At 63.8% G+C, this 230,686-nt stretch carries 180 protein-coding genes, 3 tRNA genes and 4 pseudogenes (2 of these 187 only partly in view); 92 read left to right on the top strand and 95 right to left on the bottom strand.

From position 1 onward, the window contains the following. A protein-coding gene (locus tag PFZ56_RS26020) for an aldehyde dehydrogenase (RefSeq protein WP_110653477.1) crosses the window boundary here: on the bottom strand, window positions 1-1,056 show its 5' portion. 435 nt of this gene lie to the left of the window's left edge; 1,056 of the gene's 1,491 nt are visible here — the first part of the coding sequence; the start codon lies at window positions 1,054-1,056; its stop codon lies beyond the left edge, outside the window. A gap of 320 nt (window positions 1,057-1,376) precedes the next feature. On the opposite strand from PFZ56_RS26020, the gene PFZ56_RS26015 reads away from it, so the two are divergent. Genes PFZ56_RS26015 through PFZ56_RS26005 form a run of 3 tightly spaced genes read left to right on the top strand, consistent with a single transcriptional unit; the run spans window position 1,377 to window position 5,543 of the window. Further along, entirely contained in the window at window positions 1,377-2,855 is a 1,479-nt protein-coding gene (locus PFZ56_RS26015; RefSeq protein WP_394304513.1) for an efflux transporter outer membrane subunit, read from the top strand. After that, window positions 2,852-3,961, top strand: a complete 1,110-nt coding sequence (locus tag PFZ56_RS26010; RefSeq protein ID WP_170003201.1) for an HlyD family secretion protein — start codon at window positions 2,852-2,854, stop codon at window positions 3,959-3,961. The genes PFZ56_RS26015 and PFZ56_RS26010 overlap by 4 nt, the downstream gene beginning before the upstream one ends. Continuing rightward, window positions 3,954-5,543 carry a DHA2 family efflux MFS transporter permease subunit gene (locus tag PFZ56_RS26005; protein ID WP_170003203.1) on the top strand — a complete coding sequence of 530 codons (1,590 nt, stop codon included), beginning with the start codon at window positions 3,954-3,956 and terminating at the stop codon, window positions 5,541-5,543. Before PFZ56_RS26010 ends, PFZ56_RS26005 begins: the two co-directional genes overlap by 8 nt. Before the next feature lie 4 nt (window positions 5,544-5,547). On the opposite strand, the gene PFZ56_RS26000 is transcribed toward PFZ56_RS26005, so the two are convergent. Then, entirely contained in the window at window positions 5,548-6,315 is a 768-nt protein-coding gene (locus PFZ56_RS26000) for a helix-turn-helix transcriptional regulator (RefSeq protein ID WP_102861806.1), read from the bottom strand. 352 nt (window positions 6,316-6,667) lie between these two features. Between PFZ56_RS26000 and PFZ56_RS25995 the strand changes: the two genes are divergently transcribed. Beyond that, window positions 6,668-8,383, top strand: coding sequence for a 2-isopropylmalate synthase (locus PFZ56_RS25995; RefSeq protein ID WP_170003205.1), 1,716 nt, complete (start codon window positions 6,668-6,670; stop codon window positions 8,381-8,383). Window positions 8,384-8,886: 503 nt separating this feature from the next. Here the strand turns inward: PFZ56_RS25995 and PFZ56_RS25990 are convergent. Both PFZ56_RS25990 and PFZ56_RS25985 read right to left on the bottom strand, forming a co-directional pair. After that, window positions 8,887-9,552, bottom strand: a complete 666-nt coding sequence (locus tag PFZ56_RS25990; protein ID WP_170003207.1) for an HAD family phosphatase — start codon at window positions 9,550-9,552, stop codon at window positions 8,887-8,889. 93 nt (window positions 9,553-9,645) lie between these two features. Beyond that, complete coding sequence (locus PFZ56_RS25985; protein ID WP_170003209.1) at window positions 9,646-11,301, bottom strand: WG repeat-containing protein; 1,656 nt, start codon at window positions 11,299-11,301, stop codon at window positions 9,646-9,648. 380 nt (window positions 11,302-11,681) lie between these two features. Here PFZ56_RS25985 and peaA point away from each other — a divergent pair, with 380 nt between their 5' ends. From peaA to peaD, 4 genes are all read left to right on the top strand, one after another. Next, complete coding sequence (gene peaA, locus PFZ56_RS25980; RefSeq protein ID WP_170003211.1) at window positions 11,682-13,262, top strand: quinohemoprotein amine dehydrogenase subunit alpha; 1,581 nt, start codon at window positions 11,682-11,684, stop codon at window positions 13,260-13,262. 79 nt (window positions 13,263-13,341) lie between these two features. Continuing rightward, on the top strand, window positions 13,342-14,775 hold the full coding sequence (gene peaB, locus PFZ56_RS25975) for a quinohemoprotein amine dehydrogenase maturation protein (protein ID WP_170003214.1): 1,434 nt from the start codon (window positions 13,342-13,344) through the stop codon (window positions 14,773-14,775). Window position 14,776: 1 nt separating this feature from the next. Continuing rightward, window positions 14,777-15,100 carry a quinohemoprotein amine dehydrogenase subunit gamma gene (gene qhpC / locus PFZ56_RS25970; RefSeq protein WP_102861784.1) on the top strand — a complete coding sequence of 108 codons (324 nt, stop codon included), beginning with the start codon at window positions 14,777-14,779 and terminating at the stop codon, window positions 15,098-15,100. Window positions 15,101-15,123: 23 nt separating this feature from the next. Continuing rightward, window positions 15,124-16,242 (top strand): quinohemoprotein amine dehydrogenase subunit beta, encoded by a 1,119-nt coding sequence (peaD, locus tag PFZ56_RS25965; RefSeq protein WP_123393845.1) that lies wholly within the window; start codon window positions 15,124-15,126, stop codon window positions 16,240-16,242. A 104-nt stretch (window positions 16,243-16,346) separates the two neighbouring features. Here the strand turns inward: peaD and PFZ56_RS25960 are convergent, their stop codons facing one another. The 3 genes and pseudogenes from PFZ56_RS25960 to PFZ56_RS25950 form a co-directional block, all read right to left on the bottom strand. After that, entirely contained in the window at window positions 16,347-16,745 is a 399-nt protein-coding gene (locus PFZ56_RS25960) for a lysozyme inhibitor LprI family protein (protein ID WP_102880118.1), read from the bottom strand. A gap of 36 nt (window positions 16,746-16,781) precedes the next feature. Beyond that, window positions 16,782-17,141 carry a GFA family protein gene (locus PFZ56_RS25955; RefSeq protein ID WP_253085647.1) on the bottom strand — a complete coding sequence of 120 codons (360 nt, stop codon included), beginning with the start codon at window positions 17,139-17,141 and terminating at the stop codon, window positions 16,782-16,784. Between the two features lie 60 nt (window positions 17,142-17,201). After that, window positions 17,202-18,104: pseudogene (locus tag PFZ56_RS25950) on the bottom strand (ADP-ribosylglycohydrolase family protein); the annotation flags it as partial. Between the two features lie 194 nt (window positions 18,105-18,298). Here PFZ56_RS25950 and PFZ56_RS25945 point away from each other — a divergent pair. Next, window positions 18,299-18,757 (top strand): SRPBCC family protein, encoded by a 459-nt coding sequence (locus tag PFZ56_RS25945; protein WP_170003216.1) that lies wholly within the window; start codon window positions 18,299-18,301, stop codon window positions 18,755-18,757. Window positions 18,758-18,836: 79 nt separating this feature from the next. Next, window positions 18,837-19,640, top strand: coding sequence for an aminoglycoside phosphotransferase family protein (locus tag PFZ56_RS25940; protein WP_170003218.1), 804 nt, complete (start codon window positions 18,837-18,839; stop codon window positions 19,638-19,640). A 369-nt stretch (window positions 19,641-20,009) separates the two neighbouring features. Here PFZ56_RS25940 and PFZ56_RS25935 read toward each other — a convergent pair whose 3' ends face one another. Next, on the bottom strand, window positions 20,010-21,335 hold the full coding sequence (locus PFZ56_RS25935; RefSeq protein ID WP_170003220.1) for a PLP-dependent aminotransferase family protein: 1,326 nt from the start codon (window positions 21,333-21,335) through the stop codon (window positions 20,010-20,012). Between the two features lie 87 nt (window positions 21,336-21,422). Between PFZ56_RS25935 and PFZ56_RS25930 the strand changes: the two genes are divergently transcribed. Together PFZ56_RS25930 and PFZ56_RS25925 are read left to right on the top strand one after the other, a co-directional pair. After that, entirely contained in the window at window positions 21,423-22,055 is a 633-nt protein-coding gene (locus PFZ56_RS25930; protein ID WP_170003222.1) for a LysE family translocator, read from the top strand. Between the two features lie 25 nt (window positions 22,056-22,080). Next, entirely contained in the window at window positions 22,081-22,425 is a 345-nt protein-coding gene (locus PFZ56_RS25925; protein ID WP_102861775.1) for an antibiotic biosynthesis monooxygenase, read from the top strand. Window positions 22,426-22,446: 21 nt separating this feature from the next. Here PFZ56_RS25925 and inhA read toward each other — a convergent pair whose 3' ends face one another. Beyond that, window positions 22,447-23,133: an isonitrile hydratase gene (inhA, locus tag PFZ56_RS25920; RefSeq protein WP_170003224.1), complete on the bottom strand. Its 687-nt coding sequence runs from the start codon at window positions 23,131-23,133 to the stop codon at window positions 22,447-22,449. 92 nt (window positions 23,134-23,225) lie between these two features. Here inhA and PFZ56_RS25915 point away from each other — a divergent pair, with 92 nt between their 5' ends. Beyond that, complete coding sequence (locus PFZ56_RS25915) at window positions 23,226-24,209, top strand: GlxA family transcriptional regulator (RefSeq protein ID WP_102880126.1); 984 nt, start codon at window positions 23,226-23,228, stop codon at window positions 24,207-24,209. Window positions 24,210-24,225: 16 nt separating this feature from the next. Here PFZ56_RS25915 and PFZ56_RS25910 read toward each other — a convergent pair whose 3' ends face one another. The 9 genes from PFZ56_RS25910 to PFZ56_RS25870 all read right to left on the bottom strand — a co-directional run bounded on the left by PFZ56_RS25910 (window position 24,226) and on the right by PFZ56_RS25870 (window position 32,172). Next, window positions 24,226-26,664, bottom strand: a complete 2,439-nt coding sequence (locus tag PFZ56_RS25910) for an alpha/beta fold hydrolase (protein WP_394304512.1) — start codon at window positions 26,662-26,664, stop codon at window positions 24,226-24,228. Between the two features lie 14 nt (window positions 26,665-26,678). Next, window positions 26,679-28,121 (bottom strand): TIGR01777 family oxidoreductase, encoded by a 1,443-nt coding sequence (locus tag PFZ56_RS25905; protein WP_170003228.1) that lies wholly within the window; start codon window positions 28,119-28,121, stop codon window positions 26,679-26,681. 15 nt (window positions 28,122-28,136) lie between these two features. After that, entirely contained in the window at window positions 28,137-28,610 is a 474-nt protein-coding gene (locus PFZ56_RS25900) for a hypothetical protein (protein WP_170003230.1), read from the bottom strand. Window positions 28,611-28,687: 77 nt separating this feature from the next. After that, the gene (locus PFZ56_RS25895; RefSeq protein ID WP_170003232.1) at window positions 28,688-29,593 is read right to left on the bottom strand and encodes an alpha/beta fold hydrolase; all 906 of its coding nucleotides are present in this window, start codon (window positions 29,591-29,593) and stop codon (window positions 28,688-28,690) included. Window positions 29,594-29,650: 57 nt separating this feature from the next. After that, window positions 29,651-30,103, bottom strand: coding sequence for a hypothetical protein (locus tag PFZ56_RS25890; protein WP_159892243.1), 453 nt, complete (start codon window positions 30,101-30,103; stop codon window positions 29,651-29,653). Between the two features lie 33 nt (window positions 30,104-30,136). Next, window positions 30,137-30,523, bottom strand: coding sequence for a hypothetical protein (locus PFZ56_RS25885; RefSeq protein WP_170003234.1), 387 nt, complete (start codon window positions 30,521-30,523; stop codon window positions 30,137-30,139). An 83-nt stretch (window positions 30,524-30,606) separates the two neighbouring features. Beyond that, window positions 30,607-31,068, bottom strand: coding sequence for a cysteine hydrolase family protein (locus PFZ56_RS25880; protein WP_110597163.1), 462 nt, complete (start codon window positions 31,066-31,068; stop codon window positions 30,607-30,609). A 57-nt stretch (window positions 31,069-31,125) separates the two neighbouring features. Beyond that, a complete protein-coding gene (locus PFZ56_RS25875; protein WP_170003236.1) occupies window positions 31,126-31,494 on the bottom strand; it encodes a VOC family protein in 369 nt (122 codons plus the stop codon). A gap of 81 nt (window positions 31,495-31,575) precedes the next feature. Further along, window positions 31,576-32,172 carry a TetR/AcrR family transcriptional regulator gene (locus PFZ56_RS25870; protein WP_123393822.1) on the bottom strand — a complete coding sequence of 199 codons (597 nt, stop codon included), beginning with the start codon at window positions 32,170-32,172 and terminating at the stop codon, window positions 31,576-31,578. A gap of 135 nt (window positions 32,173-32,307) precedes the next feature. Here PFZ56_RS25870 and PFZ56_RS25865 point away from each other — a divergent pair, with 135 nt between their 5' ends. From PFZ56_RS25865 to PFZ56_RS25850, 4 genes and pseudogenes are all read left to right on the top strand, one after another. After that, a complete protein-coding gene (locus PFZ56_RS25865) occupies window positions 32,308-33,507 on the top strand; it encodes an MFS transporter (RefSeq protein ID WP_110597166.1) in 1,200 nt (399 codons plus the stop codon). Window positions 33,508-33,707: 200 nt separating this feature from the next. Next, window positions 33,708-34,421, top strand: a pseudogene (locus tag PFZ56_RS25860) (MCP four helix bundle domain-containing protein); the annotation flags it as partial. 39 nt (window positions 34,422-34,460) lie between these two features. After that, window positions 34,461-35,324, top strand: a complete 864-nt coding sequence (locus PFZ56_RS25855; protein ID WP_372342513.1) for a methyl-accepting chemotaxis protein — start codon at window positions 34,461-34,463, stop codon at window positions 35,322-35,324. Between the two features lie 155 nt (window positions 35,325-35,479). Further along, on the top strand, window positions 35,480-36,220 hold the full coding sequence (locus tag PFZ56_RS25850) for a thioesterase II family protein (RefSeq protein ID WP_102880135.1): 741 nt from the start codon (window positions 35,480-35,482) through the stop codon (window positions 36,218-36,220). A gap of 176 nt (window positions 36,221-36,396) precedes the next feature. Here PFZ56_RS25850 and PFZ56_RS25845 read toward each other — a convergent pair whose 3' ends face one another. Beyond that, window positions 36,397-37,365: a siderophore-interacting protein gene (locus tag PFZ56_RS25845; RefSeq protein ID WP_170003238.1), complete on the bottom strand. Its 969-nt coding sequence runs from the start codon at window positions 37,363-37,365 to the stop codon at window positions 36,397-36,399. Between the two features lie 174 nt (window positions 37,366-37,539). Between PFZ56_RS25845 and PFZ56_RS25840 the strand changes: the two genes are divergently transcribed. The 4 genes from PFZ56_RS25840 to PFZ56_RS25825 all read left to right on the top strand — a co-directional run bounded on the left by PFZ56_RS25840 (window position 37,540) and on the right by PFZ56_RS25825 (window position 61,619). Further along, complete coding sequence (locus PFZ56_RS25840; RefSeq protein ID WP_394304511.1) at window positions 37,540-46,848, top strand: amino acid adenylation domain-containing protein; 9,309 nt, start codon at window positions 37,540-37,542, stop codon at window positions 46,846-46,848. A gap of 68 nt (window positions 46,849-46,916) precedes the next feature. Next, on the top strand, window positions 46,917-47,975 hold the full coding sequence (locus PFZ56_RS25835) for a TauD/TfdA family dioxygenase (protein ID WP_102880138.1): 1,059 nt from the start codon (window positions 46,917-46,919) through the stop codon (window positions 47,973-47,975). Window positions 47,976-47,985: 10 nt separating this feature from the next. Further along, window positions 47,986-51,057: a non-ribosomal peptide synthetase gene (locus tag PFZ56_RS25830; RefSeq protein WP_170003242.1), complete on the top strand. Its 3,072-nt coding sequence runs from the start codon at window positions 47,986-47,988 to the stop codon at window positions 51,055-51,057. Continuing rightward, on the top strand, window positions 51,057-61,619 hold the full coding sequence (locus PFZ56_RS25825) for a non-ribosomal peptide synthetase (protein WP_170003244.1): 10,563 nt from the start codon (window positions 51,057-51,059) through the stop codon (window positions 61,617-61,619). Before PFZ56_RS25830 ends, PFZ56_RS25825 begins: the two co-directional genes overlap by 1 nt. Window positions 61,620-62,294: 675 nt before the next feature. On the opposite strand, the gene PFZ56_RS25820 is transcribed toward PFZ56_RS25825, so the two are convergent. The 6 genes from PFZ56_RS25820 to pvdM all read right to left on the bottom strand — a co-directional run bounded on the left by PFZ56_RS25820 (window position 62,295) and on the right by pvdM (window position 71,529). Beyond that, window positions 62,295-64,772 (bottom strand): TonB-dependent siderophore receptor, encoded by a 2,478-nt coding sequence (locus PFZ56_RS25820; RefSeq protein ID WP_394304510.1) that lies wholly within the window; start codon window positions 64,770-64,772, stop codon window positions 62,295-62,297. Between the two features lie 113 nt (window positions 64,773-64,885). Continuing rightward, a complete protein-coding gene (locus PFZ56_RS25815) occupies window positions 64,886-66,541 on the bottom strand; it encodes a cyclic peptide export ABC transporter (RefSeq protein ID WP_170004326.1) in 1,656 nt (551 codons plus the stop codon). Between the two features lie 329 nt (window positions 66,542-66,870). Beyond that, complete coding sequence (locus tag PFZ56_RS25810; protein WP_102880143.1) at window positions 66,871-67,890, bottom strand: GNAT family N-acetyltransferase; 1,020 nt, start codon at window positions 67,888-67,890, stop codon at window positions 66,871-66,873. A 32-nt stretch (window positions 67,891-67,922) separates the two neighbouring features. Continuing rightward, on the bottom strand, window positions 67,923-68,813 hold the full coding sequence (locus PFZ56_RS25805) for a formylglycine-generating enzyme family protein (protein WP_170004348.1): 891 nt from the start codon (window positions 68,811-68,813) through the stop codon (window positions 67,923-67,925). Window positions 68,814-68,860: 47 nt separating this feature from the next. Then, window positions 68,861-70,147: an aminotransferase class V-fold PLP-dependent enzyme gene (locus PFZ56_RS25800; protein WP_170004328.1), complete on the bottom strand. Its 1,287-nt coding sequence runs from the start codon at window positions 70,145-70,147 to the stop codon at window positions 68,861-68,863. A 32-nt stretch (window positions 70,148-70,179) separates the two neighbouring features. Further along, on the bottom strand, window positions 70,180-71,529 hold the full coding sequence (gene pvdM / locus PFZ56_RS25795) for a pyoverdine-tailoring dipeptidase-like protein PvdM (protein ID WP_110653648.1): 1,350 nt from the start codon (window positions 71,527-71,529) through the stop codon (window positions 70,180-70,182). A gap of 173 nt (window positions 71,530-71,702) precedes the next feature. On the opposite strand from pvdM, the gene PFZ56_RS25790 reads away from it, so the two are divergent. Beyond that, the gene (locus PFZ56_RS25790; protein ID WP_170004330.1) at window positions 71,703-73,331 is read left to right on the top strand and encodes a PvdJ/PvdD/PvdP-like protein; all 1,629 of its coding nucleotides are present in this window, start codon (window positions 71,703-71,705) and stop codon (window positions 73,329-73,331) included. A gap of 52 nt (window positions 73,332-73,383) precedes the next feature. Here the strand turns inward: PFZ56_RS25790 and PFZ56_RS25785 are convergent, their stop codons facing one another. The 6 genes from PFZ56_RS25785 to PFZ56_RS25760 all read right to left on the bottom strand — a co-directional run bounded on the left by PFZ56_RS25785 (window position 73,384) and on the right by PFZ56_RS25760 (window position 78,812). Continuing rightward, complete coding sequence (locus PFZ56_RS25785; RefSeq protein ID WP_296408211.1) at window positions 73,384-73,545, bottom strand: hypothetical protein; 162 nt, start codon at window positions 73,543-73,545, stop codon at window positions 73,384-73,386. A gap of 6 nt (window positions 73,546-73,551) precedes the next feature. Next, window positions 73,552-73,821 carry an SMI1/KNR4 family protein gene (locus PFZ56_RS25780; RefSeq protein WP_262379871.1) on the bottom strand — a complete coding sequence of 90 codons (270 nt, stop codon included), beginning with the start codon at window positions 73,819-73,821 and terminating at the stop codon, window positions 73,552-73,554. A 28-nt stretch (window positions 73,822-73,849) separates the two neighbouring features. Beyond that, entirely contained in the window at window positions 73,850-74,149 is a 300-nt protein-coding gene (locus PFZ56_RS25775) for a DUF3349 domain-containing protein (protein WP_170004332.1), read from the bottom strand. A gap of 117 nt (window positions 74,150-74,266) precedes the next feature. Beyond that, the gene (locus PFZ56_RS25770; RefSeq protein ID WP_110653645.1) at window positions 74,267-75,658 is read right to left on the bottom strand and encodes an efflux transporter outer membrane subunit; all 1,392 of its coding nucleotides are present in this window, start codon (window positions 75,656-75,658) and stop codon (window positions 74,267-74,269) included. Window positions 75,659-75,665: 7 nt separating this feature from the next. Next, window positions 75,666-77,639, bottom strand: a complete 1,974-nt coding sequence (locus PFZ56_RS25765) for a MacB family efflux pump subunit (protein ID WP_170004334.1) — start codon at window positions 77,637-77,639, stop codon at window positions 75,666-75,668. Then, window positions 77,640-78,812 (bottom strand): efflux RND transporter periplasmic adaptor subunit, encoded by a 1,173-nt coding sequence (locus PFZ56_RS25760; RefSeq protein ID WP_102880152.1) that lies wholly within the window; start codon window positions 78,810-78,812, stop codon window positions 77,640-77,642. A 322-nt stretch (window positions 78,813-79,134) separates the two neighbouring features. On the opposite strand from PFZ56_RS25760, the gene PFZ56_RS25755 reads away from it, so the two are divergent. The 4 genes from PFZ56_RS25755 to PFZ56_RS25740 all read left to right on the top strand — a co-directional run bounded on the left by PFZ56_RS25755 (window position 79,135) and on the right by PFZ56_RS25740 (window position 82,937). Next, window positions 79,135-79,617 (top strand): sigma-70 family RNA polymerase sigma factor, encoded by a 483-nt coding sequence (locus PFZ56_RS25755; RefSeq protein ID WP_102880153.1) that lies wholly within the window; start codon window positions 79,135-79,137, stop codon window positions 79,615-79,617. A 197-nt stretch (window positions 79,618-79,814) separates the two neighbouring features. Continuing rightward, entirely contained in the window at window positions 79,815-81,152 is a 1,338-nt protein-coding gene (locus PFZ56_RS25750; RefSeq protein ID WP_170004336.1) for a lysine N(6)-hydroxylase/L-ornithine N(5)-oxygenase family protein, read from the top strand. Window positions 81,153-81,430: 278 nt separating this feature from the next. After that, window positions 81,431-82,147, top strand: coding sequence for an MgtC/SapB family protein (locus PFZ56_RS25745; RefSeq protein WP_102880155.1), 717 nt, complete (start codon window positions 81,431-81,433; stop codon window positions 82,145-82,147). A gap of 337 nt (window positions 82,148-82,484) precedes the next feature. Continuing rightward, entirely contained in the window at window positions 82,485-82,937 is a 453-nt protein-coding gene (locus PFZ56_RS25740; protein ID WP_102880156.1) for a response regulator, read from the top strand. A 92-nt stretch (window positions 82,938-83,029) separates the two neighbouring features. Here PFZ56_RS25740 and PFZ56_RS25735 read toward each other — a convergent pair whose 3' ends face one another. After that, the gene (locus PFZ56_RS25735; protein WP_102861746.1) at window positions 83,030-83,938 is read right to left on the bottom strand and encodes a LysR family transcriptional regulator; all 909 of its coding nucleotides are present in this window, start codon (window positions 83,936-83,938) and stop codon (window positions 83,030-83,032) included. Window positions 83,939-84,035: 97 nt separating this feature from the next. On the opposite strand from PFZ56_RS25735, the gene PFZ56_RS25730 reads away from it, so the two are divergent. The 3 genes from PFZ56_RS25730 to PFZ56_RS25720 all read left to right on the top strand — a co-directional run bounded on the left by PFZ56_RS25730 (window position 84,036) and on the right by PFZ56_RS25720 (window position 87,345). Next, window positions 84,036-84,911: a pirin family protein gene (locus PFZ56_RS25730; RefSeq protein WP_170004338.1), complete on the top strand. Its 876-nt coding sequence runs from the start codon at window positions 84,036-84,038 to the stop codon at window positions 84,909-84,911. A gap of 145 nt (window positions 84,912-85,056) precedes the next feature. After that, window positions 85,057-85,683, top strand: coding sequence for an isochorismate family cysteine hydrolase YcaC (gene ycaC / locus PFZ56_RS25725; RefSeq protein ID WP_060840265.1), 627 nt, complete (start codon window positions 85,057-85,059; stop codon window positions 85,681-85,683). 219 nt (window positions 85,684-85,902) lie between these two features. Beyond that, on the top strand, window positions 85,903-87,345 hold the full coding sequence (locus PFZ56_RS25720) for a mechanosensitive ion channel family protein (protein ID WP_102880159.1): 1,443 nt from the start codon (window positions 85,903-85,905) through the stop codon (window positions 87,343-87,345). Between the two features lie 19 nt (window positions 87,346-87,364). Here the strand turns inward: PFZ56_RS25720 and PFZ56_RS25715 are convergent, their stop codons facing one another. Next, on the bottom strand, window positions 87,365-88,129 hold the full coding sequence (locus PFZ56_RS25715; protein WP_170004340.1) for a helix-turn-helix transcriptional regulator: 765 nt from the start codon (window positions 88,127-88,129) through the stop codon (window positions 87,365-87,367). Window positions 88,130-88,229: 100 nt separating this feature from the next. On the opposite strand from PFZ56_RS25715, the gene PFZ56_RS25710 reads away from it, so the two are divergent. From PFZ56_RS25710 to PFZ56_RS25700, 3 genes are all read left to right on the top strand, one after another. Continuing rightward, on the top strand, window positions 88,230-89,360 hold the full coding sequence (locus tag PFZ56_RS25710) for an MFS transporter (protein WP_170004342.1): 1,131 nt from the start codon (window positions 88,230-88,232) through the stop codon (window positions 89,358-89,360). Window positions 89,361-89,508: 148 nt separating this feature from the next. Further along, complete coding sequence (locus PFZ56_RS25705; RefSeq protein WP_053152835.1) at window positions 89,509-90,582, top strand: NAD(P)-dependent alcohol dehydrogenase; 1,074 nt, start codon at window positions 89,509-89,511, stop codon at window positions 90,580-90,582. 90 nt (window positions 90,583-90,672) lie between these two features. Then, the gene (locus PFZ56_RS25700) at window positions 90,673-91,584 is read left to right on the top strand and encodes a universal stress protein (protein ID WP_102880161.1); all 912 of its coding nucleotides are present in this window, start codon (window positions 90,673-90,675) and stop codon (window positions 91,582-91,584) included. 32 nt (window positions 91,585-91,616) lie between these two features. Here the strand turns inward: PFZ56_RS25700 and PFZ56_RS25695 are convergent, their stop codons facing one another. Both PFZ56_RS25695 and PFZ56_RS25690 read right to left on the bottom strand, forming a co-directional pair. Beyond that, window positions 91,617-92,354 carry a Crp/Fnr family transcriptional regulator gene (locus PFZ56_RS25695; RefSeq protein ID WP_170004344.1) on the bottom strand — a complete coding sequence of 246 codons (738 nt, stop codon included), beginning with the start codon at window positions 92,352-92,354 and terminating at the stop codon, window positions 91,617-91,619. 68 nt (window positions 92,355-92,422) lie between these two features. Next, window positions 92,423-101,113, bottom strand: coding sequence for a glycoside hydrolase family 94 protein (locus PFZ56_RS25690; RefSeq protein WP_170004346.1), 8,691 nt, complete (start codon window positions 101,111-101,113; stop codon window positions 92,423-92,425). Between the two features lie 1,193 nt (window positions 101,114-102,306). On the opposite strand from PFZ56_RS25690, the gene PFZ56_RS25685 reads away from it, so the two are divergent. Further along, on the top strand, window positions 102,307-102,693 hold the full coding sequence (locus tag PFZ56_RS25685) for a DUF6124 family protein (RefSeq protein ID WP_102880165.1): 387 nt from the start codon (window positions 102,307-102,309) through the stop codon (window positions 102,691-102,693). 195 nt (window positions 102,694-102,888) lie between these two features. Here PFZ56_RS25685 and PFZ56_RS25680 read toward each other — a convergent pair whose 3' ends face one another. The 5 genes from PFZ56_RS25680 to PFZ56_RS25660 form a co-directional block, all read right to left on the bottom strand. Beyond that, window positions 102,889-103,803 carry a T6SS immunity protein Tli4 family protein gene (locus PFZ56_RS25680; RefSeq protein ID WP_170004043.1) on the bottom strand — a complete coding sequence of 305 codons (915 nt, stop codon included), beginning with the start codon at window positions 103,801-103,803 and terminating at the stop codon, window positions 102,889-102,891. A 208-nt stretch (window positions 103,804-104,011) separates the two neighbouring features. After that, on the bottom strand, window positions 104,012-105,160 hold the full coding sequence (locus tag PFZ56_RS25675; protein WP_170004041.1) for a T6SS immunity protein Tli4 family protein: 1,149 nt from the start codon (window positions 105,158-105,160) through the stop codon (window positions 104,012-104,014). Continuing rightward, entirely contained in the window at window positions 105,157-106,872 is a 1,716-nt protein-coding gene (locus PFZ56_RS25670) for a triacylglycerol lipase (protein ID WP_170004039.1), read from the bottom strand. Before PFZ56_RS25670 ends, PFZ56_RS25675 begins: the two co-directional genes overlap by 4 nt. Continuing rightward, window positions 106,869-109,400: a type VI secretion system Vgr family protein gene (locus tag PFZ56_RS25665; protein ID WP_394304508.1), complete on the bottom strand. Its 2,532-nt coding sequence runs from the start codon at window positions 109,398-109,400 to the stop codon at window positions 106,869-106,871. Before PFZ56_RS25665 ends, PFZ56_RS25670 begins: the two co-directional genes overlap by 4 nt. Before the next feature lie 195 nt (window positions 109,401-109,595). Next, window positions 109,596-110,114, bottom strand: coding sequence for an Hcp family type VI secretion system effector (locus tag PFZ56_RS25660; protein WP_025129830.1), 519 nt, complete (start codon window positions 110,112-110,114; stop codon window positions 109,596-109,598). A gap of 499 nt (window positions 110,115-110,613) precedes the next feature. Here PFZ56_RS25660 and PFZ56_RS25655 point away from each other — a divergent pair, with 499 nt between their 5' ends. The 4 genes from PFZ56_RS25655 (at window position 110,614) to PFZ56_RS25640 (ending at window position 115,501) form a co-directional block, all read left to right on the top strand. After that, on the top strand, window positions 110,614-111,000 hold the full coding sequence (locus tag PFZ56_RS25655; RefSeq protein WP_110596184.1) for a DUF2946 domain-containing protein: 387 nt from the start codon (window positions 110,614-110,616) through the stop codon (window positions 110,998-111,000). Between the two features lie 116 nt (window positions 111,001-111,116). Then, window positions 111,117-113,285, top strand: coding sequence for a TonB-dependent siderophore receptor (locus PFZ56_RS25650; RefSeq protein WP_170005084.1), 2,169 nt, complete (start codon window positions 111,117-111,119; stop codon window positions 113,283-113,285). 53 nt (window positions 113,286-113,338) lie between these two features. Beyond that, window positions 113,339-114,823 carry a PepSY-associated TM helix domain-containing protein gene (locus tag PFZ56_RS25645; protein WP_102881876.1) on the top strand — a complete coding sequence of 495 codons (1,485 nt, stop codon included), beginning with the start codon at window positions 113,339-113,341 and terminating at the stop codon, window positions 114,821-114,823. A 147-nt stretch (window positions 114,824-114,970) separates the two neighbouring features. After that, window positions 114,971-115,501 carry a DUF3087 domain-containing protein gene (locus tag PFZ56_RS25640; RefSeq protein ID WP_102881875.1) on the top strand — a complete coding sequence of 177 codons (531 nt, stop codon included), beginning with the start codon at window positions 114,971-114,973 and terminating at the stop codon, window positions 115,499-115,501. A gap of 27 nt (window positions 115,502-115,528) precedes the next feature. On the opposite strand, the gene PFZ56_RS25635 is transcribed toward PFZ56_RS25640, so the two are convergent. After that, window positions 115,529-118,159 (bottom strand): hypothetical protein, encoded by a 2,631-nt coding sequence (locus PFZ56_RS25635; protein WP_110651332.1) that lies wholly within the window; start codon window positions 118,157-118,159, stop codon window positions 115,529-115,531. Between the two features lie 297 nt (window positions 118,160-118,456). Here PFZ56_RS25635 and PFZ56_RS25630 point away from each other — a divergent pair, with 297 nt between their 5' ends. Further along, window positions 118,457-119,239, top strand: coding sequence for a sulfite exporter TauE/SafE family protein (locus PFZ56_RS25630; protein WP_102864605.1), 783 nt, complete (start codon window positions 118,457-118,459; stop codon window positions 119,237-119,239). A gap of 121 nt (window positions 119,240-119,360) precedes the next feature. Then, entirely contained in the window at window positions 119,361-121,808 is a 2,448-nt protein-coding gene (locus PFZ56_RS25625; RefSeq protein WP_170004529.1) for a PAS domain-containing sensor histidine kinase, read from the top strand. 16 nt (window positions 121,809-121,824) lie between these two features. Here the strand turns inward: PFZ56_RS25625 and pcsA are convergent, their stop codons facing one another. Together pcsA and ampC are read right to left on the bottom strand one after the other, a co-directional pair. Then, window positions 121,825-122,547, bottom strand: coding sequence for a phosphatidylcholine synthase (pcsA, locus tag PFZ56_RS25620; protein WP_102864606.1), 723 nt, complete (start codon window positions 122,545-122,547; stop codon window positions 121,825-121,827). A 310-nt stretch (window positions 122,548-122,857) separates the two neighbouring features. Beyond that, complete coding sequence (ampC, locus tag PFZ56_RS25615) at window positions 122,858-124,030, bottom strand: class C beta-lactamase (protein ID WP_102881873.1); 1,173 nt, start codon at window positions 124,028-124,030, stop codon at window positions 122,858-122,860. Window positions 124,031-124,254: 224 nt separating this feature from the next. On the opposite strand from ampC, the gene PFZ56_RS25610 reads away from it, so the two are divergent. The 3 genes from PFZ56_RS25610 to PFZ56_RS25600 all read left to right on the top strand — a co-directional run bounded on the left by PFZ56_RS25610 (window position 124,255) and on the right by PFZ56_RS25600 (window position 126,735). Continuing rightward, window positions 124,255-125,142, top strand: coding sequence for a LysR substrate-binding domain-containing protein (locus PFZ56_RS25610; protein ID WP_102881872.1), 888 nt, complete (start codon window positions 124,255-124,257; stop codon window positions 125,140-125,142). Between the two features lie 148 nt (window positions 125,143-125,290). Beyond that, a complete protein-coding gene (locus PFZ56_RS25605) occupies window positions 125,291-126,097 on the top strand; it encodes a helix-turn-helix domain-containing protein (RefSeq protein WP_102881871.1) in 807 nt (268 codons plus the stop codon). A 221-nt stretch (window positions 126,098-126,318) separates the two neighbouring features. Further along, on the top strand, window positions 126,319-126,735 hold the full coding sequence (locus tag PFZ56_RS25600; RefSeq protein WP_123394649.1) for a hypothetical protein: 417 nt from the start codon (window positions 126,319-126,321) through the stop codon (window positions 126,733-126,735). Between the two features lie 78 nt (window positions 126,736-126,813). Here the strand turns inward: PFZ56_RS25600 and PFZ56_RS25595 are convergent, their stop codons facing one another. After that, entirely contained in the window at window positions 126,814-127,257 is a 444-nt protein-coding gene (locus tag PFZ56_RS25595) for a hypothetical protein (protein WP_170004527.1), read from the bottom strand. Between the two features lie 512 nt (window positions 127,258-127,769). Between PFZ56_RS25595 and PFZ56_RS25590 the strand changes: the two genes are divergently transcribed. Then, entirely contained in the window at window positions 127,770-128,159 is a 390-nt protein-coding gene (locus tag PFZ56_RS25590; protein WP_170004525.1) for a hypothetical protein, read from the top strand. Window positions 128,160-128,316: 157 nt separating this feature from the next. On the opposite strand, the gene PFZ56_RS25585 is transcribed toward PFZ56_RS25590, so the two are convergent. Next, entirely contained in the window at window positions 128,317-129,468 is a 1,152-nt protein-coding gene (locus tag PFZ56_RS25585; RefSeq protein WP_102881866.1) for an MFS transporter, read from the bottom strand. 348 nt (window positions 129,469-129,816) lie between these two features. Here PFZ56_RS25585 and PFZ56_RS25580 point away from each other — a divergent pair, with 348 nt between their 5' ends. Then, window positions 129,817-130,287 carry an Lrp/AsnC family transcriptional regulator gene (locus PFZ56_RS25580; RefSeq protein ID WP_102864614.1) on the top strand — a complete coding sequence of 157 codons (471 nt, stop codon included), beginning with the start codon at window positions 129,817-129,819 and terminating at the stop codon, window positions 130,285-130,287. Between the two features lie 3 nt (window positions 130,288-130,290). Here the strand turns inward: PFZ56_RS25580 and PFZ56_RS25575 are convergent, their stop codons facing one another. Further along, entirely contained in the window at window positions 130,291-131,181 is an 891-nt protein-coding gene (locus tag PFZ56_RS25575) for a LysR family transcriptional regulator (protein ID WP_170004523.1), read from the bottom strand. A 98-nt stretch (window positions 131,182-131,279) separates the two neighbouring features. On the opposite strand from PFZ56_RS25575, the gene PFZ56_RS25570 reads away from it, so the two are divergent. The 3 genes from PFZ56_RS25570 to PFZ56_RS25560 all read left to right on the top strand — a co-directional run bounded on the left by PFZ56_RS25570 (window position 131,280) and on the right by PFZ56_RS25560 (window position 134,167). Further along, window positions 131,280-132,278 (top strand): cyclase family protein, encoded by a 999-nt coding sequence (locus PFZ56_RS25570; protein ID WP_102881864.1) that lies wholly within the window; start codon window positions 131,280-131,282, stop codon window positions 132,276-132,278. 121 nt (window positions 132,279-132,399) lie between these two features. After that, window positions 132,400-133,395: a diaminopimelate epimerase gene (locus PFZ56_RS25565; RefSeq protein ID WP_170004521.1), complete on the top strand. Its 996-nt coding sequence runs from the start codon at window positions 132,400-132,402 to the stop codon at window positions 133,393-133,395. A 112-nt stretch (window positions 133,396-133,507) separates the two neighbouring features. Beyond that, window positions 133,508-134,167, top strand: a complete 660-nt coding sequence (locus tag PFZ56_RS25560) for a hypothetical protein (RefSeq protein ID WP_110596175.1) — start codon at window positions 133,508-133,510, stop codon at window positions 134,165-134,167. Window positions 134,168-134,180: 13 nt separating this feature from the next. Here the strand turns inward: PFZ56_RS25560 and codA are convergent, their stop codons facing one another. The 13 genes from codA to PFZ56_RS25495 all read right to left on the bottom strand — a co-directional run bounded on the left by codA (window position 134,181) and on the right by PFZ56_RS25495 (window position 147,208). Next, entirely contained in the window at window positions 134,181-135,437 is a 1,257-nt protein-coding gene (gene codA / locus PFZ56_RS25555; protein WP_110596174.1) for a cytosine deaminase, read from the bottom strand. A 171-nt stretch (window positions 135,438-135,608) separates the two neighbouring features. After that, window positions 135,609-136,880, bottom strand: a complete 1,272-nt coding sequence (gene codB, locus PFZ56_RS25550) for a cytosine permease (protein ID WP_170004519.1) — start codon at window positions 136,878-136,880, stop codon at window positions 135,609-135,611. 180 nt (window positions 136,881-137,060) lie between these two features. Next, a complete protein-coding gene (locus tag PFZ56_RS25545; protein ID WP_102881859.1) occupies window positions 137,061-137,684 on the bottom strand; it encodes an NUDIX hydrolase in 624 nt (207 codons plus the stop codon). A 101-nt stretch (window positions 137,685-137,785) separates the two neighbouring features. Next, window positions 137,786-138,757 (bottom strand): oligopeptide/dipeptide ABC transporter ATP-binding protein, encoded by a 972-nt coding sequence (locus PFZ56_RS25540; protein ID WP_170004517.1) that lies wholly within the window; start codon window positions 138,755-138,757, stop codon window positions 137,786-137,788. Then, a complete protein-coding gene (locus PFZ56_RS25535; protein WP_170004515.1) occupies window positions 138,754-139,749 on the bottom strand; it encodes an ABC transporter ATP-binding protein in 996 nt (331 codons plus the stop codon). Before PFZ56_RS25535 ends, PFZ56_RS25540 begins: the two co-directional genes overlap by 4 nt. Beyond that, window positions 139,746-140,645 carry a D,D-dipeptide ABC transporter permease gene (gene ddpC, locus PFZ56_RS25530; RefSeq protein ID WP_102881856.1) on the bottom strand — a complete coding sequence of 300 codons (900 nt, stop codon included), beginning with the start codon at window positions 140,643-140,645 and terminating at the stop codon, window positions 139,746-139,748. Before ddpC ends, PFZ56_RS25535 begins: the two co-directional genes overlap by 4 nt. Window position 140,646: 1 nt before the next feature. Next, the gene (locus PFZ56_RS25525; protein WP_102881855.1) at window positions 140,647-141,663 is read right to left on the bottom strand and encodes an ABC transporter permease; all 1,017 of its coding nucleotides are present in this window, start codon (window positions 141,661-141,663) and stop codon (window positions 140,647-140,649) included. Between the two features lie 118 nt (window positions 141,664-141,781). Continuing rightward, entirely contained in the window at window positions 141,782-143,359 is a 1,578-nt protein-coding gene (locus PFZ56_RS25520) for an ABC transporter substrate-binding protein (protein WP_110596170.1), read from the bottom strand. Between the two features lie 149 nt (window positions 143,360-143,508). Beyond that, window positions 143,509-144,066 carry a D-alanyl-D-alanine dipeptidase gene (ddpX, locus tag PFZ56_RS25515; RefSeq protein ID WP_102881853.1) on the bottom strand — a complete coding sequence of 186 codons (558 nt, stop codon included), beginning with the start codon at window positions 144,064-144,066 and terminating at the stop codon, window positions 143,509-143,511. A gap of 32 nt (window positions 144,067-144,098) precedes the next feature. Beyond that, complete coding sequence (locus PFZ56_RS25510; protein WP_170004511.1) at window positions 144,099-144,959, bottom strand: MurR/RpiR family transcriptional regulator; 861 nt, start codon at window positions 144,957-144,959, stop codon at window positions 144,099-144,101. A gap of 141 nt (window positions 144,960-145,100) precedes the next feature. After that, on the bottom strand, window positions 145,101-145,607 hold the full coding sequence (locus tag PFZ56_RS25505) for a nucleoside 2-deoxyribosyltransferase (protein ID WP_170004509.1): 507 nt from the start codon (window positions 145,605-145,607) through the stop codon (window positions 145,101-145,103). A gap of 35 nt (window positions 145,608-145,642) precedes the next feature. Continuing rightward, window positions 145,643-145,999 (bottom strand): 6-carboxytetrahydropterin synthase QueD, encoded by a 357-nt coding sequence (gene queD, locus PFZ56_RS25500; RefSeq protein WP_011062303.1) that lies wholly within the window; start codon window positions 145,997-145,999, stop codon window positions 145,643-145,645. A gap of 129 nt (window positions 146,000-146,128) precedes the next feature. Then, the gene (locus PFZ56_RS25495) at window positions 146,129-147,208 is read right to left on the bottom strand and encodes a patatin-like phospholipase family protein (RefSeq protein ID WP_394304504.1); all 1,080 of its coding nucleotides are present in this window, start codon (window positions 147,206-147,208) and stop codon (window positions 146,129-146,131) included. 161 nt (window positions 147,209-147,369) lie between these two features. On the opposite strand from PFZ56_RS25495, the gene PFZ56_RS25490 reads away from it, so the two are divergent. The 4 genes from PFZ56_RS25490 to PFZ56_RS25475 are packed head-to-tail and all read left to right on the top strand — an operon-like array spanning window position 147,370 to window position 149,982. Further along, window positions 147,370-147,690 carry a PepSY domain-containing protein gene (locus PFZ56_RS25490; protein ID WP_102864628.1) on the top strand — a complete coding sequence of 107 codons (321 nt, stop codon included), beginning with the start codon at window positions 147,370-147,372 and terminating at the stop codon, window positions 147,688-147,690. Then, complete coding sequence (locus PFZ56_RS25485) at window positions 147,690-148,004, top strand: PepSY domain-containing protein (protein WP_170003359.1); 315 nt, start codon at window positions 147,690-147,692, stop codon at window positions 148,002-148,004. Before PFZ56_RS25490 ends, PFZ56_RS25485 begins: the two co-directional genes overlap by 1 nt. Further along, window positions 148,004-148,672, top strand: coding sequence for a response regulator transcription factor (locus PFZ56_RS25480; RefSeq protein ID WP_102864630.1), 669 nt, complete (start codon window positions 148,004-148,006; stop codon window positions 148,670-148,672). Before PFZ56_RS25485 ends, PFZ56_RS25480 begins: the two co-directional genes overlap by 1 nt. Further along, window positions 148,669-149,982, top strand: coding sequence for a sensor histidine kinase (locus tag PFZ56_RS25475; protein WP_110596166.1), 1,314 nt, complete (start codon window positions 148,669-148,671; stop codon window positions 149,980-149,982). The genes PFZ56_RS25480 and PFZ56_RS25475 overlap by 4 nt, the downstream gene beginning before the upstream one ends. 318 nt (window positions 149,983-150,300) lie before the next feature. On the opposite strand, the gene PFZ56_RS25470 is transcribed toward PFZ56_RS25475, so the two are convergent. Both PFZ56_RS25470 and PFZ56_RS25465 read right to left on the bottom strand, forming a co-directional pair. Beyond that, window positions 150,301-151,005, bottom strand: a complete 705-nt coding sequence (locus PFZ56_RS25470; RefSeq protein ID WP_394304662.1) for a methyl-accepting chemotaxis protein — start codon at window positions 151,003-151,005, stop codon at window positions 150,301-150,303. 201 nt (window positions 151,006-151,206) lie between these two features. Next, window positions 151,207-151,263: pseudogene (locus PFZ56_RS25465) on the bottom strand (hypothetical protein); the annotation flags it as partial. Between the two features lie 1,529 nt (window positions 151,264-152,792). Here PFZ56_RS25465 and PFZ56_RS25460 point away from each other — a divergent pair. The 3 genes and pseudogenes from PFZ56_RS25460 (at window position 152,793) to PFZ56_RS25450 (ending at window position 155,981) form a co-directional block, all read left to right on the top strand. Then, window positions 152,793-154,109, top strand: a complete 1,317-nt coding sequence (locus PFZ56_RS25460) for a Na+/H+ antiporter family protein (RefSeq protein ID WP_170003402.1) — start codon at window positions 152,793-152,795, stop codon at window positions 154,107-154,109. 192 nt (window positions 154,110-154,301) lie between these two features. Then, window positions 154,302-155,075, top strand: a pseudogene (locus PFZ56_RS25455) (cache domain-containing protein); the annotation flags it as partial. Between the two features lie 84 nt (window positions 155,076-155,159). Next, entirely contained in the window at window positions 155,160-155,981 is an 822-nt protein-coding gene (locus PFZ56_RS25450) for a methyl-accepting chemotaxis protein (protein WP_372342511.1), read from the top strand. A 48-nt stretch (window positions 155,982-156,029) separates the two neighbouring features. On the opposite strand, the gene yegQ is transcribed toward PFZ56_RS25450, so the two are convergent. Then, entirely contained in the window at window positions 156,030-157,355 is a 1,326-nt protein-coding gene (gene yegQ, locus PFZ56_RS25445) for a tRNA 5-hydroxyuridine modification protein YegQ (RefSeq protein WP_102881845.1), read from the bottom strand. 158 nt (window positions 157,356-157,513) lie between these two features. Between yegQ and PFZ56_RS25440 the strand changes: the two genes are divergently transcribed. After that, the gene (locus tag PFZ56_RS25440; RefSeq protein ID WP_102881844.1) at window positions 157,514-158,575 is read left to right on the top strand and encodes an AI-2E family transporter; all 1,062 of its coding nucleotides are present in this window, start codon (window positions 157,514-157,516) and stop codon (window positions 158,573-158,575) included. Here PFZ56_RS25440 and PFZ56_RS25435 read toward each other — a convergent pair. The 3 genes from PFZ56_RS25435 to PFZ56_RS25425 all read right to left on the bottom strand — a co-directional run bounded on the left by PFZ56_RS25435 (window position 158,572) and on the right by PFZ56_RS25425 (window position 159,664). After that, window positions 158,572-158,754: a hypothetical protein gene (locus PFZ56_RS25435; RefSeq protein ID WP_110652864.1), complete on the bottom strand. Its 183-nt coding sequence runs from the start codon at window positions 158,752-158,754 to the stop codon at window positions 158,572-158,574. The two genes, PFZ56_RS25440 and PFZ56_RS25435, sit on opposite strands and share 4 nt — an antisense overlap. Window positions 158,755-158,862: 108 nt before the next feature. Next, window positions 158,863-159,057 (bottom strand): hypothetical protein, encoded by a 195-nt coding sequence (locus tag PFZ56_RS25430; protein WP_102864963.1) that lies wholly within the window; start codon window positions 159,055-159,057, stop codon window positions 158,863-158,865. A gap of 247 nt (window positions 159,058-159,304) precedes the next feature. Beyond that, window positions 159,305-159,664, bottom strand: coding sequence for a hypothetical protein (locus PFZ56_RS25425; protein WP_102864638.1), 360 nt, complete (start codon window positions 159,662-159,664; stop codon window positions 159,305-159,307). Window positions 159,665-159,919: 255 nt separating this feature from the next. Between PFZ56_RS25425 and PFZ56_RS25420 the strand changes: the two genes are divergently transcribed. Next, window positions 159,920-160,738, top strand: coding sequence for a shikimate 5-dehydrogenase (locus PFZ56_RS25420; protein ID WP_170003361.1), 819 nt, complete (start codon window positions 159,920-159,922; stop codon window positions 160,736-160,738). A gap of 39 nt (window positions 160,739-160,777) precedes the next feature. Here PFZ56_RS25420 and PFZ56_RS25415 read toward each other — a convergent pair whose 3' ends face one another. Beyond that, a complete protein-coding gene (locus PFZ56_RS25415; RefSeq protein WP_110596161.1) occupies window positions 160,778-161,428 on the bottom strand; it encodes a YceH family protein in 651 nt (216 codons plus the stop codon). A gap of 222 nt (window positions 161,429-161,650) precedes the next feature. Next, window positions 161,651-164,170 carry an alpha/beta hydrolase fold domain-containing protein gene (locus PFZ56_RS25410; protein ID WP_170003365.1) on the bottom strand — a complete coding sequence of 840 codons (2,520 nt, stop codon included), beginning with the start codon at window positions 164,168-164,170 and terminating at the stop codon, window positions 161,651-161,653. Window positions 164,171-164,347: 177 nt separating this feature from the next. Here PFZ56_RS25410 and PFZ56_RS25405 point away from each other — a divergent pair, with 177 nt between their 5' ends. Further along, a complete protein-coding gene (locus tag PFZ56_RS25405; protein ID WP_170003367.1) occupies window positions 164,348-165,376 on the top strand; it encodes an AraC family transcriptional regulator in 1,029 nt (342 codons plus the stop codon). A 71-nt stretch (window positions 165,377-165,447) separates the two neighbouring features. Beyond that, window positions 165,448-165,957: a DUF1993 family protein gene (locus PFZ56_RS25400; RefSeq protein WP_102864642.1), complete on the top strand. Its 510-nt coding sequence runs from the start codon at window positions 165,448-165,450 to the stop codon at window positions 165,955-165,957. A gap of 91 nt (window positions 165,958-166,048) precedes the next feature. Here PFZ56_RS25400 and sstT read toward each other — a convergent pair whose 3' ends face one another. Continuing rightward, window positions 166,049-167,281 (bottom strand): serine/threonine transporter SstT, encoded by a 1,233-nt coding sequence (gene sstT / locus PFZ56_RS25395; RefSeq protein ID WP_102881839.1) that lies wholly within the window; start codon window positions 167,279-167,281, stop codon window positions 166,049-166,051. 350 nt (window positions 167,282-167,631) lie between these two features. Here sstT and PFZ56_RS25390 point away from each other — a divergent pair, with 350 nt between their 5' ends. Then, window positions 167,632-168,789 (top strand): MFS transporter, encoded by a 1,158-nt coding sequence (locus PFZ56_RS25390; RefSeq protein ID WP_170003369.1) that lies wholly within the window; start codon window positions 167,632-167,634, stop codon window positions 168,787-168,789. Here the strand turns inward: PFZ56_RS25390 and nhaR are convergent, their stop codons facing one another. Further along, complete coding sequence (nhaR, locus tag PFZ56_RS25385; protein ID WP_102881837.1) at window positions 168,790-169,695, bottom strand: transcriptional activator NhaR; 906 nt, start codon at window positions 169,693-169,695, stop codon at window positions 168,790-168,792. Window positions 169,696-169,829: 134 nt separating this feature from the next. Between nhaR and PFZ56_RS25380 the strand changes: the two genes are divergently transcribed. Further along, window positions 169,830-170,078 (top strand): hypothetical protein, encoded by a 249-nt coding sequence (locus tag PFZ56_RS25380; protein ID WP_102864646.1) that lies wholly within the window; start codon window positions 169,830-169,832, stop codon window positions 170,076-170,078. A gap of 30 nt (window positions 170,079-170,108) precedes the next feature. Further along, entirely contained in the window at window positions 170,109-170,864 is a 756-nt protein-coding gene (locus tag PFZ56_RS25375; protein WP_102864647.1) for a TerC family protein, read from the top strand. Between the two features lie 79 nt (window positions 170,865-170,943). Here PFZ56_RS25375 and PFZ56_RS25370 read toward each other — a convergent pair whose 3' ends face one another. Beyond that, on the bottom strand, window positions 170,944-171,114 hold the full coding sequence (locus PFZ56_RS25370) for a hypothetical protein (protein WP_162884075.1): 171 nt from the start codon (window positions 171,112-171,114) through the stop codon (window positions 170,944-170,946). A gap of 224 nt (window positions 171,115-171,338) precedes the next feature. Here PFZ56_RS25370 and PFZ56_RS25365 point away from each other — a divergent pair, with 224 nt between their 5' ends. Then, window positions 171,339-172,013 carry a PA2778 family cysteine peptidase gene (locus PFZ56_RS25365; protein ID WP_170003405.1) on the top strand — a complete coding sequence of 225 codons (675 nt, stop codon included), beginning with the start codon at window positions 171,339-171,341 and terminating at the stop codon, window positions 172,011-172,013. 50 nt (window positions 172,014-172,063) lie between these two features. Here the strand turns inward: PFZ56_RS25365 and pbpG are convergent, their stop codons facing one another. Next, window positions 172,064-173,002, bottom strand: a complete 939-nt coding sequence (gene pbpG / locus PFZ56_RS25360) for a D-alanyl-D-alanine endopeptidase (protein WP_102881833.1) — start codon at window positions 173,000-173,002, stop codon at window positions 172,064-172,066. A gap of 292 nt (window positions 173,003-173,294) precedes the next feature. After that, on the bottom strand, window positions 173,295-174,149 hold the full coding sequence (gene folD / locus PFZ56_RS25355; protein WP_102864649.1) for a bifunctional methylenetetrahydrofolate dehydrogenase/methenyltetrahydrofolate cyclohydrolase FolD: 855 nt from the start codon (window positions 174,147-174,149) through the stop codon (window positions 173,295-173,297). A 280-nt stretch (window positions 174,150-174,429) separates the two neighbouring features. Between folD and PFZ56_RS25350 the strand changes: the two genes are divergently transcribed. The 9 genes from PFZ56_RS25350 to PFZ56_RS25310 all read left to right on the top strand — a co-directional run bounded on the left by PFZ56_RS25350 (window position 174,430) and on the right by PFZ56_RS25310 (window position 183,681). Continuing rightward, window positions 174,430-174,506 (top strand) — tRNA-Arg (locus PFZ56_RS25350). Between the two features lie 32 nt (window positions 174,507-174,538). After that, window positions 174,539-174,614 (top strand) — tRNA-His (locus tag PFZ56_RS25345). Between the two features lie 57 nt (window positions 174,615-174,671). Beyond that, window positions 174,672-174,756, top strand: a tRNA-Leu gene (locus PFZ56_RS25340). 412 nt (window positions 174,757-175,168) lie between these two features. Further along, window positions 175,169-176,479: a trigger factor gene (tig, locus tag PFZ56_RS25335; protein ID WP_102864650.1), complete on the top strand. Its 1,311-nt coding sequence runs from the start codon at window positions 175,169-175,171 to the stop codon at window positions 176,477-176,479. Window positions 176,480-176,571: 92 nt separating this feature from the next. Then, entirely contained in the window at window positions 176,572-177,207 is a 636-nt protein-coding gene (gene clpP, locus PFZ56_RS25330) for an ATP-dependent Clp endopeptidase proteolytic subunit ClpP (protein WP_011062274.1), read from the top strand. 112 nt (window positions 177,208-177,319) lie between these two features. Continuing rightward, window positions 177,320-178,603 (top strand): ATP-dependent Clp protease ATP-binding subunit ClpX, encoded by a 1,284-nt coding sequence (gene clpX, locus PFZ56_RS25325; protein ID WP_102864651.1) that lies wholly within the window; start codon window positions 177,320-177,322, stop codon window positions 178,601-178,603. Between the two features lie 162 nt (window positions 178,604-178,765). Continuing rightward, complete coding sequence (lon, locus tag PFZ56_RS25320) at window positions 178,766-181,162, top strand: endopeptidase La (RefSeq protein ID WP_102864652.1); 2,397 nt, start codon at window positions 178,766-178,768, stop codon at window positions 181,160-181,162. Window positions 181,163-181,310: 148 nt separating this feature from the next. After that, complete coding sequence (locus PFZ56_RS25315) at window positions 181,311-181,583, top strand: HU family DNA-binding protein (protein WP_011062271.1); 273 nt, start codon at window positions 181,311-181,313, stop codon at window positions 181,581-181,583. Window positions 181,584-181,809: 226 nt separating this feature from the next. Continuing rightward, entirely contained in the window at window positions 181,810-183,681 is a 1,872-nt protein-coding gene (locus PFZ56_RS25310) for a SurA N-terminal domain-containing protein (protein WP_102864653.1), read from the top strand. 69 nt (window positions 183,682-183,750) lie between these two features. Here PFZ56_RS25310 and PFZ56_RS25305 read toward each other — a convergent pair whose 3' ends face one another. Next, a complete protein-coding gene (locus PFZ56_RS25305; protein WP_170003371.1) occupies window positions 183,751-184,716 on the bottom strand; it encodes an AraC family transcriptional regulator ligand-binding domain-containing protein in 966 nt (321 codons plus the stop codon). Window positions 184,717-184,782: 66 nt separating this feature from the next. Between PFZ56_RS25305 and PFZ56_RS25300 the strand changes: the two genes are divergently transcribed. Continuing rightward, window positions 184,783-185,661, top strand: coding sequence for a sterol desaturase family protein (locus PFZ56_RS25300; protein ID WP_170003373.1), 879 nt, complete (start codon window positions 184,783-184,785; stop codon window positions 185,659-185,661). A gap of 58 nt (window positions 185,662-185,719) precedes the next feature. Here PFZ56_RS25300 and PFZ56_RS25295 read toward each other — a convergent pair whose 3' ends face one another. Beyond that, window positions 185,720-186,925, bottom strand: a complete 1,206-nt coding sequence (locus PFZ56_RS25295) for an MFS transporter (protein WP_170003375.1) — start codon at window positions 186,923-186,925, stop codon at window positions 185,720-185,722. A 123-nt stretch (window positions 186,926-187,048) separates the two neighbouring features. Here PFZ56_RS25295 and PFZ56_RS25290 point away from each other — a divergent pair, with 123 nt between their 5' ends. Together PFZ56_RS25290 and PFZ56_RS25285 are read left to right on the top strand one after the other, a co-directional pair. Beyond that, the gene (locus PFZ56_RS25290; RefSeq protein WP_102864657.1) at window positions 187,049-187,948 is read left to right on the top strand and encodes a LysR family transcriptional regulator; all 900 of its coding nucleotides are present in this window, start codon (window positions 187,049-187,051) and stop codon (window positions 187,946-187,948) included. Between the two features lie 92 nt (window positions 187,949-188,040). Next, on the top strand, window positions 188,041-188,892 hold the full coding sequence (locus PFZ56_RS25285; protein WP_110596152.1) for a DUF2242 domain-containing protein: 852 nt from the start codon (window positions 188,041-188,043) through the stop codon (window positions 188,890-188,892). A 349-nt stretch (window positions 188,893-189,241) separates the two neighbouring features. Here PFZ56_RS25285 and PFZ56_RS25280 read toward each other — a convergent pair whose 3' ends face one another. Both PFZ56_RS25280 and PFZ56_RS25275 read right to left on the bottom strand, forming a co-directional pair. Beyond that, window positions 189,242-190,282, bottom strand: a complete 1,041-nt coding sequence (locus PFZ56_RS25280; RefSeq protein WP_102864660.1) for an AraC family transcriptional regulator — start codon at window positions 190,280-190,282, stop codon at window positions 189,242-189,244. Between the two features lie 3 nt (window positions 190,283-190,285). Beyond that, entirely contained in the window at window positions 190,286-191,416 is a 1,131-nt protein-coding gene (locus tag PFZ56_RS25275; protein ID WP_170003378.1) for a carbon-nitrogen hydrolase family protein, read from the bottom strand. A gap of 209 nt (window positions 191,417-191,625) precedes the next feature. Here PFZ56_RS25275 and PFZ56_RS25270 point away from each other — a divergent pair, with 209 nt between their 5' ends. Beyond that, the gene (locus PFZ56_RS25270; RefSeq protein WP_102881826.1) at window positions 191,626-193,665 is read left to right on the top strand and encodes an NADPH-dependent 2,4-dienoyl-CoA reductase; all 2,040 of its coding nucleotides are present in this window, start codon (window positions 191,626-191,628) and stop codon (window positions 193,663-193,665) included. A 75-nt stretch (window positions 193,666-193,740) separates the two neighbouring features. Continuing rightward, window positions 193,741-194,670: a 1-aminocyclopropane-1-carboxylate deaminase/D-cysteine desulfhydrase gene (locus PFZ56_RS25265; RefSeq protein ID WP_170003380.1), complete on the top strand. Its 930-nt coding sequence runs from the start codon at window positions 193,741-193,743 to the stop codon at window positions 194,668-194,670. On the opposite strand, the gene PFZ56_RS25260 is transcribed toward PFZ56_RS25265, so the two are convergent. The 3 genes from PFZ56_RS25260 to PFZ56_RS25250 all read right to left on the bottom strand — a co-directional run bounded on the left by PFZ56_RS25260 (window position 194,661) and on the right by PFZ56_RS25250 (window position 197,454). After that, window positions 194,661-195,215, bottom strand: coding sequence for a cytochrome b (locus PFZ56_RS25260; RefSeq protein WP_170003382.1), 555 nt, complete (start codon window positions 195,213-195,215; stop codon window positions 194,661-194,663). The genes PFZ56_RS25265 and PFZ56_RS25260 overlap by 10 nt on opposite strands. Window positions 195,216-195,414: 199 nt before the next feature. Beyond that, a complete protein-coding gene (gene phnX, locus PFZ56_RS25255; RefSeq protein ID WP_170003384.1) occupies window positions 195,415-196,242 on the bottom strand; it encodes a phosphonoacetaldehyde hydrolase in 828 nt (275 codons plus the stop codon). Between the two features lie 102 nt (window positions 196,243-196,344). After that, window positions 196,345-197,454: a 2-aminoethylphosphonate--pyruvate transaminase gene (locus PFZ56_RS25250; protein ID WP_170003386.1), complete on the bottom strand. Its 1,110-nt coding sequence runs from the start codon at window positions 197,452-197,454 to the stop codon at window positions 196,345-196,347. A 110-nt stretch (window positions 197,455-197,564) separates the two neighbouring features. Between PFZ56_RS25250 and PFZ56_RS25245 the strand changes: the two genes are divergently transcribed. Further along, window positions 197,565-198,422 (top strand): LysR substrate-binding domain-containing protein, encoded by an 858-nt coding sequence (locus tag PFZ56_RS25245; RefSeq protein WP_110652853.1) that lies wholly within the window; start codon window positions 197,565-197,567, stop codon window positions 198,420-198,422. A 113-nt stretch (window positions 198,423-198,535) separates the two neighbouring features. Here PFZ56_RS25245 and PFZ56_RS25240 read toward each other — a convergent pair whose 3' ends face one another. After that, on the bottom strand, window positions 198,536-199,423 hold the full coding sequence (locus PFZ56_RS25240) for a LysR substrate-binding domain-containing protein (protein ID WP_102864667.1): 888 nt from the start codon (window positions 199,421-199,423) through the stop codon (window positions 198,536-198,538). Window positions 199,424-199,710: 287 nt separating this feature from the next. Between PFZ56_RS25240 and PFZ56_RS25235 the strand changes: the two genes are divergently transcribed. The 3 genes from PFZ56_RS25235 (at window position 199,711) to PFZ56_RS25225 (ending at window position 203,352) form a co-directional block, all read left to right on the top strand. Further along, window positions 199,711-201,036 (top strand): MFS transporter, encoded by a 1,326-nt coding sequence (locus tag PFZ56_RS25235; RefSeq protein WP_394304502.1) that lies wholly within the window; start codon window positions 199,711-199,713, stop codon window positions 201,034-201,036. A 100-nt stretch (window positions 201,037-201,136) separates the two neighbouring features. After that, complete coding sequence (locus PFZ56_RS25230; protein WP_394304501.1) at window positions 201,137-202,528, top strand: FAD-dependent oxidoreductase; 1,392 nt, start codon at window positions 201,137-201,139, stop codon at window positions 202,526-202,528. 119 nt (window positions 202,529-202,647) lie between these two features. Continuing rightward, entirely contained in the window at window positions 202,648-203,352 is a 705-nt protein-coding gene (locus PFZ56_RS25225) for a YebC/PmpR family DNA-binding transcriptional regulator (RefSeq protein WP_060840179.1), read from the top strand. 68 nt (window positions 203,353-203,420) lie between these two features. Here the strand turns inward: PFZ56_RS25225 and PFZ56_RS25220 are convergent, their stop codons facing one another. The 4 genes from PFZ56_RS25220 to zapE form a co-directional block, all read right to left on the bottom strand. Continuing rightward, on the bottom strand, window positions 203,421-204,734 hold the full coding sequence (locus PFZ56_RS25220) for a leucine-rich repeat-containing protein kinase family protein (protein ID WP_170003390.1): 1,314 nt from the start codon (window positions 204,732-204,734) through the stop codon (window positions 203,421-203,423). 99 nt (window positions 204,735-204,833) lie between these two features. Further along, complete coding sequence (locus tag PFZ56_RS25215) at window positions 204,834-205,211, bottom strand: hypothetical protein (RefSeq protein WP_258010411.1); 378 nt, start codon at window positions 205,209-205,211, stop codon at window positions 204,834-204,836. After that, complete coding sequence (locus PFZ56_RS25210; protein WP_170003392.1) at window positions 205,195-205,827, bottom strand: hypothetical protein; 633 nt, start codon at window positions 205,825-205,827, stop codon at window positions 205,195-205,197. Before PFZ56_RS25210 ends, PFZ56_RS25215 begins: the two co-directional genes overlap by 17 nt. Continuing rightward, on the bottom strand, window positions 205,820-206,938 hold the full coding sequence (gene zapE, locus PFZ56_RS25205) for a cell division protein ZapE (protein WP_102881820.1): 1,119 nt from the start codon (window positions 206,936-206,938) through the stop codon (window positions 205,820-205,822). The genes PFZ56_RS25210 and zapE overlap by 8 nt, the downstream gene beginning before the upstream one ends. A 237-nt stretch (window positions 206,939-207,175) precedes the next feature. Here zapE and PFZ56_RS25200 point away from each other — a divergent pair, with 237 nt between their 5' ends. The 7 genes from PFZ56_RS25200 (at window position 207,176) to PFZ56_RS25170 (ending at window position 213,718) form a co-directional block, all read left to right on the top strand. After that, window positions 207,176-207,676: a spore coat U domain-containing protein gene (locus tag PFZ56_RS25200; RefSeq protein ID WP_170003394.1), complete on the top strand. Its 501-nt coding sequence runs from the start codon at window positions 207,176-207,178 to the stop codon at window positions 207,674-207,676. Window positions 207,677-207,780: 104 nt separating this feature from the next. Then, on the top strand, window positions 207,781-208,320 hold the full coding sequence (locus tag PFZ56_RS25195) for a spore coat U domain-containing protein (RefSeq protein WP_102864969.1): 540 nt from the start codon (window positions 207,781-207,783) through the stop codon (window positions 208,318-208,320). Window positions 208,321-208,340: 20 nt separating this feature from the next. After that, entirely contained in the window at window positions 208,341-208,877 is a 537-nt protein-coding gene (locus tag PFZ56_RS25190) for a spore coat protein U domain-containing protein (protein WP_102864676.1), read from the top strand. 4 nt (window positions 208,878-208,881) lie between these two features. Further along, entirely contained in the window at window positions 208,882-209,382 is a 501-nt protein-coding gene (locus PFZ56_RS25185) for a spore coat U domain-containing protein (RefSeq protein ID WP_102864677.1), read from the top strand. A gap of 46 nt (window positions 209,383-209,428) precedes the next feature. Next, window positions 209,429-210,220: a molecular chaperone gene (locus tag PFZ56_RS25180; protein WP_123394621.1), complete on the top strand. Its 792-nt coding sequence runs from the start codon at window positions 209,429-209,431 to the stop codon at window positions 210,218-210,220. Window positions 210,221-210,338: 118 nt separating this feature from the next. Next, window positions 210,339-212,696, top strand: a complete 2,358-nt coding sequence (locus PFZ56_RS25175; protein ID WP_170003396.1) for a fimbria/pilus outer membrane usher protein — start codon at window positions 210,339-210,341, stop codon at window positions 212,694-212,696. Window positions 212,697-212,728: 32 nt separating this feature from the next. Beyond that, the gene (locus PFZ56_RS25170) at window positions 212,729-213,718 is read left to right on the top strand and encodes a spore coat U domain-containing protein (protein ID WP_123394620.1); all 990 of its coding nucleotides are present in this window, start codon (window positions 212,729-212,731) and stop codon (window positions 213,716-213,718) included. 4 nt (window positions 213,719-213,722) lie between these two features. Here the strand turns inward: PFZ56_RS25170 and PFZ56_RS25165 are convergent, their stop codons facing one another. After that, complete coding sequence (locus tag PFZ56_RS25165) at window positions 213,723-214,448, bottom strand: anti-sigma factor (protein ID WP_110652847.1); 726 nt, start codon at window positions 214,446-214,448, stop codon at window positions 213,723-213,725. Continuing rightward, complete coding sequence (locus PFZ56_RS25160) at window positions 214,445-214,951, bottom strand: RNA polymerase sigma factor (protein WP_102864682.1); 507 nt, start codon at window positions 214,949-214,951, stop codon at window positions 214,445-214,447. The genes PFZ56_RS25165 and PFZ56_RS25160 overlap by 4 nt, the downstream gene beginning before the upstream one ends. Window positions 214,952-215,118: 167 nt before the next feature. Here PFZ56_RS25160 and PFZ56_RS25155 point away from each other — a divergent pair, with 167 nt between their 5' ends. Further along, complete coding sequence (locus PFZ56_RS25155) at window positions 215,119-216,204, top strand: catalase family peroxidase (protein WP_170003398.1); 1,086 nt, start codon at window positions 215,119-215,121, stop codon at window positions 216,202-216,204. Beyond that, window positions 216,201-216,740 carry a cytochrome b gene (locus PFZ56_RS25150; RefSeq protein ID WP_102881811.1) on the top strand — a complete coding sequence of 180 codons (540 nt, stop codon included), beginning with the start codon at window positions 216,201-216,203 and terminating at the stop codon, window positions 216,738-216,740. Before PFZ56_RS25155 ends, PFZ56_RS25150 begins: the two co-directional genes overlap by 4 nt. A gap of 29 nt (window positions 216,741-216,769) precedes the next feature. On the opposite strand, the gene PFZ56_RS25145 is transcribed toward PFZ56_RS25150, so the two are convergent. Then, the gene (locus PFZ56_RS25145; RefSeq protein WP_110596138.1) at window positions 216,770-217,990 is read right to left on the bottom strand and encodes an MFS transporter; all 1,221 of its coding nucleotides are present in this window, start codon (window positions 217,988-217,990) and stop codon (window positions 216,770-216,772) included. 103 nt (window positions 217,991-218,093) lie between these two features. Here PFZ56_RS25145 and PFZ56_RS25140 point away from each other — a divergent pair, with 103 nt between their 5' ends. Further along, entirely contained in the window at window positions 218,094-218,549 is a 456-nt protein-coding gene (locus PFZ56_RS25140; protein WP_102864686.1) for a helix-turn-helix domain-containing protein, read from the top strand. Between the two features lie 36 nt (window positions 218,550-218,585). On the opposite strand, the gene PFZ56_RS25135 is transcribed toward PFZ56_RS25140, so the two are convergent. Both PFZ56_RS25135 and PFZ56_RS25130 read right to left on the bottom strand, forming a co-directional pair. Then, a complete protein-coding gene (locus PFZ56_RS25135; RefSeq protein WP_110596137.1) occupies window positions 218,586-219,740 on the bottom strand; it encodes a M14-type cytosolic carboxypeptidase in 1,155 nt (384 codons plus the stop codon). Between the two features lie 473 nt (window positions 219,741-220,213). Further along, complete coding sequence (locus PFZ56_RS25130) at window positions 220,214-220,561, bottom strand: DUF6124 family protein (protein ID WP_102864688.1); 348 nt, start codon at window positions 220,559-220,561, stop codon at window positions 220,214-220,216. Window positions 220,562-220,694: 133 nt separating this feature from the next. Here PFZ56_RS25130 and PFZ56_RS25125 point away from each other — a divergent pair, with 133 nt between their 5' ends. Then, entirely contained in the window at window positions 220,695-221,360 is a 666-nt protein-coding gene (locus tag PFZ56_RS25125) for a LexA family transcriptional regulator (RefSeq protein ID WP_102881807.1), read from the top strand. 54 nt (window positions 221,361-221,414) lie between these two features. Here PFZ56_RS25125 and PFZ56_RS25120 read toward each other — a convergent pair whose 3' ends face one another. The 4 genes from PFZ56_RS25120 to PFZ56_RS25105 form a co-directional block, all read right to left on the bottom strand. Beyond that, window positions 221,415-223,361, bottom strand: a complete 1,947-nt coding sequence (locus PFZ56_RS25120) for an acetyl/propionyl/methylcrotonyl-CoA carboxylase subunit alpha (protein ID WP_102881806.1) — start codon at window positions 223,359-223,361, stop codon at window positions 221,415-221,417. Beyond that, complete coding sequence (locus PFZ56_RS25115) at window positions 223,361-224,176, bottom strand: gamma-carboxygeranoyl-CoA hydratase (protein WP_110652842.1); 816 nt, start codon at window positions 224,174-224,176, stop codon at window positions 223,361-223,363. Before PFZ56_RS25115 ends, PFZ56_RS25120 begins: the two co-directional genes overlap by 1 nt. A 17-nt stretch (window positions 224,177-224,193) precedes the next feature. Then, complete coding sequence (locus tag PFZ56_RS25110; RefSeq protein WP_110596134.1) at window positions 224,194-225,798, bottom strand: carboxyl transferase domain-containing protein; 1,605 nt, start codon at window positions 225,796-225,798, stop codon at window positions 224,194-224,196. Window positions 225,799-225,904: 106 nt separating this feature from the next. After that, window positions 225,905-227,068 carry an isovaleryl-CoA dehydrogenase gene (locus tag PFZ56_RS25105; protein ID WP_102864693.1) on the bottom strand — a complete coding sequence of 388 codons (1,164 nt, stop codon included), beginning with the start codon at window positions 227,066-227,068 and terminating at the stop codon, window positions 225,905-225,907. A 228-nt stretch (window positions 227,069-227,296) separates the two neighbouring features. On the opposite strand from PFZ56_RS25105, the gene PFZ56_RS25100 reads away from it, so the two are divergent. Then, window positions 227,297-229,000 carry an AMP-binding protein gene (locus tag PFZ56_RS25100; protein ID WP_170003891.1) on the top strand — a complete coding sequence of 568 codons (1,704 nt, stop codon included), beginning with the start codon at window positions 227,297-227,299 and terminating at the stop codon, window positions 228,998-229,000. 621 nt (window positions 229,001-229,621) lie between these two features. On the opposite strand, the gene PFZ56_RS25095 is transcribed toward PFZ56_RS25100, so the two are convergent. After that, a complete protein-coding gene (locus PFZ56_RS25095) occupies window positions 229,622-230,521 on the bottom strand; it encodes a hydroxymethylglutaryl-CoA lyase (protein WP_170003889.1) in 900 nt (299 codons plus the stop codon). Window positions 230,522-230,583: 62 nt separating this feature from the next. Then, a protein-coding gene (locus tag PFZ56_RS25090; protein ID WP_102864696.1) for a MerR family DNA-binding transcriptional regulator crosses the window boundary here: on the bottom strand, window positions 230,584-230,686 show its end. It continues 302 nt past the right edge of the window; 103 of the gene's 405 nt are visible here — the last part of the coding sequence; its start codon lies off the right edge, out of view — the gene reads right to left on this strand; the stop codon is at window positions 230,584-230,586.

The following is a 230,686-nucleotide window of genomic DNA, read 5'->3' as shown; positions in this document are numbered from 1 at the left end:
CTGCTGGCGCGCGGAAATCAGCGGGCCCATCTCGACGCTGGCGTCCAGGCCGTTGCCCAGCTTCATGGCATTGGCGATGCCGGCAATGTCGGCCACCACGTTGTCGAAGTGCTTGCGCTGCACATACAGCCGCGAACCGGCGCAGCACACCTGGCCCTGGTTGAAGAAGATCGCGCTGGCGGCCCCGGCGGCGGCACTGCCCAGGTCGGCGTCGGCCATGACGATGGTCGGCGATTTGCCCCCCAGCTCCAGGGTGACCCGGGTCATGGAGTCCATGGCGATCTTGCCGATCTCCTTGCCCACGGCGGTGGAGCCGGTGAAGGTCAGTTTGTCCACCAGAGGGTTGCGGGTCAGGGCGCTGCCGGCGGTGATGCCGGTGCCGGTGACCACGTTGAACACGCCGTCGGGGTAGCCGGCTTCCTGTACCAGTTCTGCCAGTTTCAACGCACTGAGCGGGGTTTCATCCGCCGGCTTGAGCACCAGGGTGCAACCGGTGGCCAGGGCCGGGCCGAGTTTCCAGCAGGCCAGCAGCAAGGGGAAGTTCCAGGCGACGATGGCGCCGACCACGCCCAGCGCTTCGCGACGGATGAAACTGTGGAACTGATCGTCGGGCATCAGCGGCAGCGAGACCTCGACGCTGGTGCCTTCGATCTTGGTCGCCCAGCCGGCCATGTAGCGCAAGAAGTCGATGGACAATTGCACGTCCATGGCCTGGGCCACAGCCGCGCTCTTGCCATTGTTCAGGCATTCCAGCTGGGCCAGCAGTTCGGCGTCGCGCTGCATCAGGTCGGCGAGTTTCCACAGCAGGTTCTGCCGCTCCCGGGGGCGGGTGCGGGTCCAGGGCGAGTCGTCGAAAGCCTGGCGCGCTGCCAGCACTGCGCGATCGACATCATCCACCGTGGCCCGGGGCACCAGGCACAGCTGTTCGCCGGTGGCGGGGTTGCGCAGGGGCATGGTCTGGCCATCGGCGGCCTCGACCCAGTGGGCGCCGATCAACATGCGCGGGGCGCGCTGGATAAACGCCGTGGTAGCGGCGAGCAGTGGGGCAATAGCCATGGCGAAGCCTCTTGTTGTAGGTGAGGCAGGGTCTTTCGCAATGGCTATGCCAGTTCCGTCGTGGCGGCGTGGCCTCGGGATTGCGGGGGCTTGGGCGCGCTGCCGAGGCTGGCGCGGCGGTGGCTTTTCGCAAACTGCGACAGCCCGGTGAGATTCAAGAGACGCACCGGTTCGTCGGTCTGGGCCCATGACCGCAAGCCTGGAGCGAAGCGGCTCAGAGTGAAAGTTGACCATTTCGCGATAATTGAAAGGAGGTTCTCGTTAGACGGTCGCCAGTGAGGGTTTCTACAGTAGCCGCTTTGAATCCGTGAGTACTTCCCATGCCCATTTACCCAAGGCCTGCATGGGCCCTGTGCGCCCTGTTGGCCGGCTGCACCCTGGGGCCGGACCAGCCGCCCGGCAGCACCGTGCCCCTGCCTGTGAGCCGTCTGGAGATGCACGCCGAGCAGGGGCTCGACCAGTGGTGGCAGCTCTACCGTGACCCGGATCTGAACGCCGCAGTGCAGGAGGCCCTGAGCCAGAACCGCGATCTGCGGATGGCCGCGGCCAACCTGCTGCAGGCCCGGGCGCTGCTGCGCGAGACCGATACCCTGCGTCAGCCCGCCACCCAGGTGACGGCCCGGGCCGGCTACGGCAGTACCGCGGATGACCAGCTGGAAGCCGCCTTGCAGGACAGCGAGCGGATTCGCACCGGCAGCCGCTATGGGGTTGGCCTGGATGTGCAGTGGGAGGCTGACTTGTTCGGCCGTTTGCACGGTCTGGCGGATGCTGCCCGGGCCGATGCCGAGGCGGCGCGTGCCGCCGAAGATGGCCTGCGGGTGGTGGTGGCCGCGGAAACCACCCGCGCCTGGTTGCAGGCTTGCAGCTACGGCCAGCGCCTGCAGGTGGCCGGCGAGTCCCTGGCGCTGGTGGAGCAGGGCCGGGCCCTGAGCGCCCAGCTGCATCAGGCCGGCGCCGCGGTGACCCTGGATGTGGTGCGCGCCGAGGGCCTGGTGGGTCAAGTGCAGGCCAGCCTGCCGCCGTTGCAGGCCGGGCGGCAGCGGGCCCTGGCGGAACTGGCGGTACTGCTGGGGCGTCCCCCGGGCGATGCACCGGCGGCGGCCAAGGCTTGTCACCAGGCCCCGCGCCTGGGTTCGCCCATGCCTCAAAGCGATGCCTTGGCCATGCTGCGCCGGCGTCCCGATGTGAGTCAGGCCGAGCGTCGGCTGGCGGCGGCCACGGCGCGCATCGGCGTGGCTCGGGCCGATCTCTATCCGCGGGTCAGCCTGGGGGCTGGGGTCTACACGTCGGCGCACCAGCCCTCGGGTTTCGACGAGCGCGACGCTTCGGTCTGGCAATTGGGGCCGCTGCTGTCCTGGAGCTTGCCCAACCTCAATGCCGCCCGCGCGCGCATCGCCCAGGCCGACGCCCGGGAAAGCGCGGCACTGGCGGATTTTGACCGCAGCATCCTGGCGGCCTTGAAGGAACAGCAGCAAGCCTTGAGCGACTACCAGGCCGCGTTGCAGCGCCAGGATGCCCTGCACCTGGCGGCCGAGCGCGACCACCAGGCCTTGCACCTGGCCGGGCTGGCCCGCGCGGCCGGTGCTTCCAGCGCCCTGGATTACCTCGACGCCCAGCGCAGCGCCGTGCGCACCCGGGCCGCGGCGGCGCAGGCCGATGCGGCGGTGATCGATACCCAGGTGCTGGTGTTCAAGGCCCTGGGCGGTGGCTGGCGCAGCGCGCCGCCGATTGTCCTGCCGCCGCCGAACCGGGCGGCGGCCAACCTTTTCCTGCGAACTTCCGACGAGCCTGTGCCATGACCCACAATCCTGTTCCCGTTTCCCCGGCGCAAGCCGTCACCCGCCGTCGCTTGCTCGGTTATGCCGGGTTGGCGCTGGTGTTGTTGCTGATCCTCGCCTGGTGCCTGAACTGGTGGTTCAGCGGGCGTTTCCTGGTGGAGACCGACGACGCTTACCTGCGGGCGGACATCGTCACCATTGCGCCCCGGGTGGCCGGTTACCTGGCGACGGTCGAGGTCCAGGACAACCAGCCGCTCAAGGCCGGCGACCTGCTGGCGCGGATCGATGACAGCGACTATCGGGCCCGGGTCGAACAGGCCGAGGCGGCGCTGCGCGAGGCCCTGGCCGAACAGCGTGCCGGGCAGGCGCGGCTGGCCAATCTGGCAGCCCGTCAGCAACAGCAACAGAGCCTGATCGCCGAGGCCCAGGCCCGGGTCGGCGCTGCCGAGGCCGAGGCGCAACGGGCCGGCCAGGAAGGGCGGCGCCAGCAGCACCTGGCCAGCCAGCAGGTCAGCAGCGTGCAGCAACTGGAAAACGCCGCGGCCTTGGCGCGTCAGGCCGATGCCGCGCTGGGTGCGGCCCGGGCTACGCTGGCGGCGCGGCGCCAGCAGGTGCAGGTGCTCGATACCGAGCAGCAAAGCGCCCGGGCGCAACTGGACAAGCTCGAAGCGGGCGTGGCCCGGGTCAGTGCCCTGCGGCAGCTGGCCCGTATCGATCTGGCGCGCACCTTGATCCGCAGCCCGGTGGACGGTATCGCCGGCCAGCGCCGCCTGCGTCTGGGGCAGTACGTCGAAGTCGGCGCGCCGCTCTTGGCGGTGGTGCCTGAGGACGCCTATGTGGTGGCCAACTACAAGGAAACCCAGGTTGACGGCATGCGCCCTGGGCAGCCGGCGCGGGTCGAGGTCGATGCCTTGGGCGGCCACGTGCTGCTGGGCCGGGTGGAGAGTTTTGCCCCGGCCTCCGGCGCCGAATTCGCCCTGCTGCCGGCGGACAACGCCACCGGCAACTTCACCAAGATCGTGCAGCGCATGCCGGTGCGCATTCGTCTTGATCCGGGGCAGGCGCGACAGGCGGAACTGCGCCCCGGAATGTCGGTGGTGGTGAGCGTGGATACCCGTCATGACTAGTGCCCAGGCGGTACAGGACACCGCGGGCGAGGCTGGCGCGCAGGCGATTTCCCTGCGCACCTGGGTGGCGGTGCTGGGCAGCGTGGTGGGCTGCTTCATGGCCGGGATGAACGTGCACGTGACCAACGCTTCATTGCCGGACGTACGCGGTTCCCTGGGCGCCACCTTCGAGGAGGGCTCGTGGATCACCACCGCCTACCTGGTGGCGGAGATCATCATCATTCCCATGACCGGCTGGCTGGTCTCGGTGTTTTCCATGCGCCGGGTGCTGATGGTGGGCACCGCCGGTTTCGTGCTGTTCTCGATTGCCTGCTCCCTGGCACCGACTATCCACAGCCTGATCTTCGCCCGGGTGCTGCAAGGGGCCTTTGGCGGGGTGCTGATTCCCTTGTCGTTCCAGCTGATCGTCACCGAGCTGCCGGCGGCCCGGCACCCCATGGGCATGGCCCTGTTCGCCGTGGCCAACAACGTGGCCCAGGCGGCGGGGCCGTCCCTGGGCGGCTGGCTCACCGATGCCTATTCGTGGCGCTGGATCTTCTACCTGCAAGTGCCGCCGGGGCTGTTGCTGCTGGCGGCCATCGGCTGGTCGGTGCGGCCCCAGCCCATGGTCCTGGCAACGTTGCGCCAGGGCGACTGGGGCGGGATCGCCAGCATGGCCGTGGGCCTCTCGGCGTTGCAGATCATGCTGGAGGAGGGCGGCCGCCATGACTGGTTCGCCTCGGGCTTCATCCTCAATTGCGCGGTCCTGGCCACGGTCGGCCTGCTGGCTTTCGTGGCCATCGAACTGCGCCGCGAGCAGCCGCTGATCAACCTGCGCCTCTTGGGCCGCTACAACTTCGGCATCGCCAGCCTGATGCAATTCACCTTCGGTGCGGTGGTGTTCGGCGTGGTGTTCCTGGTGCCCAACTACTTTGCCCAGATCCACGGCTACAACGCCCGGCAGATCGGTTTGATGATGATTCCCTATGGCCTGATCCAGTTCGTCATGTCGTTCGCCACTCCGCGCCTGATGCGCTGGACCAGCGCCCGTACCATCATCATTGCCGGCTTCGCCATCACCGGCATCGGCTGCCTGATGAACATCCACCTCAACCCCGATGCCTCGGTCAACGTCATCGTGCCGTCGCTGGTGGTGCGCGGTATCGGCCAGTCGCTGGTGGTGGTGGCGCTGGGGGTGATGGCGATCCAGGGGCTGGAAAAGGACCAGGTGGGCTCGGCCTCCGGGCTGTTCTCCATGGTGCGCAACGTGGGTGGGGCGATTGGTATCGCGCTGTCCAGCCAGATCGTGGTGGAGCGCGAGAAGCTCCATGCCCAGCGCATTGGCGAATCCATCAACCTGTTTGCCCAGGCCACCCAGGAGCGTTTGCTGGAGCTGGTGCGGCTGCTGGCCCAGGCGCCGGTGGAGTCCGCCAGGGCCCTGCACTCGGCGGCGCTGGCGCCGTTGCGTCAGCAAGCCCTGGGCCTGATGGACAAGGTGCTGCACCGCGACGCCTTGCTGCTGGCCTACAGCGATGCCTTCCTGCTGGCGGGGCTGGCCATGCTGTTGTGCGTGGTGGCCGGCCTGCTGCTGCGCCGGGCCTGAGCCTTCAGCGGTAGAACTCCGACGGTGGTGTGCCGAACTGGCGCTTGAAGGCGGCGGCGAAGGCGCTCTGGCTGTCGTAGCCGTGTTGCAGCGCCACTTGCACCACCGGCATGCCCTCGGCCAGGCATTCCAGGGACATCAGCAGGCGCGCCTGCTGGCGCCAGCGGCCAAAGGTGATGCCGGTGTGGCGCTGGAACTGGCGATGGAAGGTCTTGGCGCTCATGGCCAGGCAGTCGCTCCATTGCTCGGCGGTGCGATTGTCCGCCGGGTCGTCCGCCAGCGCCTGGCACACCCGCAGCATCCGCGGCTCATGGGGCCAGGGCAGGCTGAACGGCAGCACCGGCAGCGAGCGCATCTCATCGAGGATCAGGCGCATCAGGCGGCCGTCGCGGCTGTCCGGCGCATATTGGGTGCCGACCTGGGCGGCGGCCAGGATCAGCTCGCGCAACAAAGGCGAGACCTCGATCACGCAGTCATGCTCGGGCAGGCCATCTATGGCATCAGCGTTGATGAACAGGCTGCGCATGCGCACTGCGCCGCGCATCCGCACCCGGTGTTCGACGCCTGCCTGCAGCCACACCCCGCGACTGGGCGGTACCACCCAGCGTCCGGATTCGGTGTCGATCACCAGCACGCCTTCGATGGCATAGGCCAGTTGTGAGCGAGGGTGACTGTGGGCCGGTATTGCATGGCCGTTGGGGTAATCCACGGCGATGCTGGTGACCGGCAGCGCCAGGCTATCGATGGACGAGACAACCAGCAGATCGGACATGCAGCGCAGCGCCTCCGGAGCGGAAGGGATCATGGGGCGACCATCATAAATTCAAATGTCCATTTCGCGACAATAAAAGGCTGTTTAGCGCAGTACATTCAGATAGCAGCCCCCTAGACTGCCAGTCACTCCTTTCTTCCAGACGGTTGCCACCGCCCATGAATCCCCGCTTCCTGACCCTGCTACTAGCCCTACCCCTGCCTTACGGCCGGGGTCTGCCGGTGCTGCCAGGAAGCTGGCACCCAGGCTGATCTCCCCCAGACTCCGGCCTCGAAGCGCTTTCCATGCTGAAAGCGGGGGAGATCCATCGCCTTCTCCATGCTTCTTTCTCCATGCTTCTTTCGAGGTCAGTATGCTCACCCATCCCCATACCAAATATCGTGCCCTTGCCCCTGTGGACCTGGACTCGCGCCAGTGGCCGTCACGCACCATCACCCAGGCTCCGATCTGGCTGTCCACCGACCTGCGCGATGGCAACCAGGCGCTGTTCGAGCCGATGAACCGCGAGCGCAAGTTGCGCCTGTTCGAGGAGCTGGTGCGCCTGGGCTTCAAGGAAATCGAAGTGGGATTCCCCGCCGCTTCGCGTACCGATTTCGAGGTGGTTCGTGAGCTTGTGGAACAGCAACGGATTCCCGCCGACGTCACGCCCATGGTGATGACCCAACTGCGCGAGGACCTGATCCGCGAAACCGTACGCAGTGTGCAGGGCGCGCGCCGGGTCATCGTCCACCTGTACAACGCCATCGCCCCCGTTTTGCGGCGGGTGGTGTTCGGGCTTTCGGTGGACGAGGTCGAGGCCCTGGTGGAGCGCCATGTAAGGCTGTTGCGCGAGTTGACCGACCAGCAGCCGGAAACCGAATGGGTGTTGCAGTACTCCCCCGAAACCTTCTGCATGGCGGAGCTTGAGGTGTCGCTGCGCATGTGCAACACCGCGATCCGCACCTGGGACGCCGGCCCCGGGCGCCCGATCATCATCAACTTGCCGACCACCGTCGAGGTGGCGACCGCCAACGTCTTTGCCGACCAGATCGAATGGATGCACAAGCGCCTGGAGCGCCGTGATCAGGTGACGTTGTCGGTGCACCCGCACAACGATCGGGGCACCGGCGTGGCCTGCGCCGAGCAGGCGCTGCTGGCCGGGGCCCAGCGGGTCGAGGGTTGCCTGTTCGGCAATGGCGAGCGCAGTGGCAACCTGGATCTGGTGACCCTGGCCCTGAATCTCTATACCCAGGGCATCAGCCCCGGGCTGGATTTTTCCGATATCGCTGCGGTGGCCCGGGTTGCCGAGGCGTGCACGGCGCTGCCGATCCACCCGCGCCATCCCTATGTCGGCGATCTGGTGTTCACCGCCTTTTCCGGCTCGCACCAGGACGCCATCGCCAAGGGCTTTGCCGCCCAGGCGGCCGACGGTTTCTGGGAGGTGCCCTACCTGCCCATCGATCCGCAGGACCTGGGGCGGACCTACGACAGCATCGTGCGCGTCAACAGCCAGTCCGGCAAAGGTGGAATCGCCTTCCTGCTGCAGCGCGACCACGGCATCGTCATGCCTCGGCGCATGCAGATCGAGTTCAGCGCCATCGTGCAGAAGCTGGCCGATGCCAGTGATGCCGAGTTGAGCAGTGACGCTTTATGGGAGGTGTTCCAGCGCACCTATCTGGCTTGCACAGAGGCAACGGCCGGCCTGCAGTATCTCGGTCACCGATTGTTCGAGGCCCCCGAGGGGCAGGGCATTGAGTTGCGGATCGCCATCCCCGGAAACCCGGCGCTGTGCTTGCGTGGAGTGGGCAACGGACCTGTCGCCGCGACCTCGGCCGCCCTGGGCTTGCCGCTGCGCATCGACAGTTTTGAAGAGCGCAACCTGGCAGCAGGGGCCGATGCCCAGGCGCTGGCCATTGTTGAAGCGGCGTGGCCAGGGGTTGCCGGTTCCCGCTTTGGCGCCGGGTGCCATGCCAACACCGTCACCGCTTCGGTGCAGGCGGTGATCAATGCCGCGGCGCGGTTTTATCCGGAACGAGTGCTGAGGTTCACCCCAGCCTCGGAATCCGTCCTGGAGCCCGCGACTCGCTGAGCGGCTCGGGTCCGTGGCCGGCACCCTGTTGTGCCGGCCGCTGGATGCCCGGACAAAAAAAAGCCCGCTTATAGAGGCGGGCCAAATGGGATTCGTTCAGGAGTAGCCATCAATCTAAGGGAGGCGAGGTGAAAGTCCTGTGAAAAAAGGTCGTGCTGAGGAAAAAGCCTAAAGTCATTTGTCCAGATCGCACGGCGTTTTAGGATCTGTCCGATAGGACCGTCCCCAGCACCTGCGTATATTCCTCCCTGCTCGCCCAGCCAAAGGGGGTACTTCGGCTTAGGTGCCACTGCCGAAGTGATGGGCGAGCACTTTTTTCTTCCTGCTTTTTCCTGCTTCTCGTTTCCCACCTGTTTGCTTCCCAGCTATCGCTCCTCACCTGTTGTTTCCGCTCTGATTGGCCTGCGCCAACCGTCCCGCTGCACGCTCCAGCGACATTCCTTTCAAGACCTGATCCATGCTCAGTGCCTTTATGGGCGCCCGGCTTCGTGGCGGCCCGTCCTTCAGGCCAGGTTGAGGCGGCGATGAATCTCGGCCCACAGTTGCGGGTCGTCGAAGTCCTGGATCACCCGATGGGCGCCGGCATCCAGCAGGGTCTGTGGTTGCTGGCTGGTGGCCAGGCCGAAGGTGCAGATGCCAGCCTTGACCGCGGCGGTCAGCCCGGGGACCGAGTCCTCGAAGGCCAGGGAATGCTCGGCCCTGGCTTGCAGGCATTCCAGGCCGCTGAGGTAGGGCAGGGGATCGGGCTTGGCCCGGGGCAGTTCCTCGGCCACCAGGACCGTCTGGAAACGCTCCTCAAGGCCCAGCACCTTGAGCATGTGCTCGGCGTTGGCCCGCGGGGCGTTGGTCACCACACACACGCCAATGCCGTGCTCGGCGGCAAAGTCCAGCAGGCGCAGCAGGCCGGGCATGGGTTTGAGTTGGGGGGACAATTGACGAAAACGCACTTCCTTGCGTTCGGCGAAGGCTTCATGTTCCGCCACGCTGCGCTCGGGGAACAGGTAGCGGCACATGTTGGCGTTGGCCTGGCCACTGACGTGGGCGGCGAACTCTTGCTCGGTGAACACCCGGCGGTCTTCTTCCCACAACAACTGTTGCAGGGCCAGCAGGTGCAGGGCGTCAGTGTCGGTCAGGGTGCCATCGAGGTCGAAAAGCAGAGCGTTGAGCATGGGACAGTTCCTGTCGGGCCCCATCCGGGCCGGTTGGCTGAATCGATCAAGCCCGCATCCTAGCAGGCTTGATCCCAACCGTGACCGGTGGCCTCAGCCCTGAGCGTTGTCGCCTTCGCCCTGGTCTTCTTCTTCGTCCGGTTGCGGGCAGTGCTCCTGTGGGTTGGCCGGCCACAGCACCTTGTCCTGGCCGTCACGCACCTGCTCGGCGCCGCATTCTACCTGGCTGACCTGGAAGCTCGGGGTGCCGTCCAGGCGATACAGGGCCTTGAGGCTGCGGGTCTGGTCGTCGCCCAGGCCTTCCACGGCATAGCCGAAGATCGCGCCGCGGGCTTGGTCCACCACCAGTTCCTGCCACTTGCTGGCGATCAGGCGCTTGCCCTTGAGGTCATACAGGGCCGAGGTGGCCAGGGGCGAGGTGTCGTCGGTGGCCAGCAGGTAGTGGCCGCTGGCATCCAGGTGGATGTCGACGTACTGGCCCGGCTCCACCAGCACCTTGCCGCTGGCGTCCATCAGGCCCACGGTGCGCACTTGGGTGGCCTGGCCGAACAGGGTGGCCTGCTTGGTCGGGCTGTTGGCGGTGCTGAAGACGAACAGGTCGGCGTTGATCGCACCGATCTGGGCGTAGGTGGGCTTGAACAGCTCGACGCCCTTGTCCACATCGAAGATGCCGAAGGTGGCGCTGAACACGTTCTGCAGCACCGCGACCTGATTCAGCCCCGACACCTGCTTGAACATCCCCAGGGGGCTGAAGCCGGCCGGGTCTGCCGAGTCATAGACCGGTTGTACCTTCCACTGGCCCTGGCGATCGATCATCCCGGCCTTGCCGGAGCTGCCGTCGGCGTTCTTGGCGGTGACCAGCGCGCCCTGTTTGCCGAACACCTGGCAGGTGCCGAACTGGGCCTGGATCACGGTCTTGCCCTGGAAGTCCATGTAGCCGCAGGGGCTGTCGTATTGTTCGCGGAAGGCCACCAGGCCGTCACCCGGCTCGCCCATCCAGTTGTAGGTGGCGGCGCTGATCAACTGGGCCTTGGAATCGGCCAGGGCCTTGCCCTGTTCGGTGCTGACCACCAGATGCTGGTTGGCAAAGTAGTCGATGCTGTCGAAGTCGATCTTTTTCTGCTCGCCGGTCTTGAGGTTCAGCGCCCACTTGTCGCTGCCACGCTCGGCGATCATCCACCAGCCGCGCTTGGCGAAATCGTCGCGGACCATGCTGCTGTCGAACACGGCTTCGGTGATCACCTGGCCGGTGGCGCTGAGAATGCCGCGCTTGCCACCGATCTCGTAGACGATGAAATCGTCGTTGCCGCCCACGTACAGATCGTCGAAGCGCGGCGGCTGAATCTGCTGGCCGGCCTGGTCGATGATCCCCAGCTTGCCGTCCTGGCCGAAGCCGAAGAGGCCGGGGGTCAGCAGACGCAGGTCATCGGTAAAGTCGGCCTTGATGATTTGCTTGCCATCGGCGCTGGCCAGGTTCCAGGTGCCGTCCTTGGCGAACAGGAAGCTCTTTTCCAGGGGCATGGCGACCACGGCGTCGTAGTCATTGTCGGCGCTGACCAGTACCGCACCGTTCTGGTCCAGTACGGCGCATTCGCCATTGGCGCAGATCGGCATGACCATGGCCGCCGGAGCCGGGGCCGGCGCGATGGTGGTGGTTTTGGGACTGGAGTCTTCCTTGCATCCGACCAGGGTCAGAGCAGACAACGAGAGGATCAGCGAGCCGAGACGGGCACAGGCGCTTCTATCCATGAACTTCAGGTTCCTTGTAAATGAGGGGTAGTGCAGAGCGCCCCGAAACACGGGGCGGGCAAAGCGCGGGAGATTCTGCGGTGGCGCCGGATAAATGCAAGATCCAATTGCAAAGAAAACCACAGGTACAGCGCTAAACCCTGTCTCAGACTGAGACGTTTGTCGCGAAATTGTACGTCGAGTAACACCCAGCAGCCCGATGGCGCCCCGGGCATCTGTCTAAGTCATTGATCGGGCGCTGGTTTGTAAGCTGGCACGCTCCGTGTATTGCATAGCTTCAGACGTTTCTCTTGCCTCCATGGCCGGTATCGCCGGACATGGCAGAAACCAAAAAAACGACTCGCTAAAAATAAGAAAGCACCGTGGGAGGTTCGACCCTGATGAAGAGAAAACTCCGCCTGAGGCTGAGCGCCAGCCTGCTGGCCATTGCCACCTGTAGCGCCTTGCATGCCCCTTCGAGTTTCGCCGCCCGGGATGCGCAGAGCATCCTCAAGGAAACCTGCAAGGGCTGCCACACCCCTGAGGCCGGGGGCGCCCTGAGCCGTATCAGCCATCAGCGCAAGACCCCGGAAGGCTGGCTGATGAGCATTGCCCGCATGCAGGTCATGCACGGGCTGCAAATCAGCGATGACGACCGCCGCACCCTGGTCAAGTACCTCGCCGATACCCAGGGCCTGGCCCCCAGCGAGACCGACGGCGTGCGCTACGCCCTGGAGCGGCGCCTGAACACCGTCGAGCACTTCGACGAGCAGACCACCCAGATGTGCGCCCGTTGTCACTCTGGCGCGCGCATCGCCCTGCAACGGCGTCCGGCCCAGGAATGGGAGCGCCTGGTGAACTTCCACCTCGGCCAGTGGCCGTCCCTGGAGTACCAGGCCCTGTCCCGGGACCGCGAGTGGTTGCCCACCGCCCTCAAGGAAATGGTGCCCTTGCTGGCCCAGCGTTACCCCCTCGACAACCCGGCCTGGAAGGCCTGGCAACAGGCCCGCCCGCAAGCGGCGGCACTGGCCGGCGACTGGAGCTTCAGCGGCCACCTGCCGGGCAAGGGCGAACTGGCTGGGGTGATGAGCGTCAGCGCCGGGGCAGGCGATCAGTTCAAGGTCAGCGTCAAGGGCCAGTACGCCGATGGCAGCCCGTTCAATGGCCAGGGCAGCGCGATCCTCTACAGCGGTTATGAGTGGCGCGGCAACGTCACGGTCGACGGCGTGGTCATGCGCCAGGTGCTGGCGGCCCAGGGCAACACCCTGCAAGGGCGGATGTTCGAGGCCGAGCACGACGAGCGCGGCCTGGACTTCATCGCCGCCAAGCAGGGCAGCAGCCGGCTGCTGGCGGTGCAGCCGGGTTACCTCAAGGCTGGCGAGGAGGCCGAAGTGACCCTGGTGGGCGCCGGTCTTGCGGGCACTCCGAGCTTCGGCAAGGGCGTCGAGGTGGTGCAGGTGCTGGAGCAGAGTCCGGAGCGCATTCGCCTCAAGCTCAAGGCGGCAGCCAGCGCCCAGCCGGGGCTGCGCGAAGTCAGTGTCGGCAGCCTCAAGGGCGCCACGCTGGCGGTGTACAACCGCATCGCCGAGGTCAAGGTGGTGCCGGCGTTCGCCGTGGCGCGAGTGGGTGACGGCGGCGGTTCGACGCCCAAGGTCCAGGGGCGTTTCGATGCCGAGGCCTGGGGCCAGGGCGCCGACGGCAAGGCCTATCGCATCGGCGTGATGCCGGCGCAATGGAAGGTCGAGGCCTTCGACGAGCAGGCGGCCAAGGACGAAGACGTCAAGTACGCCGGCAGCATGCAGGCCGACAGCGGGGTGTTCACCCCCGGCGATGCGGGACCCAACCCGCAGCGCAAGATGTCCACCAACAACGCCGGCAACCTTAAGGTGATCGCCGCCGTGGATGACGCCGGCAAGGCCCTGACCGGCGAGGGCCAACTGATCGTCACCGTGCAACGCTGGAACAATCCACCCATTCCCTGAGGGCCGTCGAACGCTACCGACAGACACTTTCAGGCAATGACCGCAGGCCCCGAAAGCGGGGCTTGCACAGGAGGTTGTAATGGGCGCAATTCTGAATCTGGTGGAGCGCAACCTGCATGAAGTGCAGGTGGACGCCGACCGCATGCTGTTCCATATCCCCAGCAGTTCGCTGTTCGCCAGCGATGCCTTGACCTGCAGCATCATCGATGCCCTGCGCGGGCCCGGCTGTACCCCGGAAGACTTGATCCAACAGCTGGCTGGCGCTTACGACGGCTTGGATATCAGCGACACCCTGCGTGAGCTGATCGCCCTGGAGCTGGTCAGCGACGGCTCGCCCCTGACCCCGGAAATCGGCGTCAAGCGGGTCGAGCGCACGGCGATCAATACCGTGGTGCTCAACGTCAACACTGGCTGCAACCTGAGCTGCACCTACTGCTACAAAGAAGACCTGGACAAGCCCTCGGCGGGCAAGAAGATGGGCCTGGATACGGCCATCGCCTCGGTGGAGATGCTGCTTCAGGAATCCCCCGACGAGGAACGCTACACCGTGGTGTTCTTCGGCGGCGAGCCCCTGAGCAACCGGCCGCTGATCGAGGCCATGGTGGACTACTGCGAACAGCGTTTTAGCGCGGCCGGCAAGTTCGTCGAGTTCGTCATGACCACTAACGCCACCTTGCTCACCGAAGAGGTGGTGGACTACCTCAACGCCCACCGTTTCGGGCTGTCGGTGAGCATCGACGGGCCCAAGACCGTGCACGATCGCAACCGCATCACCGTGGGCGGGCAGGGCACCTATGACGTGGTGCGGCGCAAGGCGCAGATGCTCCTGGAACGCTACAACAGCCGCCCGGTGGGGGCGCGGGTGACCCTGACCACCGGGGTCACCGACCTTGAGACCATCTGGGACCACTTGTTCAACGAGCTGGGGTTTGCCGAGGTGGGATTCGCCCCGGTGACCTCGGGCGACATCAGCAGCTTCAACCTCAGCAGCGAGGAGTTGATCGAAGTCTTCGCCAGCATGAAGCGCCTGGGGCGGCGTTACCTGGAGGCGGCGCTGGAGCACCGCAATATCGGTTTCTCCAACCTGCACCAGCTGATCACCGATATCCACGAAGGCCACAAGAAGGCGCTGCCCTGCGGCGCCGGGCTGAAGATGCTGGCGGTGGACCACAAGGGCGAATTGAACCTGTGCCACCGCTTCACCGGCTCATCCTTGCCGACCTTCGGCAACGTGCATGACGGCGGGGTCAAGCAGGTGGAACTCAACGACTTTCTGTCCCAGCGCCTGGACCGGACCCACACCGGTTGCGACAGCTGCCGCATCCGCAACCTGTGTTCCGGTGGCTGCTACCACGAGAGCTACGCCCGCTACGGCGACCCGGCGCACCCGACGTATCACTATTGCGAACTGATGCGTGACTGGGTGGATTTCGGCATCGAAGTCTACAGCCGGATCATGGCGCACAACCCTGCGTTCATCAGCAGTTACATCACTCCGCGCAAGGCCCACTGACATGAAACATCTCAAGCCAATCAATAACAAAGCTCAGAAACTGACCGAGGCTGCGGCCCAGGACCGGATCGAAGACGTGCTGGCGATGAACTCCGTGGCCGGTTGCGCTTCCACCACCGACCCGGGCTGGGAAATCGACGCCTTTGGTGGCGTCTCGTCGTTGTGCCAGCCGATGGAGGCCGACCTCTATGGTTGCTCCGACCCGTGCTGGTGGCCGGCCCAGGTGCCCGACATGATGAGCACCTACCCCGACTGGAACAAGGACGCCCAGGCCTCCAACGACAACTGGCGCAACCTCGGCACTGTCTTCCCCAAAGACAAGTGATGAACAAGAAGAAGGATTCCAGCATGCACAGCATCAAAGCCTGCGGCCTGGTCGCACTCGCGGTTCTCGGCGCCTGTTCTTTCAGCGCCCTGGCCGATGAGAGCCTGGCGCTCAACAGTGGCCACGAATACATGGTGACCACCAATTACCCGAACAACCTGCACGTCATCGATCTGGCCAGCGACAGCCTGTACAAGACCTGCAAGATGCCCGACGCCTTCGGCCCCGGCACCGTGCAACTGTCGCCGGACCGCAAGATCGCCTACGTGTTGAACAACCACTACGCGGATGTCTACGGCGTCGAGCTCGACAGCTGCAAGCAGGTGTTCCACGCCAGCATCACCCAGCACCCGGGGGAGAAGGCGCGCTCGATGTTCGCCTTCACCGTCAGCCACGACGGCAAGGAGCTGTACACCGTGGCCAACCCGACCTTGCTGCTCAATGACCGCTACGAGGTCAAGGAGCCGCGGCTGGATGTCTACGCCACCGACGCCGGGCTCAATGCCAAGCCGGTGCGCAGCTTCCCCGCGCCGCGCCAGCTGACCATCATGCAGAGCGGCGATGACGGCACCCTGTATGTGGCCGGGCCGGACCTGTACAAGGTTGACGTCAAGACCGGCAAGTTCGAGGTGCTGATCCCCAGCCGCCATTGGCAACGTCCCAACTACAGCGCTCCGGACGTGCTCTACGTGTGGAACCAGCAAACCTACCGGCATGACTTCTCGCTGCTCTACACCGCCGCGAAGTTCAAGGACAAGCAGCAGGACCCGGCCACCGCCGAGCCGCTGTACGGACTGTTCAGCGTCGACCTTGCGACCGGCAAGACCGAGACCACCGACTTCGGCCCCCTGACCGAAATCTACTTCAGCGGCATGCGTTCGCCCAAGGACCCGAACCTGATGTTCGGCGTGCTCAACCGCCTGGCCAAGTACGACATCAAGCAGAAGAAGCTGCTCCAGGCCGCAACCCTGGAACACTCCTACTACTGCATCTCGTTCAACCGGGCGGGGACCAAGATCTACCTGTCGGGGACCTTCAACGACGTAGCGATCTTCGATGTGCAGAGCATGCAGCAGATCGGCAAGATCACCTTGCCCGGGGGCGACATGGCCATCACCACCGCGCAGATCTTCATCCGCTGACTGCGCCTCCCGCCGCCGGCTCCTGTGGTAGGAGCCGGCTGGCCGGCGAACAGGCCCGCACGCTGTGGGGCGTCCTCACCGATGCTTTGCGGGTAAGCCCGCACCTACTGCCTGGGTACCGGGCAGCTCAAATCCCCTTCCTCGCACTTCAGGTATTGCTTGAAGCTTTCCACCCGAGTCTTGGTCAAGGCCGTGATGCAGTTGCTGTAGGCCACCGGATACAGGCTGCCACCTTCCACCCCCGAGGTGGAAAAACGGCACTCGGCATCGCGGAACGCCAGCCAGGCGCGTTGGGCGCTGACCAGCAGCTTTTTGCTGTGTGGCTGGTCTTTCAGGCGCTGGTTGATCTGTTGGTAAAGGGTATTCAGCTCCTTGTCCGCGGCCTTGTTCAGGGCGTTGGCGCACAGGGTCATATCGGTCTGGGTGCTGCTGTTGCAGTCATAGGCCTGGGCCAATGGAGCCAGCAGCAGCGGCGCAAGGGCCAGAAGCAGGATCGGACGCATGGAAAGTCTCGCAATCGGTCAATGAGAAAAAACAGTCTAGCCGCGGCTGGGTTGCCACTCGGGCCAGCGCTCCAGCGCTTCGTCGGCCAGCCAGGGCACATCGTGGGAGGTCCAGATATGCACCTGTGGCGTCTGCCCCGGATCATCGTCCAGGGTCGCCACCCGCAGGATCACGTGGGGCTGGCCCGGCCGCTCCGCCAGCAAGTGAGAGCCGCAGACCGAGCAGAAGTGCCGCAGCTTGCCCGGCGAGGACTCGAATGCCCTCAGCAGCTCCTGGCCCCGGGTCCAGCGAAAGTGTTCGCGCATGACTCCGGCGGTGGAGGCAAAGGCCGCGGCATGGGCTTTGCGGCAGGTCTGGCAATGGCAGTGGCCGATGGGCATGTCCAGGCGCTGCACCTGATATTGCACGCCCTGGCACAGGCAGCTGCCGTTGAGTGGTCGGGCAGATGCGTGGCGTTGCGAGGCTTGTAGCAGGTCGTCGGCCATGGCCTGGATTTCATCGCCCATGTGCAGCCGGGCCAGCCAGTGCGGCGGTATCCCCTGTACCCCATAAAAGGCTCCGGCCAGCTGACCGACGATGGCGGCAGTGGTGTCGGCGTCGTCCCCCAGGTTAGTGGCGGCGAGCACCGCTGCGGCGTAGCTGTCCGTGTGCTGGAAGCACCACAGCGCGGCCTCCAGGGAGTCGACGCAGTAGCCGCTGCCGCGAATCTGCTCGCGGCTTTTCTCCAGGTAGCCGCCCTGGGCCAGGGCTGTGACCTTGGGTTGGCTGAAAGCCTGATCATCGAGCTGTTGCAGTTCCACCTTGCTGGCGCCACCCAGGGCCTTGGCGATCAGCCCGGCGAACAACTGGCAGCATTCGACGGCTTCGGCGGCGCCGTGGGTGGTGCGGGAACTGGCGCCGGCAAATTCACGGACCCGGGCCAGGTCGGGGTAGTGAAACAGCACCACGGGCGCCAGGCGCATCAACGAACCATTGCCGGCGGTTTGCGGGTCGGTTGCGCCGGCGAAGGGCTGGCCGTGTTCCTGGAAGTCGCTCAGGGCCTGGCGCACGGTCATGCCGATATCGAAGCACTCGCCGGTGGCGCTCAAATAGCCCCATTGCCACCAATTGAGGTAGCGGCCCATCTGGTCGGCCGGGTCGAAGCCGTCCTTGCGCAACAGGCTTTCCCCCAGGCACAGGGCCATGGAGGTGTCGTCGGTCCACTGTCCGGCCTTGAGGTTGAAGGGGCCGCCGCCCAGCAGATCGGTGACTGGCGTGAAGCTGCCACGGGGCTTGAATTCGACGCTGGTGCCGACGGCGTCGCCACAGGCCAGGCCCAGCAGGCTGCCGCGGTAGCGGTCGATCAGGGAGAGGGGCATGGCAGATCCTTTGCAAAGTAGAGGTGCAGTGGCGCCGGCGACAGTAGCATTTTTCGTTGGGGACGATCAGTCGCGCCTTCGGCCAGATAAAGGTTGCGCTGGACTCACAGAGGTCTAAGGTCTGTACGAAAACCCGCCGAACGAAGATCAGGTAGTTTCCGTACAGAGCTAGTGCTCATCACTGGAGGTGATCCATGAACTCTTCAGATCGCATCGAACGCAAGATCCTGCTGCATGCCAGCCCGGCGCAGGTATGGGCGGCACTGAGTGAAGCCGAGACCTTCGGTCGTTGGTTCGGCGTGGCCCTGCAGGGCCAGCATTTCGCTCCCGGCCAACGCACCCGGGGGGCGGTCACTTACCCAGGTTATGAACACCTGACCTGGGATGTGCAGGTGGAGCAGATGCTGCCCGAAGAGCTGTTTTCCTTTCGCTGGCATCCCTACCCCGTTGACCCGGTCCATGACTACTCGGCGGAGCCCACCACCCTGGTGCAGTTCGAACTGGAACCCCATGGCGGCGGCACCTTGCTGCGGGTGGTCGAATCGGGCTTCGATGGTATTCCCAGCGAGCGTCGGCTCAAGGCCTTTCGCATGAACAGCCGTGGTTGGGACGAGCAGATGAGCAACATAGAAAATTACTTGCAGCTGCGCTGAAGTCGTTTGCGGCAAGCGGCACATTGCGGATCGAGTCGTGGTGTTTGAAACTTGCCGCTTACCGCTTGGAGCTGTTCTTTTGTTCGCAACCTATCTCGAACGTTGGCGTCTGCTGCCCGATGGCGAGGCCATCATCACCTTGGGCAGCCGTTTGCTGCCCGTACGCCTGGAAGACGGCGCGCCAGCCATGCTGAAACTCGCCCTGGATGAGGACGAGCAGGGCGGTAACCGCCTGATGGCCTGGTGGGCCGGGGAGGGCGCGGCGCAGGTTTATGCCCAGGAGGATGAGGCGCTGTTGATGGAGCGCGCGCTGGGCTCGCGTTCATTGATGCGCATGGCCCTGGCGGGCGAGCACGACGCCGTCAGCCACATTGTCTGCGCCACGCTGGCGCGCCTGCATGCGCCACGTGCGCAACCCTGGCCGGCGTTGCTGCCCCTGGATCATTGGTTCAAGGATCTGCGCGAGGCAGCGCAACAGCAGGGTGGCTTGTTGCTCAACAGCCTGGCCATGGCCGAGCAACTGTTGGCCGCGCCTCGGGACATCGTGGTACTGCACGGCGATGTGCACCACGACAATGTGCTGGACTTCGGCGAGCGCGGCTGGCGGGTGATTGACCCAAAGCGCGTATACGGCGAGCGTACCTTCGACTTTGCCAACCTGATCTGCAATCCGGACTTGCCCAGCGCCACCGATCCACTGCGCTTTGCCCGGCAGGTGCAGGTGATCGCCGCGGCGGCGCAGCTCGATCCTCGACGCCTGGTGCAATGGGTGCTGGCATTCAGTGGCCTGTCCGCCGCCTGGTTCCTCCAGGATGACCACCAGGCCGGAGCCCGCCACCAGCTCAAAGTCGCGGCTTTGGCCGTTCAGGCACTGGCGTATTGAGCTAGGGGTTTGCGTAAGTGAGCTATAGCGAATTTCCTACACGCGCTGTAATTCAATGCGCCTTCTGCGCACCGGGCTTTGTGTTTAATCTTCTTTCCCACAACTGCAGCGCAGGAAGCGCTCAGGATCAAGGAAGATCGACCATTAGCACGGATGCTGCAGACAGGAAGTCATGATGGTCTTGGAAAAAACCCGCTTCGGCGGGTTTTTTTTCGTCTGCATTTTCCAGTACCGCAGTCCTCGATAAACCCTGTAGCCGGCTTGCCGGCGAAGGGGCTGTTCAGGTCGCTTTCGCCGGCAAGCCGGCTCCTACGAACAGTGGTTGAGTTCGGCGGGTGATGTACTGGCCGCAACCCGGAGCGCTCACGCTCAGCGGGTGACTTCGTTGCGGACTTTTACCAGGGCCTGTTCCAGCAGCGGCAGGCCAATGGAGCCCAGGGCTACCCGCAAAGCCTGGGGCACGTGAGCGGTGGTGGCGAAGGGTTCTGCCGAAGTCACCGTCACCCCCTGATGCTCCAGGGCCGACACCACGGCCTCGGCTCGCAAGCCTTCAGGCAATGTCAGCCAGAGAAAATACGACGATGGCCAGGCCTGAACATCGCAGTCCTTGAGTACCCGCCTGGCCAGTTGCTGGCGGCTGCGGGCATCGTTGCGCTTCTGCTCTTCCAGGCTGTCCACCAGCCCCGACTCGATCCAGCGACAGCCCAGGGTGACGGTCAGCGACGGGGTGCTCCAGGTAGACACGCGAATGGCCCGCTCCAGGGCCGGGATCATCTCCGGCGGCGCGACGATAAACCCCAGGCGCAATCCCGAAGCGACACTTTTCGACAGCCCGGAAATGTACAGCGTGCGCTCCGGGGCCAGGGTCTGCAGCGGCGGCGGAGCCGGTTCGGCGAGGAAGGCGTAGGCGCCGTCCTCGATCAGCAGCAGGTCATGCTCGCGGGCCAGTTGCGCCAGGCGTCGACGTTCGGCCAGGGGCATCACCGTGCCCAGCGGGTTGTGCAGGGTCGGCATGCAGTACAGCGCCCGCACCGGGCGCCGGCGGCACAGGGCCTGCAGGGCGTCGAGGTCCATCTGGCCGTTGTGTTGCGGCAGTGGTTCCAGGTCCAGGCGCTGGACCTGGGCCAGCGCCTTGAGGCCCGGGTAGGTCAGGGCGTCCACCGCCAGGATGTCCCCGGGCTGGAGCAGCGCCAGCAGGCTCACCGCCAGCCCCTGCTGGGCGCCGTTGACGATCAGCACCTGCTCGGCGGCGACGCGGATCTCGCGGTTGCGCAGGTGGCGCGCCGCGGTCTGGCGTTCATGGGGGCGGCCGCCCTGGGGCGCGGAATGCAGCAGGGCATCCAGGTCGCCGGAGGCGGCAATCGCCCGCAGGCCCTCGCGCAGGCTTTCCGCCTGGCCGGGCAGGGACGGGTAGTTGAACGACAAGTCCACCGAGGCGGCGCCGGCGGGGTGCTGTTCCAGGCCCATGCCCCGGGGCAGGCTGGTGTCGCGGACAAAGGTGCCGCGCCCGGGCTCGCCGACCACCAGGCCGATGGCTTCCAGCTCGTGATAGACCCGCAGCGCCGTGGCCAGGGCCACCTGTTCGCTGGCCATCAGCGCCCGCACCGTGGGCAGTTGGGTGCCCGGGCAGAGCTGGCCGCCGCGGATGCGCTGGGCGAAGTGATCGACGATGGTTTTGTAGCGGGTACGGCGCATGCTTGGCCACCTTGTGTATCTAGAACACTTTTTTGTTTGTATCAGATTGGGCGCCTAATCTAGCGGCTTTTGCGCAGGAGCGCGCACATGCCGGACCTTTCCACTCTGTCGATCTTCCTGGGCGCCGTGTTGCTGTTGCTACTGTCGCCGGGACCCAACATGGCCTTTGTCATCAGCCACGGCGCAGCCTATGGCTGGCGCGGTGGGGTGGCATCGGGGTTGGGGATCGGTGCAGCGGATATCGGCCTGACCCTGCTCACGGCCACAGGCGTCACCGCCGTGGTGGCCAGCTGGCCGCCGGCGTTCGACCTGCTCCGCTATGCCGGGGTCGCCTACCTGCTGTGGCTGGCCTGGAAAGCCCTGGCGGGTAACGGCGCCTTGAACCTCGTCGATGCCGTCCGGGTGCCGCTGTCCACGGTGTTTGTCCGCGCCCTGTACAACAGTCTGCTGAACCCCAAGGCGTTGTTGTTCTTCATGGTGTTCCTGCCGCAATTCGTCAGGCCGGATCACGGCAGCATCGCCTTGCAGCTGGTTGTCCTGGGACTGTTGCTGACCCTGGTCAGCGGAATCTTTCACACCAGCCTGGGGATCTTCGGCGCGCTCCTGGCACGGAGCTTTTCCGGCACGACGGCACGTTTTGCCCGGCTGCAATCCTGGCTGCTGGCGGCGGTGTTGCTGGCGCTGGCCTTGCGCCTGGCACTGTTGGCCCGGCCGGTCTGACTTATCACCTCAACGGAGTTCAAGCATGTACATCGCCGCCTTTATCTATAAGCCGGGCCAGCGGGACGAGGAGTTCCACCGCCTCAGCGCGCTGATCGACGAAATTGCCATCAGCTTGCCGGGCTTTGTCGGCGCCCAATCCTGGACCAGCGCGGATCAGGCGCTGATCAATGCCAGTTACTACTGGGAGGACGAGGCTTCGATCCAGGCCTTCGCCCGTCACCCCAGGCACCTGGAAGCCAAGCGCCAGTACCGGCGCTGGTACGCCGGTTATCAGGTGGTGATTTCCAAAGTCGAACGCACTTATGGTGACGGCGCCATTGCTCAGTTGCTGAGCAATGATCGCCATGGGCAGGTACGCCGCGCCTGAAGGGAGGAGGCGTTGCGCGGCTCAGCCGGTTTGCAGTCGGGCAGCCGCCCGCAGGGTGATCTCCCGGCGCTTGTGCAGGGAGTCCGCTGCCCGGCTGCGGGCCTCTTGCACCACGCTGGCCGGGGCGGTGTCCGGGCTGCCGGCCTCGAACGGCGGCGCCGGGGCGTACTCCAGTTGCAGTTGTACCCGCTGCGCAGTGGCGGCGTCGAACAGTTCGGCGGCCAGGGTCAGGGCGAAATCGATGCCGGCAGTAATGCCGCCGCCGGTCAGCAGGTTGCCGTCACGCACCACCCGCTCGCGCACCGGGATCGCCCCCAGGGGCGCCAGCAGTTCGTGGTAGGCCCAGTGGGTGGTGGCGCGCTTGCCCTGAAGCAGGCCGGCGGCGCCAAGCACCAGGGAGCCGGTGCACACCGACGTCACATACCGCGCCCGGGCCGCTTGCCGACGGATGAACGCCAGGGTCTGGGGATCTTCCATCAAGGGCCCGACACCGGCGCCCCCGGGAATGCAGAGCACATCCAGGGGCGGGCAGTCGGCAAAGTTCGTGGTGGCCTGCAGTGCCAGGCCGGAGCTGGCGATCACCGGCCCGGTTTCCTTCCAGATCAGGTGCACCTGTACATCCGGCAGCGATGCCAGCACGTCGTGGGGACCGGTCAGGTCCAGTTGTTGAACCTCTGGAAACAACAGAAAACCTATCTGCACTGTCATGGCCTGTTCCTTGTGTGGGTGGGGTGGACGGCTTGACTCTAGCGTTCTAGGATTTGGCGCATACGCCAACCTGCCCTCGATTTACGCCAATCATGTCCAGCTCCGCGAAAAACGTGTTTGTCCTGGCCTTTGCCAATGCTCAGTTGCTGGATGTCACCGGCCCGTTGCAGGTGTTTGCCTCGGCCAATGACCGGGCCCGTGGCCTGGGCTTGCCCTTGCCCTACAACCCTCGGGTCATTGCCAACCCGGGCGGGGCGACCCTGAGCTCATCGGGGCTGGCGCTGCTGGCCGAGGCCCTGCCGGCGCCGGAGGTGGCCTGCGACACCTTGATCATTGCCGGCGGTTGGGGTGTCTACGAGGCGGCTCGGGACCCGCAGTTGGTGGCCTGGGTCGCCCGGCGCGCAACGGTCTCGCGGCGGGTGGCCTCGGTCTGCACTGGCGCTTTTTTGCTGGCCGCCAGTGGCTGGCTGGACGGGCGCCGGGTGGTGACCCACTGGACCCGCTGCGATCAACTGGCCGAGCAATACCCGCAGCTGCGGGTGGAGCCCAATCCGATCTTCATCAACGATGGCCCGGTATGGACCTCGGCCGGAGTCACCGCCGGTATCGACCTGGCCCTGGCCCTGGTGGAGGCCGACCTGGGGCGCGAGGCGGCGCTGGATGTGGCCCGGCAACTGGTGGTGTTTCTCAAGCGCCCGGGCGGCCAGTCGCAGTTCAGCGTGACCCTGTCGCTGCAAAACAAGGGCGGGCGTTTCGATGGGCTGCACGCCTGGATTGCCGAGAATCTCAGTCGCGAACTGACCTTGCCGATCCTGGCCCAGCAGGCGGGCATGAGCGAGCGCAGCTTCGTCCGTCACTACCGCGCCGACACCGGCCAGACCCCGGCCCGAGCCATCGAACTGATCCGCGTGGAAACCGCCCGGCGCCTGCTGGCCGATACCGGCCTGCCGATCAAGCGCATCGCCGCCCAATGCGGTTTTGGCAGTGAAGAGACCCTGCGCCGCAGCCTGCTGCGAGCCCTGGGGGTGACGCCCCAGGCCTACCGCGAACGTTTTGCCAGCACCGAGCAGGCCTGAGCCCGGGGCGCGCGGTTCAGCCTTCGACCAGGCTCAGCTGGCCGTCGCTATACAGCACTTCGCGGCCGACCCAGGCCGGGTCCACTTGCGGCAGCACCGCCGACGGCTTGCGCAGTTCCCGCAGTAGCGTGGAGCCGTGGGACAGGCGCCCACCCATGCGCGCGATCACGGCCCGGGCCGCTTGGTAGTGAGCGTGGCGCCCGGGATCGAGGGTGTCCTCCAGGAGGATATCGACCCCCAAGACGCCCTGTACCTGCCCCGGATAGATCATGAAGCCCGCGGCCTGCTCGCTGCCTTCGCGGCCGTCCTGCCAGAAGCTGCCGCCGCGGCTGCGCGGATGCTCGTGGGGGGCGAACCAGTAGTCGCGATCGGCCTCGGGCACGGCGTGGTGCAGGCGGAAAAAGATCCGCATCAGGTTGTCCCGGTACCACTCGCGCACTTGCAGGTAGAAGCCGCGCATGCCCGGCAAACCCAGGCGATGGGCCAGGGTGATGGCCGGGCTCCAGTGCGGGAAAGCCTGCAGTGGCAATTCGGTGCAGGGCGGGCGTGGGGTGCCGGGGTCGGTTTCCCAGGGCAGGCGATGGGGGCTGTTGTCCAGGTTGTCGTAGGCGGTGGGCGGGCGCCCCAACAGCGCGCCGCCGCTGCTGGCCAGGGCGGTGGCGATGCACAGGTTGCCCTGCACCACGAACACATAGAAACGGCTGAACCAGTCCGCCAGTTGTTGGCCATCGGCAGCGCTCTGGTGCAACTGCGCCAACTCGTCATCGAAGCGCCGCAGGCCGCGTTCCAGGGTCAGCAGATGGCCTCGTGCGACGTGCTGCATGCGCAGGAAACGCGGCAGCGAGCGCAGCAGCCGCAGCGGGCGCAGGGGCAGCTCCGGGGTGGCGCCACCGACTTCCCCGGCGTAGCTGGAGGAGGGCAGGCCCCAATCGGCCAGGCGCGCCAGGAACAGGTCGTTGTTGATATAGGAGGCGCCGCCGAACACCGCGGTGAAGGGTTCGTTGTCCTGCAGCACTCGGCTGTCCCAGCGGGCCATGATCGCCGGGATGCTCGCCGCTGCCCGGCGCTGGCCGTACTCGACGAGGCGGCTGGGTTGCGGCGGCAGGATTTCGGCGATATTGGCCGCGGTCAGGTGCCGGCGCCAGCCGTAGTCGCTGATGGGTCGGTATTGCAGCAGCCAGAGTTGCTGGCCGTCCCAGGCCCACTCCACATCGCCGGGCACATAGTGGAAGACCTTCAGCACCCCTTGCAGGAAGTCCCACAAGGCACTGGCGTCGAGTCCCTGGGTGCTGGCGAAGTGGCCACTTTCCCAGGCACTGCCCAGACGCGACAGCACCGCCCGCTGGGGGCTGACCTGACCGTCGGCGAGGCTTTCCAGATGGCCTTCGACCCACTCCAGCTCCACCGCGAGATGACGCACGAAGGCGATCCCCGACAGGGTCGGCTGGATGAAGCGCTGCACCACCACTTCCTCGACGCCGGCGTCCCGCAACTCACCGATGCGCGCTGCCACCTGATCCCGGGGGACCCGCAGGTAAGTGGTGCTCAGCCCGGCATTGGCCGAGTCGGCCTGATCCTCGCCGTAGCTGGAAGAGCGCACCGCCCACAGGGCCTCCGGCTGGCTGGCGAGCAGGGCCGGCAGGCGCGGGTCGCCGGCGCTGTCCAGGGACAGTGCGCTGGGCACTGGCTGCCCGGCCAGTTCCGCCAGACGCAGGCGGCCGCCCTTGGTGTGGGCGACAAAACCCGGGTCGCCGGACTCCAGCCAGTCGACGAACGCCGCCGGCGCATCGATCCAGGGGTAATGGCCCCAGCCCGGCTTGAGGCTGATCCGCAGGTCGGCCCGAGCCAGGATCGCCGACCAGGCCGCAGCCTGGGCCATCCCCAGCAGTCGGTCCTGGTCGCCCCAGACCAGTTGCACCGGGTCCTTGATCCACTCCAGCAGCGGCAGCGCGGTGTCGGCCCGCAGCTGTTCCCACAGGGGCACGAAAGCCCGGCAACGGGCGTAGCCCGAGCCCATGCGCAGGTACTGCTGCGGCGTCCACGGCTGGCGCGAGAATTTACCGGCGAACAAGGTCGGTTTATGGCTGAGCAAGCCATGAATCAGCAGGCGCGCCGGCAGCGGCGACATCAGCGCCGGCAGGCGCCGTTGCCAGAGAAAGGCCCCTACCGGCGACAGCAGCACACTGCGCGAGAAATGCCCGGGGCGGCGTTGCAAGGCGTGCAGCACGATCAACGCGCTGACCCCCACCGCGACAATCCCCTGGCCCGGCTCGGTCATGCCCAGCAGGGCCTCGGCGTACTCAGCGAGGTCATTGCAAGGAGGCAGCGGATTGTCGCCAAAGCCCGGCAGCTCCAGAGGCTGCACCTGATAGCGCTGAAAGTGCGGCAGGGCATCGTCCCACCAATCGGCGGCGCTGCCATTGCCCGCCAGCAGGTACAACAGGGGCTTGCTCATGGGCATTCCTCAGCTCAGGCCAGGTCCCGCAGGGCGGCGTCCAGGGTCGGGTAACGGAAGCGGTAGCCGGCCTGCAGCAGGCGCGCGGGTACCACCTTCTGGCCGTCGAAGAACAGCTCGGCCATTTCCCCGGCCAGGGCCCGCACCGGCGCGGCCGGCACATGCAGCCACACCGGACGCTTGAGCACCTTGCCGACGGTGGTGGCGAAGGTGCCCTGGCTCACCGCTTCCGGCGCCACCATGTTGTAGGTGCCGGACAGGGACGCGTCGTTCATCGCCCGGGCCATCACCTGCAACACGTCGTCGCGGTGCACCCAGCTCATGATCTGCTGGCCATCGCCCATGCGTCCGCCAAAGCCGAAATGAAAGGGCATCAGCAGAGGTTTCAGGGCGCCGCCGGGACCGAACACGATGCCTAAGCGCAGCACCACCTGGCGCACGCCGAAGCGCGTCGCCGGTTCCGCCGAGGATTCCCAGCGCGCGCACAGATCGGCCATGAAGCCTTCACCGCGCTCGGCGTTTTCATCCAGGCTCTGGCTGGCGTCGCGCACCCCGTAGAAACCGATGGCCGACGCCTGGATCCACAGCTCCGGCTTGTGCTGGGCGTGCTGCAGCCAGTTGAGCAGGGCTTCGGTGGTGCCAACCCGGCTGGCCAACAGTTGCGCTTGACGCTTGGCCGACCAGCGCGGCCCGGCCACCGGGGCGCCGGCCAGATTGATGATCACGTCGAAGGCCTCGCCGTGGCCCAGCTTGCTCAACGAGCGCAAGCAGCGGGCACGACCGTCGAACAGGTAGGCGGCGCGCAGCGGATCACGGGCCAGCACGCTGACGGTGTGCCCGGCATCCAGCAGTTGGTTGACCAGGGTTTCACCGATAAAGCCGGTGCCACCGGTGACCAGCACCCGTTTGCCGCGGCCACCGGCAAAGGGATTGGCGCCCTGGCCCTGGCGTTGCAAGCGCAACGCCGCCAGGCCGTCACGAATGCCCGACGCTGTCACGCCGACGGCAAACAGGCTCAGGGCCCAGCCTTGCCAACCCAGATCGATGGGGTTCAAGGCGCTGGGCAGGCGCGACCATTCCAACAGTTGCAGGCCGTACAAGGCGAAGAAGGCCCCGGCATTGATCGCCAGCACGGTGTGCATGATGCGTTCGATGGCCGGCAGCTTGCGGCTGCGGTCCTCGACCACGAAGTCCCACAGGGTCAGGCCGATTTCCAGGGCGAACAGCACGGCGATCACCAGGGCCCAGATGCCCTGGAACGCCAGGTGGGCGATGCCCATGAACAGCACGCCGTAGAAGCACGAGCGCAGGGCATGGATCGCCAGCTCCTTGCGCGCGCCGTGGCGTTGCGGCAGGGCCACGGTGAGTTCGTGATGGTAGATCGTGTCCAGGGCGCCGAGCACGCCCTGGGCGAGCAACAGGGCGATGGCCCACTGCAGGATTGGCAAATCAGCCACGATGGTGAAGTCCTTTTACGAGGGAAGACGAGAGGTACGGCGGTCGTGGCGCTGCAGCCACAGTAACGGTGGCAGCAGCACCAGCAGGGCGAAGCTGTCGATCCACAGGTGCGCGGTCATGTTCATCTGCCACGAGAGCCACATGTCCTGGGGCGCCCACAGCACAATCCCGGCCATCAGCCAGGCCCAGGCCGCCGGGGCCCGCAGGCGGTTGCCCAGGTGCACTAGGCCCAGCAGGTACAACGAATAGCTTTGCAGGGTGGCGCCGAACAGACCCAGCCACCAGACCTGCTGGGCCCGGGCCGGTGCCGGTGCGGCGGCGCCCCAGAAGGCCTGTTCGATGCTGGCCAGGTAGTCGTTGAACAGGCCGCTGTGGCCGGCCCAGGTCAGCAGCAGTCCGACCAGCAGATGGCCGGCGCCGACAGCGTAGAGCCAAAGCACCAGGGCCCGGCGCAGGCCGGGCCGGGGGGAAGTCGTTGCGGGTAACATTCCATGTCCTGTGGGGGGATCAAAGGCGCGAAGTGTACCGATTTTTCCCCGGCATGGCGTGCAGCCTGCTGCTCTTCTCAGGCGTTCTGGAGCAACTCCAGCAGCGCGTCGAGGGTGGCTTGCGGGGCTTCCTGGGGCAGGTTATGGCCGACGCCGGGCAGGATCCTGCGCTGATAGGGCCCGCTGAACAGGCCGATATCGGGGTCCGGCTCGGTGGCCGGGCCGACCCCGTCATCGGCGCCACAGAGGGCGATGGTCTGCACCTGGATCGGCGGTTGTGCCTGCAACGCCTGCTCGATGCTTTCCAGGCTGGGGTCGCCGGGTACGTAGCCGAAGCGATGGCGGTAGGAATGGATCACCACTTCGACAAAGTCCGGGTTGTCGAAGGACGGCGCGCTCAGGCCATAGCACTGCGGTCCCTGGTTCCAGGTCGGCGACCACTGGCGCCACAACAGCTCGCAGAACGCCCGGCGATTGGCGGTCAGCCCATCCACCCCGCGCTGGGTATTGAAGTAGTACTGGTACCACAACCGGTGCTCGATCTCTGGCGCCCTGGGTTCGCAGGCCCCGGGGATGTCCTGGATGTTGTAGCCGTCGGCGCTCATCAGGCCCTTGACCCGCTGCGGCCACAGGGCGGCGACGATGCAGGCGGCGCGACCGCCCCAGTCGTAGCCGGCGAGGGTGGCTTGGGGCAGGTGCAGTGCATCCATCAGCTCCAGCAGGTCCCGGGCCAGGGCGGCCTGCTGCCCGGAGCGCATGATCTGCTCGCTGACAAAGCGCGTCGGGCCGTAGCCCCGCAGGTAGGGAACGATGACCCGATAGCCGCGCTCGGCCAGCGGCGGGGCGATCTCGTCGTAGGCCCGCACGTCGTAGGGAAAACCGTGGAGCAGGATCACCGGTTCGGCGTTGGCCGGGCCGTGTTCTTCATAGGCAAGGTGCAGGCTGGGGGTCGTGACCCGATGCAGGGAGGCTGAGCTGGGCATGGTGGCTCCGGGGTTCGGTGGCTTGAAACACCCTAGCTCAAAACGGTTACGGCTGATCTAGAGCGACTCATACTGGCCGTCCTGGTCGACGTAGAACACCTCGCTGAGGTACCAGCGCTGGCCGCTGAAGATCAGGTGGTAGTGGTAATCGGCGGCAAAGCCCTCGCCGGGGCTGATCGCCCGGGTTTTCACTAGCGCACGATCCGCGGTTCGGCTGCTGGAGAGGATCTGCTCATACGCCGTGCCGTGGCTGGCCGGGGAACTGAAGGCAATGGGCTGGCCCTGAAAGCCCGGCAGGCAGAACTTGGCCAGCAACCGGGCGTACTCCTGCTGCGCCAGATCCATCGATTGCATGGGCGCGTTGTCCGCTTGGCGTGCACTGGCCCTGTCGCTCCACTGTTGATAGTCGGCAATGAATTGCCGGACCAGCGCTTCGGGCGAATCGCTGAACGAGGCGCACAAGGCGGGGTTGCAGAACAACAGGGCAAGCAGGGCGAAGAGTTTTTTCATCGGGCTGCAATCACTCCATTGTGTTTTCGCGGCTCAGGCTTCACACAGTCCGTCAGCATCGCGCCAGTAAAGGGTGGATTCGTATTGGAACGAGAGGATGAATCGCGCCTCGCAGTGCTGGGCGATGGCTTCCAGTAAGCGGCGGGTGTCATCCAGAGAACTGTGGCCTTCGGGTTCGGGGCTCTTGATCCGCAGGTAGCAGCGCAGGCCGACTGCGAAGTCGCAGCCCTTGCGCTCTTCGGCGCGGATCTCGGGTTCCAGGCTGGAGTCTTCGCTGTGCAGGCTCAGGCCTGAGGGGAACCAGGCCTGGACCGCGCCGGGCAGGCAGTGCACCTCGGTGCCCGGGAAGCCTTGCAGTAAACGGCCGAGCAGCGCCGAAGTCAGGCGTTGGTCGGCTTCAAGGTGCAGGTCCAGGCTCATGGGGTTTCCTTGTCGGTACGATGGGGCGAGGTGCGGATTCTAGCGTGGTGTCACCCGCAAGATCGCTTCCGGCACGCCGGCTTCTACAGTTCGTCGCTGCGGATCAGGTGCTTGAAGTGATGCCGCCACAGGTCAATACCCAGGCCGCCGCTGCGGTCCAGGGATGAGCCCACGGTCAGGTCGGTGAGCAGGGTCGGCTGCAATCCGGCATCGAACAGGGCAAAGCCGGCGGCCAGCACGCAGGTGTCGGTCTGGATGCCGCACACCAGCACGCGTTCGGGACAGAGGCTTTTCAGGTAGTCGAGTAGCTCTGCCGTTGGCCCATAGCCGTGCTTGATGAAAACCTTATCGGCGGCCACCAGGCTCTGGTCGTCCGCCGCCGGTTGCCAGCCCAGTTGCCGGGCGAAGGGCGTGCGGCTTTCATCATGGCGTTCCACCGTGGCCACCGAGGGCATCTGTCCCAGCAGTGCGTTGATGCCTTCCACCAGCCATGGCGGTGGGTTGAAACAGGGTTGCACATCAATGATCAGCAGCACCTGATGCATGCCGTTTCTCCTTGGGGCTCGGGTGAAAAGCTCGTCAGTGTGCCGCCAGTTAACGCGTCAGGCGAGCGTCGCTGGCTGGCGCAGGCCAATGCAGTTGCCCCAGGGGTCCTGCACCTGGCAGATCCATTCACCGCCTTCGATGGCCAGGGGGCCGCGATACAGGTGCCCGCCCAGGGCCACCAGGCGATGCACCTCGGCGGACAGGTCGCTGACCTGCCAATACACCACTGTGCCCGCCGGGCCCTGGACCACCTTGGCGTCGCTGGGGACGATTTCCAGGGACAGGCCATCGAGCTGCAAATGGCCGAAATCATCCGGCTCGTGCAGCACCCGGCGGGCCTGGGGAAAGGCCTGGGCGTACCACAGGGTCGCGGCGCGCCAGTCGGCGGCGTGGATCATCACGGCGATGATCGGAGAGTCGGGCATGGGGCCAATTCCGTTTCTGGCGGGCACAAAGGGCTGAGCGCTTCGGTCAGCACCGGAGCCGGGCTCAGGGTGTCAGAGCGTTCAGTTCGGTTGCTGCCGCCGCAGCCCGCGCAGCAGCAGCTCAAGCCCCTGCAGCGACTCATCGAGGCGGGCCTCAGGCTGCTCGGCGGCGGCAATCCACAGCGCTGCCTCCACCAGGCTGCCGTTGATCAATCGCGCCAGGGCCTGGGGCGACGCCGGTTCGATCACCTGCTCCTGGATCAGCCGGCTCAGCAGGGCGCCAAGGGTGTCGATGCACTGATCCTCGCCGGCCTGGGTGACGTCCCCCAGCACCGCCCGTGCGTCTTGCAGGACGATGCGTTGGATTTCCGGCTCCAGCGCCATCTCCAGATAGGCCTGGCAACGTTGGCAGAAAGCCTCCCAGGGATCGGCAACCTCGCGGGAGATGGCCTCCAGGCGTTGATCCATTTCCCCGTCGATCTGCTCCACCACCGCCGCCAACAGGCCCTGCTTGTCACCGAAGTGGTGATACAGCGCGCCGCGGGTCAGGCCGACTTCGGCGGTCAGGTCGTCCATGGACGTCTTGGCATAGCCCAGGCGGGCAAAGGCCTGGCGCGCGCTGGCAATCAGCCTGGCGCGGGTGGCTTCGATCATCTCGGCGCGAGGGCGGCTGCTCATGATCACAGTTCTCCAACAAAGGGTGGGTTGACATACGCAGCGTATGTTTACATGATTTTTGACATACGCGGCGTATGTATTTCTACTGCGCGAGCACTTTGTGGCAAGTTGCAGCCCCCCAAGGAGTCGTTGTAAATGGCAAACCCCTATCGCGAACTGTTCAAGGCCCCCGGCAGCCGGGCGTTCGTCCTGGCCGGAATGATCGCGCGCATGCCGATCTCCATGACCGGCATCGGCCTGATCACCATGCTCGCGCAGCTCCATGGCGGTTATGCCCTGGCCGGTTCCGTGGCGGCCACCTTCGCCTTGGCCACGGCCTTTTGCGCGCCCCAGGTGTCACGCTGGGTGGATCGCTTCGGCCAGGGCAGGGTGCTGCCCCTGGCCGCGGGCCTTGGAGGCGGTGCCTTGCTGGCCCTGCTGCTGTGCACGCGTTTGCAGGCCCCGCACTGGACCCTGTTCATCTGCGCCGCCCTGGCCGGCTGCATGCCCAGCATGTCGGCCATGGTCCGCGCCCGCTGGACCGAGCTGTACCGTGGCCAGCCGCAGTTGCAGACCGCCTACGCCCTGGAATCGGTGCTCGATGAGGTCTGCTTCATCATCGGTCCCCCGGTGTCGGTGGGCCTGTGCGTGGGGCTGTTCCCCGAGGCCGGGCCCCTGGCCGCGCTGTTGATGCTGGCCCTGGGGGTCAGTGTGTTCGTCATGCAGAAAAGCACCGAGCCGCCGGTGCACCCCCACGAGGAGGGGCATACAGGCTCGATCATTCGCTCCGCTGAAATCCGCCTGTTGATCCTGTTGATGGTGGCCATGGGCACCATAGTCGGCGTGGTGGATGTGGTCAGCGTGGCCTTCGCCCAGCACCAGGGGCAGCCGGCGGCGGCGAGTGTCGTGCTCTCGGTGTACGCCATCGGCTCGTGCCTGGCGGGCATTGCCTTCGGCGCGCTGAAACTGGCCACGCCCTTGCCCCGGCTGTTCATGTACGGCGGTATCGCCACGGCCCTGGCCACCTTGCCGCTGCTCTGGGCGAGCAACATCTTTGGCCTGTCCCTGGCGGTGTTCGTCGCCGGGCTGTTTTTCTCCCCGACCCTGATCGTCGCCATGGCCCTGGTGGAACGCATCGTGCCCCCGGCCAAGCTCACCGAGGGCCTGACCTGGCTGGTCACCGGCCTGAGCATTGGCGTGGCCCTGGGGGCGGCGGGGTCCGGGCTCCTGGTGGACCATTTCGGCGCCCGCAGCGGCTTCTGGCTGGCCCTGGGCGGCGGCGCGGTGGTGCTGGGGGCGGCGTTGCAGAGCTATCGACGCCTGATGCGCGATGCCCCTGAGCCGGATGCCACCTGAGTCCGACGTCAGCTGAATCCGACGTCGCCTCAAAACCACCAGCAAGCGTGTGGCCTGAGTGGGCGCCTCCTGCTGGCGTGCGCCTGAGCGTGGTCGGTGCGTTCATCCGGCCAGGCGAAGTGGGTATTTCCCGACCATACTTGCCCCACGTTGCCTGACCTGTGCGTCGCGGCCGCGTTTTTTCTGGCCGGGAATTGCACATGAATTATTTCAGCATACGAGCACGGCTCATTGTTCTTATCGTTCTGATGCTGGTGGGCAGCCTGGCGATAGGGGTTTCGGGTCTGCTGGGGGTAGAGGGGGTTCTGGGGCGGCTCAACAGCGTCTATCTGGATCGTGTGGTGCCCTTGCGGGACTTGAAGCAGGTGGCTGATCTGTACGCGGTGAATATCGTGGACAGCAGCCACAAGGCCCGCAATGGCAGCTTGTCATTCAAGGAAGCTCTGCAGCGGGTGGAGGAGGCCGAGCAGCAGATCGCGGACATCTGGAAGGCCTACAAGGCCACGTTGCTGATCGATGAAGAGGTGCGCCTGATCGAGCGCATCGAGCCCTTGATGGCCCAGGCCAAGCAGCCATTGCACAAGCTCAAGACCTTGCTCGGCAGCGAAGACAAGGCCGGCTTGGCGCTGTTCACCGCCCAGGAACTGTATCCGGTGATTGATCCGCTGTCAGAGGACTTCAATCAACTGATTGCCGTGCAACTGCAAGAGTCGTCTCGCAGTTACGAACAGGGCAAGCGGGTCTACGAGAACAATGTGTTGTTCACCTGGGGACTGCTGCTGATTCTCCTGTGTGGCGGTGGCGGCTTTGCGTGGTTGCTCAGCCGCAGCATTACCCAGCGCTTGGACGGCCTGCAAAAGACGGTGGCCCGCACCGCCTCGGGGGATTTGCGTGAGCCGGTGAAGGTCGCCGGTCGCGACGAGATCAGTCAGGTCCAGCTGTCGCTGCAGAGCATGCAGAACACCTTGCGCGATACCTTGCAGGCGATTCAGGCCACCGCTACGCAATTGCACAAGCAAGCCCAGGGGCTGCGTGTGACCGCGACCAGCAACAAACAGGGCATCAGCCAGCAGAACCAGGAAATCGAGCTGGCCGCTAAAGCGGTCAACCAGATGTCCCTGGCGGTGGATCAGGTCGCTCGCAACGCCAACCTGACCTTCGACTCCACCCGTGATGCGCAGCGCGAGGCCCGTTCAGGGCGTGAACAGGTGGGGCAGACCTGCCTCACCATCGAACAGCTGGGACAGCGGCTGCAGACGACGTCGGGCACCATCACGCGGCTGGCCGATGAAGTGTTGTCCATCAGCCGAGTGCTGGAAGTGATTCGCGCCATTGCCGAGCAGATCAACCTGCTGGCCCTCAATGCGGCCATCGAGGCCGCCCGGGCAGGCGAGCAGGGGCGAGGGTTTGCCGTCGTCGCCGACGAAGTCCGAGCGCTGGCGCAACGCACCCAGAGCTCCACTGCGGAAATCGAAGGCATGATCACTTCCGTTCAGGCCACCAGCCGTGAGGCGGTGCAGGCGATGGTCGCGAACAATGAGTACGTCGAACGCAGCAACGCGAAGGCGTTGGAGGCTGACGGGGTGCTGGCGCAGATTGCCGAGCGCATCGTTCAGATCAACGAAATGAACCAGGCGATTGCCAGCACCGCAGAGCAACAGGCGCTGGTTTCCCGGGAAGTCGATCAGAATCTGCTGGCGATTCGCGACGTGGCGGCACACAACGTCGACAGCGCGGCACAGACTTCCAGCGTCAGCGACCACTTGGCGAGCCTGGCAGGAGACCTGCATGGCCAGGTCCAGCGCTTCCAGCTATGAGCACCTTGGGCCGGCTCGCCACGCTTACGCTGCGGCGCAGACAACCGGTTAGCGCCGGCCCATGGGTTGCCGTCCGCTTGCCGGGGGCGAGCGCGCCCTAATTTGTCCGCCTTGCACTGCGTTTCCTTAACAGATCATCTGTCGAGGGATAAACCGTGACCCAATTGAACCTGCTGTGCCTGCCGTATTCCGGCGCCAGCGCCATGGTCTACAGCCGCTGGCGGCGCAAGCTGCCCCAGTGGCTGCACCTGACACCCGTGGAACTGCCCGGGCGCGGCGCCCGTTACACCGAGCCCCTGCACACCGACATGCGGGTGCTGGCGATGCAGCTTGCCCGGGAAATCCAGAGCACGTTGCGCGCGCCCTATGCCCTGTTCGGCCACAGCCTGGGGGCCTTGCTGGCCTGTGAGCTGGCCCACGCCCTGCGCGCCCTGGGGTGTCCGGAACCGGTGGCGCTGTTCGCTTCCGGGACAGCGGCACCGACCTTGCGCAGCGAATACGACCGAGGGTTTGCCGAGGCCAAGACTGACCAACAGCTGATCGAGCAGCTGCGCACCCTCAATGGCACCAGCGAAGAGGTGCTGGCCAACCAGGAACTGATGAGCCTGACCTTGCCGATCCTGCGGGCCGACTTCCTGCTGTGCGGGCGTTTTCGTCCGCTGCAGCGCCCGTTGCTCAATTGCCCGGTGCATGTGCTGGGTGGCACGACCGACCGCGCCACCACCGAACAACTGATTGGCTGGAGCCAGGAAACCTGCGGCAGCTTCTCCGTGGACATGCTCGCGGGCGGGCACTTCTTCATCCACGAACAGGAAACCAAGGTGCTGAGCCTGATCAAGGGCCATCTGGAAGTGCACCGCCGGCGCCACCTGCAACCGGTAGCCGCGCTTTCCTAGCGGCTACAGACAGGCTTCCTGTAGCCGCTGCCGCAGGCTGCGCACGGCCCGCAGGGACGCAAAAACCTGAGGGCTCCAAAGGTTCGACTGGCGATCGCCAAGCAAGGCCCTTTGGGCCTTTGCGCAGCTTCGCGGGCTCGGCAGCGGCTATAGGGAATAGGGGGCGGTTGGTGGGCTCAACCCAGGGACATACCCAGGCGCCAGTAACCCATCAGGGTCAGGTTGCGCCGCTCTTGGCCGCGCTCGTTGATCAGGTGGCGGCGGATGCTCATCACCGTCGCCGACTCGCCGGCTACCCAGGCATAGAAATGGTTGTCTGCCGGCGCTGCGGTGTCCCAAAGCCGTTGCGCGTCGTGGCGCTCGGAAACCTTGAGCGGCCGTCGGCCGCTATTGGCCGGCGGCAGCTCGGCCAGCTCCCGGGCGGCATGGATCAGGGTTTCACCGTGTTGGGCATTGAGCACGTCCCGAGGCAGCCAGTTGACCCGGGTCTGCGGATTGCAGCGCAGGTCGATGCAGTCGCTTTCGTAGGGCACCTCGATGAACACCTGCACGTCCGGGTAATCCGGGTAATCCTGCAACTCCTCCAGAATCCCGGCGATGGCGGGCAGGGCGGTTTCATCGCCCATCAGCAGCACCTTGCCAATCCCCGCCGGCGGCAGCCACTCATAACCGCCGGGGTCGCCGCTGTAGGCCTTGTTCGGCACCACCATCTGCAGGCGGTCGCCGGGCCGGGCGTGGGTGGCCCAGGCGGAGGCCGGCCCGTTGACCCCGTGCAGCACGAAATCCACATCCATCTCTGCCGGCTGCATGCGCAAGGCACGAATGGTGTAAGTGCGCATCGGTGGCTGCTGCTCGGCCGGCAACTGGCGCCGGGCCGCTTGCCAGTCGCCGTCCACTGGCAATTGCGCAGACGTGCCGTCGGCCCCGGGAAACAGCAGCTTGATGCGCTGGTCCGGGGCCAGGGTGCGGGCCTGGGCGATGTCCTCGCCGCCGAACACCAGGCGGGTCATGGAGGGGCTGAGGTCGATGCGTTGCTTGAGTTCGACGTTGATCAGCCGGTAGCTCCGGGGTTGTTGGGCGCCGGCACCTACCAGCTTGCGCAAGCCATTTGCCAGTGAGCTGGCCAGGGAAGTGGCTGAGGACATGATCGCGACCTTATTAAGGGGAAGGTCCTGATTTGACGAGCCGCAAGCGCTGGAATTTACCGTGCAAGCCCTGATCTGCCTGTCGCGCAGAGGGTTAATTTTTCACCAGGCCCATCCGTTTCGTAGGGATAGCCGAGCCAACGCTCGATACCCAACATGTACGGATGAATCCAGATGAACGCTGAAAAGTCCCTGAAACTTGCACGCCGATTTATCGAGCTGCCGCTGGAGAAGCGCCGGTTGTTCCTCGATAGTCTGCGGGCGGAAAATATCGACTTTTCGTTGTTTCCAATCCCGGCCGATGTGGCCGTGGAGGACCGTCAGGAACTGTCCTACGCGCAGCGGCGCATGTGGTTCCTGTGGCAGCTGGACCCCGAGAGTGGCGCCTACAACCTACCGGGGGCGGTGCGCCTGACGGGGGCGCTGAATCACCAGGCGCTGGAGCAGGCCTTCGCCGCCCTGGTGGCACGCCACGAGACCCTGCGCACGGTGTTCAAGCGCCACGCCGACGATCGTCTGGAGCAGGCTGCGGCAGAGGTCGAGCTGGCCGTGCAATACCTGGATCTGAGTGCAACCGACGCATCGGAACAGGAGCAGGCGGTGGCGGCACAGGCGCAGCAGCAGTCGCTGCAGCCGTTCGACCTGGCAACCGGTCCGTTGCTGCGGGTCAAGCTGATCAGGCTGGCCGCCGAGGAGCATGTGTTGCTCCTGACCTTGCACCATATCGTCTCTGACGGCTGGTCGATGAACGTGCTGATCGACGAGTTCATCCGTTGCTACGACGCCTTCGAACGGGGTGATCAGCCGCAACTGCCGGCGTTGCCAATCCAGTACAGCGACTATGCCCTGTGGCAGCGGCGCTGGCTGGAGGCGGGGGAGCAGGCACGGCAGCTGGAGTACTGGCAGGCGCAGTTGGGGAGCGAGCATCCGGTGCTGGAACTGCCCACTGACCATGGACGCCCGGCGATGCCCAGCTACCGTGGCACCCGCTATGACTTTGCCGTGGCGCCGGAGCTGGCCGAGCAGCTGCGGGCCCTGGCCAAACAGCACAACGTCACCCTGTTCATGCTGTTGCTCGGGGCCTTCAATGTGCTGCTGCACCGTTACAGCGGCCAGGGCGATATTCGCGTCGGCGTGCCCATCGCCAACCGCAACCGCGCCGAGGTCGAAGGCCTGATCGGCTTTTTCGTCAACACCCAGGTGCTGCGTACCCAGCTCACCGGCCAGACCCGGGTCAGCGAACTGCTGCAGGCCGTCAAAGAAGCGGCGCTGGGTGCCCAGGCTCATCAGGACCTGCCGTTCGAGCAACTGGTTGAAGCCTTGAAGCTGGAGCGCAACCTGAGCCACACACCGCTGTTCCAGGTGATGTACAACCACCAGCCCCAGGTGGCGGATATCAGCACGGTACAGACGGCGTCCGGGCTGGAGCTGGGCCTGGTGCAATGGCAGAGCCGCACCACCCAGTTCGACCTGACCCTAGACACCTACGAGAAGTCCGGCAAGCTGCACGCCGCCCTGACCTACGCCGATGATCTGTTTGACGCCGGCACCATCGCGCGCATGGCGCGGCATTGGACCGCGCTGCTGCAAGGCATGCTGGAGGATGCCGAGCAGCGCATCGGCGAGTTGCCGATGCTCGATGCCCGGGAGCGCCAGACCCTGGTGCACGACTGGAACGCTACGGCGCAGGCTTACCCCACCGGGTTGAGCATGCCGCAACTGATCGAAGCTCAGGTCCGGCGTACCCCCGACGCCTGCGCCTTGGTGTTCGGCGAGCAGCAACTGAGCTACGCCGAACTGGATGCCCGAGCCAATCGGCTGGCTCGCTTGCTGCGTGAGCAGGGTGTGGCGGCGGATGTGCTGGTGGGCATCTGCATCGAACGCTCCATCGAAATGGTCGTGGGCCTGCTGGCGATCCACAAGGCCGGTGGCGCCTACGTGCCCCTGGACCCGGAATACCCCCGGGACCGCTTGGCCTACATGATCGAGGACAGCGGCATCCGCCTTTTGCTGAGCCAGCGTTCGCTGCTGCCGCTGCTGGATTTCCAAGCCGATGAAGAGGCGCTCAAGGTCATCCTTCTGGACCAGGATCAGGACGCGCTGCTGGCTTATGACAGCGGCCCGCTGGAGACGCTGGTCGACCCGCTGAACCTGGCCTATGTGATCTACACCTCGGGTTCCACCGGCAAGCCCAAGGGGGCGGGCAACAGCCACGCGGCGCTGGTCAACCGTCTGTACTGGATGCAGCAGGCCTATGGCCTGGACGCCAGTGACGCGGTGCTGCAGAAAACCCCGTTCAGTTTCGACGTCTCGGTCTGGGAATTTTTCTGGCCGCTGATGACCGGTGCCCGGCTGGTGGTGGCGGCCCCGGGGGCTCACCGTGAGCCGGCGCGCCTGATCGACACCATCATCGACCACGGCATCAGCACCCTGCACTTTGTGCCCTCGATGCTCCAGGCCTTCATCCATGAGCAGGGCGTGTCGGCCTGCGCCAGCCTCAAACGCATCGTCTGCAGTGGCGAGGCCTTGCCCCTGGATGCCCAGCAGCAGGTCTTCGCCCGATTGCCGGGCGCTGGCCTGTACAACCTCTACGGCCCGACCGAGGCGGCAATCGACGTCACCCACTGGACCTGTGTCGACGAAGGCGCAAGCAGCGTGCCGATCGGCCAGCCGATCGCCAACCTGCGCACCCATGTTCTGGATGCCCAGTTGCAACCGGTACCGGCGGGTGTTGCCGGTGAGCTCTATCTGGGCGGCCTCGGGCTGGCTCGCTGTTATCACCGGCGCCCGGCCCTGACCGCCGAGCGCTTTGTACCTTGCCCCTTCCACCAGGGGGCGCGGCTGTATCGCACCGGCGACCGGGTGCGCCAGCGGGCCGATGGGGTGATCGAATACCTGGGCCGCCTGGACCATCAGGTCAAGCTGCGGGGCCTGCGCATCGAGCTGGGTGAAATCGAAGCCCGGCTGATGCAGCACCCGAGCGTGCGCGAGGCCGTGGTGCTGGTGCAGAACGCCAAGCACCTGGTGGCGTATCTGGTGTTGCAAGAGGGCGCCCAGGCCCAGGCTCAGGCCCAGGGGTGGACCGACGAACTCAAGGCCTGGCTGGCCAGCAGCCTGCCGGAGTACATGGTGCCCCATCACCTGCTGGCCCTGGATCGCTTGCCGGTGACCGCCAACGGCAAGCTCGATCGCAGGGCCTTGCCGCTGCCCGAGGCGGCGCCGCAACTGGCCTACGTGGCCCCGGAAAGCGCCATGCAGAAGGCCCTGGCGGGCATCTGGTGCGATGTGCTGGGGCTGGCCCAAGTGGGTCTTGACGATAATTTCTTTGAACTTGGCGGTGATTCGATCATCTCGATCCAGGTGGTCAGTCGCGCCCGTCAGGCCGGGGTCCGTCTGGCGCCCCGGGACCTGTTCCAGTACCAGAGCGTGCGCAGCCTGGCCCAGGTCGCGGTCCTCGACGATCAGCCGCAGATCGACCAGGGACCAGTGACCGGTGAGGTGCCGTTGACCCCGGTACAGCACTGGTTCCTGGCTCAGGAGGTGCCTCGACCGGGGCACTGGAACCAGTCGTTGCTGCTGGACCCGCGCCAGCCCTTGCAGCCAGCGCTGTTGCAGGCGGCGCTGTTGCAGGTGGTCAATCATCACGATGCCTTGCGCCTGCGCTTTGTCGGCACGCAGCAGGGTTGGCAGCAGGCCTATGCCGAGCCTGCCAGCCACTTCGACCTGTGGCAGTGCCGGGTCGAGCATGACCAGGCCCTGGCGGCAGTGTGCGACGAGGCCCAGCGCAGCCTGGACCTGCAAGCCGGCCCGCTGGTGCGCGCGGTCCTGGTGGAGCGCGAGTCGGGTCGCCAACAACTGTTGCTGGTGATCCACCACCTGGTGGTGGATGGGGTGTCCTGGCGGGTGCTGTTGGAGGACCTGCAACAGGCCTACCGGCAGTTGGCGGAGGCTCAGACGGTGCAACTGCCGCCCAAGACCAGCGCCTATCAGGCCTGGGCCCGGCGTTTGCAGGAGCATGCGCCGCAGCGCGAGGCCGAACTGGCGTACTGGCTGGCGCAGCAGAGCGGAGCCGGCGACTTGCCCTGCGACAACCCGGCGGGCGGCCTGCAGAACCGTCATGGCCGCAAGATCGAGTCGCGACTGGATGTGGGATTGACCCGCAAACTGCTGCAGCAGGCTGCGAGCGCCTATCGCACCCAGGTCAACGACCTGCTGTTGACCGCCCTGGCTCGCGTACTGTGCCGCTGGACCGGGCAGGCTTCGGCCCTGATCCAGTTGGAAGGGCATGGCCGCGAGGACCTGTTCGACGATCTGGACCTGACCCGCACCCTGGGCTGGTTCACCAGCCTGTACCCGGTGCGCCTGCAGCCAGCCGAGCAAGCCGGGGCCGCGATCAAGGGGATCAAGGAGCAGTTGCGCGCGATCCCCGGCAAGGGGCTGGGCTACGGCTTGCTGCGCTACCTGGGCAGCCCGGCCCAGCGTCAGGCGCTGGCGGCATTGCCGCAGCCACGCATCACCTTCAACTACCTGGGCCAGTTCGACCGCCAGTTCGATGAGCAGGCGTTGTGGACGCCGGCCAGCCAGAGCAGCGGGCAGGCCCAGGACCCACAGGCCCCCTTGGCCAACTGGTTGACCCTGGAGGGCCAGGTCTACGGCGGCGAACTGGCGTTGCAGTGGGGCTACAGCGAGGAAATGTTCAGCGACGCCAGCATCCAGCAGCTGGCCGATGACTACCTCGCCGAGCTGCGCCTGCTGATCGAGCACTGCTGCGGGCTGGACCAGGCTCAGGCTACGCCTTCGGACTTCCCGCTGGCACGCATCTCCCAGCAACAGCTCGACGCGCTGCCGGTGCCGGCGGCCGCCATCGAGGACCTGTATCCGCTGACGCCGATGCAGCAGGGCATGCTGTTCCATACCCTCTACGAGCCCCAGGAACAGGCGTACATCAACCAGTTGCGCCTGGACATCCACGGCCTTGATCCCCAGCGTTTTGCCGATGCCTGGCAGAGTGCCCTGGATCGCCACCCGATCCTGCGCAGCAGCGTGCACTGGGAAGGGCTGGACTCTGCCCATCAGTTGGTCAGGAACCGGGTCAAGGTGCCGTTGCAGGTCTTGGCATCGGCCCCGGCGGATCTCGATCGATTGGCCGCGCAAGAGCGTTCCCGGGGGTTCGAGCTGGACCGGGCGCCCTTGCTGCGCCTGCTGCTGGTGCCCATCGTCGACAACCACTGGCACCTGATCTACACCTGCCACCACCTGCTGCTCGATGGCTGGAGCAATGCCAGCCTGCTGGCCGAAGTGATCCAGTTGTACGGCGGGGCCCGCTTACCGGCGCCCCAAGGCCGCTATCGCGACTACCTGGGCTGGTTGCAGCAGCAGTCGGCCCCGGCTGCACAACAGTTCTGGAGCGAGCGCCTGCATGCCATGGACTCGCCGACCTTGCTCGCCGACGGAGTGCGCAGGCCGGTGTCGGGCAGCGGCCATGGGCAGTACCTGGAAGGGTTCGACCAGGCGCTGACACAGCGCCTGGGCAGCTTTGCCCGGCAGCAGAAGGTCACCCTCAACACCGTGCTGCAAGCCGCCTGGGCGCTGTTGCTGCAGCGGTACTGCGCGCAGCAGTGCGTAATCTTCGGTGCCACCGTGGCGGGGCGTTCGGCGCCGCTGCCGGGTATCGAGCAGCAGTTGGGGCTGTTCATCAACACCTTGCCGATCATTTGCCAGCCACGTTCGCAGTGCAGCGTGGGGCAATGGCTGGAGCAGATGCAGGCGCTCAATCTGGGCCTGCGCGAACACGAGCACGTGCCGCTCTACGAGATCCAGGGTTGGGCCGGGCACCAGGGCGCCCCCTTGTTCGACAGCCTGCTGGTGTTCGAGAACTTCCCCGTGGCCCAGGCCCTCAAGGAGGGGGCTCCGGCAGGGCTGCAATTCTCCGGCCTGGCCAACCACGAACAGACCAGCTATCCGCTGACCCTGGGCATCGAGTTGGGCGAGCACCTGAGCCTGGACTTCAGCTATGACCGCAGTCGTTTCAGTGCCGATCAGGTCCAGGGCTTCTGTGCCCAGCTGCGGCATTTGCTGCTGCAGTTCATGGCCGATCCCGGCGCGGCCCTGGGGGGCTTGCAGTTGTTGAGCGAACAGGCGCGCCAGGACTTGCTGCAGCACAGCCAGCTGGCCGAGGTGGTGCCCGCCCAGGCGCCGCTGGTGCACCAGCGGATCGCGGCGCAGGCGGCGGCCACGCCCGAGGCGCTGGCGCTGGTGGTTGATGGCGAGTCACTGGACTATGGCCAGTTGAACGCCCAGGCCAACCGCCTGGCCCATTGTCTGCAAGCCCAGGGGATTGGCCCGGGGGATCGGGTCGGCCTGGCACTCAAGCGCGGCCCGCAACTGATCGTCAGCCTGCTGGCGGTGCTCAAGAGTGGCGCGGCCTATGTGCCCCTGGACCCGCAATACCCGCAAGAGCGCCTGGCGTTCATGATTGCCGACAGCCGCCTGAGCCTGCTGCTCAGCGACACCGGCACCTGGGCCGCGCCGCTGCTGCCCGACAGCGTGCTGCATTGGGATCTACCGAGTCTGGCGCAACGCTTGAGCCATTGCTCCGGCGCCGATCCGCAGAACCGCGCCAGCCCGCAAGACCTGGCCTATGTGATCTACACCTCGGGCTCCACCGGGGTCCCCAAGGGCGTGGCCATCGATCACCGGGCCTTGTCGGCGTTCTGCGAAGCGGCGGCTGATTATTCGGCGCTCACCGCTACCGACAAGGTGCTGCAATTCGCCACCTTCAGCTTCGACGGTTTCGTCGAGCAGTGTTACCCAGCCCTGTGCCTCGGCGCGGCCCTGGTGATGCGCGGCGACGAGCCCTGGGCCGTCGAGCAACTGGCGGCGGTGATCGTCAGCCAGGGCGTGACCCTGGCTGACCTGCCGGCGGCTTACTGGCACTTGCTGGCCAAGCAGTGCATGGCCGACGGTATCCGCAGCCTGGGGCGCCTGCGCCAGGTGCATGTCGGTGGCGAGGCGATGTCGGTGGAGGGCTTGCGCCTGTGGCACGCCGCTGGGCTTGGGGGTGTACGCCTGCTCAATACCTATGGCCCGACCGAGGCCACCGTGGTCTCCAGTGTCCACGACTGCCGGGAGCAGGATGCCAGCGAGGTCTACGGCATCCCGATCGGCCAGCCGATCATCGGCCGCGCCCTGCGGATCATCGACGGCGACCTCAATCTGCTGCCCGAAGGCGGCACCGGGGAGCTGTGCATCGGCTCTGCATCGAGTCTGGCCCAGGGTTATTTTGACCGGCCGGGACTGACTGCCGAACGCTTCATTCCCGACCCCTTTGCCGGTCAGCCCGGCGCCCGGCTGTATCGCAGTGGCGACCTGGCGCGTTACAACCCGCAAGGGGCGATCGAGTACATCGGCCGCATCGATCATCAGGTGAAGATCCGCGGCTTCCGCATCGAACTGGGGGAAATCGAGGCGCGCCTGTCGGCTCGGCCAGATGTGCGTGAGGCGGTGGTGCTGGCCGTGCCGGCCAACAACGGCATGCAACTGGTGGCCTATGTGGTGCCCTCTGCGTTGCCTGGGGATACCGACGACGGCCTGGGCGATGCTCAGGCACAGGCCGAGCGTTGCGCGCTGATCAAGGCCGGGCTCAAGGAAACGCTGCCGGATTACATGTTGCCCAGCCACGTGCTGCTGTTGCCGCGCCTGCCCCTCAACCCGAACGGCAAGCTGGACCGCAAGGCCCTGCCCAAGCTGGACTTGAGTGCCTTGCAACAAGCCTATGTGGCCCCGCACAGCAAACTGCAGCAGCAGGTGGCGGCGATCTGGCAGGGCGTGCTCGAAGTCGAGCGGGTCGGCCTGCAGGACAACTTCTTCGCCCTGGGCGGGCACTCGTTGCTGGCCACCCAGGTCATCAGCCGGGTGCGGCATGAGCTGGGCTTGCAGGCGGCGCTGCGAACCCTGTTCGATGCGCCCGACCTGCAGGCCTTTGTCGCCGCCCTGGGCGCCACTGAGGCTCCGGAGGCGGCCCCGGCCTTGTGTCGGGTGGATGACTCGCGGCCACAGCCGTTGTCCTTTGCCCAGCAGCGCTTGTGGTTCCTCTGGCAGTTGGAGCCGCAGAGCTCGATGTACAACATCGCCCGGGCCCTGGAGTTGCGTGGCGAACTGGACATCGAGGCAGTGCGGCAAGCCTTCGAATCGCTGATGCAGCGGCATTCGGTATTGCGTACCACCTACAGCGAGGTCGAAGGCGAGAGCTGGCAGCACGTCCATCGCCACCTGCCGCTGTCGTTCGTGTTCGATGACCTGTGCGCCTTGCCTTTGGCCGAGCGCGAGGCCATGGCCCAGCGGCAGTTGCAGCAACAAGCCGCGGAGCCCTTCGACCTGATCGCCGGTCCGCCGATGCGTGTACGCCTGCTGCGGCTGGAGCCGCAACGGCACCTGCTGCTCATGACCCTGCACCACATCGTCGCCGACCATTGGTCGTTCGGCATTCTGCCGACCGAGTTCGTAAGCCTGTATCACGCTCATCGGACCGCCAAGGCCAGCCCGTTGCCGGAGCCGGCCCTGCACTACGTGGACTTTGCTGTCTGGCAGCGGCAATGGCTCGAAGGCGGTGAACTGCAGCGCCAGCTCGATTACTGGCGTGATGTCCTGGGCGATGACCATCACCTCACGCGCTTGCCCGCCAGTGCCACGGTGCAGCCAGGGCAGGCGCCGTCACCCTTGTGCGATCTCCACGAATTCCATTTTTCGGCGGCCCAGAGCGAGGCGCTGCGCGCCTTTGCCAGTGCCCAGGGGGTGACCTTGTACATGCTGCTGCTGGCAGGTTTTGCCCTGGTGGTGGGGCAGCGCAGCGACAGTTCGCGGGTGCGTCTGGGGACCGATATCGCCAACCGCAATCACGCCGGCGTTGAAGATCTGGTGGGCTTCTTCGTTAACCAACTGGTATTGCAGATAAGTGTCGAGGAACAACAGTGCGTCAGCGATCTGCTGCAGGTGACACGGAGCACGGTCATCGGTGCCTCGGATCACCAGGACCTGCCTTTCGAGCGCCTGGTGGAGGCGCTCCGAGTGGTCCGGCGCGCGGGTCGCTCGCCGTTGTTCAGCATCAAGTTCATCTACCAGGAAAGCCTCGATCAGCCCTTGTCGATCGACGGCCTGGACGTGCAGCCGGTGGCTGCCGGCAGGGCCGCGGCGGAGCTGGACCTGGTGGCCGAGTTCGTCAATGCGCCACAGGGCATCTACCTCGGCCTGAAGTGCGATGCAGGGCTCTACACCGCCGCGGACATGGCGTGCCTGTTCGAGCAGTTGCAGGCGGTGTTCGAGTTGATGGTGATTGATACCCAGGCGCCGCTGGCGGCGTTGCTGAACCAGGCACGGGATATCCAATACCTGCGTGAGCGAGACCAGCTGCAACAGCGCCAGGCCCTGCTCAAGCAACAGCACCCGATTCAGCGGCGCCGTCCAGGACGGGTGCCGGTCGAGTGAAGCCATATTGAAGAATCATGCAGGCGCGTGCGATCGCCGCGCCTGATACCGCGAATCGGAGGTGGGTCATGTCGAAATTCGAGTCTCAAGCCATACCGGCATTGGGCAAGGGACGGCGCAAGAGCTTGAGCCTGGACCAATCCAGCCTGGTGACGTTTACGCCGCTGTTCGAGAACAGCTCGATTCCCCTGTTGTGTACGCCGAACGTTCCTGGCGTGGGGCTGGCGCAGTGGGCCGGGGAAAACCGCGAGCTGCTCCAGGAAAAGCTCGATCGGCACGCAACGTTGTTGTTCCGCGGCTTCGCGGTGCAGGACATCACCGAATTCAACCAGTGCGTCGATTCGATTTCCGGTGGGGCCCTGGAGTACCTGTTCCGGGCCTCGCCGCGGACCCAGATCACCAAGAAACTCAATGTCTACAGCTCCACCGACTACCCGGCCGTGGAAAAGATCTTCCCCCACAACGAGCACTCCTATTCCCCGGTGTTTCCGCTGCACCTGTATTTCTACTGCGACGTGCCGTCGACCACCGGCGGCGAGACGCCATTTGGCGACACCCGGCATTTGCTGGCGCGGATCGATCCGCAGGTGCGCGAAGAGTTCCAACACAAGCGCGTGCTCTATGTGCGCAACTATGGCGACGGCATGGGGCTGCCCTGGCAGACCGTGTTCCAGACCGACAACCGCGCCGAGGTCGAGGCCTATTGCGCGAAGATCGGCGTGACCCCTGAGTGGAAATCCGGCAACCGCCTGCGCACCCGGCAACAGGGCCCGGCCATGGTCCGGCATCCGCGTACCGGCGAGAGCGTGTGGTTCAACCATGCGACGTTCTTCAATGCCCTGACCCTGCCAGAGAGCATCCGCGACAGCCTGCTGGCGGAGTTCGCGCCCGAGGACCTGCCGCAAAACACCTTCTTTGGCGATGGCAGCCCGATCCCCGATGACTACATCACCCATCTGCAACAGCTCTATCGCGAGGTGATGGTGGAGTTTCCCTGGGAGAAGGGCGACGTCGTGATGCTCGACAACATCCTCACCCTGCACGCCCGCAACGAATATTCAGGCCCGCGCAAAATACTCACAGCCATGGCCGTCCCGCTGAAAAGCACCGACGTGGCCATTGGTTAAGGACATCAGCATGACCGACTTTTCCCCAGCAGAGACGTTTCAGATTTCGGCCCAGCAGGCCGCGATTCTTTCCCAGCAGCAGTACCTGGGCCAGCCGCTGGCGGCGCAGGCGCTCCTGTCCTTCGACGCGCCGCCCGAGCGTGCTGTGCTGGAGGCCGCACTGAACGAGGTGTGCCAGCGCCACGAAATCCTGCGCACCCGCTACCGGCAGGTGCCCGGCTTCAAGCAACCGGTGCAGGAAATCACCCCCCAGGTGCGCCTGCGCCTGTCGCTGGAAACGGGGCGCAGCCTGCAACAGGCCCGTGCCGAGGATCGCCTGGCCCTGACCGAGGTGCCCCTGGTGGCCTCGCTGCTGGATCGCCAGTTGCTGGTCAGCGTGGCCCTGGCCAGCTGTGACCGCCAGTCTTTGGCATTGCTGATGACCGAACTGCAGCAACTGTGCGCGGGAGGGCAGTTGCCAGCGTTCGACAGCCTGCAGTACGCCGATTACGCCGCCTGGCAGAGCGAGCTGGGGGAGGAGGCGATCGGTCGCGAAGGCCTGCAGTTCTGGCGCACTCTGTATGCCGGACAGCAGCCGGGCGTGCGCCTGCCGTTCGAGCGCCGCCTGGACTTTACGCCGCAGTTGCAGGAATGCCGCCTGGACACCGATCTGGCACCGGCATTGCGCCAATTGGCCAGTGCGGCCGAGCTGAGTGTCGAGGACAGCCTGCTGTTCCTCTGGGCCGGTTTCCTCGCCGGGCTGAGCCAGCAGGACTCGCTGTTGGTGGCGCTGACCGTGGACGGTCGCAGCGACCAGTTGCAGCAGACCCTGGGCCATTTCAGCCGGCGCCTGCCCGTGGCCGTCACGTTGCAGCCCCAAGCCACCTTGCAGGACAACCTGCAGGCGTTCTGTCATCAGCTGGACCTGAGCCGCTCCTGGCAGGATTGCCTGAACGAGCTGGAAGCGTTCGGCGCCGAGCAACCCCGTCCCCTGGACCTGGGTTGCTCCTACAGCGAAGGCGCCGAGGTGCAGGAGCTGTTCCTCGATCAGGCGTGCTTCGAGAAGTTGCACCTGCAGGCCCGGGCCGAGGCCGACCAGCTGTCGCTGCAACTGAGCTGGCAGCCCCATCTGCTGCCCGACGGCCTGCCAGTCGCCTGGCTCGAACAATTCGCCCAGTGGCTCAAAGCGGCCGCTGCGGACAGCAGTCTCAGCCTTGAGCAATTGCCGTTGGTCAGCGCTGATCAGGCGCAGCGCCTGTTGCAGGATTTCGATCGCAGCGCGGACCTGAGCGCCGCCGATGCACCACTGCTGCACCAGCTGTTCGAAGAGGCGGTCCGGGCCTTTCCCGAGCGTGCCGCGATCCATGTCGATGGCCGGGAAATCACTTACGCCGAGCTCGACCGTCAGGCCAATCAGCTGGCCCACAGCTTGCGCCAGCAAGGGGTTGCCAGCGATGCCATCGTCGGGGTCTATGGGGCGCGTTCCATCGAAATCGTGGTGGCCCTGCTGGGGATTCTCAAGGCCGGTGGCGCCTACCTGCCGCTGGACCCGGCCTATCCCAGCGAGCGCTTGTCCTTCATGCTCGAGGACGCAGCGGTGCGCTGCCTGATCAGCCTGCAACCCTTGCACCCGGACATCGTCTTGCCGGCCGAGCTGCCCCAGATCAGCCTGGACCCGCAGCTGTTGAGCGGCAGCGCCCAAGCGCTGCCGAGCCGCAGCACAGGCGATAACCTGGCGTACGTCATCTACACCTCGGGCTCCACCGGCAAACCCAAGGGCGTGATGGTGTCCCACACCAATGCCAGCACCTCGACCCTGGCCCGCGGCGCGTTCTACCAGGCGCCCCTGGACCGTTTCCTGATGCTGTCCTCGTTCTCCTTCGACAGCTCCGTGGCGGGGATCTTCTGGACCCTGAGCCAGGGCGCGACCTTGTACCTGCCCAGCGAAGAGCAGCACAAGGACCCGCAGCAGGTCGCCGAACTCATCGACGCGCAGCGGATTTCCCACTTCCTGGCCCTGCCATCGTTCTATGCGCAAATCCTCGAAGCCCTGCAGCAGCCATCACTGCGCTGTGTGATCGTGGCCGGCGAAGCCTGTCCGGTGGAGCTGGCCCTGCGGCACCGGGAACGGCTGCCCGAGACCTTGCTGGTCAATGAATACGGCCCTTCGGAAAGTGCGGTCTGGTGTTCGGCCTTCGCGGTGGAGCAGCCGCCTGTGGATGAGCGGGTGGCCATCGGTGGCGCTATCGCCGGTACGCGCCTGCGGGTGCTGGATGAAGAAGCCGAACTGGCCGGTATCGGTCGCGAGGGCGAGTTGTTCATCGGCGGTCCGGGCCTGGCCCGTGGCTACCTCAAGCGTCCGGCCCTGACTGCCAGCCGCTTCCTCCCTGACCCGTTCGCCAGCACCCCCGGCGCGCGTCTGTATCGCACCGGGGATCGGGTCAGCAGCTTGCCCCAGGGCACGCTCGACTACCTCGGCCGGATTGACTTCCAGCTGAAGATCCGTGGCTTTCGCATTGAGCTGGGCGAGATCGAGAGCCTGCTCGGGCAAGCTGCCAATGTGCGCGAAGCCGCTGTCGTGGCCCGGGACACGGCGGCCGGCAAACAGTTGGTGGCCTATGTGGTGCTGGCCCAGGTCGACGACCGCGAGGCCCAGGAGCAGGCCCTGCTGGCCCAGCTGCGCGAGCAGTTGCCCGAGTACATGGTGCCGTCGTTCCTCAGTGTCCTGGAGCGTTTCCCCCTGACCCCCAACGGCAAGCTGGACCGGAACGCCCTGAGCGCCCTGGAGTTGCAAGGCAGCGCCTATGTGGCGCCGCGCAACGAGCTGGAGGCCACCCTGGCCGCCATCTGGCAAGAGGCGCTGCAACTGGAGCGGGTCGGTGTGCATGACAACTTCTTTGCCCTGGGCGGCCACTCGCTGCTGGCCACGCGCATTCGCTCCAAGGTGCAAAGCGAGCTCAACCTGTCCTTGCCGCTGCGGGTGTTCTTCGAGGGCGAAACGGTGGAGCTGCTGGCCCGACAGGTCGAGCTGCATCGTGATTCCGGGGTGACAGGGGACAAGGTCGATGCCTTGGAAGCCCTGTTTGCGGAGGCCCAGGAGTGATGAATCCGTTACCCGAGCGCATGCTGGCGCTGTCCAAGCGGTTCGCCGCGTTCAGCCCCCAGGAGCGTAGCGCCTTGCAGCGCAAGATGATCGAGCAGGGGCTGTCCCTGGACCTGTTGCCGATCCCTGGGCGCAGCCAGGACCAGACGCTGATGTGCGCGTCCTATGCCCAGCAGCGCCTGTGGTTTCTCTGGCAACTGGAGCCGACCTCCAGCGCCTACAACCAATTGGCGGTGCTGCGCTTGCAGGGCGACCTGCAGGACGCCGATCTGCAACGCAGTATCCAGTACCTGATCGACCGCCATGAAGTGCTGCGCAGCACCTTCAGCCTGCACGGCCAGCAAGTGATGCAGGTGATTCATCCGCAGCGCGAATTCCTCCTGCAGCGCCTGGATTACAGCCACCTTGAGGACGCCGGCCCACAGGTGGCCGAACAGGTGGCGGAGCAGGGCGAACGCCCCTTCGACCTGGAGCACGACCTGCTGTTGCGGGCGACCCTGATCAAGCTCGGGCCCCAGGAACATGTGCTGCTGTTCTGTACCCATCACATCATCAGTGATGCCTGGTCGCTGCCGATCCTGGTGGGCGAGGTGACCAGCGCCTATGAGCACTGGCGCCAATACCAGCGCGCGCCGGACCTGGCGCCGCTGGCGGTGCAGTACGCCGACTTCGCCGTTTGGCAGCGCCTGTGGCTGGAAGCCGGTGAAGCCGAGCGGCAGTTGCAGTACTGGCGCGAGCGCCTGGGCAGCGAACCCTTGACCCTGGAACTGCCTCTGGACCGGCCGCGCCCGCCGGTGCGCAGTGCCCGGGGCGGGCGTCACGCCATGGTCTTCGATCAGGACCTGGACCGCGGTGTGCGCGAACTGGCCGCGAGTACCGGTTGCACCCTGTTCATGGTGCTGCTGGCGTCCCTGCAGGTGCTGCTGCAGCGCTACAGCGGTGCCCGCAGCATTCGCGTGGGCACGCCGGTGGCCAACCGCACGCGGGCCGAAGTCGAGGGGCTGATCGGCTTTTTCGTCAACACCCAGGTGCTGCAGGCCGAGATCGACCCGCAGCAGTCATTCAGTGCCTTGCTGGCCCAGGTCAAGACCCGGGTGCTGGAGGCCCAGGCGCATCAGGACCTGCCGTTCGAGCAACTGGTCGATGCCCTGCAGCCTGAGCGCAGCTTGAACCAGAGCCCATTGTTCCAGGTGCTCTACAACCACCTGGCGGGGGACAATGAAGGCGCGCGGGTGGAGATTCCCGGGCTGAAGATCGAGGCCCTGGCCAGCGACAGCGAATCCGTGCGCTTCGACCTGACCTTCAACACTCATGAAGAAGGCGGGCGCCTGCAGGGGGCGCTGGTCTACGCCAGCGACCTGTTCGACCCGCAGACCATCGAGCAGATGGCCCGGCATTGGCACAACCTGTTGCAGGCGGTGGTGCGCGAACCGCAGCGTCGCCTGGGCGAACTGCCCATGCTCGATGCGGCAGAGCGCACGCAGATACTGGAGCAGTGGAACCTCGGCAGCGCCTTTGAGCGTCCACCCCTGTCGGTACCGGCCTGTGTCGAGGCACATGCGCTGCGCAGCCCCGATGCGCCGGCCGTGGTCTGCGCCGGTCAGCAACTGACGTATCAACAGCTCAATACGCAGGCCAACCGCCTGGCGCGTCAGCTGCGCGAGCGCGGCGTGGGGCCGGATGTGCTGGTGGGCATTGCCGCGCAACGCTCGATCGAGATGATCGTGGGCCTGCTGGCGGTGCTCAAGGCCGGCGGCGCTTACGTGCCTCTGGACCCCGAATACCCCCAGGAACGCCTAAACGGCATGATCGAGGACAGCGGGATTACCCAGTTGCTGGCCCAACAGCAGCTGATCGGGCGTTTTGCCGATCTGCCCGGGCTCTGTATCGAGCCCCTTGAGGATTCGCCGGCACGCCAGGCCCTGAGTGGCGACAACCTCGAACCCCTGACGGCTCCCGGGCACCTGGCGTATGTGATCTTCACGTCCGGCTCCACGGGTCGGGCCAAGGGCGTGACCATCAGCCACGGCGCCCTGGCCAACTACGTGGCGGCCATTCATCAGCGTCTGCCGCTGGCGTCGGCCCGCAGCATGGCGCTGGTGTCCACGCCGGCGGCGGACCTTGGGCACACGGTGCTGTTCGGTGCCCTGTGCGGCGGCCAGGCGCTGCATGTGATCAGCGCCGATCTGGCGGTGGACGGTGCGGGCCTGGGCCAGTACCTGCAACAGCAACAGATCGATGTGCTGAAAATTGTCCCCTCGCACCTGGCGGCGCTGTTGGGTGACGACAATGGCGCGGTGCTGCCACGTCAGTGCCTGGTGCTGGGTGGCGAAGCCTGCCCGGTGAGCCTGGTTGAGCGCATACAACGCCTGGCGCCGCAGTGCCGGATCGTCAACCACTACGGGCCGACCGAAAGCACCGTGGGCGCCCTGACCCAGGCCGTGGAGGGCGACTGGTCCCAGGCCGCCTCGATTCCCCTGGGCCGGCCACTGACCAATGTCCGCGCCTATGTGCTGGACAGCGAAGGCCAGCCGGCTGCCGTCGGCAGCCTGGGCGAACTGTATCTGGCCGGTGCCGGACTGGCCCGTGATTACCATCGGCGTCCTGAGCTGACCGCTGCCAGCTTCATCCCCGATCCTTTCGACCCGCAGGGCGGTGCCCGTCTGTACCGCACCGGCGATCAGGTGCGCTACCGCCGCGACGGCAGCATCGAGTTCTGCGGGCGCATCGACCAGCAGATCAAGATTCGTGGCTTCCGGGTCGAGCCGGGAGAGATCCAGGCTTGCCTGCACAGTCATCCCTGGGTGCGCGAGTGTGCGGTACTGGCTCTGGATGGACCCCAGGGCAAGCAGTTGGTGGCCTATCTGGTGTGCCAGCCCGGGCTCGACCCGGATCAGTGCAAGGAAGGGCTCAAGCAGCACATGAATGCGCAGCTGTCGGCCCATCAGGTGCCCAGCCACCTGCTGTTGCTGCCGGCGCTGCCCCTGAGCCCCAACGGCAAGCTCGATCGCCAGGCCCTGCCGCGCCCTGAGCAGGGCCGTCCGCAGGACCTCTACCGTGCGGCACAGAACCCCGTGCAACAGACACTGGTGGATATCTGGCAGGAGGTCTTGAACCAGCCGCGGATCGGTATCAACGACAACTTCTTCGAACTGGGTGGCGACTCGATCATTGCCATCCAGATGGTCAGCCGGGCACGCCAGGCGGGCTTGCAGATTTCCTCCCGGGACGTGTTCCGCTGCCAGAGCATTCTTGAACTGGCAGCGGTGGCCAAGCAAGGCACGGCCTTGCTCATCGATCAGGGCCCGGTGCGTGGCCCGATGCCGCTGACGCCGATCCAGCAGGTGTTTTTTGCCAGTGACATTCCCCAGCGCCAGCACTGGAACCAGTCGCTGCTGCTGACCCCACGCGAGCCGCTGCAGGTGCCGCTGCTGGAGCGCGCTCTGAACCAACTGCTGGTGCAGCACGATGCCTTGCGCCTGAGGTACCGGCAGCACGCCGGCCTCTGGCAGGCCGAACACCAGGAGCATCCCGAGCCGGTCAGCCTCTGGCGGCAGCGGGTGGCGGATGCCGCAGCGATTCAGGCACTGGGCCAACAGGCCCAGAGCAGTCTCGACCTGGAACAGGGACCGTTGTTGCGCGCGGTGCTGATGGACCTGGACGATGGCAGCCAGCGTTTGTTGCTGGTCATTCATCACCTGGTGGTGGACGGCGTGTCCTGGCGGATTCTGCTGGAGGATCTGCAAAGCCTTTATCGGCAGTTGGCCGAGGGGGCGGCGCCGGTCCTGCCGTCCAAGACCAGTGCTTTCCAGGATTGGGCCGTGCACCTGCAAGACTGGGCGCAGCGCCTTGGGCACACCGACGAACTGGATTACTGGTGCCGGCAACTGGAGCAGGCGCCTCAGGGCCTGCCCCTGGACTATTCCGCCGGGGCGAACCTGGCGTGCCATGGCACGGCGATCAACGCCCGGCTGCCTCGGGAACTGACCAGCCAGCTGTTGCAGGAGGCCCCCAAGGCCTATCGCACACAGATCAACGATCTGTTGCTGGCCGCCCTGGCGCGGGTGATCTGCCGTTGGACCGGGCATTCGCAGATGCTGGTGCAGTTGGAAGGTCACGGGCGCGAGGAACTGTTTGCCGATGTCGACCTGTCGCGTTCGGTGGGCTGGTTCACCAGCCTCTATCCGCTGTGCCTGACGCCGGCGCAGTCACTCTCGGATTCGATCAAGGCGGTCAAGGAGGACTTGCGTCGGGTCCCGGCCAATGGCCTGGGTTACGGCGCGTTGCGTTACCTGGGGCAGGACGCGGTCCGCGAACGCCTGCAGGGGCTTGCGCAGCCGCGGATCACCTTCAACTACCTGGGGCAGTTCGACCAGAGCTTCGACTCGCAGTCACTTTTGGCTCCGGCGCCGGAAGCGGCCGGTGACGAACGTCACCACGAGGCGCCACTGAGCAATTGGTTGACGGTCAACAGCCAGGTCTATGGGGGCGAACTGTCCCTGAGCTGGAGCTTCAGCCATCAGTTGTTCAAGCCGCAGACGGTTCAGCGCCTGGCCGATGATTACCTGTTGGAACTGCAGGCACTGATCGAGCATTGCACCCTGGACACCTCGGCTGGTGTCTCGCCGTCGGACTTCCCCCTGGCCGGGTTGAACCAGGCTCAGCTGGATGCGCTGCCGGTGGCCCCACGAACCATCGTCGACCTGTATCCCTTGTCGCCGATGCAGCAGGGCATGCTGTTCCACACCCTCTACGAGCAGGCCAGCGACGATTACGTCAATCAGGTCCGGGTGTCGGTGCAGGGCTTGGACCCGCAGCGTTTCCGCCGGGCCTGGGAAGATGCCCTGCAGGCCCATGACATTCTGCGTACCTCTTTCCACTGGCAAGCGGAGCTGGAGCAACCGGTGCAGATTGTCCAGCGTCAGCTGGCGCTGCCGTTCCGGGTGCTCGACTGGTCGGCCGGGCAGGCCACCGAGCCGGCCCTTGAAGCGCTGGCCGGCGAAGAGCGCAGCCTGTGTGCGCATTTCGATCGTGCACCGCTGTTGCGCCTGTGCCTGGTACAGACCACGGCCCAGGACTACCAACTGATCTACACCAACCACCACATCCTGATGGATGGCTGGAGCAGTTCGCAGTTGATGAGCGAGGTCCTGCAACGCTACGCCGGGGTGGTGCCGCCACAGGCTCCGGGGCGTTATCGCGACTACATCCAGTGGCTGCAACGCCAGGACCTGAGCGCCTGTGAAAGTTTCTGGCGCGAGCAACTGGGGCGTTTGTCGACCCCGACCCGCCTGGCGGGCAGCATCGCCCTGGAGAACCCGGGCGCGGATGCCGGCCATGGCGAGTTCCACCATGATTGGACCCAGCCGTGGACCGAGCGCCTGGTGGCCTTCGCCCGGCAGCAGAAAATCACCGCCAACACCCTGTTGCAGGCGGCTTGGCTCCTGCTGTTACAGCGCTATACCGGACAGAGCACCGTGGCCTTTGGCGCGACGGTGGCGGGGCGTCCTTCGGAGCTGCCGGGGATCGAGCAGCAGATCGGTCTGTTCATCAATACCTTGCCGGTGATCGCCACCCCCGATGCGCAGATGAGCGTGGCGCAGTGGCTGCAACAGGTGCAGGCGCACAATCTGCAACTGCGCGAATACGAACATACGCCGCTCAACGATATCCAGCGCTGGGCCGGCAGCAGCGGTGAAGCGCTGTTCGATACCCTGCTGGTTTTCGACAACTACCCGGTGGCCCAGGCCCTGGAGCAGGAGGAGGCTTCCAGCGTGCGCTTCGGTGCCGTGCACAGTCGTGAACGCACCAACTATCCGTTGTCGGTGGCGGTGGCGCTGGAGCAGCGCCTGAGCATCAGCTACGGCTATGCCCGGGAGGCCTTCAGCGCGGCGGTGATCGAGCGCCTCAACGGCCATCTGCTGCACCTGCTGGCGCAGCTGATTGATAACCCCCAGTTGCAACTGGGCGCCATCGAGCTGCTGACCCCGGCAGAGACGGCGAGCCAATGCGTAGCGCCCGTCGCGCCGGGGATCGAGCCGGCGGTACACGAGAGCATCGGTGCCCTCGCACAACGCTGGCCGGAGCGTCAGGCGGTGCTGTTTGCCGGGCAGCGCTTCACTTACGGTGAACTGGATCGCCGGGCCAACCGCCTGGCCCATGAACTGGTGGCCCGCGGGGTCGGCCAGGAGGTCCGGGTCGGCGTGGCGCTGCCCCGGGGCGAGGGGCTGCTGGTGGCCTTGCTGGCGGTGCTCAAGGCCGGCGGTGCCTTCGTGCCGCTGGACCTGAGCTACCCAGCCGACCGCCTGGCCTACCTCATGGCGGATTCCGGCATGGCCCTGTTGCTCAGTGACAGCGAGTCGTTGCAGCGCCTGCCTTCGGCCGCCGGTCTGGCGGTGCTCGATCTGTCGCGCCTCAAGGTCGGGCAGCATCCGCTGACCGCGCCTGCGGTGACGGTGGCGTCAGAGAGCCTGGCGTATGTGATCTACACCTCGGGCTCCACCGGGCAGCCCAAGGGCGTGACCGTGGCCCATGGTCCGCTGGCGATGCACTGTCGCACCACCGGCGAACGCTATGGCATGACGCCCGATGACTGTGAACTGCACTTCCTGTCGTTTTCCTTCGACGGCGCCCATGAACGCTGGCTGACCGCCTTTGTCTGCGGTGCCAGCCTGCTGCTGCGTGACGACAGCCTGTGGACCCCGGAGCAGACCTGTGAAGCGATTCGCAGCCATGGCGTGACCATGGCCGGCTTCCCGCCGGCGTACCTGCATCAGTTGGCGGAGCATGTGCAGCGGGTCGGCAATCCGCCGCCCATGCGCCTCTACAGCTTTGGCGGCGATGCCATGCCTCAGGCCAGCTTCGAGCTGGTCCAGCAGGTGTTGCGTCCCCAGTACATGATCAACGGTTACGGGCCCACCGAAACCGTGGTCACGCCGCTGGTGTGGAAAACCGCTGCCGGTGAGCCTTGCAAGGCTGCTTATGCGCCCATCGGCCATTGCGTCGGCGAGCGCAGCGCCTATGTCCTGGATGCCGATCTCAATCCCTTGCCAGTGGGGGTCGCCGGAGAGCTGTACATCGGCGGCAATGGCTTGGCGCGAGGCTACCTGAAGCGTTTCGCCCAGACCGCCGAGCGCTTTGTTCCCGATCCCTACAGCCCCTTGGGGGGACGCCTGTATCGCACCGGGGACGTGGTGCGCCAGGGCAGTGACGGGGTGTTCGAGTACCTGGGGCGTATCGACAACCAGGTGAAGATCCGCGGCTTCCGCATCGAGCTGGGTGAAATCGAAGCGCGGCTGATGGCCCATGAGCAGGTCAGCGAGGCGGTGGTTCTGGCCCAGGACACCGCCCATGGCCGGCGTCTGGTGGCTTATCTGGTGACGGCCGCGACCGCGCTTGAGGACGAGCAAGACCAGGAAAGGTTGCGTGAAACCCTGCGCCAGACGTTGAAGGCCTGCCTGCCCGACTACATGGTGCCGTCCTATTGGCTGTTCCTCGAACGCTTGCCGCTGTCGCCCAATGGCAAGCTGGATCGCAAGGCGCTGCCCATGCCGGAAATGGCCCAGGCCAGCCACGCCTATGTGGCACCGCGCAGCGATCTGGAGAAGCGCCTTGCACAGATCTGGCAGGACGTGCTGAAGCTGGCGCAGGTCGGTCTGACCGACAACTTCTTCGAGCTGGGTGGGGACTCGATCATCTCCCTGCAGTTGGTCAGTCGAGCGCGTCAGGCCTCGATCCGCTTTACCCCCAAGGACCTGTTCGAGCAACAGACCATCCAGGGGCTGGCGGCGGTGGCGCAGTGCGGGGTGCAGGACGACATCGATCAGGGACCGGTGACCGGCGACATGCCGCTGCTGCCGATCCAGCGTCTGTTCTTTGCCGAGCCGATACCCCAGCGGCACCATTTCAATCAGTCGGTGCTGCTGATTCCGGCCACGCCCTTGAACCCGCTGGCCCTGAAGCAGGGCTTGCGGGCCTTGCTTGAGCATCACGACGGATTGCGTCTGCAGTTCCAGCAGGGGAGCGCAGGCTGGAGTGCCAGCCATGGTCCGCTGGATCAGTCCGGGCCCGGTCCGGACCTGTTGTGGCAGGCCGAAGCCGCCAACGCCGCCGAGCTGGAGCAACTCTGCGAGAAGGTCCAGTGCAGCCTCGACCTGCAGCGCGGGCCTTTGTTGCGGGCGCTGTTGGTGACCCTGGCGGACTCCACTCAGCGCTTGTTGCTGGTGGCCCATCACCTGGTGGTGGATGGCGTGTCCTGGCGGCTGCTGTTCGAAGACCTGCAAAGTGCCTACACCCAGGCGCTGGCCGGGCAAGCGGTGCAGTTGCCTGCCAAGAGCAGTTCTTATCAGGCCTTTGGCCGACGCCTGCAAGCGTATGCCCATGGGCCCGAGGCCCGGGCCGAACTGGCCTACTGGCACGCGCAACTTTCGGGTGCACAGGCATCGTTGCCTGGGGTTGAACCCGGCACCCAGGCCTTGAGCCGCGACGCCGGCAGCGTGCAGGTCCAGCTCGATGCCGCGACCACCCAACGCTTGCTGCAACGCGCTCCGGCCGCCTACCGGACCCAGGTCAACGACCTGTTGCTGGCGGCCCTGGCCCAGGTCATGGGGCAGTGGACCGGACAGCCTTCGACCCTGATCCAGCTGGAAGGCCACGGGCGTGAGCAACTCTTCGAGGACCTGGACCTGAGCCGCACCGTGGGCTGGTTCACCTCGGTGTTCCCGGTGCGCCTGAGCGCCGGGGATAGCGCCGAGTCTTCGATCAAGCGGATCAAGGAACAGCTGCGGGCGATCCCCAACAAGGGGATCGGCTACGGTGCCCTGCGTTACCTGGGGGATACCGCCAGTCGCGAGGCGTTGCAGGGGCTTGCCCAGCCTCGGGTCACCTTCAACTACCTGGGGCAGTTCGACGGCAGTTTCGATGATCCTCAGGCGCTGTTCATTCCGGCGCCCGAGGCCCATGGCGCGGATGCCAGTATCGATGCGCCCCTGGGCAACTGGCTGTCCATCAGCGGCAAGGTGTACGACGGTCAATTGCGCCTGGACTGGAGCTTCAGTCAGCGCATGTTCGACAGTGCGCAGATCGAGTCACTGGCCCAGGACTATGTCCAGGCGCTGCAGGCACTGGTGGAGCATTGCTGCCAGGCCCGCGGCGGCGTCACGCCATCGGACTTCCCGCTGGCGCGGCTGACTCAGGAACAGCTCGACGCCCTGACGCTGGTGCCGGCGCAGATTGAGGACATCTACCCATTGGCGCCGATGCAGCAGGCCTTGTTGCAGCATGAGTTGCAGGACCATGAGGCGGGGGATTTCGTCAACCAGATGTGCATGGATGTGCAAGGCGTCGACCCGCAGCGACTGCGTCAGGCCTGGCAGCAGGCCATGGATACCCATGAGATCCTGCGCAGCCGTTTTGTCTGGGGCGGGTCCCTGGTGCAGCCACTGCAGGTGGTCCACAAGCAGGTCGAGGTGCCGTTCCAGGAGCTCGACGGCACTGTGTTGAGCAGCGATGCGCTGGAGCGTCTGGCCCTGGCTGACCGGCTCAAGGGCTTCGACCTGGCCCAGGCGCCGTTGCTGCGTCTGCAGGCGATCAAGCTGGGGGAGGGACGCTACCGGCTGATCTGTACCAACCATCACATCCTGTTGGACGGCTGGAGCGGGTTCCAGTTGTTCAACGATGTGCTGGCGGCCTACACCGGGCAGGCCATCAGTCACCGACCGGCTGGCTACCATGACTACATTGCCTGGCTGCAGGCCCGTGACCAGCAGGCCGACGAACGCTTCTGGCGTGAACAGCTCAAGCCACTGAAGGTGCCGACCTTGCTCAGTGCCTGCGCGATGGCCCAGGGTGATCGGCAGCGGGGTGGGCATCGCCAGCATTACTTCGAATTCGACGAGGCCCAGACCGAGCAACTGACTCGTTTCGCCCGGCAGCAGAAGATCACTGCCAACACCCTGGTGCAGGCGGCCTGGCTGTTGCTCCTGCATGTGCATTGCGGTCAGTCGACGGTGGCCTGCGGCGCCACCATCGCCGGACGCCCGCCACAGCTCAAGGGCATTGAGCAGCAGTTGGGGCTGTACATCAACGATGTGCCGCTGGTGGCCCGTATCGAGCCAGAGCAGAGCGTGGGTGACTGGCTGCAAGCGCTGCAAGGACGCAACTTGCTGATGCGTGAGCATGGCTACAGTGCCTTGAGCGATATCGAACGCTGGGCCGGGTTGCCGGGCGGGGAGTTGAGCGACACGGTGATCGTGTTCGAGAACTATCCGGTCAGTGCGGCGTCGGCCGGTGGTGATGTCGGTGATTTGCGTCTGGAGAGCATGCACAGTTTCGAGCAGACCAGTTCGGCGTTGACCTTGTATGTCGAGCTCAAGGGGCAGTTGCAGTTCCACTATGACCATCGGCTTGAGGCCTTTAGCGAGGCGGCGGTGCAGGGGGTGAATCTGCAACTGGTGCAGTTGCTTGGGGTGTTGGCAGATGGTTCGCCGGCGCGCTCGCTGGCGCAGGTGTTGGCGCAGCTGGGTGGGACTCGGTCTCAGCGGGAGGTGCGAGTGGGGGCTTAGGTACAGGACATTGGAGTGAAGGGCGGGAGGGCAGGTGACTGTTCTCCCGTTTTTTTTGGATGGGGGAAATCTGGTGGTGGTTGGGCTTTTGCGGCGGGGGTTGGAGTGCAGATCCATTGCTGCGGGGGTGCTGGCTGGCGGTTAGGGGGCTTATCCATTGCTGCGGGTGCGGCGGCTGGCGGTTTCGCCCTTACGGCGAGTCACTTTGGGGCCCCAAAGTAACCAAAGGGCTTTGCCCCTCCACTCGGTGCCTCGCCTAGGCTCGGCATGCCCGAACGCAGGCATTGATCCGTGGGCCGCCGCCACCGGCCATCCTTGGCCGGGTGGCGGCTAACCCGGCATCCCTGCCGGGTTACCCTCGGCTCAATGCCTGCGTTCGGCCATCGTGGTTAACGGGGCGTTCAGATCAAGATCAAGAGCGTGACGGCGGCCTGCCGGCCGGCCTGAAGCTAAGGGTGGGGTGCGTTTGTGTAGGAGCTGGCTTGCCAGCGAAGGCGTCCGCCCAGGCGACGCATGACTTGCGGGCCTCTTCGCCGGCAAGCCGGCTCCTACGAAAATCCAATACCAATGCGTATGCCGAAGACTGAGGGCGAGACATCAGGTCGATGCTGGCGCCTCGGGCAAAAAAATCCCCGCACCGGTGACCGGGGCGGGGAGGGGTTCAACCAAGGGGAATCAGAAGCTGTATTTGACGTTGAACATGACGTTGCGCGGGTCGCCGTAGTAGATCGAGTTGTAGGTGCCGATACCGCTGTAGTAGTTGCGGTCGAAGACGTTGTTCAGGTTGACCGTGGCCTTGAGGTTCTGGTTGAAGTCGTAGCTGCTCATCAGGCCCACCACGGCGTAGCTGGCACGGGTGAATTTGTGGCTGGGCAGTTGGTTGTAGGCGGCATCGACGAAGCTGTTGTCGACGAAGGAGGTCGAGCTCTGCCATTGCATGTTGCCGCCTACGGTGACTTTGTTCAGTTCGGCAGGCAGGCGATAGGTGGTGGCTACCTTGAACAAGTGCTGTGGCTGGGTGGTGGCCACGCGCTTGTTCTTGGCGTCGTAGGATTCCTGGTAGACGTAGCCGGCGTTGACGTTCCAGTCCGGCAGCACTTCACCGGCCATTTCCAGTTCGATGCCGTTGGTGGTGGCGCCCTTGATCGCGCGCATGGCCTCGAAGCCGTCAACGCCCATGACGCCGGTATTCTCGCCCAGGTTGTCCTGCTTGAGCTGGAACAGCGCCAGGCTGGCGTTCAGGCGACGGTCGAAGTATTCACCCTTGACCCCCACTTCGTAGCTCTGCCCGGTGAGCGGCTCCAGGGACTTGCCGCTGACGTCCAGGCTGTAGGGCTGTGGCTTGAAGATGTCGGTGTAGCTGGCGTAGACCGTGTGGTAGTCGTCCAGGTCATAGGTGATGCCGGCATAGGGAATGACTTCCCCGGAGTTGGTGGTGGAGATGCGCGGCAGTTGGCGCAGGGCGTTGACCCGATCGATCTGCCAGTCGTAGTCGGTGACCCGGGCACCGAGTATGAAGTTCAGGGCGTCGGTGGGTTTGAGGATCACCGCTGCGTAGGAGACTTTCTGGGTGCTCTTGATGTCGAAGGTCGACCACCAGGCCCAGTCGGTCGAGTAGGGCATGCTGTTGTTCCAGTTCAGCACGTCGTCGATGACTCCAGTGGTGGTGCCGTCGATACGCTTGGAGCGGGTGGTGGCGTGGGAATAGTTGTAGCCCAGCACCAGTTCGTGGGTGCGCCCAAACAGCGCGAACGGACCCTTGGCGTAGGCATCGAAGGACTTCTCGTCGCTGTTAGAGCCGAAGTTGGCCACGCCGCCCGGCGGCAGGTAGCCATAGTCCTGGCTGTTGTCGAGGTTGACGTGCTCGCTGGACATGCCGGCGATGATTTCCCGCGAGGTGTACTTGCGTGTGTTGACCGTCGCCTTGAAGGTCCAGTCGTTGTCGAACTGGTGATCGAGGCCGACAAAGGCGTGCTGGGTTTCCTGGTTGCGGTAGGCGAACTTGTCCGCCGGGTTGGTGGAACGGGAGAACTTGATCCGATTACCGTTCTTGTAGAACACCGGCAAGCTGGTGTTGGTCGTGGCGTCGTTGTTGTTCTTCTGGTAGTCGTAGCCGACGCTGAGGGTGGTGGCGTCGCTCAGGTCGCCTTCGAGAATGCCGTAGAAGACGTTCTGCTCACCTTTCTGATAGTCGATGAAGCTGTTGCGCTTGCCGGTGCCGGCCACCATCCGTCCGCGTATCGCACCGCCTTCCACCAGCGGGCCGGAAACGTCCACTTCGCTGGTGTAGCGGTCCCAGGAACCGGCGCCAGCGGCGACGTGGCCCTGGAATTCCCGGGTGGGGCGCTTGCGCACCATGTTGATCACCCCGGACGGATAGCCGATGCCGTTGACCAGGCCGGTGGCGCCCTTGAGCACTTCGATGCGGTCGTAGATCAGGGTGTTGCCGATGCTGTAGTTGTCGCGGATGTTGCCGCCGTCGGTGCCCAGGCTGGGAATGCCGTCGTACTGGAAGTTCTGGATTTCAAAGCCCCGCGAGTAATACACGTAGCCTTCGGAGCTCTCGCGGTTGACCGTGATCCCGGGGGTCTGCTGCATGACGTGCGCCAGTTCGGTCAACCCTTGGTCATCCATCTGCTGGCGGGTGATGACGCTCACCGACTGCGGCGTTTCACGCAGGGACAGGTCCATGCGCGTGGCCGAGTTGCTTTGCCCGGTGGTGTAGGAACCAGTCCCCTCAGTGGTGCTCCCCAGCCCCTGAGTGGAAATGTTCATGGTCCCCAGCTCCACAGCCCCACTGCTTTGCACCAGGGTCACGGTGTTGCCTTGGCGCTGATAACTCACCCCGGTCCCGCGCAGCAGTTGCGACAGGGCCTGGTCGGGCTGTAAGGCGCCCTTGATCGCCGTGCTGCGCTTGCCCTGGACGCTGTCCTGGTTGTAGAGCACTTGCAGGTCGGCTTGCTGGCCGAATGTCTGCAAGGCGCTGCCCAGTGACTGTGCAGGAATATCGAAATTGGCTTGCTGGGCCTGTACCTGGGCGGCACAGGGCAGCGCCAATACGGCCCCAAGCAGATAGGGACGCAAGCTCGGCCGCAGCGCATGGCGCATGAGCAGGGCTGTTTTCAGGGGGGTGAGTCCAAGAGGTGCTGGCATGTTCATTTGCTCTTATTAAGCGGCAATGGGAATTCGTTTTAAATGTGAATGTTTCTCAAACTTGTTATGAGACGTTCGACTTCCCGAAAACCGGAAAGCCGAGACGAAAAAAATCAAGCCGGTTCGAGTTCGCAACTGACCTTGCCCGCTTCCATGCGCACCAACTGGTCGGCAATGTCGAAATAGCGATCGTCGTGGGAGATGACGATGATGGTCTTGCCCAGGCGTTTGAGGTCCGGCAGCAGCTCGGTGTAGAAAATGCGCCGGAAGGTCGGGTCCTGGTCGGCGGCCCATTCGTCGAACACCAGCACCGGGCGTTCTTCGATCCAGGCGTTGACCAGCGCCAGTCGCTTGCGTTGCCCGGTGGACAGGTCGGTGGTGGTGAAGGCCCCGTCGCGGATGCTCACCTTGTGCCCGATCTCCAGGCGGCGCAGATATTGTTCGGCCTCTTCGGGCAGTTGTTCGCCACCCTGGACCAGGTCGTCGAACAGGTAGTAGTCGGCAAAGATGGTGGTGAACAGTTGCCGATAGTCGTCGCGGGTCTCGGCGGTGACCGCGTGGCCGTTGAGGCGGATCTCGCCTTCCTGGGGTCGGTACAGGCCCAGTAGCAGCTTGATCAGGGTGGTCTTGCCGCAGCCGTTCTCGCCAACGATGAAGACGATGTCGCCCTGCTTGATCCGCAGGTTCACCGGGCCCAGGGCAAAGGGCGCGCTGCCTTCGACGGCCGGGAAGGCGTAGCGCACATCGTGCAGTTCCAGGCTGTGCACAGTCTGGGCTTGGCTCGCGGTTTCACTGAGCAGCAGGTGCGGTTCGGGGGAGGAGAAGCGCTCGGACAGTTCGGCGATGCGGCGGAAGGCCACCTGGGCGCGGCTGACAATCGGCAGGTTGCCGATCAGCAACTCCAGGGGGCCCTTCATGTACAGCAGCACCAGGACGAAACCGCTCATCACTGCGCGGTCGTTGTTGGGCCAGAAGGACTGCAGGGCCAGGGCCAGGCCGATGACCACGAAAAACAGCATGGAGCCGAAGGTCTTGGCGACGATGAAAATGTTCACCGACTCTATCTGTTTGTTGCAGATGTGCTCGGCGCTGTGCTTGATCCGCTGGTTGAACATGCGGTTGCGGCGAGGCCGGTGGATGCGCAGTTCCTTGGCGCCGTCGGCAATGGCGTTGTAGTGCTTTTGCAGGTTGTCCTCTTCATCCCGGGCGTCCATGAAGCCCTTGATGCCCTTGGTCTGCGCGACAAACTGCACGCTGCAGCCAATCACGATGGCCACCAGCATCAGCAGGAACATCGGCCATGAGAGCAGGGCCAGGTAACCCAGGCAGCCCAGGGTCACGGTCAGGGAAATGGCCAGTGGCGCAAAGGCGAAGGCGAAGTCGCTGATGGTGTCGATGTCGTGGGTCAGTACCGGGATCAGGCGATGGCTGCGATAGCGTTCGATCTGCTCGATGGGCGCGCTGAGGACTTTTTCCCCCAGGTCTTTGCGCAGCTTGCTGATGATGTGCTGGCCGACGTAGTTGCTGCCGATGTCCGACAGAATCGAACACAGCAGCGCCAGCAGGCACAGCCCGGCGAAGGTCAGGACCACGCCGCGACTGAGGCCGTCGGCGCCGTTCAGGGCCTGGTTGATGGTCGCCAACAGGACGGTGATGCTCAGGCCGCCGATGATGCCCAGCACGATCGATACGGCCACGGTGGGCCAGAAAGGTTTGAGCAGGCCCAGCAGGTCACGGATGGCGCTGCGGCTACGCGGAGGGCTGTTCATGATGACTCCTGGTTCAAGCACGGATAAGGGCGGGTGAGAGGCGGTTTGCGTTGGGGCATGGGGGCCGGGGTGCAGCCGTCGGGTTCATCTGGTGCGCTTCCTCTGGAATGGATCGAGATACGGGCAAGGGGCCGGGGTGCACAGCGCGACGCGGCGTGCAGTGCCGTGCGCTTCAATGCCGGGCTTGAGGAGGCTGTCGCGTTCGGGACGGGGCTTGACTCAAGACCGTTGCAGAGAAGACGAAGTGGCGCTGGGGGGATTTAGCGCAGGCCTGGCGTCGCGCCGTGCGTCGGTCGCTGCAGGGAGGCTGCAGCGACCGCTGGATCAGCTCAAAGTGGTCGATCGAAGAAGAACTCGCGCTCCAGGCGCAGCAGGGCGGCTTTCTTGTGGGCCAGTTGAATGTCCTTCAAGTGACCGAAGCCCTGGGACTTGAGGAAGTCGATCTGCCGGTCATGGTCGATGCGCGGTTCGCCAAGGATGCGCTGGGTGCGTGGATCATCCAGGAACATGTAGTGCATCAGCGAATTGAACCAGCCCTTGAGCTTGCCGATGCCCTGGTGCTTGTTCTCGCCCACCACCACGTGCCAGCCGCGGTCGTGGTCCTGCACGTCGTAGTAGGGGGCGATGCGGTCTTCCTTGCACCAGTAGACTTCGAAGTAGGCGAAAGGCTCGTCGTCGTAGCAGCCGATCAACGGATGGACCCGCGGGTCGGCGAGCATGTCTTGCAGATAGGCGGCGTGCTCGTCGAGGCTGCCGGCCTGCTCCCAGAAGAACGCCACCTGCTCCAGGTTCATCCAGCGATTGAAGGCTTGCAGGTCACGGTCCGGATCGATGGTGCGCAGGCTGAACTCGGTGTTGAGCCCCGGCAGTCGACGGCGGTACACCTCGCCCTGGGGCAGTGGCGGGCGTTGTGGGTGACGTTTCTCGCCGCTGAACTGGTAGAAGGGCGCGGTGTGGGCGCTGGCCGGAGCGCTGAGCCAGGGCAGCGGGTGCTGCCAGAAGGTGCTGCGTCGGCACTGTAGCTCCACCTGGTGGGCATCGGCGGCGAGCAAGGTGTCAAAGACCCCCTGGCGGATGGCTGACACGGCAAAGTCGCGGCTGGCACGCAGGCGAACCCGTACCTGGGCGGACTTTTTCTTGTAGCAGAAATGCCCGCCCAACAAGGCTAGCAGCGCGCTGGCCGGGTAGTTGGGGGCAATCTCGCCGGCGATCTCGATCAGTTCGCCATCGCTGCGAAAGGTCAGTGCCGCGAAGCCCTCGGTGTGCAGGCTGCCCTGGTTCTCTTCGGCGTCATGCACGCTGGCGGTGGAACCGTCGCTCAGCGACAGGGTGAACAAAGCTGCTTTCATGGTGTGTCTCCGTCAGTCGATGAGGGGGAAGGTCAAAGGTCGCGGGCAACCCGGAACCCCAGCCAGTCACCACGATCGGTGGGGTAGATGTTGTTGCGGTTGCCTGAGCGGGAAAAAATCGGCGCTTCGGTCCAATCGTTGCCGCGCATCTGCAGGACGCTGCAGTTGGGCTCGGTCCAGGCGCTGCCGTCGGTGGGGGCGCCGACATAGTTTTCATGCCAGCAGTCGGGGGTGAACTCGTAGACATTGCCGTGCATGTCGTAGACGCCGAAGGCGTTGGCGGGGAAGGAGCCGGCTGGTGAGGTGAAGCTGAAGCCGTCTTCCGGGCCGTAGGTGTTGGCGTGCTTGGCGATGCTGTACTCCTTGCCCTCGTCGAAAGGGAAGGGGAAGGGGCCGGTACTGCCGGCGCGGGCCGCGTATTCGCGCATGGCTTCGCTGACGATGAAGTAGTGCTGGCCGGTGCGCTTGGACAGCCAGGCGGTGTAGGCCTGGGCTTCGTTGAAGTCCATGCATACCGCCGGTTGGCGCGGACCGACTTCGTAGCGGGGTTTGCCGGCCTTGCATTCGCGGCCAGGGCGCGTGTCGCCGTCGGGCATCTGGTAGCCGGTTTCCTTCAGGTAGGTCGCCCATTCGCCGGCCAGGACCTGGAAGCGCCCGATGGCGAACGGCTTGGCGAAGGTCACTTCATGCATCGGACCTTCGTCCTCCTGGCGGCCGACCTCGTCAGCGGGGGTGCCCATGATGAAGGTGCCGGCGGGCAGCACCACCATTTCCGGACAGTCCTTGCAGTCCTTGAACACCTTGCCCGGCTGGGGCGAGGCGGCGGCCTGGGCGGCGGTCGGCAGTAACAGGCTCAACAGCAGGGCCAGGGAGAGACTGGCCAGGGGCGGGCGGAGGGCGGTGCTCAGTGAATGCTGTTTCATCATGACTCTCTTTTTAAAAGTGACGCAGGGCGCAAGGAGGAGCGGTTTCAGACCTTTTTGCGCAGCAGGTCCATGAAGCGATCGATCTGTTGTTCGTCGTTGAGCAGGCCAGGCGCGGTACGGATCACCGGACCGACGTCGCGGTCCACGGCATCGACCACCACCCGATTGGCCATCAGGTAGGCGGCGAATTTGTCGCAGTCCTGATTCTTGATCCGGAAGAAGGTGAAGCCCGCTGACAGCTCGGGGCTCAGGGGGGTGACCAGCTCCACTTGGGGCAGCTCCTGCAGACGTTGCTTGAGGTAGCTGTTGAGGGCGTGGATGCGCGCCTGGACCTGGGCCTTGCCCAATTGCAAATGCAGCTTGAAGGCTTCATCCAGGGCCCAGCGGTGTTCAAAGGCGTGGTAGCCGCCGGGGGTCATGCTGGTGGCGAAATTGTTGTCCTCGGAAAAGGTCGGCACGCTGGGGGTAACGTCCTTGAGCTCCTCGGAACGGGCACAGATGATCCCGGTGCCGCGAGGGCCGAACATCCACTTGTGGGTGCCGGAAATGAAGTAGTCGCAGTGCATGTTGGGGAAGTCCAGGTTGTCCACGCCAAACCCGTGGACCCCATCCACCACATAGATGATTCGGTCTTTGTCGTCGCGGTTGCGGTTGAACTCGTCCACCAACTGGCCGATCTCGCCGATAGGCAGTTTCACGCCGCTGCCCGACTGCACCCAGGTCATGCCCAGGACTCGGGTATTGGGGCGGATACTGCGCTTGATCGAGTCCAGGATTTCATCTTTGGACACCCGGTGCGGGTCCTTGAACAGGCTGATCTTGCGCACCTGGGTGCCTTGCTTGCGCACGCGATATTCCAGGCTGTACTCGGTGGCGTAGTGTTCGTGCACCGTGGTCAGGATCTCCTGATCGGGCCGCACGTGAAGGCCGCCATAGATCATCGCCAGGCCTTCGCTGGTGCTGCCGGTGAGGGCGATCTGGCCGGGCTTGGCTTGCAGGTAGCGACCCGCCCATCGACGCACCTCGGCCTCGCGTTTCCAGGGTTCCTGCAGGTCCCAGTCCATGGCCAGCCCGGGGTTGCGGTCGATATTGGCGCGATGTCGTTCGATGGCTTCACGCACGGGCCTTGGGTGCGAGGTCACCAGGAAGTTGGAAAAGTGAATGGAGTCCGGGTCCTGGTCGAACAGCAGGCGCAGTTGCGCCCATGGGGCCTTGGGCGTGGGCGCCGGGGCGCTAGCGCTGGTGCCGGACGCGGCCAGGGCGCCGGCGCCCAGAGGCAGGCCGGCGGCGAGGATGCCGGCCTGTTTGAGAAATGTACGGCGATCGGTCATGAGCTCATTTCACTGGTTGGCAAAAGGGGGGATCAGCGATTGGCCAGGGGCTTGGCGGATTTCTGCACCTGCTCCCAGACCCGCAGGAAGTTGCCGCCCCAGAGCTTGGCGATATCTGCTTCGCTGTAGCCGCGCTGCAGCAGTTCGGCGGTGACGTTGCGGCCCTCGCTGACATCCTTCCAGCCGTCCAGGCCGCCGCCGTCGTTGAAGTCCGAACTGATGCCGACGTGGTCGATGCCGATCTTCTTCACGGCGTAATCGATGGCGTCGCCGAAGTCCTTGAGGGTGGCCTTGGGTTCCGCTTCGACAATGCTGTACAGCTCGCCGGCGTATTCGCCGAAACGCTGTTCGGGCCACACGGTGATGATGGCGTCGCCGGGCATCAGGGCCATTTCCAGCCCGGTCAAGGGTTGCAGGTCGAAACGCGCGCGCAGGGCGTTGAGCTTGTCCCGGGTCGCTTGGCTCAGGGGGCGCAGGTAGGTGGGGAAACCGACGATCTGCACCACGCCGCCGCTGTCCTTGATCAGCTGCATTTCCTTGTCGCTGAGGTTGCGCGGGATATCCACCAGGGCCCGGGGCGCCGAGTGCGAGGCGACGAAGGGCGCGCGGCTGAGCTGGCTGACCTGCTCCAGGGCCTTGGTCGACATCTGCGAAACATCGATGATCACCCCCAGGTCGTTGAGCCGGCGCACGGCCTGCCGGCCCAGGTCGGACAGCCCGCCCAGGGCATCCGGGGTGTCGTTGAAGAACGGCAGTGGCCGCGAGGAATCGGACCAGGCGTTGTTGCCCACGTAGCTGAAACCGAACATGCGCATGCCCCGGGCCGCCCAGAGATCGAGCTGGTCGAGATCGGTGCCCAGGGGGTAGGCGTTGAGCATGCTGAGGAACACCGCGAACTTGCCTTCGCCGTTGAGGCGGCGGAACTCTTCCGGGGTGTGGGCAATGGCCACCTGGTTGGGGAAGTCGCGGACCATGCCGGTGAGGATCTTGTAGCGCGCTTCCTGCTCGTTGCGCGCGGCGTCGACAAAGCCCGCCGTTGGGCGATGAGGGGCATTTGCGCCGTTCCAGATTTCCGGCCAGCCAAAGATCGTCAGGGCTGCGCCGGACAGGCGCCCGCGTCCGGCCTTGGCCAGGTCGAACTGGCCGCTGCCGTCCTTGTCGGCCTCGTTGCCGGCACTGCCGAAATCCAGGGGCACGGTAATGTGGCTGTCGAAGGAGAGGATGCGCTCCTGCAGTTCTTCTGCCTGCTTCATCACCTTGACCGGATAGCCGGGGTTGTCCCTGAACCAGTAGTCCCAGGCCAGGAAGCCGGCGCCGGCGCCAATCGCCAGGGCCAGCGGCAGGCCGATGTAAAGAGCCTTCTTCGAACGTGGTTTTGTCATTGCCATCTCAGTCGGATTCGCCGTCAAGGTGCAGGCACAGGGGCCTTTGCTATCTGGGAAGAACGAGCCAGTGACGAAGAAATTTAAGCCCCCTGCGCGGGCGGTAAATTTCCGTGGGCAATAAACGTTCTAGCTTGGATAAAGCCTGCATCAGGGCTGACACAGGTAGGGCAATGACGATTTCTCGACGAGGGTTCATGGCGGGCTTGGCGCTGACTGGCGCTGCAGTGCCGGCGGCGTTTTATGTGCATCGCGAGTTGACGCGTGAGGAATTCCCGATCACCCCGGGCGAGGCCACAGTGGAGCTGGCGGATACCACCGGGCAACGCCTGGCGGACCAGTTGCGGGGCATCTGGAGCATTCGCTTTGAAGGTGCCGATGCCGGGCTCGATGGCTTGGGGCGCCAGGACTTGGAAGTGTTTCTCGACATCGCCCAGCGCGGGCGTGGCCTGCGCGGTTACCTGGACACCGCCGAGGGCCTGCGCGGCGCCGCCGAGCCGCGCTACCGGATCGTTGCCGACCTGGTGAGCCCACAGCCGGGTGAAATGTACTGGCGGTTGATTCCTGCCACGGCGGTGGACGGTGCCGCCACTTATGAGTTCAAGATGAGCCTGGATGAAGTCTGGGCCGATTTCGCCAACGCCGGCAGCGGCACCCTGAGCGGCCGTGTCGAGCGCCTGGACCGGCCCCTGGCGCTGCCCGCCTTGGACAACCGCTTTGTCGCCACCAAGCAGATGTTTCCCGAGGCTCGCCAGCGTATCGGCCTGAACCCGACGCTGCAGGCCTGGCTGGTGTCGCCCGAGCATCGGTTGTTCCACCAGCTGTGGCACGCGACCCGGGACAAGTGGCACCGGCTGTCCGAAGAGAAGCGTGACGCCCTGCGCGGCATCGGCTGGCAGCCCGGTCCCCGGGGGCAGGAGCGCGATGCGCGCGGTCCGAAGAAGGATCGCAATGGCTCGGGCATCGATTTCTTCTTCATGCACCGGCACATGCTAGGCACGGCGCGTTCCATGCAGGACTTGCCGTCCTGGCAGCATTTCCCCCTGCCGCAGCCGGAACTGCTGCGGGATCGCCTGGGTTTCGCCCGCTATTTCGACAACCATGACGGCGGTTCCCTGCCGCCGGCGTGGCTGGCTGATGACGATGACGACTACAGCCAGTGGGTCAGCGACATCAAGGCCGGCGAGACCTACCACAGCAATTTCCAGGTCTGGGAGTCGCAGTACCGCAACCCGCGCTACCTGGCGAACCTGACCCTGGGGCAGTTCGGCTCGGAGATTGAACTGGGCCTGCACGACTGGCTGCACATGCGCTGGGCCTCGGTGCCGCGTGATCCTTCCAGCGGTGCACCGGTGCCCATGGCCCGCGATCCGGCGGACTTTTCCCCGCGTTGGTACCAGCCGGAAAACGACTTTCTCGGCGATCCGTTTTCGTCCCATGTCAGCCCGGTGTTCTGGCGTTTCCATGGCTGGATCGACGACCGCCTGGAGGACTGGTTCCGCGCCCACGAGCGTTTCCATCCCGGCGAGCTCAAACGCCTGGAAGTCAATGGCGTGCCCTGGTTCGCCCCGGGGCGCTGGGTCGAGGCCGGCGACCCCTGGCTGGGGCCGGTGACCCACGGTTGCAGCACCATCCCCGGATTGCAGACCGGAAAGACCGTGGAGATGGACCCGGAAACCATGAAGCTGGCCCTGCGCATCACCTTTATCGAGGATGAAAAGCAGTTGGCCGATCTGCTGCGCAAGGTGCCGCGCCGGCCCTGGTATGCGCGGCATCTGAAGGTCAGGCAGCGGCTGCTATAGCGGCGCCGGACTGATTGTGAACTTCGAATCTGGAGGTCGTTGCTAGGGGTGTTCAGATCGAAAGGGCCACCTCGGCCAGGAAGCTGAACAGTTCTGGATATCCAGTCTGCTGCCATGCCTGGGTTTCATGATCGAAGAAGCACACCTCTGCCAGGCATTGGTTATTTTCAATCCGGAATCCGTAGAAGTCGCCGCAGCCGTTCTCTGAAAACAACAGATGTCACTTGCCAGTCAGTGGGTGTTGTCGATTGATTCTGGCCAGGTTGAAATCGCTGTCTCTGTCCAGTGAGTAGACGATTCCCAAGGCAAAGTAGCCGCCCCCATGCTTCAGCAGGAACTGGCGGTACTCGACAGGAAGTCGCAGCGCCAGGTCATTTTGAGCCTCGGTGATGTCCTCCTCGGTGGCGGCGCTGTCCGAAGGGAGCTCAAACCAGATCGGATGGAGGTTCTTCTTGGCATTCAGCAGTTGTTCAAATTCACTGAAGTTCATTGTCCAGGTCTTCTTGAGGGGCGAGGCATCAGGTGTCGGCCAGTGTTTCAGACGCTCCGTGATGGTTCAGGAGCCGAGTTAGCGATGCTATCTCCTGAGCTTTCGGTTTCTTGCTGGTCACGGCCTCGTAGATCTCGTTGAGGACCAGATCCGGATCCTTGTGGGTGAGCTGTGAGATGACATTCGCCAGGTTTCGATCTGACAGATGTTCATATAGCGCTGCCAGAAGAGGGCGGTAATCGGTTGGGCTGACTCCGTTCGGGAATGCTCTTTTCAGCATCGACAGTACGTCTGCCAGGGAGGCGTCCAGCTCGGTTCCGAGGGGCATGGTGGGGGCGTTGCTCGCGTCTGTGGGTGGTCGGACGATTCTAGGTCATCAGCGCCCTGGCCGTCGCTGCGACGATGGCCAGTGGTGATACCGCCGGCCATGCGAGACTTTGGTGATTCATTGATTCCAGCCGCCGCCCAGGGCCTTGTACAGGGCAATGCTCGACTGCAGCCGTGACAGCCGCAGTTGCACGTTCTGATCCTGGGCGGCGTACAGGGTGCGCTGGGTTTCCAGCACGGTCAGCAGGTCTTCGGCGCCTGCCTGGTAGCGGCTCTGGGCAATCTCGAAGGCCCGTTGCGCCTGATTCAACTCCTCGCTCTGCCACTGGCGTTGCTGGTCCAGGCCGCGAATGCTGTTGAGGGCTTTTTCCACATCGGCAAAACCATTGATGATCGCCCCCCGATAGCTTTCCAGCAGTTCTTCTTGGCGGGCCGTGGCTTTGTCCCGTTCGGCGCTCAGGCGTCCGGCGTTGAAGATCGGCGCCACCAGCCCGGCGCCGAGGTTGTAGAAGGGACTGCGCAGCAGATCCGGGGCGTGGCTGGCACCGGAGCCGAGGCTGGCGCTCAGGGTCACGCTGGGCAACATGGCCGCCCGCGCCACTTTGACGTCGGCCTGGGCTGCGGCCAGTTTGGCCTCAGCACTGGCAATGTCCGGGCGCCGGGTCAGCAGGTCGCTGGGGACGCCGGCATTGATGCTCGGCCATTGCAGTTGGGCGAAGTCCTGGTGACCCAGGTTGAGCGCCTGCACCGGTTGCCCGAGCAGGGCGGCGAGGGTGATCCGGGCTTCCTCGGCCTGTTGCTGCGCCAGGGGCAACTGGCGTTGCTGGGCGGCGACCAGGCTGCGTTGCTGGGCCAGTTCCAGGGCGGTGGCCGAGCCCGAGTCGTAGCGGGTCTGCACCAGCTTGAGCACGTTCAGGGCGTTGTCCAGATTCAGCTGGGCGATCCGGCTTTGTTCGCTCAGCGCCAGGGCCTGGGTGTAGCTGTTGGCGACGCCGCTGAGCAGGGTCAGTTCCACGGTGGCCCGGTCGAACTCGCTGGCCTTGACCCCCAGCAGGGCGCTGTCGCGGGCGGCGTGGCGGCCGCCCCAGAAGTCGATCTCGTAGCTGGCGCTGAGGCTGGCGTCGAAATAGTCCACGGCCTGGTTGTCGCTGGTGGCGTCCAACTTGCTGTAGCCCTTGCCGCGCAGCAGTTTCTGCCGGTTGGCGTTGAGCCCGCCCTTGAGCTCGGGCAGCAGTGGCGCGCCGGCGATCACGGCGCTGGTCTGGGCCTGGCGTACCCGCGCCATGGCCGCGGCGAGGTCGAAGCTGCCATCGCGGGCCTGGGCGATCAGGCGGTCCAGGTCCGGGCTGGCGAACTGGCTCCACCATTGCCGGTTGTCGGCCTGGGCGGCGGGGGGGGTGGCTGTTTGCCAGGTGGCGGGTGCTTGCAGGCCGCTGTCCGGGCGCGGTGCGGGGCTGCTGCAGGCGGCCAGCAGGATGCAGGCGGCCAGAAGGCTCAGGGGTGTTTTCATCGATCGATCATTCACTGGTAAGGGCCGTGACCGGGTCGAGCCGGGCAGCTTTGCGGGCCGGCATGAAGCCGAAGATGACGCCGGTGACCAGGGCGCAGCCGAAGGCGCCGAGGACGGCGACCAGGGAGAAGGCGATCGCCACTTCACTGAGGATCAGTACGCCACCGATCAGCAGTGCCAGGGCGATGCCGGTCAGGCCGCCGACCACCGAGAGCATCACCGCTTCGGTGAGGAACTGGCGCAGGATGTCGCGCTGGCGAGCGCCGGTGGCCATGCGGATGCCGATCTCCCGGGTGCGTTCGCGCACGGTCATGAGCATGATGTTCATCACCCCGATACCGCCCACCAGCAGCGAGATCGCGGCAATGGCGCCGAGCATCAGGGACAGGGTGTTCTGGGTGCGGGCCTCGGCCTGGATCATCGCCGCGTTGTTGGTCAGCTCATAGTCGCGCTTGCCGTTGTGCAGGCGCAGCATCAGTTGGTCGATGGCTTGCTCGGCTTCCTTGACCTTGCTGGCGTCCGCCGCGGCGATGGCCACGTACTCCGGATTGCGACTGCCGAACAGGCGGGTGCTGGCGGCGGAGTAGGGCACTGCGATGCGATCGTCGCTGTCCTGGTCGCCGGAGCTGGCGCCTTTGCCCATCAGTACGCCGACCACCTGGAAGGGGGCGTTTTCGATCAGGATGTACTGGCCGATGGGGTTGGCAACGTCCTTGAGCAGTTTTTCCCGGACCTTCTTGCCGATCACCGCGACCGCGGCGCCGGCTCGTTCGTCGGCCTCGGTGAAGTAGCTGCCTTCGACCACCGGCCAGTTGAAAATGTGCGGGAAGTTGGTGTCGTTGCCCCCTACGTAGCTCATGTGATCGGCATTGCCGAAACGCACCACGGCTTCCGATCCATTGACCGGCATGATGCGCTTGACCTGGGGCAGGGTGGCCACGGCGGCGACGTCGTCGAGGCTGATGACGCCTTGCGGTGCGCGCGGGTTGGGCGCGTGTCCGCTGAGGTAAAGGATGTTCGAGCCGAAGGCGCCCATCTGCGCCATCACCTGGCGCTTGCTGCCTTCGCCCACCGCCAGCATCACCACCACCGAAGCGACGCCAATGACGATCCCCAGCAGGGTCAGGGCGGTGCGGAAGCGGTTGATCCACATCACCCGCCAGGCGGCCTGCACCGCTTCCAGCAGCTCGCCTTTCCAGGCGCCGGTGGCTTCGCTGCCGTCGGCCAGGCGCTGGCGCAGGTCCACTGCCTGCAGGGCGCCGGCGTTGGCGCTCAGTTGCACCGACGGGTCGTGGTGGGCAGTGTCGCTGATGATTTCGCCGTCGCGGATCTCAATGATGCGCTTGGCCCGGGCCGCCACTTCACGGTCGTGGGTGATGAGGATCACCACGTGGCCCTGGCTGGCCAGTTCGTCCAGCAGGGCCATGACTTCGGCGCCGCTGTGGCTGTCCAGGGCGCCGGTGGGTTCGTCGGCGAGGATGATGTGGCCGCCGTTCATCAGGGCGCGGGCGATGGACACCCGTTGCTGCTGACCGCCGGACAGTTGATGCGGGCGGTTACCGCTGCGACTGGCCAGGCCCAGGCGCTCCAGCAGGGCGGCGGCGCGGGCGTGGCGTTCGGCGGTCGGGGTGCCGGCGTAGATGGCCGGCATCTCGACGTTTTCCTGGGCCGAGGCCGAGGGGATCAGGTGGTAGCCCTGGAACACGAAGCCAAAGGCTTCGCGGCGCAGCCAGGCCAGTTCGTCGCTGTCGAGCTGGGCGACGTTCTCTCCGGCAAACAGGTACTCGCCGGACGTGGGGCGATCCAGGCAGCCGAGGATGTTCATCAGGGTCGACTTGCCGGAGCCCGAGGCGCCGACGATGGCGACGAATTCCCCAGCGTGGATCGACAGGTCGATGCCGCGCAGGACATCGACTTGTGGGCTGTCGCCGCCGCCATAGGATTTGCGGATGTCTCTGAGGTCGATCAGCGGAGTCTGCATTCAACCCTCGCTGCTGTTGGCCGGGCCGATCAGCAGGTGATCACCCTCGTTCAAGCCGTCGAGGATCTGGATGCGCAGGCGGTCACTGATACCGACCCGGACCTTGCGCTCGTCGATCGAACCGTTCTTGGCCACCACCCGGGCAATCTGCAGGTCCGGCTCAGTACTGCCCTGCAGGGCGGCGATGGGGGCGGTGAGGACATTTTTTGCCTGGTTGGCGACGAAAAACACCTGGGTGGTCATTTCCGCCATCAGCGCATTGTCGGCGTTGTCCACGTCCAGCAGCACGGTGTAGAGCACCACCCGACCGCTGCCGCTCTTGCTGGTGCTGGTGGGGCTGCCGCTGCCCTGGCTGGTTTCGTTCAGCGGCTTGGGCGGAATGGGCAGGATCTGCCGCACGGTGCTGGTCCAGCGCCGGTTGCCACCGCTCAGGGTGGTGAAGTAGGCCTGCATGCCGGGTTTGACGTGGCCGATATCGGCTTCCGAGACTTCGGCCCAGACGGTCATGGGCGAGAGTTTGGCGATGCGCAGGATCAGCGGCGTTTGCTGCTGGGCATTGAGGGTCTGGCCTTCGCGGGCATCCACCGCCACCACGGTGCCGGACATGGGGGCGTAGATGCGCGTATAGCCCAGCTCCGCCTGGTCGCTGCGCAAACTGGCTTGGGCCTGGCGGATCTGCGCCTTGTACATGTCGATGCGCGCCTGGGTGGCCTTGAGTTCGGCCTGGGCGGTCTGTACGTCCTCTTCGCGAGTGGCGCCGCCGGCTGCCAGGTTCTGCTGGCGCTGGTATTTCTGCCGGGCCAGCTGGTTCTGGGCGTACTGCTCCTGCAACTGGGCCTGCAGGTTCTCGATGGCGAAACGGCTGGCGTCGAGCTTGGCCTGCTGGGTGGCGGGGTCGATCTCCACCAGCAATTGGCCTTCCTTGACGGTGTCGCCGGCCTCGACGTGGATCTTGCGGATCTGCCCGGAGGCCTGGGCGCCGACGTCGACATAGCGTCGGGGCTGCAGGGTGCCCAGGGCGGTGACGCTGCTTTCGATATCGCCACGGCTGACTTGCACCGTCGCGAACTGATCGCGTCCAGGGGGAATGAAGGTCCAGGCAGTGATGGCTACAACGGGAATCAAGCAGAGTGCTGCAAGCAGGGCGCGTCGGGTATGTCGGGGACGTTTCATGCAGGGTTCCGGCCAGGGGAAATCGGCCCGTCATCCAGCCGTTGCTGCTTCATGAGGCAAGGCCGGGCGCTGCCGTCGGGGCGGCAGATACGGGGAGCTGTCAGGTAAACGAGAAGCGCGTGGGGGAATTTAACTCCCGACACATGGGGTTACAGCTGCTTGAACACGAAATATCAGCGTATCGCAGCAGCAGTACTTTAAATCTATATGAGAATTACTATAAATTACGTCGCTCCTAAACTGCCATCATTGAATGACTGGATCAGTCCCCTTGCCACGGATCTTGTTCAAGGACAGAAATCACCCACCTGGGTCGGGAGTCATGTTGGAAAGTTACTACCGCGAGCTGATGGGCTTCCTCAACGCCAGGCTTGGCAACCGCCAGGTCGCCGAGGACGTTGCCCATGACGCCTTTGTGCGGGTGCTGGAGCGCCCCAGCGCTCCTCCCATCGAGCAGCCGCGGGCCTTCCTTTATCGCACGGCGCTGAATCTGGTGATCGACGACCATCGGCGTAACCAGCTGCGTCAATCCGAACCCCTGGAAGCACTCGACCAGCAAGAGCACTGCTTCAGTCCGTCACCGCAGGCGAGCCTGGATCAGGGGCAGCGCCTGGAGATGCTCCAGCGAGCCCTGGCGGAACTGCCCCGGCTGTGCCGCGAGAGTTTTCTGCTGCGCAAGCTTGAAGGTCTGTCCCATGTGCAGATTGCCGAGCATCTGGGCATTTCCCGCAGCCTGGTGGAAAAACACATCGTCAATGCCATGAAGCATTGCCGGGTGCGCCTGCGTCAGTGGGAAGCTCAGTGACCAGCGGCGCACGCTGGCGGCACTGAGCCTGGTGTAGTGGCGGCTGACTTTTGTTTGCCGGACCGCCGGGGCAGTGGGTTAAATTTTTTTTCATCGTCCTCGTTCCTACTCAACAGACGACCTGTTGGCCCTCAGGGGCCGGCCAGGTCACCGGCGTAATTCCCCGCGTTGAGGGGCTTCTCCAGAGGACACTGGACATGACACAGGCAATGGCATCGGCCATCGTTCACGATTTGATTGGTATCGGTTTTGGTCCCTCGAACCTGGCGCTGGCCATTGCGCTGGAGGAGCGCGGCCAGGTTCAGGGTCCTCTGGACGTGCTGTTTCTCGACAAACAGGCCGATTATCGCTGGCACGGCAATACCCTGGTGACCCAGAGTGAACTGCAGATTTCCTTCCTCAAGGACCTGGTCACCCTGCGCAACCCCACCAGCCCTTACTCGTTCGTCAACTACCTCAAGCACCATGGACGCCTGGTGGACTTCATCAACCTCGGGACCTTTTATCCGTGCCGCATGGAGTTCAACGACTATCTGCGCTGGGTCGCCGCTCAATTCAAGGACCAGAGCCGCTACGGCGAGGAGGTTCTGGCCATCGAGCCGCTGCTGCACAACCAGCACGTCGAGGCGCTGCGGGTCATCTCGCGCAATGCCCAGGGGGAAGAGTTCATCCGCAGCACTCACTCGGTGGTGGTCAGCGCCGGTGGAACACCGCGGATTCCCGAGACCTTCAAGGCGCTCAAGGGCGACCCTCGGGTGTTCCACCATTCTCAGTACCTGGAGCGCATGGCTGAACAACCTTGTGTCGCCGGCAAGAAGATGAAAATCGCCATCATTGGTGGCGGTCAGAGTGCGGCGGAGGCCTTCATTGATCTGAATGACAGTTTCCCGTCGGTGCAGGTGGACATGATGATCCGTGGCTCGGCACTCAAGCCAGCCGACGACAGTCCCTTTGTCAACGAAGTGTTCTCGCCCGAGTTCACCGACCTGGTGTTCCAGCAAGCCAGCAGTGAACGTGAGCGCCTGGTCAACGAGTACCACAACACCAACTATTCGGTGGTGGACATCGACCTGATCGAACGCATCTACGGGATCTTCTATCGCCAGAAAGTCTCGGGGATCGCCCGTCACGCATTCCGCACCCTGACCCTGGTGGAAAAAGCCGTGGCTACCGATCAAGGCATCGAGTTGGTGCTGCGCAACAATGCCACCGGCGCCTGCACCACTGAACACTACGACGCGGTAGTGCTGGCCACCGGTTATGAGCGCCAGATGCATCGGCAGTTGCTGGCGCCTCTGCAGGAATACCTGGGCGACTTCGAAGTGGACCGCAACTATCGGGTGATCACCGACGAACGCTGCAAGGCCGGTATTTACATGCAGGGCTTCAGCCAGGCCAGCCATGGCCTAAGCGACACCTTGCTGTCGGTGCTGCCGATTCGTGCCCAGGAGATTGCCGACTCGCTGTACGAACATGGCAAGACCCGCGGTCACAGCCGCTCGGTCCGCGACCTGCTGCTGGCCACCGCCAGCTGACCGGCGCCACGGCCGCTCTTGCGTGGCCTGCGCGGACGGGCGCCAAGGCATTCTTGCAGAGCTCTTCGCCGGCAAGCCGGCTCCTGCCGTTCGGGGTTATCCCGGGTGTTTTTTGCAGGAGCCGGCTTGCCGGCGAAGGCGTTCCTGAACCTTGGCTTGAGAACTTTTCGATTCCTCTTGCCGCGTCGTGGTGGCCCGCGGCAAGTTTCGGGTTTGCGGCGTACTGCTTGTAACTTGCTGCTTGTAGCTTGCCGCTAGTCGCCAAGAGGATTTTCGCCATGCAGGCCCTGCACAACATCAACCTGGACTCGCTGATCGATACCCTGGTCAGCCTCAGCGCGGCTTTTATCCTTGGTGGCCTGATCGGCTTTGAACGCCAGTACCGGCAGCGCACCGCGGGCTTGCGCACCAACGTGCTGGTGGCGGTGGGCGCGGCGATTTTCGTCGACATGGCCAACCGCCTGGGCGGTGCCGACGGCGCGGTGCGGGTGGTGGCCTACGTGGTGTCGGGCATCGGCTTTCTCGGCGCCGGGGTGATCATGCGCGAGGAGGGCAACGTCCGCGGGCTGAACACCGCCGCCACCCTTTGGGCTTCGGCGGCGGTGGGCGCCTGTGCCGGTGCCGATCTGGTTCTCGAAGCCCTGCTGGGCACCCTGTTCGTGCTGGCCGCCAATACCCTGTTGCGGCCCATCGTCAACAACATCAACCGCCAGCCACTGGACGTGATCTCCGCCGAGGTCACCAACATCGTCTACGTCATTGCCCAGCGTTCGAACCAGAAGGCCGTGTTCGCCTTGCTGGAAGCCGAGCTGACGCGCAGCAATTACCCGGCCAGCGATGTCGATGTGCATGCTTTTGGCAACGATGAAGTGGAAATCGAGGCGACTCTGGCCAGCACCTCGGTGGACGGTGAAGAACTGGATGCGCTGGTGGCGCGGCTGTCCACTTCGGCCCTGGTGCAGCAGGCATTCTGGAGCCCGAGCACCACCGAGTGATAGGGGCTCGATGATGGCTAGCCTGTTGTCTTTTGCTGTTCTCAGAGACCTGTAGTGGGTTCTGGGAAAAGCCTTACAAAACAACAAGACCTTTCAGTCTCCTACCCCTCTGCTAAAAAAAACGGGCGGCGATTAAGGTAGTCAGCGACTTAGAAAGAGCTAGCGGTTGTGCTTGTGCACTAGCTGACTTGTCCGAAAAAAACTACGGCAAGAGCACGCTGGACATGGTTTTCAGAATACTCCTAGAGAAAACCTACAGGCACTTCCCTAGCCTTCTACCGACCTAGGAGGAAAGGCCGGCAGCCGCCGGTCGTAGTCTCAAAAGCAGGATCCAGAAATGTCCAATAGAGCGCTGCGCATACTGATTGCCGATGATCAACATTTTCATCGGATGCAGATCGAACGAACCTTGAATCAACTGAGTTATTACCGCATTGCCCCCGTGCACACGCTGGAGGAGCTGCTTTCGCTGGTGGAGTACGCCTGCGATCCGTTCGACCTGCTGATCATCAACGGCAGCCTGGCCATCCACAGCGGTTTCGATCTTCTGGACTTCTGCCTGGACAACCCTCAGCTCGGTCACGCCTTGATCTATGACAGCCAGCGCTTTCCACCCATCCCCAGCAGCCTGCGGCACCGGATCCAGGCCAGCCGCGCCCAGTTGCCTGACAGCGAGGCGATCCGCCGCTTGATGCTGCAGATCGATCCCCCAGTGTTCAGGGGCGCCAGATCAGGCATTCAGTGGCTGCCGGAACTGCAGCACGGCGGCTGGCGCGTCAGTGCCAATTGATTGAACCGCGCTCTATGCAAAACGGCATCCCCAGGGGATGCCGTTTTACGTTGCGCTTCGGGCAAGGCGTCGCTGAGCAGGCGAGGCCGGGTTCAGGCCATGTCGCTGTGGCTGAACTCCTCGCCGAGAAAGTCGATCAGGCTGCGCACCGAAGGCAGCAGACCGCGGCGTGACGGGAAGATGGCGTGGACGATCCCGCAGCGCGGCGCCCAGCCGGGCACCAGTTCCAGCAGGCGCCCGGCGTCCAGGTCCTCGCGGACCACCACCTTGGGCAGATGGGCGATGCCGACGCCCGCCAGCACCGCATGGCGCAGGGCCAGCAAGTCGTCGGTGACCATCCGCGGCCGATGGCGGATCAAGGCTTCGGCGCCGTCAGGCCCCAGCAACTGCCATTGGTAATCGCGTTGCGCCGCTCCCCAGTGCAGGCTCGGCAGGCCACTGAGATCCGCCGGTGTGGCCGGGCTCGACAGGCGCTGGAGAAAGTCCGGATGGCCGACCAGGCTCTGGGTGCTGTTGCCCAGTACCTTCATCACCAGATCGGTGTTTTCCAGGGGCGGGAAGCGCACCCGCAGGGCAATGTCGAAGCCCTCGTGGATCAGGTCGACCCGGCGGTTGGTGCTTTCGATGAACAGCTCGACCAGGGGGTACTTGAGCATGAAACGGGTGAGCATCGGCCCGACCCAGGAGTTGAGCAGGGCCGTGGGGCAGGCCACGCGCACCAGGCCTTGAGGTTCGGAGCGATTGCGTTCGATGACTTCCGCCGCACCCTCGGCTTCCACCCGCATGGCCAGGCAGCGCTGGTAATACTCCTGGCCGATCTCGGTCAGCGAACAGTGGCGGCTGGTGCGCTGGATCAGGCGCACGCCGAGGCGCTCCTCCAGCTGGGCAATCCGTCGGCTGAGCTTGGACTTGGGCATGTCCAGGGCGCGCCCGGCGGCGGCGAATCCTCGGTGCTCCACCACTTGGGTGAAGTAGTAGAGGGTGTTCAGGTCTTCCAAGATCGTTCTCCAAATAGAACGCTAAGGGCGATTTTTGCAGTCTAGCGCGGCAAAGGTGTGAGTTTTAAGGTGTGTCCATCAGATAGTTCTGGAGGACGACATGAAAAACATCATCGGCATCTACACCAGCCCCCGGCCTCATTGGGTCGGTGACGGCTTCCCGGTCCGCACCCTGTTTTCCTACGACAACCTGGGTCAGCACATCAGCCCGTTCCTGCTGCTGGATCACGCCGGCCCCGCCCAGTTCAGCCCCACCAGCACCCGCCGTGGGGTCGGTGAACATCCCCATCGCGGCTTCGAGACAGTGACCATCGTCTACGACGGCGAAGTGGAACACCGTGATTCCACCGGCAGCGGCGGCAAGATCGGTCCGGGCGACGTGCAGTGGATGACCGCCGCTTCGGGGATTCTCCACGAGGAGTTCCACTCCGCCGATTTCGCCCGGCGTGGCGGCAATCTGGAAATGGTCCAGCTGTGGGTCAACCTGCCGGCGAAGGACAAGCTCGCAGCCCCCGGTTACCAGACCATCGTCGCGGCGGATATTGCGCAGCTCCCGCTGCCCGGCCATGCCGGCAGCCTGCGCCTGATCGCTGGTGAGTTCGCCGGCCAGCGCGGCCCGGCGCGGACCTTCACCCCCATTGACGTCTGGGACATGCGCCTGCTGGCCGGCAAACACCTGGAGCTGCCCCTGCACCCGGGGCGCAACACCGCTTTGGTGGTGCTGCGTGGCACGGTGCAGGTCAATGGCCAGGAGCGGGTCGCGCAAGGACAGTTGGCACTGTTGGAACGCGAGGGCGACCTGATCAGCCTGCAAGCCGACAGCGACGCGATTGTGCTGTTGCTCAGCGGCGAGCCCATCGACGAGCCCATCGTCGGTCACGGCCCGTTCGTGATGAACAGCGAAGAGGAGATTCATCAGGCCTTCGTCGATTTTCAATCGGGACGCTTCGGCCAGATGGACGCTACCGGTCACTGACCGGCAGCGCTGGCGCGGCGCGCTTGGCCGACTAGGCTCTGCGAGTCGCGCGCTACCCCCCAATGTCCGCCCTCACGCAGCAGGCGCGGCCATGGGTTTAACCCCAGCCGGGTTATCCGGCATCGATCATTAACGAGGACTTACCATGACTAACGCCTACAAACGTCTCGACAAGGAAAATGCCGCTGTTCTGCTGGTTGATCACCAGGCCGGCCTGCTGTCGCTGGTCCGCGATATCGAGCCTGATCGCTTCAAGAACAACGTGCTGGCCCTGGCCGACCTGGCCAAGTACTTCAAGCTGCCGACCATCCTCACCACCAGTTTCGAAACCGGCCCCAACGGCCCGCTGGTGCCGGAGCTCAAGGCACTGTTTCCCGACGCGCCGTACATTGCCCGTCCCGGCCAGATCAACGCCTGGGACAACGAAGACTTCGTCAAGGCGATCAAGGCCACCGGCAAGAAACAACTGATCATTGCTGGGGTGGTCACCGAAGTCTGCGTGGCGTTCCCGGCGCTCTCGGCCCTGGAAGAAGGCTTTGAAGTCTTTGTGGTCACCGATGCCTCCGGCACCTTCAATGCACTGACCCGCGACTCGGCCTGGAACCGCATGTCCAACGCTGGCGCGCAATTGATGACCTGGTTTGGCCTGGCCTGCGAGCTGCATCGCGACTGGCGCAACGACGTGGAAGGCCTGGCGACCCTGTTCTCCAACCACATCCCGGACTACCGCAACCTGATGACCAGCTACAACACCCTGACCCAGGGCAAATAAGCTCCTGGCGCGGCGGATGGCCGCCCAGCGCCGGAGCCTGCGAAAACTAACCGGCGGTGAGGGCGTGCATGCCCTCACCGTCGGTTGTGTGTTGGCCATGCGCGGCACAGTCTGGCGCTGGCGGCGGGCTCCGCGCTCCGCGCCCTGGGCCTTTCCGGCTATACCTGCTCCTGTACCTTTCGTGCGATCTTGCCGCCATTGTCCTGCTGGAGTTGCTCGATGCTTGCCCCATTCGCCGATCACCTGCTGTTGGCCGCGATGACGCTGTTGCTGCTGGACCTTGCCCTGTGGCACCTGATCGGTACCCAGGGCGATCGCTGGAAGCTGGCGGTGCGGGTGCTGATCTTTTGCCTGTACAGCCTGATGCTGTTCAACCAGGGCCTGAGCCCCATGCAGACGGCGCCCTGGCCGGACGATGTGCCGTTGCACCTGGCGGCCACCGGTTTGCAGATCGGCTGGTGGCTGTTCGGCGCCCGGACCCTGACGGTGTTGCTGGGCACCCTGATGATGCAGCGGGTCGGTCACACCGGGCGGCTGTTGCAGGACTTGATGGGCGCGGTGATCTTCCTGATCGCCATCATCGCCGCCCTGGCCTACGTGCTGGACCTGCCGGTCAAGGGCGTACTGGCCACCTCCGGGGCGCTGGCAATCATCGTCGGCCTGGCCCTGCAAAGCACCCTCAGCGACCTGTTTTCCGGCCTGGTCCTCAATACCACCAAGCCCTATCAGATCGATGACTGGATCGCCATCGACGGCACCGAAGGCCGGGTAGTGGACATCGATTGGCGGGCGACCCGGCTGCAGACCTCCCAGGGCAGCATGGTGGTGATCCCCAACTCCCTGGCGTCCAAGGCCAAGATCACCAACTTCAGCCGCCCCAGCGATATCTATGGTTTATCCATCAGCGTGCAGGTCAGCCCCCACGCTCGCCCGCAGAAGGTCATCGAGGCCCTGGAGCGGGCCATGCTCGGCTGCCGTTTCCTGCTCGGCACCCCGGCCCCCAGCGTGGCCCTGAAAAGCTCCGGCAGCAGCGGCGCGGAATACGAGATCAGCGGCTTCGTCGCCACCATGGGGCAGAAGCGCGAAGTGCGAAACCAGCTGTTCGACTTGGCCTTCCGTCATCTGCAGGCCAGCGGCATCAGCCTGCTGTCCAGTGACGAGCCGGTGCAGAACCCGGCGCTGTCCCGACCTCGGGCGCTGCTGGACGCCTCCAGTATCTTTTCCACCCTGCGGCAGGAAGAGAAGGACACCTTCAGCCAGAACATGCAGTTGCAGACCTTCCGTGCCGGCGAAACCATCCTGCCGGCGGGGGCGGTCAGCGATCACCTGTTCATCATCGAGTCCGGTGTGGTGTCGGTGACCATGCAGCGTGACGGCAAGCCCTTCGAAGCCGGGCGCATGGGCCCGGGTGAAGTGATCGGCGAGGCGGGCGTGGTGGCCGAGCAGGCCACGATCGCGGAGTTTTCCGCCAAGACCTTCTGCAGCCTGTACCGCATCGACAACGAGTTCCTCAAACCCTGCCTGGATGCCCGTCACGACATCGGCGACGCCATGAAGACCCTGCTGGACTTCCGCCAGCACATTGCCCAGAGCCTGGCCCAGTCGCCGCCCAAGCCTGTGGCCAAGAAGGGCTTTCTGCAGTGGTTGCGCAGCCGCACCTGAGGTGCCCCGTCGCGGTTTCTCATTTGAAGTAGGCCCGGGGCGTGGTGCCGGTCATGGCCTTGAAGAAGGCGATAAAGATGCTGTCACTGGCAAAGCCCAGTTCGAAGGCCGTGTAGCCGATGCTGCGGCCGGTGGCCAGCAACTCGATGGCGCGCATCAGCCGCCATTGCTGACGCCATTGCTGGTAACCCAGGCCGGTCTCGCGCTGAAAGATGCGGCCGATGGTGCGGCTGCTGGCGCCGACCCGGGTGGCCAGCACCTTTAGCTCCGGTGGCAGGTGCTGCAGGTCTTCCAGCAGCGGCTGCAGGCGCTTGTCCCGGGGCAGCGGCAAGGACAGCGGCTGGTGCAGCGCAGCGCCGATTTCCTCCAGGCACAGGCCCAGCAGGTGTGGGTAGCGGCCCTGGCTCCAGTCGCAATCGAACGCCGCCAGGGCCATGGGTTCCAGCACGGCGCGCAGCAGGGGACTGACATCGATCACCGCCACGTCCGCCGGCAGGCGCGGACTGAGTTCGACACTGAAATACAGCGAGCGGTAATCCACGCTTTGTTGCATCTGCGCCCGGTGCTTCACCCCACCGGGAATCCAGGCCGCCCGCGAGGGGGGCAGCAGGCACAGGCGGTCGGCGAGGGTGATTCGGGTGCAGCCCTGGCGGGTGTACAGCAGTTGCCCGCGACGGTGCCGGTGCAGGCCGGAGTCATGATCGCCGAGGGTGGCGGCAACGCCGATCACCGGTGCGCTGAAGGGGTCCGGGTCGAAGCGTGCCTGGGGATCGAGCCATGCCATCTTTGTCCGATTTCCGCTGTTTATTGGCCAGGTTGCGATAATACGCCAGCCGCGCCTGCCTAGAATCGCCGGCATGTTTTTTTTGCCGAGCACCCACCTGATGAGTCCCCGTTCCCTGTTACCCCTGGCCATGGCCCTGCTGATGTTCCCGCAGATCGCCCAGACCCTCTTCAGCCCGGCCCTGACCGATATCGGTCGGGCCTTTGGCGTCCCGGCGCAGCAGGCGGCCCAGAGTTTGTCGGTGTTTATCCTGGGGTTCGCGCCGGGGGTGGTGCTCTGGGGACGCCTGAGCGATCGCTGGGGGCGGCGCCCGGCCTTGCTTGGCGGGCTGGCGCTGTATGCCCTGGCGCTGGTCCTGGAGTTGCAGGCCCGCAGCTTTGCCCAGCTGTTGCTGTGCCAGGGCCTGGCGGCCCTGGGCGTGGCTGCCGGTTCGGTGGTGACCCAGACCCTGCTGCGGGACCTGTTCCAAGGCCGCGAACTGATCCGGGTGTTCTCGCTGATGGGCATGGTGCTGGCGGCCAGTCCCGCTATCGGCCTGTTCGCGGGAGCGGCCCTGAGCCGCGCTTTTGGCTATCAGGGCGCACTGACGGGGTTGCTGTTGCTGGCCCTGGCGTTGTTCGGCTGGTGCGCCCGGGCCTTGCCGGAAACCCGTCCGCCTGCGCAGCCTCTGGCGCCCCTGGCCGGCACCTTGTGGCAGATGCTGCGGGACCCCGCGATCTGGCGCTCGGCGCTGCTGGTGGCGGTGTTCAACCTGGCCTTGCTCAGCTATTACAGCCTCGGGCCCTTTGTGTTCCGTAGCCTGGGGCAGGGCGCGCAATGGTTCGGTTACAGCGGCGCGTTGCTGGCCCTGGGGTCCGGCCTGGGTGCCTGGCTCAATCGCCGGCTGTTGGGCCGGGGCTGGTGCAGCGAGCGGCTACTGGTATTGGCAGCCCTGGCGGTGTTGGCCGGAGGTGGCGGGGTCCTGGCCTTGCAGCACAGCCTGTGGTTGGTGCTGCCGATGCTCGGGGTGGTGCTGGGCTTTGGCCTGGCGATCCCGAACATTCTCGGCTCGGCCCTGGCGGCCTACAGCGACCGGCTGGGCAGCGCCGGGGCCTGGTTCGGTTTGTTCTATTACCTGCTGATCGGCGCCGGCCTGCTGCTGGTGGGTTGGGGGCAGGCCCTGGGCCCGAGCCTTTGCCTGTGCGGCGCGGCGGCCTTGTTGCTGTGCCTGGGGGCGCGCCACCGCACATGAAAGCCGGGTTTGCGACACGCGGTCGCCGCACCGTCCCTGAAGGGTCCATTGTTTGACCATGATCAAGCCGTTGCCCGGCGCATCCGCGCAGCCTGTTGGCAGATCTGTGCAACGGCGCAGCCCCTTCCCGGAAATGGAGATCGGCAACATGGCCAAGATGAAAGCTGCGGTATTCGTGGAAAAGAACCGCATCGTCCTGGAAGACAAGGACATCCCCGAAATCGGTCCGCTGGACGCCCTGGTGCGCATCACCACCACGACGATCTGCGGCACCGACGTGCACATCCTGCGCGGCGAATACCCGGTGGCCAAGGGCCTGACCATCGGCCACGAACCGGTGGGCGTGATCGAGCGCCTCGGCTCCCAGGTCCGCGGTTTTCATGAGGGCCAGCGGGTGATCGCCGGGGCCATCACCCCCAGCGGCCAGAGCTACGCCTGCCTCTGTGGCTGCGGCTCCCAGGATGGGCCCGACACCCGCCATGGCTTTCGCGCCACGGGCGGCTGGAAGTTCGGCAACACCATCGACGGCTGTCAGGCCGAGTACGTGCGGGTGCCGGACGCCCTGGCCAACCTGTGCCCGATTCCCGACGGTCTGAGTGACGAAGAAGTACTGATGTGCCCGGACATCATGTCCACCGGCTTCTCCGGCGCCGAGCGCGCCGAAGTCAACATCGGCGACAGCGTCGCGGTGTTTGCCCTGGGGCCCATCGGCCTGTGCGCGGTGGCCGGAGCCCGGCTCAAGGGCGCCACCACCATCATCGGCGTCGACACCGTGGCCGCGCGCATGAGCGTGGCGCGCGGGTTGGGAGCGACCCATGTGGTGGACTTCAAGCAGGGCGATGTGGTGAAGCAGATCATGGACCTCACCGACGGCCGCGGGGTCGATGTGTCCATCGAGGCCCTGGGCACCCAGGGCACTTTCGAATCGGCGCTGCGGGTGCTGCGCCCGGGCGGCAAGCTATCGAGCCTGGGGGTCTATTCCTCCGACCTGCGCATCCCGCTGGACGCCTACGCCGCCGGCCTCGGCGACCTGAGCATCCTCAGTACCCTGTGCCCCGGCGGCAAGGAGCGCATGCGCCGCTTGATGGAGGTGGTCGCCAGTGGCCAGGTGGACCTCAAGCCCCTGGTTACCCACCGCTTCAAGCTGGATGACATCGAAGCCGCCTACGAACTGTTCGCCAGCCAGCGCGACGGCGTAATGAAGATCGCCATCACACCATGATCCGAGCACCGGGTGGCCTTGATGCATATCAAGGCGCCCGGGGCCGTCTGCCTCGACACTCAGGCCCATCAACGTCCAAGGAGGTCAACCATGAGCCAGTACCAGCGTCTGTTGCTGATTGCCGATCCCCAACAGCATCAGTCTCCCGCGGCGCGCCGCGCTGCCGCCCTGGCCAAGGCCAGCGGAGCGGCCTTGCATGCCCTGGTGTTCGTCGAACCACCGGCGCGTACCTACCTGTGGGAAGAGCACCTGGAGGAGAGTGAACGCCAGGCCTACCTGCAACGCCATGAGCGCTGGCTGCAGGTGGAAGCCGAATGGATGCGCGAGCAGGGCGTGGAAGTCACCACCCAGGTGATCTGGAGCACCCAGGTGCTCAAGGACATGCTGGCCTACATCAACGAATTCCAGCCTGACCTGCTGATCAAGGACGTGACCCTGGAATCGGCCCTCAAGCGGGTTTTCGTCACCCCCCTGGATTGCCACCTGCTGCGTGAAGCCCCGGTGCCGGTGCATCTGGTCAACGACGCTCCGCACAAACTGCCCCGGCGCATCGTCGCCGCCGTCGACCCGGCCCAGTCCGACACCCAGATCAGCGGCCTCAACGGCCTGATCATCCAGACCGCCAACGCCCTGGCCCTGCAATGCGATGCGCAGTTGCACCTGCTGTATGCCTACGACCTGATGCCGATGCTCGATGGTGTCGCGCCGGTGGCGTCCACCGCCTGGAGCGTCAACTGCCTGGACGAGTTGCGCGACTCCCTGCACAAGGAGTTCGAGCGCCTGGGCGATGAACACAACGTGCCCCAGGAATTCCGTCACTTCATCATGGGGCCGCCGGTGCCGGGCATCGCCCAGTTCGTCGACGAGTACCTGGTGGACGTGGTGGTCATGGGCACCGTGCACCGCACCGGCTTCGGCCGCTTGATCGGCAGTACCACCGAACGGGCCCTGTACTCGATGCCGGGCAGCATCCTGGCGGTGAAGGCGCTGAGCCCGAACTGAAATCCCCGCTCTGACCCCGTCAGCGACGAGCCTCAGCCCGGCTCGTCGCGCTGGCTGCCCGGCAGGTACGGCAGCAGCCGCGCGGTCTCCTTGCGCACCACCGCGTAGCACTCGCAACTGAGCTGTTCCAGGCGAGGCCGGTCGAGGACGTTGATGCGCCCCCGGCTGTACTCGATGATGCCCTGGCGCTGCAATTTGCCGGCGGCCTCGGTGACCCCTTCACGGCGCACCCCGAGCATGTTGGCGATCAACTCCTGGGTCATCACCAGTTGGTTGCCCGGCAGGCGGTCCAGGGACAGCAACAGCCAGCGGCACAGTTGCTGGTCGATGGAATGGTGGCGGTTGCACACCGCAGTCTGGGCCATCTGGGTGATCAGCGACTGGGTGTAGCGCAGCATCAGCAGGAGCATCTCGCCGTGGCGGTTGAATTCGTCCTTGAGACGCTGCCCGGGCAGGCGCAAGGCATGCCCGGCGCTTTGCACGATGGCCCGGCTGGTGGTGCTCTCGCCGCCCATGACCAGGGACACGCCCACCAGCCCTTCGTTGCCCACCACGGCGATTTCCGCCGAGGCGCCGTTCTCCATCAGGTACAGCAGCGACACCACCGCGTCTGTGGGGAAATACACGTGGCGCGGGATATCCCCGGACTCGTAGAGCACCTGACCCAGGGCCAGGGGCACCGGCTTGAGGTGGGGCAGCAGGCGCTCCTGCACCTCGGCCGGCAGTGCGTTGAGCAAGTGATTGGGCCCGAGCCCAAGGTTGTCGAACATCTCAGAACCACCGGATGGCAAGGCGTCAGCGCTCACTCAGGGTAGTCCAGGGCGTTGCCCGGTGTCTGTCATGGCGCCGACTCGGTGATGGCCGCTGTCGGGGAATGCCCGGTCTGCGGCGGTGGGACACTGACGGGCCAGGTGAGCAACACCCGGCGCGTGGTGCCGTCGTCCAGCAGCGGGATGGCCAGCCCCGGCAGGGGGCGGCCGTCCAGGCTCAGGCTGAGGTTGGCGCCTGGAGTCTGCTGCACCTCGATGTGGTAGACCGTCGCGCCAAACCGGTAGTCCAGGCTGTAGCCCGGCCAGTGGGCCGGGATCACCGGTTCGATGTACAGCTGCTCGCCTTCGCGGCGCAGCCCCAGCAACGACTCGACGATCAGCCGGTACATCCAGCCCGCCGAGCCGGTGTACCAGCTCCAGCCGCCGCGTCCGGTGTGGGGCGCCACGCCATAGACGTCGGCGGCCATCACATAGGGTTCGACCCGGTAGGTAGCCACCTGCTCGGCGCTGCGTCGGCTCACCGGGTTGATCATGTGCAGCAGCTCCCAGGCCCGGGCGCTGTCCCCCAGGCGGGCGAAGGCCATGCTGGCCCAGATCGCCGCGTGGGTGTATTGGCCGCCGTTCTCCCGCACCCCGGGCACATAGCCCTTGATGTAGCCCGGGTCCAGGGGGCTGTGGGCGAACGGCGGGTCCAGCAGCAGCACCACGCCGCTGTCGCGGCGCACCAGATGCCGGTCCAGGGACTCCATGGCCTGATGCTGGCGGACGTCACTGGCGGCAGCGGAGAGCACCGACCAGCTCTGGGCGATGGAGTCGATGCGGCATTCCTGGTTGTCGGCGGAGCCCAGGATCTGGCCGTCGTCGAACCAGGCCCGGCGATACCACTGTCCGTCCCAGGCCTGGCTGTCGAGGGCGGCGCGCAAGGCCAGGGCCTGCTCGCGACAGGTCCGGGCGAAGGCCGGGTCGTCGTGCTGTTCGGCGGTGACGGCGAACCGCTGCAGCACCTCGTGGCTGAAGAACCCCAGCCACACGCTTTCCCCCAGGCCCCGCTCGCCGACCCGGTTCATGCCGTCATTCCAGTCCCCGGTGCCCATCAGCGGCAAACCGTGGACGCCGCGCCGGCTGCCGTGCTCGATGGCCCGTTGGCAGTGGCGATAGAGGCTTTCCCGCAGTCCGCTGGCCTGGGGCAGGTCGTAGTAGGACTCTTCCCCGGGGTTGAGCTGGCGACCTTCCAGGTAACCCACTTCAACCTCCAGCACACTGCGGTCGCCGGTGATCTGCACGTAGCGGCTGGTGGCCAGGGGCAGCCAGAGGAAGTCATCGGAGCAGCCGGTGCGCACCCCGCGATTCTGTGGCGGGTGCCACCAGTGCTGGACGTCGCCCTCGGGGTACTGGTGGGCGGCGCAGAGCAGCAGGTGCTCGCGGGCCAGGGTCGGCTCGGCGTGGATCATTGCCATGCTGTCCTGCAACTGGTCGCGAAAACCGATGGCGCCACCGGACTGGTAGAAACCGCTGCGAGCCCAGAAGCGGCAGGCGATGGTCTGGTACATCAGCCAGCCGTTGGCCATGACATCGACGGCCGGGTCCGGGGTATGCACTTGCAGTGTGCCCAGGCTGTCCTGCCAGTGCTGGTGCACGGCGGCCAGTTCGCTCTGCGCCATCTGCGTACCGCGGTACTGCAGGACCCGCCGGGTTGCGGCCTTGGCATCCACCTCGGCCCCCAGGCGGAACAGCACTTCCTGGCTCTGGCCGTCCGCCAGCTCCAGCGCCACCTGCATCGCCGCGCACGGATCGAAACCGGCGCCGGAACGCCCGGACAGACGCCCCCGAGTCAACGCGGCCGGCGCCGCGAGACTGCCGTTGCGGCCAATGAACTCACTGCGGTCGCCGGTGAAACTGCGCACCGCCGAGTCGGTGTCGAGAAACGCCACATGCCCGGAAAACTCCATGTTGTAGGGGTTGCGGGCGAACAGTGCGCCACTGACCGGATCGCTTTCAGTGACCACATGCATGGCCGAGCGGCCGCGCAATTCCCCCAGCACCCATTCCACGTAGCAGGTCACTGTGAGGCGCCGTGGCCGGCCGCTGCGGTTGCGGATCTTCAACCGCGAGAACTTGATCGGCGCCTGCAGCGCCACATAGATCGTCAGCTCGCTGTGGATGCCGTTCTCCTCATGCTCGAACACGCTGTAGCCGAAGCCATGGCGGGTGCGATAGCTGCCGTTGCCGGGGCAGGGCTGGGGAGTGGGCGACCAGACCTGGCCGCTGTCTTCGTCACGCAGGTACAGGGCCTCGCCGCTGGGGTCGCTGACCGGGTCGTCGTGCCAGGGGCTGAGGCGGTACTCGTGGGCGTTTTCGCGCCAGCTGTAGGCGCCGCCGCTTTCCGAGATCACCGTGCCGAACAGCGGGTTGGCGAGCACGTTGGCCCAGGGCGCCGGGGTCGGTTGCCCGGGGTTGAGGGTAATCAGGTATTCGCGGCCGTCGCTGCTGAAGCCGCCGTAGGGCGTTTCCAGGATCAGTTCCGGCAACGGGGCTGGCGGGGCACTGCTGGCCGTTTGTGGCAGGCGCACCAGGGGCGCTTCCAGGCGCGGCAGCGACGGATCGGCGCGGCGCCGGTGGACCTGCTCGGCGAGGCTGCCGCGGCTGTCGCTGATCACCAGGCGCGCCACCGCCAGCATCAGCACGCGGTCTTCGCCCGACAGTTGCTGGGCCGGACGCACGAAGATGCCCCCGGGACGGTCGATCAGGCTGGCTTCGCTGCCGGAGGTCACCAGGCCCATGATCAGGTCCTGGAGCTGCTGGCGGTAGCCGACCTGATCCTCGTTCCAGATCACCAGGTCCACCGCCAGGCCTTTCTGCCGCCAGTAGGCGTGGGCCTTGATCAGTTGCTGCACCAGGGTGATGTTGGCCAGATCGCCCACTTGCAAAAGGACGATCGGCAGGTCCCCGGAAATGCCCTGGCCCCAGAGCCCGGACTGGCTGCGGCGGTTGGCCAGCAGCAGGCTGCTGTCGGCCCGCAGGCTGGCGTTGGCGTAGAGCAGCGAGGCGGCCATCTGTTGGAACAGCCGGGCTTCGGCCAGTGAGGCGTTGAGCTGGCGCAACAGCACCTGGCTGTGGGTCCAGGCCAGGTCGAAGACCCGGTCCGCCAGGTGCCGGTCACGGTATTTGTGGATCAGTTGCAGGCAGTGTTCGCGGCTCTCGGCGACCCCGGTCACCAGGTCAATGGTGGCGCTCTGGCCGGGGTCGAGGGTGATCCGGCAGCGGATCGCCACGATCGGGTCGAGCACCGGTCCATCGCTCCCCGAGAGCCGTTCGACCTGCGGGTCCAGGGCCAGGGGCGCGGCCAGATCCCGGCCGCGGCCGATAAAGCGTGCGCGGTCGGTTTCATAGGAGATGGCATCGATGTCCACGCCGTGGGCCGCCAGCAGGTGGCACAGCCACGGCACTGGCTGCTCCTGGGCCCGTGGCCGGCGGCTGCAGACGATGGCCTGCAGGCTGGGCAGCAGTTCGGTTTCGATGAACAGGTTGCTGAAGGCCGGGTGGGCCGCATCGCTCTGGGCCGGGGCCAGGACCACCTCGGCGTAGCTGGTGAGCTCGATGCTGCGGCGCCCCCGGGCCCGGTTGCACAGGTGCAGGCGGCGCAGTTCGATGGGGTCCTCGGGGGACACGACGATTTCCAGGTGGCTGTCGAAGTCCCGTTCACGCACGCGGAATTCGGCCCGGGCATCGGTGAAGATCGCCTCGAAATGCTCTGGGCGGTGGCGGGTTGGCTGGTAGGCCGCGGACCAGAAGTCGCCGCTGGCCACGTCCCGCAGGTAGCAGAACTGCCCCCAGTGATCGCGGGTCGGGTCTTCGTGCCAGCGGGTCACTGCCAGTTCGTTGCAGCGGCTGTAGCCGCCACCGGCACTGCTGAGCATCAGGTGGTAGTGACCGTTGGACAGCAGTTGCACCGCCGGGCGCTTGCGGTCCGGGTCGGCGAATACCCGCAGTTTGTTTTCATGGGCCCGGGCCGCTTCGTCGGCCTCCGGAGCACCGACTGCGTGCAGGTACTGGGCGGCGGTTTTCGGCACCCGTTCCTGCAGCAGCAGGGCGATGGCCTGGAACTGCGGATCGGATTCGAAGCGCCGTTGCATGGGTTGATCCAGCAGCAACCAGGCCAGGGCCAGCAGGCTCATGCCCTGGTGGTGAGCCATGAACGACCGCACCACGGCATGGTCCTGGCCCCGGGGCAGGCGCGACTCGGTGTAGTCCACGGCTTCATAGAGGCCGAAGCGTCCACCCAGCCCCAGCTGTGCCAGGCGCTGCAGATTCTGGCAGGCGGCCTGGGGCGCCACCATCAGCGCCAGGACACTGGCGTAGGGCGCCACCACCCGTTCCGCGCCGAGGCCACGCTTGAGCCCCAGGCCCGGTACGCCGAACGCCCGGTACTGGTAGTTGAACTGACTGTCGAGGGTGTTGTAGCCCGACTCGGACACGCCCCAAGGCAGGCCCAGTTGCTGGCCGTGCTCGATCTGCAGGGCCACCGCGGCGCGGCAGGTCTGGTCCAGCAGGGTGCCCTGGTAGCTGGGCATTACCAGCATCGGCATCAGGTATTCGAACATCGAACCGGTCCAGGACAGCAGCACCGGGGTGCCGGCGCTGCTGGTGAGCAGGCGGCCCAGGGCGAACCAGCTTTCCTGGGGCAACTGTCCCTGGGCGATGGCGACAAAGTGGGTCAGGCGCACTTCCGAGGCCAAGAGGTCGTAGTAACCGGCATCCAGGCGGTGTTCATCGGCGTTGTAGCCGATCACCAGCAAGTGACGACGGGTGTCGTAGAGAAAGCCGAAGTCCATCTGCGCCATGCTGGCTACCGCTTCCAGCAATCGACTGAGGCAACTGATGCGCTCCAGGGCCAGCTCCTGCACGGCGGCGATCCGCTCGTGGTGCATCGGCAACCAATACCCGGCGTCCAGCTGGGCCAACTGGCGCCAGCTCAGGGTGCCGAAGCGGCGGCCATCGGCCATGGGCGGCAGGCAGCGCCATTGCAGTTCGTCATGCAGGTCACGGCATTGCGCGGCCAGTGCCTGGCGCCAGAAGTCCACATCGTCCGTTGTGCCGGTCTGCGCCTGCTCGACGCTGTCGGCAATCCGTTGCAGCAGCCCCAGCAAGGCATCCGGAGCCACATCGGCATGCAGGCTCAGGTGCTCATGCACGGCGCGGGTTTCCAGGCGCCAGCGCAGCACTGGGGCGGTGTCCTGGCCGGCCGCCGTGAGGGCGTCCTGGAACACATCGAGGCTGTCCAGCAGGCCGTTGGCGATCTGCAGCAGCGCCGGAGGACTGTCCACCAGGGCCTGCAGGCCGGGGCGCAGGGTCAGCAGCATGCCCACCAGGTTGCCGCTGTCCACGGTGGACACATAGCGCGGCGGCAAGGGTTGCAGGCTCTGGGTGTCGTACCAGTTGTAGAAGTGCCCGCGATAGCGTTCCAGCCGGCCCATGCTGGCCAGCATCTGCTCCAGGCGTTGCATCAGCCGGCGGCTGCTCAGGTAGCCGAAGTCGTGGGCCGCCAGATGGGCCAGCAGGGCCAACCCGAGGTTGGTCGGCGAGGTGCGATGGGCGATGCGCTGCTGGGGCTGTTCCTGCAGATTGTCCGGAGCCAGCCAGTTGTCATCGGGGCCGACGTACTGGTCGAAAAAGCCCCAGGTGCGGCGGGCCAGGCTCTGCAGGAAACGCCGTTGGCCGCTGGAAGGCTCGAACGCCACCTGGCTTGCCGGGCGGCTGAGCCACCAGGCCAGGGCCGGGCCGGCCAGCCAGGCCAGGAGCAAGGGCGCGGCCATCAGCAGTTGCGGCCGCGGCCACAGCAGCCCTGTCAGCAGCAGGGCCAGCAACGGGCCGATCCACATCCGCCGGTACAGCTGCAGGAGGTTGTCATCCGGACCGCGCTCGGCTTCCCGGGACGGTTGCCACTGCAGGCGATGAGCTTTGCTGATGCCCATGCGCCACAACGCGCGGGCCATGGCGTCCAGGCTGTAGGCGACCTCATAGGGCAGCCAGGCCAGGGGCAACAGGGCCCGGGACAGGTGCTGGCCGGCGCTGCCCAGGGCGGCGTTCAGTTGTTGCAGCAACGGCACTTCCGGGGTGTTGTGCACCAGCTCGCGCAAGGCGGCGGACAGGGGCAGCACCAGCAGCACAATCAGCACCGCCAGGGTCCAGGCCAGGGGCTGGGTGGAGCCCAGCCAGCCCCACAGCAGCATGCTCAGCAAGGCCAGGGGTTCGAGGCTGCGACGCAGGTTGTCGAGGATTTTCCAGCGTGCCAGCGGGCTCAGGCGATTGCTTTCCAGGCCGCCGGCGGCCTTGGGCGACCAGGGCAGGAGCCAGGGCAGCAGTTGCCAGTCGCCGCGAATCCAGCGCTGGCGGCGCTTGACGTCGGCGCTGTAGCGCGCTGGGTATTCCTCGAACAGCTGCACATCACTGAGCAGCCCGGAACGGGCGTAGCAGCCCTCGATCAGGTCGTGGCTGAGAATCCGGTTGTCGGCAAAGCGCCCGCCCAGGGTCTGCTCGAAGGTGTCCAGGGCATAGATGCCCTTGCCGACGAAGGAGCCTTCCTGGAACAGGTCCTGGTAGACGTCCGACACCGCGCGGGTATAGGGATCGATCCCGGCATCGCTGGCGAACAGCCGGGAATAGGCGCTGCGCGCGGTGCTCGACAGGCTGATGCCGACCCGCGGCTGGAGAATTCCGTAGCCGCTGACGATGCGCCCGCTGAGCGGGTCGGTCTGTGGGCGGTTCAGCGGATGGTCCATGGCGCCCACGCATTGCTGGGCCACGTCCCGGGGCAGTTGGGTGTCGCTGTCCAGGGTGATGACGTAGGTGATCTCGGGCAGGGCCTGGATATCGCCGACGATCAGCGAGAAGCGCTCCTGGCCCCGGCCGCGCAGCAGGGCATTGAGGTCTTCGAGCTTGCCGCGCTTGCGCTCGTGGCCCATCCAGCAATGTTCGGCGGCGTTCCACAGTCGTGGCCGGTGCAGCAGGTAGAAGCGGTCCACCGCCTCTTCGGGGTACTTCAGGTTCAGCGCCTCAATGCCTTGTCGGGCCAGCGCCAGCAGGGCGGTGTCGCCGTCCTGGGTTTCGCTGGGGGCGTCGAGAAAGTCGCTGAGCAGGGCGAAGTACAGCTGGGCATCGCGGTTGGCCAGAAAGCGCACTTCCAGGCCTTCCACCAGCTCTTCGACATCCACCGCGTTGCCGAACAGGCAGGGCACCGCCACCAGGGTCCGGGCCCGGGGCGCAATGCCTTCGCTGTAGTCCAGGCGCGGCAGAATGCCCGGGGCCACGGTCAGGGTCACCAGGCCGTTGATCAGGCCGATGGCCAGGCGGCTGGCCAGCAGCAACGCCGGCACCGCCCACAGTGCCAGCCAGTAATGGCCGGGGCTGGCTTCCTGATACAGGGCATCGAGAAACGGCCAGGCGAACAGCGCCGAGAGCAGCATCACCGGCCCCAGGAAAAAGCCCAGGGGCGCCTGGGTCAGCAGGCGCCGGCCGCGTTCGGCCAAGGGCACCCGAGCGCCGATCTGTTGTTCCAGGGTGCGGCGTCCGGCGCCGATCAGGTAATGCCCGACGTGGCCGGCCACGGCTTCCGGGGCCTCGGCGCGGTAGTGGGCCCGGGCCAGTTCGATGCACTGGCGGGCCACCTGGTCTTCACTCAGGGGGCAGTGGCGGGTCAGGCGTTCGAGCACATGCCGGTAATGGTCGCGGGTGGCGAAATCCATGCGCCGGTAGACCTTGGCCGGGTCGTCCTGGAGCACCTGTTCGACCCGGCTCATCAGTTCGACGAACTCGCGCCAGTTGCTGGCCGAGAGCAGGCGCAGGCTGGAAATGCTGTTGCTGATGGACACCTGATCGGCGGCTTGCTGTTGGGCGTCGAGTTGCACCAGGCGCTCGATGTTCAGCCCGGTTTCCCCCAGCAGTTGCTCGATCCAGGCCAGGGGCAGCACCAGGGCGGCGTTCTGGCCCTGCAGGCGCCGCGCCAGTTCAGCGACGAAGGCGGCACTCATGGGCGGTGCCGAGCGGGCCATGTCGGCCACCGCCAGCACCACGCTCTTGGCGTCCTGCTCGGCGGTTTCCATCAGGCGGTCGGCCCAGTCGTTGGCCAGATTGCGCTCGCTCCAGTTGGCCATGACCCGGAAGGCCACGCGCCGCAGGTTCTCGATCAAGGCCAGGCGCAGCATGATCGGAATCGCCCACAGCTCGCCGAGCTTGAGCGGGGTGACGCTCTGGTAGCTGTCGACGAAACGCCCCAGGCTTTCGCTGTCGACCCGGCCGTCGCCGTGGGAAATGGTTTCCAGGGCGATGTCGTAGACCCGTGGCAGGCCCGCCGACTGGCCGTTGGCCAGGCGCGGCAATTGCCGACTGTAGCCCCGGGGCAGGTGAGTGCGGGTGATGCGGATCTGTTCTTCCAGCAGGTAGTAGTTGTCCAGCAGCCATTCGGCGGCGGGGGTGGCCCGGGGCGAGCTGCCGGTGGCGGCGGTCAGGCTTTTGCAGCAACTGGCCAGGGCGCTGGCGTTGTCCGACAGGCGTGCCAGCAGCCAGTCGGGGTTGCGGCTTTGGCTCAGGCGGTGCTGGTGCGCCAGCAGGGTGCCGTGGCTGGCCATCTGTTCACTGCTGAACAATTCCGAGCGCAGCGGCGCTTCGTATTCGACGCTGTTGCGCGAGGCCTTCCATTGGCCGTATCTGGCGGCGGGCAGACGGCAGAACCTCAGGAATGTGTGGGTCCAATGACTGTCCATGTTTTCCTTGGCATAACAGAGCCGTCCCTCGGCACGGGGTGCGAGGGAGGGCCGGGAGCGGGGTGTGCGGTCAAATCGATGCACCGTCGCGACGAACGTTTCAGGCAAAAAGCTGCAACCTTGACGGTGGCGGGCGTGGGGGAGGGTGTCTGTGCGTTGGGGCACATAGGCGGGCGATCGGCATTTCTGTTGGGTGGGGGGCTTGTTTTGGTGAGGGGGGGTGTTCCTGTTTGGGGGCGTGGTGGTCGTGGAGCATGAGGGGGCGGTCTTGTTGGTGGGCATATCCGTTGCTGCGGGTGTGGTTGCTGGCGGTTTTGCTCTTACAGCGGTGGGCGGTGTACATATCCGTTGCTGCGGTAACGACCACTTATGGTTTCGCTCTTACAGCGACTCACTTTTGAAAAGCGCAAAAGTAAGCAAAACGCTCTGCCCCTCCACTCGGTGCCTCGCCTAGGCTCGGCATGCCCGAACTCCGGCATTGATCCGTGGGCCGCCGCCACCGGCCATCCTTGGCCGGGTGGCGGCTAACCCGGCATCCCTGCCGGGTTACCCACGGCTCAATGCCTGCGTTCGGCCATCGTGGTTAACGGGGCGTTCAGATCAAGATCAAGATCAAGAGCCAGACGGCGGCCTTGCGGCCGGCCTGGAGCGGGAATGGGGGGGAGCACCTTCCCTTGTAGGAGCTGCCGAAGGCTGCGAACGGGCGAGCATCGCCCGGCCAGTTGGCGCGGTGCATCAGGTACATCGCCGATACGAAAACAAGGCGGCGGGACGGTGAGCGGGCTGGTTGCTGACAAGCTAACCCGCCGGGGGAAAACGCTATCGCCACAAATCTTTGGCTGTTTCAGAGAGTGCTGAAAGGTGCTTGGAACTACGCCCATTCGCTTTCTTTTGTAAGGCAAATCCGAGAAACTGCCGGCCGCTTGAATGCGCCTGGTGGGCGGGCTAGGGTGCTGGAGCCATCGCCAAATCGATGGCTCGGATGTGCAAGTCCGAACTCTGCAAAGGCGCACAAACGATCAGCACTGATTGGTCGTTTTCATGTCCGCTGCGTTATGGCGGCCGTGCGTGGGAGATCTTCGGATCTGCCGGGTGTCCTTGCAGACTCGGTCTTGCACACCTGCGTACGGCTGCCACCTTATTCGTGTGCAAGCGAACGGTGTTGGCTCCTTTTATCTGCAAGGAGTTAGACCATGAAAAAGCTCGTCCCCGATCCCCCCACGTCCTACCGCGATCCCGAACTCAAGGCCGCCAACGCCACCTTGCGCGTGGCTCTGGCTCGACAACCGCAGGACCCCGCGCTGTTCCAGCGCAACACCCAAGCCAAACCTGTTTCTGCCGACTCGCTGTTCAGCGTGCGCCCAGGCGTCAGTGCTGAAGAGGCATTGGTGCATGTGTCGTTGTTGCTCAAATGCGCCGAGGAGGTCTGCGATGAAATCACCCAGCAGGGCAGCGGCATCGAGCGCGGGCTGATCTGGTCCATGGTGCATTCCGTGGAGATGGCCCGGGCGGTGGTGGAGGCGTTGCTGGACGCTAGCCCGCGAGGTGTCTGCTCATGCTCGGACGAGCCGCGCTCGTAAAGCCTGAGTCCCCGGTCTTCTTCAAATCAAAGTATGCTGGCCGTCGGCGAAGTGGCGACAAGGATGGGGAGACATGCCCGTTGCTGCGGTAACGCCGGCTTAGGATTTCGCCGCTACGGCCAGCCCTTTCAGGGTCTTTGCTCAAGGCTGCTTCTGCAGTATTGCAGCCTTGAGCATTCGGTCATTGCCATCGCTTTAAGGCGTCGATACCGGACGCAGGCGAATTGAATCGATGATGGCATCCCACAGCGCAAGTGCTGCTTTATCGGACTTGAAAGCCGGATCTGGTGGGGTGCCATCGTCATCGACGTCAGCTTCCTCCACGCTCAGTTCCGCCTTGAGGTGGGGCTCGTAGACCGACTCGTCCTTGCCCTGTGCTTCCCAGAGGAAGGTGTAGGTGCGTTGCCCCTTTGCGCTGCCCGCCAGCAGGTACTCATCGGCGGGAATGGCACCGTCACGCTCTCTTTTGCGCAGGGTTTCGATGCCCGCAACCATCTTCAGCGCGCCCATCAAAAAGCCACTCACTCGATCCAGTAACCGATCACGTTCGGCTCCAGTGCTGGATCTGAATGCCAAAAAGGTTCTCGGGTGTTCCGGGAAGGTCACGCCAATTCCGAAGCCTTCACTTTGAAAGCTGTCACCCGCGATGTAGGCACGGTCGATACAGAATCCTGGTTCGGTGGGGATTTCGTTGGGGGCACGAGAGCGTAGGTTGCGGGCTAAATCATTAACTATTTCTAATCCTCTTTTCTCTCTGTCATATGTAACTTTCCCAGAATAGTAATAAACAGAGCCTCTCGGTGGAGCCACCAAGTATGAGTCAACTTTATATGACAAGTTGCTAGCCGTTGAGCCCCATGACCACAGGCTAATTGAACCGTTTTGATGTTCAGTCCGCCTTAAAAACATGCTCTCTTGTATCTTTCTGTGGCGTTCACTTTTTAGTGTCTGTTCACGCTTATCGATTCTGATTGCTAGGGCGGCAGGGGTATCGTCGAGCGCTTTGATATTGTCGCCCCACAGGTAGTAGCCAGCATTGATCTCTGCCTGGGGCGGTAAATCAATTAGAAAGCGTCCGTAGCAATGAGTAATCCATCCACTCTTGTCCATGGCCGGGCTCCGAGAGGAAAAAATCGATGTGCAACTGATAACGCTAGTCATAGCGATTAGACCAAGGATCGTTATTAGGCAACGAGCGCGCTTCATAAACCCTCCTTGGCATCCAGCTGGCAGTCAGCCAGTTGAGTGATCTTGATCACGTCGGATAGTGCGGCCCATTGGCGAGTGTGCTGTGGTAGCGCGCGCTTCCTTAGGAAACTCACAAATCATCCATCCAGTTATCTTTGGGCTTCAGCTCAGCGAGGAACTCTCCCAGGGCGTAGTCATCATCTACCGCTGAGCTGTTGGCCATCCGTTGCGGGCCTGTAGGCGGGGAGGGTGGGCCAGCATTGTCGTTGCGCCCAGACGCCGATACCGGTCGTAGGCGAATCGAATCGATGATGGCATCCCACAGTTCCAGTGCGGCTTTATCGGACTTGAAAGCGGGAGCCGGTGGCTTGCCATCGTCATCGACATCAGCTTCCTCCACGCTCAGTTCTACCTTGAGATGGGGCTCGTTGATCGACTCGTCCTTGCCCTGAGCTTCCCAGAGGAAGGTGTAGGTGCGCTGGCCCTTTGCGCTGCCTGCCAGCAGGTACTCATCGGCGGGAATGGCACCGCCGCGCTCTCTTTTGCGCAGGGTCTCGATGCCTGCAACCATCTTTGCCGCGCCCATCAGAAAGCCACTTACTCGATCCAGTAACCGATCACGTTCGGCTCCGGTGCTGGATCTGAATGCCAAAAAGGTTCTAGGGTGTTCCGGAAATGTCACGCCAATCCCGAAGTTTTCACTTTGAAAGCTATCACCCGCGATATAAGCCCGGTCGATACAGAATCCTGGTTCGGTGGGGATTTCGTAGGGGGCGCGAGAGCGTAGGTTACGAGCCAGAGAGGTAGCGATTTCAATGCCGCGATGTTCTCTGTCTGGAGACATTTCAACTCTCCAAGAATATGGTTGCCATGTCGGTTTAGAAAGAACGTAGGTACTCAAGTAATAAGTCTCTATGCTGGCGTCGGAAGCCCAGGACAACAATCCAGTTGAGCCTCCACCAAGATCTAGCCGACGAAGAAACATGCTGCCCTTCGTATCATGCTGTTGCCCTTTTAGCTCCTTCTCCCGTTGATCAATTCTGGTAGCCAAGGTTGCTGCAGTGTCGTCGAGTGCTTTGATGCTGCTGCCCCATAGGCCATACCCTGCTTTGACCTTTGCCTGGGGTGGTAAATCAATTAGAAAGCGTCCATAGCAATGAGTAATCCATCCGGTTTTGTCCATGGTGGGACTCCGAGAAGATGAAAACGAAGTACAACTGGCCACACTGGTTAAAGCGACCAGGCCAAGAACAGTAAGTAAGCGACGAGTGAGCGTCATAAGCCCCCCTGGTCGTCAGGGTGCCAGTCAGCCAACTGAGCGATCTTGATCACGCCATAAAGCGCGGCCCATTGGGCTCGCCTGTCGTTGTAGCTTTCTTGGTGTTCGTAACCCTTGTCGGTGTTGTACTGCCCCGCGCCCTTGCCGCCCTGGCGGAAACTGGCCTTGACCCCCGCTTTCTTGTGGGCTTGACCTGAGTCGGTTGGCACGGTGCCATCGCCACCACTGCCAGACTGGTCCTCCTCCTTGACCGTCCAGTTTTCAAGCGTAGGTACGATGACGGGCAGGCCACGGCGAAACCAACTGCTGTAGCTGCCGGTCTCGTTATCCTTGAGCGCGGAACCGGGTGTTTCCAGAGGAGCAGGATCGCCTTGCCAAATCATGTCTCGCCAGCTGTGGCGGTCATCGTCTGCTGCATAGTGGGCATAGGTTTCCGGGTGGTAGCTCGATGCGGCTAACTCACGGTGGAACTTCGCTACGGCATCAATTCGCTTTCTGAAAATAGCTCGTGGACCGTTTAGGTTGTTCGTGTTGGCACTATCTGACATATCCAAATACTGAGTGTTCTGCTCCGGCACCAACCCATACCAGGCGGTGCTCTTATAGATTTCCTCGTAGGGGTCCTGGTTCTGCGGATAGGCGCGGGGTTTACCGTCCATATCCTTGATGACCTGCCCCTGGGCATCGCACAGGAACAACCAGGGGCGACCTTCCCGATACTCGTTGCTAGGTGTCAGTTCCAGCGCCCCTGGGGCATTGGCCACCACTGCGGTCACTTCGCCTGCGTTGTAGCCAAGGATGATGCTGGCAATACCTTCATAGCCGCAGCGCATGTGGTGGTAGATGGCCGATGAACCGATTGACGGTTGCACGCCATGGACCACGCCAAGCACTCGTTTGTAACCGTGCAATTGGGTCAGGGAGCGTGCAACCAGCCCACCCATTGAGTGGGTGACCAGGATGACCTTCATCTGATCCGCCTGCTCAGGGCTGACGCTTGCGTGTTCGCGGTAGTGGGCGAGGACGGTGTTCTCGATGTAGTCACGCACATCCAGGGCGGACTGCCGGTTGGATTGCAGCCAGTTGTAACCGGCGCACCAGACGTCGAATTGATACTTGCCCGCTTGTTTCAGTTCGTCTTCGCTGAGGGGCGTCGCTTGCCCCAGTTCTTCGCCATAGGCTGCGGGTTCATGCAGGCTTTCAGTGTTCCACCATGGCTGGATTTGTTGTCGGCTGACGATGCTGTCCAAGCGGCCCTCCATCAGGGCCATGAACGGGTTGTAGGCGCTGCGCATCACCGTCCCCCAGCCACGAATGCGCGCCGCCTCTTTGCTCAGGCCGGATGAGCACGTATCAATCGAGCCTCGATCATCCACCTCGACGTTTTCCGGCATTAGCAGTATCTGTCGATCCTTGGGGCCGCGGCCCCACCAGACAGCCAAGGCTGCGAGAGCGGGGAAGATATCAGTGGGCCAAAAGCTGGCATTCGGCGGACTCCAGACCTTGCTCTGGTCCTCCTTGTTACGCAGGTTGCTGCCCATGATGCCTGGAATGAAGATCACCGGAATCGGCGCGGCCTGCCTCGCCAGCAGGACCTTTTCACGCTGGTCCTCGGTGCGGGTCAGTTGGGTCTTGTAGACCGGTCGCCCCAGATTGTCGCGCGAGCGAGGAATGATGACGTCCTCAGTGTTATCGGCTGCTTGGCTGCTCATGCAGTGGACTCCCTGTCGTCGTTGGAGCTATTTCCCTTGGCCAGAATGCGCATCTGGACTTGATCCATGGCCAGGTCCTGCTGCCTGGGCAGACGGCCTTGTCCATCGGTCGTGAGGGTGGTGACCCCACCGTCGCCGCGCCGCAGTTCTACGGTGGTGTTTGCCAGAGGCTCAAGGGTGATTTCATCACGCAGCACATAGGCGTCATTGAACGGGGTCGACTCCCATGAGTTGAACGTGGTCGAGGCATGTGCGGGACCGATAGAGGAGTGCTTGGCTGCCTTGACCGTGAAATTCCCCGGCATACCCAACTCGATATTGCCGCCCTTGAGCGTCAGGTAGGCCCCGCCGCACATCAGGGTGATGTGCTCCTTGGCAGACACCAGCACGTGCTGCTGGCCCGCGCTGACCTCCACACTCTGATCCGCCTCCAGGCGAATGCTGTTCTGTTGCGCCTGCAGCAACATCGGCCCCTGGTGGGTGATGTGGCGCATCTCGCCGCTCTGGGCGAACAGGCCCAGATCGCTACCGGCATTGACCACGAATTTCTGTCCCGAGGTGAGCTGCTGATTCTGCTGGGCGACGCTGTCGATATGCTCGCCCGCCGCCAGGGTGACGCTCTGGGGAGACACCGCGGCGATGCCCGCCTGGCCACTCAGGGCAATGGCCGGGTGGCCGCCGTTGCTCTGCTGTGACTCGTCGTTGGCGCCATGCCCCAGGTCGCGCACCGCTTCGCTGAGGGTTTTCTGTGGCTCGGTGTCGTGCCCGACGCCTTGATGGTCTTCGGCATAGTCGCCCAGCCCCTTGGCCAGTTGCAGTGCGGCTTCCAGCACCTGGATGGCCACGCCACGCTGCAGTTGCCCGGCCTTGGCCTGCAGTTGCGCTTCGGTGCTGAGCAGCAGCCCCCTGGCCGCGCGCAAGGCGCCGCGCTCGTCGGTGCGCAGTTCAAAGCCTTCGCCACGGGGTGCGCCCCCTTCAGGCCGGGGATGGGTCAGGTACCCCAGGTGCAAGGCGCTACTGCCGTGGTCGCTCATCAAGGCTGCACTGATCTGCTGGGTGGTGTCATCGATGCGCAGTTCGTTGGCCCGGCTGCCCTTGTGTTCCTTGCTCTTGAGGGTGTTGAGCGTCTTGTGATCCGGCAGGCGGTAGGGCGGCATATGGCTGGCCCGGTAGGTGCGTCCGGTGATGATTGGCTGGTCACAGTCGCCATCCAGGTAATCGACTATGACTTCCTGGCCAATGCGTGGGATTGCCATATGGCCCCACTGCGCCCCCGCCCAGTTCTGTGAGACCCGCACCCAGCAGGAACTGAAGCCGTTGTGCTTGCCCTCGCGGTCCCAGGGGAACTGAATTTTCACCCGGCCATATTCATCGGTGTGGATTTCCTCGCCTTCCGGGCCCACTACCGTGGCTATCTGCGGGCCGTCAATGACCGGCTTGGGCAGTGGCCTAGGGCGCCATTCGCAGTCCTCGGCAATGATCTGGGCGCTGAAGTCGTAACTCACGCCCATCTCGGCACCGGCAGCCTCCTCTTGCTGGCTGGCGTGCTGTATCCCTTTGTGGATGATGCGCACCGAGCGCCACCAGCGGTTGAAGTCACCCCGGGGGTGCCCGGTCAGTTGGAAGGAAAACCCCGGAATCAGCCGCGGATCATCCCCTTCCACCGTCGCCACCCGGGCATCGCGACGATGGCCCAACAGGCGGTTTTGGGTGAAGGGTTGGCCGACGGCGCTGCTCTTGTAGCGGCCCGGATAATCGTAGTGCTCATAACGCTGGGCCTGATGCTCAAGGTCATCGCCGAGCTGTCGCTGCTGCTGGTCGAAGGCCGGGCGCTTAAAGCTGTAGTCACGCTGCGTCTGCTCGGCGGTACGCACGTTTTCCGTGTAGCTGAAGGCGTACAGCACTGGTTGCGGGGCATCCCCGGCCGGTTGGGTGGTGTACAGCACCGGCCCGTCCTGGATGCGCTCCTGGACGTACAACTTGTCACCCTGGACCAGGGTGTGGGCGTTGGCATCGTGTTTGAAGAAATAGAACAGGCCTTCCTCGGTGGACAGGCGGTCGAACAGATAGAGGTCGGTATCACCGGCCTGGACGCAGTATTCACGCGGCGCATGCGGGGTGTGGATATAGGGCTGGTAATCAAGGACGCCGTGCTCGTCGAGCACCGACTTGAGGATCTCGGGCACCGTTTTCTGCTGAAAAATACGCCAGTCGGAACTCAGGGCGAGGCGTGCCAGTTGCGGCTCCACCAGCAGGCGGTAACGGGTGCGGCGAAACCCGGTTTTACCCTGGGTGAAGCTGCTGACCAAGCCATGGACATGCCGCACCTGCAGGCCGCCTTGCCAGATCGTCAGCAAGGCCGGCTGGTCGAGGATCTGGCCAAAATCGATGGCACCGTTGTCGCTGGCTAGCTCGAGCGTCAAGCGAAAAGGCTCGGACAAGGCCTCTTCCAGAGTGAACTCGACAACCTCGAACGCCACCTGCGCGGTCAGCACGGAAAACGTGAACTGCAAATCCCTTTGACGCATGACACACACCTCCACTTCGTGAAGTGCTCATCCCCCCTGACAACACGAGCGATCAGGGAGTGTGCAGTCGGTGCTCGGTTTTCCCGAGCCTCATCCCATCCAACGGATGACCGGTGTGCCTCCTCAGGCGTGCCTGGGAGCGCGAACCCCATCGATCAGCCCGGCTGACCGATGGGTTGGAACATGCCGCTGGATTTAGCCGGCGACCGGGGTACGCCAGTCATCGGAGCCGGAAGTGCCCGACACTTCATGGGTCCAGGTGATCTTGCGGTAGGTGAACTCGACGTCCTCCAGGTGGGTGAAATGCGCGTTCGACGGGTCCTGGCAGTTGTGCATGTAGTCCTTGATGTCGACGATGATCGCGTCTTCCAGGGTGGTGGTGAAGTAATGCTCTTGGGTGCCGGCGGCGGAGGTGCGGAACCACTGGATTTCGATCTTGCTCAGACGCTCACCGGAGGTCAGGGCCGCGAGCAGCAGCGGTGAAGCCTTGTCGAAAACCTTGGTGATCTTCACCGGTTTGTGTACCCGCTGGCCGGTGGGCTGACCGGACTGCGGATCGCGGGGGATGATCACTTCATGGCTGAAGCCCTGGACCATGACCTGATCTTCGTGACCTTCCTGGTAGGTGTTGCCAACGGAGTCAGCGGTGAAGGCACCGGCGGTGATCAGACCTTGTTTGGTACCGGTGACGGACATGTACGCTGGGGTTGCCATTGTTGCTCTCCTTGCTTGGATATACGGAAAACCCGGAGGCCTGAATGGCCGGCCGGGCTCCAGGGACATCTCAAGAGTCATGCCAACTTGCCAATACCCCTTGCCAATCAATCACTTGATAGAAATCCAAGGTTCAACAGGCTGTTTCCAGCCTGAATTCCTATAGAAAGTGCGCAAGAAGTTGCGCAGTACTGCGCAACTTCTTGCGCACTCCTCTGTAGAGCCCTGACCGTCATGCTTACAGCGATGTGCCCACAGGCTTACTCACATTTGAGTGCGCAACTTCTTGCGCATCAAGGCTAAAAGCCATCATGGGCATAGGCGGCATAGTTCCGCCCAGGCGCGGGCTCACCTGGCGACTTTAGTTCTGGTCCGATCCTTCGCGCTTCGCGAGTCGGCTATAAAGCTCGCCACAACCTCACCGCAGGCGGGCCCATGAGTTTCGCTCGCCATGCATGGGTGATTTTCCAGTGCGTTTTTCACTGTTAACCTTGCCGCCATGACCCATTCTTCCGCACATCGCCCTCACATTGCCTGGACGCTGTATTTCTGCGTGCTGTTCAACGTGTTCGTCTGCGGTCTGGGTCATGGACAGATGGCTGCACTGGAAATCACCGGCGTGGGTGGGCAGTTCTGTCACGCCATGGGCGAATCTGCATCGACTCTGGATGACAGCTCCAGCGACAAGACTGGCCCCAGCACCATGGGGGCTTTTGTCTGCCCCCTGTGCTCGGCGGTGAGCCTGGGCCTGGGGCTGCTGTTCTGTCTGGCCTGGCTGCTGCTGGTACGGCACTCGGCGCGGGTCAAGGTCGAGCGGGGCAGCAAGGCGCCGCCGCGTTACTCCTGGCCGTCACTCAATCCTCGGGCTCCCCCTCTGAGCGCCTAGCGCTGCTTCGCGATTGCCCTGGCGTCGCGTCTTTTTCATCTCCCGGTACTTAAGTCTGCGGTCGCGATGGCGACGGCGGCCGGGTGTGTTCGATGATTTTTTTCGAGTCCGAGTCCATGAAGTTCCTGTATCGCTCCCCCAGTTGTGCGGCGCTGTGCTGTGCCCTGTCGTTCAATGCCCTGGCCGAGGGCACGCTGCAATTGCCGCAGACGCGCATCAGCGCCGATGAAGTGCAACCCACTGGTCTGCAACTGGATACCCAGACCACCACCGGCTCGCGCCTGGGCCTGACCCCGCGGGAAACCCCGGCCACGGTCAATGTGGTCAACCGCCAGCAGATCGAGCAGCGCGGCGCCGCCAACACCCAGGACATACTGGCCAGCGTGCCGGGGATGAACGCCGCGGCATCCCCGGGCATTCCCGGGTTCGTTTCCTATCGCGGCTTCTCCGGGCCGCAGATCACCCAGCTGTTCAACGGCATCAGCGTGCAATACGACTCCATTGCCGCCCGTCCAGTGGACAGCTGGATCTACGACCGGGTCGAGGCGGTCGGCGGGCCGTCGAGCTTTCTCTACGGCACTGGCGCGGTGGGCGGTTCCATCAACTACATCACCAAGCTGCCTTCGCGCACCGAGTCATTCAATGAAGGGCGGGTCAGCTATGGCTCCTTCGACAGCCGCGAAACTTCCTTGGGTTTCAACCATGCGCTGAACGACGGCGCCGGGCCGCGCCACTACGCGCGTTTCGATGTCAGCCACACCACCAGCAACGGTTATGTCGACCGCGAACAGCGCGATGCCTGGACCACGGCGTTTTCCCTGCTGACGGATTTCAACGACCAGCTGTCCCACACCCTGGCCTACGAGTACCAGAACGAAAGCGTCGACAGCCCTTACTGGGGCACGCCGGCGCTGAACCCGCTGGGGGGCAAGATGGAGGTGGACAAGAGTCGGCGCTTCGAGAACTACAACGTCAGCGACGGTCGCTATGAACAGCGGGTGCAATGGCTGCGTTCGATCATCGACTATCAGGTCAATGACCGCACTTCCGTGCGCAACACCCTGTACCACTACAACGCCGATCGCGAATACCGCAACCTGGAAAACTTCGCCTACAACAGTGACAACAGCCAGGTGGTGCGCTCTGGCATTCTGCTCCAGCGCCACGCCCAGGAACTCAACGGCAACCGTTTCGAACTGCTGCACCACAACAGTCTGTTCGGCCTCGACAGCCAGTGGTCGGCGGGTATCGATTACAGCCACAACGTGATGAGCAACTACCCGCGCTCGGTGTCGGGCTCGCTGCCTGGGGTCGATCCGGACGCTTTTGCTCCGGGCAGCTTCTGGGACTTGCCAGGCATGCAGCGCGGCTTCGAGAAGAACCGCCGCAACCAGGTGGACACCTGGGCCCTGTTCCTGGAAAACCGCCTGCAACTGACCGATCGCCTGTCCCTGCTCAGCGGCCTGCGCCACGATCAGATCGACCTGCAAGTGACCAATTACCGCGCCGTCACCGAGGCCAATCCGGCGTTCTTCCAGCGTAAATATCGGCCCACCACCGGGCGCCTGGGGCTGGTCTATGAGTTGACCCCGGCGGCCAACGTCTATGTGCAATACAGCACCGCTGCCGATCCACCGGCAGGCATCCTGACCACCGCCAGCTACGGTCAGGTGCGCGACTTTGACCTCAGCACCGGCAACCAGTGGGAGATCGGCAGCAAGTTCGATTTCCTCGACGGCCGTGGTTCGGCGACCCTGGCCGCCTACCGCATCGAACGCAAGAACCTGTCCACCGCCGATCCGAGCAACCCCGGCAGCAGCCAGCCGGTGGGCCAGCAATCGTCCCGGGGCGTGGAGCTGGCGGGCTCGTTGCAGGTCACGCCCAAGCTGTTGGCCGAAGGCAACTTCGCTTATGTCGACGCCCAGTACGACGAGTTCTATGAAAACGTCGGCGGCCGGCCGGTGTCGCGCAAGGGCAACAGCCCCACCAACACCCCGGACAAGGTAGGCAACCTGTGGCTGAGCTATGACATTGCGCCGTCTTGGCAGGTCGGTGGCGATGCACGCTACGTGTCGTCGATGTACGCCAATGCGGCCAACACCCGCTATGCGCCGGCCTACACGATCTTCGGCGCGTTCGTCGGCTACCAGTTGAATGCCGATACGCGGATCACCGGCCGGGTGCGCAACCTGACCGATCAGGTTTACGCCCGTACTACCGCACCCACCCAGCTCTACCTGGGGGCGCCGCGGACCTTCGAGCTGGCGCTGCAAACGCGCTTTTAACCTGAGACCGCGGGGCGTCCGATGGCGCCCCGCGCATTTGCGAGCAGCCTGTGATGAAGCGTTATCTGTACCTCTGGCACCGCTGGTTGGGCATTGTTGCCTGCCTGTTCATGGCCCTGTGGTTTATCTCCGGGGTGGTGATGCTGTATGTCGGCTACCCCAAACTGACCCCCGCCGAACACTGGTCACGCTTGCCTGTGCTGCAACTGGACGATGCACCCATTGAGCTGAAACAGGTGCTGCACGCTGCTGATCCCGAGCTGGCGCCGTCAAGCATTCGCTTGACCACGGTGGCCGGCGCCCCGCGCTATATCCTCGAATACCCAGGACCGCGCAAGGTGGCGATCGAGGCCGATAGCGGCCTGCGGGCGCTGCCCACTGACCGGGTCGAGGCCCTGGCCGCGGCCCGGCAGTTTGCCCCCGGTGTGGCGGTGCGTGATCGCGGGACAGTGAATGGCGACATGTGGAGTCAGTCCCGAGCCCTGGACGCCGACCGACCCTTGCTGCGGGTGGCCACCGCCGATGCCGAACGACGTCTGCTGTATGTCTCCGGCACTACGGGCGAGGTGGTGCGCGATGCCACTGCCACCGAGCGTGGCTGGAACTGGATCGGTGCCTGGCTGCACTGGCTGTACCCGCTGCGGGGCATCGGCATCGATGGCGCCTGGGGGCCGATCGTCACTTACCTGTCCCTGGCCGCGACCCTGATGGCCGTGCTCGGCCTGGCGGTGGGCGTGCTGCGCTGGCGCTTCAAACGCACCTATCGCAACGGTTCGCACTCGCCGTACCAGGGCTTTGCCCGCTGGCATCATGTGGGCGGCATGCTGTTCGGCGTGCTGCTGATCACCTGGATCTTCAGCGGCCTGATGTCGATGAACCCGTGGAAAATCTTCAGCAGCTCCCAGCCCCTGTCGGTGGCGGCCTATCAAGGCGCACCGCTGCACGCTGCGGCCTTTCCACTGAGCGCGGCCCAGGCCCTGCAACGCTTTGCCGATGACGGCCTGCAGGCCCGGGAACTGGAGTGGCGGATGATCGGCGGCAAGGGTTATGTGATCGGCTACGACGGTGCCGGACGCACGCGGATTCTGGCCATGGACGATCAGCAGGTGCTGCGCCAGTTCAACCCCGACACCTTGCGCCAAGCGGCCTGGGCCATTCGTCCCGAGCGGCCGATGGTTGTCCAGCAATTGGCTGCCTACGATTTCTATTACTACGCCCGCGAGCCCCACAGCATGATGGGCCACTTGCAGCAGCGCCTGCCGGTGTTGCGGGTGCGCTTTGACGACCCGGCCCAGACCTGGCTGCACCTGGACCTGCACACCGGCGCCATCGTCGGGCAACTGGACCAGCCGCGCCGCGCCTCGCGCTGGCTGTTCGGCCTGCTGCACAGCTGGGACTGGCTGCCGCTGCTGGCCAACCGCCCCTTGTGGGACCTGTGGATGATCCTGTTCAGCGCCGGAGGCTTGCTGATCAGCGTCAGCGGTGTGGTGCTGGGCTGGCGCCGCCTGGGGCGTGCATTGCGTGCGCGTCGGCGTTGAGGCGGGGAAGGGCGCAATACCGCGACCTGGATCAGGGTTATGCAGTATTTCTGCCCTTCGCCGACGATTTAAGCCACCGCTCCCGGTCCCAGCGGTGATAATGCCCGCCTGCTCATTTCCCTACTGCTTCCGGAGCCCATCGCACCCATGTTCGTCATCACCCCGCAGGACCCCGAACTCTACCGTCGGCAAACCCGCCGCAGCACCCTGATCATCGCCCTGGTGTTCATCGCCCTGGCCATGCTGTTTTCCAGCGCTGCGGTGGCGGTGTTCGGCCAGCCCGGCGGCGATAACCTGGTGTGGAATGCCGGCGGCGTGTTCACCGGGCTGGTGATCAGCGCCGTGCTGTTGCGCACGGTGTTCTGGACCCAGCCGTGGATGGCCTCGGCGGTCTATGGCTGGCGCCTCAAGCGCAGCCTGATGCGGGTGACCAATGTCATGCATCATGTCACCGCCGGGGTGGCGGCGGGCGATCCGGCGGCCCTCAAGCTGCTGCGTTTCTATCACCTGGGGTTGACCCAGATGCATCAGCTGGACGCCAACTCCAGTGCCCACGGACAGATGCTGGGTGAAGTGGAGCGCCACCTGGCGTTGCTGGCCGAGCAGGGCATCGACCCACAGCAGGAGCGCCTGGAGGCGCAGTGGCTGGAAGCGGTCAAGGTGCACCAGCCGCGCTGAGGTTCAGGTTGATCCGCTGGCTCTTCCTCAAGGCTGCGGATCATCCAGGTAACGCCACAAGGCCTCGGCCATTTCGTTGGACTGGCCACTGCGGCCAAACAACTGCTGGCCGATATGCAGCCCCAGCTGGCGATAACTCTCGAACTGCGCCTCGTCGAAGAACTGATCCACCGTGCTCTGGTTGGGAAAGCCCGGGTTGGCCCGGGCGTAGTTGACGACGTCCGGTGTCAGCCCGGCGATCAGCCGCGGCTTGAGCACTAGGATCCGGCAGTGGGGCGTGGCCGCGATGTCCGCCTGGGTGTCGGGGCTATGGGCGTAGACGTTCAGCAGCAAGGCGCACTTGTGACTGTCGGCGCTCGGTGGCTGGCGAAACTCTTCCAGGCTGCCGAACAGCGCCTTGAGTTGGGGATGGGCCAGTACCCCCGGGTCTTCGCGGATCTCCAGGGCCTGGTCGATGCGCGCCAGGCGCACCAGATTGGCCAGGTCGTCGAACTGGTAATCCGGGTCGCAGCCGCTGTCGCAGGTGACGATCAGTTCCACCCCGCGCCCCTCACGCAGCAACTCGTAGGTGGCGGTGTTTTCGAAATGCCCGCCGTCGGACAGGTACTGGTAGTCGCGTCGATGTCCATGAAACCGCGAGGTCAGCTCATAGAACAGGTAGGCCTGGGTGCCGAAGTAGGTCCAGGGCTTCAGGTCACGGGGCTTCCAGTGCTGTTGCCCGGGATCGAGGAAGTGGCTGGGCCACCAGATGCCCAGGCGTATGTTGGCCAGCCCCAGGATCAGCGACATGCCCAGGCTGTTGGCTCGCCCCAGGCCGGTGCTGAAGGCGGCGCCGGAGACGCCGATCCACTGGCCCAGGCTCAGGGGGCTCATGATTTCCGAGGCCGGGCCCTGGCTCAGGTCACGGCGGTAGGGCTTGCCATCGAGGGTGTAGCGTTCCGCCGGACCGTCGCTGGCGACGCTGCCTTCGGTTGACGGGGCCCAGTTCGGCGCGATGCACAACGGCTTGCCCTTGCGGTCGCGCTGCACCAGTTGCTCGGCGGGGTCCACCGTCAGGTTCATGGTGACGTTGATCAGGTGCACCGGCCCGGCACTGGGGGTGGCGTAGTACTGCTGCAGCGACAGGTCGTCGCTGGACATCGGCTCGGCCACGCTGAGGTAGGTGCGGCGCTGCTGTGGCGGGCCGTTGAAGCGCCGGCCATTGGACGCGCCGAGGTAGGCGCGGGTCAGCCGGGCGCTGTAGAAGGCCTGGAGCGACGAGGTGTTGAGAAAGCCGATGAAGCGCCCGCTGACGCAGACCAGCAAGGCGGTCACCAGGCTCAGGGCCAGCAGGCGCCAGGCAGCGGCGGCGCTGTAGCTGATGGCGCCAGCGTCATGGGCGACCCATTGCACCAGCAGCGCCCAGCACAGGCACAGCAGGCTCATCAGCAGGCATCCGGCAACCAGCGCCAGGACATCCAGGGGCAGTTTGCGCATCCAGTCGGGCAGCGGCTTTTCATCCTTGAGCAGCACCAGGCGGCGCACCAGCCACATCAGCAGCGCCAGCAGCAGGGGCGTGGCCAGGGCCTGATAGTCCAGCAGGTAGCGATACAACGCTTCGGCACCGGTCACCAGCAGGGCCAGGAAAGCGAGAATGGCCACTGCCGCCATGGCTCGCCCCAGGGCGCGGGTGATCTGCACCCGGTAGTTGCGCACGCAGTTGTTGCAGGTGCTGTCCTTGGCCGGGTCTCGGTGATCCGCCAGCCGACGGACCAGCCGGTGGGTGATCAGCAGCGCGTTGCTGCCGACCAGGGCGGCCCCAAGGGCCAGGGTGCCCACCACCTGCCATTGGGCCACGTCATAGGCCAGGGCGCCGCCGATCCACAGGCCGGTGACGATCGCCAGCATGAAGCGCAAGGCCGGGTTGCCAAGGTTTGGCGGCTGGTCCAGATCGCCTTGGGGGATCACCAGCCAGTACGCCACGGCGCAGGGCAGGGCGAACAGCAGGGCGGCCATCAGCGGCCACAACAGCAGGCTGGCCTGACTCAGCACCTGGAACAGGGTCAGCAGGCTGAGCATCAACAGGATCGGCATGCCGATCATGGCGTGCAGCGACAGCCAGTTGCGCCAGGTCATGGCCAGGGCATAGAGCATGTCGCCGGAGCCGGTGGGCGTCAGGTAGCGGCCGTTTTCCCGCAGCCAGGCGCCCGGGCCCTGTCCCACGGGCTGCTGGGCGTAGTCGACGCCGGTGCTGATACGTCCCGGCGGCTCGAAGCGCAGCGCCTGGTAGGCATCGCGGGCGGCCTGGCCCACCGGGTCCTGGGGATCGGGCTCGCGCAGGCGGCCGGGAAGGAACAGGCTGGAGAAGAAACTGCCGATATAGCCGCCGCCACTGACCGTGGACAGGTAGTCGATGCGTGACAGCAGACTGTGCTCGGTGGCGGTTTCAGGCGCGGGCTGGAGTGGGGCCGTGGAGGCCGTCGCCGGTGCCGGCGCCCGGGCCATGGCTTGCAGGACGCCGAGGCAGAAGGTGGCGCTGCGGATGCCGCCCCCGGACAACGCCAGGCCCCAGTTGCCGCGCTGCGGCGTGCTGGGTCCGGGGGCTTGCTGATGCAGGCTCAGGCGTCTGAAACGGATGCGCTGTTGCTCGATCTGGTAGAGGGTCGAGTCGGGTGTCATGGGCCTTCCTTGGAAAACGAAAGGGGCGGGACCTGAGTGAGCTCAGGATCGGTTGCCCCGGCGAGCGCCCAGCAGAATACCGGATGCGCAGGTTGCGGTGTATGTCACCGGGGGTTCAGGGAGGGCTGGATGGGTATGTGGCGGATGCAAGGGCAGCGGGCGCTGGATGCGTCTGGTGCATGGAAAAAATGGACCTGGTTATAACGTTAGATTTTATTCATATAAATGGACATAAGCTTTAGCCGCTATGCTGCCGCCAGTTTTTTACCTGGCCGTGTGATTTGTAGGGTTTTATTGATGGATGTGGGTAATTTCGGTTTTGTCATCGCAGGCCTGGTAGTGGGATTCATCGTGGGCATGACAGGGGTGGGCGGCGGCTCGCTGATGACCCCGATCCTGCTCTGGTTCGGCATCAACCCGGCCACCGCCGTGGGCACTGACCTGCTGTACGCCGCCATCACCAAGTCCGGTGGGGTGCTGGTGCATCAGAAGAACCGCAATATCGACTGGCGCATCACCGGCTGGCTGACCCTGGGCAGCGTGCCGGCGGTACTGGCCACCCTAGGGTTCTTGAACAACCTGGACTCCGATCCCCAAGCCTTGAACTCGGTGATCAAGCAAGGGCTGGGCTTCGTCCTGCTGCTCACGGCCCTGGCCATCGTCTTCAAGAAGAAGCTCATGGCCTTCGCCCAGCGCCACGGCAGCGACTATCAGCCAAGCCCCCGCGGTCTCAACGGCCTGACCGTGGTCACCGGGCTGATCCTCGGCACCATGGTCGCGCTGACCTCCATCGGCGCCGGCGCCCTGGGCACTGTGGCGCTGTTCATCCTCTATCCGTTCCTGGCCACCAAGCGCCTGGTGGGCACCGAAATCGCCCACGCCGTGCCCCTGACCCTGGTGGCCGGCCTGGGTCATGCCAGCATGGGCAACATGGACTGGCACCTGCTGGGGTTCCTGTTGATGGGCTCACTGCCGGGGATCTGGATCGGCAGCCACATGACCGGGCGGATCTCCGACGAGATCCTGCGCCCATGCCTGGCGGTCATGCTGTTCTCCATCGGCTACAAGCTGGCCTTCTGAGGCCCACAGCCGGGCCATGCTCGCCGTCACCTGCTAACTTCCGTGGATTCCAGGGGTCAGTTATCCTGCGCAGGCCTTTGATGGGCGGCGCAGCCCCTTTTCCCCTTGTGTGATGCAGTCCATGACTATTTCCTCTGCTGATGGTGCCGCCCCCCAGACCTGGCGCGGCGGCGAGACCGGTGCCGCCATCCGCCAGTTCGATTGGTCGCAGACCTCGGTGGGCCCTCGGGAGCACTGGCCCAGCCTGCTGCACAGCACCTTGAGCCTGGTGCTCGAATCCCCTGAAAGCCTGTACCTGCTATGGGGCCCGCAGAAGCAGTTCTTCTTCAATGACGCCTATCGTCCGGTGCTGGGGCCGCGCCTGGCCCATGCCCTGGGGCAGACCATCGAGACGCTCTGGGCCGATGCCTGGCCGGATGTGCAGCCCATGGTCGAGCAGGCGTTTCGCGGCCAGGCCTGCCGTCATGAAGACCTGCCGGTGAACATGCAGCGCTATCCCGGAGAGGAACTGACCTGGTGGTCGTTTTCCATGAGCCCGATATTCGACGAGCGCCAGGAGCAGGTGCTGGGGGTGCTTTGTCACACAGTGGAAACCACCGCGCGGGTGCGCCTGGGGCTGCACGCCCGGCTCACCGAGTCGCGCCTGCGCGAGACCCGCGAGCTCAATACCCGGGTGCTGGCCAGCAGCAATGACTGCATCAAGGTGCTGGATCTCGATGGTCAGTTGTCGTTCATGAGCGAGGGTGGCCTACGGGTCATGGAGGTCAGCGACTTCAACGCCATTGCCGGCTGCCCCTGGCCGGACTTCTGGCAGGGCCAGGGCAACCTTGACGCCCAGGCCGCCATCGCCGCTGCCCAGGCCGGGGAATCGGCGCGGTTCCAGGGCGCCGCCAACACCCTGGCCGGCAACGCCAAGTGGTGGGATGTGCAGGTCACGCCGATGCTCGATGAGGCCGGTCAGCCGGAGAAGATCCTCTGCATCTCCCGGGATATTACCGCCACCCGCGAGGCCGAGGAGCAATTACGCCGCCTCAACGAGTCCCTGGAGCAGCGGGTCCAGGAGCGCACCCAGGAGCGCGACCGGATCTGGCAACTGTCCACCGACCTGATGCTGGTGGCGGATTTCAACGGGCGCATCGTCGCCGTGAACCCGGCCTGGACCCGACTGCTGGGCTGGCAGCGGCACGAACTCGAAGGCAGCAGCTTCTACGATTTCATCCACCCCCAGGACAGTGTGGCGGCGGTCAATGCCTGCACCGAACTGGCGCTGGGTCAGAGTTTTTCACGGGTGGAAAACCGCTTTCGGCACAAGGACGGCAGCTATCGCTGGGTGTCCTGGAGTGCCGTGCCCGACCCCCAGCACCTGCATGCCGTGGGGCGTGACATTCAGGCCGAGCGTGAAGCCGCGCAGGCACTGCGCAAGACCGAAGACATCTTGCGCCAGGCACAGAAGATGGAGGCGGTGGGGCAACTGACGGGTGGGGTCGCCCACGACTTCAATAACCTGCTGACGGTGATCCGCTCGTCCACCGACCTGCTGCGACGCAACCTCAGCGAGGAGCGCCGGCAGCTGTACATCGATGCGATTTCCGACACCGTGGACCGCGCCAGCAAGCTCACCGCCCAGCTCCTGGCCTATGCCCGCCAGCAGAATCTGCGCCCGGAAACCTTCGACGTCGGCGTCAGCGTGCAACTGCTGGCACAGATGATCAATCCGCTGATCGGCGCCTGCATCGAACTGCGTATCGAACTGCCGCAGCAAGCGTGCTGCATCCATGCCGACGCCGGCCAGTTCGATACCGCGCTGATCAACATGGCAGTCAATGCCCGGGACGCCATGCAGGGCGAGGGCCTGCTGGTGATTGCCGTGGAGCGGGTGGCGCAGATTCCCGCCAGCGCCAGCCAGGGCGCCCAGAGCGGCGACTTTGTCGCGGTGTCCCTGACCGACACCGGTGCCGGCATCGACCCGCAGCAGATCGAGCGGATCTTCGAGCCCTTCTTCACCACCAAGGAGGTGGGCAAGGGCACTGGGCTGGGCCTGTCCCAGGTGTTCGGTTTTGCCAAGCAGTCTGGCGGTGGCCTGGTGGTCCACAGTCAGCCGGGGCAGGGCACGCGCTTTACCTTGTACCTGCCGCGCTCTGAAGCTGTGGTCAGCCCGGTAGCGGCCCCTCGCCCGGGGCCGCTGCAGGTGGATGGCCAGGGGGCCACGCTGCTGGTGGTGGAAGACAATCCCGAGGTGGGCGTGCTGTTGGCCCAGGCCTTGAACGAGCTGGGCTACCAGACCGAATGGGCCACCAGCGCTATCGAGGCGCTGCGTCGCCTGAGCCAGGAGCCGGGGGTGTTCCAGGCGGTGTTTTCCGATGTGGTGATGCCCGGCATGAGCGGCATCGAACTGGCCACCCGCATCCGCAGCGATTACCCCGGGTTGCCGGTGATCCTCACCAGCGGCTACAGCCCGGCCCTGGCCCAGGGCCAGACCCGGGAGTTCGTGTTCCTGCAGAAACCCTACTCGGTGGCGGCCCTGGCCCAGGCCTTGAGTGCCGCAATCGGCAACGACTCGCCGCTGTGATGCAGGCCGCCGCCGTCTATGGCTGGTGGCTGCCCTTCATCCACTCCTGGGCCGAGCGCCACAGGCAGATCCCCAGGAAATAGGCTGAAGCCGCCAGCCACAGGCCCATGATCGACGGGCTGTGCAATGGGTGGCTGAGGATCAGCAGCGCGCCACTGAGCAGCCAGACGAAGGTCACGATGATGTTCAGCCCCATCCACTTGCGCACCCGGAACGGATGCAGGAACTGCACCCGAGTGGCGGTCAGCAGGGCCAGGGCGAAGATGCTCAGCAAGCTCAGCCAGGGGCCGGGCTCGATCAGGTAGAAGCACAGGGCGACCACGTTCCAGGCGGCGGGAAAACCCTGGAAGTAGTTGTCGTGGCTCTTCATGTTGACGTTGCAGAAGCACAGCAGCGACGACAGCAGGATCAGCGAGGTGGCCAGCAGCGCGCTGTACTCCGGCAGGGGAATGTAGCGGTAGATGAACAGCGCCGGGATGAACACATAGGTCAGGTAGTCGATCACCAGATCCAGCACCGAGCCGTCGATATTGGGCAGCACCGAGCGGGTGTTGACCTTGCGCGCCAGTGAGCCGTCGACGCCATCCACCAGCAGCGCCACCCCCAGCCACAGCAGGCAGGCCTTGGGCTGGTTTTCAAACAGTGCCAGGGTGGCGAGCAGGGCGCTGACCACGCCGGTGGCGGTGAAGCCATGGGCGCCCCAGGCTTTGATTCTGGCGATTTGCAGGGTCGATATCACGGGGCATTTCTCCGGCGGCTGTGGTTCCCGGACACCCCGCGGTGTGCAAGCGGCGGCGTTGGTCCAGGTTGCAGTTATCGACCGGAAAGCCTGGCAGAAGGTTCAGCCTCAACCCTGAATCAGGCTCAATGCGAGCCTTGTCGCCCTCCAGGGAATCGGGCGTTGCACAGCTGGCTGAGGTCAACGGTCGAAGGGGATTTCCTGAGTCTAGGCGCCATGGCCGAAGCAACAAGCAAAACGCCACCTGGCGCTGAAGGCCGGTGGCGTTTTTTATCGGGCGCCCCAGGGGGCACGCTGCTGTGCAGCTCGGTTACTTTGCCGCCTCCAGGGCGCTGAGCAGCGCATGGGCGGCCTTGATCCGTTCCTCGTTGGGGTAGTTCTTGTTGGCCAGCATGACAATGCCGATCTGCTGGCTGGGGACAAACAGTACATAGGCGCCGAAGCCGCTGGTGGAACCGGTCTTGTTGTACAAGGCGTCGGCCTGGGGCGGTTGGGCCGGAGTCAGCCATTCTACCGGGTGCGGTTCGAGGGCCATTGGCGTCGAGTTGCCCGCCACCAGCCGCGCCAGCGGCACCGGGTAGGCGTAGCGCTCCCAGCCCAGGCCCTGGGTCAGGTCGCCGACCCGGTAATAGCCGCTCTGGGTGCTGGCGATGGCTTTTTGCAGCGTGTCGTCCAACGGCTGCGGTTGCAGGTTGTCGGCAATGAACTGCAGCAGGTCCGGGGCACTGGTCTTGACCCCGTAGGCCTCGGCGTCCAAGGGACCTGGGCTGACCCGGATCGGCTTGTTCTGCTTGTCATAGCCCTGGGCGTAGTGGGCCTGCTGGTCCTTGGGCACCTTGATGTAGCTGTGCTTGAGCCCCAGCTTGGGGAACAGGCTCTTTTCCAGCAGTTGATCGTACGGCTGGCCCAGGCTGCGGGCGGCAAGGTAGCCGAGCAGCCCGATGCTGGGGTTGGAGTACAGGCGCTGGGTGCCCGGGCTGAAGGTGGGCTTCCAGGTGTTGTAGTAATCCAGGATCTTATCTTCGCCCTGGACCTCATCGGGGAACTGCAGCGGCAGGCCACCGGCACTGTAGGTGCCCAACTGCAACAGGCTGATGCCGTCGAAGGCGCTGCCGCGCAGGGCCGGCCAGTACTGGCTGGCGTGGTCCTCAAGGGCCAGCTTGCCGCTGGCCTGGGCGTAGCCGGCCAGGGTCGCGCTGAAGGTCTTGCTCACCGAACCCACTTCGAACAGGGTGTCGTTGTCCACCGGCTGTTGATTGTCCTTGGAGGCAAGGCCGTAGTTAAAGTAATGTCGCTTGCCGTTGGCGATGATCGCCACTGCCATGCCGGGAATGCCCTGCTGCTGCATCAGCGGACGGATGGTGGCATCCACGGTGGTTTTCAGATGGCTGTCCTGGGGGTTCTCGGCCAGGGCGTCGACGCTGCCGAGGAGCAGTACGCAGGCGCTGATGATGCCTAATCCGGTTGAGGTTTTATGGCGCATGATGTGCTGTTTTCCATGGGTTCTGATTTTTTTGCCGCCTATTCCCAGCGACTTTCCGGCTTCGGGGTTCTTTGCGGGAACCCTGGGGCGCAGTGCTCGCGGAGTCTTCCCGGGAAGGGAGAACGTGGTCAGCGCTGCGCGAGCGAGGCCAATGTAGGCAGTCTGCGCAGGATCGGCAAACGACGATATTTCGCAGGAGCCATTAGAAAAACTAGGGAATGCCCATGCTCCGTCCACACCTGCCCTTGAACGCGCTGCGGGCTTTCGAAGCCTCGGCCCGTCATTTGAGTTTCACCCGCGCCGCCATCGAACTCTGTGTGACCCAGGCGGCGGTCAGCCATCAGGTCAAGAGCCTGGAGGCCCAGCTCAACGTCACCCTGTTCAAGCGCTTGCCCCGGGGGCTGATGCTGACCAGCGAAGGCGAGACCCTGCTGCCGGTGCTGCGTGAGTGCTTTGATCGCATCGCCCAGACCCTGGGGCGTTTCGAGGGCGGGCACTACCGCGAAGTGCTGACGGTGGGGGCCGTAGGCACCTTTGCCGTGGGCTGGCTGTTGCCACGCCTGGGGGATTTCCAGGCGCGCTATCCCTTTGTCGACCTGCGCCTGAGCACCAACAACAACCGTGTCGACGTGGCCGCCGAAGGCCTGGACTACGCCATCCGTTTTGGCACGGGAGCCTGGCACGGCATCGAGGCCCTGGAGCTGTTGCAGGCGCCGCTGTCGGTCTTGTGCATACCGCAGATCGCCCACCAGTTGCACAGCCCGGCGGACCTGTTGGGCCAGACCCTGTTGCGCTCCTATCGCACCGATGAATGGCCGCAATGGTTCCAGGAGGCGGGACTGGGCGGCGGCAGTCCCTTGCCCCAGAGCATTGTCTTCGACTCCTCCCTGGGCATGCTCGAAGCGGCCCTGCAAGGCCTGGGAGTGGCCCTGGCGCCGCCGCTGATGTTCGAGCGGCAACTGGCCAGCGGGGCGGTGGTGCAGCCGTTCGACATCGGCATCGTCACCGGCAGCTATTGGCTGACGCGCTTGCAGTCGCGGGCGCAAACCCCGGCCATGAGCGCCTTCAAGGCCTGGCTGCTGGAGGCGGTGGCCGCAGGCCCTTATCAATAGCGCCAATGCCCCGGCGTCCAGAGCCACTGGCCCGCGTGGCCAGTGGCTTGGCTCAGCCCCGTGGGCCCGGCACAATCCTCGACCTTGCAGGGCAGGCGCCGGCATCGGGCCGATGGCCGGCATGCCCCGGAAGTGTGGAGGAAGGTGGATGCCCGTCTTGAAACAGCAGGACCAGGACCCGGACGCGATTGCACGTCCGGTATGTGCCCTGCGCATCTCGATGCAAGAAGAGCGCTGGGAACGGCCGTGGCACAGCCATCGCAAGGCCCAGTTGCTGTTTCCCGCGGGCGGTGTGCTCAGTTGCGAGAGCGCCGAGGGCCTGTGGCTGGCGCCGCCGCAGTGCGCGGTGTGGATTCCCAGCGCGATCGAGCATCGGGTCCAGGGGCTGGAGAACGCCCAGGGTTATTGCCTGTTGGTCGAGCCCGAGCACGCCCGGTCGTTGCCGCAGGCCTGCTGCACCCTGGTGATGTCGCCGCTGTTGCAGGAGTTGCTCAAGCGCTGTGCGCAACTGCCGTTCCTGTATGACCAGGACGGCGCCGCCGGGCGCCTGGTCGCGGTGACCCTGGATGAGCTGGCGGTCGCGCCCCGTGAGCAGATCCACCTGCCCATGCCCCGGCACGCACAGCTGCGGCGTCTGGCCCAGCAGATCCTTGAACAGCCGGAACGGCGCCTGAGCCTTGGGCAATGGGGCGAGCAGATCGGCCTCAGCGAACGCAGCCTGAGCCGCTTGATCGTGGCCGAGACCGGCCTGAGTTTCGGCCGCTGGCAGCGCCAGTTGCACATCCTTCTGGGGCTCAAGCAATTGGGCCGGGGCGACTCGGTGGAGTGTGTGGCGCTGACCCTGGGCTATGACAGCGCCAGCGCCTTTATCCGCATGTTCAAGAAAGCCGTGGGCCAGCCGCCGGGGCGATTTTTTGCCGAGCGTCGCCAAGCCCTGGAAAACCACGCCCTGTAGCCGCTGCCGAGCCCGCGAGGCTGCGAAAAGGCCCGCAGGGCCTTGCCTGGCGATGCCTCGTCAAACTCAAGATCGCGGTGGCCGCCAGGTCAGAGTGCCGCCTGTGGCAGTGGCAATATCTGGCTGGATTGGTCAATAACTTGTCGATCTCGGCTGATGCGGACAATGGTTGGCGGGAAGATGATAAGCATTCTTGTTTGTCAGCTTCTGGAGGTGTTCCCATGTACTTCGATCATCAGCATTTTCCCCTGGTCTGGATGCGTCGCGCCGAAGGCGCAGGACAGCCGGTAGTCGACCCTTACCAGCAGTTGGAGGCGCTGACGCAGCGTGCCCAGGCTTTTGTCCTGATGAGCGATCTGATACCTGAGCCCGAGCAGCGCAACAGCGCTCAGGGCAAGGCGTTGCTCAAGCAGGGCTCGATGTGGACCAAGTGCAACAAGGCGGCGATCCGCCGCTGGATCAAGGCGATGATCGTCATCGCCCCGCAGCCGGAGAACCAGGCGCAGGTCGAGGCTTTTGCCAGGACCTATGAGCAGTTCTGGGGCTACCCACTGCTGCACAGTGCCTCGCCGCTGGCCGCCGTCAGTCTGGCCCAGCAACTGCTGGCGCCGCCGCGCAGCAACCTGCACAACTGGTGAAGGCGGCGAAGTTGCCGTCAGCCGCTCCGGTGCTCCGGGAGGTTGGCGGTGATCACCTTGCCCATGCTGACCCGGGGTTCAATCTTGGTGGCCCGGCCAGGTTTCGGTTGGGAAATACGCCTCCAGGCCCGGCTCGCGGTGGTCCACCCCGTCCTTGGTCCAGTAGCAAGACAAGCGCGAGTAGTTGTCCAGGTCACCACGGACCAGGCAGGTGGCGGCGCGCCCCGGCCAGTTGAAACGCAAGACATCGGCCTCGGCCATGCGGGCACGTTCCACTTTGCCGATGGCGGTGGTGGTCTTGCCGTTGACGGTCTTGACCAGGGTCAGGGCCTGGTTCTCGTAGCGGATCTGCGCAGTGCCGGAGTAGGTCGGGCCGCCGTCCGGCTGTTTGCCGATCAGCATGAATTGGCCGGGCACCATGCTGTAGTAGATGTGCGGTTCCTGGTCCTGCTTTGGCGCGGCCTGGGCCGCGAGGCTGGCCAGCAGCAGGCCGAGAAGGGGGGCGCGGGAGAACGGCGGCATCGGTGCTCACTCCTGTTGAGGCGGGGGGCCATGATTCCAGACTTGGCGTGGCAGATAAATGCCTGGGCGGCTAGCGATGTTCGGTAGGTGTTCCACGGTGCACGGCAAATGAGGCTTAGCGGCAAGCTTGGAGCTTGGAGCTTGGAGCTTGGAGCTTGCGGCTGAGGCGGGCTTAAAGGTTGTTGGGGCGGGGTTTGGTCGCTTTCTTTTGTAAGGCAAATCCGAGAAACTGCGGGCCGCTTGAATGCGCCTGGTGGGCGGGCTAGGGTGCCTGGGCCATCGCCAAATCGATGGCTCGGATGTGCAAGTCCGAATTTTGCTAAGGCGTAGAAACGCTCAGCCATGCTTGGGCGTTTTTCATGTCCGCTGCGTTATGGCGGCCGTGCGCGGGAGATCTTCGGATCTGCCGGGTGTCCTAGCAAACTCGGTCTTGCACACCTGCGTACGGCTGCCACCCTTATTCGTGTGCAAGCGAACGGTGTCGGCTCCTATTCTTAGCTAGGAGTTTGACCATGAAAAAGATCGTTCCCGATCCACCGACTTCCTATCGCGATCCCCAGCTCAAGGCCGCCAATGCTTCGTTGCGTGAAGCGCTGCCCCGGCATCCGTTGGACCCTGCGATGTTCCAGTTCAAGACCACGGCCCAGGCCGTTGCTCCCGACTCGCTGTTCAGCGTGCGCCCGGGCGTGGGCGTCGAGGAGGCGCTGGTGCATGTGGCGTTGCTGCTTAAATGCGCGGAGGAGGTCAGTGATGAAATCACCCGGCAGGGTAGTGGCCTGGAGACAGGGTTGATCTGGTCCATGGTGCATTCGGTGGAGATGGCGCGGGCGGTGGTGGAGGCGTTGCTCGATGGTGCTCCGAGAGATGCTGTTGGCCTAGGTTCTCCGGCGTTGTTGGAGTAGGGGTAGGTTGTTGATGGGGGGCTAGCTCGGCATCCATGCCGAGCTGCCCCCTGCGCAATGCCTGCACTCGGCCTCCTGAAGGGGCAGTAAGATCAAAAGCCACAGTCACAGCTGCAAGCCTCAAGCCTCAAGCCTCAAGCTTGGAGCTTGGAGCTTGCTAGAGCTTGAGCACTCTGCCGCTGGCGGCCACCGCCAGCAGCAGGACCGCGATCAGGCCGAAGGCCGCGCTCAGGCTGCTGCCATGGGCGATGAAGCCGATCACCGCCGGGCCGGCCAGGATGCCGGCATAACCCAGGGTGGTGATGGCTGGCACGGCGATGCTTTCGGGCATGACCTTCTGCTTGCCCACGGCGGTGTAGAGCACCGGCACGATGTTCGAGCAACCCGCGCCCACCAGGGCATAGCCCAGCAGCGCCGCTTCCCAGGCCGGGGCCAGGGTCGCCAGCAGCAGGCCGGCGGCCGCGGTACTGCCGCCGATGATGATCACCCGCCGGGCGCCCAGGCGATGGACGATGGCATCGCCGGTCAGCCGGCCCAGGGTCATGGTCAGGGCGAAGGCGGCGTAACCGAGGCCGGCGTAGGCCGCATCCAGGTTGCGCTCGGCGCTGAGAAACACTGCGCTCCAGTCCAGCACCGCGCCTTCGGCGAGGAACACCACAAAGCACAGGCAGCCAATGAACAGCACCACGCCATGGGGCACGGCAAAGGCCGGGCCCGAACTCTGGCTGCCGTAGGGCAGCATGTGCGGCGCGGCCTTGAGCAGGGCCACCAGCATCAGGGCAATCACCACCAGCGTTGCCCCCAGAGGCGACAGGCCCAGGCCCAGCAGGGCGCTGACGCCGGCGGCGCCGACAATCCCGCCGAGGCTGAACAGCCCGTGGAAGCCCGACATCATGGTCTTGCCGCTGGCGCGCTCGACGATCACCGCTTGCAGGTTGACCGTGGAATCCACACCACCCAGGCCGGCACCGAACAGGAACAGCGCGGCCATCAGCAACGGGATCGAGGTCAGGGTCGCCAGCAGCGGCAAGGCCAGGCAGATCAGCAAGGTGCCGCCGGCCATCACCCGACGGCAGCCAAAGCGCCCGGCCAGGGCCCCGGCAATCGGCATCGCCAGGATCGAACCCACGCCCAGGCACAACAGCAGCAGGCCCAGGGTGCCTTCGTCGAGCCCGGCCCGGGCCTTGGCGTAGGGCACCAGCGGGGCCCAGGCGGCGATGCCGAAACCGGCGATGAAAAAGGCGATGCGCGTGGACATCTGTTCGAGGCGGCCGGGGGTGGCCTGCAGGTGAGTGTTGCTGGCAGTCATAAAAATCCTTGGCGGTCAGGTGCCAGCGAGGGGGGCAACGCTGGCTGACCGGTTGTGCTGTCGCACCGATCCCTTGTTCGTGCAGCCTGGTATCGGTGGCGCCTTCAGAAGGCTTCGAGGGTGGCCGGGGGGATTGTGACAAAACTAACGGTTGAAGGTTGCAGAAAAACCCATCCGGGCCCATGAACGAAACATTCGTCGCCGCCTCGGCAATGCTTGAGGCATTCCGCGGGCGCTGCTGTTGGCGGAAATATTAGTGCGCAGGGGGCGCATCTATTGCGCATAATCGGCGGCTTTTGCACAAAAACATTCCACTGTGCGCCGTTGTTTTCCGGAGTTGCGCCGTTCATGAATACCAGTCTCGATGCCTATGACCTGAAGTTGCTCGCCGAGCTGCAACGCGATGCCAGTACCGCACAGAGCGAACTGGGCCTGCGGGTCAACCTGTCCACGGCGGCGGTCAATCGGCGGCTCAAGCGCCTGATGGACGAGGGCGTGATCGAGCGCTACACCGCGCAAGTCGCCCCGGATGCCCTCGGCCATGAGCTGAGCATCATCGTCGAGGTGGAAGTGGAAAGTGAGCGCATCGACCAGATCGATGCGCTCAAGCGCAGCTTCCAGGCCTGCCCCCAGGTCCAGCAGTGCTACTACGTGGCCGGTGAATGCGATTTCGTGCTGATTTTCTGCGTGCGCAACATGGCCCAGTACACCCAGCTGACCCGTGAGCTGTTCTTTGGCAATGACAACGTCAAGCGCTTCAAGACCCTGGTGGCGATGAACCGGGTCAAGGTCGGGCTCCAGGTGCCCACCGACGGTTGAGGCTCAAGGGGTCTGCAGCGCCTCCACCAGAAAATCGATGAACACCCGGACTTTCTGTGACAGGTGGCGCTGGCTGGGATACAGCGCGTAGATCTGGCGGCTGGGCAGGCGTTGTTCCGGTAACACGCGCAGCAGTTGGCCGCTGTCCAGGAGCGGTTGGGCGACAAAGCCGGGCAGGGCGCCGATGCCCAGGCCGGCCACCAGCATGTCGCCGAGCAGCAGGCTGTTGTCCACGGCAAAGTGCACCGGCAGCTCCAGCCGGGTCTGGCCTTCCGGGCCCTCCAGTTGCCAGCGCCCGGGATGCTCCGCCAGCCGGTAGGCCAGGCAGCGGTGGCGATGCAGGTCGGCAATGGCGCTGGGCGTGCCCTGGGCCTGGAGATAGGCCGGCGCGGCGCAGATCACCTGCTCAACCTGACCCAGGTGACGCGCGATCAAGGTCGAATCCTCCAGTTGCCGGCGAATCCGCAGGGACACGTCGAAGCCTTCGCCCACCACGTCCAGCACCTGATCGTTGAGGGTCAGGTCCACCTGCAATTGCGGGTAGCGCTGCATGAAGGCCACCAGGATCGGCGACAGCACCTTGAGCCCGAAGGACAGCGGCGCATTGATCCGCAGGCGGCCACCGGGTTCGTGGCTGCCGGCCTGGGTGGCGCGCTCCAGGGCGTCCAGCTCATCCAGCAGGTGACAGCATTCATTGAAGTAACTCTGCCCGGCTTCCGAGAGGCTCATGCGTCGGGTGGTGCGCAGGATCAGCAGGCTGCCCAGGCGCTCTTCCAGTTGCCGCACTTGCTTGCTGACGGCGGCGGTGGATTGCCCGAGGTCGACGGCGGCCTGGCTGAAGCTGGCCCGTTCCACCACCCGGCGAAAGGTGCGCATAGCCATCAGTACGTCCATATTGTTTCCCCTGGGTTGAATATCTATCCACGAATCGGCTGATTATCTCTGATTGATCCCTCAATACCATGGGCACTTCATTTCACAGGAGTGTTGTCATGGCTCATCACGCAATGTCGAAGATCCTTCCCGGGGTGCTCGCCCTGGCCCTTTTCAGCGGTGGTTGCAGTGCCGCCACTGCGGCCCGTGCCGAGGTTGGGATCAGCCCTTGGGGGCCCAAGGATGAGATCGGTCGCTTGAACCTGATCACCCCCGAGTCCCGGGCGGCGATCATGGCCCGGGTCAGCGGCGAGCAGGCCTACGACCTGGCCGTGGATTATTTTGTCGGCATGCCCAGCTGGCAGGCCGCTGGAGATCCGCCCTATCAGATGTGGATGACCCACACGCCCCACGGCAATGTGGTCGCCGATCCGATGCAGGTCGGCGAACCGATGAACCAGCACGTCAGCTACAGCGGTTCGGCGGTGTCGATGTACGCCCATATGGGCACCCATATCGACGCCCTCAACCACTTTGGCCTCAACGGCAAGATCTGGAACGGCTACCGCGCCGATCAGCATCTGGGGGATCGGGGCTGGAACGTCACCGGGGCGGAAAAACTGCCGCCGATCATTGCCCGCGGAGTGCTGATCGATGTGGCTGCGGCCAAGGGGCTGGAACAGCTGGCGGACAGCTACCGGGTGACCCGCGCCGACCTGCAACAGGCCCTGGCCAAACAGAAGGTGGCGCTGGAGAAGGGCGATGTGGTGCTGATCCGCACCGGGCGTATGCGTGACTACGACAATGCCCAGCGCTATATGGCCAACCCGCCGGGGCTGAGCCTGGATGCGGCGAAGTTCCTGGTGGAAGAGGGCGGCGCCATGGTGGTGGGGGCGGACAACCTCAGCTTTGAAACCTTCCCTTCCGAGGTCGAGGGCAATTACCTGCCGTTGCACACTTACCTGCTGGCGATGCAGGGCGCGCCGATCCTGGAGCTGGTGAACCTGGAAGGCTTGTCCCGGGACAAGGTCTATCAGTTCGCCTTTATCGGTGCCTCACTCAAACTGCGGGGCGCCGACGCGGCACCGATCCGGCCCATGGCCTTACCCATTCGCTAGCCTGGCGGATGGTTGTTCTTCAGCAGCGCGCGATGTTCACCCAGGTTGCTTAGTCCCCTCTGGTCGAGCCGCTGGATTGTCCGTAATGTCAGCGGCTCGGTTTTTTTCTGGAGGCGGTGTGATGGCGGCGTTCTACGATGCCCGGGGCAATATTTATGGCGTGGTGTCGCCCGAGGCGCTGCGCAGCCTTGGCGTTGCCTTGCCCGATACGGCGGCGCAGGCGGCCCTGGAGCGGCGACGGTGGGCTGTGCAGGCCATCGCCGCGCTGTGTGACTGGGCGCCGGGAACCCGGCCGCAAGGGGCCAAGGCTCATCGCTGTGACGGCTTGTTGGTGGGGCCGTTCCAGGCCGGTGCGCCTTTCGATCTGCTGATCGTCAATACCGACGGCACCCTGGCCGAGCGCAGCGGCAATGGCCTGACGATTTTTTCCCAAGCCCTCACCGAACAAGGGCTGATGGCGGTCGAAGGCGAGACGCTATTGCGGGTGCATCATGACCAGCCCGGTGGCGACTCGCCGGTGATCACGGCGGTGGAGCCGGCGCGGGTGGCGGGGGTGTCGGGGTTCTGGCTGGACCTCGGGCAGCCGAGCTTCGGACCTGAGGCGGTGGCAGCTGATGGGGTGCAAAGCCTGACCTTCAATGGCTGCCAACTGAGCCGGGTCGCGCCCTTGCAAGCGTTGAATGCACAGTGGCAGCACAGCCAGTTCGTGCGTATCGGCAATCCCCATTGCGTGACCCTGGTGGAGGCGGCCGATGCTTTGCCGAGCAACCCGCAGATGCTCGAAACGCCGCTGTTCGAGGGCCTGACCCGTATCGCGTTCGCCCGGCCCATCGGCAACGGCGAGCCCTGCCCGGCCGGGGTCAACCTGCAATGGGCCATGCGCGCAGGTGAAGGGCGCATCGCGGCCCGGGTTTTCGAGCGTGGCGAAGGTCCCACCGCGTCGTCCGGCACCAGCGCCAGCGCTGTGGCTTGTGCGGCCTGGCGGGTGGGCTGGGTCCAGGCCGGACGGGTCGAAGTGCTGATGCCGGGCGGTACCGCGCCGTTGCTGTTGCAAGAGACCGATGGGGTGTTAACCCGGGTGAGCCTGTTTGGCACGGCGCGGGCCCTGGCTGACTGAGCAGGGCGCCGCCGTGGCGCTGGCCGGGTGCAAAACGGCTGGGGTTTATGTAGCGTGACGGCAGTCGTGGCCTATCTCCCGATACCGCCCGCATTCATGGAAGGGATTCGACATGCAAAAAGGAATGCCCCGCCGCGCCTTGCTCAAAGGCTCGGTTATGGCTCTGGGGGCTTTAGTCGCTGGCAGCCTTGGCGGTTGCCTGACCAGCCAGCTGTACGAAAGCCGCGCCAGCAATGAGGTCTATACGGAAACCGTCAGCCAGTTCTACATCACGGCGGACGCGCAGAGCTTTGTCATCCTGGGCAAGAAGTACCACTACTTCGTGATAGTCGATCCTGAGTTGCTCAAGGCCATCAAGTCGGACCTGCACGGAAAAATGCAGGCCGAGTTTTCGCAGATCCTCGTCAATGCGGGGCAGAACCTGGACGGTAAACTGCTCCTGAGAATTCCCGGGTTGGACCAGCTCGACGCCCAGCAGATCGAGGCAGCCAAGGCCTTGGGTTTCGTGGTGGCGAGGTCGCAGAACGCCCTGTTGCACCGCTATGCCATTCGCGGCAGCCGCTTTAAGTCCAAGCGGGATATCAGCGCCTATCAGGCCAACCCGTTGAACAGCACCTACACCCTGAACTTCTCGGCGTACCGGGAGAAGAGCAAGGTCGGGCAGGTGCTGTTGACGCCGGTGACCCTCACCGCAGACGGCGTATTGACGATCCTCGCCCTGCCGCTGTTGCCGGTGGCGTTCATGGCGGCCCAGCCGTTTCGGGTCAAGTAAGCGTCGCCACGGGTCAGTCGTCGGCCAGGTGCACCTGGGCCATCTGCCGTTGCATCAGCACCTTGCCGTGGCGGATCGAATACAGCGCCAAGCCCTGGCTGCGGAGCATTTCGTAGTCGCTGTCGGCAGACAGGATCAGCAGGTTCGCCGGGCGACCTTCTTCAAGGCCGTAACCCTCGCCCAGGGCCAGGGCCTTGGCGCTGTTGTCGGTGACCAGGTCCAGAGCGCTTTGCAGGTTGCTGTAGCCGAGCATGTGGCAGATGTGCAGGCCGGCTTCGAGCACCCGCAGGATGTTGCCATTGCCCAGGGGGTACCAGGGGTCGACGATCGAGTCCTGGCCGAAGCAGACGTTCATCCCGGCATCCAGCAGCTCCTTGACCCGGGTCACGCCGCGGCGTTTCGGGAAGCTGTCGAAGCGCCCCTGCAGGTGGATGCTTTCGGTGGGGCAGGAGACAAAGCTGATGCCGGAATGCCCCAGCAGGCGAAACAGCTTGGCGCAGTAGGCGTTGTCGTAGGAACCCATGGCGGTGGTGTGGCTGGCGCTGACCCGCGAGCCCATGCCGCGGCTGCGGGCTTCTTCGGCCAGCACTTCGAGAAAGCGCGAGTGCGGGTCGTCGGTTTCGTCGCAGTGCACGTCCACCAGGCAGCCTGTGCGTTCGGCCAGGTCCATGAGGAATTTCACCGAGCTCACGCCCTGGTCCCGGGTGTATTCGAAATGCGGAATGCCGCCCACCACATCGGCGCCCAGGCGGATGGCTTCTTCCATCAGCTCGCGACCGTTGCGGAACGATTCGATGCCCTCCTGGGGGAAGGCGACGATCTGCAGGTCGATCAGGTGCGCGCTTTGCTCGCGCACTTCCAGCATGGCCTTGAGGGCAGTGAGGTCCGGGTCGGTAACGTCGACGTGGGTGCGCACGTGCTGGATGCCGTGGGCCGCCAGGGCGCGGATGGTCTTGTGGGCGCGGGTGCGCGTGTCTTCGGCGGTGATGGTGGCCTTGCGTTCGCCCCAGCATTCGATGCCTTCGAACAGGGTGCCGCTCATGTTCCAGCGCGGCTCGCCCGCGGTGAGGGTGGCGTCCAGGTGAATGTGCGGTTCGACGAAGGGCGGCACCACCAGGTTGCCGCCGGCATCCAGGTGTTCGGGGCCGAAGGCCGGGACGGCGCCGGAGGTGTCGGCGCCTTGCAGGACAATGCGGGCGATGCGGCCGTTTTCCAGGTGCAGTTGGTACAGACCTTCACGGTGGCGCAGGCGGGCGTTGGTGATCAGCATCGGAGCAGTTCCTCGGGTCGGGCAATCAGTGGTTCAGCCGTCGGATCAGGGCAGGTCCTTGTCCCACGGTCGTTGGACGGCCCCCGGTCAGGCGTCAATGCGCGGTGCGGCAGGGGGCAGGGTGTTGCGTGACCGGGCCATGATAGACCCGGAAGGTGCCGGGTGAGCAAATCAGGCCTGGATGTCGGCGGCCTGGGGGGCGCGTGCGCCCAGCATCGCGCTCAACAGGATGTAGCTCAGGCCGGCAGCCGCGATGCCCACCAGCGGCGCGACCCAGGGCGAGCAGAAAGCCGCCAGGGTGCCCAGGCCATAGGCGCACAGCCCTGGCCAGTTCCAGGCCGGCAACTGGCTGTCGGCCAGGCGCGGGTAGCGGCCGCGCCAGCGATAGAAAAAGTCGGCCATGATCACCCCGCCAATCGGCGGAATCACCGTGCCCAGCAGCACCAGGTAGGGCACCAGCAAGTCGTACATGCCGAGCATCGCCAGCAAGGTGCCGATCAGTGCGCCCACCAGGGTCACGGTCTTGCGCCGCTGGGTGCGCAGCAGGTTGCAGCCGGCCACGGCGAAGTTGTAGATGGTGTTGTCCTGGGTGCTCCAGATGTTCAACAGCAGCATGGCCATGGCCGCCATGGCGAAGCCTTGCAGCAGCAAGACTTCCACCACGTCCGGCTGCTGGTAGACGATGGCGCCGTAGGCACCGATCAGCACCATCAGGCCGTTGCCGATGAAGAAACCGATCAGGCTGGCGCTCACCGCCACCCGCGCCGAGCGGGAGAAACGGGTCCAGTTGGTGGCCTGGGTCGCACCGCTGACAAAGGTGCCGAACACCAGGGTCAGGGCGGTGGACAGGTCCATAGTGGCGCTGGGGCTGAGGGCCAGCAGGCCGTCGAGACCGCCGACCTGAATGCTTGCCACCCCCATCGACAGCACCAGCAGCAGGCCCATGGCCGGCACCGCGATCCACGACAGGATCTCCAGGCCGCGATAACCGATGTAGGCCGTGGCGCAAAAGGCCATGCCGAACAGCAGCATCAGCCCCAGTACCGCGCCTTGATCCAGCTGGAAATACTTGCCCAGCACCACCGCCGCGGTGGCAGTGCCCCAGGCGTACCAGCCCACCTGGGTCAGGCCGAGGATCAGGTCGCTGAGCTTGCTGCCCCGTTCACCAAAGCAGAAGCGCCCCATCAGCACCGTATTCAACCCGCTCTTGAAGGCGATGTAGCCCAGGCTCGCGGCATAGACCCCGAGCAACAGGTTGCCGAGGACGATGACCGCCAGCAGGGTAGGGAAGTTGAACGCCACCCCCAGCTTGCCGCCGGCGAACATGGTGGCGGTGAAGAAGGTGAAGCCCAGCAGCACCATGGCCATGGAGGCCAGGCCCTTGCGGGCGTGCGCTGGAACTTCGCTCAAGGGGTAGTCGTTGCCGGGTTCGTGCTGGGTCATGGGCCTGTCCCTGGTCGGAGTGATAGCCGGTTGTTGCAGCCAGCGTGCCAAGCGGCCTGACAACCGGGGGCTGCCCGGCAGGTATAGACGATGACAGGTATTCAGCCACAGATGAGCGCCGGCACTGGCACGAAAGCGGTGCAAGCGGCGTCATCTTGAGTCACGCCACGCGGGTGCGGATCAGTCGAACATGACCTGGGTGGTCCGGCCCTGATGAAAATCGAAGGCTTCGCGGATATCCCGTTCCACGGTGCGGCCCTGGGACAGGGGCGGTAACTGGTCGGGGGCGAAGAAGCCGGCCTCGGTGGCTTCACTGCCGGCCAAAGGGGGCTGGGTTCCCTGGCGTTCACAGAGAAAGTACAGCTTGTAGAAGTCGCGGTGATCAGCCTTGTAGGGGCCCTTGGCCTTGTGCCGGACGCCGTACAAGGCGCGTACCGACACCTCAAGCCCGGCTTCTTCGTGGATTTCCTTGATCACGTTTTCGCTGGCCGACAGGCCGACATCGGCATAGCCACCGGGCAGGGCCCAGAGGCCGTCGTGCTGTTCGCGCACTAGCAGAATCTTGCCGTCCTCGATCAGCGCGCCGCGCACTTCCACCATCGGCGTCGAATAGCGCTGGGCAAAGTCCGAGACCAGATCGGTGATGCGCTCCAGGGGCACGTTGCCCAGCTGCGCCAGCATGCCGTGGGCGATGTCGGCGATTTCCTGGTAGCGCTCGCGGTCGTGCACGTCCTTACAGAAGTGCAGGCCGGTGGAGGCGATGGCTTGCAAGCGTTTGGCGTGGGTCAGCCAATGGCTTTCCATGGGTGGGGTTCCTGCAACGTCAGAGAGAAGGCGCTTGTTTTAAGCCCTTGGCGAGCAGGGAGCAAGCACCACGCCGCGGCCGGCGGCGTGGTGCGCTTGGATCACCCGGTGAGGTGTTGCAGATGGCAACGCACTTGCTGCGTCGCATCGCCCAGCAGCTGTTGCGGCTGTTCGCAGCCCGGACCGCGCCGGCTGCAGCGGTCGAAGAAGAAGCAGCCGGCGGGCAGCTTGCGGTTGCCCGGCAGTTCGGTGGGGGCCGAGACCTGGCTGTCCGCCAGGGGTGCGCCCAGGCGTGGCACCGCATCCAGCAGCAGTTGGGTGTAGGGATGGCGCGGTCGCTCCAGCACTTGCTCGGCGCTGCCCAGTTCGACGATCTGCCCCAGGTACATCACCGCCACCCGGTCGGCCATGTGTCGCACCACCGAAACGTTGTGCGAGATCAGCACAAAGGTCAGGCCGCGGCTGCGTTGCAGGTCTGCCAGCAGGTTGAGGATCTGCGCCTGCACCGAGATGTCCAGGGCCGAGGTCGGTTCGTCGAGGACGATGATGTCCGGGTTCGACGCCAGGGCCCGGGCAATGGCGATGCGCTGGCGCTGGCCGCCGGAAAACTGGTGCGGGTAGCGCTCCAGGTATTCGCCGCGAATGCCCACCTGCTGCGCCACCTTGGCGGCGATCTCGCGCATCTGTGCGGCCGGGGTGGTGCCCAGGGCGAACAGCGGCTCGGTGATGATCTTCCAGATCGGCAGGCGCGGGTCGAGGGACGACTGCGGGTCCTGGAACACGATCTGCACGTGGCTGTGGCGCTCGCGGTCGCTGGCGTAGGCCCAGCGCAGGTCGCCGCTGCTGGGCTGGACCAGGCCCATAAGCAGCTGCGCCAGGGTGCTCTTGCCGCAGCCGGACTCGCCGACGATGCCCAGGGTTTCCCCGGGGCGCAGTTCCAGGTCGATGCCGTTCAGCGCGTGGGCGAAGGCCCGGGGCCGGCCCAGCCAGTCATTGCTCAGGGGGAAACGCACTTGCACGTCGTTGAGCCGCAGCAGCGGCGCGTTACCGGTTTGGGAGTGGGTGGCGGTCATTGGGCGGACTCCGGGGCGGCCAGCCAGCAGGCGCTCTTGCGCTGCTCGCCGGCGTTGATCGAATGCAGCGGTGGCCGTTGGGCACACACCGCCATGGCCTGCGGGCAGCGCTCGCGAAAGGTGCAGCCAGCGGGCAGGTGGGCGAGGTTCGGCACCTGCCCGGGAATGGTCAGCAGTGGCGCGCCGGGGGCCACCTGTTCCGGCAGGCCGCTGAGCAGGCCGCGGGTGTAGGGATGCTGCGGATCGAGCATGACCTGGGCGGTGTTGCCTTGCTCGACCACGGCGCCGGTGTACATCACGTAGACCCGGTCGCAGAACTGCGAGACCACCGCCATGTCGTGGGTGATCAGGAGGATCGCGGTGCCCCGTTGCCGGGCCTTCTCGCGCAGCAACAGCAGCACTTGGCGCTGCACCGTGACGTCCAGGGCGGTGGTCGGCTCGTCGGCAATCAGCAACTGCGGATCGCAGGAAAATGCCAGGGCGATCATCACCCGCTGGCGCATGCCGCCGGACAGCTCGAAGGGGTAGGCCTGGAGCACCTGCTCGGGGTCGGCGATGTGCATGTCCCGCAGCAGGGCGATGGCCTTGGCCCGGGCCTCGTCCTGACTCAGGCGCTGGTGATGGATGATCACGTCGAGCATCTGCCGGCCGATGCGCCGGGTCGGGTTGAGGGCGGTCATCGGTTCCTGGAAGATCATCGCCGCGTCGCGGCCACGGATCTGCAGCAGCTGTTTTTCCGGGGTGGTGAGCATGTCCCGGCCCAGCAGCGACAGGCTGCCGGAGGTGATGCGGTAGCTGCGTTCGGGCAGCAGGCGCAGGCTGAGCATGGCGGTCACCGACTTGCCCGAGCCGGATTCGCCGACCACGCCGACGATTTCCCCCGGGTTGACGTGCAGCGACACGCCGTTGAGGGCCTGCACGTTGCTGCGGTAGGCGGGGAATTCCAGGCTCAGGTTGTCGATGTTGAGAACGGCGGATGAGCTCATGGTCATTTCCCCTGTTGCCGTGGGTCGAGCAGGTCACGGATGCCGTCACCCAGCAGGTTGAAGCCGGTGGCGGTGAACAGGATCGCCAGCCCGGGAAAGGTCGAGTACCACCAGTTGTCGAGGATGAAGTTGCGCCCGGTGGCCACCATCGCCCCCCATTCGGCGGTGGGCTGTTGCGCCCCCAGGCCGATGAAGCCCAGGGCCGAGGCCATGAGGATGGCGCTGCCGATGTCCAGGCTCAGTTGCACCAGCAACGGCGGCATGGCGTTGCGCCCCACATGCCAGCTGACGATGTGCCAGCGCCCGGCGCCGTAGGTCTGGGCCGCCTTGACGTAGCCCATCTGGCGGATGCTCAGGGCCTGGCCCCGGGCCAGGCGCACGTAGAACGGAATGCGCACCAGGGTGATCGCCAGCATGGCGTTGAACAGGCTCGGGCCCAGGGCGGCGGCCAGGGCCATGATCAGCACCAGGGACGGCACCGAGAGCATGATGTCCATCAGGCGCATGATCAGGCTGTCGAAGCGCCCGCCGATGATCCCCGACAGGCAGCCCAGCAGGCCCCCGGCCAGGCACGAGGCGAAGGCCACAAACAGGCCCACGCCCACCGACTGGCGGCTGCCGTGGAGCACCCGGCTGAACAGGTCGCGGCCGACTTCGTCGGTGCCGAACCAGTGGGCGGCGCTGGGGGCGGCCAGGCGTTGGGCCAGGTTCAGGGCATTGGGATCATGGCTCGACAGCCAGGGGGCGAAGGCCATGCACAGCAGCACCAGCAGGGTCATGCACAGCCCGGCGATGGTCAGCGGGCTCTGCCGCACGCGGTAGCCCAGGTAGGCCAGGCGCGCGCGCCAGCCGCTGGCTTGGGCCGCAGGGACTGGCAGGGGAACGATCAAGGGAGCGGACATCTCAATTTACCTCGCCAATGCGCGGGTCGATCACCCGGTACAACAGGTCGATCGCCATGTTCAGCAGCACATAAATGAACGACACCAGGATGGCGAAGCCCATCACCGCCGGGAAATCCAGGGCCTGGATCGACTTCACCACATAGGCGCCCATGCCCGGCCAGGCGAACACGGTCTCGGTCAGCACCGCGCCGTACAGCAGATCGCCCAGGGTCAGGCCGAGCACCGTCACCGAGGGGATCAGCGCATTGGGCAGGGCGTGGCGCAGGATCACCGCCCAGCGCGACAGGCCGTAGGCCCGGGCGGTGCGGATGTAGTCCTCGCCGAGCTGGTCGAGCATCGCCGAGCGGATCTGCCGTGCCACCACCCCGAGGTTGACGAAGCCCAGGGTCACCGCCGGCAGGATCAGGTGCTGCAGGGCATTGAGGAACAGCGGAATATCCCCGGCCAGCAGCGAGTCGATCAGGTAGAAGCCGCTGATGGTTGGCGGCGGCTCCAGGCCTTCGTCCAGGCGCCCGCTGCCGGGCAGCCAGCCCAGGTTGCCGTAGAACAGCAGGATCAGCCCCAAGCCCAGCCAGAACGCCGGGGTGGAAATCCCGGTGACCGCCAGGGTGCGAGCGATCTGGTCGATAAATCGGTTGTGATAGACCGCCGACAACACCCCCAGCGGCACGCCCACCAGCACCGACAGCAGCAGCGCCGCCAGGGCCAGCTCCAGGGTGGCCGGGAAGAAGGTCTGCAAGTCCTCCAGCACCGGGCGGCTGGTGCGGATCGAGGTGCCCAGGTCGCCGTGCAGCAGGTCGAGCATGTAGCGCCCATATTGCTGGTACAGCGGCAGGTCCAGGCCCAGCTGGTGGCGGATGTTCTGCACGATGGCATCGCTGGCCCGGTCGCCGGCGATCAGCCGCGCAGGGTCACCGGGAATCAGGTGCGAGATGGTGAAGGTAATCAGCGAAACCCCGATCACGACCAGCAACAGGCCGAGCAGGCGTTTGCGCAACATATTCAGGAAGGCCATGAGGCAACCTCGTTAACGCTTGACGAACGGCAGGGGCAATAACGGCCCCGCAGCGGGGACACGGCAACCCGGCGCCGGCCCGGTTCAGGGGCCGGCGACGGGGATCGCAGGGCCGGTCCTACTTGCTGATTTCGGCGATGTTGAACACCTGTTCCAGCATCGGATGGAACACGTAGCCCTTCACCGAATCGCGCATCGGCAGGCTGTAGTTCTTCTGGTACAGGTAGGCGTAGACGTTGTCCTTGAGGACGATCTTCTGCGCCTTCTGGTACAGCTCGATGCGCTGGGCGGTGTCGTTGGTGGCCGCCGCTTCACGGATCAGGCTGTCCACTTCCGGGTTGCTGTAGAACGAGCGGTTGCCCGGCAAGCCCTGCAGGCTGGAGTCGAACCAGAAGTTCATGAACATGTAGGGATCGGCAAAGTCCGGGCTCCAGGAGCCGATGGCCACGTCGTAGTCACCCTTGCCGACCCGTTCACGCATGGTGGCGTTGGCCAGTTTTTCCATCTTCAGGTTGATGCCCAGGGGCGCCAGGCCCGCTTGCAGGGTCAGGCCGATGGACTCCCAGTTGGCGTCCTTGTCCGAGTACAGGTAGGTCAGGTTGCTGATCTTCTGCGGGACCTTGGCCAGGCTGGCCTTGGCGCCGTCGAGGTTCTGCTGCATCAGCGGCAGGCTCGGGTCGTGGGCCCACATGCCGTCGGGGATCGGCCCGTTCATCAGCTTGGCCTGGCCCTTGAGGATGCCGTCGACGATGCCTTTGTAGTCGATGGCCTGGACCAGTGCCTGGCGCGCTTCGACGTTGTCCAGGGGCGCACGCTGGTTGTTCAGGTAGAGGTAGTTGACCCGCAGCGAGGGGAAGGTCTGGATCACCACCCCGGACTTGCCGGCCAGGGTGCCGAGCTGGTCTTCGGGCATGTCCTCGATGATGTCCAGGTCGCCGCGCTCCAGTTGCAGGCGGCGCACCGAGGCCTCGCTGATGATCTTGATCACCACCTTGTTCAGGCTCGGCTTGGGGCCGGCGTAGTAGCTGTTGGGTTCCAGCGTCAGCGACTGGCCCTTCTGCCAGTTGCTCAGGCGGAAGGCCCCGGAGCCGGCGGTGTGGGTCGAGAGGTAGGCGTTGACGTCCTCGCCCTTGTTGGCCACGTCCGGGTTGATGATGCCGCCGCCGTTGTGGGCCAGGGTGTAGAGGAAGGGCGCGTAGGGCTTCTTCAGGGTGAAGCGCACGGTCAGCGGGTCGACCACGGCCACGCTCATGTCATCCGGGAAGGCTCCGGATGGGCCTTGCTTGAGCTGCATCAGCCGGTCAAAGGAGAACTTCACTGCGGCGGCGTCCACCGGCTTGCCGTCGTCGAACTTGTTGCCCGGCTTGAGCTTGAAATCCCAGGTCAGGTTGTCGGCGGAAGTGCTCCAGCTCTCGGCCAGGTCGCCCTGGACTTCGGTGCTGCCCTTGCCGTTCTCGACCTTGTAGGTCACCAGCTTCTGGTAGGCCGGGTAGGTCACGGCCCAGTCGTTGTTGTCGATGGTCACGGCCGGGTCGAGGGTCTGCGGGTCGGCGGCCTTGCCGATCATCAGGGTGTCCTTGGGCGCGGCGGCGCTGGCCGCCTGCCAGGCCCCCAGGCTCAGGGCGGCGCACAGCAGCGACAGGGCGACACGGGTGGACAGACGCACATCAGGGTTATTGCGCAGATTGGGGGTCATGCCGGTTTCCTTGATCATTCGATGTTGGGAAGTTCGTCAGGTTTTTTATAAAAGCTATAACCGGGCAGTTGGAGCTGAAGCGGTGTTGCAGTACGACCGGCTTGGGGCAGTGAGCTGCCTGTTGTTGTGGCCGGCTGGGGAACGGGAGATCAGTGTTCGAAGGGCTGGTCGTGCTCCTGGATCAGGGGGAAGTCTTCGGCGTTGGGCAACTCGTAGTGCCACCACTCGGTGGGGATCGCCTCGAAGCCGGCGCTGAGCATGATCCCCAGCAGCATCAGGCGATTGCGCTGCACCTGGGGCGGCAGGTCGCTGTAGAACTGGTGCGACTTGGGCTCCATGGCATCGAAGGCGGTGCCCATGTCCAGCGGTTGGCCGCTTTCATCCACCAGGGTCAGGTCCACGGCCACGCCCCGGGTGTGGTGCGAGCCCAGGCGCGGGTCGCGCACGTAGTCCGGGTTGGGCAGGGCCTGCCACAGCAGCTGCTGGGCGTAGGCCGGGCGATAGGCGTCGTAGATGCGCAGGCCCAGGCCGGCCATGCGCGCCAGCTGGCTGGCCTTGTACAGGCAGGCCGCGGCGTCCTTGTGCAGCAGGCAGCGGGCGTTGCGGTAGATCACCTGGCCGGCCAGGTTGTCGGCGCTGGCGTAGACCAGGTCGATTTCCAGTTGGTGGCGCTGGGCGTCGATTTCGACAAGGGGGCTGTTGTTCACTCACTCACTCCATCTTGGGGCACGCTTGAAGGTCAGGATTCGAACTGGCCGAAGGCTTCCTGCAACGCTCGGTTCTTCGCCAGGCGCTCATCCAGGCGCTCGCCATAGCCCTCGGCCACCGCGGACACCATCAGGTTGAACAGGCAGGTCAACGGCGCCAGGGAATCCCAGAACTGGCCGACATCGGTTTTCAGTTGCAGCAGGTCCAGCGGGTAGTCCCGGGCCCAGGGGCATTGCAGGTCGGTGACCAGGGCCAGGGGCAGGGCGTTGGCGTTGGCTACTTCACAGAAGGTCTGGGTGACGGCGGAGTAGGCGCGAAAATCGGAAATGATCGCGTAGGGCTTGGCGAAGCCCGAGTTCAGGGTTTCCGCATAGATGCCCGACAGGCCATCGACGTAGTAGACCTTGGGCCGGATGTATTCCAGGTGGCTGTGGAAGGCGTTGAGGATGCCCCGGGTCGACTGGATGCCGATGATGAACACCGCATCGGCCTCGACGATCTGCCGCACGATGTCGGCGAACACCTGGCTGCGGGCCAGGCCGTAGACGTGCTGGATGGCCTCGATCTCGCGGTGCATCGAGCGCTCCAGGGCGTCGTCCTGATGGGCTTCGCTGCGAAAGGCGCCGAGCCGGTCGGTGATCAGCCAGGAGGTCGGGGCATCGCCGCGCAGGCCTTGCTTGACGTCATCCAGGTTGCGGTAGCCCAGGGAGCGCAGGAAGCGCCCCACGGAAATGCCCGTGGTGCCGGCTTGCTGGGCGATGCTGTCGGCGGTTTCGAAAGGCAACTGCTGGAGGTTGGCCAACAGGTAGGTAGCGATGCGCTTGCCGGTGGGCGTCAGGCTTGCAAACTGCTGTTCCAGGGTGATTTGGAAACTGTTCTTGTCCATGACCATCTCGCCAGGCGTTCGCGGAAAATGTTATTGAAGTTTCATTTTTGTAATTCGTGTTAGAAACATAACATCGGCTTTCGCGACAAAACAAGGCTTTTGTCCGACGGGGTCGTTTTCGGCAGAAAGTGACGCTGTTGGTTATCTTCAGTGGGCCGCAGGGGCTGCGTTCAACCAGTGCCCGAGGTCACGGATGGCTGTTTCCACACAGGTGCTGCGACCGCTCCAGGTGCAGGCCAGCATCAGGTTGCGCGGCAGGTTGAAATCTTCCACCGCAAAGCCCTGGGCATCGCGGCCCTGGGCGTCGTGGGGTACTTGCTTGCGCAGGGTCGCGGGGCCGCTGAAGTAGGCCCACACCGGCTTGCCCAGGGCGATGGCCGCGCCCACTTCGAAGGCGGTGCCGGAATCCGGCTCCAGGCCGCGAAAGTCGTTGAGGTTGGCCAGCAGGGCGTCGCAGGCGCGGATCATGGCCAGGTTCTGCTGGCAGATCCACTGCGCGGTGGCTTCTGGCGAGAGCTTCTGCGGGGCCTGGTTATCCAGGGGGAACAGACCGTGCAGGCCCTGGGCGCTGCACAGTTGCTTGAGGTATTGGCCATGGGCCTGGGCGTCGGCGCGAAACACATCGAAACCGGCGAGGTAGATACGTGGGCTCATGGGGCAGCTTCCTTGCGACCTGTAGATGGCTCGGCTTATTCGCCGCGGTAGATGCAGCCGCTGGTGCAGGTTTCGTGGATGCGAATCGCCGAAAGCTCCGGCAGCAGCGGCTTGAGTTCGTTCCAGATCCACTTGGCCAGGACTTCGCTGGTGGGGTTTTCCAGGCCGGGGATGTCGTTCAGGTAGTTGTGGTCCAGGCGCTCGTAGAGCGGCTTGAAGATGGCCTTGATTTCCGAGAAGTCGCGAATCCAGCCGGTGTGCGCGTCGACCTCGCCGCTGAGGTGGATCGCCACCTTGAACGAGTGGCCATGCAGGCGGCCGCACTTGTGGCCCTCGGGCACGAAAGGCAGGCGATGGGCGGATTCGAAGGTAAATTCTTTGAAGATTTCCACAGTGTCGGTCAGCTCTGTCAGGTGGCGTCGCCCGGGGGGCGAGTTGAGGCAGGCGGCGAGTTTATCAGCTTGGCTCCCGGGCTGCGGAAAAACCCTGACTAAAGGGTCAGTGCGCGGCCTGGGGCAGCCTCACAGGCTTTGCAGGCGTTCGCCCAGGCGGTTCTGCGCTGCCAGCTCGAGGAATTCATCGCCCAGGCGGCGGCTTTCGTCCATGGCGCTGCGCCAGTATTTCTGCCGGCCGGCGTCGTCGCCCATGAAGCGCTTGAAGTCGTTGCGGTCCGGCAGCTTGCCGTAGGGCAGGCGCGCCAGGTATTCCTTCGACGGCGCCAGCAGCAGGACGTCGCGCAGGCGCTCCGGGCTGGCCCGGCGCCAGGGCAGGGTCTTGTCGAACCAGCCGGGGATCACCCGGTCGGTGAAGTGCGGGTAGAGCACGATGTCGCTGCCGCTGTAGGGCAGGTCCAGGTGGTAGTCCAGCAGGCCGCCGTCGCGGAAGGTGCCGGCCCCGGCGCCGGGCAGTTCGCGCACGCCCTGCATGACCATGGGGATCGAGCCCGAGGCCAGCAGCGCCTGGCGCAGGTTGCTGCGGTCCAGGGGCACGAAGCGCGAAGGGAAGTCTTCCAGGGCGTTCAGCGGCGGAGCCAGGCGCGGGTCATGCAGCACCAGGCGTTCGAAGTGCCGCGACAGGCGCGCACGGCCGCGCAGGTTGTCGGCGATCACCGAAGACAGGCCCAGGCCGAGGCGCCCGCGGTGATCGTCTGCCAGCAGGCCGTGGCTTTTGACCACCATGATGTTCAGTCGGTAGTGAGGGTTGTCGAGGATCGAGGCGTCGCGGCCATCGAGTAGCTCATCGAGCATGCGCTGGGAGCTGTGGCTGATCTGCGCCATGGTCACGCCCTTGGCGAAACTCTGGGCGTTGTACAGCTGGCCCAGGCGGCGGATGCCTTCGGCGGCGTCCGGCAGGCAGGCACTGGCAAAGCGCCAGGAACCCACCGAGGCGCCAATCAGCGAACGCTCACGGGGCACCGCCGGCAGCCATTCACCGAACAGCGCCAGGTCCAGGCCCTGAATGCCCAAAGCCTTGGGGCCGCCGGCGGCGCCCGGCAAGGTGCCGACTTCGCCGGCGTGCAGGCCTTGGCGGCGGATGCGGGCCAGGGCGCGGGGGCCGGCCTTGAGGGTCAGGGCGGGAAACTTGATATGGATGGCGGTCATACCGGGCTCACTCTTGAATCAGCCGCCGAGTATAGAGAACCCGGGCGCTTCGGGCCGAGTGAAACTTGTGTCAGGGCCATGATGGCGATTCAGTTTCAATTAAGTTGCCTTGGGTATCGTCGGCGCCATCGGCCTTTGGCCACTGACCTTGGAGACCTGTCATGAAAACCCTGACCGCGCTGTTCAGCGCCAGCCTCATCGCTCTGACCACCAGCCTGGCCGCCAGCCTGGCCCATGCCCGCGACCTGGGCCCCGACGAAGCCCTGCGGCTGCGCGACGCTGGTACCATTGTGTCCTTTGAAAAACTCAATGCCACGGCCCTGTCCCGGCATCCTGGGGCGAGCATCAGTGAAACCGAGCTGGAAGAGGAGTACGGCAAGTACATCTACCAGGTTGAACTGCGCGACCCGCAAGGGCTGGAGTGGGACCTGGAGCTGGACGCCGTGACCGGCCAGGTACTCAAGGATCATCAGGACACTTAATGAACTCGACGATACGCGCCGGCAGCCGGGTGGCCCTGGCGCTGTTGCTATTCTGCTCCCTGGCCGTGGCCCGTGACCTGGACCAGGACGAGGCCCTGCGCCTGCGCCAGCGGGGGGTGATCCTGCCCCTGGAGCAACTCCTGCAGCAAGCCATGGACCGCTATCCCGGCGCCAAGTTGCTGGAAGCCGAACTGGAAGAAAAACATGATGTGTACATTTATGAGGTTGAGCTGTTGACCCTGGACGGCGTGGTCCGCGAGCTGGACCTGGATGCCGCCACTGGGCGCCTGTTGAAAGATGAGGAAGACGACTGATGCGCCTGCTTGTGGTGGAAGATCACGTATCCCTGGCCGATGAACTGCTGGAGGGCCTGAAACTCCAGGGCTACGCGGTGGACTGGCTGGCCGACGGCCGCGATGCCCTGTACCAGGGTGCCAGTGAACCCTATGACCTGATCATTCTCGACCTCGGCCTGCCCGGGGTTCCGGGGCTTGAGGTGCTGCGTCAATGGCGCGCCGGTGGCCTGGCGACCCCGGTGCTGATCCTCACCGCCCGCGGCTCCTGGGCCGAGCGCATTGAGGGCCTGAAGGCCGGCGCCGACGATTACCTGAGCAAGCCTTTTCACCCCGAGGAGTTGCACCTGCGGGTGCAGGCGCTGTTGCGTCGCTCCCACGGCCAGGCCAATCAGCAGACCTTGCAGGCCGCCGGGCTGCACCTGGATGAAGGTCGCCAATGCGTGGTCCGTGATGGCCAGGACGTGTTGCTGACCGCCGCGGAATTTCGCCTGTTGCGCTATTTCATGCTGCACCCGCAGCAGATCCTGTCCAAAAGCCATCTGGCCGAGCACCTGTACGACGGTGAAACCGAACGCGACTCCAATGTCCTTGAAGTCCACGTCAATCACCTGCGGCGCAAGTTGGGGCGCAGCGTGATCGAAACCCGCCGCGGCCAGGGCTACCTGTTCGGCGGGAGTGATTCGTGAGGTCGATCCAGCGGCGCCTGAGTCTGGGCCTGATCACGGTGATGCTGGTGGTCGGTCTGGTGTTGGCGCAGACCAGCCTCTGGCTGTTTGAGGTGGGCCTGCAGCGTTACCTGGAGGCGGGACTTCAGGAAGACAGTGAAAGCCTGCTGCTGGCGCTGGTCCGTGGTCCTCAAGGTTTGCAACTGGACGAGCGTCGCCTGTCGCCTGCCTATCAACGGCCCTTTTCCGGGCATTACTTCCGTATCGATTTCGCTGATGTGCATTGGCGTTCCCGTTCCCTGTGGGATCAGGAGCTGCCGCAGCTGCAGCGCGCCGGCCTGCAAAGCGACCTGCAACTGGGGCCGGAAGGCCAGCAACTGCTGGTGCTGCGCAGCGACTACAAGCGCCTCGGGCAATCGATCTCCATCAGCGTGGCCCAGGATTACACCCCGGTGCGCGAGAGCTTCCAGCGCATGCGTCAGGTCGGTCTTGGCCTGGGGCTGGCCGGGTTGCTGCTGATTCTGCTGCTGCAGCGGATTACCGTGCGCCGGGCCTTGCGTCCCCTGGAGACCGCACGGGAGCAGATCGCCCAGTTGCAGCAGGGCCAGCGCTCGCAGTTGGACGCCCAGGTGCCGGTTGAACTGGAGCCGCTGGTGGCGCAGATCAACCATTTGCTGGCCCACACCGAAGACAGCCTGAACCGCTCGCGCAACGCCCTGGGCAACCTTGGCCACGCCTTGAAAACCCCACTGGCGGTACTCCTGAGTCTGGCTTCGGGGCCCAAGCTGGAGGGCCACCCCGAGGTGCGCAGGGTGCTGCTGGAGCAATTGCAGCAAGTGCAGCAACGCCTCAATCGCGAACTCAACCGCGCGCGGCTGGCGGGGGATGCACTGCCCGGGGTGCTGTTCGAATGCGATGCCGAACTGCCGGGTTTGCTGGCGACCTTGAACATGATCCATGGCGAGCACCTGGACTTGAGTTACCAGGCGCCACCGGGGCTGCGCCTGCCCTGGGACCGGGAAGACCTGCTGGAGCTGCTGGGCAATCTGCTGGACAACGCCTGCAAATGGGCCGATGCCCAGGTGCGCCTGAGCGTCGAGGAGCGGCCGCAGGGCTTTTGCCTGCGGGTGGAGGACGACGGCCCGGGCATTCCCGAAGCGCGGCGTAACGAGGTGTTCAGCCGCGGCGCACGGCTGGATGAACAAACCGATGGCCACGGGCTGGGCCTGGGCATCGTGCGCGACATAGTCGACGCCTGCGGCGGCACGCTGAGCCTGGGGGACAGCGAGTGGGGCGGCTTGCGGGTGGAGGTCGAGCTGCCCAAGCGCTGAACTCGCCGGGCGCGAGGTTCGGCGCCCGTGGCGGCTGTCGATCAACCGTCGAACCTTGGCGCCCTCTGTAGCCGCTGCCGAGCAACAGCGAGGCTGCGACAAGGCCCGAAGGGCCTTCGGCGTCCTCAAGGGCGGTGCCCTCTTGGGGGCCATCGCAGCCTGCGGCAGCGGCTACACCAACCCGGTTCGACCCCGATCTGTAGACCTGTAGCCGCTGCCGAGCAACAGCGAGGCTGCGACAAGGCCCGAAGGGCCTTCGGCGTCCTCAAGGGCGACGCCCTCTTGGGGGCCATCGCAGCCTGCGGCAGCGGCTACAGGTCAGACGCGGAACTGGTCCATCAGGCTCTGTTGCTGATTGGCCAGGCTGTTGAGGGACTGGCTGACCCGCGCCGATTCATTGGCTTGTTCCGACAGCGATTCGGTGACGTCTCGGATGGTCGCCACGTTGCTGTTGATCTCCTCGGCCACTGCGCTCTGCTGCTCGGCGGCGCTGGCGATCTGCAGGTTCATGTCGCTGATCACCGTCACCGCGTCGCCGATCTGGCGCAGGGCGGTCACGGCTTGACCCACTTGTTCGACGCTGCCCTGGGCCTGGCGGTGGCTGCTGTTCATGGAGCCCACCACGTCCCGGGTGCCGGTTTGCAGTTGCTCGATCACTTGGCGGGTTTCCTCCACCGATTCCTGGGTGCGTTGGGCCAGGTTGCGCACCTCGTCGGCGACCACCGCAAAACCGCGCCCGGCCTCTCCGGCGCGGGCCGCTTCGATGGCAGCGTTGAGGGCCAGCAGGTTGGTCTGCTCGGCAATCGAACGAATCACTTCCAGTACCGTGCCGATCTGTTCGCTGTTGGCGGCCAGACCTTCGACCTGGGTCATGGCGGCGCTCATGTCGGCGGCCAGTTGGTCGATGCTGCGGGTGGTGCGGTCGATCACGGTCAGGCCCTGTTGCGTGGCCTGGTCGGCATCCCGCGCCGCCTGGGCCGCCTGGGCCGCACTGCGGGCCACGTCCTGGGCGGTGGCGCTCATCTCGTGGGAAGCAGTGGCCACTTGGTCCACCTGACGATACTGCTGTTCCATGCCGGCGCTGGTCTGGGTAGCGATGGCCGATGACTGGTCGGCGGTGCCGCGGGCGTCCTGCACCGAGCGTTTCACTTCGGCAATGATCGGCTGCAGCTTGTCGAGGAAACGGTTGAACCAGCCGGCCAGTTGCCCCAGCTCGTCCTTGTTGTTGTACGCCAGGCGCCGGGTCAGGTCGCCTTCACCGCTGGCAATGTCTTCGAGCATGTGGGCCACGCCGAGAATCGGCCGGGTCACGCTGCGCGCCATCAGCCACACCAGCAGCAGGCCCACTACAGCCGCCAGCAGGCCCAGGCCCAGCTCCATCAGGGTGCCGCTGTTGTTGCTGGCGTCCAGTTCGCTTTTCAAGGCTTCGGCCGGACCCACCAGGACCTTTTCCGGCACATCCAGCAGCACGCCCCAAGGCTTGCCGCCAGGGATCGGAGTGAAGGGGGCGAGGACCTTGAGTTTCTGCTGGCTGTGCAGGCTGTGGGTCTGGGTGCTATCGGCCAGTTGGCGGATCAGTTCGGCGCCGTTGACGCTGTCGACACTGTCCAGGCGCTGGCTGAGCTTGCTGGCATCCGGGCTATAGCCGGCCAGTAGGCCTGCGGGGCTGAGGATACTGACGCTGGTCTGGCCGGCGTAGAGCTTCTGGCTGGCATCTCGGCTGATGGCCTGCAGGCTGTTGAGGTTGATGTCCACCGACAGCGAGGCGATGACTTTGCCGTTGACCAGCAGCGGGAAGACGATGCTGGTCATCAGCACCTTCTGGCCGTCGATGTCATAGAAGTAGGGCTCGATCACGCAGGGCTTGAGGGTGCTGCGCGGGCAGGTGAACCAGGCATTGGCCGGTTGGCCGCTGGGTCCGCTGCGGGTGTCGCTCATGTCGCTTTCCGGCAACGCCATGGAGGTCAGCTGGCCCGGGGTGGGCTGGGACCAGTACAGGGCGAAGCGGCCTTTTTCGTTGCTGCCCAATTCGCTCTGGCCGCTGAACAACTCGTCCTTGCCATCCAGGGCGTTGGCTTCGAACACCAGGGACAGGCCCAGCAGGTCGGGGTTGGCCTGCAGCGCCGACTTGACCTGGCGGGTCAGGTCTTCACGCAGGTCGAAGGCGTCGAGGAAACGTTTCTCGGCCTGTTCCCGCAGGAACAGCACCTGGCGGGAAAAGCCGTGGCCGTATTGATAGGCGTCCATGAACTGTTGGCGAATGCCCAGTGCCTGGACTTCACCCTGGGCTTCGATCCGCGCCTGGGCTGCTTCGTTGAGCATCTCCATGCTCGACGCTTTCACCAGCTCGGAGCTGTGCTCCATGCGATACAGCGAAAGCCCCACCAACAGCGACACGATGCCCAACAGGCAGAGTCCGGCCAGCAGGGTGATCTTCCATTGGATGGAAAGTTGTCTGAGCGACATGGAGGCGTCCTTTATTCGATAAATATCTGAGACTTTGCACTGTAACGGCCGACGAACGGCGTTCTTTAAACGCTTGTTCGAAATAAGCCGTGAGGCTCTGGGGCTGCTGTGCAGCCCGTCGGGAACGAGCGCCCTCGCCACGGGTACGGGGGGCTTGGGTGCTTCGCGAGCAAGCTTGCTCCTGCGGGCGGCGGGGTGCGGGTTTTGACAAGCTGGTTGCGCTGCTGCAAAGTGCGCGCCCTCTAATAAGAACCTCTTTCATCTCGATGTCGGCAGCCCGCTGCCTTCCGGTCGGTCACAGGCTTTTGCGCCTTTTTTAGCGGCGCAGTAATGAGGTAACGATGATTAACGCAGTAATTGCCGCGGTTGGCGTGATGCTGGTGCTCAGCCTGTCCCGCGTGCATGTAGTGATCGCCCTGATCATTGGTGCCCTGGTGGGTGGTTTGACGGGTGGCCTGGGGATCGAGGCTACCCTCAAGGCGTTCAACAGTGGTCTGGGTGGCGGTGCCACCGTGGCCCTGTCCTACGCCTTGCTTGGCGCCTTCGCCGTGGCCATCGCCAAGTCCGGCCTGGCCCATGCCCTGGCGGACAAGATCCTGATATTGGTGGATCGCCAGGACGCCCACGGCGGCGGCCAGGTCAAATGGCTGCTGATCGGCCTGTTGTGGGTGGTGGCGATTGCTTCGCAGAACATTCTGCCGATCCACATTGCCTTCATCCCACTGCTGGTGCCGCCGCTGCTCTATGTACTGACCAAGTTGCAACTGGACCGGCGGCTGATCGCCTGCGTCATCACCTTCGGCCTGATCACCCCCTACATGTTCCTGCCGGTGGGCTTCGGCAACATCTTCCTCAATGAGATCCTCCTGGCCAACGTGGCCCGCAGCGGGGTGGATATCAGCCAGGTCAACGTCACCCACGCCATGGGCATTCCCGCCCTGGGCATGCTCTGCGGCTTGCTGCTGGCCTTTGTCAGCTACCGCAAGAAGCGCGTGTATAACCTGGATCGGATCGAGAAAGTCGAGCAGGTGGCGGTGCAGTACAACCCGCGGACCCTGCTGGTGGCGGGGGCGGCTATCGTCGCTGCGTTCGTGATCCAGTTGCTGCTGGACTCGATGATTATCGGGGCTTTGTGCGGCTTCCTGATTTTCTCGGTGTCGGGCATCGTGCGCTGGCGCGAGACTGACGACCTGTTCACCGAAGGCATGAAGATGATGGCCATGATCGGCTTCATCATGATCGCCGCCTCCGGGTTCGCCGAAGTGATGAAGGCCACCGGCGAGGTCAATTCCCTGGTGCAAGCCTCGGCGGCGTGGATCGGCCACAGCAAGGGCGTGGGCGCCTTGCTGATGTTGCTGGTGGGGCTGTTGGTGACCATGGGCATCGGTTCGTCGTTTTCCACGGTGCCGATTCTGGCCGCGATCTTCGTGCCCTTGTGCGTGCAGCTGGGTTTCAGCCCGTTGGCGATTGTCTGCATCGTGGGCACCGCCGGGGCGCTGGGGGACGCGGGCTCGCCGGCCTCGGATTCGACCCTGGGCCCGACCTCGGGGCTGAACATCGACGGTCAGCACCATCACATCTGGGACACCGTGGTCCCGACCTTCCTGCATTACAACCTGCCGCTGCTGGCCTTTGGCTGGGTCGCGGCCATGGTCCTCTGATTATCTCGCTCTCCTAGAAGCCGGGGGTTGTTGTAGGAGATGGCTTGCCAGCGAAGGCGTCGACAAGGTCGGTGCAAGGCTCAAGGGCCTCTTCGCCGGCAAGCCGGCTCCTACGGGTTCAGGCTCAACTTTTGTTTTGGCGTGCCGTTAACGCGGTTATCACGCCAATAAAAAACCAAGAGTGAGCCCACTATGCGCTTGAGCCTGAAGGCCAAAGTCCTGTCCCTGGCGGTACTCCCGGTACTGCTGTTCGCGCTGGTGATCAGCCTGAGCACGGTGTTTATGTTGCGCCAGCAGGCCCAGAAAGAGGTTGAGGAAACCCGTAGTCGTCTGCTGGGCGAGGCCAAGACCACGCTGCAGAGCTATGTCGAAGTCGCCCTGAACACGATCAAGCCCCTGTATGACGCGGCGGCGCCCGGGGATCAGGCGGCCCGGGCCGAGGTGGTCAAGCTGCTGTCCAACATCACTTACGGCAAGGACGGCTACTTCTTCGGCTACGACTCCGAAACCGTGCGTCTGTTCAAGGGCAACAGCCCGGACGGCGTGGGCAAGAGCTTCAAGGACAATCGCGACCCCAACGGCGTTTACGTCAACCGCGAGCTGGTGCGCGTGGGCAAGGACGGCAGCCATTACGTGCAATACAGCTCGACCCAGCCGGGCAGCGACGTGCTGGTGCCCAAGCTGGGTTACACCGAGTACCTGCCCAAGTGGGACATGGTGCTGGGCACCTCGGTCAATCTCGACGGCATCGACGCCCAGGTGGCGGCGGTCCAGGACAGCGTCAACCAACGCATGGAAGGCATGGTCCTGAGCATCCTCGGGATCGCCGCGGTGGTGCTGCTGGTGATTGCGGCCCTGGGCCTGCTGGTGGCCAACACCATGCTGCGGCCGCTGAACCTGATGAAAGCCAACCTGGATGACATCGCCGCCGGCGAAGGCGACCTGACCCGGCGTCTGGCGATCACCAGCCAGGATGAACTGGGAGAACTGGCCGGTTCGTTCAACCGTTTTGTCGACAAGATCCACGGTCTGGTGCGCCAGATCACCGAGATGACCGGGCAGCTCACCGAGCTGGTGACCCAGGTTTCGGATCAGGCCCAGCGTTCGGAACAGGCCATGGAGCGTCAGCGTCACGAGACCGATCAGGTGGCCACGGCGATCAATGAAATGTCTTCGGCTGCCCAGGAAGTGGCGCGCAGTGCCCAGGGGGCGGCGGTGGCGGCGCAACAGACCGATGAGGAAGGCCAGGCGGCCAAGCGCGTGGTGGATGGCAGCATCCAGCAGATCCATGCCCTGGTCAGCGATATTCGCAACAGCGGCACCTCCCTGGACAGCTTGCAGCAGGACGTGGCGTCGATCGTCAGCGTGTTGGATGTGATCCGCTCCATCGCCGAGCAGACCAACCTGCTGGCCTTGAACGCCGCGATCGAAGCGGCCCGGGCCGGGGAGGCCGGGCGCGGTTTTGCCGTGGTCGCCGACGAAGTGCGGGCCCTGGCCAGCCGTACCCAGCAAAGCACCCAGGAAATCCAGGGCATGATCGATCGCCTGCAGCAGGGCACCCGGGTGGCGGTGGACGCCATGCGCCGCTCCAGCGACGCCGGCGATGGCACCTCGGTGAAAGCCAACGAAGCCGGGGCTTCGCTGGACACCATGGCCCAGCTGATTGGCACCATCAATTCGATGAACGCGCAGATTGCCAGTGCCGCCGAAGAGCAGACCGCAGTGGCCGAGGAGATCAACCGCAGCGTGCATCAGATCGCTGTGGCGGTGGATAGCGTGGCCGATGAAACCCAGCGTGGCGCCCAGACGTCACGCAGTCTGGCGGACCTGGGGCAGCGCCTGGGTCGGTTGGTGGGGCAGTTCCGGATCTGATGTTGTGCTCAGCCAGCCGCCTGGGGCGGCTGGCAAGAGCGCTGCGCTTCAGGCGCTGATGTCGCGCATCAACAGGCCAAAGCGCAGGTCCACCTGATCGGGGATCGGCAGGTACACGGTATGGCCATCCCCCGGGGCGACTTCGATGGTTTCGCCCTTGGCGTTCTGCAGTTCGTGCAGATCGAAATGGAAGTTGCCCTTGGGGGTCATCAGTTCCATGTGATCGCCCAGGGCGAAACGGTTCTTCACCTTCACTTCTGCCAGACGGTCACGGCGTTCGCCGGTGAGTTCGCCGACGAACTGCTGGCGTTCCGACACCGAGCTGCCGTTCTGGTAGTTCTGGTACTCGTCATGTACATGGCGCCGCAGGAAGCCTTCGGTGTAGCCGCGCTGGGCCAGGGACTCCAGATCGTTCATCAGGCTGCGGTCGAACTCGCGCCCGGCCGCCGCGTCGTCGATGGCCCGGCGGTACACCTGGGTGGTGCGCGCGCAGTAGAAGTGGGATTTGGTCCGGCCCTCGATCTTCAGCGAGTGCACGCCCATGCGGGTCAGGCGCTCCACGTGCTGCACTGCCCGCAGGTCCTTGGCATTCATGATGTAGGTGCCGTGCTCGTCCTCGAAGGCCGGCATCAGCTCGTCCGGGCGATTGGCTTCCTGGAGCAGGAACACCTGGTCGGTGGGTGCCCCCAGGCCCAGGGTCGGCTCCGGCTGGAAGGTCTGGACGATGTCCCCGAGGTTGTTCTCGGTGGCTGCTTCGGCCTTGTATTTCCAGCGGCAGGCATTGGTGCAGGTGCCCTGGTTGGCGTCGCGCTTGTTCATGTAGCCCGAGAGCAGGCAGCGTCCGGAATAGGCCATGCACAGGGCGCCGTGGACGAAGACTTCCAGCTCCATGGCCGGCACTTTCTGGCGGATTTCCTCGATTTCTTCCAGGGACAGTTCCCGGGACAGGATGATCCGGGTCAGCCCTTGCAGTTGCCAGAATTCGACGCTGGCCCAGTTCACCGTGTTGGCCTGCACCGAGAGGTGGATCGGCATGGCCGGGAAGTGCCGGCGCACCAGCATGATCAGCCCCGGGTCGGACATGATCAGCGCATCCGGGGCCATCTCGATGACAGGCTCCAGGTCCTTGAGAAAGGTCTTGAGCTTGGCGTTGTGCGGGGCGATGTTGACCACCACGTAGAAACGCTTGCCCTGGGCCTGGGCCTCGCGGATACCGAGGGCCAGGTTGGCGTGGTCGAATTCGTTGTTGCGCACCCGCAGGCTGTAGCGCGGTTGGCCGGCGTACACCGCATCGGCGCCGTAGGCGAAGGCGTAGCGCATGTTTTTCAGGGTGCCGGCGGGGGCCAGGAGTTCGGGCTTGGCAAGGAGCGTCATGGTGCTGTCGGTCGCAAAAGGTCGCGAGGGTAAGCTAGTGCTGGCGGGCATTCATTGATCTGGATCTATGTCTGATGCAGAAAAAAACGCACTCGGCATCACGGCTGCGGACTAACCTCAGGACGCCGTGATGGGGCGTTGACTGATCTGGATCGGACATGAATCAAAACAACCTGCAAAACAAAAGCCTGCTGCTGTTACTGGTCCTGGTGACGGTGGCGTTCATCTGGATTTTGCTGCCGTTCTACGGAGCACTGTTCTGGGCGGTGATCCTGGGCATCGTCTTTGCTCCCTTGCAGCGCCGCCTGCAATTGAAGTTCGGCTGGCCGCGCAATCTCACGGCCTTATGCACCCTGCTGATCTGCCTGGTGATCGCCATCTTGCCGGTGATCATCACCAGTGTGTTGCTGGTCCAGGAAGGGGCCGAGCTGTACAAGAAGATCGAAAGCGGTCAGTTGGACATCGCCGGCTACCTGGCCCAGTTCAAGCACAGCCTGCCACCCTACTTCCAGCACTTGCTGGATCGCTTGGGCCTTGGCGAGCTCAAGGGCTTGCAGGAGAAAACGGTCAAGAGCGCGATGCAGGGCAGTCAGTATCTGGCGACCCAGGCGTTCAGCTTCGGTCAGGGCACCTTCGAGTTCGTGGTGAGCTTCTTCATCATGCTCTACCTGCTGTTCTTCTTTTTGCGTGATGGCGCCGAACTGGCGCGCAAGATCCGCACCGCCGTGCCCCTGGCCGAGTACCAGAAACGCCGGCTGCAACTGAAGTTCAATCGGGTGGTAAGGGCTACGGTCAAGGGCAATGTGCTGGTGGCGGTGACCCAGGGCGCCCTGGGGGGAATGATCTTCTGGTTCCTGGATATTCCCAGTGCCCTGTTGTGGGCGGTGCTGATGGCGTTTCTGTCGTTGCTGCCGGCGGTGGGGGCGGGGATTGTCTGGGGGCCGGTGGCGGCGTACTTCCTGATCAGCGGAGCGATCTGGCAAGGGGTAGTGCTGGGGGTGTTCGGGGTGTTCGTGATCGGCCTGGTGGACAACCTGCTGCGGCCCATCCTGGTGGGCAAGGACACCAAGATGCCGGACTACCTGATCCTGATCTCGACCCTGGGCGGGCTGGCGATCTTCGGCCTCAACGGCTTTGTCATCGGGCCCTTGATCGCCGCGCTGTTCATGTCCAGTTGGGCGCTGTTCGTCGAAACCCGGCCTCGGGTGCAGTTGCCTTAGCAGTGGACCCTGTGCAGATCGAGTTGCCTGGACAGGGCCTGGGCGGCGGGCAGGGAGGTCAGCGGGCCGCTGACGGCTTCGCCGTCGCGTACCAGGTACCAGCAGGCCAGCAAGCCCAGTTCCCTGAGCGAGGCGGGGACGGCACTGCCGATAACGGACATGATCTGAACCTTGGGCATGACAACCTCCTCGATGGGCGAGGAGTTACCTTACAAAGCCTCAAGTGCTACGAAAAATCACCCAGTCTGATAGTGGACATTGATGCCGGTGCTAGCGGTTGCGGTGGTTCAGTCCACCACCTGATCGAGCATGTGCAGCACTTCCTGCTCATTGAGCAGGCCCTTGCGCACCAGGTTCTGGGCCAGCAGCGAGAGAAACTTGGCGCAGCGATGGCCTTCCAGATGCTTGAGTTCGGTCAGGGCGTCGTACACCCGGCTGGAGGTGCAGAGGCCTTCGACGCGGTGGGGGTTTTGCGTGGGCATGGGGTCGTCCTTGTTGTTATGGGCCTGTGGCGAGCGGACTGGGTCGATCTTGCAGTCCTTGAATGACACAAACATGACAGTCCCGCGTTGCTCAGGGCCGTCGTGGGATCAGCACACTATTCCCGGATTTGCAGGCAAATACTGTTCCAGTCGCGACATTGTTCGGGATTATTCAGACATCCGGGTGATGGCAGAATGCAACAGGCCCCGCTTCGAGGGCGGGGCCTGTGGCTGTTTCAGTGGACGGTTACCAGCGGCCGGGACGTGGGCCGTAGTAGTAATGAGGGTGGCCGTAGTAGCCCCGTGGCGGGCCGTAGTACACCGGCGCCGGGCGGTAGTAGACCGGTTGTTGGACATAGACCGGTGCCGGCTGGTAGTAGACCGGCGGTGGTGGCGCGGCATACACCGGCTGGGGTTGCACATACACCGGCGCCTGCTGCACGTAGACCGGACGATCCTGGTTGGCGATCACCGAGCCCACAACGGCTGCACCGACAACTGCGCCCAGTGCCGCGGGGCCGGCCCAGCCACCACCGTGGGCCGATGCCTGGCCGGCGACAGCCAGTGCACCTATGAGCAGGGCAATCTTGGGGATTTTGGAAATCATGATTGGTCCTCGGTTCAACCCCTGCGTTTATGGTCTGCACCAGACTCAAGAACTGACGCGGGGATACTGCTAAGACAGCGGTTTCTGGAAAATCTGCACAGCCGCTGAGTAAATATTGTGTAAGGTCTGTACCGGCCTCTTTACCGTCATCCCTGGGCGCTGCAGGGGCCTGCAAACCAGCGCCGATATGATCAGGCACAAGGGGCTTGGCTGACCAAGCCCGTCTATCCGAAAGTGCCCAGCGAGGAGATGAATATGCAAATGAACCCCAACAAAGACACCCTGTTGTGCATGTCGCTGTCCGGGCGTCCGGGGAACTTCGGCCTGCGTTTTCACAATCATCTGTATGAGCAGTTGGGGCTCAATTTCTACTACAAGGCCTTCAGCAGTCAGGATCTGCCTGGTGCGGTGCGGGGGATACGTGCGTTGGGGATTCGCGGCTGCGGCGTGTCCATGCCGTTCAAGGAGGACTGCATCGCCCTGGTGGATGAGCTGGATGCCTCGGCCAGGGCCATCGCTTCGATCAACACCATCGTCAACACCGATGGCCATCTGAAGGCCTACAACACCGATTACATTGCCGTGGCTCAGTTGCTGGCCGAGCACGACGTGCCACGGGAATCGACTTTCGCCCTGCGCGGCAGCGGCGGCATGGCCAAGGCGGTGGCCAGTGCCTTGCGTGATGGCGGTTATGCCCAGGGCGTGATCGTCGCGCGCAATGAAGTCACCGGGCGCGCCCTGGCCAGTGCCTTGGGATATGAGTGGCAGGCGGAGTTGGGCAGCCTGCGGCCGCAGATGCTGATCAACGTGACCCCGATCGGCATGAGCGGTGGCCCGCAAGCGCAGCAGCTGGCGTTCGAGGCCGAGGCGATTGCTGCGGCGGACCGGGTGTTCGATGTGGTGGCCGTGCCGTCGGAGACACCGTTGATCCTGCGGGCCAGGGCCGAAGGCAAGCAGGTCATCACCGGGCTGGAGGTGATTGCGATTCAGGCGCTGGAGCAGTTTGTGCTGTATACCGGCGTGCGCCCGAGCGAGGAGCAGTTCCACAAGGCGGTGGCCTTCGCTCGGGCTTGAGCCGGCAATTTCGTCAGCGGCCCATGGGGACGCGTCAGCTCAGCCTTCGAGCTGGGCCAGACGTTCTTCCAGGGCGGCGATCCGCGCTTCCAGTTCTTCGATGCGTTCCACTGAAACCGCGCCGCCGGCGCTGCGCTCCACCGGGTTGCCCCGGGCGGCGAGGATCGCTTCGATATCCGCCGGGTCACCCAGGGCGTGGGTGTAGCGGTCCTCGCGCTGGCCGGCCTGACGCGGGATGTGCAGGGCCAGGCCCCGGGCGATCAGGCGTTCGAGCTGGTGCAGGACTTGCTCGCTGTCTTCGAAATCGTGCATGCGCCCGCTGCGAGTCAGCAGTTCGTTGACCGTCTGCGGACCGCGCAGAAACATCAGGCCGCACAGGATCAACTGCGCCGGCACCAGTTCCAGGGCCTTGTCCAGGCGCTGTTCCCAGCGGTCGGCGCGGCTGCCCATGACCAACCGAGTGAAGCCCCGGGCCTCAAGGGCGCGCAGGCTCTGGCCGACCTGGCCCTGGGTCAGGTTCATCACCGGTTCGCGGCTGGTTTTCTGATTGCAGGCGATCACCAGGGCATTGAGGGTCAGGGGATAGGTTTCCGGGCTGGTGGCCTGCTTTTCGATCAACGAACCCAGAACGCGGATGTCGGTACTGCTCAGGCGCAGTGCTTCGTTGGGGGTGTCGTGCTCGTTGCTCATAAGTGCTGGTCCCTTGGTCACTGATGGATGAGGTCGTGGAAAACCCGGTGCAGGGCGCGCTAGGGCGGTCTTGAGTTTTCCGTGGCCGAGTCGGCCTTCTTCGAGGGGCTCTGTTTTACCTTCACAAGCCGGTTCTGACCATCAGAACTTGGTGGGGAGGGGGATCGGGTTGCGACTTTCAAGCAGGGCAAGGCCGCCGCGCAGTCGGCGCGGCGGCAGGTTTCAGCTGGATTGCGCAGCTTGTGCCGGTTCGGCTGCGGCCCGCGGCGTGGACGGCGTTGGGGGACTGGCGACGGGTTCCAGGCACCGCTGGGCAAACCGGGCGATGCTGCGCAGGGCGTTCCTGGCAGAGCGCAGATAGAAGGCCTGCAACTGGAAGACATGCCAGCGCCCGTCGTGAATTTCCAGCTGGCAGGGTACGCCGGACGCCCGTGCCCGTTCGGCTAGGCGGAGGGAGTCGGACAGCAGCAGTTCCTGGTCGCCGACCTGGATCAGCATCGGCGGCAGGCCGCGCAGGTCTGCTTCCAGGGGGCGATGTGAAAGCGTCTGCGCAGGGACGGCGTAGGCCGTGAGGGCCTGTTCCAGCCAGTCGCGGCGGATCATCGGGTCGACCGCGGTTCGGGATTGAAGGCGGTCTGCGCCCAGGTCGGGATCGGTAACCGGCGAGAGCAGTATCAGCCCGGCCGCGAACGGCTCGCCGCGTTGCTTCAAGGTCAGCGCCAGTGCCAGCGCCAGGGCGCCCCCGGCAGAGTCACCGGCAATCAGCAGCTGTTGCGCCGGGCAGCCCTGGGCACGGATGGCGTCATAACAGGCCAGGCAGTCGTCCAGCGCGGCCGGGTAGGGATGCTCCGGTGCCAGTCGGTAGTCGGGCGCCCAGACGCGGCAGCCAGTCTCCCTGGCCAGGCGGCTGGTGACGCTGTAGTGGGTGTCCGGGTTGCCCAGGCAGAAGGCGCCGCCGTGCAGGTAGAGGATGACTGCGTTCGAGGTCCGGGCCTTGGGCTCGACGCACTGCACCGCCAACTGACCCAGGCTCGTGCGCTTGCGGGTTACGCCCAGGCCACCGGGCATCAGCCAGGAGAGAGCGTTGACGAGCTTGCGCTGGCTCACCAGCTGCCGCGGCGGGCCGATCAGGGTCCTGAAACTGGCTCTCAGGAAAAGCCGCAAGAAAGCCGCGTTGCACCGTTCCAGCCAATCCCCGGGTGGGGCCACTCGCTGTCCATCGCTGGGCGAAAACGGCGCGTCCAGGGGGCTGGCAAATCGGTAGGCGGACAGTCCGCCATAGCGGGTCAGCCATCTGTAGCTCCAGGTGAAACCGGGCCAGTTGGTGCTGTTGTGCCCCTGTGCGTCGACATACCAGCTCTGGCAGCCGCTCCACACCGAGGTGGCCAGGCGGCGCTGGATGCGCCACTGAAAACGCTGGTAGGGCGACTCGTCCACCTCCAGCGTTTTCGCCGCGCTTTTGAGCAGCGCCCGGCGGGCCTTGATCACGTGGGATATCTGGCTTTCCAGCATGTGGATGATGGAGTTGTGGCCCAGGTTGGTGTTGGGCCCGTAGAGCATGAAGAAGTTGGGGAAGCCGGGCACGCTGAGCCCCAGGTAGGCTGCCGCGCCATGTTGCCAGGCCTGGTTCAGGTCGACCCCGCCGCGGCCGCTGATGCGCATCGGCGAAAGGAATTCGGTGGCGGCGAAGCCGGTGCCATAGATGATGGCGTCCACCGGGTGCTGCTGGCCGTCGAGGGTTGTGATGCCGTGCTCGGTAATGCGCTCGATGCCCTGGGTCAACAGCTCGACATGGGGGCTGGCGAAGGTTTTCAGGTAGTCGTTGGACAGCAGGATGCGTTTGCAGCCGATGGGATAGTTCGGGGTCATGCGCTGGCGCAGTTCGGGGTTGGGCACCGAGGCATTCAGCAGCTTGTGAAAAGGAATACCGACCACCCATTGGGTCAGGCTCTTGAGGCGGGTAAAGCCCAGGGCCCGGGATTCGAAATGCAGGTAGTGGGCGGCGCGCACCAGTTTGGCCCATAGCGGATGGCGGGCGAATCGCTGTTTTTCCTCCGGGCGGTAGGCGCGGTCGGCCTTGGGCATGATGTAGGCCGGGGAGCGCTGGAAGACCTTGAGCGCGGCCACCTGATCGGCGATCTGCGGAACGAACTGGATGGCCGAGGCGCCGGTGCCGATCACCGCTACCCGCTTGTTGGCCAGAGGGTAGTGATGGTCCCAGGCTGCGGAATGGAATACATGCCCCTGGAAACTGTCCAGGCCCGGCAGATTGGGCAGGGCGGGGCGGCTCAGTTGGCCAGTGGCGCTGATCAGCAGGCGGCTGAAGTGCGCCTGGCCATCGCGGCAGATGACCTGCCAGCAACTGCTGGCTTCATCGAACCGGGCGTGGCGCACTTCGCTGCCAAAGTGGATGTGGCGCAGCAGGTCGTAGCGCTGGGCGCAATGCTGCAGGTAACCGTGGATCTCTGCCTGGGGGGCGAACACCCGGGACCAGTTCGGGTTGGGCTCGAAGGAAAACGAGTACAGGTGCGAAGGCACGTCGCAGGCGGCGCCGGGGTAGGTGTTGTCGCGCCAGACGCCACCAACGTCCTGGCCTTTCTCAAGAAGGATGAACTGATCGACCCCGGCCTTGCGCAGGGCGATGGCCATGCCCAGGCCGCCGAAGCCGCTGCCGATGATCAGGGCCTCAAGGGGCGCGGTTGGGCTGGAGGGTGGGGGGCAGGCAGGTGTTGATTGGGGCATGACGACCTCGTTGTTATTGTTGTGCGGCACTGGGTTGATCCTCCCGAGGCCACGTCCTTGTTTCTGTGGTGCAGCCCCGATCAGTGAAGCATGCAGGGAATAAAGTGCAGGCCCCATGCTGTAACGGGACAAGTGCTTTAGTATTTGGGCCAAATCAGCGGTTCATGAGTCCGGCCCATGAGTATCCAGACCTACACCCGAGGACCTTCCAGCGCCTTGCTGCTGGTGAGCTTCGGCCGCGAAAAGGGCTTGCCAGTGGCGAGTTTGCTGGCCGGTTCTGGGTTGTCCCTGGAGCAGTTGCAGGACCCCAACAGCCTGTTGACGGCGGCTCAGGAACTGCAACTGGTGAGCAATCTGCTGGGTTTGCTGGGCAATCCCCGGGGCTTGGGTTACGTCGTGGGCGCGCGCTATCACTTCTCCAGCTACGGCCTGTTTGGCTATGGCCTGATCAGCAGTACGACCGCGGCGGATGCCTTGAACCTGGCCTTGCGCTTTTTACCCCTGACTTATGCCTTTGCCACGATCGGCTATCGATTGGAGCAGGAGCTGGGCGTGCTGACGTTTGCTGAGCCTGCGGTGGCGGACCCGGCGGTACAGGAGTTTCTGCTGCAGCGGGACATGGCCGCTGCGGCGGTATTGATGAAGGAGATTGTGGGCCCGGACTTTCGCCTGACGCGGTTTACCCGGTGCAATGGCCGTCCTGTGGCGCGCAGCACGGGGGAGGTGGAGCAGATCCTGGGCCTGAGTCCCGCCTATCGGGCCGAGCAGCATGGCCTGGCCTTCGACCGGCGCTTCCTGACCCGGGCCTTGCCCCAGGCCAATCCACTGACGGTGTCGATGTGCGAGCAGATGTGTGCACAGTTGCTGGAGCGTCGTTCAGCGCCTCAGGGGGCTACGGCCCTGGTGCGCCAGTATCTTGAGGCCGCCCCCTCCGGCAGCGTACCGGACCTGCCGAGCATGGCGCGGTTGAGTCGGACCAGCGTGCGCACCCTCAAGCGTCGTTTGCAGGAGGAGGGCACGTCGTACCGGCAATTACAGAGCCAGCACCGCAGCGCCCGGGCCTTGGAGCTATTGGGCAACCCGGCCTTGAGCCTGACGCAGATCGCCGAGCGGCTGGGCTTCAGCGACCTGTCGAGTTTTTCCCAGAGCTTCAAGCGCTGGTTTGGCGTCGCGCCCAGCGCCTATCGCCAAGGGCCGCCGGGATAAAGGCCCCGGGGTCGGCCGCTGTGGCTATAATCGCTGCTCGTTGTATTTCCGCCATCCATGTCGAGACTGTCATGACTATTTCCCTGTACGCCGCTTCCGTTCCTGTCTTCAAGCAAATGCTCAACGCCTTGAGCGATGTACTGCACAAGGCCGAAGCTCACGCCACGGCGAAGAATATCGAACCCAATGCCCTGCTCCAGGCGCGCCTGTATCCGGACATGTTCCCGCTGGTGCGTCAGGTGCAGATCGCCGTGGACTTCGCCAAGGGCGTATCGGCTCGCCTGGCCGAGGTCGAGCTGCCCAAGTACGACGACACTGAAGTCACCTTCGCCGACCTGCAGGCGCTGATCGCCAAGGTCCTGGCCTTTATCGAAGGCATCCAGCCTTCGCAGATCGATGGCAAGGAAGGCATCGAGATCGTCACCCGTCCGGGCACTCCGAAAGAGAAGCGCTTCAGTGGCCAGTCCTACCTGCTGACCTACGGCCTGCCGCAGTTCTTCTTCCACGTCACCACCACCTACGCGATCCTGCGTCACAACGGTGTGGAAGTGGGCAAGCGCGACTACATGGGCGCGTTCTAAGGCGTCCTGCTGAAGAGCGGCACGAGCCTTTCAGCGCGCATAAAAAAGCCCGGCCAGGTTGACCCTGGCCGGGCTTTTTAGTGGCCGTGAATCAGGCTGAGGCTTGCGCCTTGTCTTCCTGGGCCATGCACGCGGCGGCGGTGAAGAGCACGTCGGTGGAGGAGTTCAGCGCAGTTTCCGCCGAGTCCTGCAGCACGCCGATGATGAAGCCCACGGCCACCACCTGCATGGCGATTTCGCTGGGGATGCCGAACAGGCTGCAGGCCAGTGGAATCAGCAGCAGCGAGCCACCGGCGACACCGGAAGCGCCGCAAGCGCAGATCGCCGCCACCACACTGAGGAGCACGGCGGTCGGCAGGTCGACGGCGATGCCCAGGGTGTGCACGGCGGCCAGGGTCAGCACGGTGATGGTGATCGCCGCGCCGGCCATGTTGATGGTGGCGCCCAGGGGGATGGACACCGAATAGGTGTCTTCATGCAGGCCCAGGCGCTTGCTCAGCTCCAGGTTGACTGGAATGTTGGCCGCCGAACTGCGGGTGAAGAACGCGGTGATGCCGCTCTCGCGCAGGCAGGTCAGTACCAGTGGGAAGGGGTTGCGGCGGATCTTCCAGAACACGATCAGCGGGTTCATCACCAGGGCCACGAACAGCATGCAGCCGATCAGTACCGCCAGCAGGTGCAGGTAGCCCAGCAGCGCATCGAAGCCTGAAGTGGCCAGGGTCGAGGCCACCAGGCCGAAAATCCCCAGGGGTGCGAAGCGGATCACCACACGCACGATGACGGTGACCCCGTTGGACAGGTCGTCGAGCACCGTGCGGGTGGTCTGGCCGGCGTGGCGTATGGCCACGCCCATGCCGATGGCCCAGGCCAGGATACCGATGAAGTTGGCGTTCATCAGGGCGCTGACCGGGTTGTCCACCACACTCAGCAGCAGGCTTTGCAGCACTTCGCTGATGCCGCCGGGAGCGGTGATGGCGACGTCCTGGGTCGACAGCACCAGGGCGGAAGGGAACAGGCTGCTGGCGATCACGGCTACCACGGCGGCAGCGAAGGTGCCCAGCAGGTAGAGCACCAGGATCGGCCTGATATGGGTTTCCTGGCCGTGCTTGTGGTTGGCGATGGAGGCCATCACCAGCACGAACACCAGGATCGGCGCCACGGCCTTGAGCGCCGAGACGAAGACCTTGCCGATAAAGGTGGTGGACTTCGCGGCCTCTGGAGCCAGCAGGGCCAGGGCGATACCGGCAATCAGGCCGATAACGATCTGCGTGACCAGGCTGAGGCGTTTGAGGGATTGCAGAAAGGAAGGGGGGGAAGCGCTCATAGCGGTATCTCTGTTTATTTTAATGTGCAGTGCATGCCGGGTACCCAGGGCCTAAAGTGGCCCGGGCTGCAGCGGCACCCATGGCTGCGGTGGTCAATTGCAACTGGCGATCGGGCGACTTGAGTGGCAGTGCGCGATCAGGCCTGTTTTTGGCAGGGGGCGGACTTTATCACAGCAGCCAGTGCTTCCCGCGTCGATGTGACGATCTGCCACTTGGCGCAGCAAGAAAAGCGGCGACGTGGCGGTTGCCCTGACCCGTACTCACTCTGTTAACATTCGCCACCCCCTTTTCCTATCCAGTCAGCGGGCCCTTCGGGCTATCGCTGCTGTCGCCGTTTCTGGAGTTCTTGATGTTGTTGCCCATCCTGCTGTTGTCGGCCGCGGGTTTTACCGTGCTGACCACGGAATTCATCATCGTCGGCCTGTTGCCGTCGATTGCCCGGGACTTGCAGGTCAGCGTGTCCCAGGCCGGCTTGCTGGTGACCCTGTTCGCATTCACCGTCGCCGCTTTCGGGCCCTTCCTGACCGCCTACTTCGCGCGTTTTCCGCGCAAGCAGCTGTTTATCAGCGTGCTGTTGATGTTTGGCCTGGCCAATACCCTGGCGGCGCTCGCGCCGAATATCTGGGTGATGTCCCTGGCACGACTGGTGCCGGCCCTGGGGTTGCCGGTGTTCTGGGCCCTGGCCAGCGAAACGGCAGTGGATATCGTCGGCCCGGACTATGCCGGGCGCGCCATTGCCAAGATCGGCTTCGGCATTGTCTGTGCCACGGTGTTCGGGATTCCCGTGGGCACCCTGATCGCCGATGCCTTTGGCTGGCGCAGCGCCTTTGGCCTCCTCGCTGTGGTGGCCTTCGGCAAGGCCTTGCTGCTGTGGGTCTACCTGCCGACAACCACGCCGCATAACCAACAGGCGAGCCTGCGTTCGCAGTTTCGCATCCTGCGCAGCCCGCTGATGCAGGGGCATGTACTGCTGTCGATTCTGGTGTTCAGCGGCATGTTCACTGCCTATACCTACCTGGCGGATATTCTCGAGCGCCTGGCGGGCTTCAACGGCACCGTGGTGGGCTGGTGCCTGATGGGCTTTGGCGCGGTGGGGGTGATCGGCAATTCCCTGGGCGGCCGGGCTGTGGACCGGCATCCGCTGATCGCTTCCATGGTGTTCTGTGGGTTGATGATCGGCGGCATGCTGGCCTTGGTGCCGAGCATTCATTCGACCCTGGGGTTGGCGGCAGCCATGGGTGTCTGGGGCGTGACCCAGGCAGCCCTGTTCCTGGTCAGCCATGTGCGGCTGATCAAGGCGGCGCCGCAAGCGCCGGCGTTCGCTGCGTCGCTGAACATCGCCGGGGCCAACCTGGGGATCGGCCTGGGGGCTATGGTCGGCGGTCGGGTGATCGACACCTTGGGGCTGGGTAGCCTGGGATTTGCAGCGTCCTGCTTCATTGTGCTGTCCATTGCCCTGGCGTTGCTGCTGATGAAGCTCAAGGCGCCGCACGCCTGTCCTTCCTGATCAGTGGTTGATGGAGGTGAACAGTTCCCGTCGGGCCCCTTCGGTAATGGCGACAATGCCGGGGTGCTTGACCTTGCGCTCCACGGAAATGGCGTAGAACGATTCGGTCACGGCATCGGTCTGGCCAATCAGATGCACGCCGTACTGTTGCCGGACCTCATCGGCAATCACGCTGGGGGCGATAAAGATTCCGCTGCCGGACTGGCCGAAGGCCTGCATCAGAGCGCTGTCATCGAATTCGCCGATGATGCGCGGTTGCAATTGCTGTTCGGCGAACCAGCGCAGTAGGCGACTGCGGACCACGGTTTCCTGGCCCGGGATCAGCAGCGGGGCGCCGTGCAGGCCCCGGGGAAAGTCCGCGCCGTGCAATCGCGCCAGTTCCTCGGTGGCGAAGAAACTGACGCCACATTCTCCGAGTTTCTGGCTGTAGCCCTTGATGTCCAGATGCGAGGGCATGGGGCTGTCGGAGATCACCAGGTCCAGGCGCTGGATGGCCAGGTCTGCCAGCAGGCGCTCTAGTTTGTCTTCGCGGCAGGTCAGGCGAATCGGGTCGCTGAGTTCCATGGTGGGCGCGATCAGGCGATAGACGATGGACTTGGGCACCACGTCTGCCACGCCGACGCGGAATTGGATCTGTTGCTCGTCGGGTCTGGCCCGAAGCATGGCTTCCAGTTCACCACCGAGCTGGAACATCTGTTCGGCGTAGGGCAGGGCCTGGCGCCCGGCTTCGCTCAGTTCCAGTTGGCGTCCGACCCGGTGAAACAGTTCGATGCCATAGGTCTGCTCCAGCAGGCTGATCTGGCCGCTGATGGTTTGTGGAGTCAGGTTGAGCTGCTCGCAGGCGCGGACGATGCTGCCGGTCTTGGCTACAACCCAGAAATAATGCAGTTGTCGGTAGTTGAGCATGGCGACTATCAGTTCGTGAAAATCGAAGTATAACTGCTAAAAATACGAATTTTCCTGAAGTATTACTCTCCTTAGAATGCCCCGCTATCGACGGGGCCCCACTTGGCCACGCCCGTTCTATCGAGGAATACGGTATGTCATTCAAAAAACTGGGTGCAGCGTCGCTGCTGGCACTGTCTATGCTGACCCTGGCAGCTTGCGATCAGGCGGAAAAAAGCGCGCAACAGGTGCTGGACAAGGCGGCCGAGACTGCCAAGCAAGCCATCGACGATACTCACAAGGCCGCAGAGCAAGCGTTGAGTGACGCCACGCAAAGTGTGACCGGCAAGGAAAAACCACAGGAAGACGCGGCGAAGAAGCCGGAGTCGTCCCAGGAAATCTGATCTTTCATACAACCGATTCAGGATTGACCCATGGATTACCTCTTACAACTCGCTGCTAGCCCCACTGCTTGGGTCGCCCTGGCCACCCTGGTGGTGATGGAAATCGTGCTCGGCATCGATAACCTGATCTTTATTTCCATCCTCACCAACAAGTTGCCGGAAAAGCATCGGGCCAAGGCGCGGCGCATTGGTATTGGCATGGCGTTGTTCCTGCGTTTGGCGCTGCTCAGCACCATCGCCTTCATCGTCCAGCTCACCGAGCCGGTGATCGACGTCATGGGGCAGAGCTTCTCCTGGAAGGACATGATCCTGATTGCCGGTGGCCTGTTCCTGGTGTGGAAAGCCACCACGGAGATTCACCACAGCATGACTCCGGAGCCTGAGGCGGACAAAACCCAGGCATCGGGCGTGGCGATCGGCTTTGCTGCTGCGATTGGCCAGATCCTGTTGCTGGACATGGTGTTTTCCATCGACAGCATCATTACTGCCGTGGGCATGACCGAGCACTTGCCGATCATGATCATTGCCGTGGTGGCGTCGGTACTGGTGATGCTGCTGGCTGCCGAGCCGTTGGCCAAGTTCATCAATGACAACCCGACCGTGGTGATGCTGGCCCTGGGCTTCCTGATCATGATCGGCATGACCCTGATCGCCGAAGGTTTCGGCGCCCATGTACCCAAAGGGTATGTGTATGCGGCGATGGCGTTCTCGGCTGCCATTGAAAGCCTGAACATACTGGCCCGTCGGGTCCGCCAGAAGCGTCAGGCGGCGCAGGCCGAGGGCTGATTCGCAACCATGACGAACGGCCGTCTGTACTCCTTGGAGTCAGGCGGCCGTGTTGTTTTCGGCAGGGCGGGAATGTTGATCAGTGAGCAGTGGCTGGGCGCCGGGCGGCTTTTCCAGTCTTGATGTCAGGGGTGGACTGCTGGGGCCGATGATGGTGACGGCGGGTGATGCGTAGCACGCCCCAGAGCATTGCGGCGGCTACGGCCAGCCAGCTCAGGATCAGCATCACTATCGTCGTTGTCAGGCTCATAAGTGCCTCCTTGATGCCCTGTCCAGGGCACACACTCTTACCAATGGTTAGTCTAGTAGTCTCTGTGTTTCAGGCTATTGACCAATAGTCGAGAGTCTTCGAACACTTCGCTCTATGGTTTTCAATTAACTGCCGCCTAACGCTATACCCTCGCCCGTGAGCACCCTATGATCAAGGCCCCAGCCGGGACCGGGTCGTCCGGCGTTTGAATATAGAGAGCGATGATGGTGCGGGTATTTCCTCGATTTCGAGCGGCGTTGCTGGTCAGCGCCTGTGTCTTGAGCCTGGTCGGTTGTGCCGGCAGCGTGCAACCCGAGATCCAGCGCCTGCCGGAGCGGGTAGAGCTCAACAGCGTGCCGTTTTTCCGTGGAGAGATGTACCAAAGTGGCCCCGCAGCCTTGGCCGGTATGTTGTCGCAACAGGGCATCGTGATTACTCCGGGGTTGCTGGACAAACCCTTGCACCTGCCTGGCGCCGAGGCGCAATTGCAGCAGAACATGCTAAGCCTGGCGCGTGAGTACGGCATGGTGGTCTATCCCCTGGATGACCATCTAGCGTCCCTGCTGACCCAGGTCGCGGCGGGTTATCCGGTACTGGTGCGCTTTACCGAAGGTTCGACGTTCTGGGCTGAGCCGCGTTATGCGGTGTTGGCCGGCTACAACCGGGACAAGCAAACCGTGTTGCTGCGCGGAGCGAAAAGCCGTCGGCAACTGATGAGCTTTCGTGAGTTCGAGTCGTCCTGGAAGAGCGCCGGGAGCTTTGCGGTATTGATTCAGGCGCCCAACCAGTTGCCAGCCAAGGTCGATCGCCAGCGCTGGTTGAAAGCCGCCAATGACCTGGGGCAGGCCGGTCAGGAACAGGCGGCGGCCAGGGCTGCTAAAGCGCTCGACAGCCACTGAAGCCTGCAGACAACAACGGCGCCATTGGGCGCCGTTGTTGTGCTTGAGTATCAGTGCGAGGCTTGAGGGGCTGCAGTCTGGCGGTTCTTGAGGTTCTTATCGGCCTTGTAGCGCAAGGCAACGTCCGGTACCGAGCCGCTCTTGCCGGTTTCTACCCAGTTGCGGATGCGGCTGGCGTCGGCAAAGTGGGTGTACTTGCCGAAGGCATCGAGAATCACCAGGGCTACCGGGCGATTGCCCATGCTGGTGACCAGCACCAGGCAGTGACCGGCCTGATTGGTGAAGCCGGTCTTGGTGATCTTGATGTCCCATTTCTCCTTGTTGACCAGATGGTTGGTGTTGCGAAAGCCCAGGGTGTAGTTGGGCTTGCGGAATGCCACGGTCTTTTCCTTGGTGGTACTCAGCTCGCTCAGTAGAGGGTACTTGCGGGCAGCCACCAACAATTTGCTCAGGTCGCGAGCCGTGGAAACGTTATGGATCGACAGACCGGTGGGTTCCACATAGCGGGTGTGGGTCATTCCCAGTGACTTGGCCTTGGCGTTCATGGCGGCGATGAAGGCCGGATAGCCTCCCGGGTAATAATGGGCCAGGCTGGCCGCGGCGCGGTTTTCCGAGGACATCAGGGCAATCAGCAGGGTGTCTCGACGGCTTAGTTCGCTTTTGAGCTTGACCCGGGAGAACACGCCCTTCATTTCTGGGGTGTCGCTGATGTTCATGGAGATGTGTTCGTCCAGCGGCAGCTTGGCGTCCAGAACCACCATGGCGGTCATCAGTTTGGTCACCGAAGCGATGGGCACCACAACGTCCGGATTGCTGGAATAGATGACTTTGTTGGTTTGCAGGTCCAGCAGCAGGGCGCTGCCGGATGCAATATGCAATTGTGAAGTGTCTCTTGGCGCCGCGGTGGTTTCGCTGGCGTCGACGCTGTGCGCGATCAAGGTGCCGGACACAGCAAACAATAAGCTGAGGATGGAGAGACGAATTTTCACGCGGGCGGACTCGATAATAATGGATATGCCGTTTGGCAACGGGCTTTTTCGGAAAAGCGTTACATTTTATGAGTATGGCTGAAGAACTGTCGATTGTTCTTCAGTGGTCAGTCGAAAACCCTTAAAAACCAAGAAAAAACACCGTTTTTTCCTGAGCGCTACTGCGGTTTCAGAATAGGCTGAGTGCGATCCTGAACGCTAAGATTCAGGGGCGATAAAGAGCGCTGTGGGGTTGTAACGTTGGCGCATAAAAAAACCCGCCATTGGCGGGTTTTTGTGCGCTGTCGAAAACTCAGCTGTGCAGCGATTCTGCGGCGTACAGGGTGTTTTCCAGCAGGCAGGCGCGGGTCATGGGGCCTACGCCACCAGGCACTGGAGTGATCCAGCCCGCGCGGGGCAGGGCGGTTTCATAAACCACGTCGCCCACCAGCTTGCCGTCTTCCTGGCGATTGATGCCGACGTCGATGACGATAGCGCCTTCCTTGATCCACTCGCCCTTGACCAGGCCTGGCTTGCCAGCAGCAACGACAACCAGGTCGGCACGGCCGACATGGCCAGCCAGATCCTTGGTGAAGCGGTGAGTGACGGTCACGGTGCAGCCAGCCAGCAGCAACTCCATGGCCATCGGGCGCCCAACGATGTTGGATGCGCCGACCACTACTGCATCCATGCCATACAGGTCGGCACCGGTGCTTTCCAGCAGGGTCATGATGCCTTTGGGAGTGCAGGGGCGCAGCAGGGGAATGCGTTGGGCCAAACGACCAACGTTATAAGGATGGAAGCCATCCACGTCTTTGTCCGGACGAATGCGTTCTAGTAGTAGAGAGGCATCCAGGTGCTCAGGGAGTGGCAGCTGTAGCAGGACACCGTCGATGTTCGGGTCATCATTGAGGCGATCAATCAAGCCCGCCAGTGCTTCTTGAGTGGTGTCGGCGGGCAAGTCATAGGCTTGTGAAAGGAAGCCGACCTCTTCGCAGTCTTTACGCTTGTGCGAGACATAAACCTGAGAGGCCGGGTCGCTGCCGACCAGAATCACCGCGAGGCCCGGAGTACGCAGGCCTTGCTGGCGACGCTCGGCGACACGTTTGGCGATCTGCTGGCGCAGGCTAGCGGCGATCGCTTTGCCGTCGATTAGTTGTGCAGTCATGACGCGTGATTAACCATCGAGAGGGAGAGAAAAAGAGAACGTATTCTCGCATGTCGGAACGTGAGGGCAAAGGCGCTTGGTCTGCAAATTCCCCTAACTCCTTTAATTAAATGAATTTTTTTCAAAAAAGAGTTGACGACCTAAAGGCTCGCCTATAACATTCGTCGCACTTGTCGGGCACAGCCTAGCACTGGTTAAGAAAGTCGGGCAGAGTTGATGTTTAGCTCATAACGACTGAAAGCAATTAGTTTGTAATCGTTAAAGAATACAGATTAATAAGGCGCCCGTAGCTCAGCTGGATAGAGCATCCGCCTTCTAAGCGGATGGTCGCAGGTTCGAGTCCTGCCGGGTGCGCCATTAGGCAGCTTTGGCACAAGTAACGCAATATGGTGGGCGTAGCTCAGTTGGTAGAGCACAGGATTGTGACTCCTGTTGTCGTGGGTTCGATCCCCATCGTCCACCCCATATTCGAAGAAGGCGCCAGATTAATAGTCTGGCGCCTTTGCTTTAAAAGATTGTTAAGCGGACGTGGTGGAATTGGTAGACACACTGGATTTAGGTTCCAGCGCCGCAAGGTGTAAGAGTTCGAGTCTCTTCGTCCGCACCAATAAAGTAGCTAGTTAATAGCAGATTACGGCGCAGCACCTGAAAAGGGCTGCGCCGTTTTCGTTTCTGGGTCCGATATGTCTGGTGTTTCCACGAGCGGTGGGGCAGCTGGGTTGGGCAATGGTTGGCCTTTGGTCGCTGGATGCTGGGATCTTGGCTATTGGTTGGTGTTTGTCAGGGAAGCTCTGGCCGGCTCCTTCTATATATAGAAGGGTTGGTGTAGAGGCTCTGGTTGGATTCGTAGTATTTGCTCTCATGGCGAGGCTCAACCCTTTGTCCTCGCCTTCACATTGTCGGCCGTTTTTTACCCGTTTTCAGTAGGGTGACTTCTTGAGTTTGACCCACTAGAATGCATGCCCTTGATTCTGGGGTCGGAAAACGGCCGGCTAACGTCTGTGCAACGAGGAATATCCATGCAAGTTTCTGTTGAAAATACTTCTGCTCTTGAGCGCCGCATGAGCATCACCGTGCCGGCTGAGCGCATCGAGAGCCAGGTCAACAAGCGTCTGCAGCAGACTGCCCAAAAGGCCAAAATTGCGGGCTTCCGTCCTGGCAAGGTTCCAATGAGCGTGATTCGTCAGCGTTATGAGGCTGATGCGCGTCAAGAAGCAGTGGGTGATGTGATCCAGGCTTCCTTCTATGAGGCCGTTGTTGAGCAGAAGCTGAACCCAGCTGGTGCTCCTTCGGTCGAGCCTAAAGTGCTGGAGAAGGGCAAGGATCTGGAATACGTTGCCACTTTCGAAGTCTTCCCAGAGTTCACGGTTGCTGGTTTCGAAAACATCGCTGTTGAGCGTCTGAGCGCTGACGTAGCTGATGCTGATCTGGACAACATGCTGGAGATCCTGCGTAAGCAGAATGTTCGCTTTGAAGTTGTTGATCGCGCAGCGCAGAACGATGATCAACTGAACATCGACTTCGTGGGTAAGGTTGATGGTGAAGCTTTTGCAGGCGGTTCGGCTAAAGGCACTCAGTTGGTACTGGGCTCCGGCCGCATGATCCCTGGCTTCGAAGACGGTCTGGTTGGCGCCAAGGCTGGTGAAGAGCGTGTTCTGAACCTGACCTTCCCTGAGAACTATCAGAACCTGGATCTGGCCAACAAGGCTGCCGAGTTCACCGTGACTGTTAACAGCGTTTCCGAGCCTAAGCTGCCTGAGCTGACTGAAGAGTTCTTTGCTCAATTCGGTATCAAGGAAGCCGGCCTGGAAGGTTTCCGTGCCGAAGTTCGCAAGAACATGGAGCGTGAGCTGCGTCAGGCCATCAAGTCCAAGGTGAAGAATCAGGTAATGGACGGTCTGCTGGCCTCCAACCCGATCGAAGTGCCAAAGGCGCTGCTGGACAACGAAGTTAATCGTCTGCGCGTTCAGGCTGTCCAGCAATTCGGTGGCAACATCAAGCCGGATCAGCTGCCTGCCGAGCTGTTCGAAGAGCAAGCCAAGCGCCGCGTAGTGCTGGGCCTGATCGTTGCTGAAGTTGTTAAGCAATTCGATCTGAAGCCTGATGAAGACCGCGTTCGCGAGCTGATCCAGGAAATGGCTTCGGCTTACCAGGAGCCTGAGCAGGTCGTGTCCTGGTACTACAAGAACGAGCAGCAATTGAACGAAGTCCGTTCGGTTGTGCTGGAAGAACAAGTTGTGGATACTGTTCTGCAGAAAGCTAGCGTGACCGACAAATCGGTCTCTTACGAAGAAGCGGTCAAGCCGGTAGAAGCACCTCAAGCCGACTGATTTTCTTCTCGTTCGAAGCACACACCATAAGCCAGCCTTCGCGCTGGCTTATGCGTATTCAAGACGTGACTATTTGGGAGTGACTGCAGAGCATGTTCCGTAATTCTTATATTCAGCAGAACTCTGATATCCAGGCCGCAGGCGGCCTGGTCCCGATGGTTGTCGAGCAGTCCGCTCGTGGCGAGCGCGCCTACGACATCTACTCGCGCCTCCTCAAGGAGCGAGTGATCTTTCTGGTAGGTCCTGTAGAAGACTACATGGCCAACCTGATTTGTGCGCAACTGCTATTCCTTGAAGCGGAAAACCCGGACAAGGACATCCATCTCTATATCAACTCCCCGGGCGGCTCGGTAACGGCTGGCATGTCGATCTACGACACCATGCAGTTCATCAAGCCTAACGTTTCAACCACCTGTATTGGTCAGGCATGCAGCATGGGTGCCTTCTTGCTGACGGCCGGTGCCCCTGGCAAGCGTTTCTGCCTGCCAAACTCCCGAGTGATGATTCACCAGCCCCTGGGCGGTTTCCAAGGCCAAGCGTCGGATATAGAAATCCATGCCAAGGAAATCCTCTTCATCCGTGAGCGTCTCAACACGCTGATGGCCAAGCATAGCGGGCGCACTCTGGAAGAAATCGAGCGCGATACCAATCGTGATAACTTCATGAGCGCCGAAGCAGCGCGTGAGTACGGGTTGATCGATGAAGTAATCAACCAACGCCCCGCTTAAAATAAGCAGCTCAAAATAGGCTTGGTCAGTTGTTCTGATCAGTGGCGGGCTTGAAAAAGCCCGCAATAGCCTTCATCTTGTGTTGCAAGCCTATCGGATTTGGATCGAACGAATGACTGACACCCGCAACGGCGAGGACAACGGCAAACTGCTTTATTGCTCCTTCTGTGGCAAAAGCCAGCATGAAGTACGCAAATTGATTGCCGGCCCCTCGGTCTTTATCTGCGACGAGTGCGTCGACTTGTGCAATGACATCATCCGTGAGGAGGTGCAGGAAGCACAGGCCGAGAGCAGCGCGCATAAACTGCCTTCGCCTAAAGAGATCAGCGGCATCCTTGATCAATACGTGATTGGTCAGGAACGTGCAAAAAAGGTTCTAGCTGTAGCGGTGTACAACCACTACAAGCGTCTGAATCAGCGTGACAAGAAAAGTGACGACGTCGAGCTTGGCAAGAGCAACATCTTGCTGATCGGCCCTACAGGTTCGGGTAAGACGCTGCTGGCGGAAACCCTGGCCCGTCTGTTGAATGTACCGTTCACGATCGCCGATGCAACTACCCTGACCGAAGCTGGTTATGTGGGTGAGGACGTCGAGAACATCATTCAGAAGTTGCTGCAGAAGTGCGATTACGACGTAGAAAAAGCTCAAATGGGCATCGTCTACATCGATGAAATCGATAAGATTTCCCGCAAGTCTGACAACCCTTCGATTACTCGGGATGTTTCCGGTGAAGGTGTTCAGCAAGCCCTGTTGAAGTTGATTGAAGGCACGGTTGCTTCCGTTCCGCCACAAGGTGGTCGCAAGCACCCGCAGCAGGAATTCCTGCAAGTCGATACTCGTAACATCCTGTTCATCTGTGGTGGCGCGTTCTCCGGGCTGGAAAAGGTTATTCAAAACCGCTCTACCCGTGGCGGCATTGGTTTCAATGCTGAAGTGCGTAGCAAGGAAGAGGGCAAGAAGGTTGGTGAGTCCCTGCGTGAAGTCGAGCCTGACGATTTGGTCAAGTTCGGTCTGATCCCGGAGTTCGTTGGCCGTCTGCCAGTCCTGGCGACCCTGGATGAGTTGGATGAAGCTGCATTGATTCAGATTCTCACTGAACCGAAGAATGCCTTGACCAAGCAGTACGCCAAGTTGTTCGAGATGGAAGGTGTTGATCTGGAGTTCCGCACTGACGCCTTGAAGTCAGTCGCCAAGCGGGCACTTGAACGCAAGACAGGTGCTCGTGGCCTGCGTTCGATTCTCGAAGGTGTTCTGCTCGACACTATGTACGAGATCCCCTCGCAATCCGAGGTGAGTAAAGTAGTGATCGATGAAAGCGTCATTGAAGGCAAGTCCCAGCCACTGTACATCTATGAAAACAGTGAGCCGACGGCCAAGGCGGCGCCAGACGCGTAAGCGTCGCGCTGTTGGATTGAAAGAAGGGGCCTTCGGGCCCCTTTGCTTTTAGCGTCTTAAAGTGCTGTCTTTAAGCTTGTTTTTTTTACAGGCAGCCCCCATCTTGGTTTCAAGCTTACTTCCATCTGTTTACGGCCGTACGGCCGCCGTAGAGGCGAAATCATGAAGACAACCATCGAATTGCCTCTCCTGCCATTGCGTGATGTTGTGGTTTATCCGCACATGGTTATCCCGCTGTTCGTGGGGCGCGAGAAGTCGATCGAAGCCCTCGAGGCAGCGATGACGGGCGACAAGCAGATTCTCTTGCTGGCACAGAGAAACCCTGCTGATGACGATCCCGGTGAAGATGCACTCTATCGCGTAGGTACCATTGCAACTGTCTTGCAGTTGCTCAAGTTGCCTGATGGCACCGTCAAGGTGTTGGTTGAAGGCGAGCAACGCGGCGCTGTCGAACGCTTCAGTGAAGTTGATGGTCATTGCCGTGCCGAAGTCTCCCTGATTGACGAAGTAGATGCTCCTGATCGTGAGTCAGAGGTGTTTGTTCGCAGTCTGCTGTCCCAGTTTGAGCAGTATGTGCAACTGGGCAAGAAAGTTCCTGCCGAGGTGTTGTCCTCCCTCAACAGCATCGACGAACCAAGCCGCCTGGTAGATACCATGGCCGCGCACATGGCGTTGAAGATCGAGCAGAAACAGGAAATCCTCGAGATCATTGATCTGTCTGCTCGGGTCGAGCACGTCCTGGCATTGCTGGACGCCGAGATCGACCTGCTGCAAGTTGAAAAGCGCATTCGTGGCCGCGTTAAAAAGCAAATGGAACGCAGCCAGCGCGAGTACTACCTGAATGAGCAGATGAAGGCCATTCAGAAGGAGCTGGGCGATGGTGACGAAGGTCACAATGAAATCGAAGAGCTGAAAAAGCGCATCGATGCCGCCGGCCTGCCAAAAGATGCGATGACCAAAGCTCAGGCCGAGCTCAACAAGCTCAAGCAGATGTCGCCGATGTCTGCCGAGGCTACGGTGGTTCGCTCCTATATCGATTGGCTGGTTCAAGTGCCTTGGAAGGCCCAGAGCAAGGTGCGTCTCGACCTGGCGCGTGCCGAGGATATTCTCGACGCCGATCACTATGGTCTGGAAGAGGTCAAAGAGCGGATTCTCGAATATCTCGCCGTACAAAAGCGCGTGAAGAAGATTCGTGGTCCGGTGCTGTGCCTCGTCGGTCCTCCTGGGGTAGGTAAGACCTCTCTTGCGGAGTCGATCGCCAATGCGACCAACCGTAAGTTTGTGCGTATGGCGCTGGGTGGTGTACGTGATGAAGCGGAAATCCGTGGTCATCGTCGAACTTACATCGGTTCGATGCCAGGAAGATTGATTCAAAAGATGACAAAGGTGGGCGTTCGCAACCCGCTGTTCCTGCTCGACGAAATCGACAAGATGGGCAGTGATATGCGTGGTGATCCGGCGTCGGCGTTGCTGGAGGTTCTGGACCCTGAGCAGAACCACAACTTCAACGATCATTATCTGGAAGTTGATTACGACTTGTCCGATGTGATGTTCCTTTGCACCTCCAACTCGATGAATATTCCCCCAGCATTGCTGGATCGGATGGAGGTGATTCGTCTGCCTGGCTACACCGAGGACGAGAAGATCAACATCGCGGTCAAGTACCTGTCGCCCAAGCAGATTCAGGCCAATGGACTGAAGAAAGGCGAGCTGGAATTCGACCCCGATGCGATTCGCGACATCATCCGCTACTACACCCGCGAAGCCGGTGTGCGGGGCCTGGAGCGTCAGATCGCCAAGGTCTGCCGCAAGGCGGTGAAAGAGCATGCGATGGAAAAACGCTTCTCTGTTAAGGTCACTTCCGATCTGCTGGAACACTTCCTGGGCGTGCGTAAATTCCGCTACGGCCTGGCCGAGCAGCAGGATCAGATCGGCCAAGTGACCGGCCTGGCCTGGACTCAGGTAGGCGGTGAGTTGCTGACGATCGAAGCCGCTGTGGTTCCAGGCAAGGGTCAGTTGATCAAGACCGGCTCCCTGGGCGATGTCATGGTCGAGTCGATCACTGCCGCGCTGACCGTGGTACGCAGTCGTGCCAAGAGCCTGGGTATTCCCTTGGACTTCCACGAGAAGCGCGACACCCACATCCACATGCCGGAAGGGGCTACCCCTAAAGACGGCCCTAGCGCGGGCATAGGCATGTGCACGGCGTTGGTTTCGGCGCTGACCGGCATTCCGGTGCGGGCTGATGTAGCGATGACAGGGGAGATCACCCTGCGCGGTCAGGTATTGGCCATCGGCGGGCTGAAAGAGAAATTACTTGCAGCTCATCGGGGTGGAATCAAGACGGTGATCATTCCTGAAGAGAATGTTCGCGATTTGAAAGAAATTCCTGACAATATCAAGCAGGATCTGCAGATTAAACCAGTTAAATGGATTGACGAAGTCCTGCAAATTGCGCTGCAATACGCGCCGGAGCCCTTGCCGGATGTGGCTCCCGAGATAGTTGCAAAGGACGAAAAACGCGAGTCTGACTCTAAGGAAAGAATTAGCACGCATTAGTACGCATTAGCCTGGGGGGCTTCCTTGACAGCTTTTTAGAGCCCTTGTTATAAAGCGGCTCTTAAGTGTCTGTAGGCCATTCAGCACTCGTTTTTGCTTTCACCAAAAAACTTAGAATCATACTCATAGATATGTAAGGGGACTTAGAGTGAACAAGTCGGAACTGATTGATGCTATCGCTGCATCTGCTGATCTCCCGAAAGCTGCTGCTGGCCGTGCGCTGGACGCAGTAATCGAATCCGTTACTGGCGCTCTGAAGGCCGGTGACTCTGTTGTTCTGGTTGGTTTCGGTACTTTCTCCGTAACGGATCGTCCAGCTCGTATCGGTCGCAACCCACAGACCGGTAAGACTCTGGAAATCGCTGCTGCTAAAAAGCCAGGTTTCAAAGCCGGTAAAGCACTGAAAGAAGCCGTAAACTAAGTTTCTTCAGGGTCTTTGCCCATCCGGGTCGGGGTCATGCCTGATCTGGCAGCGGGGCGCCAGTAGGCCGGTGCATCACCGGCCAATGCCGAGGGTCGCAGGTTCAGCTCTCGTCCGCTCCGCCAGTTACGAGAAGGCGCATCCTCGGATGCGCCTTTCTTCTATCCGGACTCTACCCACACTCCACGGTTGCTTAAATTGAAGTACAGCCGTTTCTGGGGGACGCATGCTGCAGAATATCAGGGACAACTCACAAGGCTGGATTGCCAAAACCATCATCGGGGTCATCGTCGCATTGCTGGCGTTGACCGGTTTCGATGCCATTTTCCAGGCCACTACCCATAACCAGGACGCGGCCAAGGTCAACGGCGAGGAAATCACTCAGAACGAGTTGAGCCAGGCCGTCGACATGCAACGTCGTCAACTGATGCAACAGTTGGGCAAAGATTTCGATGCCTCCCTGCTGGATGAGAAGATGCTGCGCGAAGCCGCTTTGAAAGGGCTGATCGACCGCAAACTGTTGCTGCAAGGTGCACAGGATTCCAAGTTTGCCTTCTCCGAGGGCGCGCTGGATCAGGTGATCCTGCAAACGCCGGAATTCCAGGTTGAAGGCAAATTCAGCCCTGAGCGTTTCGATCAGGTGATTCGTCAGTTGGGCTACACCCGTCTGCAATTCCGCCAGATGCTGGCTCAGGAAATGCTGATCGGTCAGGTGCGTGCCGGTCTGGCGGGCAGTGGTTTCGTGACCGATGCTCAGGTACTGGCGTTCGCTCGTCTGGAAAAACAGACCCGAGATTTCGCTTCACTGAGCATCAAGGCTGATCCGGCAGCGATCAAGCTGACCGATGACGAGGTCAAGGCCTATTACGATCAGCACGCCAAGGAGTTCATGACTCCCGACCAAGTGGTGATTGATTACATCGAGCTGAAGAAGGCTGCCTTCTTTGATCAGGTCAGTGTCAAGGACGAGGACCTGCAGGCGCTGTATCAGAAGGAAATCGCCAACCTGTCCGAGCAACGTCGTGCCGCGCACATCCTGATCGAAGTCAACGACAAGGTGAACGAGGCTCAGGCCAAGGCCAAGGTCGAAGAGATCCAGGCGCGTCTGGCCAAAGGCGAAAGCTTCGAGGCACTGGCCAAGGAATTCTCCCAGGATCCAGGCTCGGCTAATAACGGTGGCGACTTGGGCTACGCCGGTCCAGGTGTTTATGACCCAACCTTCGAGAAGGCGCTGTATGCGCTGAATAAGGATCAGGTCTCGGCTCCGGTGCGTACGGACTTCGGTTTCCACCTGATCAAGCTGTTGGGCATCGAAGCACCGGAAGTGCCGAGCTTCGCCAGTCTCAAGGACAAGCTGACCCGCGACTTGAAAACTCAGCAGGTCGAGCAGCGTTTCGTTGAGGCGACCAAGCAGCTGGAGGACTCTTCGTTCGAAGCCTCCGATCTGGCACAACCGGCTCAGGAGCTGAAGCTGACTGTTCACACCTCCGCGCCGTTCGGCCGTGACGGTGGCGACGGTATCGCTGCCAACCGTGCAGTGGTGCAAGCAGCGTTCAGCACCGAAGTCCTCGACGAGGGTTCCAACAGCACCGCCATCGAACTGGACCCGGAAACTGTCGTGGTGCTGCGAGCCAAAGAGCATCGCAAACCTGAGCAACTGCCTCTGGAAAGCGTCGCCAGTGCCATTCGCACGCAATTGGCCAAGGAGCACGCCAGTGCTGCGGCCAAGACCAAGGCTGAAGAGCTGATTGCCAGCTTGCGTGATGGCAAGACCGCGCTGAACAAGCCGGTTGATGGCCAGAACTGGAAAGTCGCACAAGCGGTGACCCGTGGTCAGGATGGTATCGATCCAACTGTTCTGCAGGCGTTGTTCCGCATGAGCAAGCCTGAGTCCAAGGACAAACCGACCTTCACTAGCGTGACCCTGCCTAACGGCAATCTGCTGGTGCTGCAGCTCAATGCCGTCAATGAAGCCGCTGCGCCGACCGAGGAAGAGAAGGCTCAATACCGTCGCTTCCTGGCCTCGCGGGTAGGGCAGCAAGATTTTGCCGCCTACCGCAAGCAGCTGGAAAACCAGGCGGACATCAAGCGTTACTAATGCCTGAACCGCAGTGTTGAAAAGACCCCGGCCGCAATGCCGGGGTCTTTTTTTGAGCTCGGATAAACCTCAGGTGCCGGTGGTGTGCCAGCGCTTGCGCGCATGCAGATAGGCCGCCTGATCGTTGTAGCCCAGCTGTAGCGCAATCTGCGTCCGGGATTCGCCTTGCAATTCCAGATGCATTTCCAGCTCGGCGCGGGTCTGGTCCAGCAACTGGCGAAAACTCAGCCCCTGTTCCGCGAGACGTCGCCGCAGCGTGCGTGGGGTTTGATGCAGATGGGCACAAAGGCTTTCCAGGGTTACTGGATGGCCCGCCGCCAGGGCCTGACGACAGGCCCTGGCCACCTTGGCTGCCCAACCGCTCAGCCGTTGGTGCAGGGCCACCCGTCGATCCAGCTCTTCGCTCAACAGGTCGAGCATGCCGGCGTGGCGGGTCTGCAGTGGCAGTTGCAGGCTTTGCGGTTCGAAGTAGAAACGGTTGGCCCGGCAATCGAATTCGATACGGTCGCCAAACCAATGCTGGTATTGCGCGTGATAGTCGGGACGCGAATGGCTGAAGCAGGCCAGCACGGGCCGAACCGCAAGACCAGTACCACGCCGCAGTTGAGTGATGGACATGACTCCATAGTGTTCGATCAGGTAGCGGCTCAACTCCGCCGAGGTGTCGATATGGATTTCAACACCAGAACCTCGGGCATCCGTCACCCGTTGCACGCGATCAGTGTCCGAGCCCAACGGCGCATAGCGAACCCAGAATGCCATGGACGCGGCAACATCCGGGCAGTAGAGGCTGGCGTGGGCAATAACGTGCCAGTCCTGGGGCGTGAAGCGTTCGAACAGTTTGAGGCCTATGGCCGGCTCCAACGCCGCCGCCGCGCGCCATAGCTGTTCCAGGTGCAGCAGGTTGTAGTCCTGGTGCGTGGCGGCGCTCTGGTCATTGAGGAAGCGTTGCAAGACTTCACCGAGGCGTCCTCGATGAAAGCGCGGGGCCGCTCGGTTGGCCGGATCTCGCTGGATTCTGTCCATTTCGCGCATAGAGAGGGCTGCCTTGCTGATCTCTAATGGTCGGGCGTTGCCCATAAGGATAAGAGCGAGAATGCCATGAACCACGATCTGATGACCAACAACCCCCTGTTGATCGTTTCGGCGATCTTTGTGTTTTTCATCCTCCTGGAAATAGCTTGTTCAGCCTTTCGCCAACCCCGTGGCCAGCGCCGCGACGTGCTGATCGAGGCGGTGGGCTCAAGCCTGTTGCTCGGCGTGACCTTTCCCCTGGTGATGTGGGCCAGCGGTGCGCTCATGGGCCTGGCACTGCCACAAGCCAAGGGCATGCTGGCGGATACGCCCTGGGTGCTTGGTCTGCTGTTGTTCCTGATCTTCGATGACATGACCCAATACTGGTGGCACCGCCTGACCCATCGTCTCCCCGCGCTGTATGCCCTGCACCGGGCTCACCATTCAGCGCCCTACATGAGCATTCGCATCGTTTATCGCAACAACAGCTTCTATTACCTGCTGATGCCCGGAATCTGGTTCTCCGGGGTGCTGATCTACCTGGGGCTGGCGCCGGTCTATTACGGTTACCTGATTCTCAAGATGACGGTGATCTTCGCCGCACACAGCAGCGTGGCCTGGGACGACAAGCTGTACCGCATCGGTTTTCTCCGGCCACTGATGTGGCTGGTGGAGCGAGTCTTTTCAACGCCTTCGACCCATTCGGCTCACCATGGCCTGAGCGCCGAGGATGGCGTGACCCACTACAAGGGCAACTTCGGTAACTTGCTGTTCCTCTGGGATGTGCTGTTTGGCACCGCGAAGATCACCCGCCGCCGGCCCGTTACCTTCGGTATCGAGCACTTGGCGTCGGTGAGCTGGAAGGAGGAGCTGTTCTGGCCGTTGGTACGCAGTCGCAAAGCCCGATCCGCTGCGCACGCAAAAGTGGATACTGCTTTGCAGACTGGCGCTTCGGCTGAAGGCTAGCGACCTGGCAGGCTCTGTTGCCGCGAGAACGCCCGGTTGCCAAGGCTTGGGTCGAGGATCAGCGTCTGACTGGAAAGCCCTGGTGCCGGGCGTTCACCGCCACCACCAGGCTGATCAGCAACAGCGCGGCGATCACCCAGGGGAAGATCGCCACTCCCGGCCCTTGCAGCAGCAAGGCGCCACCCAGGCCGCCACCGGCGATCGCCAGGTTCCATAGGGTGACCAGCATCGACTGCGCGGTGTCAGCGTGCTCGCCTGCGGCCTTGGCCAGTGCGGTTTGCAGCAGGGTGGCCATGCCGCCGAAGGACAGCCCCCAGATAGCGGTCGCCCCATAGATCGCCACTGGCCAGTCACTCAGCAGCCCCAGCATCAGGGTCGAGCCGATGAACAGCAGGCAACTGACCAGCACCAGTTGACGCAGCCAGCGATCGATCAGCAGGCCCACCAGCCAGATGCTCAACAATGCAGCCAGGCCAAATACCAGCAACACCCGCTCGATCTGCTCACCAAGCCCGATCGGCTGAAGAAAGGGCGCGATGTAGGTGTAGAGAATGTTGTGTCCCAGCACATAGGCAAAAGTCACGAACAGCACTGGTCGGATCCCCGGCAAGGCCAGGACTCGAGCCAGCGACAAGCGCTTCTGTGCGCGCAGCCCCGGGAAGTCCGGCACCTGAACCAGTACCCAGCCAATGAGCCCCAGGGTCAGCAAGGTCATGACAGCAAAGCTCATGCGCCAGCCCACCAGGTTGCCCAGCCAGGTTCCAGCGGGCATTCCCACCGACAGAGCCACCGGCGCGCCGAGCATGGCCAGCGTGATTGCCCGTCCTTGCAAGTGGGGCGCCACCATACGGCTGGCATACCCGGCCAGCAAGGCCCAGAGCAGGCCGGCGAAGACTCCGGCGAAAAAGCGTGCCACCAGAATCAGGCTGTAGTCACTGGAGAGGGCGGTAACACTGTTGACCAGGGCAAAGCCGGCGATGGCCAGCAACAGTAAGGGGCGCCGCCGCCAGCCCTGGGTGAGGATGATCAGCGGGATGGCGGCCAGTAGCGAACCCAGGGCATAGAAGGTCACCAGTTGGCCAATCAGTGCAGGTGAGACGCCAAGGTTGGCACTCATTTGTGGCAGCAGCCCGGCCGGCAGGGTCTCGGTCATCAGGGTAATGAAACCGGCGCTGGCGAGAGCCAGCAGGCCGCCGACAGGCAGGCGTTCGCGGGTCTCGGCGGGTGCTTGTAGCAGTTCACAGGCATTGGCGGAGTTGCTCATGGTCGGGCACCGTTGTGCAGGGGCAGAAATGAAGCTCACAGGGTAGGGTTCTGTTCATGGCGGAAAAATAGGCTAAGGTTCCGAACTTATCGGACACAGAAGTCCTTAATCGCAGGAGGCAGAATGGACTGGCTGGGCAGTATTCCGGTGTTTATGCAGGTGGCCGAGACACGTAGCTTTACCGAAGCGGGGCGGCTATTGGGAGTGTCCTCTTCAGCCGTGGGCAAGAGCATCGCGCGGCTTGAGGAGCGTCTGGAGACGCGCCTGTTCCATCGCACCACCCGCAGTATCAGCCTGACCGCCGAGGGGGCCGGGTTCCTCGAGCGCTGCCGCCGGATAGCTACCGAAGCGGAGGCTGCGGAGTTCCAGCTGTGCGATTCCTCCAGTGCGCCTGTAGGTAAGTTGCGGATCAGCGCTCCCCAAGTTCACGGGCTGTTGATGCCGGTACTGGCGGAGTTCATGCAGCTCTATCCACAGATCGAGCTGGACGTGGACCTTTCCGATCGCATGGTGGACGTGGTGGAGGAGGGGTTTGACCTGGTAGTGCGCACGGGCAATCCCAAGGACTCCCGGCTCCTGGCCCGACAATTGGGGCGCTTTCATATGGTGCTGGTGGGCAGTCCCGACTATTTCAAGCAGCGCGGCTTGCCGCAATGTCCCCAGCAACTGCGCGAGCACGCCTGCCTGCGGCACACCTTTCACCACACCGGCAAACTTGAGCCGTGGCCGTTCAAGCCCCAGGCCCACTTACCGGAACCGCTGCTGCCGACCCGCTTGACCAGCAGCTCCATCGAGGCTGTGGAACACGCTGCCCGCAGCGGTTTGGGTATCGCCTGTTTGCCGGATTTCATGGTGCAGGCGGCGGTCCGCCGGGGAGCGTTGCAGACAGTGCTCGACGAGTACCTGGAACACAGCGGCACGTTCTGGGTGCTGTGGCCATCGAGCCGACATGCGGCGGCCAAGCTGAGGGTGTTGATCGAGCACTTGAGCGAGCGACTTTTTCCGGCAAACAACGGTCAGTAAACTTGTGTGAAATTTAAGACACCAATTACCTGCGCGGTGTGGCATTGATCTGTTGCACAATACGCGCCGGAGCGTTTTCCTCAGGATTTTCGATGTTTAGATCATTTCATCTGCGCGCCGCAGCCACGGCATTGCTGCTGTCCGCTGTCGCCGGTTGTTCGACGCACAAGACCGCCATCTACGAGCATGAAAGCTTCGATGATTCCGGCACTTTTTCGCGCAATTACCCGGTCAGCGATACCGCTTCCTGTGAAGCCGCACGCCGGGCTCTGCTGAGCCAGGGCTACATCATCACCAGCAACGACCCGAAGCTGGTCAGTGGCCACAAGAGCTTCCAGCAGACCGGTGAGACCCATCTGGAGATCAGCTTCAATGTGGTCTGTGCCCAGGATGGCAGCGGCGACCAACGTTCGACGGTGTTTGCCAACGCCTTGCAGGACCGTTATGCACTCAAGAAGGTGAACAACTCGGCGAGCCTGGGCGTCGGAGTGCTGGGTTCGGTGTCAATGCCGATCGGTTCCACCGACGATTCCATGGTCAAGGTGGCCAGTGAGACGGTGTCGTCCGCCAAGTTCTATGAGCGCTACTTCGCCCTGGTCGAGCTGTTTTTGCCCCAGGAAGTGAAGAAGGCTGCACATATCGAAGAGAAGCCCAAGGCTGATCTGGGGGTTCCTGAAAACAAGCCCGAGGCGGAACCCAAGCCTGAGTCCAAGCCACAGAGCCCAGTGATCGAGCCGAGTGCTGTGGTCGCGCCGCTGGTGCCCGCCAATGAGCCTGAGCCAACGCTCTCCCAGCCCGTGGCTCCACCAGCGGAAGTCGCGCCGATTGTGCCGGCTGCCAGCAGCGAGCCGGCGCCTGCCAATCAAGCCGTCACTGCGCCCCCCGCCAGCAGTCTGCCGCCGCCGACCGAGCCGATTCCCGCTCTGCCGGGCAGCGGGCACTGATCGGTTCTAGGGTGCTCGGGCCGACTCTTTAAAGTCGGCCCGATGTTTACATCGCGCTCGCCTTCGACTGCAATCATTGCCGTTGCACAGGTATCCACAGCTTAAATTTCTCACGGGCTGTTACGTTTTAACGACATAAATCTTGACCGGAGGGGTAGTATTTTTTCTGTCATCCCGGCACTTTATGCTGGTCCCGACAGTCATTAGGCACAGGGTTATTCAATCAACGGAAAAGGAGTCCGCCATGGACGAATACCAAGAGGAACTGCTGGAGTATCAAGCTTTCGAGCTCGATCCCCTGGAACCAGCAGAAGACGCCACCGAGCTGTAACGCCGGTGGCGTTTTTTTTTAGCCGAATTGTCGGTGGCTGCGCCGGAATTCCCCCGGGGTCTGCCCGTTCCAACGCTTGAAAGCCCGTTGAAATGCCTCGGCTGAGGCAAAGCCCAACAGATAGGCGATCTCGCCGAATGCCAGTTCGGTATCGCGGATATAGGTCATGGCCAGGTCGCGGCGAGTGTCGTTGAGAATCGCTCGAAACTGCGTCCCTTCTTCCGCCAGCTTGCGCCGCAGGGTCCAGGTCGGCAGCTTCAGGCGCATCGCCACTTCTTCCAGGTCCGGCTCACGGCCACCGTTGAGCAGAGGGCCCAACAGCTGAATGATGCGTTCGCGCAGGCTGCGGGTCCGGGTCAACTGTTCCAGTTCTCTTTCACATAGCTGCACCAGATGCCGCCAGGTGCTGGGGCAATGCTCCGGATTGCGCAGGGCCAGGTTGGCCTGGCTCAAGCGCAGCTGGTTCTGTTCAGCACCGAACTGGATGGGCGTTGGGCCGAGCAGGGCATAGGCGTCGTGATAGTCCGGGCGCTCGAACTCGATGTCGATCTGCTCGGCATGAATGGCCTGGCCGCAAAGGCTCGACAGCTGCTGAAGCCAGCCGGACATGATCGAGTCCACGACGAAACGGTTGTAGGCGTTGTAGGGGCTGATGGAATAAAAGCGCAGCCAGGCACCGTTGGCGTCTTCGTGAAAGCTCGACTGGCCGCGATAGTTGGAGCCGTACAAGGCCTCGAAACGGGTCAGGCAGCGAGCCGCTTCGCGCACGGTAGGGGCTTGCGCGGCAGTCACCCCAGCAAGGCCCATCTGGCTCAGGCGACTCAGGCGGCCCATGCGCAGACCCAGTGCCGGGTCACCGGTCAGCTGGATCGCCCCGTGGCCCAGGCGCATGTAGCGGGGGATCGACAAGCGTGCCCCGGCTTCCCCCAGCCTGGCGGCGTCCAGTGCGTATTGTTCCAGCAACGGTGTCGGGTCCAGCCCATGGCTGCGGACCGCGTCCACCAGGCTGTGGACGAACCCCACCGAAAGGTCTCCCAGGCGCATCGGCGGCGTCTTCATCGACTACAACCAGATGTTCAGCAAGCGAGCACCCCGGGTGCCCTCGTCGGCAAAGGTCTGGCCATTGCTGTTGATAAAGCTCTGGCCGCTGCTGCGCTGGTCCCAGAACTGGCCACGCAGGAACACGCTGACCCCGGCACTGGCCAGGCTGCTGGGCGGGCGGGCAGTGAGGGTCAGGCGATGCCAGGCCTCGCCTTCGCTGGCTTCCTCGGGCTTGAGGCTGACTTCACTGGGGGTGGCGATGCTCTTGTAACCGCGCCAGGGTTTGTCCCAGCCGTCGCGGCCCATGACAAAGGCCGGAACCGCCACCAATTGAGTGCTCTGCTCATTGAGCTTGCGATAGTTTTCCGGGTACCAGCTGTCGCTGCCGATCAATACGCCGAGCCGTCCGGCGGGGGTATCGATCACCCGTAGCGCTGTATCGGTATCGCCCTTCAGGTAGCCGCTTTCGGCATAGGTCGGGTAGATCTGCCGCTGGGGCTGGCCCATGGGCAGGCCATCGCTGCCGAACACCAGGCTGCTGTTGTACAGGGCGCCGCTGCCAATCTGCAGGGTGCCCTGACTGACACTGGGCTCCGGCAGAATGATGGTGCCGGCCACCAGGGTCACCTGGAACTCCTTGGCCAGGCCGCCGAACAGCCACTGATAGTCCTTGGCCATTTTCTTCGCCTTCATGCGCAGATACGCATCGTCCAGGCGACTGTCGCCCCTGGCGCTGATCAGCGCCTTGAGAAACGGCAATGGGTTGCTCACGGCCAGCCAGTTCATCGCTTCTTTCAAGGAGGCGGCCTGGTACAGCTCGTTCTTTTCACCACTGACCATCAGCCAGGTGCCGATATGCTCCGGTAGCACGACGATGGTCTTGGCGTTGACCAGGCCTTTGTCAGTGGCTTGCTGCAAGTAGGCCGCCAGCTTGCGATGCAGGCGTTCGATGTTCTGGTAGTCGGTGGGGAACAGTTCAGGCTGAATCGCCAGCAGGTTGCCATGATCGGCTGGCACGCCTTGATCCACCGCGAGCTGGATGCGCAGGTCCGACAGGTAGTGCGCCTCTGGACGGTCGCGAGTCCAGATTGCGTAGCGGGTGGCGGCTGCAAGCAGGGCCAGAGTGAGGATGATGTAGAGAAGTTTGCGCATGGGGAAACAGTCAGCGGCCGTGTGCAGGAGTCGTCGACTAGGGTAGGGCCCGGGCCGACGCTTGCCAAGGGGCGCTGTGCGTTTGGATCAATAAGTTGTCAGTTACGGTCATTGAGCACCGGGTACTGTGCTCTTAGTCTGTGGAGCACTACCGATGGAAGACGCAGAGCTTCCACATTTTCCGTGATTGCCCGATCTGGAGTGACACCATGGCTGCCGCACCTTACCCGCACTTGCTGGCCCCCCTCGACCTGGGGTTCACCACCCTGCGCAACCGTACCCTGATGGGGTCCATGCACACCGGTCTGGAAGAGAAGCCCGGCGGTTTCGAGCGCATGGCGGCGTATTTTGCCGAGCGTGCCCGCGGCGGTGTGGGCCTGATGGTCACCGGCGGTATCGGTCCCAACGACGAGGGCGGGGTGTATTCCGGCGCCGCCAAGCTGACCACCGAGGAAGAGGCCCTCAAGCACCAGATCGTCACTCGTGCGGTGCACGAGGCGGGTGGCAAGATCTGCATGCAGATTCTCCACGCCGGGCGTTATGCCTACAGCCCCAAGCAGGTCGCCCCCAGCGCGATCCAGGCGCCGATCAACCCGTTCAAGCCCAAGGAGCTGGACGAGGAAGGCATCGAGAAGCAGATCCGCGACTTCGTCACCTGCTCGACCCTGGCCCAGAAAGCCGAGTACGACGGCGTCGAAATCATGGGCTCGGAAGGTTATTTCATTAACCAGTTCCTGGCGGCCCACACCAACCACCGTACCGACCGCTGGGGTGGCAGCTACGAAAACCGCATGCGCCTGCCGGTGGAAATCGTTCGCCGGGTGCGTGAGGCGGTCGGTCCGAACTTCATCATCATCTTCCGCCTGTCGATGCTCGACCTGGTGGAAGGCGGCAGCACCTGGGAAGAAATCGTGCAGCTGGCCCAGGCCATCGAACAGGCCGGCGCCACCCTCATCAATACCGGGATCGGCTGGCACGAAGCACGAATTCCCACCATCGCCACCAAGGTGCCTCGCGCCGCATTCAGCAAAGTCACGGCCAAGCTGCGCGGTTCGGTGAGCATTCCGCTGATCACCACCAACCGCATCAACACCCCGGAAATCGCCGAGCAGATCCTCGCCGAGGGCGATGCCGACATGGTTTCCATGGCTCGGCCGTTCCTCGCCGATCCGGACTTCGTCAATAAAGCCGCCGCCGGTCGCGCCGACGAGATCAACACCTGCATCGGCTGTAACCAGGCGTGCCTGGACCATACCTTCGGCGGCAAGCTCACCAGTTGCCTGGTCAACCCCCGTGCCTGCCACGAGACCGAGCTGAACTACCTGCCGGTCACGCAGATCAAGAAGATTGCCGTAGTGGGGGCCGGCCCGGCAGGCCTGTCCGCCGCTACCGTGGCCGCTGAACGTGGCCATCAGGTGACCCTGTTCGACTCCGCCAGCGAGATCGGTGGCCAGTTCAACATCGCCAAGCGGGTGCCGGGCAAGGAGGAGTTCTATGAAACCCTGCGTTATTTCAAGCGCAAGCTGCAGACCAGCCATGTCGAGCTGTGCCTGAACACCCGGGTGGATGTGGAGCAACTGGTAGCCGGCGGTTTTGACGAAATCATCCTGGCCACCGGTATCGCCCCGCGTGTGCCGGCGATTCCCGGGGTGGAGCATTCCAAGGTCCTGAGCTATCTGGACGTGCTGCTGGAGCGCAAGCCGGTCGGCAAGAGCGTGGCAGTGATCGGTGCCGGTGGCATTGGCTTCGACGTTTCCGAGTTCCTGGTGCACCAGGGCGTGGCCACCAGCCAGGACCGTGAAGCGTTCTGGAAGGAATGGGGCATCGATACCCAGCTCGAGGCCCGTGGTGGCGTAGCGGGAATCAAGGCTGAGCCCCATGCACCGGCCCGCCAAGTGTTCCTGCTGCAGCGCAAGAAAACCAAGGTCGGCGACGGCCTGGGCAAGACCACCGGCTGGATTCACCGCACCGGGTTGAAGAACAAGCAGGTACAGATGCTCAACAGTGTCGAATACCTGAAGATCGACGACGCCGGTCTGCATATCCGCATTGGCGAGGCAGGAGAACCCCAGGTGCTGCCGGTCGACAACATCGTCATCTGCGCCGGTCAGGACCCGCTGCGTGAGCTGCAGGACGGCCTGCTGGCCGCAGGGCAGAATGTGCACTTGATCGGCGGCGCCGATGTGGCCGCGGAGCTCGACGCCAAGCGTGCCATCAATCAGGGCTCGCGCCTGGCGGCACAGCTGTAACGGCGTCAGCGACACGCAGCGGGCAAAGAGGCGCACTGGTAGACTGCGCCTCTTTGCATGTTGAACCTGACGCCGATGTCCCTTCCCGATTCCTTCGATTGGCTGCCCCAGGCACCGCTGCAACGGCTGGACCTGGACTGGCTGTCTCAAGCCGGGGTCAAGGTGGCGGTGCTGCGCCTGGACCTGATCGATCCGCTGATCAGCGGCAACAAGTGGTTCAAGCTGACCGAACACCTGGCAACCGCACGCCAGTGTGGTGCCACCGGCATCATCAGCCTGGGCGGTGCCCATTCCAATCATTTGCACGCCCTGGCCGCTGCCGGTCGGCGTTTTGCCTTCCCCACGGTCGGGCTGTTGCGCGGCCATCCACAAGACACCCCGACCGTGCGCGACCTGCAGCGTTTCGGCATGCAGGTGCACTGGCTGGGTTACGCCGGTTACCGGGAGCGCCATTCCCCCGGTTTCTGGGCGCCTTGGCAGGCGCAGTACCCCGAGCTGTATCCGGTGCCCGAAGGGGGCGGTGGCCTGGCGGGGGCTTCAGGCTGCCGGCCGTTGCTACAACAGGTGCAGCAACAGTTGCCGGCCTTGGGCTGGAGCGACTATCACGGTTGGTGGCTGGCCGTCGGTACTGGCACCACCCTGGCCGGGCTGGTGCTGGCGGAGGCTGGCGCGCACCCGGTGTATGGCGCACTGGCGGTGCCTGCGGATCACGGGGTGGCGCAGCAGGTTGCGGATATTTTGCAGGAGGCCGGGCTGAACAGTGGCCGTTATGAGCTGCTGGACAGCAGTCGTGGCGGTTTTGCCAAGGTCGACGCAGAGCTGCGGGAGTTCATCCAACTGAGTGAGCGATACAGCGGCTTGCCATTGGAACCGCTGTACACCGGCAAGGCCCTGCTGGCCTTGCAGGCGCAGGTCCTGGCCGGGCGTTTTGCCGCGGGTAGCCGGTTGATCTTCGTGCATACCGGCGGCTTGCAAGGCCGCCGTGGATTCGCCGATCAGGCCTGATCCGCTTTGCGCCACATGCGTTGCAGGGTGTTATCGCGCATCACGTAGTGGTGATAGAGCCCGGCCAGGGCATGCAGTCCGATCAGCCAGTAACCCAGGCTACCCAGCAGTTCGTGCCAGCCCTGAAGTTGTTTGGCCAGGTTTTTGTCCTCTGCCACCAGCAGCGGCAGATCGAAACCGTAGAACATCACTTGATGCCCCTTGGCGCTGGTGGTCAGCCAACCGAGCAGCGGCATGGCGATCATGAACAGGTAGAGCGCCCAGTGCATGAGCGTCGCCAGCAGCCTTTGCCACTGCGGCGGGTTGGGCACGATCTTCGGTGCGACGCCCTGGGTGCGCGCGAACAGGCGCAGCCAGACCAGCACCAACACCGTCAGGCCGAGCATGAAGTGGGCTTCGACAATCAGCGTGCGAGCGCCGCTGCCCTTGGGAAAGATGCCGCGAAATTCGATACAGGCGTAAACCACCGCCAAGAGCACCAGCATCAACCAGTGCAGGGTGATCGTCATGCTGCTGTAGCGAGACTCAGTGTTTTTCCAGGGCATATGGGACATCCTCGGTCATCAGGTCTGAAGCCTCCGTTCTTGCATGACGGAGTGCTGTAACTGTAATCCGCTATCCGAGGGTTTGCCTGAGTCGACAGGGGCTTTTATCGCCCTTGCCAGGGCCCAGGCGGGGCAATGCCCGATAAAAAAATGGCGGTGCCAGGAGCGCCGCCGTTTAGTTGTGGAGCTGGGGCCTGAATCAGTGGCTCTGGGGCATCTCTCCTCGGGCCAGGCGCTGGTTGATGTCGGCGATGACCTGAGGCAGATCGGCAATGGTGTCGATCATGTAGTGCGGGCGCGAAGCCTCGAACAGTTTATGGATGCGCTTGCGCTCGCTGGCCAGGGTGTCGCTGGCCAGGGCTCGGAAGCCGTCATAGCTCAGGCCCAGGGCGTTGCCCGAGCAGATCAGGGCCACGGTCCACATGCCGGCGCGCCGGCCTTCGAGAATCCCTGGCACGGTGTCGTCGATCTTCACGCAGGCGGCAACATCATCGATGCCCAGGGCGATCACATTGGCCAGGGCCTGGGCCGGCCAGGGGCGACCATTGGGCACTTCGTCGGTGGCCACTACATGGTCGGCGACGTAGCCGTTGCTGGCGGCCAGGGCCACCACCTTGTCCATCACCTGCTTGGGGTAGCCGGAGCAGGAGCCGATCTTGATGCCTTGCTCGCGCAGCTTGGCAATCACTTCCAGGGCGCCGGGAATCAGTGCCGAGTGCTCGGCGATTTTCTCGATCTGCAATGGCATGAAGCGCTCGTAGATGGCTGTGACGTCGGCATCGGTGGGCGTACGGCCGAAGACTTTGCAGTAGCGCTCGGCCACCTCCGGCAGGTCGCACAGGGTGCGGATATGGTCCCACTTACCCATGCCCATGGGGCCGCGGGCTTCTTCGATAGATACCTGCACATCGAATTCGGCAAAGGCTTCGACAAAGATCTGCGTCGGAGCGAAGGAGCCGAAGTCCACCACGGTGCCGGCCCAGTCGAGGATCGCCGCTTGCAGCTGAGAAGGGTTGCTGTAGTTCATGGTTTCAATGCCTGTGTAGGAGCGAGCTTGCTCGCGAAAAAAGGTTCGGGATCGCATCGCCTGTTTCGCGAGCAAGCTCGCTCCTGCAGGCACGGCGGGGAGTCAGATGTTCTGGACTTCCATTTCCTGCAGTACCTCGGCGATGGCGGCGACGGCGGCCTGCATGCCGCGGCGGTCGACGTGACCGATGCAGCCCACGCGGAAGGTTTCGACTTGGGTCAGCTTGCCCGGGTAGAGGATGTAGCCCTTGGCCTTGACCCGTTCATAGAAATCCTTGAACTGGTAACGCGGGTCTTGCGGGGCATGGAAGGTGACGATGATCGGCGCCTGGATTGCTTCCGGCAGAAAGCTGCGCAAGCCCAAGTTCCCCATGCCTTCCAGCAGTGTCCGACAGTTGTCGGCGTAGCGCGCATGGCGTGCCGGCAGGCCGCCTTCCTCGTTGTACTGCAGCAGGGCTTCATGTAACGCAGCGACCACGTGGGTCGGTGGGGTGAAGCGCCACTGGCCGGTCTTGGCCATGTAGCTGTGCTGGTCGTGCAAGTCCATGGCCAGGGAATGGGCGTTGCCCGCCGCCTGGGCCAGGGACTCCTTGCGGGCGAAGACAAAACCCATGCCGGGCACGCCTTCCAGGCATTTGCCGGAGGCGGCGATCAATGCGTCGAAGGGGATTTCCCGGGCATCGATGGGCAGGGCGCCAAAGGAGCTCATGGCGTCGATGATCAGGCGTTTGCCGTGGCGGGCCACCACCTGGGCGATCTCCGGCAGCGGGTTGAGGATGCCGGTGCTGGTTTCGCAGTGGATCAGGGCCACGTGGCTGATGCGGTGGTCGGCCTGGAGCAGGCGCTCGACGTCGGCGGCGGTGGTGGGTTCGTCCTCGGCGGTTTCAAAGGTGCTGAAGTCGCGGCCGAGCACTTCGCAGATTTTCGCCAGGCGCTTGCCGTAGGCACCGTTGATCAGCACCAGGACCTTGCTGTTGCGGGGCACCAGGGTGCCGATGGCGGCTTCCACGGCAAAGGTGCCGCTGCCTTGCAGGGGGACGCAGTGGTGGCTGTCGGCGCCGTTGACGATGGCCAGCAGTTGCTGGCACAGGCTGGCTGTCAGTTGGTTGAAGCGGTCATCCCATGAACCCCAGTCCACCAGCATCGCCTGGCGGGTGCGGGCGGATGTGGTCAGGGGCCCGGGGGTAAGCAGGATTGGCTCGGCGATGCTCATGCTGTGTCCTCGAAAGTGATGGGATGAAGCTACGGGGACTAAATTGCAGTTTGCCTTGTCATCAATCAAATTGTTTGTTGTTATGCCAGCCATCAGTGAGGCCGATAGCTATGAATCTGTTTCAACTCCGCGCATTCGACGCCGTGGCCCGTGAAGGCAGCTTCACCCGGGCCGCCGGGCGGCTGTTTATCAGCCAGCCGGCGGTGACCGGGCATATCAAGGCCCTGGAAGAGCATTACCAGATCACCCTGCTGCGGCGCACTGCGCGCCGGGTGGAGCTGACCGAGGAAGGCATCAAGCTGGCGGCCATCACCCGGGCCATGTTCGGCCTGGCCGAAGAGGCCCAGGCCATGCTCGAGGCCAACCGGCAATTGCTGACCGGGCGCCTGGAAGTGGCGGCGGACGGCCCGCACATGGTGATGCCGATGCTGGCCAGCCTGCGGGCGAAGTATCCGGGGGTGACGGTCAACCTGCGCCTGGGCAATGCCCAGGAAACCCTGGCGGCGCTGCTGTCGGAACACGCCGACGTGGCGGTGCTGACCGAAGTCGAGCCGCGCAAGGGCCTGCACCTGCAAAGCCTGGGTGAGTCGCGGATGTGTGCCCTGGTGCCCCAGGGGCATCCCTGGCTGGAGCTGCCCGAAGGCATTGCCATCGAACAACTGGATCAGGTGATCATGGTGCTGCGCGAACCCAGTTCCATCACCCGGCGCACCTTTGATGAGGCTTGCGTGTTGGCCAGGGTCCAGCCCCGCGTGCTGCTGGAACTGGACAGCCGCGAGGCGGTGACCGAAGCGGTGGCGGCGCAGTTGGGGGTCGGGATCGTCAGTTCAGTGGAAGTGGGGCACGACCCGCGGGTGTGCACGGTGCCGATTCGTGGCGCTGGCCTGATCAACCGGCACATGCTCGGTTGCATGGAACGGCGCCGTGACCTGCGCCTGATCCAGGCGTTTTTCGCCCTGGCTCCTTGACCGCCCTGTAGGAGCTGGCTTGCCAGCGAAGAGGCCCGAGGGATCGCCTTCGCCGGCAAGCCGGCTCCTACGGTAGTTGTGCCTGGAGATCGCTTTCGCCGGCAAGCCGGCGCCTACGGAGCGGTGGGGGAGGCCAGGCTTTCGCGTACCAGGTCGAGAAAGGTCGCGACGATCCGCCGTGAACTCTGCTCGCGCAGGCACACCAGGGTTTCGGTCATGCGCCGCTGACAGTCGATGATCGGCAGGGCGCAGACCCGGGAGTCGGCACCGAACTCCGCGGCCGAGACCACCCCCACGCCAATCCCCACCACTACCGCCTCCCGCGCTGCTTCCCGGCCCTCCACCTGGATGGTCGGGCGTATCCGCAGGCCGGCCCGATTCATTTCCTCTTCCAGGGTCTGCCGGGTCACCGAGCCGACTTCCCGCAGCACCAGGGGCGTGTCATCCAGGTCGGCCAGGCAGATGGACTGGCGATCGGCCCAGGGATGATTGCGCGAGACAAAGGCCACCATCGGGTCGTTGCGCAGGGTCAAGGACAGCAGGCGCTCGTCGTCTACCTCGCGTCCCAGCAGGGCCAGGTCGGCCTGGTAGTTGAACAGACGCAGCAGGGATTCATCGGTGTTGCCGGTCTCGATCTTCACATTGATCCCGGGGTACAGCTCGCAGAACCGGGCGATCTGCGGCAGCACATGCACCGGGGCATCCACCGCCAGTACCAGGCTGCCGGTCTGCAAGGCCTGGGAATCCTGCAACAGTTCCTTGGCTTCGGCCTCCACCACGAACAGGCGCTGAGTGATGGCCAACAGGCGTTCTCCCAGATCCGTGAGGCGTACCGAGCGCTTGTTGCGATGGAACAGGATGACGCCGAAGCGCTCTTCGAGCTTGCGCACCTGATCGGAAATCGCCGGCTGGGTGAGGAACAGGCGTTCGGCGGCCTTGGTGAAGTTGCCGTGCACGGCCACCGCATGAAAGGCCTTCAACTGTGCGTGGGAAACCGACATGGGCAGATCCTCTTAAAAGCTGGGCTTATATTTGAAATACGATAAATCGATTTCACTTATTAGTTGGTAATTGCTTCCATCTTTCAAGGCCGGGTGACCCGTCAGTCGACCCGTACCCGGCCCTGATGCCTGTGCGTGCACCCCCAAGTCCCGAAACAGGGAAAGCAACAGGACTCATCTGACCAGCAGTGCCTGCCTCAAGGGCTCTGCTGCAGTGCTCAACAATAAAAAACACAGGCGTTTGCTCCTCATTCTGCCGGCACACTCACCCTGAGGTCAGAACCACAATGAATAAGCACAACGGCACCATCAAACGTTGGCGCGTGCAGATTTTCGCCATCACCTGGATCGCCTACGCGGCGTTCTACTTCACCCGCAAAGCCTTTTCCGTCGCCAAACTGGGGATCGCCGACGATCCCGACTTCACCCTCGACAAGATGGCCATGGCCAACCTCGACGCCATCTACCTGGCGGCCTACGCCGTGGGCCAGTTCACCTGGGGAATCTTCGCCGACCGTTTCGGCCCGCGGGTGGTAGTGCTGGGCGGCCTGCTGATCTCCGCGGCCGCGGCCCTGGTCATGGGCAGCTTCGCCACCTTGCCGGTGTTCGCCACGTGCATGCTGATCCAGGGCCTGGCGCAGTCCACCGGCTGGTCCGGGCTGTGCAAGAACATGGGCAGTTTCTTTCCTGCCCGGGAGCGTGGCCGGGTCCTGGGGCTATGGAGTTCCTGCTACGCCTTTGGCGGGCTGGTGGCGTCGCCTTTTGCCGGCTGGTGGGCCTATACCCTGATCGGCACCTGGCATGCGGCGTTCATCTCCAGTGCCGTGGTGGTGGGGCTGACGGCGGTGCTGTTTTTTATCTTTCAGCGCAACACCCCGCAGGATGTGGGTTTGCCGGCGGTGGAGCCATTGGCGCCACAGAGTGCCGAGGAGGAGGCCGCCGAGCGCCGCCTGAGTGTCTGGGAGCCGTTGCGGGAGATCTTGCGCAATCGCACGGTGCTGGTTCTCGGCCTGTCGTACTTCCTGCTCAAACCGGCGCGCTACGCGATTCTGCTGTGGGGACCGGTGATCGTTTATGAGCAGATGCCGTCGGTGGGCAAGGTGGGGGCGGCGATCGTGCCCACCACCTTCGAGCTGGCCGGGCTGCTGGGGCCGATCATGATCGGCCTGGCCTCGGACAAGCTGTTCGGTGCCCGGCGCATGCCGGCCTGTGTCCTCAGCCTCTTGGCGCTGACGGTGTCCCTGGCGCTGTTCATGGGGGCGCTGCACACCGGCAGCGTGCTGCTGGTGATGCTGCTGCTGTTTTTCATGGGGCTGACCCTGTACGGGCCGGACTCGATGATCAGCGGCGCGGCGGCCATTGATTTCGGTTCGGCCAAGGCCGGGGCCACGGCGGCAGGCTTCGTCAATGGCTGTGGCTCGGTGGGGGCGGTACTGGGGGGCTTGTTGCCGGGCTATTTCGACACGGTGACGGTGTTCATCGTGTTTGCCGGGTGTGCCCTGGTCTCTGCGCTGTTGCTCATGCCGTTCTGGAACAGCCGGCCCCAAGGGGTCGAGCCGGTAAGCGGGCTCGTTCCCAATGGACCTTTGTTGATCAAGCCGTTGCGTTCCTGACTTTTCTGCCTCTTCGCCGGCAAGCCGGCTCCTACGAAGTGTTGTAGGCGCTGGCTTGCCAGCGCACCCACTTGCCGTTTTTTTTCCTGGAGACTTACCCATGCGACCTTTCTGGCTGGAACAGGCCCTGCAACAGGAAACCCCGGACCCCTGTCCGCCTCTGCAAGGCGATACCACCTGCGAGGTGGCCATTGTCGGCGGCGGCTACACCGGTTTGTGGACAGCCATCATGCTCAAGGAGCAGAACCCCGGGCTGGATGTGCTGCTGATCGAGGCGGATATCTGCGGCGCCGGTGCCAGTGGGCGCAATGGCGGCTGTGCGCTGTCCTGGTCGGCCAAGTACTTCACCCTGGAGCGTCTGTTCGGCATCGAGGAGGCGGTGCGCCTGGTCAAGGAGTCGGAGCGCAGCATCCATGCCATCGGCGCATTCTGCGAGCGCTATGGAGTGGAGGCTCACTATCGCCTCGACGGTACCTTGTACACCGCCACCAACCAGGCCCAGGTCGGCTCCACCGACGGGGTGATCGCGGCCCTGGAACGCCGGGGCATCAATTCCTTCGAGAAGCGCCCCTTGGCCGATGTGCGGCGCATGGCCGGTTCCAGCCAGCACCTGGAAGGCTGGTACTCGCCGGCCGCCGCCAGCGTGCAGCCGGGGTTGCTGGTGCGTGGCTTGCGCCGGGTTGCTTTGCAATTGGGGGTCAGAATCCATGAGCACAGCGCCATGACCGGATTGGAAGAAGGGCGCCCGGCGCTGTTGCGCACCCCTTTGGGACAGATCCGTGCCCAGCGCGTGGTGTTGGCGATGAACGCCTGGATGGCCCGGGCCTTCCCGCAGTTCGAACGCAGTGTGGCGATTGTTTCCAGTGACATGCTGATCACCGAGCCGCGTCCGCAGTTGCTGCAGCAGATCGGCTTGACCAGCGGGGTGACGGTGCTGGATTCGCGGATCTTCGTGCACTACTACCACAACACCCCGGACGGCCGGATCATGCTCGGCAAGGGCGGCAACACCTTTGCCTACGGTGGGCGCATGCTGCCGGTATTCGACCAGCCGTCGCCCTATGCCGGTTTGTTGCACAAGAGCCTGGGGCAGTTCTTCCCGGCCTTTGCCGAGGTGCCGGTGGCTGCGACCTGGAACGGTCCGTCGGATCGCTCGGTCACCGGGTTGCCGTTCTTCGGCCAGATGAGCCGCGCTGGCAATCTCTTCTATGGGTTCGGCTATTCCGGCAGCGGCGTGGGCCCCTGTCATATGGGAGGGCAGATTCTCGCATCCCTGGTCCAGGGCCTGGACAATCCCTGGACCCGTTCGCCCCTGGTCAACGGTCCCTTGGGTTACTTCCCCCCGGAGCCGATCCGCTACCTGGGCTCGCTCATGGTGCGCAACGCCATTCGCCGCAAGGAGCGGGCCGAGGATCATGGGCGTCGGCCGCGGCATCTGGATGTGCGTCTGGCGCGTTTCGCTGCGGCCGCCGGCAAGGCCGACAAGGGCTGAAGCCTGGCGGGGTAGGGCCGGTCGCTGACTTTTTGGTCGATCAGGGCCCTGAGGACGTATAAACTTGCCCATCGCGTCGGCCAAATCCAACTCGACGCCATAGATCAAGAGAGTGAGTAATGGGCGCACAGTGGAAGGTTAAACACAAAGAAGCGGCAGCCAACGCCAAGGGCAAGATTTTCGGCAAGCTGGTGAAAGAGATCACCATTGCCGCACGTAACGGCGCTGACGTCGCCACCAACGCCCACCTGCGGCTGGTGGTCGAACAGGCCAAGAAGGCCTCGATGCCCCGCGAGACCCTTGAGCGCGCCATCAAGAAAGGTTCGGGCCAACTGGGCGAGACCGTGCAGTACCACCGCGTGACCTACGAAGGTTTTGCCCCGCACCAGGTGCCGCTGATCGTTGAATGCGTGACCGATAACATCAACCGCACCGTGGCGGAAATCCGTGTGGCCTTCCGCAAGGGCCAACTGGGCGCTTCGGGCTCGGTCTCCTGGGACTTCAACCACGTGGGCATGATCGAAGCCTCGCCAGACAGCCCGGACGCCGATCCGGAACTGGCGGCCATCGAGGCCGGAGCCCAGGATTTCGAGCCGGGCGAAGAGGGCGCGACCCTGTTTCTGACCGAGCCTGCGGACCTGGATGCCGTACAAAAGGCATTGCCCGAGCAAGGTTTCACCGTGTTGTCGGCCAAGCTGGGCTATCAGCCGAAGAACCCGGTGAGCGGCCTGAGCGATGAGCAGATGGCTGAAGTCGAGGCCTTCCTCGAAGGTCTGGACAACCATGACGACGTGCAGGACATGTTCGTCGGCCTGGCGGGTTAAAACCGTGATTCGCCGGCCAGCCGGCTCCTGCATACCTCTGTAGGAGCCGGCTGTCCGGCGAAGCTGTTTTAAAGCTCCGCCAATTCCTCACAGACCTGGGCAAAGTCCGGTCGTGCCAGCACCTCTGGCCGACAGCAGCGCTGCACCAGCGCCGCCAGTTTCTGCCGCTGTTCCAGGCTCAGCGAGCCATCCCCGCGCTCCAGCAATTCTTCCAGCAAGACACCGAAGGCCCGCACTTCCAGGCGTTGCAGCGCCCGGCTCTCTGGGGTGTCGTCCTTGGCATGGAAGGACGCCGCGCCAAAATCCCCCAGCAGGCAGTCGCCTTGTTCATTCCACAGGGTGTTGTGGCCGTAGAGGTCGCCGTGGGTAATGCCCTGGGCATGCAGGTGGGCGCCCACCGAAGCGATGCCGCGGGCGATTCGCAGAATCACGCCGGCACGGTAGTGCGCGTTATCCGGGTAGATATCCCGGGAGCAGGAATCCAGGCTCGGCAGCGCCGCAAGGTTGCGGTAGCTGGGGTCGATCAGTTGCATCACCAGCCCGTTCTGGCCCTGGGGATGCTCGACGATGCGGCCCTCGACCCGGATCAGGTTCGGATGCAACCCGGCACTGATACAGGCGTTCATTTCATGCAGCGGCGAGCCATCGCTGGTCATCTCGCCCTTGTACAGCTTGACCGCCACCGCGCGCGGCGGCTGCCCGGCGGGTTGCCACTGAGCCTGGTGAATCACTCCCGAGGCGCCTTCGCCCAGGCGCTGCTCCAGGGTCAGTTCGCTCCAGGGAATGCTTGGCGTGGATGCCAGCGCCGTGGCGTCGGCTTCCGATTCCAGCGGATTGCCGGCGTAGGCCAGCCAGGTCAGGCGCGGCAGGGCCAGGAGGAACGGCGGCAGCTCGGTCAGGCGGTTGGCGGCGATCCGCAGCAGCTCCAGGTTGTGGCACTGGCCCAGGCTCTGGGGCAGGGCGGTCAGGCGGTTGCCGGCCAGCATGAGCTTTTGCAACAGCGGGCGCTTACCCAGCTCTTCGGGCAGTTCACTGATGCAGTTGTCGGTGAGGATCAGCCAGCGCAACTGCGGCGGCAGGGCGGCGGCCGGCACCCGTTCGATACGGTTGGCCTTGAAGCCGATCATGCTCAGTTGCCCACATTGGCCGAGGCAGGCTGGTACTTCACTGAACTGGTTGTCCGAGCAGAACAGGATGCGCAGGCGGGTCAGGCGATGCAGGTCGTCGGGCAGGCTGCTCAGGGCGTTGCCGCTGAGGTTGAGGATCTCCAGCGAGTCGGCGAGATCGAAGATCTCCCGGGGGAACTCGGTCAGTCCACAGGACAGGTCCAGGCGCTTGATTCCGGCCAGCTGGCCGGCCCGCAGTTGAGCAAGGGTATCCATGAACAGCGTCAGTACTCGAAAGAAGGAAAAGGGGCAGCAGAATAAAGGAGATCGGTGGGTTTTGCTGCTGGATAGGCCATTTGCCGACGGGGCCGAGGGTTACTGTGTTTCCAACAGCCTGAACGTCAGGGCCGCTGCCTCCTGTTTTTCCGAGTAGTCGGCCATCAGGGTGAGATCCGTCCTCTGGCCCGCAGACCATAGCTGGCACGCCACTCGCCTCGATTGTGGATCGTCCTCTGTCGGGTAAACGTCCAGAGGAACTCGGCCGCTGCTGTCGGGCTTGAAGGCCAGGTGATAAGGCGGGACCGTCAGGTTCGTAACCTGCTCCCCCGAGTACTCCAGCTCCTCGATGATTTCCTCATGGATGGCCGGGCTCACTGCAAATGCCGATAACGCGGGTCGCTCGCCGTTTTGAATGGCTTTGAGCAGAGCGGCTATGAGTCGATAGATTTCATCGCGATCAAATGATTGCATCATTCATTTCTCTAGCCAGCCTGCGGAACGCGGCGGGTTGCTTGGTATTTCTGGCGTCGCGCAAGATCAACGCCAGGCTGTAGTGTTCAAAGGTCTTTTTGACTGACTCGGTGGCCATCCTGCCCGAGGGGGTGCTTGAGTCAAAGTCGCTTTCCAGGGTGGCAATCAGATAGGCGCCTCTGGCGCTCCATTGGTTGAAACGCATCACATGCCGGTCATCCAGAATCACTGCGCCTTCTTTCTTGTCGTGCGAGAAGTAAAAGGCCAGGCTGTGGCCCGGCTCGGTCCAACCTTTGAGGTACTTGAGCAAGGTTGTAAGGCGGACGCCGCACACCAGGTTGAAGCCACTGTCAATCCGTTGCTGGCCGAAGAAGTAGCACTTGAAAATCACCTCCAGCGTTCGCTGGTGGTAATCCGTCAAGTGGCTCTTTTCGTAGAAGTGAAAGTCCGTGGGCTCGCCGATCAGTTCGTAGCCCTTTGCCGCGAATTCGGCGGGGGAGAACGCCAGCAGGCCAAACCGGCACGGATGTTCGAGCGTCAAGTTGCTCAGGTGCAGGTCAAGCAGCTGGAAAAAAGTCAGCGGCAGCCTGTGCATGCAGGTGTGCGCTGGCTCAGCCATGGGCCGGCCCGGGACCGATTTCCCGCAGTTGCCCGAGGCGGCTGCGGGTGCGCGCCAGGTCGATGGCGTGGCCGCCCAGGCACTCGTGCAGCGGGCGCTGGCCGATCAGCAGCAGGCGTTTGTCCTGGTCGTAGAGCACGTCGATCAGGTTGATGAAGCGTTGCTGGGCGGCGATCGAGCATTCTCCCAGCTCCGGCAGTTCGTCGATGATCCAGGTGTCGAAGTGGCGACTCAGTTCCAGGTAGTCCATGACGGCCGTGGGCTGTTCGCACACATCGTTGAATTCAAAACGGATGCTGCGCTGCTGGATCTGGCGCACGGTCAATTGCCGGGCGCCTACTGTCAGTTGCGCCGCCGCGGCATGGCGCTCGGGCAGTTCCAGGGCCTGGCGCTGGGCCGGGGTGCCGGGCCACACATAGTGACCCTGGGTGAAGAGCTGCTGATCGTGGGAGCGGGCCTGGCTCCGGTAGTCGTGGGGGCCTCCCACCTCCATCACCTGCATGCGCCCGTTGATCAGTTCGATCACCGGTTTGAAGCGGGCGTGGTACAGCGGGTTGGGCAGCAGGCCCTCGGGGGCGTAGTTGGAGGTCAGTAACAGCGTGATGCCGCGGTTGAACAGGGCCTTGAACAGCCGGGTGATCAGCATCGCATCGCCAATGTCATGGACATGGAACTCATCGAAGCACAGCACTCGGCACTGGTTGAGCAGTTCATCCAGGGTGGCTTCCAGAGCGTCGGCCTGCTGCTGATGGCGGAACATGCCCTGGTGCAACTGGGCGAAGAAGTCGTGGAAGTGCAGGCGCTGTTTTTCGGCGATGGGCAAGGCGCGGAAGAAGCCGTCCAGCAACCAGCTCTTGCCCCGGCCGACGGCGCCGTACAGGTACAGGCTCTGGGCCTTGCCAGGGGTGTGCGTCAGGTCGTCGGCCTGCCGGGCCATGCAGTCGATCACCCGCAATTGGCTGTGGCTGAGGGTGTATCCCAGGTCCTGGGCCTTGTGGCGAAAGTAGTCATGGATCACGCCACCGGCACCGTTCGGGCGGCGCAAGGCTCGGGCGAACAGGCGTCGCCAGGGTGATTGAGTCTGTGCAGGTGTTGGCGGTAAAGCGGCCAATGGTGGTTACCCCGATGATTCCAGGCCGCCTACCTTAAAAGCGGCGCGACAATTTAACCAATAGAAAACCCAACAGCCAGTGATCTCGAAAAGGCATGGCGGCGATAGACGGCTATTCACACCGGGCAGGCCGATTAATACGCTAACTGGCAGTTTCGCCCGCGGTTGCTAACCTGATTTCAGCGAATGCTCCTCATAAGGATTGAGGCCTTGAATGGATATAAGGGTTTGGCAGTCATGAGCGCGTTGCTCAGCACGACGGCGGTGGCCGCGGATTTGCAGGTGCAGGTCCGGGTCGATGTGCAGCGTGGCTGCCAGTTGGTGGGTCAGCAGCGGGAGGCGGGTGTCGAGCAACTCGGTACCTTGGACTTTGGCAGTACTGCGCGCCTGAACGATCCGGCGGGGCCTTTGGCTGCGGCATTGGTCAGTGGTCGTCTGCCACGCCTGGAGTGCAATCCCGATACCCCTTATCAGATGCGCATCGACGGCGGCCTGCATGGCGGTGTCGGCGAGGTGCGTTACCTGGCCAGTAACAGTGCGTTGGGCAAACCCATTCCTTATCGCCTCTACCAGGACTCGGCCCGGCGCATTGCGTTGCCGGTGAATGTCCCGGTCAGTGGACGGGTGCCTGACTCCGGCACTGTGGATCTGCCCCTGTACGGGCGCATTGAACCTCTGGCCGAGATTCCCCGGGCTGGGGGCTATTCCGATGTATTGAAGGTGACCCTGACCTGGTGAGGTCGGGGGGATGACAGCTGCCACGGGGGACCCGGGCAGAGCAGGGACAGCCGTTCAGGTTGAACGGCTCACGTGGGAGTCCTGATGGAACCGGGATGGGTGCAATGAAAGGCAGGACCTGGACGATCGTCGCCCTGGGCTCGCTGTGTCTGCTGGTTGATGATGCCCAGGCGGCGATCAGCGGGCAGATCCAGGCGCGCCTGGTGATCACTGCCAGTTGTCAGGTGAGCAGTGGCGGCAGCGCGCCCTCCACGAACCCCATCAGCAACCTGGGCATGCTCGACTTCGGGCAGCAGGGGCCGACCTGGGTCAATCCCATCAAGGCCAGCCTCACCGACAGTGCCGAAGGCCAGTTGCAGGTGGCCTGCAATCCCTCGGTCACCGGTTTCACCGTGACCATCAATGGCGGCCTCAACGGCGACGGTACAACCCGGCGTTTGAGCAACGGACGCCAGACCATTCCCTATCGATTGTTTGTCGATGCATCCGGTAGCGACAGCTACAGCATCGGCCAGCAGCGCAATTTCGCAGTGAGCAGCGGCAGGCGGATTCCCATTCCGGTGTTCGGCTCTGTGGTCGCGAATACCCGCGCGGTTCCGGCAGGGGTCTATACCGACACCCTGACCATCACGCTGGATTGGTAACTCACGAGAGGACGCACATCATGCACGCGCTTGTATCCAGGATTGGCTGGCCCTTGTTGGGACTGGTCATGGTTTCCACGGCCAACGCCGCCACTACGGTCACCGGTCAGATCAGCTCGACCCTGATCCTCACCAGCAGTTGCCAGGTCAACGGGGTGGGCGGCAGCACCGGTCTGAACTTCGGCGCCTTGAACTTCGGCACCACCAACAGCCTGTTTACGACGGCCACTGGCCAGGTGCTGGGGGGCGGTGGCGGGGCTCTGTCGATTCTCTGCTCCAGCGGCACCACACCCAGCCTGACCATCCAGGGCGGCAACAATGACGGTATGTCCTCGGGTGGCACCCGGGCGTTGTACGACGGGGTGGCCAACTATGTGCCCTACGACCTGTACACCGACTCCGGCCACTCGCAGATCGTGGCGATCAATGGGGTGATCAACCTGGCGCCGAGCACCGGGGTCGCGCAGACCGTGAACCTCTATGGCCAGGCCGTGGGCAAGGCCGGGCTGCCGGCCGGCACCTACACCGATACGGTGTCCGTGCAGCTGACCTTCTGATGCCATGGCCAGCCAAGGTCTTGCGCTGTTTGCCCTGATCTGCGCCAGTGCCTGGCCGGCGTGGATCTGGGCGGCCACCAGCCAGAACTTCCAGGTCAGTGCCACCATCACCGCCGGTTGTCTGGTGGTAGGCGGTGTCAGCAACTACGGCAGCCTGTCCTTCGGCAGCCAGTCGGCGCTGTCCACCAGCACCGTGCGAGTGGCGTTGATCGGGGGCGTGCAATTGCAGTGCACACCGGGAGTGGCCCTGAACATGACCGTGGACGGCGGCCAGTACAACAGCAGCGGGCGACATATGCAGCTCAATAGCGGCAGTGCCCGGGTGGCCTATCAGTTGTTTCGCGATGCGGCGTACAGCCAGAGCCTGGGCATAGGCCAGAGCGTGGCCGTGGCTTACAGCGATGCCAATAACATCAGCCTGCCGATTTACGGGCAGGTGCAGTTGCCGGGCAATCAGCCTGGGGGGACTTACAGCGATGTGCTGCAGGTGCAGCTGTCGTGGTGATGGGGCGAGTCGACAACCAGTCGGCAGGCGGACAAGGAGTAGCAGTATGCATTTACCTTTGCGGGGCCTTCGGGCCACCGGTTACCTGATACTGGCCGGCGTGTTGTCCGGCGTGCCCAGGGTCCAGGCCGCCAGCTCGGTGCTGATCTGGCCGATCGATCCGGTTCTGGAGGCGGATCAGCAAGCCAGTGCACTGTGGCTGGAAAACCGCGGTACTGAAACCGCCAACCTGCAGATCCGGGTGTTTGCCTGGAGCCAGAGCGGTTTTGCCGACCAGTATCAGAACCAGCGTGACGTCATCGGCAGCCCGCCGGTGGCGAAGATCGAACCCGGGCAGAAGCAACTGGTGCGCCTGACCCGAACCCGTGAGGTGCCGCCGGGGCAGGAGCTGGCGTACCGGATCATCATCGACGAGATTCCTTCGGCCAAGCCCATCACCCCGGAAGAGGGGGCCAAGAGTGCGGCGGCGATCCGCTTCCAGATGCGTTACTCGGTGCCGTTGTTCGCCTATGGCGCCGGGCTCTGGAGCAAGGAAGACACTTCCCGCCCTCGCGATCCCAAGGGCGCCGGGGTGCCGGACCTGAGCTGGCGCAAAGTGGCGGTGGACGGCAAGACGTTTTTCGAGCTGCGTAACCAGGGGGCAGTGCACGCACGCCTGACCGATGTGGCGTTCAAGCAGGGCGGGCAGACCCGGCCGCTGGCGCCGGGCTTGCTCGGTTACGTGCTGCCCGGGGCGGTCATGCGCTGGCCGGTGACGGACCCCCTGACAATGGATTCGACCCTGCAACTGCGGGTCAATGGCGCGCCGCAGGTGCAGAGTCTGGCGCCTGCGCACTGATCCACTGCAGTCATGCAAGCGCCTGCCAGGTGGCGGTAGGAAGAGGTACGGACGGATGTGAGCGCGGTGACGCATCCGCCTTGGGATGGAGATGTCCATAGATGGACTTGAACCCGCCATGAGCCAGGACGCTGCTCGTTGTTTGCGCTGCTGGAAAGGACTGATGGCTGGCCTGTGCGGTCTGATGCTGGCGCCTTTTTGCCAAGCTGGCGAGCTGCCGCCACCGCCCAGCAGCCTGGAGTCGCTGGCCGATGCACAGTTGTTTCTGGAACTGGTGATCAATCAGATGAACACAGGGAAGGTGGTGGCGGTGGAGCAGCGTGCCGGACGATTGTTCATGCCGGTGCAGACGCTGCGGGAAACCGGCATCAAGCTGCCGGAGGGGCTGGGCAGCGAAGTCGATCTGGACAGCCTGCCGGGCCTGCACAGTGATTACGACAGTCAGGGCCAGCGCCTGCTGATTGATGTGCCGCCGGATTGGCTGCCGGAGCAGTTCATCGGCAGTCGCCAGGCCTATCCGCGGACACCGGCCCTGAGCAGCTTCGGCGCGCTACTCAACTACGATCTGTACCTCAATGACACCGATGAAGGCGGCACCTACCTGGCGGCCTGGAATGAAGTGCGGCTATTCGACACCTGGGGCACCTTGTCCAATACCGGGCAGTACCGGCGGACCTTGTCCGGCGTTGCCAGCAGCTCGTTGAACAATGGGTATCGGCGTTATGACACCACCTGGCGTTTTTCCGATGAAGAACGCCTGCTGACCTATGAGGCGGGTGACGTGGTGAGCAGCGCCTTGCCCTGGAGCAGTTCGGTGCGTCTGGGTGGGGTCCAGCTGTCTCGGGATTTCGCCGTGCGCCCGGACCTGGTGACCTATCCCTTGCCGCAGTTTGCCGGTGAAGCGGCGGTGCCATCCTCCCTGGACCTGTTCATCAATGGCTACAAGTCCAGCAGCAGCGAGGTGCAGCCGGGGCCCTACACCCTGACCAACATTCCCTTTATCAACGGGGCGGGGGAGGCGGTGGTGGTGACCACGGACGCCCTGGGGCGGCAAGTGTCGACCACGGTGCCGTTCTACGTCACCAGCAGCCTGCTGCAGAAGGGCCTGACGGATTTCTCGGTGGCCGCAGGGAACCTGCGCCGGGACTACACCCTGCGTGATTTTGGCTATGGCCCGGGTGTCACCTCCGGCAGCCTGCGCCATGGCCTGAGCGACAGCCTGACCCTGGAAGCGCATGCCGAGGCCTCGGACTCCCTGACGCTGGGCGGGGTGGGCGGCAATCTGCGCCTGGGCAACTTCGGCGTGCTCAACACGGCGCTCAGCCAGAGCCGTTTTGACGGCAGCGGCGGCCAGCAGTTCAGCTTCGGCTACCAGTACAACAACCAGCGTTTCAGCCTGGCGTACCAGCGCATGCAACGTCGTGACCAGTATGCCGACCTGACGGTGGTCGACAGCTCCTACATCAGCCTCAGCCAGCGCAGCGAGCAACTGACCCTGAGCCTCAACCTGGATCGCTACGGCAGCCTGGGGGCCGGCTACTTCGATGTGCGGGCCGCCGACTCGAGCCGCACCCGGTTGTTGAACCTGACCTGGAGCAAGCCGCTGTGGCACAACAGCAGCTTCTACCTGTCGGCCAACCGGGAGATCGGCGACAGCCAGTGGGCGATGCAGGCGCAGCTGGTGATTCCCTTCGACTTGCACGGCAGCCTGAGCCTGAGCAACGAACGCAGCAAGACGGGGGAAAACCGCCAGCGGGTCAATTTCAGTCGTTCGGTGCCCCTGGAGGGCGGGGTTGGCTACAACCTGGGTTATGCCACGGGCAGCAGCGCCGACTATCGCCAGGCGGATGTCACCTGGCGCCTGCAGTCGGTGCGCCTGCAGGCGGGGGTCTATGGCACCCGCGATGCCGAGACCCGCTGGGCCGATGCCAGTGGCTCGCTGGTGTGGATGGACCGCCAGGTGTTCGCCGCCAACCAGATCGACGATGCCTTCGTGGTGGTCAGCACCGATGGTTACCAGGACATCCCGGTGCGCTATGAAAACCAGTTGGTGGGGCAGACCGACAAGAACGGACACTTGCTGGTGCCCTGGAGCAGTGCCTATTACCGGGGCAAGTACGAGATCGATCCGTTGAACCTGCCGGCCAACGTCCAGACGCCGAATGTGGAGCAGCGAGTGGCGGTGCGTCGTGGCAGCGGCTATTTGCTGGAGTTTCCACTGACCCGGATCATCGCCGCCAGCGTGGTGCTGGTGGACGCCCAGCAACGGGAACTGCCCCTGGGCAGCACCGTGACCCATGAGCAGAGTGGGGCTCGGGCGGTGGTCGGCTGGGATGGGCTGGTGTATCTGGAGAATCTTTCGCAACACAACAGCCTGCAAGTCAGCCTGGCTGATGGCCAGAACTGCCGTGCGCAGTTCGACATGGATCTGCAACAGCAGCAGGTGCCGTTGATCGGCCCGCTGGTCTGCCAGTAGTTGTGGCGTCACGAGGCAAGGGAGTGCTGAGGGTGGACAGGTTCAAGGGATGGCAACAGACAATAGTGGGGCTGCTGGCGAGTCTGCTGACGCTGCAGGCCCAGGCGCTGTGCAACACCGTCAGCACCGCACCGGCGGGGTTCGGCAGCGTCAGCTCGATCCTGGTGCGTACCACTTCGCAGCCGGCTTCCACCACCAATGCGGGCTTGAGCTGTACCGGCTCGCTGTTGAGCCTGCTGGCCAGCAACGACCACTTCTACGCCACCATCACTTCCAGCACCAGCGGTATGGTCGGCCCCACGGGCGATATCATCGGCTACACCCTGTACGCCAACAACAGCACCAGCTATCCGATCACTCGGGGCGTGCAGTTCGACTTCGCGCGCAACTCGATCATCGACCTCCTGGGCTTGCTGGGCAGCGCCACCGTGGCCAAGACCGTGCCCATCTACATGGGGACCATCACCGGCAGCAACGTAGCGGCAGGGGTCTACACCGAGAACCTGAGCATCTTCTGGAGCTGGAACTATTGCGCCGGGATCGGCGCGCTGGGGATCTGCCTGGGACGGGACATCGGCAGCGGCACCCAGGCCCTTACGGTGAACATGACGGTGTCCAACGATTGTGTGATCACCGCGCCGAACATCAGTTTCGGCAGTGCGCCGGTGGTCAGTGCGTTCGCCACGGTCACCGGGCAGACCATCAACCTGTCGTGCACCAAGGGCAGTGCCTATACCGTGGGCTTGAGCGACGGCCAGCAACCCGTGAGCGCGGGAGGGCGACGGCGGATGATTTCCGGCAGCAACTACCTGGCCTACGACATTTTCAAAAGTGCCGGCAACACCCGTTGGGGCAGCGTCGGCAGTGCCCGGCGCTCCAGCACCGATGCCGAAGTGAACCCGGGCAATGGCCTGGGTACCGGCAGCCAGATCTTCAACTACAACGCCAGGATCTACACCGACCAGAACACTCCCCCAGCCGGCACCTACATCGACAACGTGGTCCTGGACGTGGGGTTCTGAAGGCCTACAGGGGAATTTCCACCGGGCCGACCATGGCGTAGTTGTAGCCCCCGCCGGACCAGTACTGTGCCTGCAACGGGCCGTCACGGCGGCTGCCACGGGGTAGCAGGGTGTTTTGCGGTCCTGGCGGGCGGATGTAGAAGCTGACTTTGCGCCCCTCGCGATCCTGGTACAGGACCATTGCCGCCGGTCCTTGTTCGGTACTGAGCAGGCGCCCGCTGACCGCTTTGAAGCCAGCGTCGTGCAGGTCCGGCAGCGGGCTGGCCTGGGTGAAGTAGCGATCCAGCCAGGCTTGCATGGCGCCGTTGTCCTGGACCTTGAAGTCCGCCGGCAGGATGCCTTGCTCGGCGAACAGGCGATACGCCTGGAGGGCATCGGTCATCGGCAGCACGCTGTTGCCGGCCAGGGTCAGCTCCCGGGCCTGCCAGCCGCTCAGACCGCCAACCCCGACCGCCACGAGCAGTGCCGCGGCACTGGCCAGGCGCCGCAAGCCCCGCTGCTGGTGGCGCGCACGGATCAGCGTCGGCTCCAGCGCCGGGTTGGGCGCTTGCAGCAGGGCGCCACCGAGGGCGGCCCGCAGGTGCTGGGCATCCTGCTGCCAGGCCTGGACCTGGGCTGCCGTTTGCGGATGGTTGGCCAGGTAACTGTCCAGCACCCGGCGGTCCGCTTCGCTGAGTTGGTGATCGACGTAGGCGTGCAGGTCGCTGTCGCTGGGGGGCAGGCTGATCATTTGAGTATCCGTAGAGAGGGGCTGCTGATTTCGCCGTCGCTGAGTTGGCGCAGCGCCTGGCGGGCCCTGGACAGGCGCGACATCACGGTGCCGACGGGGACCTGGAGGATCTCTGCCACTTCCTTGTAGCTCAAGCCCTCCACCGAGACCCAGAGCAGCAGGGCGCGTTGCTCGGCGTTCAGGCGGTCGAAGGCTGCCAGGGTCGACTGGGCGACTACGGTGCGCTCCACCGAAGGCTGGGCGTCGTCACGGCCGGTAAAGAATTCGAGCATGCGTGCGTAACGCCGGGAGCGTCGGTGGGCATCAAGAAACTGCCGGTAGAGGATGGAAAACAGCCAGGCTCGCAAATCGCCTTCGGGGCGTTTATGGGCCCGACTCGACAAGGCGCGCTCCAGGCAGGACTGCACCAGATCGTCGGCGCTGCTGGGCTGGCGCGTCAGGGACAGGGCAAAGCGCCTGAGGCGGGGGAGCAGCAGGCGTAGCTGTTCGTCGAAATCGTTCATGAAGTCCTGCAGGTGCTGGGCCAGTCACTAGGCTTGGGACTAGGAAGACGCGCCGTGCTGCAGGTTATTCCAGTCGCGGAAAAATAAATATCGGCGTCTGGAATAACCGGTACCGGGTTGCGTCTGACAGGTCCTTGCCCCTTTGGCCCCGCGTACTGGAGATGTCCATGGTTGCCCCATCCTCGCCACCCGATCGTCCGCCCTTGAGTGCTGTCAGCCTGACCTTGCGCCTGGGGGCCATTGCCTGGGTGGTGGCCGCCGCTGCCGCGGCGCTGGCCTACGTGCACGGCAATTTCGACCCGCAACGCCTGACCCCCAAGGCCCTGGTGGATGTGCTGGAGACCAATAACGGCGTGCATCCGGGGTTTCGCCGCAACCACGCCAAGGGCGTGTGTGTCATCGGTTACTTCCAGAGCAGTGGCGAGGCCCGGGCCTACTCCACGGCACAGGTGTTCAGCGAGGCGCAAACGCCGGTGGTGGGGCGTTTTGCCCTGCCCAGCGGCAACCCCTATGCGCCGGACAGCAGCGTGCCGATCCGCAGCCTGGCGTTGCGTTTCCTCCAGGCCAACGGCCAGCAGTGGCGCACGGGAATGAACAGCATGCCGGTGTTTCCGGTGGGCACTCCCGAGGCGTTCTATCAACTGCAGCAGGCCAGCTCCCCTGATCCGGCCACGGGCAAGCCGGACCCGACCAAGGTGCCGGCGTTCTTTGCCGCTCACCCCGAGGCTGGGCCCTTCCTGCAATGGGTCAAGAGCGCCAAGCCTTCAGCCAGCTACGCCAGTGAAAGCTACAACGGGATCAATGCCTTCTACCTGGTCAATGCCAGTGGCCAGCGCCAGGCGGTGCGTTGGGGTGTGGTCCCCGAGACCGGTGAGGCGCCAGCCCCGGGCAGTGCTCCGCAAGGCGCGGACTACCTGGAACAGGACCTGACGCAGCGCCTGGCTCAAGGGCCGTTGCGCTGGCGTTTGCAGATCACCCTGGCGGCGCCTGATGACCCCACCAATGACGCCAGCAAGGCCTGGCCCGCAGAGCGTCCGGTGATCAATGCCGGGACCCTGGTGCTGCAAGGCACCCAGCCGCAGAACAGTGGCCAGTGCCGGGACATCAATTACGACCCGCTGATCCTGCCCAATGGCATCCAGGCCTCCGATGATCCACTGCTGGCGGCACGTTCTGCCGCCTACGCCAGTTCCTACCTGCGTCGCACCAGTGAAGTCAGTCAATTGCCCTCCGCCCAGGAACCGCGTCCATGAATAGCCAACCTCAACACTTCGCCCCGCTGGCGCGTCTGCTGCACTGGCTGATGGCGCTGATGATCATTGCCATGCTGTTTATCGGTGCCGGCATGGTGACCTCGGTGTCCGCCCGTCATGAGTGGCTGATCCACCTGCACAAGCCGTTGGGCATCGCCATTCTGCTGTTGGCGGCGGTGCGCCTGTTTGTGCGTTTTTCCACTCGACAACCGCCGCTGCCGGCAGACTTGCCGGGCTGGCAGGTGTTGGCGGCCAAAGCCTCACATGTGCTGCTGTACGCCCTGATGCTGGGCTTGCCGGTACTGGGCTGGGCCATGATTTCGGCGGCCGGGGACCCGGTGATGCTGAGCGGTTCGTTGCAGTTGCCGGCGATCCTGCCGGCCAATGCCCAGGTGTTCGCTCTCTTGCGCAAGGCCCATGGCTACCTGGCTTATCTGCTGTTCCTGACGGTGTTGCTGCATCTGGCGGCGGCACTGTTCCATGGCTGGGTCCGCCGAGACGGGGTATTGCAGAGCATGCTGCGGGGGCGTGGTTGAGTCTCCCTTGAGCAAGCCTGCTGTGTCGTTCAAATGGCACAGCGAGCCTCGGCCCGAGCTTTCCCGGGGTTCAGGCTCCACAGCCAATAGACCAGTGCCAGGCTGTTGATAGCGGCTCCCAGCAGGCAGACACCGATCCAGCCAGCCCAGGCGTAGGTGGCGGTGGCGGCAATCGAGCCGCCGGCGCTGCCCAGGGAGTAGAACAGCATGTAACCGGCGGCCAAGCGGCTCTGGGCTTGCGGGCGCACGCTGTAGATCAGGCTCTGGCTGGTGACGTGGACGGCCTGCAAGCCCAGGTCGAAGGTGATGACTCCCAGTAGCAGTGCCCACAGGGACGATTGGGTAAAGGCGATGGGCAGCCAGGACAGCAACATCAACGCCAGAGCCAGGCCGCTGGTCCACTGCGCCAGGCCGCGATCCGCCCAGTGCCCGGCCCGTGCTGCGCCCAGGGCGCCGGCGGCCCCGGCCAGGCCAAACAGGCCGATTTCGGTGTGAGACAGCGACAGCGGCGGGGCGCTCAGAGGCAGCACCAACGGGGTCCACAAGACGGTGCCCGCGGCGAAGATCAACATCGCCAGCACCGCACGGTCGCGCAGTACTTTTTCTTCCCTGAACAGCTGCAACAGTGAGCCGAGCAATTGCCCGTAGCGTTGCACCGCGGGTGGCTGTTCAACTCTGGGCAGCACTCTCCACAGGGTCAGGGCCACCAGCAGGGTCAAACCGGCCGACAACAGATAGACCGAACGCCAGCCGGCCAGATCGGCCATGGTTCCGGCCACGGTGCGGGCCAGCAGAATGCCCACCACGATGCCGCTGGTCACCATGCCGACCACCTGTCCACGCTGGGCTGTGGGTGCCAGGTTCGCGGCATAGGCCACCAGAGTTTGGGTCACCACCGCCAGCAGGCCGGTGCTGGCCATGCCCAACAGCAGCCAGGCGCTGCTGGGGGCCAGGGCCACCATTAGCAAGGCCAGCACTGACAGCAGAGTCTGGGTGACGATCAGTCGCCGGCGGTTGAGCAGGTCGCCCAAAGGCACCAGCAACAGCAGCCCCAGGCCGTAGCCCACCTGGGTCAGGGTGATGATGATGCCCACCGTGGCCGGCGGCAGGTCGAAGGTTCGGGCCATGGCGTCCAGAAGCGGCTGGGCGTAATAGACGTTGCCCACCGCCAGGCCACAGGCGATGGCGAACAGCAGCACCACCCGTGGTGAAAGAGTCGAGGGGGCAGGAGGGGAAGGATCGCGTGACATGTCGGGCTCCGTATCTGGTTTCGTTATAAAACCAGTTGTACGGTAGAGGTCGTGGTTTTATATTGCAACCACTTTTCTGTGGCCCGAACGGAGACTGCCCAGCATGGTTAAACGCACCAGCCTGCAAGATGCCGAGTGCCCGGTGGCCCGCTCACTGGACGCCATCGGTGATTGGTGGTCGTTGCTGATTGTGCGGGATGCCTTTGACGGCATCCGTCGCTTTGGCGAGTTCCAGCGCAACCTCGGCATGGCCAAGAACATTCTTGCCGCACGTTTGCGCACCCTGGTGGAACACGGGGTTTTTGAAGTGGTGCCGGCCTCGGATGGCAGTGCCTACCAGGAGTACGTGCTGACGCCAAAGGGCAAGGGGCTGTTTCCCCTGATCATCGGCTTGCGCCAATGGGGCGAGGCGTTTTTCTACGAGGAGGGCGAGGCGCATTCGCGAATGGTCGACCGGGAAACCGGGCAACCGTTACGTGCGCTGGAACTGCGTGCGGCGGATGGGCGCTTGCTGGGGCCGGAGGATTGCCGACGGGTGCCGGCTGGCGCCGATGAGTGACGACTGCGCACAGGCTCGCGCAGCCGTCAGTCGGGTTCAGCGCAGGTGGTCCACTAGGTCGGCGAGGGTGCTCATGACATCCTTGCCCAGCTGCATGGAGCGCTTGCCGGACCAGCCGGTGACGGGGTTGGGGTTATCGTCGTGGTCCTTGAAAGGCATCTCCAGGGTCAGCGCCAGGCAGTCGTATTTCTCCCCGACGGCATTGCAGGCCAGGGTCATGTTGGCCTCTCCGGGATTGTCCCGGGCGTAGCCGTGGGTAGTCTGGAAGTCTCGGGTCTGGCGCTTCAAGTGGCTGCGAAAATGCTCTTCGAGTCCCGCCAGGCGTGGCGTGTAGCCCGGGTTGCCCTCGCAGCCGGCGGTGAAGACGTGAGGAATTTCTTCATCGCCGTGCACATCAAGAAACAGGTCGACACCGTACTTTTCCATCTGCTGCTGGACGAACAGCACTTCCGGGCTCAGTTCCTGGCTGGCGTTCTGCCAGGCGCGATTCAGGTCTTGGCCCTTGGCGTTGGTGCGCAGGTGGCCGTGGAACGCGCCGTCCGGGTTCATGTTGGGCACCAGGTACAGATCGGCCTTGGCCAGCAGCGAGTTGAGCTCTGGGTCATCCCGGTGCTGCAGGCGTTCGATCACGCCTTCCATGAACCATTCGGCCATGTGCTCGCCGGGATGCTGTTGGGCAATGATCCAGATCTTGCGCTGCCCTTCCTTGCCGCTGCCCTTGCGCAGAAGCTGGATATCCCGGCCTTCGACGCTTTTGCCCACTGCCAGCAGTTCGGTGTCGGCCTTGCTCAGGGCTTGATCGATCAGCCAGTCGTGGCGCCCGCGACTGTAGGGCTCGAAGTAGGCGAACCAGGCGTGAGTCTGGGTGGCCTCCAGATTGAAACGCAGGGCGTCACCTTCGAAGATCGTCGGTACGCGAAACCAGTTCACATGGTCATAGGAAGCGACGGCCTGGTAGCCGGTCCAGGCTTTGTTGTAGGAGGACTGGCTGGCGTTGGTCAGGCGGAACCAATGTTCCTGGCCGACATGCAGGCCGCTGACCTTGAAGTGAAACCACTGGAAGTGCGGACTCTGGGTATCCGGGCGGATGGCCAGCAGTGCCTGCAGCGGATTGCTGATGTCCAGCACGTTGATATTGCCGCTGTCGAAGTCGGCAGTAATTTGAAACGAAGTGTGATTACCCACGGTCATGGTCGGTCCCTGTATAGGATTGTTATGACCGCTACTCTACACACTGAGGGGGGTAATAGAAGGGGGGGCGTCGTCCTTGACGCAGAAGCAGCTTAGTGGCTATGCGATTGATTCTCAAGCGCTACTTTTGTCTTTCCTGGCCATTTAGCACGGCTGCTATCTTGCAAAAGGACATTCTTTTGCTATCATCGCCGCCATTATTTTAGCTGCATCCACGTCTTCATTAGCCTGAAGCCAAGCCAGAAAACTGGCAAAAAAAAGACCCGGCAAAAAGCCGGGTCAAAAACCGTGATTAGCCTGATGAGGAGATAATCCAAAGGTCCGACCTAAGGTCCTTTGGGCTATCGACTGATCTCGCGATCAGCTGCTTGCAATAATAATCATTATCATTTGCAAGTCAAATGTTTTTCCCTGCCCTTTGGAAAATATTTTTCCATTTCTCCTGTTTCCGCTGTTTATTCCTTGCCGGCGCCTCAGCTGGACTCAAAGCGCTGACTTTCCAGGGACTTGTCCACCAGGGCTTTGGCCAGGTCGATCATGTGCACCACGGAAAAAGCCAGGTCACGCTTGGCCCCCCGCAGATTGTCGGCCGCGTCATAGGCGGTGGCTGCTGCACAGCGCAGCAGATCGGATGCATGGATCATGGCTTCCTCGCTGCTGAGGTTGCGCCTGACCTCGAAAAACTTCTCTTCCTTGTCCGATCCGGTTAGCGCGGGCTTCAAGTAGTAGTCCATCGCCCGTCGTGCTGCGTGGCTGCCCTTGAGTGAATTCAATGTGGTCTCTGTATCGAGCTCCGGCACGTCCTTGCTGCTTGCGTTCATAAAGTGTTCCGTCCTGTTTGAGAAAAGGAAAGAGGGGTATGAACTAGATTAATACGTATTGTAATTGTGACGAGATTTCAAATACTACAAGTTGTGTGTTGAGGCGGGAAATACACAACGTATTGTTCAGTCCATGGACAAATGGATCGAGTTGGTCAAAGCCAACATGAAAGGCCGCAAGGTCACACAGGAAAAACTCGCCGAGCGTCTGGGCATGTCTCAAGGTGGTATTGGTCATTGGTTGAGCAAACGCCGTCAGCCAAAGATCGAAGACATGAATCGGGTGCTTGAAGAGATCGGCATGGGCTTTCTGGAAGTTGCCCTGGTGGTCCGCGAGAAACCCATGCTCGGTGACGATGGCGAACCCCTGGTGAACGAGCCTTCACTGTTGCACAAGTACAATCCGTATTTCCGTTATCCGGTGAGCGATTGGCGAGCTGCTGGGGAAGTTCGTGAAGATGGCAAGTCAGCCTATGTACCGGAGCGCTATGAGCTTTCCGATTATCAGGCTCAAGGCGCGGCGTTCTGGCTGGTGGTAGTCGGTGACGCAATGATTGCGCCCAGCGGCTTGAGCATCAGTCAGGATATGCTGATTCTGGTGGACCCGGCTATTACCGCCGAACCTGGGAAGTTGGTGGTCGTACAGTGTCCCGGTAATGCCGAGGCGATCTTTCGTAAGTGGGTGAAAGAGGGCAGTCAGCATTATCTGGTTCCCCTCAATCCCACCTATCCGAAGATGCTCTACAGCGACGAGTGCCGGGTTATTGGTGTAGTCGTACAAGCTACTGCGAAGTTTTAACTTGCTTGAAAGGCCCCTTCCTACAGCTAGGAAGGGGCTTTCTTATTAGTGGGTTTACTCCAACTCTACCAACGCACTGCCTTCACTAACCATTTCGCCTTCCTGGCAATACAGTGCCTTGATGACGCCTGCCTGGGGCGCGCGGATGCTGTGTTCCATCTTCATCGCCTCCAGCACCACCAGTTGCGCACCGGCTTCGACGCTTTGCCCGGCGCTGACCAGCACCCGCACGATGCTGCCGTTCATGGGCGCAGTAAGTCCGCCCTGGTGGCTGTGACTGGCATCGGCTGCAGCAATCGGATCGTAAGCCGTGACGCTGTGCATCTCGCCCTGCCAGTGCAGGTACAGAGTGTCACCACGGCGAATGGCGCGATGTTCACGACGCAGCCCCTGTTGCTCTACCCACAGGTGTTCACCTTGCAACTGGAAGGCTGGCGAGCGAGCGCCCAGGCTGATGGCCTGATCCTGTCCGGCACAGCTCAGGTGCAGGCTGGTCTGGGCCGGTAACGCGCTGCGCCAGCCATTGACTGCCGACCATGGGGACTGCAGGTCGTCGCTACGCACCCGTTCCGGCTGGCTTTGTGTAAACGCCTGTGCGGCCGCTTGCCAGAAGTCCGCGCCGAGTTCGCTGGGCGCTGGCAGTAATTGTTCCTGATAGCGTGGGATAAATCCGGTATCCAGTTGCGCCTCGGCGAACGCTGGATGGGCAATGATGCGCCGCAGGAACGCCAGGTTGGTTTTCAGGCCACCGATGGCGAACTCGTCCAGCATGCTTAGCAGGCGCAGACGAGCCTGCTCGCGGTTTTCGCCCCAGGCGATCAGCTTGCCCAGCATCGGATCGTAGAAGGGCGACACGCTATCGCCTTCCTCGACCCCGCTGTCGACCCGACGGCCCGGGCCAGCGGCGGATTCGCGATACAACTCCAGGCGCCCGGTCGCGGGAAGGAAGTCGTTGCCCGGATCTTCGGCATACAAGCGCACTTCAATGGCGTGCCCCAGCAGCGGGACCTGTTCCTGGCTGATGGGCAGAGCTTCACCCTGGGCCACGCGTATTTGCCAGGCCACCAGATCGAGGCCGGTAATGGCTTCGGTAACCGGGTGTTCCACCTGCAGCCGGGTATTCATTTCCATGAAGAAGAATTCGCCGCGAGCATCCAGGAGAAACTCCACGGTGCCGGCGCCGACGTAGCCGATGGCCTGGGCCGCGCGCACGGCGGCTTCGCCCATGGCCTTGCGCAACTCGGGGCTGAGGCCGGGAGCGGGGGCTTCTTCGACCACTTTCTGGTGACGCCGCTGGATCGAGCAGTCGCGCTCGTTGAGGTACAGGCAGTTGCCGTGTTGGTCGGCGAACACCTGGATCTCCACGTGGCGGGGCTTGAGCAGGTACTTTTCCACCAGCATCCGCGAATCGCCAAAGGATGATTGGGCTTCACGTTGGGCCGAGGCCAGGGCTTCGGCCAACTGGCTGACGTCCTCGACCACTTTCATGCCCTTGCCGCCGCCGCCAGCGGTGGCCTTGAGCAGCACCGGGTAGCCGATGCGCTCGGCGGCACTGCGGAAGGTTTCCAGGTCCTGGGCTTCGCCGTGATAACCCGGCACCAGAGGTACGCCGGCGGTTTCCATCAGAGCCTTGGCCGCCGACTTGCTGCCCATGGCGTCAATGGCCGAGGCGGGCGGGCCGAGAAAGATCAGGCCCGCCGCTTCGATGGCTCGGGCAAAACCGGCGTTTTCCGAGAGAAAACCGTAGCCGGGGTGAATGGCCTGGGCGCCGCTGGCCTTGGCCGCAGCGATCAGCTTGTCGATCTGCAAGTAACTGTCGGCGGCCTTGCTGCCCCCCAGGTCGACGCGGATATCTGCCTCGCGGCTGTGCCGGGCATCGCGGTCGGTGGCGCTGTGCACGGCTACGGTGGTCAGGCCCAAGGCCTTGGCGGTGCGCATCACGCGGCAGGCGATCTCGCCACGGTTGGCCACCAGCAAAGTATCTAGAACAGGGGCGCTCATCAGCGGGACTCCTTGGTCGTGGTCTCGGACTGCCAGCTGGGCGGGCGTTTTTCCAGGAAGGCCCGCAGGCCTTCCTGGCCTTCGGTGCTGACCCGAATCCGCGCGATGGCATTTTCGCAGTAGCGACGCAGGGCTGTGGTGACGGCGCCATTGCCCACTTCTCGCAGCAGGTCCTTGCTGGCACGCATGGCTTGGGGGCTGTTGAGCAGCAGATTGTCGATCCATTGGGTGACTTGCTGTTCCAGCTCGGCAGCCGGGTAACTCTCCGCCAGCAAGCCGATTTCCCGTGCCCGTTGGCCGCCAAAGCGCTCGGCGGTGAGGGCATAACGTCGGGCGGCGCGCTCGCCAATGGCCTGGACCACAAAGGGACTGATGACCGCTGGCGCCAGGCCAATGCGGACTTCCGACAAGCAGAACTGCGCATCGTCGGTACCGATTGCCAAGTCGCAGCAACTGATCAGGCCCAGGGCGCCACCAAATGCTGCGCCTTGCACCACGGCCAGGGTCGGGATCTTCAGCTTGGCCAGGTTGTACATCAACTCCGCCAGTTCCCGGGCGTCGTCGAGGTTGGTCTGGTAGTCGAGTTCGGCGGACTGCTGCATCCAGGCCAGGTCGGCGCCGGCACTGAAGTGCTTGCCGCGTCCGCGCAGCAGCAAGAAGCGCAGGCTCGGGTCGCCCTGCACCTGATCCAGGGCCAGGATCAGCTCGCGGATCATCTCGGCGTTAAAGGCGTTGTTCTTGGTTTCGCGGCTGAGCCACAGGGTGGCGAAGCCACGAGGGTCACGCAGCAGTTCCAGGGTATTGAAGTCGCTCATGTTCTTCTCGCGCAGGATTACATGCGGAACACGCCGAAGCGGCTCTGTTCGATGGGGGCATTAAGGGCCGCAGACAGGGCCAGGGCCAGGACGTCACGGGTCTGTGCCGGGTCGATGACGCCGTCGTCCCACAGTCGGGCGCTGGAGTAATAAGGGTGCCCCTGGTGCTCGTATTGATCGAGGATCGGCTGTTTGATCTCGGCTTCCTGGGCGGCGTCGAAAGGGTGTCCGCCGCGTTCCGCCTGCTCGCGCTTGACCTGTACCAGCACCCCGGCCGCCTGTTCGGCACCCATCACGCCAATTCGCGCGTTGGGCCACATCCACAGAAAGCGTGGATCGTAGGCGCGACCGCACATGCCGTAGTTACCGGCCCCGAAGCTGCCGCCGATGATCACGGTAAATTTCGGCACCTTGGCGCAGGCCACCGCAGTGACCAGCTTGGCGCCGTGCTTGGCGATGCCGCCAGCCTCGTATTTCTGGCCCACCATGAAGCCGGTGATGTTCTGCAGGAACAGCAGGGGAATCCCGCGCTGGCAGGCCAGTTCGATGAAGTGCGCGCCTTTTTGCGCGGCTTCGGCGAAGAGGATGCCGTTGTTGGCGAGGATGGCGATAGGGTAGCCATGCAGGTGAGCGAAACCGCAGACCAGGGTGGTGCCGAACAGGGCCTTGAACTCATCGAACAACGAGCCGTCCACCAGCCTGCTGATGACTTCGCGTACATCGAAGGGCTGCTTGGGATCGGCCGGCACCACGCCGTAAAGCTCTTCACGGGCATACAGCGGAGCAATCGGGGTGCGTTGCTGCAATTGGCCCTGCTTGTGCCAGTTGAGGTTGGCCACGCTGCGCCGGGCCAGGGCCAGGGCGTGTTCATCGCTGTCGGCGTAGTGGTCGGCAACCCCGGAAATCTTGCAGTGCACGTCGGCACCGCCCAACTCTTCGGCACTCACCACCTCGCCGGTGGCGGCTTTTACCAGGGGCGGGCCGGCGAGGAAGATGGTGGCCTGTTCACGAACCATGATGGCTTCGTCGGCCATGGCCGGCACGTAGGCGCCGCCGGCGGTGCAGGAACCCATGACCACGGCGATCTGCGGGATGCCCTGGGCGCTCATGTTGGCCTGGTTGAAGAAGATCCGGCCGAAGTGCTCGCGGTCCGGGAATACTTCGTCCTGGCGCGGCAGGTTGGCGCCGCCGGAGTCCACCAGGTAGATGCAGGGCAGGCGGTTCTGTTGGGCGATGGTCTGGGCCCGCAGGTGTTTCTTTACCGTCAGCGGGTAGTAGGAGCCACCTTTCACCGTGGCGTCGTTGGCCACGATCATGCATTCGATGCCTTCTACCCGACCGATGCCGGCAATCACGCCGGCGGCGGGCACGTCTTCGCCATAGACCTCGTAGGCGGCCAGGGGGCTGACTTCAAGAAACGGTGAGCCAGGGTCGAGCAGGCGGTTGATACGTTCGCGCGGCAGCAGTTTGCCCCGGGAAGTGTGGCGCTCCTGGGCCTTGGCACCACCGCCTTGCTGGACCTGGGCGAGCAGGGTATGCAGGGCGTCGACTTGGGCCAGCATGCTGGCCGCGTTCTGCGCGAACTCGGGGGATTTCGGGTTGAGCTGAGACTTCAGAATCATGGGAGGGCCTACGGCAGCTTCAAGCGACACGCTTCAAGCTGCAAAAGTAAGTCGGTATTACGGCAGCTTTGGCTTGCCGCTCGTAGCTCGCAACTTGCGGCTGCTCTTACTTGGTTTCGTTGAACAGTTCGCGACCGATCAGCATGCGGCGGATTTCGCTGGTGCCGGCGCCGATTTCGTAGAGCTTGGCGTCACGCAGCAGGCGGCCCGCGGGAAATTCGTTGATGTAGCCGTTGCCGCCAAGGATCTGGATCGCATCCAGGGCCATCTGGGTGGCACGTTCGGCGCTGTAAAGAATCACCCCGGCGGCGTCCTTGCGGGTGGTTTCGCCACGCTCACAGGCCTGGGCCACGGCGTACAGGTAGGCGCGGCTGGCGTTGAGCTGGGTGTACATGTCGGCGATCTTGCCCTGGATCAACTGGAACTCGCCGATGCTCTGACCGAACTGTTTGCGGTCGTGGATGTAGGGCACCACCAGGTCCATGCAGGCTTGCATGATCCCGGTCGGGCCGCCGGAGAGCACTACGCGCTCGTAGTCCAGGCCGCTCATCAGCACTTTGACCCCGCCGTTGAGCACGCCGAGGATGTTTTCCTCCGGCACTTCCACGTCATCGAAGAACAGCTCGCAAGTGTTGGAGCCGCGCATGCCCAGCTTGTCGAACTTGTTGCTGCGGCTGAAGCCTTTCCAGTCACGCTCGACGATGAAGGCGGTGATGCCGTGGGGGCCCTTTTCCAGGTCGGTCTTGGCGTAGATCACGTAGGTGTTGGCGTCGGGGCCGTTGGTGATCCAGGTCTTGCTGCCGTTGAGGACGAAGTGGTCACCGCGCTTGTCGGCGCGCAGCTTCATCGACACCACGTCGGAGCCGGCGTTGGGTTCGCTCATGGCCAGGGCGCCAATGTGTTCGCCGCTGATCAGCTTGGGCAGGTATTTGCTCTTTTGCTCATGGTTGCCGTTGCGGTTGATCTGGTTCACGCAGAGGTTGGAGTGGGCACCATAGGACAGTGCCACCGAGGCGGAGCCGCGGCTGATCTCTTCCATGGCCACCACGTGGGCCAGGTAACCCAGCCCGGCGCCGCCGTATTCTTCCGCTACGGTAATGCCCAAGAGACCCATGTCGCCGAACTTGCGCCACATGTCGGCGGGGAACAGGTTGTCGACATCGATCTGTGCCGCCCGAGGAGCCAGTTCCGCCTTGACGAAGGCCTGGACCTGTTGGCGCAGCATGTCAATGGTTTCACCGAGGGCGAAGTTCAGGGTCGGGTAACTCATGGCGGGGCACCTTCAAACTTGTTTTTATTGAGGGAATGGGCTGCAGAGAGCGGCGCTGTCTAGCTCTCACCTTTACGTTAACGTAAACCTGCGACCGAAGGCTGTCAATCGCCCTTTACGTAAACGTCAACTTGCGCCAGAGTAGCAGGGCTTTCGATTGGAGCCAGGCTTTTTCGCACCATCGGCCAGGCTCCTGAACACCCACTAATAAAGACAATAGGGGTCGTCATGGAACACTCGGGTTTCCAGCCGGATCGCAGTTACACCCGTGGTACGCAAGACAAGCCATTGCTGGCGCTGACCATCGGTCAGGCCTTCGACAACACCGTCGCTGCCTATCCCCAGGGGGAAGCCCTGGTGGTGCGTCATCAGCAGTTGCGCTACAGCTGGCAGCAACTGCGCGAGGCAGTCGACCTGCATGCCAGGGCGCTGCTGGCCTTGGGGCTGAAGACGGGGGATCGACTGGGGATCTGGGCCCCCAACTGCGCCCAGTGGTGCATCGCCCAATTTGCCAGTGCCAAGATCGGCGCGATCCTGGTGAACATCAACCCGGCCTATCGCAGTTCCGAGCTGGAATATGTGCTCAAGCAGTCCGGCTGCCAGTGGCTGATCTGCGCCGGAGCCTTCAAGACCTCTGACTACCACGGCATGCTGCAGGGGCTGATCCCCGAGTTGGCGGAGCAATCCATCGGTCAATTGCACTGTGAGTGCCTGCCGGAGTTGCGTGGAGTGATCAGCCTGGATGTCCAGCCGCCCTCCGGCTTTCTGCCCTGGTCGCAACTGACGGCCCTGGCCGCTGGAGCCACCGCCGAGCAATTGCAGGCGCGCCAGGACAGCCTGGATTTCGATCAGCCGGTGAATATCCAGTACACCTCCGGCACCACCGGTTTCCCCAAGGGTGCGACCCTGAGTCATTACAACATCCTCAATAACGGTTACATGGTGGGAGAGAGCCTGGGCCTGACCGCGGCAGATCGGCTGGTGATCCCGGTGCCGCTGTATCACTGCTTCGGCATGGTCATGGGCAACCTGGGCTGTATCACCCACGGCACCACCATGATCTACCCCAACGATGCCTTCGACCCGTTGCTGACCCTCAGTACCGTGGCCGAGGAGCGGGCTACCGGCTTGTATGGGGTGCCCACGATGTTCATCGCCATGCTCGACCAGCCCAGGCGTGGTGAGTTCGACCTGTCGAGCCTGCGTACCGGGATCATGGCCGGTGCCACTTGTCCGATCGAGGTGATGCGCCGGGTCATCAGCGAGATGCACATGAGCGAGGTGCAGATCGCCTACGGCATGACGGAGACCAGTCCGGTGTCGTTGCAGACCGGTCCTGCCGACGATCTGGAGTTGCGGGTCACCACCGTGGGCCGTACCCAGCCGCACCTGGAGAGCAAGATCATCGACGAGGCCGGCAATCTGGTGCCCCGAGGCACCATCGGTGAACTCTGCACCCGGGGTTACAGCGTCATGCTCGGTTACTGGAACAATCCCCAGGGCACCAGTGAATCCATCGATCAGGCAGGCTGGATGCACACCGGCGACCTGGCCACCATGAACGAGCAGGGTTATGTGTGCATTGCCGGGCGCAACAAGGACATGATCATCCGCGGTGGCGAGAATATTTACCCGCGGGAGCTGGAAGAGTTCTTTTTCACCCATCCTGCCGTGGCCGATGTACAGGTGATCGGCATTCCCTGCGCCAGGTACGGTGAGGAAATCGTTGCCTGGATCAAGTTTCATCCCGGGCATTGCGCCAATGAAGTCGAGCTGCAGGCCTGGTGCAAGGAGCGCATCGCCCACTTCAAGACGCCGCGTTACTTCAAGTTCGTCGAGGAGTTTCCGATGACGGTAACCGGCAAGATCCAGAAATTCCGCATGCGCGAAATCAGCATCGAGGAGTTGCGCGAGCAGGTGAGCAGGGTGTGAGCATTGCTGGAGCGTGCATCTGGACGGGTGCACGCTTTATGGGCGAGAAGGGCAGGCAAAAGCTAAATCGCAGAAAGCACAAAGGGGAGCCGAAGCTCCCCTTTAATTTGTCGTTGCGTGCTCTTTTTTTATTATTGAGGGGCGGTCTATTGTTGTTTTTGGCAACCGTGGCCCTTTACCGCTGTTTTTGGCGATCCCCATCCGGGATCAAGAGCAAACGTATTTTTTTGAGCGCTGATCTAACGTGTCGCCAGGGCAATCCAACCAGTTCGGGAGCTACCTCAGGGTAGTTTTATTGTTCTCTGACCGGTTGCGGGTGGCTCTTGCAAGCCCTCCTGCACATCACATCCTCTCCAAAAAAATCTGTTAGCTGCGTCTCTGCCGTGTTGTTTTTGTTATGTCAGAGTCGTTACGTCTTATTTTTATTAGGTTTGCTGCTTTTTATTCTTGTTATGCCATAGAGATAGCAGGAGCCGTGCCAACTTTTTAAAGTCCTTTAAAATCAACAGCTTGATGTTTTTGTAGGACAATCTGTGTCGCAATAAAATCGACAAACTGTTTCCGTGTTACTCGTTCCCGCCACCGTTTAGAGCGGCCGGTAACACCCGGCCGCACATTGGCTCACCCGGCGCTACGTGCCTTTGCCACACGAGAACCGCTGGGGCGGCCCAGCACCGTGCAGATCTGCCGGCCAGCATCGATCAGGCGATCCATGTCGATACCGCTGTGTATGCCCAGGCCGTTGAGCAGGTACAGCACATCCTCGGTAGCAACGTTACCGCTAGCGCCCTTGGCATAGGGGCAGCCGCCGAGGCCGGCGATCGAACTGTCGAACACCGCGATGCCCTCCAGCAGACTGGCGTAGACGTTGGCCAGGGCTTGGCCATAAGTGTCGTGGAAGTGGCCGGCGAGCTTCTCCCGTGGCACCTGGGCGCTCACCACTTCGAACATTCTGCGGGTGGCGCCGGCGGTGCCGGTGCCGATGGTGTCGCCCAAGGACACTTCGTAGCAGCCCATGGCGTACAGCTCACGGGCCACCAGGGCCACTTGCTCCGGGGCTACCTCACCTTCGTAAGGGCAGCCCAGCACACAGGACACATACCCGCGCACGCTGACGCCATGCTGCTTGGCGGCCTCCATGATCGGCACGAAGCGCTGCAGGCTTTCGCTGATGGAGCAGTTGATGTTGCGCTGGGAGAAGGACTCCGATGCGGCGGCGAATACCGCGACTTCCTTGACTCCCGCCGCCAGGGCGTCTTCGAAGCCCCGCAGGTTCGGCGCCAGCGCGCCGTAGACCACCCCCGGCTTGCGCTGGATGCGGGCGAAGACCTCGGCCGAACCGGCCATCTGCGGTACCCACTTGGGCGAGACGAAACTGCCGACTTCTATATAGCCCAGGCCTGCCGCCGTCAGGGCATCGACCAATTGCACCTTGTCATCGACGCTGATGGGCTGGGCTTCGTTCTGCAGACCGTCGCGGGGGCCCACTTCGATCAGGCGTACATGGCTGGGGAGTGACATTCAGGTTCACCTTCTATGAGGGAGGGCGGATGCCGGCGCGAGCGGCGCAGGTGTCCCAAGGATTATTGTGCGGTGCTTTTCTGGTTCTGGATGGTTTGTTCCAGCGCCTGGGTACAGCGCTCTTCGGCGGTGTCCAGTTCCAGCTTCATCTGTTCGATGTCGAGC

The organism is Pseudomonas danubii, from assembly GCF_042980055.1.
Classification (GTDB): Bacteria; Pseudomonadota; Gammaproteobacteria; order Pseudomonadales; family Pseudomonadaceae; genus Aquipseudomonas; species Aquipseudomonas danubii.
The sequence above is the reverse complement of the archived record's forward strand: the minus strand, read 5'-3'. Positions and strand labels throughout refer to the sequence as shown.

Coding starts and splice junctions, on each gene's coding strand:
- PFZ56_RS26015 (WP_394304513.1), top strand. CDS start 1,377: ATGCCCATTTACCCAAGGCCTGCATGGGCCCTGTGCGCCCTGTTGGCC.
- PFZ56_RS26010 (WP_170003201.1), top strand. CDS start 2,852: ATGACCCACAATCCTGTTCCCGTTTCCCCGGCGCAAGCCGTCACCCGC.
- PFZ56_RS26005 (WP_170003203.1), top strand. CDS start 3,954: ATGACTAGTGCCCAGGCGGTACAGGACACCGCGGGCGAGGCTGGCGCG.
- PFZ56_RS26000 (WP_102861806.1), bottom strand. CDS start 6,315: ATGTCCGATCTGCTGGTTGTCTCGTCCATCGATAGCCTGGCGCTGCCG.
- PFZ56_RS25995 (WP_170003205.1), top strand. CDS start 6,668: ATGCTCACCCATCCCCATACCAAATATCGTGCCCTTGCCCCTGTGGAC.
- PFZ56_RS25990 (WP_170003207.1), bottom strand. CDS start 9,552: ATGCTCAACGCTCTGCTTTTCGACCTCGATGGCACCCTGACCGACACT.
- PFZ56_RS25985 (WP_170003209.1), bottom strand. CDS start 11,301: ATGGATAGAAGCGCCTGTGCCCGTCTCGGCTCGCTGATCCTCTCGTTG.
- peaA (WP_170003211.1), top strand. CDS start 11,682: ATGAAGAGAAAACTCCGCCTGAGGCTGAGCGCCAGCCTGCTGGCCATT.
- peaB (WP_170003214.1), top strand. CDS start 13,342: ATGGGCGCAATTCTGAATCTGGTGGAGCGCAACCTGCATGAAGTGCAG.
- qhpC (WP_102861784.1), top strand. CDS start 14,777: ATGAAACATCTCAAGCCAATCAATAACAAAGCTCAGAAACTGACCGAG.
- peaD (WP_123393845.1), top strand. CDS start 15,124: ATGCACAGCATCAAAGCCTGCGGCCTGGTCGCACTCGCGGTTCTCGGC.
- PFZ56_RS25960 (WP_102880118.1), bottom strand. CDS start 16,745: ATGCGTCCGATCCTGCTTCTGGCCCTTGCGCCGCTGCTGCTGGCTCCA.
- PFZ56_RS25945 (WP_170003216.1), top strand. CDS start 18,299: ATGAACTCTTCAGATCGCATCGAACGCAAGATCCTGCTGCATGCCAGC.
- PFZ56_RS25935 (WP_170003220.1), bottom strand. CDS start 21,335: ATGCGCCGTACCCGCTACAAAACCATCGTCGATCACTTCGCCCAGCGC.
- PFZ56_RS25930 (WP_170003222.1), top strand. CDS start 21,423: ATGCCGGACCTTTCCACTCTGTCGATCTTCCTGGGCGCCGTGTTGCTG.
- PFZ56_RS25925 (WP_102861775.1), top strand. CDS start 22,081: ATGTACATCGCCGCCTTTATCTATAAGCCGGGCCAGCGGGACGAGGAG.
- inhA (WP_170003224.1), bottom strand. CDS start 23,133: ATGACAGTGCAGATAGGTTTTCTGTTGTTTCCAGAGGTTCAACAACTG.
- PFZ56_RS25915 (WP_102880126.1), top strand. CDS start 23,226: ATGTCCAGCTCCGCGAAAAACGTGTTTGTCCTGGCCTTTGCCAATGCT.
- PFZ56_RS25910 (WP_394304512.1), bottom strand. CDS start 26,664: ATGAGCAAGCCCCTGTTGTACCTGCTGGCGGGCAATGGCAGCGCCGCC.
- PFZ56_RS25900 (WP_170003230.1), bottom strand. CDS start 28,610: ATGTTACCCGCAACGACTTCCCCCCGGCCCGGCCTGCGCCGGGCCCTG.
- PFZ56_RS25895 (WP_170003232.1), bottom strand. CDS start 29,593: ATGCCCAGCTCAGCCTCCCTGCATCGGGTCACGACCCCCAGCCTGCAC.
- PFZ56_RS25890 (WP_159892243.1), bottom strand. CDS start 30,103: ATGAAAAAACTCTTCGCCCTGCTTGCCCTGTTGTTCTGCAACCCCGCC.
- PFZ56_RS25885 (WP_170003234.1), bottom strand. CDS start 30,523: ATGAGCCTGGACCTGCACCTTGAAGCCGACCAACGCCTGACTTCGGCG.
- PFZ56_RS25880 (WP_110597163.1), bottom strand. CDS start 31,068: ATGCATCAGGTGCTGCTGATCATTGATGTGCAACCCTGTTTCAACCCA.
- PFZ56_RS25875 (WP_170003236.1), bottom strand. CDS start 31,494: ATGCCCGACTCTCCGATCATCGCCGTGATGATCCACGCCGCCGACTGG.
- PFZ56_RS25870 (WP_123393822.1), bottom strand. CDS start 32,172: ATGAGCAGCCGCCCTCGCGCCGAGATGATCGAAGCCACCCGCGCCAGG.
- PFZ56_RS25865 (WP_110597166.1), top strand. CDS start 32,308: ATGGCAAACCCCTATCGCGAACTGTTCAAGGCCCCCGGCAGCCGGGCG.
- PFZ56_RS25855 (WP_372342513.1), top strand. CDS start 34,461: ATGCAGAACACCTTGCGCGATACCTTGCAGGCGATTCAGGCCACCGCT.
- PFZ56_RS25845 (WP_170003238.1), bottom strand. CDS start 37,365: ATGTCCTCAGCCACTTCCCTGGCCAGCTCACTGGCAAATGGCTTGCGC.
- PFZ56_RS25840 (WP_394304511.1), top strand. CDS start 37,540: ATGAACGCTGAAAAGTCCCTGAAACTTGCACGCCGATTTATCGAGCTG.
- PFZ56_RS25835 (WP_102880138.1), top strand. CDS start 46,917: ATGTCGAAATTCGAGTCTCAAGCCATACCGGCATTGGGCAAGGGACGG.
- PFZ56_RS25830 (WP_170003242.1), top strand. CDS start 47,986: ATGACCGACTTTTCCCCAGCAGAGACGTTTCAGATTTCGGCCCAGCAG.
- PFZ56_RS25825 (WP_170003244.1), top strand. CDS start 51,057: ATGAATCCGTTACCCGAGCGCATGCTGGCGCTGTCCAAGCGGTTCGCC.
- PFZ56_RS25820 (WP_394304510.1), bottom strand. CDS start 64,772: ATGCCAGCACCTCTTGGACTCACCCCCCTGAAAACAGCCCTGCTCATG.
- PFZ56_RS25815 (WP_170004326.1), bottom strand. CDS start 66,541: ATGAACAGCCCTCCGCGTAGCCGCAGCGCCATCCGTGACCTGCTGGGC.
- PFZ56_RS25810 (WP_102880143.1), bottom strand. CDS start 67,890: ATGAAAGCAGCTTTGTTCACCCTGTCGCTGAGCGACGGTTCCACCGCC.
- PFZ56_RS25805 (WP_170004348.1), bottom strand. CDS start 68,813: ATGAAACAGCATTCACTGAGCACCGCCCTCCGCCCGCCCCTGGCCAGT.
- PFZ56_RS25800 (WP_170004328.1), bottom strand. CDS start 70,147: ATGACCGATCGCCGTACATTTCTCAAACAGGCCGGCATCCTCGCCGCC.
- pvdM (WP_110653648.1), bottom strand. CDS start 71,529: ATGACAAAACCACGTTCGAAGAAGGCTCTTTACATCGGCCTGCCGCTG.
- PFZ56_RS25790 (WP_170004330.1), top strand. CDS start 71,703: ATGACGATTTCTCGACGAGGGTTCATGGCGGGCTTGGCGCTGACTGGC.
- PFZ56_RS25780 (WP_262379871.1), bottom strand. CDS start 73,821: ATGAACTTCAGTGAATTTGAACAACTGCTGAATGCCAAGAAGAACCTC.
- PFZ56_RS25775 (WP_170004332.1), bottom strand. CDS start 74,149: ATGCCCCTCGGAACCGAGCTGGACGCCTCCCTGGCAGACGTACTGTCG.
- PFZ56_RS25770 (WP_110653645.1), bottom strand. CDS start 75,658: ATGAAAACACCCCTGAGCCTTCTGGCCGCCTGCATCCTGCTGGCCGCC.
- PFZ56_RS25765 (WP_170004334.1), bottom strand. CDS start 77,639: ATGCAGACTCCGCTGATCGACCTCAGAGACATCCGCAAATCCTATGGC.
- PFZ56_RS25760 (WP_102880152.1), bottom strand. CDS start 78,812: ATGAAACGTCCCCGACATACCCGACGCGCCCTGCTTGCAGCACTCTGC.
- PFZ56_RS25755 (WP_102880153.1), top strand. CDS start 79,135: ATGTTGGAAAGTTACTACCGCGAGCTGATGGGCTTCCTCAACGCCAGG.
- PFZ56_RS25750 (WP_170004336.1), top strand. CDS start 79,815: ATGACACAGGCAATGGCATCGGCCATCGTTCACGATTTGATTGGTATC.
- PFZ56_RS25745 (WP_102880155.1), top strand. CDS start 81,431: ATGCAGGCCCTGCACAACATCAACCTGGACTCGCTGATCGATACCCTG.
- PFZ56_RS25740 (WP_102880156.1), top strand. CDS start 82,485: ATGTCCAATAGAGCGCTGCGCATACTGATTGCCGATGATCAACATTTT.
- PFZ56_RS25730 (WP_170004338.1), top strand. CDS start 84,036: ATGAAAAACATCATCGGCATCTACACCAGCCCCCGGCCTCATTGGGTC.
- ycaC (WP_060840265.1), top strand. CDS start 85,057: ATGACTAACGCCTACAAACGTCTCGACAAGGAAAATGCCGCTGTTCTG.
- PFZ56_RS25720 (WP_102880159.1), top strand. CDS start 85,903: ATGCTTGCCCCATTCGCCGATCACCTGCTGTTGGCCGCGATGACGCTG.
- PFZ56_RS25715 (WP_170004340.1), bottom strand. CDS start 88,129: ATGGCATGGCTCGATCCCCAGGCACGCTTCGACCCGGACCCCTTCAGC.
- PFZ56_RS25710 (WP_170004342.1), top strand. CDS start 88,230: ATGAGTCCCCGTTCCCTGTTACCCCTGGCCATGGCCCTGCTGATGTTC.
- PFZ56_RS25705 (WP_053152835.1), top strand. CDS start 89,509: ATGGCCAAGATGAAAGCTGCGGTATTCGTGGAAAAGAACCGCATCGTC.
- PFZ56_RS25700 (WP_102880161.1), top strand. CDS start 90,673: ATGAGCCAGTACCAGCGTCTGTTGCTGATTGCCGATCCCCAACAGCAT.
- PFZ56_RS25695 (WP_170004344.1), bottom strand. CDS start 92,354: ATGTTCGACAACCTTGGGCTCGGGCCCAATCACTTGCTCAACGCACTG.
- PFZ56_RS25690 (WP_170004346.1), bottom strand. CDS start 101,113: ATGGACAGTCATTGGACCCACACATTCCTGAGGTTCTGCCGTCTGCCC.
- PFZ56_RS25685 (WP_102880165.1), top strand. CDS start 102,307: ATGAAAAAGCTCGTCCCCGATCCCCCCACGTCCTACCGCGATCCCGAA.
- PFZ56_RS25680 (WP_170004043.1), bottom strand. CDS start 103,803: ATGGACAAGAGTGGATGGATTACTCATTGCTACGGACGCTTTCTAATT.
- PFZ56_RS25675 (WP_170004041.1), bottom strand. CDS start 105,160: ATGACGCTCACTCGTCGCTTACTTACTGTTCTTGGCCTGGTCGCTTTA.
- PFZ56_RS25670 (WP_170004039.1), bottom strand. CDS start 106,872: ATGAGCAGCCAAGCAGCCGATAACACTGAGGACGTCATCATTCCTCGC.
- PFZ56_RS25665 (WP_394304508.1), bottom strand. CDS start 109,400: ATGCGTCAAAGGGATTTGCAGTTCACGTTTTCCGTGCTGACCGCGCAG.
- PFZ56_RS25660 (WP_025129830.1), bottom strand. CDS start 110,114: ATGGCAACCCCAGCGTACATGTCCGTCACCGGTACCAAACAAGGTCTG.
- PFZ56_RS25655 (WP_110596184.1), top strand. CDS start 110,614: ATGACCCATTCTTCCGCACATCGCCCTCACATTGCCTGGACGCTGTAT.
- PFZ56_RS25650 (WP_170005084.1), top strand. CDS start 111,117: ATGAAGTTCCTGTATCGCTCCCCCAGTTGTGCGGCGCTGTGCTGTGCC.
- PFZ56_RS25645 (WP_102881876.1), top strand. CDS start 113,339: ATGAAGCGTTATCTGTACCTCTGGCACCGCTGGTTGGGCATTGTTGCC.
- PFZ56_RS25640 (WP_102881875.1), top strand. CDS start 114,971: ATGTTCGTCATCACCCCGCAGGACCCCGAACTCTACCGTCGGCAAACC.
- PFZ56_RS25635 (WP_110651332.1), bottom strand. CDS start 118,159: ATGACACCCGACTCGACCCTCTACCAGATCGAGCAACAGCGCATCCGT.
- PFZ56_RS25630 (WP_102864605.1), top strand. CDS start 118,457: ATGGATGTGGGTAATTTCGGTTTTGTCATCGCAGGCCTGGTAGTGGGA.
- PFZ56_RS25625 (WP_170004529.1), top strand. CDS start 119,361: ATGACTATTTCCTCTGCTGATGGTGCCGCCCCCCAGACCTGGCGCGGC.
- ampC (WP_102881873.1), bottom strand. CDS start 124,030: ATGCGCCATAAAACCTCAACCGGATTAGGCATCATCAGCGCCTGCGTA.
- PFZ56_RS25610 (WP_102881872.1), top strand. CDS start 124,255: ATGCTCCGTCCACACCTGCCCTTGAACGCGCTGCGGGCTTTCGAAGCC.
- PFZ56_RS25605 (WP_102881871.1), top strand. CDS start 125,291: ATGCCCGTCTTGAAACAGCAGGACCAGGACCCGGACGCGATTGCACGT.
- PFZ56_RS25600 (WP_123394649.1), top strand. CDS start 126,319: ATGTACTTCGATCATCAGCATTTTCCCCTGGTCTGGATGCGTCGCGCC.
- PFZ56_RS25595 (WP_170004527.1), bottom strand. CDS start 127,257: ATGCCGCCGTTCTCCCGCGCCCCCCTTCTCGGCCTGCTGCTGGCCAGC.
- PFZ56_RS25590 (WP_170004525.1), top strand. CDS start 127,770: ATGAAAAAGATCGTTCCCGATCCACCGACTTCCTATCGCGATCCCCAG.
- PFZ56_RS25585 (WP_102881866.1), bottom strand. CDS start 129,468: ATGACTGCCAGCAACACTCACCTGCAGGCCACCCCCGGCCGCCTCGAA.
- PFZ56_RS25580 (WP_102864614.1), top strand. CDS start 129,817: ATGAATACCAGTCTCGATGCCTATGACCTGAAGTTGCTCGCCGAGCTG.
- PFZ56_RS25575 (WP_170004523.1), bottom strand. CDS start 131,181: ATGGACGTACTGATGGCTATGCGCACCTTTCGCCGGGTGGTGGAACGG.
- PFZ56_RS25570 (WP_102881864.1), top strand. CDS start 131,280: ATGGCTCATCACGCAATGTCGAAGATCCTTCCCGGGGTGCTCGCCCTG.
- PFZ56_RS25565 (WP_170004521.1), top strand. CDS start 132,400: ATGGCGGCGTTCTACGATGCCCGGGGCAATATTTATGGCGTGGTGTCG.
- PFZ56_RS25560 (WP_110596175.1), top strand. CDS start 133,508: ATGCAAAAAGGAATGCCCCGCCGCGCCTTGCTCAAAGGCTCGGTTATG.
- codA (WP_110596174.1), bottom strand. CDS start 135,437: ATGCTGATCACCAACGCCCGCCTGCGCCACCGTGAAGGTCTGTACCAA.
- codB (WP_170004519.1), bottom strand. CDS start 136,880: ATGACCCAGCACGAACCCGGCAACGACTACCCCTTGAGCGAAGTTCCA.
- PFZ56_RS25545 (WP_102881859.1), bottom strand. CDS start 137,684: ATGGAAAGCCATTGGCTGACCCACGCCAAACGCTTGCAAGCCATCGCC.
- PFZ56_RS25540 (WP_170004517.1), bottom strand. CDS start 138,757: ATGACCGCCACCCACTCCCAAACCGGTAACGCGCCGCTGCTGCGGCTC.
- PFZ56_RS25535 (WP_170004515.1), bottom strand. CDS start 139,749: ATGACCATGAGCTCATCCGCCGTTCTCAACATCGACAACCTGAGCCTG.
- ddpC (WP_102881856.1), bottom strand. CDS start 140,645: ATGTCCGCTCCCTTGATCGTTCCCCTGCCAGTCCCTGCGGCCCAAGCC.
- PFZ56_RS25525 (WP_102881855.1), bottom strand. CDS start 141,663: ATGGCCTTCCTGAATATGTTGCGCAAACGCCTGCTCGGCCTGTTGCTG.
- PFZ56_RS25520 (WP_110596170.1), bottom strand. CDS start 143,359: ATGACCCCCAATCTGCGCAATAACCCTGATGTGCGTCTGTCCACCCGT.
- PFZ56_RS25510 (WP_170004511.1), bottom strand. CDS start 144,959: ATGGTCATGGACAAGAACAGTTTCCAAATCACCCTGGAACAGCAGTTT.
- PFZ56_RS25505 (WP_170004509.1), bottom strand. CDS start 145,607: ATGAGCCCACGTATCTACCTCGCCGGTTTCGATGTGTTTCGCGCCGAC.
- PFZ56_RS25495 (WP_394304504.1), bottom strand. CDS start 147,208: ATGACCGCCATCCATATCAAGTTTCCCGCCCTGACCCTCAAGGCCGGC.
- PFZ56_RS25490 (WP_102864628.1), top strand. CDS start 147,370: ATGAAAACCCTGACCGCGCTGTTCAGCGCCAGCCTCATCGCTCTGACC.
- PFZ56_RS25485 (WP_170003359.1), top strand. CDS start 147,690: ATGAACTCGACGATACGCGCCGGCAGCCGGGTGGCCCTGGCGCTGTTG.
- PFZ56_RS25480 (WP_102864630.1), top strand. CDS start 148,004: ATGCGCCTGCTTGTGGTGGAAGATCACGTATCCCTGGCCGATGAACTG.
- PFZ56_RS25470 (WP_394304662.1), bottom strand. CDS start 151,005: ATGAGCGCCACCGCCCAGGACGTGGCCCGCAGTGCGGCCCAGGCGGCC.
- PFZ56_RS25450 (WP_372342511.1), top strand. CDS start 155,160: ATGACCGGGCAGCTCACCGAGCTGGTGACCCAGGTTTCGGATCAGGCC.
- yegQ (WP_102881845.1), bottom strand. CDS start 157,355: ATGACGCTCCTTGCCAAGCCCGAACTCCTGGCCCCCGCCGGCACCCTG.
- PFZ56_RS25440 (WP_102881844.1), top strand. CDS start 157,514: ATGAATCAAAACAACCTGCAAAACAAAAGCCTGCTGCTGTTACTGGTC.
- PFZ56_RS25435 (WP_110652864.1), bottom strand. CDS start 158,754: ATGCCCAAGGTTCAGATCATGTCCGTTATCGGCAGTGCCGTCCCCGCC.
- PFZ56_RS25430 (WP_102864963.1), bottom strand. CDS start 159,057: ATGCCCACGCAAAACCCCCACCGCGTCGAAGGCCTCTGCACCTCCAGC.
- PFZ56_RS25425 (WP_102864638.1), bottom strand. CDS start 159,664: ATGATTTCCAAAATCCCCAAGATTGCCCTGCTCATAGGTGCACTGGCT.
- PFZ56_RS25420 (WP_170003361.1), top strand. CDS start 159,920: ATGCAAATGAACCCCAACAAAGACACCCTGTTGTGCATGTCGCTGTCC.
- PFZ56_RS25415 (WP_110596161.1), bottom strand. CDS start 161,428: ATGAGCAACGAGCACGACACCCCCAACGAAGCACTGCGCCTGAGCAGT.
- PFZ56_RS25410 (WP_170003365.1), bottom strand. CDS start 164,170: ATGCCCCAATCAACACCTGCCTGCCCCCCACCCTCCAGCCCAACCGCG.
- PFZ56_RS25405 (WP_170003367.1), top strand. CDS start 164,348: ATGAGTATCCAGACCTACACCCGAGGACCTTCCAGCGCCTTGCTGCTG.
- PFZ56_RS25400 (WP_102864642.1), top strand. CDS start 165,448: ATGACTATTTCCCTGTACGCCGCTTCCGTTCCTGTCTTCAAGCAAATG.
- sstT (WP_102881839.1), bottom strand. CDS start 167,281: ATGAGCGCTTCCCCCCCTTCCTTTCTGCAATCCCTCAAACGCCTCAGC.
- PFZ56_RS25390 (WP_170003369.1), top strand. CDS start 167,632: ATGTTGTTGCCCATCCTGCTGTTGTCGGCCGCGGGTTTTACCGTGCTG.
- nhaR (WP_102881837.1), bottom strand. CDS start 169,695: ATGCTCAACTACCGACAACTGCATTATTTCTGGGTTGTAGCCAAGACC.
- PFZ56_RS25380 (WP_102864646.1), top strand. CDS start 169,830: ATGTCATTCAAAAAACTGGGTGCAGCGTCGCTGCTGGCACTGTCTATG.
- PFZ56_RS25375 (WP_102864647.1), top strand. CDS start 170,109: ATGGATTACCTCTTACAACTCGCTGCTAGCCCCACTGCTTGGGTCGCC.
- PFZ56_RS25370 (WP_162884075.1), bottom strand. CDS start 171,114: ATGAGCCTGACAACGACGATAGTGATGCTGATCCTGAGCTGGCTGGCC.
- PFZ56_RS25365 (WP_170003405.1), top strand. CDS start 171,339: ATGGTGCGGGTATTTCCTCGATTTCGAGCGGCGTTGCTGGTCAGCGCC.
- folD (WP_102864649.1), bottom strand. CDS start 174,149: ATGACTGCACAACTAATCGACGGCAAAGCGATCGCCGCTAGCCTGCGC.
- tig (WP_102864650.1), top strand. CDS start 175,169: ATGCAAGTTTCTGTTGAAAATACTTCTGCTCTTGAGCGCCGCATGAGC.
- clpP (WP_011062274.1), top strand. CDS start 176,572: ATGTTCCGTAATTCTTATATTCAGCAGAACTCTGATATCCAGGCCGCA.
- clpX (WP_102864651.1), top strand. CDS start 177,320: ATGACTGACACCCGCAACGGCGAGGACAACGGCAAACTGCTTTATTGC.
- lon (WP_102864652.1), top strand. CDS start 178,766: ATGAAGACAACCATCGAATTGCCTCTCCTGCCATTGCGTGATGTTGTG.
- PFZ56_RS25310 (WP_102864653.1), top strand. CDS start 181,810: ATGCTGCAGAATATCAGGGACAACTCACAAGGCTGGATTGCCAAAACC.
- PFZ56_RS25305 (WP_170003371.1), bottom strand. CDS start 184,716: ATGCGCGAAATGGACAGAATCCAGCGAGATCCGGCCAACCGAGCGGCC.
- PFZ56_RS25300 (WP_170003373.1), top strand. CDS start 184,783: ATGAACCACGATCTGATGACCAACAACCCCCTGTTGATCGTTTCGGCG.
- PFZ56_RS25295 (WP_170003375.1), bottom strand. CDS start 186,925: ATGAGCAACTCCGCCAATGCCTGTGAACTGCTACAAGCACCCGCCGAG.
- PFZ56_RS25290 (WP_102864657.1), top strand. CDS start 187,049: ATGGACTGGCTGGGCAGTATTCCGGTGTTTATGCAGGTGGCCGAGACA.
- PFZ56_RS25285 (WP_110596152.1), top strand. CDS start 188,041: ATGTTTAGATCATTTCATCTGCGCGCCGCAGCCACGGCATTGCTGCTG.
- PFZ56_RS25280 (WP_102864660.1), bottom strand. CDS start 190,282: ATGAAGACGCCGCCGATGCGCCTGGGAGACCTTTCGGTGGGGTTCGTC.
- PFZ56_RS25275 (WP_170003378.1), bottom strand. CDS start 191,416: ATGCGCAAACTTCTCTACATCATCCTCACTCTGGCCCTGCTTGCAGCC.
- PFZ56_RS25270 (WP_102881826.1), top strand. CDS start 191,626: ATGGCTGCCGCACCTTACCCGCACTTGCTGGCCCCCCTCGACCTGGGG.
- PFZ56_RS25265 (WP_170003380.1), top strand. CDS start 193,741: ATGTCCCTTCCCGATTCCTTCGATTGGCTGCCCCAGGCACCGCTGCAA.
- PFZ56_RS25260 (WP_170003382.1), bottom strand. CDS start 195,215: ATGCCCTGGAAAAACACTGAGTCTCGCTACAGCAGCATGACGATCACC.
- phnX (WP_170003384.1), bottom strand. CDS start 196,242: ATGAACTACAGCAACCCTTCTCAGCTGCAAGCGGCGATCCTCGACTGG.
- PFZ56_RS25250 (WP_170003386.1), bottom strand. CDS start 197,454: ATGAGCATCGCCGAGCCAATCCTGCTTACCCCCGGGCCCCTGACCACA.
- PFZ56_RS25245 (WP_110652853.1), top strand. CDS start 197,565: ATGAATCTGTTTCAACTCCGCGCATTCGACGCCGTGGCCCGTGAAGGC.
- PFZ56_RS25240 (WP_102864667.1), bottom strand. CDS start 199,423: ATGTCGGTTTCCCACGCACAGTTGAAGGCCTTTCATGCGGTGGCCGTG.
- PFZ56_RS25235 (WP_394304502.1), top strand. CDS start 199,711: ATGAATAAGCACAACGGCACCATCAAACGTTGGCGCGTGCAGATTTTC.
- PFZ56_RS25230 (WP_394304501.1), top strand. CDS start 201,137: ATGCGACCTTTCTGGCTGGAACAGGCCCTGCAACAGGAAACCCCGGAC.
- PFZ56_RS25225 (WP_060840179.1), top strand. CDS start 202,648: ATGGGCGCACAGTGGAAGGTTAAACACAAAGAAGCGGCAGCCAACGCC.
- PFZ56_RS25220 (WP_170003390.1), bottom strand. CDS start 204,734: ATGGATACCCTTGCTCAACTGCGGGCCGGCCAGCTGGCCGGAATCAAG.
- PFZ56_RS25215 (WP_258010411.1), bottom strand. CDS start 205,211: ATGATGCAATCATTTGATCGCGATGAAATCTATCGACTCATAGCCGCT.
- PFZ56_RS25210 (WP_170003392.1), bottom strand. CDS start 205,827: ATGGCTGAGCCAGCGCACACCTGCATGCACAGGCTGCCGCTGACTTTT.
- PFZ56_RS25200 (WP_170003394.1), top strand. CDS start 207,176: ATGAGCGCGTTGCTCAGCACGACGGCGGTGGCCGCGGATTTGCAGGTG.
- PFZ56_RS25195 (WP_102864969.1), top strand. CDS start 207,781: ATGAAAGGCAGGACCTGGACGATCGTCGCCCTGGGCTCGCTGTGTCTG.
- PFZ56_RS25190 (WP_102864676.1), top strand. CDS start 208,341: ATGCACGCGCTTGTATCCAGGATTGGCTGGCCCTTGTTGGGACTGGTC.
- PFZ56_RS25185 (WP_102864677.1), top strand. CDS start 208,882: ATGGCCAGCCAAGGTCTTGCGCTGTTTGCCCTGATCTGCGCCAGTGCC.
- PFZ56_RS25180 (WP_123394621.1), top strand. CDS start 209,429: ATGCATTTACCTTTGCGGGGCCTTCGGGCCACCGGTTACCTGATACTG.
- PFZ56_RS25175 (WP_170003396.1), top strand. CDS start 210,339: ATGAGCCAGGACGCTGCTCGTTGTTTGCGCTGCTGGAAAGGACTGATG.
- PFZ56_RS25165 (WP_110652847.1), bottom strand. CDS start 214,448: ATGATCAGCCTGCCCCCCAGCGACAGCGACCTGCACGCCTACGTCGAT.
- PFZ56_RS25160 (WP_102864682.1), bottom strand. CDS start 214,951: ATGAACGATTTCGACGAACAGCTACGCCTGCTGCTCCCCCGCCTCAGG.
- PFZ56_RS25155 (WP_170003398.1), top strand. CDS start 215,119: ATGGTTGCCCCATCCTCGCCACCCGATCGTCCGCCCTTGAGTGCTGTC.
- PFZ56_RS25150 (WP_102881811.1), top strand. CDS start 216,201: ATGAATAGCCAACCTCAACACTTCGCCCCGCTGGCGCGTCTGCTGCAC.
- PFZ56_RS25145 (WP_110596138.1), bottom strand. CDS start 217,990: ATGTCACGCGATCCTTCCCCTCCTGCCCCCTCGACTCTTTCACCACGG.
- PFZ56_RS25140 (WP_102864686.1), top strand. CDS start 218,094: ATGGTTAAACGCACCAGCCTGCAAGATGCCGAGTGCCCGGTGGCCCGC.
- PFZ56_RS25135 (WP_110596137.1), bottom strand. CDS start 219,740: ATGACCGTGGGTAATCACACTTCGTTTCAAATTACTGCCGACTTCGAC.
- PFZ56_RS25130 (WP_102864688.1), bottom strand. CDS start 220,561: ATGAACGCAAGCAGCAAGGACGTGCCGGAGCTCGATACAGAGACCACA.
- PFZ56_RS25125 (WP_102881807.1), top strand. CDS start 220,695: ATGGACAAATGGATCGAGTTGGTCAAAGCCAACATGAAAGGCCGCAAG.
- PFZ56_RS25120 (WP_102881806.1), bottom strand. CDS start 223,361: ATGAGCGCCCCTGTTCTAGATACTTTGCTGGTGGCCAACCGTGGCGAG.
- PFZ56_RS25115 (WP_110652842.1), bottom strand. CDS start 224,176: ATGAGCGACTTCAATACCCTGGAACTGCTGCGTGACCCTCGTGGCTTC.
- PFZ56_RS25110 (WP_110596134.1), bottom strand. CDS start 225,798: ATGATTCTGAAGTCTCAGCTCAACCCGAAATCCCCCGAGTTCGCGCAG.
- PFZ56_RS25105 (WP_102864693.1), bottom strand. CDS start 227,068: ATGAGTTACCCGACCCTGAACTTCGCCCTCGGTGAAACCATTGACATG.
- PFZ56_RS25100 (WP_170003891.1), top strand. CDS start 227,297: ATGGAACACTCGGGTTTCCAGCCGGATCGCAGTTACACCCGTGGTACG.
- PFZ56_RS25095 (WP_170003889.1), bottom strand. CDS start 230,521: ATGTCACTCCCCAGCCATGTACGCCTGATCGAAGTGGGCCCCCGCGAC.